This window comes from Pseudomonas sp. P5_109, from assembly GCF_034009455.1.
Taxonomy (GTDB): domain Bacteria; phylum Pseudomonadota; class Gammaproteobacteria; order Pseudomonadales; family Pseudomonadaceae; genus Aquipseudomonas.
The window spans coordinates 1525648-1756333 of record NZ_CP125380.1 but is presented as its reverse complement, the minus strand read 5'-3'; the positions used below and the strand labels follow the sequence as shown (position 1 = coordinate 1756333).

At 59.7% G+C, this 230686-nt stretch carries 208 protein-coding genes, 2 tRNA genes, 4 pseudogenes and 1 riboswitch (1 of these 215 cut by a window edge); of the genes and pseudogenes, 98 read left to right on the top strand and 116 right to left on the bottom strand.

Annotated features, from left to right (window positions below):
* The 13 genes from QMK54_RS07795 to QMK54_RS07735 all read right to left on the bottom strand — a co-directional run.
* Positions 1-1487 carry the 5' portion of a flagellar hook-associated protein 3 gene (locus tag QMK54_RS07795; protein WP_110659836.1) on the bottom strand. It extends 103 nt beyond the left edge of the window, so 1487 of the gene's 1590 nt are visible here — the first part of the coding sequence; the start codon lies at positions 1485-1487; the stop codon falls past the left edge of the window.
* 13 nt (positions 1488-1500) lie between these two features.
* Complete coding sequence (gene flgK, locus QMK54_RS07790) at positions 1501-3513, bottom strand: flagellar hook-associated protein FlgK (RefSeq protein WP_320402299.1); 2013 nt, start codon at positions 3511-3513, stop codon at positions 1501-1503.
* 23 nt (positions 3514-3536) lie between these two features.
* Positions 3537-4826 (bottom strand): flagellar assembly peptidoglycan hydrolase FlgJ, encoded by a 1290-nt coding sequence (flgJ, locus tag QMK54_RS07785; protein ID WP_320402298.1) that lies wholly within the window; start codon positions 4824-4826, stop codon positions 3537-3539.
* Positions 4827-4837: 11 nt separating this feature from the next.
* Complete coding sequence (locus tag QMK54_RS07780; RefSeq protein WP_110661583.1) at positions 4838-5926, bottom strand: flagellar basal body P-ring protein FlgI; 1089 nt, start codon at positions 5924-5926, stop codon at positions 4838-4840.
* 27 nt (positions 5927-5953) lie between these two features.
* Positions 5954-6649 (bottom strand): flagellar basal body L-ring protein FlgH, encoded by a 696-nt coding sequence (gene flgH / locus QMK54_RS07775; protein ID WP_110661585.1) that lies wholly within the window; start codon positions 6647-6649, stop codon positions 5954-5956.
* A 52-nt stretch (positions 6650-6701) separates the two neighbouring features.
* Complete coding sequence (flgG, locus tag QMK54_RS07770) at positions 6702-7487, bottom strand: flagellar basal-body rod protein FlgG (protein WP_110661587.1); 786 nt, start codon at positions 7485-7487, stop codon at positions 6702-6704.
* Positions 7488-7532: 45 nt separating this feature from the next.
* The gene (locus QMK54_RS07765; RefSeq protein ID WP_110661589.1) at positions 7533-8273 is read right to left on the bottom strand and encodes a flagellar basal body rod protein FlgF; all 741 of its coding nucleotides are present in this window, start codon (positions 8271-8273) and stop codon (positions 7533-7535) included.
* Between the two features lie 203 nt (positions 8274-8476).
* Entirely contained in the window at positions 8477-9073 is a 597-nt protein-coding gene (locus QMK54_RS07760; protein WP_223591251.1) for a cytochrome c3 family protein, read from the bottom strand.
* 9 nt (positions 9074-9082) lie between these two features.
* Positions 9083-9574 (bottom strand): nitrate reductase cytochrome c-type subunit, encoded by a 492-nt coding sequence (locus QMK54_RS07755; RefSeq protein WP_320402297.1) that lies wholly within the window; start codon positions 9572-9574, stop codon positions 9083-9085.
* Between the two features lie 11 nt (positions 9575-9585).
* The gene (gene napA / locus QMK54_RS07750) at positions 9586-12090 is read right to left on the bottom strand and encodes a nitrate reductase catalytic subunit NapA (protein ID WP_223591255.1); all 2505 of its coding nucleotides are present in this window, start codon (positions 12088-12090) and stop codon (positions 9586-9588) included.
* Positions 12081-12347, bottom strand: a complete 267-nt coding sequence (locus tag QMK54_RS07745) for a chaperone NapD (RefSeq protein WP_223591257.1) — start codon at positions 12345-12347, stop codon at positions 12081-12083. Before QMK54_RS07745 ends, napA begins: the two co-directional genes overlap by 10 nt.
* Before the next feature lie 37 nt (positions 12348-12384).
* Positions 12385-12552 (bottom strand): periplasmic nitrate reductase, NapE protein, encoded by a 168-nt coding sequence (locus QMK54_RS07740; RefSeq protein ID WP_095945465.1) that lies wholly within the window; start codon positions 12550-12552, stop codon positions 12385-12387.
* A 155-nt stretch (positions 12553-12707) separates the two neighbouring features.
* Entirely contained in the window at positions 12708-14267 is a 1560-nt protein-coding gene (locus QMK54_RS07735; protein ID WP_095945466.1) for a sigma-54-dependent transcriptional regulator, read from the bottom strand.
* A gap of 403 nt (positions 14268-14670) precedes the next feature.
* Here QMK54_RS07735 and phhA point away from each other — a divergent pair, with 403 nt between their 5' ends.
* From phhA to QMK54_RS07705, 6 genes are all read left to right on the top strand, one after another.
* Positions 14671-15462 (top strand): phenylalanine 4-monooxygenase, encoded by a 792-nt coding sequence (gene phhA, locus QMK54_RS07730; protein WP_223591259.1) that lies wholly within the window; start codon positions 14671-14673, stop codon positions 15460-15462.
* Positions 15463-15567: 105 nt separating this feature from the next.
* A complete protein-coding gene (locus QMK54_RS07725; RefSeq protein WP_046816880.1) occupies positions 15568-15924 on the top strand; it encodes a 4a-hydroxytetrahydrobiopterin dehydratase in 357 nt (118 codons plus the stop codon).
* A complete protein-coding gene (locus QMK54_RS07720; RefSeq protein WP_320402296.1) occupies positions 15924-17117 on the top strand; it encodes an amino acid aminotransferase in 1194 nt (397 codons plus the stop codon). Before QMK54_RS07725 ends, QMK54_RS07720 begins: the two co-directional genes overlap by 1 nt.
* Before the next feature lie 274 nt (positions 17118-17391).
* Positions 17392-17523, top strand: coding sequence for a hypothetical protein (locus QMK54_RS07715; protein ID WP_008051162.1), 132 nt, complete (start codon positions 17392-17394; stop codon positions 17521-17523).
* A 74-nt stretch (positions 17524-17597) separates the two neighbouring features.
* Entirely contained in the window at positions 17598-17783 is a 186-nt protein-coding gene (locus QMK54_RS07710) for a hypothetical protein (RefSeq protein WP_103394704.1), read from the top strand.
* Positions 17784-17882: 99 nt separating this feature from the next.
* Positions 17883-19082, top strand: a complete 1200-nt coding sequence (locus QMK54_RS07705) for an MFS transporter (protein ID WP_320402295.1) — start codon at positions 17883-17885, stop codon at positions 19080-19082.
* On the opposite strand, the gene arfB is transcribed toward QMK54_RS07705, so the two are convergent.
* The 9 genes from arfB to QMK54_RS07660 form a co-directional block, all read right to left on the bottom strand.
* Complete coding sequence (gene arfB / locus QMK54_RS07700) at positions 19079-19492, bottom strand: alternative ribosome rescue aminoacyl-tRNA hydrolase ArfB (protein ID WP_056853046.1); 414 nt, start codon at positions 19490-19492, stop codon at positions 19079-19081. The two genes, QMK54_RS07705 and arfB, sit on opposite strands and share 4 nt — an antisense overlap.
* A 458-nt stretch (positions 19493-19950) precedes the next feature.
* Positions 19951-20628 carry a DUF4225 domain-containing protein gene (locus QMK54_RS07695; protein WP_320402294.1) on the bottom strand — a complete coding sequence of 226 codons (678 nt, stop codon included), beginning with the start codon at positions 20626-20628 and terminating at the stop codon, positions 19951-19953.
* Positions 20615-21115, bottom strand: coding sequence for an Hcp family type VI secretion system effector (locus QMK54_RS07690; protein WP_320402293.1), 501 nt, complete (start codon positions 21113-21115; stop codon positions 20615-20617). The genes QMK54_RS07695 and QMK54_RS07690 overlap by 14 nt, the downstream gene beginning before the upstream one ends.
* A gap of 142 nt (positions 21116-21257) precedes the next feature.
* Positions 21258-22679 (bottom strand): amino acid permease, encoded by a 1422-nt coding sequence (locus QMK54_RS07685; protein WP_320402292.1) that lies wholly within the window; start codon positions 22677-22679, stop codon positions 21258-21260.
* Between the two features lie 917 nt (positions 22680-23596).
* Positions 23597-24808 (bottom strand): 23S rRNA pseudouridine(2605) synthase RluB, encoded by a 1212-nt coding sequence (rluB, locus tag QMK54_RS07680; RefSeq protein WP_320402291.1) that lies wholly within the window; start codon positions 24806-24808, stop codon positions 23597-23599.
* Positions 24809-25072: 264 nt separating this feature from the next.
* Positions 25073-26050: an SMC-Scp complex subunit ScpB gene (scpB, locus tag QMK54_RS07675; protein WP_320402290.1), complete on the bottom strand. Its 978-nt coding sequence runs from the start codon at positions 26048-26050 to the stop codon at positions 25073-25075.
* Positions 26051-26061: 11 nt separating this feature from the next.
* A complete protein-coding gene (locus tag QMK54_RS07670; RefSeq protein ID WP_173862173.1) occupies positions 26062-26820 on the bottom strand; it encodes a segregation and condensation protein A in 759 nt (252 codons plus the stop codon).
* Positions 26821-26880: 60 nt separating this feature from the next.
* Positions 26881-27510 (bottom strand): L-threonylcarbamoyladenylate synthase, encoded by a 630-nt coding sequence (locus QMK54_RS07665; RefSeq protein ID WP_103394698.1) that lies wholly within the window; start codon positions 27508-27510, stop codon positions 26881-26883.
* Between the two features lie 13 nt (positions 27511-27523).
* Positions 27524-28387 (bottom strand): PHP domain-containing protein, encoded by an 864-nt coding sequence (locus tag QMK54_RS07660; RefSeq protein WP_110658554.1) that lies wholly within the window; start codon positions 28385-28387, stop codon positions 27524-27526.
* Positions 28388-28474: 87 nt separating this feature from the next.
* Here QMK54_RS07660 and QMK54_RS07655 point away from each other — a divergent pair, with 87 nt between their 5' ends.
* From QMK54_RS07655 to QMK54_RS07640, 4 genes are all read left to right on the top strand, one after another.
* Positions 28475-29071 carry a septation protein A gene (locus QMK54_RS07655; protein ID WP_110658553.1) on the top strand — a complete coding sequence of 199 codons (597 nt, stop codon included), beginning with the start codon at positions 28475-28477 and terminating at the stop codon, positions 29069-29071.
* A gap of 1 nt (position 29072) precedes the next feature.
* A complete protein-coding gene (locus QMK54_RS07650; RefSeq protein ID WP_007984134.1) occupies positions 29073-29372 on the top strand; it encodes a YciI family protein in 300 nt (99 codons plus the stop codon).
* 110 nt (positions 29373-29482) lie between these two features.
* The gene (locus QMK54_RS07645) at positions 29483-29896 is read left to right on the top strand and encodes a translation initiation factor 2 (protein ID WP_110658552.1); all 414 of its coding nucleotides are present in this window, start codon (positions 29483-29485) and stop codon (positions 29894-29896) included.
* A gap of 7 nt (positions 29897-29903) precedes the next feature.
* Complete coding sequence (locus QMK54_RS07640; RefSeq protein WP_007984138.1) at positions 29904-30581, top strand: response regulator transcription factor; 678 nt, start codon at positions 29904-29906, stop codon at positions 30579-30581.
* Positions 30582-30849: 268 nt separating this feature from the next.
* On the opposite strand, the gene QMK54_RS07635 is transcribed toward QMK54_RS07640, so the two are convergent.
* The 9 genes from QMK54_RS07635 to QMK54_RS07595 all read right to left on the bottom strand — a co-directional run bounded on the left by QMK54_RS07635 (position 30850) and on the right by QMK54_RS07595 (position 39275).
* Positions 30850-31617 carry a LuxR family transcriptional regulator gene (locus QMK54_RS07635; protein WP_223591285.1) on the bottom strand — a complete coding sequence of 256 codons (768 nt, stop codon included), beginning with the start codon at positions 31615-31617 and terminating at the stop codon, positions 30850-30852.
* Between the two features lie 91 nt (positions 31618-31708).
* On the bottom strand, positions 31709-32302 hold the full coding sequence (locus QMK54_RS07630; RefSeq protein WP_223591287.1) for an anthranilate synthase component II: 594 nt from the start codon (positions 32300-32302) through the stop codon (positions 31709-31711).
* A complete protein-coding gene (locus tag QMK54_RS07625; protein WP_223591289.1) occupies positions 32302-33774 on the bottom strand; it encodes an anthranilate synthase component I family protein in 1473 nt (490 codons plus the stop codon). The genes QMK54_RS07630 and QMK54_RS07625 overlap by 1 nt, the downstream gene beginning before the upstream one ends.
* Positions 33775-34262: 488 nt before the next feature.
* A complete protein-coding gene (locus QMK54_RS07620) occupies positions 34263-35135 on the bottom strand; it encodes an alpha/beta fold hydrolase (RefSeq protein ID WP_110658548.1) in 873 nt (290 codons plus the stop codon).
* A 29-nt stretch (positions 35136-35164) separates the two neighbouring features.
* On the bottom strand, positions 35165-36049 hold the full coding sequence (locus tag QMK54_RS07615) for a DMT family transporter (protein ID WP_110658547.1): 885 nt from the start codon (positions 36047-36049) through the stop codon (positions 35165-35167).
* A gap of 7 nt (positions 36050-36056) precedes the next feature.
* The gene (locus QMK54_RS07610; RefSeq protein ID WP_110658546.1) at positions 36057-36668 is read right to left on the bottom strand and encodes a flavodoxin family protein; all 612 of its coding nucleotides are present in this window, start codon (positions 36666-36668) and stop codon (positions 36057-36059) included.
* A 4-nt stretch (positions 36669-36672) separates the two neighbouring features.
* Complete coding sequence (locus QMK54_RS07605; protein ID WP_110658545.1) at positions 36673-37359, bottom strand: iron-containing redox enzyme family protein; 687 nt, start codon at positions 37357-37359, stop codon at positions 36673-36675.
* The gene (locus QMK54_RS07600) at positions 37352-37906 is read right to left on the bottom strand and encodes an acetyltransferase (protein WP_110658544.1); all 555 of its coding nucleotides are present in this window, start codon (positions 37904-37906) and stop codon (positions 37352-37354) included. The genes QMK54_RS07605 and QMK54_RS07600 overlap by 8 nt, the downstream gene beginning before the upstream one ends.
* Before the next feature lie 13 nt (positions 37907-37919).
* Positions 37920-39275: a phenylacetate--CoA ligase family protein gene (locus QMK54_RS07595; protein WP_110658543.1), complete on the bottom strand. Its 1356-nt coding sequence runs from the start codon at positions 39273-39275 to the stop codon at positions 37920-37922.
* A gap of 386 nt (positions 39276-39661) precedes the next feature.
* Here QMK54_RS07595 and QMK54_RS07590 point away from each other — a divergent pair, with 386 nt between their 5' ends.
* Positions 39662-40111, top strand: a complete 450-nt coding sequence (locus tag QMK54_RS07590; RefSeq protein WP_110658542.1) for a Spy/CpxP family protein refolding chaperone — start codon at positions 39662-39664, stop codon at positions 40109-40111.
* Between the two features lie 175 nt (positions 40112-40286).
* Positions 40287-41630, top strand: coding sequence for a sensor histidine kinase (locus tag QMK54_RS07585; protein WP_110658541.1), 1344 nt, complete (start codon positions 40287-40289; stop codon positions 41628-41630).
* 108 nt (positions 41631-41738) lie between these two features.
* Here the strand turns inward: QMK54_RS07585 and QMK54_RS07580 are convergent, their stop codons facing one another.
* On the bottom strand, positions 41739-42305 hold the full coding sequence (locus tag QMK54_RS07580; RefSeq protein WP_320402289.1) for an NAD(P)H nitroreductase: 567 nt from the start codon (positions 42303-42305) through the stop codon (positions 41739-41741).
* 121 nt (positions 42306-42426) lie between these two features.
* On the opposite strand from QMK54_RS07580, the gene QMK54_RS07575 reads away from it, so the two are divergent.
* Entirely contained in the window at positions 42427-43881 is a 1455-nt protein-coding gene (locus QMK54_RS07575) for a TrkH family potassium uptake protein (RefSeq protein WP_320402288.1), read from the top strand.
* On the opposite strand, the gene QMK54_RS07570 is transcribed toward QMK54_RS07575, so the two are convergent.
* Positions 43838-44899: an AraC family transcriptional regulator gene (locus QMK54_RS07570; protein ID WP_110662383.1), complete on the bottom strand. Its 1062-nt coding sequence runs from the start codon at positions 44897-44899 to the stop codon at positions 43838-43840. The genes QMK54_RS07575 and QMK54_RS07570 overlap by 44 nt on opposite strands.
* Before the next feature lie 160 nt (positions 44900-45059).
* On the opposite strand from QMK54_RS07570, the gene QMK54_RS07565 reads away from it, so the two are divergent.
* Positions 45060-45371: a DUF962 domain-containing protein gene (locus QMK54_RS07565; protein ID WP_103394688.1), complete on the top strand. Its 312-nt coding sequence runs from the start codon at positions 45060-45062 to the stop codon at positions 45369-45371.
* 27 nt (positions 45372-45398) lie between these two features.
* On the top strand, positions 45399-45989 hold the full coding sequence (locus QMK54_RS07560) for an HD domain-containing protein (protein WP_320402287.1): 591 nt from the start codon (positions 45399-45401) through the stop codon (positions 45987-45989).
* A 201-nt stretch (positions 45990-46190) separates the two neighbouring features.
* Here the strand turns inward: QMK54_RS07560 and QMK54_RS07555 are convergent, their stop codons facing one another.
* Positions 46191-47006, bottom strand: coding sequence for a UDP-2,3-diacylglucosamine diphosphatase (locus QMK54_RS07555; RefSeq protein WP_320402286.1), 816 nt, complete (start codon positions 47004-47006; stop codon positions 46191-46193).
* Between the two features lie 134 nt (positions 47007-47140).
* Between QMK54_RS07555 and QMK54_RS07550 the strand changes: the two genes are divergently transcribed.
* Together QMK54_RS07550 and QMK54_RS07545 are read left to right on the top strand one after the other, a co-directional pair.
* Positions 47141-47905 carry an AraC family transcriptional regulator gene (locus QMK54_RS07550; protein WP_223591297.1) on the top strand — a complete coding sequence of 255 codons (765 nt, stop codon included), beginning with the start codon at positions 47141-47143 and terminating at the stop codon, positions 47903-47905.
* A 71-nt stretch (positions 47906-47976) separates the two neighbouring features.
* Positions 47977-48870 (top strand): DMT family transporter, encoded by an 894-nt coding sequence (locus tag QMK54_RS07545; protein WP_320402285.1) that lies wholly within the window; start codon positions 47977-47979, stop codon positions 48868-48870.
* Here QMK54_RS07545 and QMK54_RS07540 read toward each other — a convergent pair.
* The 4 genes from QMK54_RS07540 to recQ all read right to left on the bottom strand — a co-directional run bounded on the left by QMK54_RS07540 (position 48864) and on the right by recQ (position 53243).
* Positions 48864-49151: a SelT/SelW/SelH family protein gene (locus tag QMK54_RS07540; protein ID WP_110659683.1), complete on the bottom strand. Its 288-nt coding sequence runs from the start codon at positions 49149-49151 to the stop codon at positions 48864-48866. The genes QMK54_RS07545 and QMK54_RS07540 overlap by 7 nt on opposite strands.
* 33 nt (positions 49152-49184) lie before the next feature.
* Complete coding sequence (locus QMK54_RS07535) at positions 49185-50435, bottom strand: hypothetical protein (RefSeq protein ID WP_320402284.1); 1251 nt, start codon at positions 50433-50435, stop codon at positions 49185-49187.
* 127 nt (positions 50436-50562) lie between these two features.
* A complete protein-coding gene (locus QMK54_RS07530) occupies positions 50563-50997 on the bottom strand; it encodes a MarR family transcriptional regulator (RefSeq protein WP_223591303.1) in 435 nt (144 codons plus the stop codon).
* Positions 50998-51116: 119 nt separating this feature from the next.
* Complete coding sequence (gene recQ / locus QMK54_RS07525; protein ID WP_320402283.1) at positions 51117-53243, bottom strand: DNA helicase RecQ; 2127 nt, start codon at positions 53241-53243, stop codon at positions 51117-51119.
* A 284-nt stretch (positions 53244-53527) separates the two neighbouring features.
* Between recQ and QMK54_RS07520 the strand changes: the two genes are divergently transcribed.
* From QMK54_RS07520 to QMK54_RS07500, 5 genes are all read left to right on the top strand, one after another.
* Positions 53528-54115 carry a YecA family protein gene (locus tag QMK54_RS07520; protein ID WP_046816855.1) on the top strand — a complete coding sequence of 196 codons (588 nt, stop codon included), beginning with the start codon at positions 53528-53530 and terminating at the stop codon, positions 54113-54115.
* 10 nt (positions 54116-54125) lie between these two features.
* Complete coding sequence (locus QMK54_RS07515; protein WP_110659680.1) at positions 54126-54521, top strand: YbaN family protein; 396 nt, start codon at positions 54126-54128, stop codon at positions 54519-54521.
* Positions 54522-54763: 242 nt separating this feature from the next.
* Positions 54764-55471, top strand: coding sequence for a cysteine protease LapG (gene lapG, locus QMK54_RS07510; protein ID WP_223591307.1), 708 nt, complete (start codon positions 54764-54766; stop codon positions 55469-55471).
* A gap of 22 nt (positions 55472-55493) precedes the next feature.
* Positions 55494-57434, top strand: coding sequence for a cyclic di-GMP receptor LapD (gene lapD, locus QMK54_RS07505; protein ID WP_110659678.1), 1941 nt, complete (start codon positions 55494-55496; stop codon positions 57432-57434).
* A gap of 133 nt (positions 57435-57567) precedes the next feature.
* Positions 57568-58767, top strand: a complete 1200-nt coding sequence (locus QMK54_RS07500) for a carboxypeptidase-like regulatory domain-containing protein (RefSeq protein WP_223591309.1) — start codon at positions 57568-57570, stop codon at positions 58765-58767.
* Between the two features lie 383 nt (positions 58768-59150).
* On the opposite strand, the gene QMK54_RS07495 is transcribed toward QMK54_RS07500, so the two are convergent.
* Positions 59151-72302: a retention module-containing protein gene (locus QMK54_RS07495; RefSeq protein WP_320402282.1), complete on the bottom strand. Its 13152-nt coding sequence runs from the start codon at positions 72300-72302 to the stop codon at positions 59151-59153.
* A gap of 587 nt (positions 72303-72889) precedes the next feature.
* Between QMK54_RS07495 and QMK54_RS07490 the strand changes: the two genes are divergently transcribed.
* From QMK54_RS07490 to QMK54_RS07480, 3 genes are read left to right on the top strand one after another with little or no spacing between them, the layout of a single operon-like run.
* Positions 72890-74248 (top strand): TolC family outer membrane protein, encoded by a 1359-nt coding sequence (locus QMK54_RS07490; RefSeq protein WP_110662065.1) that lies wholly within the window; start codon positions 72890-72892, stop codon positions 74246-74248.
* A 16-nt stretch (positions 74249-74264) separates the two neighbouring features.
* Complete coding sequence (locus QMK54_RS07485) at positions 74265-76424, top strand: type I secretion system permease/ATPase (protein WP_320402281.1); 2160 nt, start codon at positions 74265-74267, stop codon at positions 76422-76424.
* Positions 76425-76433: 9 nt separating this feature from the next.
* On the top strand, positions 76434-77789 hold the full coding sequence (locus QMK54_RS07480) for an HlyD family type I secretion periplasmic adaptor subunit (protein ID WP_110662064.1): 1356 nt from the start codon (positions 76434-76436) through the stop codon (positions 77787-77789).
* Positions 77790-77937: 148 nt separating this feature from the next.
* Here the strand turns inward: QMK54_RS07480 and QMK54_RS07475 are convergent, their stop codons facing one another.
* Both QMK54_RS07475 and QMK54_RS07470 read right to left on the bottom strand, forming a co-directional pair.
* Positions 77938-78531 carry a tRNA-uridine aminocarboxypropyltransferase gene (locus tag QMK54_RS07475; RefSeq protein ID WP_320402280.1) on the bottom strand — a complete coding sequence of 198 codons (594 nt, stop codon included), beginning with the start codon at positions 78529-78531 and terminating at the stop codon, positions 77938-77940.
* Between the two features lie 4 nt (positions 78532-78535).
* The gene (locus QMK54_RS07470; RefSeq protein ID WP_007972518.1) at positions 78536-79429 is read right to left on the bottom strand and encodes a LysR family transcriptional regulator; all 894 of its coding nucleotides are present in this window, start codon (positions 79427-79429) and stop codon (positions 78536-78538) included.
* Between the two features lie 353 nt (positions 79430-79782).
* Between QMK54_RS07470 and speB the strand changes: the two genes are divergently transcribed.
* The 6 genes from speB to QMK54_RS07440 all read left to right on the top strand — a co-directional run bounded on the left by speB (position 79783) and on the right by QMK54_RS07440 (position 85418).
* Positions 79783-80733 (top strand): agmatinase, encoded by a 951-nt coding sequence (speB, locus tag QMK54_RS07465; protein ID WP_007984912.1) that lies wholly within the window; start codon positions 79783-79785, stop codon positions 80731-80733.
* A gap of 9 nt (positions 80734-80742) precedes the next feature.
* The gene (locus tag QMK54_RS07460; protein ID WP_223591332.1) at positions 80743-81165 is read left to right on the top strand and encodes a YybH family protein; all 423 of its coding nucleotides are present in this window, start codon (positions 80743-80745) and stop codon (positions 81163-81165) included.
* Between the two features lie 55 nt (positions 81166-81220).
* Complete coding sequence (locus QMK54_RS07455) at positions 81221-82732, top strand: cytosine permease (protein WP_320402279.1); 1512 nt, start codon at positions 81221-81223, stop codon at positions 82730-82732.
* 172 nt (positions 82733-82904) lie between these two features.
* Positions 82905-84284, top strand: a complete 1380-nt coding sequence (locus tag QMK54_RS07450; protein ID WP_110662588.1) for a sodium:solute symporter — start codon at positions 82905-82907, stop codon at positions 84282-84284.
* 86 nt (positions 84285-84370) lie between these two features.
* The gene (locus QMK54_RS07445) at positions 84371-85096 is read left to right on the top strand and encodes an MBL fold metallo-hydrolase (RefSeq protein WP_320402278.1); all 726 of its coding nucleotides are present in this window, start codon (positions 84371-84373) and stop codon (positions 85094-85096) included.
* Positions 85097-85166: 70 nt separating this feature from the next.
* Positions 85167-85418: an acyl carrier protein gene (locus tag QMK54_RS07440; protein WP_320402277.1), complete on the top strand. Its 252-nt coding sequence runs from the start codon at positions 85167-85169 to the stop codon at positions 85416-85418.
* Positions 85419-85611: 193 nt separating this feature from the next.
* On the opposite strand, the gene QMK54_RS07435 is transcribed toward QMK54_RS07440, so the two are convergent.
* Both QMK54_RS07435 and ptrR read right to left on the bottom strand, forming a co-directional pair.
* Complete coding sequence (locus QMK54_RS07435) at positions 85612-85740, bottom strand: PA1414 family protein (protein WP_007914492.1); 129 nt, start codon at positions 85738-85740, stop codon at positions 85612-85614.
* A 135-nt stretch (positions 85741-85875) separates the two neighbouring features.
* On the bottom strand, positions 85876-86769 hold the full coding sequence (gene ptrR / locus QMK54_RS07430) for a putrescine utilization regulator PtrR (RefSeq protein WP_110661259.1): 894 nt from the start codon (positions 86767-86769) through the stop codon (positions 85876-85878).
* Between the two features lie 104 nt (positions 86770-86873).
* Here ptrR and QMK54_RS07425 point away from each other — a divergent pair, with 104 nt between their 5' ends.
* On the top strand, positions 86874-88055 hold the full coding sequence (locus tag QMK54_RS07425) for an MFS transporter (RefSeq protein WP_223591337.1): 1182 nt from the start codon (positions 86874-86876) through the stop codon (positions 88053-88055).
* On the opposite strand, the gene QMK54_RS07420 is transcribed toward QMK54_RS07425, so the two are convergent.
* Positions 88000-88932 carry a DMT family transporter gene (locus tag QMK54_RS07420; RefSeq protein WP_110661257.1) on the bottom strand — a complete coding sequence of 311 codons (933 nt, stop codon included), beginning with the start codon at positions 88930-88932 and terminating at the stop codon, positions 88000-88002. The two genes, QMK54_RS07425 and QMK54_RS07420, sit on opposite strands and share 56 nt — an antisense overlap.
* Positions 88933-89127: 195 nt before the next feature.
* Positions 89128-89964: a S1 RNA-binding domain-containing protein gene (locus QMK54_RS07415; protein ID WP_095944601.1), complete on the bottom strand. Its 837-nt coding sequence runs from the start codon at positions 89962-89964 to the stop codon at positions 89128-89130.
* Between the two features lie 351 nt (positions 89965-90315).
* Between QMK54_RS07415 and QMK54_RS07410 the strand changes: the two genes are divergently transcribed.
* From QMK54_RS07410 to QMK54_RS07400, 3 genes are all read left to right on the top strand, one after another.
* Entirely contained in the window at positions 90316-90504 is a 189-nt protein-coding gene (locus tag QMK54_RS07410) for a hypothetical protein (RefSeq protein ID WP_015096330.1), read from the top strand.
* 205 nt (positions 90505-90709) lie between these two features.
* Positions 90710-91432: a TorF family putative porin gene (locus QMK54_RS07405; RefSeq protein WP_110661255.1), complete on the top strand. Its 723-nt coding sequence runs from the start codon at positions 90710-90712 to the stop codon at positions 91430-91432.
* Between the two features lie 77 nt (positions 91433-91509).
* Entirely contained in the window at positions 91510-92379 is an 870-nt protein-coding gene (locus QMK54_RS07400) for a DUF6279 family lipoprotein (protein WP_110661254.1), read from the top strand.
* A gap of 122 nt (positions 92380-92501) precedes the next feature.
* On the opposite strand, the gene QMK54_RS07395 is transcribed toward QMK54_RS07400, so the two are convergent.
* Positions 92502-92894: a transcriptional regulator gene (locus tag QMK54_RS07395; RefSeq protein WP_110663267.1), complete on the bottom strand. Its 393-nt coding sequence runs from the start codon at positions 92892-92894 to the stop codon at positions 92502-92504.
* Between the two features lie 195 nt (positions 92895-93089).
* On the opposite strand from QMK54_RS07395, the gene QMK54_RS07390 reads away from it, so the two are divergent.
* From QMK54_RS07390 to QMK54_RS07380, 3 genes are all read left to right on the top strand, one after another.
* On the top strand, positions 93090-93830 hold the full coding sequence (locus tag QMK54_RS07390) for a DUF899 domain-containing protein (RefSeq protein ID WP_223591341.1): 741 nt from the start codon (positions 93090-93092) through the stop codon (positions 93828-93830).
* 370 nt (positions 93831-94200) lie between these two features.
* Positions 94201-94983 (top strand): class I SAM-dependent methyltransferase, encoded by a 783-nt coding sequence (locus tag QMK54_RS07385; RefSeq protein ID WP_223591343.1) that lies wholly within the window; start codon positions 94201-94203, stop codon positions 94981-94983.
* 185 nt (positions 94984-95168) lie between these two features.
* A complete protein-coding gene (locus QMK54_RS07380) occupies positions 95169-95444 on the top strand; it encodes a hypothetical protein (protein WP_110660316.1) in 276 nt (91 codons plus the stop codon).
* A gap of 62 nt (positions 95445-95506) precedes the next feature.
* Here QMK54_RS07380 and QMK54_RS07375 read toward each other — a convergent pair whose 3' ends face one another.
* A complete protein-coding gene (locus QMK54_RS07375; RefSeq protein ID WP_110660317.1) occupies positions 95507-96847 on the bottom strand; it encodes a DEAD/DEAH box helicase in 1341 nt (446 codons plus the stop codon).
* Positions 96848-97039: 192 nt separating this feature from the next.
* Between QMK54_RS07375 and QMK54_RS07370 the strand changes: the two genes are divergently transcribed.
* On the top strand, positions 97040-98338 hold the full coding sequence (locus tag QMK54_RS07370) for a mechanosensitive ion channel family protein (protein ID WP_320402276.1): 1299 nt from the start codon (positions 97040-97042) through the stop codon (positions 98336-98338).
* 135 nt (positions 98339-98473) lie between these two features.
* Here QMK54_RS07370 and QMK54_RS07365 read toward each other — a convergent pair whose 3' ends face one another.
* Positions 98474-99118: a hydrolase gene (locus QMK54_RS07365; protein ID WP_320402275.1), complete on the bottom strand. Its 645-nt coding sequence runs from the start codon at positions 99116-99118 to the stop codon at positions 98474-98476.
* A 159-nt stretch (positions 99119-99277) separates the two neighbouring features.
* Between QMK54_RS07365 and QMK54_RS07360 the strand changes: the two genes are divergently transcribed.
* Positions 99278-100165 carry a LysR family transcriptional regulator gene (locus tag QMK54_RS07360; protein ID WP_320402274.1) on the top strand — a complete coding sequence of 296 codons (888 nt, stop codon included), beginning with the start codon at positions 99278-99280 and terminating at the stop codon, positions 100163-100165.
* Between the two features lie 50 nt (positions 100166-100215).
* Here QMK54_RS07360 and QMK54_RS07355 read toward each other — a convergent pair whose 3' ends face one another.
* From QMK54_RS07355 to QMK54_RS07340, 4 genes are all read right to left on the bottom strand, one after another.
* Entirely contained in the window at positions 100216-101694 is a 1479-nt protein-coding gene (locus tag QMK54_RS07355) for a S41 family peptidase (RefSeq protein ID WP_320402273.1), read from the bottom strand.
* A 195-nt stretch (positions 101695-101889) separates the two neighbouring features.
* The gene (locus tag QMK54_RS07350; RefSeq protein ID WP_320402272.1) at positions 101890-102756 is read right to left on the bottom strand and encodes a carboxylate/amino acid/amine transporter; all 867 of its coding nucleotides are present in this window, start codon (positions 102754-102756) and stop codon (positions 101890-101892) included.
* Between the two features lie 354 nt (positions 102757-103110).
* On the bottom strand, positions 103111-103710 hold the full coding sequence (locus tag QMK54_RS07345; protein ID WP_046043697.1) for an FMN-dependent NADH-azoreductase: 600 nt from the start codon (positions 103708-103710) through the stop codon (positions 103111-103113).
* Between the two features lie 281 nt (positions 103711-103991).
* Positions 103992-104306, bottom strand: coding sequence for a 3-phosphoglycerate kinase (locus QMK54_RS07340; protein ID WP_103394632.1), 315 nt, complete (start codon positions 104304-104306; stop codon positions 103992-103994).
* Positions 104307-104355: 49 nt separating this feature from the next.
* On the opposite strand from QMK54_RS07340, the gene QMK54_RS07335 reads away from it, so the two are divergent.
* The 5 genes from QMK54_RS07335 (at position 104356) to aqpZ (ending at position 109581) form a co-directional block, all read left to right on the top strand.
* The gene (locus QMK54_RS07335; protein WP_007972479.1) at positions 104356-105279 is read left to right on the top strand and encodes a LysR family transcriptional regulator; all 924 of its coding nucleotides are present in this window, start codon (positions 104356-104358) and stop codon (positions 105277-105279) included.
* A gap of 14 nt (positions 105280-105293) precedes the next feature.
* Positions 105294-106097: an alpha/beta fold hydrolase gene (locus QMK54_RS07330; RefSeq protein ID WP_110660040.1), complete on the top strand. Its 804-nt coding sequence runs from the start codon at positions 105294-105296 to the stop codon at positions 106095-106097.
* A gap of 3 nt (positions 106098-106100) precedes the next feature.
* Positions 106101-106658, top strand: coding sequence for a peptidylprolyl isomerase (locus tag QMK54_RS07325; RefSeq protein ID WP_110660041.1), 558 nt, complete (start codon positions 106101-106103; stop codon positions 106656-106658).
* Positions 106659-106751: 93 nt separating this feature from the next.
* Positions 106752-108584, top strand: coding sequence for an ABC transporter ATP-binding protein (locus tag QMK54_RS07320; protein ID WP_110660042.1), 1833 nt, complete (start codon positions 106752-106754; stop codon positions 108582-108584).
* Positions 108585-108882: 298 nt separating this feature from the next.
* The gene (gene aqpZ / locus QMK54_RS07315; RefSeq protein WP_110660043.1) at positions 108883-109581 is read left to right on the top strand and encodes an aquaporin Z; all 699 of its coding nucleotides are present in this window, start codon (positions 108883-108885) and stop codon (positions 109579-109581) included.
* An 11-nt stretch (positions 109582-109592) separates the two neighbouring features.
* Here the strand turns inward: aqpZ and QMK54_RS07310 are convergent, their stop codons facing one another.
* Positions 109593-110717: a GNAT family N-acetyltransferase gene (locus tag QMK54_RS07310; protein ID WP_110660047.1), complete on the bottom strand. Its 1125-nt coding sequence runs from the start codon at positions 110715-110717 to the stop codon at positions 109593-109595.
* Positions 110718-110997: 280 nt separating this feature from the next.
* On the opposite strand from QMK54_RS07310, the gene QMK54_RS07305 reads away from it, so the two are divergent.
* Positions 110998-112329, top strand: coding sequence for a putative porin (locus QMK54_RS07305; RefSeq protein ID WP_110660044.1), 1332 nt, complete (start codon positions 110998-111000; stop codon positions 112327-112329).
* A 351-nt stretch (positions 112330-112680) separates the two neighbouring features.
* Here QMK54_RS07305 and QMK54_RS07300 read toward each other — a convergent pair whose 3' ends face one another.
* The 3 genes from QMK54_RS07300 to aceK form a co-directional block, all read right to left on the bottom strand.
* Positions 112681-113802: a beta-ketoacyl-ACP synthase III gene (locus QMK54_RS07300; RefSeq protein WP_110660045.1), complete on the bottom strand. Its 1122-nt coding sequence runs from the start codon at positions 113800-113802 to the stop codon at positions 112681-112683.
* A 323-nt stretch (positions 113803-114125) separates the two neighbouring features.
* A complete protein-coding gene (gene hrpA, locus QMK54_RS07295; RefSeq protein ID WP_320402271.1) occupies positions 114126-118037 on the bottom strand; it encodes an ATP-dependent RNA helicase HrpA in 3912 nt (1303 codons plus the stop codon).
* Between the two features lie 189 nt (positions 118038-118226).
* Complete coding sequence (gene aceK / locus QMK54_RS07290; RefSeq protein WP_110662201.1) at positions 118227-119945, bottom strand: bifunctional isocitrate dehydrogenase kinase/phosphatase; 1719 nt, start codon at positions 119943-119945, stop codon at positions 118227-118229.
* A 159-nt stretch (positions 119946-120104) separates the two neighbouring features.
* Between aceK and QMK54_RS07285 the strand changes: the two genes are divergently transcribed.
* Positions 120105-121013 (top strand): DMT family transporter, encoded by a 909-nt coding sequence (locus QMK54_RS07285; protein ID WP_223591380.1) that lies wholly within the window; start codon positions 120105-120107, stop codon positions 121011-121013.
* 139 nt (positions 121014-121152) lie between these two features.
* Here QMK54_RS07285 and QMK54_RS07280 read toward each other — a convergent pair whose 3' ends face one another.
* The 7 genes from QMK54_RS07280 to QMK54_RS07250 all read right to left on the bottom strand — a co-directional run bounded on the left by QMK54_RS07280 (position 121153) and on the right by QMK54_RS07250 (position 130002).
* Positions 121153-122733 carry an aldehyde dehydrogenase (NADP(+)) gene (locus QMK54_RS07280; RefSeq protein WP_223591382.1) on the bottom strand — a complete coding sequence of 527 codons (1581 nt, stop codon included), beginning with the start codon at positions 122731-122733 and terminating at the stop codon, positions 121153-121155.
* Positions 122734-122859: 126 nt separating this feature from the next.
* Complete coding sequence (gene araD1 / locus QMK54_RS07275; RefSeq protein WP_320402270.1) at positions 122860-123855, bottom strand: AraD1 family protein; 996 nt, start codon at positions 123853-123855, stop codon at positions 122860-122862.
* Between the two features lie 53 nt (positions 123856-123908).
* On the bottom strand, positions 123909-125084 hold the full coding sequence (locus QMK54_RS07270) for an L-rhamnonate dehydratase (RefSeq protein WP_015096352.1): 1176 nt from the start codon (positions 125082-125084) through the stop codon (positions 123909-123911).
* 33 nt (positions 125085-125117) lie between these two features.
* The gene (locus QMK54_RS07265) at positions 125118-126443 is read right to left on the bottom strand and encodes an MFS transporter (protein WP_103394618.1); all 1326 of its coding nucleotides are present in this window, start codon (positions 126441-126443) and stop codon (positions 125118-125120) included.
* A gap of 340 nt (positions 126444-126783) precedes the next feature.
* The gene (locus QMK54_RS07260) at positions 126784-127788 is read right to left on the bottom strand and encodes a 4-hydroxythreonine-4-phosphate dehydrogenase PdxA (protein WP_110658519.1); all 1005 of its coding nucleotides are present in this window, start codon (positions 127786-127788) and stop codon (positions 126784-126786) included.
* Positions 127785-128741, bottom strand: coding sequence for an amidohydrolase (locus QMK54_RS07255; RefSeq protein ID WP_320402269.1), 957 nt, complete (start codon positions 128739-128741; stop codon positions 127785-127787). The genes QMK54_RS07260 and QMK54_RS07255 overlap by 4 nt, the downstream gene beginning before the upstream one ends.
* On the bottom strand, positions 128734-130002 hold the full coding sequence (locus tag QMK54_RS07250) for an MFS transporter (protein WP_320402894.1): 1269 nt from the start codon (positions 130000-130002) through the stop codon (positions 128734-128736). The genes QMK54_RS07255 and QMK54_RS07250 overlap by 8 nt, the downstream gene beginning before the upstream one ends.
* A 524-nt stretch (positions 130003-130526) precedes the next feature.
* Between QMK54_RS07250 and QMK54_RS07245 the strand changes: the two genes are divergently transcribed.
* The 4 genes from QMK54_RS07245 (at position 130527) to QMK54_RS07230 (ending at position 134678) form a co-directional block, all read left to right on the top strand.
* Positions 130527-131540 carry a tripartite tricarboxylate transporter substrate binding protein gene (locus QMK54_RS07245; protein ID WP_320402268.1) on the top strand — a complete coding sequence of 338 codons (1014 nt, stop codon included), beginning with the start codon at positions 130527-130529 and terminating at the stop codon, positions 131538-131540.
* A 52-nt stretch (positions 131541-131592) separates the two neighbouring features.
* Positions 131593-132126, top strand: a complete 534-nt coding sequence (locus QMK54_RS07240; RefSeq protein WP_110658515.1) for a tripartite tricarboxylate transporter TctB family protein — start codon at positions 131593-131595, stop codon at positions 132124-132126.
* Positions 132123-133652: a tripartite tricarboxylate transporter permease gene (locus tag QMK54_RS07235; RefSeq protein WP_320402267.1), complete on the top strand. Its 1530-nt coding sequence runs from the start codon at positions 132123-132125 to the stop codon at positions 133650-133652. Before QMK54_RS07240 ends, QMK54_RS07235 begins: the two co-directional genes overlap by 4 nt.
* A gap of 69 nt (positions 133653-133721) precedes the next feature.
* Positions 133722-134678 (top strand): LysR family transcriptional regulator, encoded by a 957-nt coding sequence (locus QMK54_RS07230; protein WP_110658513.1) that lies wholly within the window; start codon positions 133722-133724, stop codon positions 134676-134678.
* Positions 134679-134712: 34 nt separating this feature from the next.
* On the opposite strand, the gene QMK54_RS07225 is transcribed toward QMK54_RS07230, so the two are convergent.
* From QMK54_RS07225 to cysK, 3 genes are all read right to left on the bottom strand, one after another.
* A complete protein-coding gene (locus QMK54_RS07225) occupies positions 134713-135576 on the bottom strand; it encodes a DMT family transporter (protein WP_223591406.1) in 864 nt (287 codons plus the stop codon).
* Between the two features lie 455 nt (positions 135577-136031).
* On the bottom strand, positions 136032-136970 hold the full coding sequence (locus QMK54_RS07220; protein ID WP_110658511.1) for an aspartyl/asparaginyl beta-hydroxylase domain-containing protein: 939 nt from the start codon (positions 136968-136970) through the stop codon (positions 136032-136034).
* Positions 136971-137229: 259 nt separating this feature from the next.
* Complete coding sequence (gene cysK / locus QMK54_RS07215) at positions 137230-138204, bottom strand: cysteine synthase A (RefSeq protein ID WP_110658510.1); 975 nt, start codon at positions 138202-138204, stop codon at positions 137230-137232.
* Between the two features lie 129 nt (positions 138205-138333).
* On the opposite strand from cysK, the gene QMK54_RS07210 reads away from it, so the two are divergent.
* The 3 genes from QMK54_RS07210 to QMK54_RS07200 all read left to right on the top strand — a co-directional run bounded on the left by QMK54_RS07210 (position 138334) and on the right by QMK54_RS07200 (position 142387).
* Positions 138334-139410, top strand: coding sequence for a DUF748 domain-containing protein (locus tag QMK54_RS07210; protein ID WP_320402266.1), 1077 nt, complete (start codon positions 138334-138336; stop codon positions 139408-139410).
* A 940-nt stretch (positions 139411-140350) separates the two neighbouring features.
* The gene (locus QMK54_RS07205) at positions 140351-141196 is read left to right on the top strand and encodes an AAA family ATPase (RefSeq protein WP_007911294.1); all 846 of its coding nucleotides are present in this window, start codon (positions 140351-140353) and stop codon (positions 141194-141196) included.
* 12 nt (positions 141197-141208) lie between these two features.
* Entirely contained in the window at positions 141209-142387 is a 1179-nt protein-coding gene (locus QMK54_RS07200) for a vWA domain-containing protein (RefSeq protein ID WP_110658508.1), read from the top strand.
* A 145-nt stretch (positions 142388-142532) separates the two neighbouring features.
* On the opposite strand, the gene QMK54_RS07195 is transcribed toward QMK54_RS07200, so the two are convergent.
* From QMK54_RS07195 to QMK54_RS07180, 4 genes are all read right to left on the bottom strand, one after another.
* Positions 142533-143450 carry a biotin-dependent carboxyltransferase family protein gene (locus tag QMK54_RS07195; protein WP_320402265.1) on the bottom strand — a complete coding sequence of 306 codons (918 nt, stop codon included), beginning with the start codon at positions 143448-143450 and terminating at the stop codon, positions 142533-142535.
* The gene (gene pxpB, locus QMK54_RS07190) at positions 143447-144151 is read right to left on the bottom strand and encodes a 5-oxoprolinase subunit PxpB (protein ID WP_110662041.1); all 705 of its coding nucleotides are present in this window, start codon (positions 144149-144151) and stop codon (positions 143447-143449) included. The genes QMK54_RS07195 and pxpB overlap by 4 nt, the downstream gene beginning before the upstream one ends.
* Complete coding sequence (locus QMK54_RS07185; RefSeq protein WP_320402264.1) at positions 144148-144900, bottom strand: 5-oxoprolinase subunit PxpA; 753 nt, start codon at positions 144898-144900, stop codon at positions 144148-144150. Before QMK54_RS07185 ends, pxpB begins: the two co-directional genes overlap by 4 nt.
* Positions 144901-144973: 73 nt before the next feature.
* Positions 144974-146260 (bottom strand): MFS transporter, encoded by a 1287-nt coding sequence (locus tag QMK54_RS07180; protein WP_110662043.1) that lies wholly within the window; start codon positions 146258-146260, stop codon positions 144974-144976.
* Between the two features lie 146 nt (positions 146261-146406).
* On the opposite strand from QMK54_RS07180, the gene QMK54_RS07175 reads away from it, so the two are divergent.
* Entirely contained in the window at positions 146407-147321 is a 915-nt protein-coding gene (locus QMK54_RS07175; RefSeq protein ID WP_110662044.1) for a LysR family transcriptional regulator, read from the top strand.
* 154 nt (positions 147322-147475) lie between these two features.
* Here QMK54_RS07175 and QMK54_RS07170 read toward each other — a convergent pair whose 3' ends face one another.
* Genes QMK54_RS07170 through QMK54_RS07160 form a run of 3 tightly spaced genes read right to left on the bottom strand, consistent with a single transcriptional unit; the run spans position 147476 to position 149336 of the window.
* Entirely contained in the window at positions 147476-148018 is a 543-nt protein-coding gene (locus QMK54_RS07170; protein ID WP_110662913.1) for a DUF2937 family protein, read from the bottom strand.
* A gap of 11 nt (positions 148019-148029) precedes the next feature.
* Entirely contained in the window at positions 148030-148806 is a 777-nt protein-coding gene (locus QMK54_RS07165; RefSeq protein ID WP_223591423.1) for a class II glutamine amidotransferase, read from the bottom strand.
* A gap of 32 nt (positions 148807-148838) precedes the next feature.
* Entirely contained in the window at positions 148839-149336 is a 498-nt protein-coding gene (locus QMK54_RS07160) for an MFS transporter (protein ID WP_110662915.1), read from the bottom strand.
* A 275-nt stretch (positions 149337-149611) separates the two neighbouring features.
* Between QMK54_RS07160 and QMK54_RS07155 the strand changes: the two genes are divergently transcribed.
* Positions 149612-151666 carry a S9 family peptidase gene (locus tag QMK54_RS07155; protein WP_223591426.1) on the top strand — a complete coding sequence of 685 codons (2055 nt, stop codon included), beginning with the start codon at positions 149612-149614 and terminating at the stop codon, positions 151664-151666.
* A gap of 218 nt (positions 151667-151884) precedes the next feature.
* A complete protein-coding gene (locus tag QMK54_RS07150) occupies positions 151885-152358 on the top strand; it encodes a cyclic nucleotide-binding domain-containing protein (RefSeq protein ID WP_223591428.1) in 474 nt (157 codons plus the stop codon).
* Here QMK54_RS07150 and QMK54_RS07145 read toward each other — a convergent pair.
* Complete coding sequence (locus QMK54_RS07145) at positions 152355-152645, bottom strand: hypothetical protein (protein WP_110662116.1); 291 nt, start codon at positions 152643-152645, stop codon at positions 152355-152357. The genes QMK54_RS07150 and QMK54_RS07145 overlap by 4 nt on opposite strands.
* 95 nt (positions 152646-152740) lie before the next feature.
* On the opposite strand from QMK54_RS07145, the gene QMK54_RS07140 reads away from it, so the two are divergent.
* The 4 genes from QMK54_RS07140 (at position 152741) to QMK54_RS07125 (ending at position 154971) form a co-directional block, all read left to right on the top strand.
* Entirely contained in the window at positions 152741-153427 is a 687-nt protein-coding gene (locus QMK54_RS07140; protein WP_007898703.1) for a spermidine synthase, read from the top strand.
* 50 nt (positions 153428-153477) lie between these two features.
* Entirely contained in the window at positions 153478-153849 is a 372-nt protein-coding gene (locus QMK54_RS07135; RefSeq protein WP_007944009.1) for a YajD family HNH nuclease, read from the top strand.
* Between the two features lie 193 nt (positions 153850-154042).
* On the top strand, positions 154043-154513 hold the full coding sequence (locus QMK54_RS07130) for an RNA methyltransferase (RefSeq protein WP_007911337.1): 471 nt from the start codon (positions 154043-154045) through the stop codon (positions 154511-154513).
* Positions 154514-154593: 80 nt separating this feature from the next.
* Complete coding sequence (locus tag QMK54_RS07125) at positions 154594-154971, top strand: DUF2892 domain-containing protein (protein ID WP_110662115.1); 378 nt, start codon at positions 154594-154596, stop codon at positions 154969-154971.
* 113 nt (positions 154972-155084) lie between these two features.
* Here the strand turns inward: QMK54_RS07125 and QMK54_RS07120 are convergent, their stop codons facing one another.
* On the bottom strand, positions 155085-156314 hold the full coding sequence (locus tag QMK54_RS07120) for a hypothetical protein (protein WP_223591430.1): 1230 nt from the start codon (positions 156312-156314) through the stop codon (positions 155085-155087).
* A gap of 35 nt (positions 156315-156349) precedes the next feature.
* A complete protein-coding gene (locus tag QMK54_RS07115; protein WP_095945369.1) occupies positions 156350-156799 on the bottom strand; it encodes a YcgN family cysteine cluster protein in 450 nt (149 codons plus the stop codon).
* A 279-nt stretch (positions 156800-157078) separates the two neighbouring features.
* On the opposite strand from QMK54_RS07115, the gene QMK54_RS07110 reads away from it, so the two are divergent.
* Positions 157079-157672, top strand: a complete 594-nt coding sequence (locus tag QMK54_RS07110) for a nitroreductase family protein (RefSeq protein ID WP_110658540.1) — start codon at positions 157079-157081, stop codon at positions 157670-157672.
* A gap of 124 nt (positions 157673-157796) precedes the next feature.
* Here the strand turns inward: QMK54_RS07110 and QMK54_RS07105 are convergent, their stop codons facing one another.
* The 6 genes from QMK54_RS07105 to QMK54_RS07080 all read right to left on the bottom strand — a co-directional run bounded on the left by QMK54_RS07105 (position 157797) and on the right by QMK54_RS07080 (position 164340).
* Complete coding sequence (locus tag QMK54_RS07105; RefSeq protein WP_320402263.1) at positions 157797-158729, bottom strand: D-2-hydroxyacid dehydrogenase; 933 nt, start codon at positions 158727-158729, stop codon at positions 157797-157799.
* Between the two features lie 119 nt (positions 158730-158848).
* Positions 158849-159142, bottom strand: coding sequence for a YcgL domain-containing protein (locus QMK54_RS07100; protein WP_110658523.1), 294 nt, complete (start codon positions 159140-159142; stop codon positions 158849-158851).
* A complete protein-coding gene (rnd, locus tag QMK54_RS07095; RefSeq protein WP_320402262.1) occupies positions 159139-160272 on the bottom strand; it encodes a ribonuclease D in 1134 nt (377 codons plus the stop codon). Before rnd ends, QMK54_RS07100 begins: the two co-directional genes overlap by 4 nt.
* A 123-nt stretch (positions 160273-160395) precedes the next feature.
* Positions 160396-161046, bottom strand: a complete 651-nt coding sequence (locus QMK54_RS07090) for a class I SAM-dependent methyltransferase (protein ID WP_110658525.1) — start codon at positions 161044-161046, stop codon at positions 160396-160398.
* 72 nt (positions 161047-161118) lie between these two features.
* A complete protein-coding gene (locus QMK54_RS07085; protein ID WP_110658526.1) occupies positions 161119-162768 on the bottom strand; it encodes a phosphoethanolamine transferase in 1650 nt (549 codons plus the stop codon).
* Positions 162769-162957: 189 nt separating this feature from the next.
* The gene (locus QMK54_RS07080; protein ID WP_223591435.1) at positions 162958-164340 is read right to left on the bottom strand and encodes a glutamine synthetase family protein; all 1383 of its coding nucleotides are present in this window, start codon (positions 164338-164340) and stop codon (positions 162958-162960) included.
* Positions 164341-164834: 494 nt separating this feature from the next.
* Here QMK54_RS07080 and QMK54_RS07075 point away from each other — a divergent pair, with 494 nt between their 5' ends.
* From QMK54_RS07075 to QMK54_RS07065, 3 genes are all read left to right on the top strand, one after another.
* Entirely contained in the window at positions 164835-166019 is a 1185-nt protein-coding gene (locus QMK54_RS07075; RefSeq protein ID WP_320402261.1) for a cyanate transporter, read from the top strand.
* Positions 166020-166032: 13 nt separating this feature from the next.
* The gene (locus tag QMK54_RS07070) at positions 166033-166950 is read left to right on the top strand and encodes a DMT family transporter (protein WP_110658530.1); all 918 of its coding nucleotides are present in this window, start codon (positions 166033-166035) and stop codon (positions 166948-166950) included.
* 114 nt (positions 166951-167064) lie between these two features.
* The gene (locus tag QMK54_RS07065) at positions 167065-168003 is read left to right on the top strand and encodes a LysR family transcriptional regulator (protein WP_110658531.1); all 939 of its coding nucleotides are present in this window, start codon (positions 167065-167067) and stop codon (positions 168001-168003) included.
* 3 nt (positions 168004-168006) lie between these two features.
* Here QMK54_RS07065 and QMK54_RS07060 read toward each other — a convergent pair.
* The 4 genes and pseudogenes from QMK54_RS07060 to QMK54_RS07045 form a co-directional block, all read right to left on the bottom strand.
* Positions 168007-168189: pseudogene (locus tag QMK54_RS07060) on the bottom strand (5-carboxymethyl-2-hydroxymuconate isomerase); the annotation flags it as partial.
* A 172-nt stretch (positions 168190-168361) separates the two neighbouring features.
* Positions 168362-169141, bottom strand: coding sequence for a class I SAM-dependent methyltransferase (locus QMK54_RS07055; protein ID WP_320402260.1), 780 nt, complete (start codon positions 169139-169141; stop codon positions 168362-168364).
* A 61-nt stretch (positions 169142-169202) separates the two neighbouring features.
* Positions 169203-169568 carry a 5-carboxymethyl-2-hydroxymuconate Delta-isomerase gene (locus QMK54_RS07050; protein WP_223591440.1) on the bottom strand — a complete coding sequence of 122 codons (366 nt, stop codon included), beginning with the start codon at positions 169566-169568 and terminating at the stop codon, positions 169203-169205.
* Between the two features lie 55 nt (positions 169569-169623).
* On the bottom strand, positions 169624-170550 hold the full coding sequence (locus tag QMK54_RS07045) for a LysR substrate-binding domain-containing protein (protein WP_320402259.1): 927 nt from the start codon (positions 170548-170550) through the stop codon (positions 169624-169626).
* Positions 170551-170801: 251 nt separating this feature from the next.
* Between QMK54_RS07045 and QMK54_RS07040 the strand changes: the two genes are divergently transcribed.
* Complete coding sequence (locus QMK54_RS07040) at positions 170802-171008, top strand: hypothetical protein (RefSeq protein ID WP_110658534.1); 207 nt, start codon at positions 170802-170804, stop codon at positions 171006-171008.
* A 51-nt stretch (positions 171009-171059) separates the two neighbouring features.
* Here QMK54_RS07040 and QMK54_RS07035 read toward each other — a convergent pair whose 3' ends face one another.
* Positions 171060-171251 carry a YegP family protein gene (locus QMK54_RS07035; RefSeq protein WP_110658535.1) on the bottom strand — a complete coding sequence of 64 codons (192 nt, stop codon included), beginning with the start codon at positions 171249-171251 and terminating at the stop codon, positions 171060-171062.
* 258 nt (positions 171252-171509) lie between these two features.
* Between QMK54_RS07035 and QMK54_RS07030 the strand changes: the two genes are divergently transcribed.
* Entirely contained in the window at positions 171510-171983 is a 474-nt protein-coding gene (locus tag QMK54_RS07030; RefSeq protein ID WP_320402258.1) for a hypothetical protein, read from the top strand.
* Positions 171984-172031: 48 nt separating this feature from the next.
* Here the strand turns inward: QMK54_RS07030 and QMK54_RS07025 are convergent.
* From QMK54_RS07025 to dapA, 5 genes are all read right to left on the bottom strand, one after another.
* Positions 172032-172121, bottom strand: a tRNA-Ser gene (locus tag QMK54_RS07025).
* A gap of 83 nt (positions 172122-172204) precedes the next feature.
* Complete coding sequence (gene purC / locus QMK54_RS07020; RefSeq protein WP_093413164.1) at positions 172205-172918, bottom strand: phosphoribosylaminoimidazolesuccinocarboxamide synthase; 714 nt, start codon at positions 172916-172918, stop codon at positions 172205-172207.
* A gap of 28 nt (positions 172919-172946) precedes the next feature.
* Complete coding sequence (locus QMK54_RS07015) at positions 172947-173705, bottom strand: MBL fold metallo-hydrolase (protein WP_223591448.1); 759 nt, start codon at positions 173703-173705, stop codon at positions 172947-172949.
* A 4-nt stretch (positions 173706-173709) separates the two neighbouring features.
* Positions 173710-174825: an outer membrane protein assembly factor BamC gene (gene bamC / locus QMK54_RS07010; RefSeq protein ID WP_110658538.1), complete on the bottom strand. Its 1116-nt coding sequence runs from the start codon at positions 174823-174825 to the stop codon at positions 173710-173712.
* 17 nt (positions 174826-174842) lie between these two features.
* The gene (gene dapA / locus QMK54_RS07005) at positions 174843-175721 is read right to left on the bottom strand and encodes a 4-hydroxy-tetrahydrodipicolinate synthase (RefSeq protein ID WP_320402257.1); all 879 of its coding nucleotides are present in this window, start codon (positions 175719-175721) and stop codon (positions 174843-174845) included.
* 328 nt (positions 175722-176049) lie between these two features.
* Here dapA and QMK54_RS07000 point away from each other — a divergent pair, with 328 nt between their 5' ends.
* The 3 genes and pseudogenes from QMK54_RS07000 (at position 176050) to QMK54_RS06990 (ending at position 178374) form a co-directional block, all read left to right on the top strand.
* The gene (locus QMK54_RS07000) at positions 176050-176610 is read left to right on the top strand and encodes a glycine cleavage system protein R (protein ID WP_007979776.1); all 561 of its coding nucleotides are present in this window, start codon (positions 176050-176052) and stop codon (positions 176608-176610) included.
* Between the two features lie 10 nt (positions 176611-176620).
* A complete protein-coding gene (locus QMK54_RS06995) occupies positions 176621-177094 on the top strand; it encodes a peroxiredoxin (protein ID WP_110658539.1) in 474 nt (157 codons plus the stop codon).
* Positions 177095-177316: 222 nt separating this feature from the next.
* A pseudogene (locus tag QMK54_RS06990) lies at positions 177317-178374 on the top strand (IS110 family transposase).
* Positions 178375-178747: 373 nt separating this feature from the next.
* Here the strand turns inward: QMK54_RS06990 and QMK54_RS06985 are convergent.
* Both QMK54_RS06985 and QMK54_RS06980 read right to left on the bottom strand, forming a co-directional pair.
* A complete protein-coding gene (locus QMK54_RS06985) occupies positions 178748-179818 on the bottom strand; it encodes an AI-2E family transporter (protein WP_110659962.1) in 1071 nt (356 codons plus the stop codon).
* 31 nt (positions 179819-179849) lie between these two features.
* Positions 179850-180089, bottom strand: a complete 240-nt coding sequence (locus tag QMK54_RS06980; RefSeq protein WP_110659961.1) for a sulfurtransferase TusA family protein — start codon at positions 180087-180089, stop codon at positions 179850-179852.
* 98 nt (positions 180090-180187) lie between these two features.
* On the opposite strand from QMK54_RS06980, the gene QMK54_RS06975 reads away from it, so the two are divergent.
* Positions 180188-181621, top strand: coding sequence for a M48 family metalloprotease (locus QMK54_RS06975; RefSeq protein WP_110659960.1), 1434 nt, complete (start codon positions 180188-180190; stop codon positions 181619-181621).
* A 76-nt stretch (positions 181622-181697) separates the two neighbouring features.
* Here QMK54_RS06975 and QMK54_RS06970 read toward each other — a convergent pair whose 3' ends face one another.
* From QMK54_RS06970 to rpoE, 4 genes are all read right to left on the bottom strand, one after another.
* On the bottom strand, positions 181698-183125 hold the full coding sequence (locus QMK54_RS06970; protein ID WP_110659959.1) for a DegQ family serine endoprotease: 1428 nt from the start codon (positions 183123-183125) through the stop codon (positions 181698-181700).
* Positions 183126-183303: 178 nt separating this feature from the next.
* Positions 183304-184263, bottom strand: coding sequence for a MucB/RseB C-terminal domain-containing protein (locus QMK54_RS06965; RefSeq protein WP_110659958.1), 960 nt, complete (start codon positions 184261-184263; stop codon positions 183304-183306).
* Between the two features lie 8 nt (positions 184264-184271).
* Positions 184272-184859, bottom strand: a complete 588-nt coding sequence (locus QMK54_RS06960) for a sigma-E factor negative regulatory protein (RefSeq protein WP_110659957.1) — start codon at positions 184857-184859, stop codon at positions 184272-184274.
* Positions 184860-184890: 31 nt separating this feature from the next.
* Positions 184891-185472: an RNA polymerase sigma factor RpoE gene (gene rpoE, locus QMK54_RS06955; RefSeq protein ID WP_003172477.1), complete on the bottom strand. Its 582-nt coding sequence runs from the start codon at positions 185470-185472 to the stop codon at positions 184891-184893.
* Between the two features lie 552 nt (positions 185473-186024).
* On the opposite strand from rpoE, the gene nadB reads away from it, so the two are divergent.
* Positions 186025-187641: an L-aspartate oxidase gene (gene nadB / locus QMK54_RS06950; protein ID WP_110659956.1), complete on the top strand. Its 1617-nt coding sequence runs from the start codon at positions 186025-186027 to the stop codon at positions 187639-187641.
* On the opposite strand, the gene QMK54_RS06945 is transcribed toward nadB, so the two are convergent.
* Together QMK54_RS06945 and QMK54_RS06940 are read right to left on the bottom strand one after the other, a co-directional pair.
* Positions 187610-188062: a protein YgfX gene (locus QMK54_RS06945; protein WP_320402256.1), complete on the bottom strand. Its 453-nt coding sequence runs from the start codon at positions 188060-188062 to the stop codon at positions 187610-187612. The genes nadB and QMK54_RS06945 overlap by 32 nt on opposite strands.
* On the bottom strand, positions 188046-188300 hold the full coding sequence (locus QMK54_RS06940; RefSeq protein ID WP_007979797.1) for a succinate dehydrogenase assembly factor 2: 255 nt from the start codon (positions 188298-188300) through the stop codon (positions 188046-188048). Before QMK54_RS06940 ends, QMK54_RS06945 begins: the two co-directional genes overlap by 17 nt.
* 149 nt (positions 188301-188449) lie before the next feature.
* Between QMK54_RS06940 and QMK54_RS06935 the strand changes: the two genes are divergently transcribed.
* Together QMK54_RS06935 and QMK54_RS06930 are read left to right on the top strand one after the other, a co-directional pair.
* Complete coding sequence (locus QMK54_RS06935; RefSeq protein ID WP_223591462.1) at positions 188450-189391, top strand: YgfZ/GcvT domain-containing protein; 942 nt, start codon at positions 188450-188452, stop codon at positions 189389-189391.
* Between the two features lie 34 nt (positions 189392-189425).
* Positions 189426-190247, top strand: a complete 822-nt coding sequence (locus QMK54_RS06930) for an HDOD domain-containing protein (RefSeq protein ID WP_320402255.1) — start codon at positions 189426-189428, stop codon at positions 190245-190247.
* Between the two features lie 146 nt (positions 190248-190393).
* On the opposite strand, the gene QMK54_RS06925 is transcribed toward QMK54_RS06930, so the two are convergent.
* Both QMK54_RS06925 and QMK54_RS06920 read right to left on the bottom strand, forming a co-directional pair.
* Entirely contained in the window at positions 190394-191782 is a 1389-nt protein-coding gene (locus tag QMK54_RS06925; protein ID WP_223591466.1) for a sensor histidine kinase, read from the bottom strand.
* Positions 191775-192446, bottom strand: a complete 672-nt coding sequence (locus tag QMK54_RS06920; protein ID WP_007979804.1) for a response regulator — start codon at positions 192444-192446, stop codon at positions 191775-191777. The genes QMK54_RS06925 and QMK54_RS06920 overlap by 8 nt, the downstream gene beginning before the upstream one ends.
* Before the next feature lie 237 nt (positions 192447-192683).
* Between QMK54_RS06920 and QMK54_RS06915 the strand changes: the two genes are divergently transcribed.
* Genes QMK54_RS06915 through QMK54_RS06895 form a run of 5 tightly spaced genes read left to right on the top strand, consistent with a single transcriptional unit; the run spans position 192684 to position 198057 of the window.
* Positions 192684-193973: an OprD family porin gene (locus QMK54_RS06915; protein ID WP_110662038.1), complete on the top strand. Its 1290-nt coding sequence runs from the start codon at positions 192684-192686 to the stop codon at positions 193971-193973.
* Between the two features lie 39 nt (positions 193974-194012).
* Complete coding sequence (locus QMK54_RS06910) at positions 194013-194990, top strand: Bug family tripartite tricarboxylate transporter substrate binding protein (protein WP_110662037.1); 978 nt, start codon at positions 194013-194015, stop codon at positions 194988-194990.
* 59 nt (positions 194991-195049) lie between these two features.
* Complete coding sequence (locus QMK54_RS06905; RefSeq protein ID WP_320402254.1) at positions 195050-195508, top strand: tripartite tricarboxylate transporter TctB family protein; 459 nt, start codon at positions 195050-195052, stop codon at positions 195506-195508.
* A gap of 1 nt (position 195509) precedes the next feature.
* Positions 195510-197024, top strand: coding sequence for a tripartite tricarboxylate transporter permease (locus tag QMK54_RS06900; RefSeq protein WP_075947502.1), 1515 nt, complete (start codon positions 195510-195512; stop codon positions 197022-197024).
* Complete coding sequence (locus tag QMK54_RS06895; protein ID WP_320402253.1) at positions 197017-198057, top strand: AbrB family transcriptional regulator; 1041 nt, start codon at positions 197017-197019, stop codon at positions 198055-198057. The genes QMK54_RS06900 and QMK54_RS06895 overlap by 8 nt, the downstream gene beginning before the upstream one ends.
* 101 nt (positions 198058-198158) lie before the next feature.
* On the opposite strand, the gene ung is transcribed toward QMK54_RS06895, so the two are convergent.
* Positions 198159-198851 carry a uracil-DNA glycosylase gene (gene ung / locus QMK54_RS06890; RefSeq protein ID WP_103394563.1) on the bottom strand — a complete coding sequence of 231 codons (693 nt, stop codon included), beginning with the start codon at positions 198849-198851 and terminating at the stop codon, positions 198159-198161.
* 132 nt (positions 198852-198983) lie between these two features.
* On the opposite strand from ung, the gene QMK54_RS06885 reads away from it, so the two are divergent.
* Complete coding sequence (locus QMK54_RS06885; protein WP_320402252.1) at positions 198984-200096, top strand: enoyl-CoA hydratase/isomerase family protein; 1113 nt, start codon at positions 198984-198986, stop codon at positions 200094-200096.
* 128 nt (positions 200097-200224) lie between these two features.
* Here the strand turns inward: QMK54_RS06885 and QMK54_RS06880 are convergent, their stop codons facing one another.
* Positions 200225-200662 carry a hypothetical protein gene (locus QMK54_RS06880; protein ID WP_110661813.1) on the bottom strand — a complete coding sequence of 146 codons (438 nt, stop codon included), beginning with the start codon at positions 200660-200662 and terminating at the stop codon, positions 200225-200227.
* A 167-nt stretch (positions 200663-200829) separates the two neighbouring features.
* Complete coding sequence (locus QMK54_RS06875) at positions 200830-201084, bottom strand: hypothetical protein (RefSeq protein WP_223591480.1); 255 nt, start codon at positions 201082-201084, stop codon at positions 200830-200832.
* A 282-nt stretch (positions 201085-201366) separates the two neighbouring features.
* A riboswitch (guanidine-I (ykkC/yxkD leader) is annotated at positions 201367-201467 on the top strand.
* A 60-nt stretch (positions 201468-201527) separates the two neighbouring features.
* On the opposite strand from QMK54_RS06875, the gene QMK54_RS06870 reads away from it, so the two are divergent.
* The 15 genes and pseudogenes from QMK54_RS06870 to QMK54_RS06800 all read left to right on the top strand — a co-directional run.
* Complete coding sequence (locus QMK54_RS06870) at positions 201528-202595, top strand: putative urea ABC transporter substrate-binding protein (RefSeq protein ID WP_110661815.1); 1068 nt, start codon at positions 201528-201530, stop codon at positions 202593-202595.
* 15 nt (positions 202596-202610) lie between these two features.
* Positions 202611-203426: an ABC transporter permease gene (locus tag QMK54_RS06865; RefSeq protein ID WP_110661816.1), complete on the top strand. Its 816-nt coding sequence runs from the start codon at positions 202611-202613 to the stop codon at positions 203424-203426.
* Positions 203423-204211, top strand: coding sequence for an ABC transporter ATP-binding protein (locus QMK54_RS06860; RefSeq protein WP_110661817.1), 789 nt, complete (start codon positions 203423-203425; stop codon positions 204209-204211). Before QMK54_RS06865 ends, QMK54_RS06860 begins: the two co-directional genes overlap by 4 nt.
* A gap of 13 nt (positions 204212-204224) precedes the next feature.
* Positions 204225-204950, top strand: a complete 726-nt coding sequence (locus tag QMK54_RS06855) for an urea amidolyase associated protein UAAP1 (RefSeq protein ID WP_110661818.1) — start codon at positions 204225-204227, stop codon at positions 204948-204950.
* An 11-nt stretch (positions 204951-204961) separates the two neighbouring features.
* Positions 204962-205603, top strand: a complete 642-nt coding sequence (locus tag QMK54_RS06850) for an urea amidolyase associated protein UAAP2 (RefSeq protein ID WP_320402251.1) — start codon at positions 204962-204964, stop codon at positions 205601-205603.
* Between the two features lie 305 nt (positions 205604-205908).
* Complete coding sequence (gene uca / locus QMK54_RS06845) at positions 205909-209544, top strand: urea carboxylase (RefSeq protein WP_320402250.1); 3636 nt, start codon at positions 205909-205911, stop codon at positions 209542-209544.
* Between the two features lie 25 nt (positions 209545-209569).
* On the top strand, positions 209570-211348 hold the full coding sequence (atzF, locus tag QMK54_RS06840; protein ID WP_223591493.1) for an allophanate hydrolase: 1779 nt from the start codon (positions 209570-209572) through the stop codon (positions 211346-211348).
* A gap of 295 nt (positions 211349-211643) precedes the next feature.
* Positions 211644-213137 carry a sensor domain-containing diguanylate cyclase gene (locus QMK54_RS06835; protein WP_223591495.1) on the top strand — a complete coding sequence of 498 codons (1494 nt, stop codon included), beginning with the start codon at positions 211644-211646 and terminating at the stop codon, positions 213135-213137.
* Entirely contained in the window at positions 213124-213342 is a 219-nt protein-coding gene (locus tag QMK54_RS06830; protein WP_110662853.1) for a cysteine-rich CWC family protein, read from the top strand. Before QMK54_RS06835 ends, QMK54_RS06830 begins: the two co-directional genes overlap by 14 nt.
* A gap of 34 nt (positions 213343-213376) precedes the next feature.
* Positions 213377-214069: a 16S rRNA pseudouridine(516) synthase gene (locus QMK54_RS06825; protein WP_223591497.1), complete on the top strand. Its 693-nt coding sequence runs from the start codon at positions 213377-213379 to the stop codon at positions 214067-214069.
* A 312-nt stretch (positions 214070-214381) separates the two neighbouring features.
* Complete coding sequence (locus tag QMK54_RS06820; protein WP_110662373.1) at positions 214382-215266, top strand: alpha/beta fold hydrolase; 885 nt, start codon at positions 214382-214384, stop codon at positions 215264-215266.
* A 178-nt stretch (positions 215267-215444) separates the two neighbouring features.
* Positions 215445-215518, top strand: a tRNA-Gly gene (locus QMK54_RS06815).
* A 325-nt stretch (positions 215519-215843) separates the two neighbouring features.
* Entirely contained in the window at positions 215844-217388 is a 1545-nt protein-coding gene (locus QMK54_RS06810; RefSeq protein WP_110662372.1) for a Fic family protein, read from the top strand.
* Between the two features lie 553 nt (positions 217389-217941).
* Positions 217942-218211, top strand: a complete 270-nt coding sequence (locus tag QMK54_RS06805; RefSeq protein WP_223591499.1) for a short-chain dehydrogenase — start codon at positions 217942-217944, stop codon at positions 218209-218211.
* A gap of 75 nt (positions 218212-218286) precedes the next feature.
* A pseudogene (locus QMK54_RS06800) lies at positions 218287-218535 on the top strand (type II toxin-antitoxin system HicB family antitoxin); the annotation flags it as partial.
* A 144-nt stretch (positions 218536-218679) separates the two neighbouring features.
* Here QMK54_RS06800 and QMK54_RS06795 read toward each other — a convergent pair.
* From QMK54_RS06795 to QMK54_RS06785, 3 genes are all read right to left on the bottom strand, one after another.
* On the bottom strand, positions 218680-218940 hold the full coding sequence (locus tag QMK54_RS06795) for a hypothetical protein (RefSeq protein WP_320402249.1): 261 nt from the start codon (positions 218938-218940) through the stop codon (positions 218680-218682).
* Positions 218941-219375: 435 nt separating this feature from the next.
* Positions 219376-220146 (bottom strand): trans-aconitate 2-methyltransferase, encoded by a 771-nt coding sequence (gene tam, locus QMK54_RS06790; RefSeq protein WP_320402248.1) that lies wholly within the window; start codon positions 220144-220146, stop codon positions 219376-219378.
* A gap of 162 nt (positions 220147-220308) precedes the next feature.
* Positions 220309-221394: a type I restriction endonuclease gene (locus QMK54_RS06785; RefSeq protein ID WP_110661699.1), complete on the bottom strand. Its 1086-nt coding sequence runs from the start codon at positions 221392-221394 to the stop codon at positions 220309-220311.
* A gap of 211 nt (positions 221395-221605) precedes the next feature.
* Here QMK54_RS06785 and QMK54_RS06780 point away from each other — a divergent pair, with 211 nt between their 5' ends.
* Positions 221606-222016, top strand: a complete 411-nt coding sequence (locus tag QMK54_RS06780) for a low affinity iron permease family protein (RefSeq protein ID WP_110661695.1) — start codon at positions 221606-221608, stop codon at positions 222014-222016.
* A gap of 3 nt (positions 222017-222019) precedes the next feature.
* On the opposite strand, the gene QMK54_RS06775 is transcribed toward QMK54_RS06780, so the two are convergent.
* The 4 genes from QMK54_RS06775 to QMK54_RS06760 form a co-directional block, all read right to left on the bottom strand.
* A complete protein-coding gene (locus QMK54_RS06775; protein WP_110661696.1) occupies positions 222020-222523 on the bottom strand; it encodes a DUF4142 domain-containing protein in 504 nt (167 codons plus the stop codon).
* A gap of 73 nt (positions 222524-222596) precedes the next feature.
* Positions 222597-222755: a KGG domain-containing protein gene (locus QMK54_RS06770; protein ID WP_007982976.1), complete on the bottom strand. Its 159-nt coding sequence runs from the start codon at positions 222753-222755 to the stop codon at positions 222597-222599.
* A gap of 118 nt (positions 222756-222873) precedes the next feature.
* Positions 222874-224220: a bifunctional diguanylate cyclase/phosphodiesterase gene (locus QMK54_RS06765; RefSeq protein ID WP_110661697.1), complete on the bottom strand. Its 1347-nt coding sequence runs from the start codon at positions 224218-224220 to the stop codon at positions 222874-222876.
* A 79-nt stretch (positions 224221-224299) separates the two neighbouring features.
* Positions 224300-224938 (bottom strand): LysE family translocator, encoded by a 639-nt coding sequence (locus QMK54_RS06760; protein WP_320402247.1) that lies wholly within the window; start codon positions 224936-224938, stop codon positions 224300-224302.
* A 90-nt stretch (positions 224939-225028) separates the two neighbouring features.
* Here QMK54_RS06760 and QMK54_RS06755 point away from each other — a divergent pair.
* A pseudogene (locus QMK54_RS06755) lies at positions 225029-225136 on the top strand (type II toxin-antitoxin system RelE/ParE family toxin); the annotation flags it as partial.
* A 111-nt stretch (positions 225137-225247) separates the two neighbouring features.
* Here the strand turns inward: QMK54_RS06755 and QMK54_RS06750 are convergent.
* A complete protein-coding gene (locus QMK54_RS06750; RefSeq protein ID WP_223596118.1) occupies positions 225248-226195 on the bottom strand; it encodes a LysR substrate-binding domain-containing protein in 948 nt (315 codons plus the stop codon).
* Positions 226196-226272: 77 nt separating this feature from the next.
* Between QMK54_RS06750 and QMK54_RS06745 the strand changes: the two genes are divergently transcribed.
* Positions 226273-226761: a DMT family transporter gene (locus QMK54_RS06745; protein WP_110661042.1), complete on the top strand. Its 489-nt coding sequence runs from the start codon at positions 226273-226275 to the stop codon at positions 226759-226761.
* A 78-nt stretch (positions 226762-226839) separates the two neighbouring features.
* Here QMK54_RS06745 and QMK54_RS06740 read toward each other — a convergent pair whose 3' ends face one another.
* From QMK54_RS06740 to QMK54_RS06730, 3 genes are all read right to left on the bottom strand, one after another.
* Entirely contained in the window at positions 226840-228171 is a 1332-nt protein-coding gene (locus QMK54_RS06740) for an MFS transporter (RefSeq protein WP_320402246.1), read from the bottom strand.
* Between the two features lie 186 nt (positions 228172-228357).
* On the bottom strand, positions 228358-229284 hold the full coding sequence (locus tag QMK54_RS06735; RefSeq protein ID WP_110661040.1) for a hydroxymethylglutaryl-CoA lyase: 927 nt from the start codon (positions 229282-229284) through the stop codon (positions 228358-228360).
* On the bottom strand, positions 229281-230474 hold the full coding sequence (locus QMK54_RS06730) for a CaiB/BaiF CoA transferase family protein (RefSeq protein WP_223596120.1): 1194 nt from the start codon (positions 230472-230474) through the stop codon (positions 229281-229283). The genes QMK54_RS06735 and QMK54_RS06730 overlap by 4 nt, the downstream gene beginning before the upstream one ends.
* Positions 230475-230686 lie beyond the last annotated feature (212 nt).

The window sequence follows — 230686 nt, the reverse complement described above, 5'->3', positions numbered from 1 at the left end:
GGGTCGGTATCTTTGATGGAAGACTGTGAAGACGCATTGATCAGGCCTGTACTCTGAATCTGATCACTCTGCATATCCATCACATTACCCCGAGCACCGATTGCACCGCGCGTCAGGTCAACCTGGTTTTTGGCATTGCTCAGGTTGGCAATTGAAGACGCAATCACGCTGTCCAGATTGCGCTGTGCCGCTGGATTACCTGAAGTCGGTATCTCAAGTGCCTGCCGAAGCTGACTGACGGTATCAAGTACGTTCTGTGTCTGGTGCGTGTTGACTGCGATATCGAATTGATCGCCTGCTGCCGGGGTAGCTGGGGGGGTGCCTCCGGTGAGGGTAAAGCTGACACCGGCAGCTGTCGCCACGCCAGCGACCACTGCCCCCGAAGTTACCGGTGTGCTGCTACTGGTCAACGGGCGGGAGTACAACTCAAAGGTCCCTGGTCCCGTGAACTTCAGGACCGCTCCGCCTTCAGGGAAAAAGCTCTTGTAATCGGCAGCGTTGGTCACTGAAGCCTGGCCAATCTGTACCGTTGAAGTGTTACCCGGAGCACGCGTGCTGGCGAAACTGTCTGGCTTTGCCGCCAACTGGAAACTATGACCGGCGATGACCGCATCCGCATTTGCAGCGTTGTCACTTGCCTGGAACGAGATATCCAGCGCAAAGGACACTCCGCGGAAATTGATGTCGGAACCATCCTTGTTATTCGGATCGAAACTCCCGCCACCACTCGCCTCGGCAGTTACATCGTTACCGGCGGCATCGGTAATTACAAACTGTGTACTGCTGGTGAATGAAAGTGTGTATGGCTGACCGTTGCGGAAGTTGGCATCGAACGCAGGGCCGGAACTTACCAGCCCCTGAGTCAAGGCCACGCGCCCGTCATCTACGGCCGGCGCGGTCATGGTGGTCGAACTGCGAGCGGCGTTGACCGCCTGCTGGAAAACGTCCCAACCAGTGTCGTTAAGGCCCAGTGACATCGAGTCACCGATTTTCAGCTCTAGTTGAGTCTGATCACCTTGATAACTGTAGGTACCGTCACTGTTGCGCAGAAAGGGCTGTGTGTTGCTGCTGGCACCGGAAAAGATGTATCTACCGTTAGCATCTTTGCTGTTCATCAAGTTCAGCAACTGTTCTTCGGCCTGACCGACTTCCTCACCAATGGATCTGCGATCATCGTCATTCAACGACGCACCGCCGGCACGCACCGCCAACTCGCTGACCTTTTGCAGCACGGTGTTGATACTGTCCAGCACACTTTCTTCCTGCGCCTGAGCGGTGTTCAGTGCATTGATGTTAGTGGTGTACTGACCCAGCATGGCTTTTTGCTGCTCAAGTTGCAGCAAACGGGCCGCACCAACAGGGTCATCCGACGCGGTCTCAAGCTTGACGCCGCTACTGGCCTGCTCCGCACTCTTCATCACGTTATTGAGATTGCGGGAATAGTTGGCCGCCGACGTGGCGTAATACTGCGCAGTAGAAATTCGCATGTTCTACGGCTCCTTAAAGGGCATTGATCAGAGTGCTGAAAATTTCCTGCGCAGTCTTGATGATCTGCGAAGAGGCCGTGTAGTACTGCTGGAACTTGGTCAGGTTGCCAGCCTCCTCATCGAGATCGACACCGGACACAGAGTCACGCGCATTTCGCGCCCCGGTCAAAATGGTGTCAGTGGCGGTGCCATCCAGTTGAGCTTGCTTGGCCTGGGAACCGACCGTCGAGACCAGGCCACCATACGCATCAGTAAAACTCACGCCCGGACTGGTGGCAGTCGCACCAACCGTCGCCTTGGTTTGCAGCCCGAGCAAGGCCTGGGCATTGCGGTTGTCGGTACTGTCAGCAGCGGTCATGGCGATGTTGAAGCTGTCCCCCGAAGCCGGGCTGCCGCTGACGGTCATCCCCACATTGAAGGTTTTGGCGTTGCCGCCGGCATCGGTGTAAGGCACTGCGATATTCAGGTCGTTGTTCTGGCCAGGCACGATGTTGCCGGTGCCGATGCTATTGCCCTTGGCGTCGAATACTTGATAGGCCGTGGCACTGGTCATCAGCATGCGAACCGGCATTGCAGTCTTGACTGCGGCCTGCACTTCCAGGCGCTGCACCGGATCATAGATGTCCAGGGAGGTGGTCAGGCTCGGCTGGCTGACAGCGCCAGTACCGGCATTGCCCGAGGCCTTGGTCGACGTCAGAGGAGCAGCGGTCGCCAGGGTCTTGGCGTCGGTCATGACCGTGGTCATGTCTGCGGCACCGCTACGGGTCGGCGTAACCTTGAAGGAGTCACCGACGGCCACCGAACCGCTGTTCAGGCTCAGGCTGAAACCATCGATCACCGGGTCAGCGGCAGGCGGCGTGGCGAACGCGAAGTTGCCCATGTCGGTGTTATCCGACAGTCGACGCACGTTGTAGCCCGACGCCGTGACCGTGACCTGATAATCACTGGCTTGCAACTTGCTGGCATCTTTGATGGTGACATTCAGATTGCCGGACGCTGGATTGTTGTTGGCATTGGCAATGCTGCGCTGGCTGATGGCCGTCGCGCTATTGATGGTGTTGAACAGTGCGGCACCGAAGTTACCGTTCTGATCCAGCCCCTGCCCCAGCTGTTTGTTGACCTGATCGGCCACAACCATGGCGATACGCCCCAGGTTGTTGACCGCGGGCGTCAGCACTTCTGTTCGATAGCGCAGCAATCCGCCCATCTGACCGCCGCTCAACACACCCGTGATATCGATCGACGAACTACCACGATCCATGATGACCGTTGAACGAGTCGGATCGGCCGGGTCCGCCGTCACACGCAGTTTATTGACCGTGTCGCCGACAACCAGCGGTTGGCCGCTGCCCAGATAGATATCCAGTCGGCCTTCGGTTTGGGTGACCTGTGTACCGACCAGTTCGTTGAGCTGACGGATGCTTTCGTTACGCTGGTCCAGCAGTTCGTTGGGCGTCCCCCCCGAACTACTGACTTCACCAATTTTCTTGTTGTAGGCCGCGACGGTCGACGCCAGTTTGTTGACCTGTTCGGCCATCGAGCCCAGTTGATCGTTGATGTACGAACCCTGCTGCTTCAACTGCTGGGACATGGCATTGAAGCGACTGCTCAGGCCCTGGGCATTGGTCAACAAGGCCTGACGAGAAGCGTTGTCGTTGGAGTTGCCGGACAGCGTTTGCAGCGACGAAAAGAACGACTGCAGTGTCTTGGTAATACCGGTGCCGCTGTCGGACAGCAGCTTGTCCACTTGCGTGGCCTGCCCCAGATAAGCCTGCGCGTCACCATTGAGCGAAGTCGTGGTCTGCAATTGCGCATCAAGGTAGCTGTTATAGACCCGACGCACATCCGCCAGGGTCGTACCGGTGCCGATGAACACATTGCCATTCTGAATAGAGCCTTTGCTGCCCTGAACAGTTTGCTGACGCGAATAGCCGACGGTATCGACGTTGGAAATGTTATTACCGGTAGTCACCAAGGAAGCGTGACTGGCGGACAAACCCGACATCCCGATATTGAGCAAACTCATGGTTCAGACCTTAATCCTTGTGCCTATAAAGGCGTGGTGGAAACGCCCGCCGCAGCGTAGTTCTGGTAACTCGTCATCTGCTTGGCTATCTGCGAAATCTTGCTTGCGTAGTCCGGGTCGGTTGCGTAACCGGCCTTCTGCAACTCGCGTACAAATTGTTCTGGGTTATCGGCCGACTTCACGACATCTTGATAGCGATTATTGGTCTGCAGCAAAGTCACAAGGTCATGGAAACTGTCCTTGTAGGAGTCGTAGGAACGGAACTCGGCCGTCTCCTTGACCATCTGCCCGTTGCGGAATTCGCTGGTGATCGCCCGCGCCGAACTACCCTGCCAGCTGTTGCCGGCCTTGATGCCGAACAGGTTGTGGCTGCTGCTACCGTCCTGGGCACGCATGACCGACTTGCCCCAGCCGGTTTCCAGGGCTGCCTGGGCTACCAGATAACGTGGATCGACACCGATCCGGGCAGCGGCCTCCTTGGCCATCGGCAACATGGTGTTGACGAACTGGTCGGCGGAACTGAAGGCTTTCTTCGGTGGTGCCAGAGGAATCTGCGCCATGGCGCGACCGTAAATCTGCATGCCGCCAGCGGAAGCCTGCTGCGCGTTCGCCAGCCAGTCGCCGTTGTACAGCGGCCCCGTACCGTTGCTCGTGGTGTGCTCCGGCAACGCGGTCTTGTCGAGCCTCGTGGTGGCAGCGGTCGTCGCCGAAGGCACCAGCCCCGCCAACAGCCGGTCAGCCAGCTTCGGCGGCAACGCCAGGCGTCGCTGATTGATCAGCGCCATGTCATTGCGATGGGTACCCTCGCCCGCCTCTTGCGACGTATGGACCGATCGCGAAGCCCACAACGGACGCTGGCCATTGACCCGCGACAGAGGGCCATTGATTGCCACCGTGCCCGCCGCCACCGGCGTTTGCACGGCAGCTTTCGCGGCCTCTTGCTTGGCCAGCGACGCTGCGGCGGCTTCACCCGGGGCCATTGGCTTGTTCTTCGACATCTGGCGCATCAACACGTCCGCCAGGCCAATACCGCCACCTTCGCGGGACATGGAAACAGCCAGTTGCTGGTCGTACATTTCCTGGTACTGCTTGGCCGCCGGCGTGTTCATCGGATTGTCCTGGCCCAATGCTTCGGTGGCCGAGCGCATCGACTTGAGCATTTCCCCGAGGAACAGCGACTCGAACTCCTGCGCCACCTTGCGCATGTTGCCGTCGCTGTTCTTGTCGCCGACCTTGAGCTGATTCAGACGATTCAAATCCGAATAGGAGCCCGAATCGCTGCTGCTGACCAGACCGCTCTTGCGCATATCCACGATGGCCGTCCTCAGATCACGATCAGGTCGGCTTGCAGCGCGCCGGCCTGTTTCAGCGCTTCGAGGATCGCCATCAAGTCACCCGGTGCCGCGCCGACCTGGTTCACCGCCCGCACGATCTCGTCGAGGGTGGTGCCCGGGCCGAACTTGAACATCGGCTTGGCTTCCTGCTGGGCATTGACCTTCGAACGTGGCACGACCGCCGTGGTGCCATTGGACAGAGGGCCGGGCTGGCTGACGATCGGGTCTTCGGTGATGGTCACGGTCAAGCTGCCGTGAGTGACGGCCGCCGGGGAAACCTTGACGTTCTGGCCGATCACGATGGTGCCGGTACGGGAGTTGATGATGACTTTCGCCACCGCCTGGCCTGGATCGATTTCGAGGTTTTCCAGGATCGACAGGTAGTCGACCCGCTGGCTCGGATCGAGCGGCGCGGTGACGCGAACCGAACCACCGTCGATGGCCTGGGCCACGCCAGGGCCCAGCATGTCGTTGATCTTGTCGACGATACGCTTGGCGGTGGTGAAGTCGGAGCGATTGAGGTTCAGCGTCAGGCTGTTGCCCTGGTTGAAACCGCTCGGCACCGCGCGCTCTACCGATGCACCACCGGGGATGCGACCGGCTGACGGAACGTTGACGGTAATCTTCGAGCCGTCGCGACCTTCCGCATCGAAACCGCCGACCACCAGGTTGCCCTGGGCCACCGCGTAGACGTTGCCGTCGATACCTTTGAGTGGCGTCAGCAGCAAGGTGCCGCCGCGCAAGCTCTTGGAGTTACCGATGGACGAAACGGTGATGTCGACCTGTTGACCCGGCTTGGCGAACGCCGGCAAATCGGCACTGATCGACACCGCCGCGACGTTCTTCAGCTGCACGTTGCCCGAGCCCGGCGGCACCTTGATGCCGAACTGCGAGAGCATATTGTTGAAGGTCTGCAGAGTGAACGGGGTTTGCGTCGTCTGGTCGCCGGTGCCGTTGAGCCCGACCACCAGGCCATAACCGATCAACTGGTTGGAACGCACGCCGGAAATGCTGGCGATATCCTTCAGGCGTTCGGCCTGCGCGTTGAACGCGGCGGACAGCATCAAGGCGGCCACCATGAGGTGTTTAAGATTCAAACTGACCACCTAGAAAGGGAACAGCGGGCTGAGGAAGAAACGGTCGAACCAGCCTGGCTGACTCGCATCGGCAAACGAACCGGTGCCCGAGTAGGTGATGCGCGCATCGGCCACACGGGTCGACGACACGGTGTTGTCGGTGGCGATGTCATCGGCGCGAACCAGGCCGGCAATCCGTACCAGCTCGTCGCCGGTATTGAGGGTCATCCACTTCTCGCCGCGCACCGCGATGATGCCGTTGGGCAACACATCGGCGACGGTCACGGTGATCGAGCCGGTCAGTGTGTTGCCTTGGGCCGCCTTACTGTCGCCCTTGGTGGCGCGGTCGCCTTCGTAGCTGGCGCTCAGGCTCAGGTCGCCATCACCGAACGGGTTGTTGGTGGTGGCACTGCCGCCGAACAGCGAGGTCAGGCCGATGCCGGTCTTGCTGTTCTTGGCCACCTGCGAGTTGGCGTTTTTACTCGCCTGGGTCCTTTCGTTCAGGGTGATGGTGATGATGTCACCGATCCGGAACGCCTTGCGGTCGCTATAGAGGTTCTGTTCGAAACCGGCCTGATAGATCGAGCCGTTGTTCGCGGCCGCCGGCAACGGCGTACGCGGCAACACCGGAGCGTAGTAAGGGTCATTGGGCTTGGGCGTCGAAGGCACGCAACCTGCGAGCGCGACGATCCCACTCAGTGCCAGAACAGATACATAGCGATTCATGACCCTACCTCACGGTGTTGCAGGCAGCCTCATGGCCGCCACATAGACTTGATTACAGATTCTGCGTTACGAACGAGAGCATCTGGTCGGCGGTGGAGATCACCTTGGAGTTCATCTCGTAGGCGCGCTGGGTGGTGATCATGTTGACCATCTCCTCAACGGTGCTGACGTTGGACGTTTCCAGGGTGTTCTGCAGCATGGTGCCGAAACCGTTCAGGCCCGGGGTGCCGACTTGCGGCGCGCCACTGGCGGCGGTTTCCAGGAACAGGTTGTTGCCCACTGCCTGCAGGCCGGCCGGATTGATGAAGTCGGCGGTTTGCAGGTTGCCGATCACCTGGGCAGCCGGGTTGCCGGCAACGGTGATGGACACGGTGCCGTCGCGGCCGACCGTGAAGGTCTGTGCGTCGTTCGGAATGACAACCGCCGGCTCCAGGGCAAAGCCACTGGCGTTGACGATCTGGCCGTTGGAGTCCAGGTGGAAAGTACCGTCACGGGTGTAGGAGGTGGTGCCGTCCGGTTGCAGGATCTGGAAGAAACCACGACCGTCGATGGCCATGTCCAGCGGCTGCTCGGTGGTTTGCAAGCTGCCGGCGGTGAAGTTTTTCTGGGTGCCGACGATGCGCACACCGGTACCCAGTTGCAGACCCGACGGCAGTTCGCTGTCCTGGGTCGACTGGGCGCCTGGCTGACGCTTGATCTGGTAGAGCAGGTCCTGGAACTCGGCGCGGTCACGTTTGAAACCCGTGGTCGACACGTTGGCCAGGTTGTTGGAAATGGTGGTCAGGTTGGTGTCCTGGGCGGACAGACCTGTTTTGGCAACCCATAGAGCCGGAAGCATTCGATTCTCCTCGTGCGCCTGTTTTACGGCGCGACGTTCTGGTAATTAGCTGATCTGCAAGACCCGAGCCATGGCCTGGTCATCGTCTTTGGCGGTGTTCATCATCTTGATGTGCAGCTCGAACTGCTTGGACAAGGCCAGCACCGAGGTCATCTCTTCCACGGCATTGACGTTGCTCGACTCGAGAAACCCCGACACCAGCTTGACGTCGGCATCAGCTTGCGCAGGCGCGCCGTCCTTGGTGTGGATCGAACCGTCCAGGCCCTTGGTCATGTTCTTGAGGTCCGGATTGACCAGCTTGATGCGGTCGACTTCAGCCATCACCCGGGGACCTTCGCCCATCGCGCGGATGCTGATGGTGCCGTCCTCGCCGACTTCGATCTGCTGCTCCGGCGGCACGGCAATCGGCCCGCCATTGCCCATGACCGGCATGCCGTTGCCGGCGCGCAGCACGCCCAGGGCATCAACATTCAGGCTGCCGGTGCGCACGTAGCTTTCACCGCCATCGGGATTCTGTACGGCAATCCAGCCGCTGCCTTGCACGGCAACGTCGAGGTCGCGGCCGGTTTCCACCAGCGAGCCCGGGGAGAAATCGGTGGCCGGGCGTTCGGACATGGCAAACGCACGCGCCGGAAAGCTGTCACCGAACACCGGCATCGAACGGGCCTGCTCCAGGTCTTTCTGGAAGCCATTGGTGGAGATGTTCGCGAGGTTGTTGGCATGAGCCTTTTGCGCCAGAGCATTCTGGCTGGCGCCGGTCATTGCCACATAAAGGTACTTGTCCACAATTGTTCCTCTGCCTGCCGGACGTTTGCCGCCCACTGCTGTGTTGCGCAGGTTGTAGCAATTTGCAGACCAACTTGCGCGCGCAGGCTCAAACCCCTTTTAAACAGGGGGTTCGAGGCTAATCAGAAGGGAATCGAACAATGTATCGAAGACGAAAAACCGGCGCGGATATGCCGTTTGGCGGCAACACCGTGAAAAGCCGGCTACCAGCCTTTCACGCCGCTCATGTCGGGCAGTTTGTGGGCAATGCCTTTATGGCAGTCAATACAGGTCGCCTGGCCACTGGCCAATGATGTGGAGTGCATGCTGGCAGCGCGTTTGCCCTGGCGTGTGAAGTCCATGAACTCGAAGTTATGGCAGTTGCGGCACTCCCGGGAATCGTTTGCCTTGAGCCGTGCCCACTCGTGTTCGGCCAGCTCCCGACGCATGTCCAGAAACTTGTCCCGGGTACTGATAGTGCCGAACAACTTGCCCCAGACCTCCTTGGAAGCCTGCATCTTGCGGGCGATTTTGTGCGTCCACTCGTGGGGTACGTGACAGTCGGGGCATGTGGCGCGCACGCCCGAGCGGTTGGTGTAGTGAATGGTTTCCTGCAACTCGACATAAACGTTGTCGCGCATTTCATGGCAGGACGTGCAGAACTTCTCGGTGTTGGTCGCTTCCAGCGCGGTGTTGAACCCGCCCCAGAAAATCACCCCGGCGATAAACCCGCCGAGGGTCAGGAAGCCCAGGCTGTAATGCACGCTGGGCCGACGCAGCACACCCCAATAATCCTTGAGCAAGGCAAGCAAAGATTTCATGGCCTCTCCTCAAGGTTTCGGCTGGCGGTTGATTTCGTCTTGCAAGACCTGGTCGATGTTCTTGAAGCTGTTGCTCACCAGTGGCTTCACATCCTTTTGCGGCACGTGACACTGGTTGCAGAAATATCGGCGCGGCGACACCGCCGCCAATGCCTGGCCGTCACGGTCCATGTAGTGAGTGATGCTGATCATCGGCGCCTGGGTACGCGCACTGTTGGCGCGACTGTGACAGGACAGGCACTTGTTGCTGTTCTTGTCGATGGCATAGCCGCGAATGCTGTGGGGAATAGTGGGCGGTTGCTCGGGGTAATTGCGCTCACGCTTGAGGTCCTTGTTCTCGTCTTCCGCGATGGGCGGTGCCGGCAGCTCCTGGGTCAGGGTCCCGCCGACTCGCCGCCCGTCCGGCGCTGGCGCATCCAGTGGGTAACCAGGGTCTGCCGCAAACGCTACGGGCAACCAGACCAGCAGAGCAGCAAGCAGGGGCAGCGAACGATAATTCATGAAAGCTCTCCTTATGCCGTCTTGATCAACTCAATCCTGATCGCGCATTTCTTGTAGTCGGTCTGCTTGGAGATGGGGTCCGTCGCATCGAGCGTGACTTTGTTGATCAACCTGTTGGCATCGAAAAACGGCACGAATACCAGACCTTGGGGCGGCTTGTTGCGCCCCCGGGTTTCAATGCGCGCACGCATTTCGCCGCGCCGACTGATCAGTTTCACTTCGCTGCCACGCCGGGCATTCAAGGCCTTGGCATCGGCCGGGTGCATGTAGACCAGCGCGTCGGGGACCGCTTTATAGAGTTCTTCGACACGCTGGGTCATGGTCCCGGTGTGCCAATGCTCAAGCACCCGACCGGTACTCAACCAGAACGGGAAGTCCGCGTCCGGGGCTTCCGCAGGAGGCTCGTAGGGCAGCGCGAAGATGATCGCCTTCTTGTCGGGGTAGCCGTAGAACTGCACGCCACTGCCCTTTTCGACATAGGGGTCGTAACCCTCACGGAAGCGCCAAAGCGTTTCCTTGCCTTCGACGACAGGCCAGCGCAACCCGCGCTCGGAGTGATAACGATCAAAGGGTGCAAGGTCATGACCATGTCCACGGCCGAACTGGGCATATTCTTCGAACAGGCCTTTTTGCAGGTAGAAACCGAAATCCCGGGCTTCGTCGTTCTGATAACCCGCCGCCATTTGCTCAACCGGGAACTCATCGACCTGGCCATTCTTGAACAGCACCTCATACAGGGTCTTGCCCTTGTATTGCGGTGAACCGTCCAACAGCTCTTGCGGCCAAACCTCGTCGGTTTTAAAGCGCTTGGAAAACTCGACCAATTGCCAGAGGTCCGACTTGGCGTCACCCGGCGCCGAGACCAGTTGATGCCAGAACTGCGTACGCCGCTCCGCGTTGCCGTAAGCGCCCTCTTTCTCGACCCACATCGCCGTGGGCAAAATCAGATCGGCTGCCTGTGCCGAGACGGTGGGATACACATCCGACACCACCACGAAGTTCTCGGGGTTGCGCCACCCCGGCAGCACTTCCTGCATGATGTTAGGCCCGGCCTGCATGTTGTTGCTGGCCATCGTCCAATACACATTGAGCACGCCATCCTTGAGCATGCGACTCTGCTGCACGGCATGGAACCCGACCTTTTCCTTGATGGTGCCCGCCGGGAGCTTCCAGATTTTTTCCGCGGTGGCGCGGTGCGCCGGGTTGGTGACCACCAGGTCGGCCGGCAAGCGATGGGAGAACGTGCCCACTTCACGCGCAGTCCCGCAGGCCGAAGGCTGGCCCGTCAGCGAGAAAGGACTGTTGCCCGGCTCGCTGATCTTCCCGGTCAACAGGTGAATGTTGTAGATCAGGTTGTTGGCCCACACACCGCGGGTATGCTGGTTGAAGCCCATGGTCCAGAACGAAACCACCTTGCGCTTGGGGTCGGCATACAGTTCGGCCAATGCCTTGAGGCGCTCGGCCGGCACCCCGGTTTCCTTGGCGGTGCGTTCGAGGGTGTAGGGTTTTACGAAAGCGGCGAATTGCTCGAAGTCGATGTCGGTCCAGGTGTTCGCCTTGTCGGCATTCCTGGCTTTCATCTCCAGCGGATTATCGGCACGCAAACCGTAGCCGATGTCATCGGTGCCTTTGGCGAATTTGGTGTGCTTGCTGACGAAGTCTTTGTTGACCGAACCGCTTTCAATGATGTGGTTGGCGATGTAGTTGAGAATGAGCAAATCAGTCTGTGGCTTGAACACCATCGGAATGTCGGCCAGTTCAAAACTGCGATGTTCGAAAGTAGAGAGCACGGCCACTTTCACATTTGGCTGACTTAAACGGCGATCGGTCACCCGACTCCAAAGAATCGGATGCATTTCCGCCATGTTTGAACCCCACAGGACGAATGCATCGGTGACTTCGATATCGTCATAACAGCCCATCGGCTCATCGATACCGAAAGTGCGCATGAACCCCATGACAGCCGAGGCCATGCAATGGCGTGCATTGGGGTCGATGTTGTTCGAGCGGAACCCCGCCTTCATCAATTTGTTGGCCGCGTACCCTTCCCAGACCGTCCACTGTCCGGAACCGAACATGGCGATCGATTCCCCGCCCTTGTTCTTCAGCGCCTCCTTGTACTTCAACTCCATCACATCGAACGCCTGCTTCCAGGACACCGGCTGAAACTCGCCCTGTTTGTCATATTGCCCGTTGGTCATGCGCAACAGCGGCTGAGTCAGCCGATCAACGCCGTACATGATCTTGGATAGAAAGTATCCTTTGACGCAGTTCAATCCGCGATTGACCTCGGCTTTAACGTCACCATGGGTTGCAACAACTCTGTTGTCCTTGGTCGCCACCATGACACTGCAACCGGTACCACAAAAACGACAGGGCGCCTTGTTCCAGTCCAAGGCGACCATGTCTTCTTCGGTAACCAGGTTGCTGGCAGAGGTAAACACCGGGAGGCCCGCAGCCGCCGCAGCGATCCCCGCAGCCTGGGCTTTGACAAACTCTCGCCGCGTCATAGGCATGTGTTTTCTCCCGTTACATCGAGAATTTCGTGATAAACCAGGGCGGCGTTGAGCACACCCGGCAAGCGGTTGATCTGATCGATTCGCTGAAGGATCTGGCTTTCGTGTTCGGTTTCCAGCACAACCACCAGTTTGCCGGCGGGACTTTCCTGATGAAGCTCAACGCCCTTGAGCAAACGCAGATTGGCTTTCACCGCCTCGAACAAGGCAGGACGGGCATGTACCACCAGGCTGGCAATATGCAGCGTCTTTTCCATGACCCGTACTCCCTGCTGAATTAGAGATAGATGGCAATCAGTTAGGGGGGCCTGGCGGACCGAGGAGCATTTGCAGAAACCAGACAAAAAAACCGTAACCACCGACTATCGCCACCGATAACAGTGGAAACAGAACAATGATCAGGAAATAGAACAGGCGAGTTTCTTTGCGAACTCGCCGGGTAGAGTCATCCATTGATGGCATGGTTAGCGCTCCTGCCAAACTGTGAGAAAAGCCTAGATGGCTTGTTCGGCAACTTCCATGATTCAGATCAATGGAAGGAATTTAGCGCTTTAAACAAGAATAAAACACACTGGACAATTATTAACACTCACTAAACATTCTTATTTTAACAAGCCTCAACGCTCAAGTTTGCCTATTTCATATTCACGCAACTTGTTGGCAATCGTTGTATGAGAGACACCCAGCCGCTTGCCGAGCAATCGGCTGCTGGCATGCTCCGAATAAAGCCGCTCCAGCACTGCTTTTTCAAAGCGTCCGACAATTTCATCCAGTCCGCCTTCGAGCGAAAAGTCGCCCAATGGCTGACGCACACCATAGTCAGGCAGACGAATATGCTCAGCCTTGACCGTCCCGCCGTCACACAGGGAAACCGCCTGGAACAGCACGTTCTCCAGCTGCCGCACGTTGCCCGGCCAATGGTAGTGACTGAGCCGCTCCATTGCCGCCGGGGCGAGCTTGGGTAACGGACAACCAATCTGCCGACTGGCCTGATCGAGGAAGTGTTCCACCAGCGGCGTCAAGCCATCAAGGCATTCGCGCAACGGCGGGATGTGCAGCGACAACACGTTCAAGCGGTGATAGAGATCTTGGCGGAACTCGCCGCGAGCGCACAATTCGGACAGGTCGACCTGGGTCGCGCAGATCACTCGCACGTCGAGGTACACCTCTTCATCGCTGCCTACACGGCGGAAGCAACCGTCCTGCAAAAAGCGCAGCAATTTCACTTGCAAGCGCGGGCTCATTTCGCCGACGCCATCGAGAAACAGCGTACCGCCCGCCGTCAGCTCCAGCAGCCCGAGCTTGCCCTCGGCCCGCGCCCCTTCGAAGGCACCGGGGCCGTAACCGAACAACTCCGTCTCGGCCATGGACTCCGGAAGACCGGCGCAATTGAGCGCCATCAATGGCGACTGCCCGCGAGGACTGGCCAGATGGCAGGCCCGCGCCAACAATTCCTTGCCGGTGCCGGTTTCCCCTTCTATCAATAGCGGCGCATCCAGTGGCGCCATGCGCCGCGCCTCGCGCACCACCGCCGCCATGACTTTAGAACTCTGGAAGATGCTGTCGAAGCCACGCAATTCCTGCTTGCGCACGTTGTAGATACGCTCACCCACCCGGTCGGCGCGGTGCAGGGTCAACACCGCACCGGCCATGGCCTCGCTGTCGTCATGCTCCGACTGCAAAGGCGCAATGTCGGCCAGGAACACGTCGCCCTTGACCTTGACCCGCAGCCCGTTGATCCGCGATTTGTTGGCGCGCACCAGTTCCGGCAAATCGAAATCCTCGGCGTAGCGCGACAGGGGAATCCCCGGCACCTCGTCGACCCGCACACCCAGCAACTGCGCCGCTGCCCGGTTGGCCGCGACGATGGAGCCGCCCATGTCGATCGACAGCACCGGAAACTCCAGCGCACCGAGCAGTGCATTGAGCTCCATATGACGACGCTCGCTCGGCATCAGCCCTACACGCTTGACGCCAAAGACCCCGGCAATCGCTTCGAATTTCGGACGCAAGGCCTGGAACTGAATATTGATCAGGTTCGGGCAATGCAGGTAGATGGCGTTGCCATGCTCCCCCCCCACCTCACCGCGAGCCACGTTGATCCCGTACTCCACCAGCAAGTTGAGAATGTCGCGCAGGATGCCGATGCGGTTCTGGCAGTGGACTTTGATACGCATATAAAAGGCCTGAAAGAGCAGTGATTGAGGTTGATGCCTGACGCACAAACTGTGGGAGCGGGCTTGCTCGCGAAGGCGTCGGCATAGCCAACATTGATGTATCAGATAGACCGTTTTCGCGAGCAAGCCCGCTCCCACAGGGGGCTACGACACCCTTGAGGTGGAGTTTTCTGCGGCAGCGCCAAGATAGTCGTCAAGATTATGTGACAGGTGGAGGGCTTTTCCCACCCGCCAATCTCAACATTTACGCACTGGGGCCAAATACGTAACGAAAACTTTACGATTATCGAGGGTTTTTCCTGCGGGTTACGCCGAGCACCTGCTGCAACGGTGCAATTCATGGGGTATTTCTAGGTCCATAGCAGCACATAACAAGAACGAAGCCCCCTAGCAGGAGAGCAGCATGAAGCAGACGCAATACGTGGCTCGCGAGCCCGATGCGCAAGGTTTTATCGACTACCCCGCCGAAGAACACGCGGTGTGGAACACGCTGATCACTCGCCAACTGAAAGTGATCGAAGGGCGTGCGTGCCAGGAATACCTGGACGGTATCGAAAAACTCGGTCTGCCCCACGACCGCATTCCTCAACTCGGCGAAATCAACAAGGTCCTCGGTGAAACCACCGGTTGGCAGGTTGCCCGGGTTCCCGCACTGATTCCCTTCCAGACCTTTTTCGAATTGCTGGCCAGCAAGCAGTTTCCGGTAGCGACCTTTATTCGTACCCGCGAGGAACTGGATTACCTGCAAGAGCCGGACATTTTCCACGAGATCTTCGGCCACTGCCCGTTGCTGACCAACCCGTGGTTCGCCGAATTCACCCACACCTACGGCAAGCTCGGCCTCAAGGCGTCCAAGGAAGAACGCGTGTACCTGGCGCGCCTGTACTGGATGACCATCGAATTTGGCCTGGTCGACACCCCGCAAGGCCAGCGCATCTACGGCGGCGGCATCCTGTCTTCTCCGAAAGAGACCGTGTATTGCCTGTCGGACGAGCCTGAGCATCAGGCGTTCGATCCGCTGGAATGCATGCGCACGCCATACCGCATCGACATCCTGCAGCCACTGTACTTCACCCTGCCAAATCTCAAGCGTCTGTTCGACCTGGCTCACGAAGACATCATGGGCATGGTCAAGCAAGCGATGCAGATGGGTCTGCACGCACCGAAATTTCCGCCAAAACCAAAAGCTGCGTGAACCGCGACTTTTGCTGACAAGTGAGTCTGTCAGTCACCGTCGCTTTGGTTTAGCGTGACGGTACTGTCGACCGATATAAAAACACTCGATTTCAGGAAACACACCATGTCCACTTTGAACCAAGCCCATTGCGAAGCCTGCCGCGCCGACGCCCCACAAGTCAGCGACGAAGAACTGCCGATCCTGATCAAACAGATCCCGGACTGGAACATCGAAGTTCGCGACAGCATCATGCAGTTGGAGAAGGTCTTCCTGTTCAAGAACTTCAAACACGCCCTGGCGTTCACCAACGCGGTCGGTGAAATCTCCGAGGCTGAAGGCCACCACCCAGGCCTGCTGACCGAGTGGGGCAAAGTGACCGTGACCTGGTGGAGCCACTCGATCAAGGGCCTGCACCGCAACGACTTCATCATGGCCGCGCGCACTGACATCGTTGCCAAGGACGCTGAGGGGCGCAAGTAATGCATTTCGACGCCATCGGTCGAGTACCTGGCGACCCGATCCTCGGCCTGATGGAGGCCTACGCGCAGGACCCGAACCCGCGCAAGTTCGATTTGGGCGTGGGTGTCTATAAAGACGCCCAGGGCCTGACGCCGATTCTCGAGTCGGTGAAACTTGCCGAGCAACGCCTGGTGGACGGTCAGCCGACCAAGACCTACATCGGTGGTCACGGCGAACCGGCGTTCGGTAAAGCGATCAATGAGCTGGTGCTCGGCGCGGACTCGGCAGTGATCGCCGCACAACGCGCTGGCGCCACCCAGACTCCGGGCGGCACCGGGGCTTTGCGCCTGAGTGCGGACTTTATCGCCCAATGCCTGCCGGGACGCGGCGTATGGTTGAGCAACCCGACCTGGCCGATCCACGAAACGATTTTTGCGACAGCCAAGGTCAAGGTCAGCCACTACCCATACGTGGGCAGTGACAACCGTCTCGACGTCGACGGCATGCTGGCGGCGCTCAATGAAGCACCCAAGGGCGATGTGGTATTGCTGCACGCCTGCTGTCACAACCCGACCGGTTTCGACCTGTCCCAGGAGGACTGGCAACGGGTGCTGGAGGTAGTCCGCAAGCGCGAACTGCTGCCGCTGATCGACTTCGCCTATCAAGGATTCGGCGATGGCCTGGAGCAGGATGCCTGGTCGACCCGGCTGTTCGCCGCCGAGTTGCCGGAACTGCTGATCACCAGCTCTTGCTCGAAGAACTTCGGCCTGTACCGCGACCGCACCGGTGCGCTGATTGTCTGCGCGAAAAACGCCGACAAGCTCACCGACATCCGCAGCCAGCTGGCCAACATCGCCCGCAACCTGTGGTCGACGCCACCGGATCACGGTGCTGCCGTGGTCGCGACCATCCTCGGCGACCCGGAGTTGAAAAACCTCTGGGCTGACGAAGTGGAAGGTATGCGCCTGCGTATCGCCCAACTGCGCTGCGGTTTGGTGGAGGCGCTGGAGCCTCACGGCTTGCGCGAGCGCTTTGCGCACATTGGCGTGCAACGCGGGATGTTCTCCTACACCGGCCTGTCGCCTGAGCAGGTGAAAGACCTGCGCGATCATCACAGCGTGTACATGGTCAACTCCGGCCGGGCCAACGTGGCTGGCATCGATGCCACGCGCCTGGATCTGCTTGCCGAGGCGATTGCCAGCGTCTGCAGATAGCATAAACGCACTGCAAATCCTATGTGGGAGCGGGCTTGCTCGCGAATGCGGAGTGTCAGTCGACTTCAAAGCTGACTGATCCACCGCATTCGCGAGCAAGCCCGCTCCCACATTTGTTATGTGTTGCCCCCTCTGGATCTGTCTATACAACCCCATCCGTCGAAACAAATGGATATAAAAGTCCGTTTGTCATTTTCAGTGCTGTATCCTGCCCAGGCTTTTTTAAAGCGCGGATCTACCAGATCTATCAACAGACTTAGCGAGGAGCGCAACCATGCACGAGATTCCCAATCTCCCCTTCCCAAGCCTGCACGTACCTGAGCAGACGACCACGCAACAAGCCGGCGCCCAACAGCCCGAGCCGAAAGAAGCCACTGACAGCCGCCAGGCTGACAGAGAAGACTGAAACACCCGCCGTACAGACCGTGTGGAAAGCGCTAACATGCGCTTTCCACACTGCCTGAAACGAGAACTCTATCCATGACCGATGAATTCAGCGAAGCGCAGGCCAGCGTCCTGATTGGCACCGCCGAGAAAATGATCGAGATCTGGAATCGCCTCTCCCCCGAGAAACAAGCCTCGTTGCTCGCCCGCTTCGGCACCCAGGAAAACGCCCTGGCCGCCCTGGTCACCACGCAACTGGTCGCTCCCGTCAAAGCTGAATGACGCCGCCCGGCAAATAGTTTTACTTTTTCACAACCAACGAGCGTCCACACCGCTATCATAAGCAGCCTATCTATCCTGCTTTACCGTGGACCTTTACCCATGCCTGAAAACCAGCGCCCCCTGGCGGTCACGCTGCAAGTCGTCTCCATCGTCCTTTTCACCTTCATCGGCTACCTGAATATCGGCATCCCCCTGGCCGTATTGCCCGGTTACGTCCACACCGACCTGGGCTTCGGCGCCGTGGTCGCGGGCCTGGTGATCAGCGTGCAATACCTGGCCACCCTGCTTAGCCGCCCTTATGCCGGGAAGATCATCGACAACAAGGGCAGTAAACTGGCCGTGATGTACGGCCTGGCCGGTTGCGGCTTGAGCGGTGTATTCATGCTGATTTCGGCCTGGACCCAGAGCCTGCCGGCCTTGAGCCTGATCAGCCTGCTGATCGGTCGCCTGGTACTCGGCAGCGCGGAAAGCCTGGTGGGCTCAGGCTCGATTGGCTGGGGCATCGGCCGGGTCGGCGCGGCGAACACCGCCAAGGTCATCTCCTGGAACGGTATCGCCAGCTATGGCGCACTGGCCGTCGGCGCGCCCTTGGGCGTGTTGCTCGTCCATCAACTGGGCTTGTGGAGCATGGGCGTGAGCATTGTCTTGCTGGCCGTGCTCGGCCTGCTGCTGGCCTGGCCGAAAACCGCCGCGCCCATCGTCGCCGGTGAGCGCCTGCCGTTCATGCACGTGCTCGGGCGGGTCTTCCCCCACGGCTGCGGCCTGGCCCTGGGCTCCATCGGTTTTGGCACCATCGCCACCTTCATCACCCTGTATTACGCCACGCAACACTGGGACAACGCGGTGCTGTGCCTGAGCCTGTTCGGTGCCAGCTTCATCGGCGCGCGCCTGCTGTTCGGCAACCTGATCAACCGCCTCGGCGGCTTTCGCGTGGCCATCGCCTGCCTGTCGGTGGAAACCCTCGGCTTGCTGTTGCTGTGGCTGGCACCGGATGCCCATTGGGCACTGGCGGGTGCGGCACTGAGCGGCTTCGGCTTTTCGCTGGTGTTTCCGGCGCTGGGAGTGGAAGCGGTCAACCTGGTGCCGGCCTCCAGCCGTGGTGCGGCTGTCGGTGCCTATTCGCTGTTCATCGACTTGTCGTTGGGCATTACCGGACCATTGGCCGGTGCGATTGCGGCAGGATTTGGTTTTGCATCGATCTTCCTGTTCGCCGCCCTCGCCGCACTCAGCGGTTTGATGCTGAGCCTGTACCTGTACCGGCAGGCGCCGAAGCAACGCGAAGCGCGGGACACGCCCTAGAAGTCGACCTTGCCGCGCCCGGCCTTGATGTTGCCACGCTTGCTCTTGGATTCAAGGCGACGGGTCTTCGAGCCAAGGGTCGGTTTGGTCGGGCGGCGTTTCTTCTCGACCTTGGTGGCGCTCTGGATCAACTCGACCAAACGCTCCAAAGCATCCGCACGGTTCTGCTCCTGCGTGCGGTATTGCTGGGCCTTGATGATCAACACACCGTCGCTGGTGATGCGGCTGTCGCGCAGCGCCAGCAGCCGCTCCTTGTAGAACTCGGGCAAGGACGACGCCGGAATGTCGAAGCGCAGGTGCACGGCACTGGAGACCTTGTTGACGTTCTGCCCACCGGCGCCCTGGGCGCGAATGGCCGTCAACTCGATCTCGGCATCCGGCAGATGCACGTTGTTGGAAATCACCAGCATGGAAACGGTCCGCAGTCAGGGTGTTCAGGATACCGCGAATGTCGCTCGCAATTGCAGTTCATCATGGCTAACCGGTGCAACCGGGCATTGCCTTCAGTCAAATTCATTTACAAATATTGCTCTCACCCTTCTGAAGAAACATTGATTTATTTTGAATAGCGGTACTAATCTCGGGGGCTCGCATCAGCAGGATATGATGACTAATGAACCTTGAAAATATTCGATATCACATCTCAGTGACGCTTTTAGTTTTAGCCTGTTCCGTTCTGCCTGCCGGAATTATTGTATTCGGCATAAAAAAAGTAATTCACATAGATCAAAACCATCTAGACATCGCCCATTTAACAACATACATAATCCTCGTGATCATTGGTTTAAAGCTTTACATTCCAAGAATGCGCGGCGTGATCTGAATAGTACCAAGCCTCGCTACAACAGCAGCCTCCTGATTACAAAACCTACTCTGCGACCATCGAATTTATCGTAAAAGCATCAACCAACACCTCAAATGACAAAGCCAATTTTCCCATCTGGTGATAAGCCCTCTCATAATTAATTGGATCACGTCTGAACAACTCAACCGATCCTGGCTTTGACACCGGCCTAAACACTCCGACTGCAGAAAGAAGCAAGTCCACTGAGTAGTAAAGCACGTCCCCCTCGCTATCATCGAATATGTTCCTATAGATATCCCTAACAGGCCCAACCGTGCTTGGAGCGTCCGGCCCGCTATAAATATTCCAAAAACCTTCGTAGATATTATTAACGCCATGTCCAACCATGAGTGCGCCCGGCACCGCACCGAATCCCCCTGAGGCTCCAGCAATCGTAACCCCTGTCCTAACCTGCATCACCCCCGCCACAACCCCAACACCATTTTGAAGATAGAAACGCGCCTTTGACGATAAATCCTCATATTCGGCTCTTATTTCCTGCACCGCTTGCCACGCACTAATAGCCCCTTCATCAACCGCCTGAATTATTTCATCAACATAGGCAGAGACAATCGAGCCAAATCGAAGTCGCGCAAAGCCATCAGGAATATGCACCATGCCTATGCTGCAACCAACTGCAACCAGATCGGAAGCCGATCTAGTTACATCATGAATATCGCAAGAGTCCTCATTCACCTTCATTCCCCCAGGAACTATAGGCACTGGTAGCCCCTGGAACATGCGCCCAGGCAATGTCCCTGTAACGAATGGACACCAGCTCTTGCGGCTCAGCGTCATTCATGCGAATCGCGTGGGGAACCTGCAAGCTGATATGAGCGATACGCGCACCTGACAGGTGTATTGAATAGTACTGTTCCTGGCCGCCAACCGAAGAGGTTCGATAAAAATTGATCTTGCAATCAACCTCCTCACCCTCATGCAGCGCACTTGCCAGCAATGGTGATGACTTGTCGATGCCTTTGGTTATCATGATCGGCATGTGCTTGCCGCGCCCACCTGCCACGCTACCGTCGTTGCCCGTGAGCATGTCGTGCGAATAAGCCAGCACCATGATTTCATCCTGGTGACCGATCTGGCATTTGTTGCCGATAGAATCAAGACCGGAGCAACCGGCAGAAATCAAACCTTGGCGCTTTCCGGTAATGCTCATGTAGCTGTGACTGGCCATACGCACCCCTCCTTTGTGTTCGGAGAGGCAGACTAAGACAAAAAGTAAAATATCGGTTGTAGGCTGTTTCTGAGTTTCCTGTATGAATCCAGAAAAAATCAACCCGGCACATGGCCGGGTTGATCGTTGAAACCAGACGCGCTTACTTCACAGCAGGGGCAGCGCTATTCAACACGCGTTGCGCACTACGCTTGTTCTTGATGCCGTAGCAGACCCACATGAACACGAGCCACACCGGAATCGCGTACACCGATGTCTGGATCCCCGGAATCAACAGCATCACGCCGAGAATGAACAACACGAACGCCAGGCAGATGTAGTTGCCGTACGGGTACCAAAAGGCCTTGAACAGCGGCGTTTGTTTGGTCTTGTTCATGTGCTGGCGGAACTTGAAGTGCGAGTAGCTGATCATCGCCCAGTTGATCACCAGGGTGGCAACAACCAGCGACATCAACAGTTCCAGCGCATTTTGCGGGATCAGGTAGTTCAGCAGTACCGCGATCAGGGTCACGGCGGCCGAGGCCAGGATCGAACGTACCGGCACGCCGCGCTTGTCGATCTTCGCCAACGCCTTCGGCGCATCACCCTGCTCGGCCATGCCCAGCAGCATACGGCTGTTGCAGTAGGTGCCGCTGTTGTACACCGACAGCGCCGCGGTCAGGACCACGAAGTTGAGGATGTGCGCGGCGGTGTTGCTGCCCAGCATCGAGAACACTTGTACGAACGGGCTGCCGCTGTAGGAATCACCGGAAGCGTTCAGGGTGGTCAGCAAGCTGTCCCACGGCGTCAACGACAGCAGGATCACCAAGGCGCCGATGTAGAAAATCAGGATCCGGTAGATCACCTGGTTGATGGCTTTCGGGATCACGGTTTTCGGCTTGTCGGCTTCGGCAGCGGTGAAACCGAGCATTTCCAGGCCACCGAAGGAAAACATGATGAACGCCATGGCCATCACCAGACCGGTGATTCCGTTCGGGAAGAAGCCACCGTGGGACCACAGGTTGCTGACCGCTGCTTGCGGGCCGCCATTACCGCTGACCAGCAGGTAGCTGCCCAGGGCAATCATGCCGACGATCGCCACGACCTTGATGATTGCGAACCAGAACTCGGCCTCGCCAAAGACTTTGACGTTGGCCAGGTTGATGGCGTTGATCAGCACGAAGAAGCCAGCTGCGGAGACCCAGGTCGGGATGTCCGGCGCCCAGTAGTGGATGTATTTGCCGACCGCCGTCAGCTCCGACATGCCCACCAGGATGTACAGGATCCAGCAGTTCCAGCCCGACAGGAAACCGGCAAAGCCACCCCAGTACTTGTGGGCGAAGTGGCTGAAGGAGCCGGCCACCGGATCTTCGACGATCATTTCGCCCAGTTGGCGCATGATCATGAAAGCAATGAAGCCGCAGATGGCGTAGCCAAGGATCATCGACGGGCCAGCGGATTTCAGCACCCCGGCCGAGCCGAGGAACAAGCCGGTACCGATTGCACCACCGAGGGCAATCAGTTGAATGTGGCGATTTTTCAGGCCGCGTTTCAGCTCGCCTGATTGCGGGTTTTGTCCACTCATGAAAAGGGTCTCACGCAAGGTTTGATGATGTTCAGTAGGCGTTGCTGCTCAAGAAAGGCGTTAAGCGGCACCGATCAAACCCCAGCGCAGGCACCAGGAGTTCAGCGTAATTACAACGGTCATGCGTCACCTGTTTGTTTTTATCTGTGACGAAATCGAACCCGACACGCTCGTGACGCGGCGGAGTGAACAAGGCGGATAGCCTTGAGGGTTGCGCAGATGCGCAGGAGGTCACAGGTAAAACGCGGCGCATTGTACACCTGTAACCCCCTGCTGCCAGACCCGCTGGACAAGCGTGTCTATTGCCGGGATTGCCTGTGTCCGCCCCGAGAGGCTCGGGCGGCTGCAAAAAAAGGGTCAGATCCTTGCGGATCATCGACGGGAAAGGCAGGAAAACCGCCTCTCGCAGAGAGATAGAGTTGGATTGCGGCGTTCATTGCGCCTCCTTTTTGTTATGCACCTGCACGACAGGCATGGCGCGCATAACACCCTGCATGGAGTGTTGAAACAAGCGGGCTAGAGGGTTGGAAGGCGCAAGGAAGGCGCTGATGTGTAAGCGTTTTCTTACGGCATACGGGGATAGGTGAATCCACGGGGTTAATCGGCGGATTTCGTCAGGATTTCTTTACATGGCGTAATTTTAGCTTTCCACTTCGGACATCCCGGCGCGGCAACTGGCGCTATCGCGGGGAAGACAGATAACGCAATACCTGGAGGAGCAGGCTTGCTGGCGATGGTCGTTACCGATAACGCGTATGAACTGGATAAACGCGGTGCACTTGAGCCCATCGCCAGCAAGCCGGCTCCTACAAGGGACCGTGGCTACGCTGAAAATGAAGTGGACTCCAAACCATTGAAAGCCCCCCAAAAAAAACGCCAACCCGAAGGTTGGCGTTTTTTATCAAGCGCTCAGCCGATTACTCCGGCTTGCGACGACCGAAGCCTGGACGCTGGCCGGAACCGGCCGGTGCGCCACGGCGCTTGCCCGATGGCTTGTCACCGTCGACCAGCTTGATCCCCGGACGCTTCGGCGCAGGCTTGGCCGGGCGCTTGGTGTCGGCCGGGCGATCGGCTACCGGCGTACCACGACCTTCGCCACGCTCGGTACGACCATTGGCCGGACGTGGCGTACGTGGACCGCGTTCGCCGTCCTGACGCGCGACTGGCTTGCGCCTTGGACGCTCGCCTTCGATCTGCGGTTCGCGGCTGGCTCGTGGCGCGGCTGGCGCGTCAGTGGCCGGACGCAGGGTACGCACGCGCTCGGTCTTGGCCATTGGACGCGAGGATTTACGCTGCATCCGGTCCAGCTTGTCTTTGCTCTTGGCGTTCATCTGCGGCATCGCGACCGGCGTCAGGCCGACCTCGGCACTCAGAATGTCGACTTCGTACTGGCTCATTTCGCGCCAGCGGCCCATCGGCAGGTCGGAGTTGAGGAACACCGGACCAAAACGCACGCGCTTCAGACGGCTGACCACCAGGCCCTGGGATTCCCACAGGCGACGAACTTCGCGGTTACGACCTTCCATCACCACGCAGTGGTACCAGTGGTTGAAGCCTTCACCACCTGGTGCCTGCTTGATATCGGTGAACTTGGCCGGGCCATCTTCAAGGACAACGCCAGCCTTCAGGCGCTCGATCATCTCGTCATCGACTTCGCCACGCACACGTACCGCGTATTCACGGTCCATTTCGTAGGAAGGGTGCATCAGGCGGTTGGCCAGCTCACCGTCGGTGGTGAACATCAGCAAACCGGTGGTGTTGATGTCCAGACGACCGATGTTGATCCAGCGGCCTTCTTTCGGCTTTGGCATTTTGTCGAACACGGTCGGGCGACCTTCCGGGTCGACACGGGTGCAGATCTCGCCGTCGGGCTTGTTGTACATGATCACGCGGCGGACCGATTCGGCGGCCTCTTCACGCTTGATCACCTTGCCATCGATGGTGATGGCGTCGTGCATGTCGACACGCTGGCCAAGGGTGGCGTCTTTGCCGTTGACCTTGATGCGGCCGTGGCTGATCCAGGCTTCCACGTCACGGCGCGAGCCGACGCCGATACGGGCGAGGACTTTCTGCAGTTTTTCGCCTGCTGGGCCGATTTCCTGGTCGTCTTTCTGGTCTTTGATACTCATCTGGGCACCTCCCGGTGTGGTCTGAAAACTGGGTACTTGGGCGAAGGGATCGCCGAAGGGTCGCGAATCATACGCGCATGCGGGCGATTGCGCATCAGAGACTAGCTGATCGAGGCAAGGTTATTGGTTTTTCCGCTGGCCGGTGATCGCGGACGATCACCGACCTTCTGTAGGAGCCGGCTTGCTGGCGATGGCGTCACCGCGGTCCCTCAGAGACACCGCGTTGGCCGCATCGCCAGCAAGCCGGCTCCTACAGGGTTGTGGTCAGTCTTCGAACTCACGGCGCTCGGCTTCGATGGCTTCAGCCAGGGCCAGGGCTTCGGCCTCTTCGTCCGACAGTTCCGGCTCGGGTTTCGGTTGTTCGAGGGCGGCTACAGCGGCCAGCAGTTTTTCCCGGGCTTCGGCGACACCAAGGATGTCGTCTTCTGGCTCCGGTTCAATTTCCGCTTCAGGCTCGGGCTCGGGCTCTGCCGCTTCAACTTCTGGCTCGATAACCGACTGCTCCGAATCGAACTCAGGCGACGCGCCATCACGCAGCAAGTCGTCGAAGTCGGTCTTGAGCCCCTCCTCCATGCTGTCCAGTTCCAACAACAACGTGTGGAAACTGGTTTCTTCCTTCGGCTCTTCCGGCTCGGCGCTGGCGTCGGCCAACTCTTGCAGGGCTGCCGGCACCGGGGCGTCGTCGAAATCCAGCACCGGGTCCGGTTCCAGTTCGCGCAGTTCGGCCAACGGCGGCAGGTCATCGAGGTTTTTCAGGTTGAAATGATCAAGGAACGCCTTGGTGGTGGCGAACATCGCTGGTTTGCCGGGTACGTCGCGGTAGCCGACGATGCGGATCCACTCGCGCTCCATCAGTGTCTTGACGATGTTGCTGTTCACCGCCACGCCCCGTACATCTTCGATTTCACCACGGGTGATCGGCTGGCGATAGGCGATCAGGGCCATGGTTTCCAGCATAGCGCGGGAATAGCGCTGCGGACGCTCTTCCCACAGACGCCCGACCCAGGGCGCAAATTTTTCGCGAATTTGCAGGCGATACCCCGAGGCCACTTCCTTCAGTTCAAAGGCGCGGCCATCGCAGGACTTGGCCAGAATCGTCAGGGCCTTCTTGAAGACCGGCGGTTCCGGCCGCTCGCCCTCTTCGAAGAGTTCGAACAGGCTTTCCAAAGATTGCGGCTTTCCCGAGGCCAACAGAAAGGCTTCAAGCAAGGGTGCCAGGTCACGGGGTTCAGTCAGGTTCATGTTTCGACTCGTTATTCGGCTCGGGCTCGCACGTGGATCGCGGCAAATGGCTCATTCTGCACCAGCTCGACCAGGGATTCCTTGACCAGTTCAAGGATCGCCATGAAGGTCACCACCACGCCCAGGCGTCCTTCTTCAGCGGTGAACAGCTCGACAAATGGCACGAACCCGCCGCCCTTGAGGCGTTCCAGCACATCGCTCATGCGCTCGCGGGTCGACAGCGCCTCGCGGCTGACCTGATGGCTTTCGAACATGTCGCCACGGCGCAACACCTCGGCCATCGACAGCAGCAACTCGGACAGGCGCACGTCCGGCAACAACTTGCGTGCCCGGGCCTCCGGGGCGTCGAGTTTGGGCACCACCACGTCGCGACCGACGCGGCTCAAGCCATCGATGCCTTCGGCGGCGGCCTTGAAACGCTCGTATTCCTGCAAGCGGCGGATCAGTTCGGCGCGCGGGTCGTCCTCTTCGTCCTCGACGGTTTCGGCCCGCGGCAGCAGCATCCGCGACTTGATCTCGGCCAGCATCGCGGCCATCACCAGGTACTCGGCGGCCAGCTCCAGGCGCACCGACTGCATCAACTCGACGTAGCCCATGTACTGGCGAGTGATTTCCGCCACCGGGATGTCGAGGATGTTGATGTTCTGTTTGCGGATCAGGTACAGCAGCAGGTCGAGGGGCCCTTCGAAGGCTTCGAGGAAGACCTCGAGGGCATCAGGCGGGATGTACAGGTCCAGCGGCATTTCCATGACCGCCTGGCCATAGACCATGGCGAAGGGCAGTTCCTGCTGGGCTCCGGCCTGACTGTCGACGGGTTCTACTGCGGACATCTAGGCCTCGACCATGAACGGCGCAGGGTCACCGCAACCAACGCGAATGACTTCCGGCTCGCCGTCGGCGAGGTTGATCACGGTGGACGCCTTGATCCCGCCGAAGCCGCCGTCGATGATCAGATCGACCTGGTGTTCGAGCAACTGACGCATTTCATGCGGGTCGCTCAACGGATCTTCATCGCCAGGCATGATCAGGGTCACGCTCATCAACGGCTCACCCAGCTCCGCCAGCAGCGCCAGGGCAATCGGGTGGCTCGGCACGCGCAGGCCGATGGTGCGTTTCTTCGGGTGCAACAACAGTCGTGGCACTTCGCGGGTGGCATTGAGGATGAAGGTATACGGCCCCGGCAGATGGGCCTTGAGAATGCGGAACGTGCCGGTGTCGATCTTGGCGAACAGGCCCAGTTGCGACAGGTCGCAGCAGATCAACGCAAAGTTGTGTTTTTCATCCAGCTGCCGCAGGCGCCGAACGCGCTCCACGGCGACCTTGTCGCCGATCTGGCAACCAATGGCGTAGGAAGAGTCCGTGGGATAAATCACCACCCCGCCCTTGCGGATGATCTCGACGGCCTGTTTGATCAGGCGCGCTTGCGGGTTTTCCGGATGAATCTGGAAAAATTGACTCACGTTCTCTACCTGTTCAGACGGCGGCAATAATTGGGTCATGTTTGAATCGACACCATAGTGGTGGCAGATCCTCCGGGAGCGGCCGGTATTCACCGATCTCCGACCAGCCTCCAGGGCCATGAAAATCACTGCCGGCACTGACCAGCAGACCGAATTCGCGAGCGAGAATGGCCAGGCTGCCCACTTGCTCGGCAGGCTGGTAACCATTGACCACTTCGATGGCGTGGCCCCCTGCTTGAATATAGTCGGCAATCAGGCGACGTCGCTTGCTTCGGGTGAATTCGTAGTGCCAGGGGTGCGCCAGGCTGACCCAGGCCTTGGCCGCGCGCAGGGTTTCGACGGTTTCCTCCAGGGTCGGCCAGTGTTGCTTGACGTCGCCAAGCTTGCCGGCGCCCAGCCATTTTCGGAACGCCTCGGCGCGGTCCTTGACGAAACCTTCGCGCACCATCCAGTCGGCGAAATGCGGGCGGGCCGGCGCGTTGCCGCTGTCGCCCAGCTCCTGCTGGATCTGCCGGGCGCCCTCCAGCGCCCCCGGCATGCCTTTGAGCGCCAGTTTGCGGCTGATTTCCTCGGAGCGCAGCCAGCGGCCATCATGCAGTCTGGCGATGGCCTCGACCAACGGTGCGGCATTCACGTCAAAACCGTAGCCCAGGACATGAATGGTCGCGCCGCCCCAGGTGCAGGACAGCTCGACGCCATTGACCAGTTGCATCCCCAACGCGGTGGCCGCCTGGCGGGCCTCGTCGAGGCCTTCAAGGGTGTCGTGATCGGTCAGGGCCAGGACTCGCACGCCTTTCTCGAACGCCCGCGCCACCAGAACCGCAGGCGCCAGGGCGCCATCGGAGGCCGTGCTATGGCAGTGCAAATCAACATTCACGGGGCTTTGTAACCTCAAATCAGCTGGCGCTATCGCGCGCCCATATGTTTGTTATTATGCCGCCACATCCTGCTTCTGGCTGCCATTGTGAAACAATTCATCGATTTCATCCCGCTCCTGCTGTTCTTCATCGTCTTCAAACTCGATCCAAGGGTCGTCGACATCCTCGGCCACGAGGTAACTGTAGGCGGTATCTACAGCGCCACCGCGATGTTGATCATCAGTTCGCTGGTGGTCTACGGCACGCTGTTCATCAAACAGCGCAAGCTGGAGAAAAGCCAGTGGCTGACCCTGATCGCCTGCCTGGTCTTCGGCAGCCTGACCCTGGCGTTCCACAGCGAAACGTTCCTCAAGTGGAAAGCCCCGGTGGTCAATTGGCTGTTCGCCCTGGCGTTCATTGGCAGCCACTTCGTCGGTGACAGCCTGCTGATCAAACGCATCATGGGCCACGCGCTGACCTTGCCGGAGCCGGTCTGGACGCGCCTGAACATCGCCTGGATCGTCTTCTTCCTGTTTTGCGGTGCCGCCAACCTGTTTGTCGCGTTCACTTTCCAGAGCTACTGGGTCGACTTCAAGGTCTTCGGCAGCCTGGGCATGACTTTGCTGTTCCTGGTCGGCCAGGGTATCTACCTGTCCCGCCATCTGCACGATGCCGACACCACTACGCCAAAAACCGAGGACTGACATGCTTTACGCAATCATTGCCACAGACGTCGCCAATTCCCTGGAAGCCCGCCTGGCCGCACGGCCTGCACACCTTGAGCGCCTGCAAGTGCTCAAGGGCGAAGGTCGCATCGTTCTGGCCGGTCCACACCCGGCGGTCGACAGCAATGATCCGGGCGCGGCGGGTTTCACCGGCAGCCTGATCGTCGCCGAATTCGATTCCCTGAGCGCCGCCCAGGCCTGGGCCGACGCCGATCCGTACATCGCCGCGGGCGTCTACGCCAACGTTCTGGTCAAGCCGTTCAAGCAAGTCCTGCCGTAATTCCCTCCCACGCGGTGAACCATATCGGTTCATCGCGTTCTCAATCGCTCATTATTCTCGTTTGCCGGCCGACAACTTTTCCAATACTCGTATTGGAACCAGGAGTCGCCATGCGCAAAGGTCCGTTGTGCCTGATGTTGGTCACGTTATCGATCGTGGCGCCCGCCCACGGTGAAGACTACGCCGAGGGTGGAAACTCGACGCCGCTTTCCTTGAGCGCCGGCAGCCAGATCACCGAACTGCAGCAACGCTTGAAAGAAAGTGAACGGCAACGGGAAGAACTGAGCAAACAATTACAAACTGCCGATGGCGAACGCGAAAGCCCGCTGCTGGCCCGGTTGCGCCAGGAGAACCAGCGCTTGAAGCTGCAACTCAAGGAAGCCCAGGCCAGCAGCCCCCTGCCGCGCCTGCTGACCGACCAGCAACAATGGTTTGTCATTGGCGCCGGGGTAGCGCTATTGGCTCTGCTCTGCGGTATCTTCGCCAGTGGAGCAAGTCGAAAACGTCGACAATGGCTAAATTGAGTGAGTCATGAGCGAGCTGTTACTTATTGATGATGACCAGGAGCTGTGTGAGCTCCTGAGCAGTTGGCTGAGCCAGGAAGGGTTTCAGGTACGTGCCTGTCACGACGGTCAGAGCGCACGCCGCGCACTGGCCGAAACGGCCCCGGCGGCCGTGGTGCTGGATGTGATGTTGCCCGATGGCAGCGGCCTGGAATTACTCAAGCAGTTGCGCAGCGATCACCCGGATTTGCCGGTACTGATGCTCTCGGCCCGGGGCGAGCCTCTGGACCGCATCCTCGGCCTGGAACTCGGCGCCGACGATTACCTGGCCAAACCCTGCGATCCACGGGAACTGACCGCCCGCCTGCGCGCCGTCCTGCGCCGTAGCCACCCGGCAGCGGTGTCCAGCCAGATGGAACTGGGCGACCTGTGTTTCAGCCCGGTGCGCGGCGTGGTCAGCATCGACGAGCAAGAGTTCACCCTCACCGTCTCAGAAAGCCGCCTGCTGGAAGCCTTGCTCAAGCAGCCCGGCGAGCCCCTGGACAAACAGGAACTGGCGCAGATCGCCCTCGGTCGCAAGCTGACCCTGTACGACCGCAGCCTCGATATGCACGTCAGCAATCTGCGCAAGAAGATCGGCCCGCACCCCGACGGCCGGCCGCGCATCGTTGCGCTGCGCAGCCGTGGTTACTACTACAGCCTCTGAATCCGAAATCGATACCGTTGGGGGTTCAGAGCCGCCGCGAAAAACAGCCTTCGCCTGACTACTTTGACGTAAGTCAGCACCCCACTTCACATCTGACTGATCTGCGAGACCTCAAACTTGTGTATGAGTGTCTCCGGTCATATGAGCAGCTTCCTGTCAGTTGACCGTTTACAAAAAAACCAGGTCACCTTCGCTTTTTTCTCACTGCAATACATGGTGTCTGCTATCAAATTCGATTTGAAATGAACAGCCGCACCATGATCGTTTGCTACAGTGAAATCAATCCCTGCGCCAAAGCCACGCCTACCGCTTGCCGGCGGCTAAAAGAGCCTAGTTTTCGACTCGCATTGGCAATATGAAAATTGATGGTGCGTTCCGAGCAGCCCAAGATGCAGCTCATCTCCCAAGTCGTTTTACCCACACAGGACCATTTCAGTACTTCAGACTCTCGCAGGGTCAAGCTGCAGAATTTCTCGCCTGGTTTTATCAGGTGCTTCTGTGAACCTTCCAAAAGAAACGGAATTAGCATGAACAGCTTCCCTAAGGGGGCATCCAACCCATCGTCAAATTCATCTGTAGAATTCATGCAGTGAGCAACATTGAGTGACCCGACCATTTCGTTACACCTCAGAGGAATGCTAACCCCTTGTAAAAGGCCGTACTCCTCACGCGCCTTCCAGAACTCGTTGGTCCTGCTCCGCGCCTGCCTCCGTGCGTCCACCCAAACAAGCGGTACAAAATGGTGACGGCAATGCCTTATTATCGGGTCCACCTGAATAAAGTTCTCATCCTTGTATCGTCTTAGCCAATCAGAAGGGTAAGTCGTCATAATCCTATTGAAAGGGTCATTCGTTGTAGAGGAACCTAGGCTAAGCAAGTAACTGTCATAGCCGATTCGATGCAGCACCTTGCGCAAGTGCCTTTCCCAGTCACTCCGATGCAAATCCTTGGCCAATACGGAGAAATCATCCAATACCGGTTTGAAGTTAATCCTCAGGAGTACATCTTTTTTTCTATATATATTTAAGTCATCCACGCCGAGTCCCTGCCACACATAGAAACTTTTTTTCGATACGATGCAACATTGAAGATACGAGTTACCGTTCAGGCAACCCGTTGTCCGTCGCCTATACTTCTGATTTGCAACAATACTGCCCTATAAAACTTTTGAATACCCCAAGACCATCCTCCGTCAGAATGCTCTCGGGATGAAACTGGACACCCTCTATCGAATGTTTTAGATGCCGAACCCCCATGATGTATCCGTCATCACTTGAGATGGATGTCACCTCCAGTTCCTCGGATAGGTTTTTGTTATCGATAATTAACGAATGGTAGCGTGTCGCTTTGATCGACTTGCCATTAGTATGGGCGTACACACCTTGCCCATCGTTAATTATCGTGCTGATCTTTCCGTGCATGACATTGGCAGCCCGAATAATCGAGCCACCGAAAGCCAAGCCAATAGCCTGATGTCCAAGGCATACGCCCAATATGGGCAAGCGCCCTTTAAAGTGGTGGATTAATTCGATATAACCGGCTTTCTGTGGGTGGCCGGGCCCAGGGCCAAGTACGCAAAAATCCGGGGCATACGCTTCAATCCTTTTAATCAGCTCCGGAACATCATTACGCTCTACATGAGTTTCCAGCCCCAACTGCTCAAGGTACTGACTGATAATAAATACAAAACTGTCATAGGCATCAACCAGAAAAACTTTCATTACAGCATCTCCCTTCCGGTAACGGCGCGATAAACAGAGCTCATTTTGTAGAATGTTTCAGTCCATTCTTTATCAGGTGCCGAGTCCGCGACGACACCTGCGGAAGCCCTCAAGTAATAGGTGCCCTCTTTATGAACTGCTGACCGAATACACAAAGCCGTATTGATGCTACCGTCGAATCCGATCAGGCCAACCGCTCCGGCATATATCCCGCGCCGGCTGTTTTCCATACTTTCGATAATCTGCATCGCGCGAATCTTCGGTGCACCTGTCATGGTTCCCGCCGGAAATGACGCCTTAATAACATCAAATGCATCGAAGCCTTTACGCAATAAACCGCGCACATTTGACACCATGTGATAGAGGTGAGAATACTCCTCGACTAACATCAACTCATCAACTTCAAGTGATCCTGGCTGACAGACGTGACTGATATCGTTTCTGCACAAATCCACTAACATTAGGTGTTCCGCTCGCTCTTTTTCAGAGCGCGTCATGCTCAAAATCAACTCGCTGGAGGGTATGCCGGGTGTTTTCCCCACGGTTCCGGCGATGGGTCTCATTTCGATCAGATCGTCCTTGATCCGGACAAACAGTTCAGGGCTGGCGCCGATCAGGTCGACCCCACCCAAATTGGCTAGGTACATGTAGGGTGACGGGTTGTTTAGGCGCAATGCCCGATACACATCAAAGGGTTTTACAGGTGTGTCAATCTGCACTTCGTGACCCAATTGAATTTGATAAATATCGCCTTGACGAATGTGCTCCAGTGCCTTGTCGACCCAGCCAAGAAACTGCTTTTTTTCCACTGTATCGCGAGTAACCGTAACGGATGGGTAAACAATCGGCGCCTCAGAGGCTGGAATGCCCATGGCATCGGCCAACAGTAATGCATAGTCATCGGTGCTGCGGAACTTCCATAGAGAACTATTGTTAACCATGACATCCACAGTTCCATTGGCGTGGAAATACACCAGCGTCTGAAACACAGTCAAGGCAATGACCGGATAATCATTTGTCCGCTCCGTCAGGTCAGGAATATCTTCGATAAACCGGACACTGTCATAAGAGAAGTAACCAAAAAAAGCGAGGCTGGGATTAGGCTGGCGCGGAACGTCAAAAGGTTTTTGTAACGCACGCAACAAATCCCATACGGCATCGTTCGAATCAATGCTGACACGCTCACTGTCGTCCAAAACAATTCCCTGTTCCAACAGCGAACTGCTTAAATGTGCGGTCAGCCGGTCATTTCCCTCAAGTGTCGCGTACCCCTCATATATCTTTACCGCCAGCAATGGCTCCATCCCAATTATAGTCGCCTTACGATCGCGACTGGGGCCAGACAGCGACTCAAGAATAAATATCTGATCAGGTCCTATTGCCTTTGCTGCCGCTTGATATACAGCCAACGGGTCGCATTTCATGCGTTCAGTGTGCAGTTGAACACTGACGGGGGTAGTTATCTCACTCATGGTATAACTCCTTTATTTTTGCCAACCACTCACACAGATAAGAGTCGAACGCACAAGCCGATACCAAAGCTGGCAAGCGGCTCAATCAGCGTAATTATTGATTTAAAGAATCCATCAATCAGGCGGTCGCATGGCAAGCTAACCGATAGCACACGATGCTGCGCAGTTCCCAACTGCACAGCCAAGCTGTGTGCGGTATCGAGGAAAGAGGTAGTAATCATGGCGTCGACTCTGCCTGATTCTCTGTTCGGGGTATGTCAGACATGTCCTTTAATACATACGGACTACTCCGTAAGAAAAAAGACGCTACCAGGGAAGCCCGCTAACTAACGCCTGAAGCTGCTCGGAACTCAGCTTTAGCTGCGACCCATGTCGGTTGCTGGGCCTATCGAATCGACTTGGTGCATGCCGCGCACCTCCAGTCGCTTACTGCACACGGGTTCACGCAAAGAGCCACCTCGAAAAAGAGGCAGAACTTACTGCACCATTTAGGCAAGAAACCGCTGGATAGCATCCAGGGTCTGCTCGCCACACTCCAGATACGGAACATGCCCCGCGCCCTCAATGATGCAGACACTTGCTTGCGGCAGGAGATTGTTGACCTCATCCAGGCAAGAAACATCAAACACGCGATCGTTGCTCCCCCACACAATCAAGGTCCGGGCCTGGACGTCAGCTAGCCGCTTTTGAAGCGGGTACAATCCGGCGCCGTTGAAGTCCCCCAGTATTTTCCCGACCCGCACATAGCGAAGCGCACCCTTGGTAGCCAGAGCCTTTGCCAGAAACGCCGGGACCTTCGGCACTCGAGTAAACACGATCTCCCAAAGCCCCTGCATTTCACTGACGGTCCGGTAGCCAAAGGGATACTTGCCAGACTCAAGAAACTTGCTCATGGCCGGACTAAGCCTTGCCGCCGGCAAGCCGGCAGGCGCCATTGCGATTAAACGGGATACCTCTGCCGGATAAGTGGCTGAATAAAGGCAGGCAATACAGCCACCAATGGAGCTGCCAATCAATACGACGTCCTTGAAGGACTGCGCATCGAAAAAAGCCTTCAACCGCTCCACTTGAGCCACAGGACTGTAGCTTTGTACGCCGTCGAACGAGGATTCCCCCTCACCGGGAAGGTCCAGGAAAACGCAGTTGTAAGCGTCCACCAACGAGTAAATTTGCGGCCCCCACTGATCCTTACTGGCCCCTAATCCATGGAGGAACACCAGGGTGGGCCCGGCCTCGTGGCCGTTCGAGTACAAATAGGCGATCTCATAAACGCCTGCTTTCCAGCGCCGGACTTTAAGCCTGTAGCGAAACCGGTTTTGCTGACGCAAGGCGAGCAGTACCAACTGACCTGGCCACTTCATGGAAAATAACCTCTCAACGGGTTCGCCGATCAATCGGCTGGGTTATTGCTTGCACAAGCCTGCCGGGGCGGCAGGCGGACCTGGCAAAGCCCGACACCGACAAAAACCGCCGCACCGCCGACAACAAGGCTCAGCGACAGACCTTCTTTCAGAAGAAGCTGGCTGACCGCGACCGCAAACACTGGCACCAATAACAGAAACGGCGTCAGGCGCTGGATAGGGTGTCTGCCCAAAAGCCAATACCACAGGCCAAATCCAATCAGCCCGCCGCTTACGGCGGTATACAGCACGGCAGCCCAGGCCGTCGGACTGGCCGTCAGGACAGAACTCCACGCCTGCCCCTCTACCGCAGCCGAAACAAGCAGCAACTCCGGCGCAGCAATCAATGCCGTCCACGCGCTTATCGCCACCGGGTTGAAAGGTCCCCAGCGCTTGGTGAGCAACGTTCCCACGGCGAAGACAAAAGCCGCAGCGATCACCAGCAATATTCCCGACAACGCACCGCCCTTGCCTACGCCACCCAACACCGTCAACACGCCAAGCAACGCGATGACAATTCCCCCCACGACGGGTAATGCGATGCGCTCCCCCAATATTGCAAAGGCCAGCAATAGAGTGAAAGGTGTCGCCAACTGGTAAGCGACTGCAGACGTCGAAGCATCCACTCGCGAAATACCGCAATACAGCAATCCGAAATGAAGCGCCCCCACCAGGGAAGCGATCCCGAACACTTGAAGCAGTTCGCTACGTTTTGGGACTCCGCAAAAAGGTACTAATACAGCCGCCATCAAGGCGAAGCGCATAGCGACCATGAGGATAGGCGGAAGCTCTTGCCCGCCAATTTTAACCGCCGTCACTTGTGCCCCCCACAGGAATGCCACTAGTACGGCTATCAATGAATCTCGAATAGGCATCTATCCATCATCCCGTTTGAAATTGGACTTGCTTGAGCAGGCGCAAACGCTCGGCGCCGCGACGGGGTTGTTCGTTCAACTTTTGATAGTGCTCCACGAGACGATCCAGGGTTTCCCGCAATGCCTGTTCCGCTTCCGGGTCCTGAACCAGTTGTGTGTTGAACGTGGCCGGAAACCCCGAGCCGACCAACACCATTTTGTTCAACAGGACATTGAGCACCACCTGGCCAAATACCGCCGTGTGACCGTATCGACGCCCCACCACCGCCACCGCTGCAAGTTTGTCTCGCAGTGGCCGCTCTCGCGGACGCATGAAGCCATACCCCACCCGCTCCAGGAACGCTTGGAAACGGCTGTTGGTTCCATAGGCATGCATCACTGGCAAGTACAGAATGGCGTCCGCCTTGACCATTTCATCGACGATCGCGGCGACATCGTCTGGCAGAGAACAATCGATGTGTGAACAGGCGTTATCGGCATCGCAGTAGTCGATACGATAATCGCGAAGCCAGAGATCTTCGACCGATGCGCGTCCTTTCAGGTGGCGTCGAATCAACGACACCACCCGACTGCTGACCCCGTGTGACCGGCTTGACCCGACAATGACGATCAGCTTCATCAGTTCAGGATGCCTTGGCCAATGGCGCGTCGACGAGACGTTCATATTCCAGCAGCGACTCCTCCAGCAACTGACCGGTTAGGTACAACGTCACCCTCGCCACTTCTTTGATCTGTGCTCGCTCTTCATCCGTCTTCACCGCGCGTTGCATCGCCAGGCGCACTTCTTCGGAGTGCTTTTCATCAATGGTCGAATGGGCGACAAAGAAGGTCATCTGCTCATCTTTAAGTCCCAGGTCTACGCGGAACTTGTTCAGGATGGGCTGGATGTGGCCATACACCTCTTCTGCCCAATAGCTGTAACCCAAACGGGCAATCGGTCCCAGGCGAATGGCCACGTCGTTCAGATAAGCGATCAGCGCCTGAGTGGGAGGAAGCGGTGCAGGCAGCGACGCAGGCAAGGCAGCGATGGACTCTAGGTCACGAAGGACCATTTTCTCGTGGCCCAACTCTTCAAGTGCGTGCTTGTAAACGAAGCGCAGCAGCGTCGTCTGACCCGGATCCGCGCTGAATGCACAGGCTGCCTGATTGATCGAGTTGAACCGGGTGTAATGGTAAACCTGGAGCATCACCTGCTGATAAAGTTCGACCGTAATCGGTTGCTCAAGGCTGTGACTCCAATAGCGACCTTTTTTGATTTTGGCCCAGCCGCTGTCGACAATGGCATCCAGATCTTTGAAGAAATTATCCATGAGCTACTTTCCCTTTTATGGTGTTAAAGACGGTTTCCAACTCCAGGTAAACCAAACTGTAATCACGTGATGATTGACAGCTAGCCCAGATAATATCGTCGGCCAGAACATGCCCTCCGATATCGACATACAAGGCAGCCAAGCGCCCCCGGCACAAAGCCGAGATGTATCGAAACTGCGTATTGGCCTTCAACCAAATGGCTGTTTGCAGAAGAAAGAATCTCAAGTGCAAACCGCCTCTGTACTTCTCATCCAACACCAGACGATTGGCGTCAAACGAATCCATTGGATGAGCGAAGTAAAGCCCCACATTAACGACCCGTTCGACAAAGCTCATGCCATGTCCTAACGGAGTTATCCGGATAGCGCCGACAATCTCGTCTCCATCCAGATAAGCCATGTGATACGAGTAGGTATCGCGCAATGCCTCGGCATCGGAAAAACTTTCCTCACTGGCAGGGTTGTCACCAATGTAGCGAGACCTTAAAGAACACACTTTCTGGAAAAGTTCACTTTTCGCCGACACGACTTGTACGGACATACTCATACAGTGCCCTCGCCTATCGGCTGCGCTGATCGACAATTCGCGCTTCTTTCCAACTGAACCAACTGCCCAGATTCACGTGGTCATCAAGGTCATCGACCATCATGATTGTCGCCTCAACCCCCAGGCGCTCGCGCACGCGTTCACGAATCAGCAACGTCAATTGGCTGCGATCACCTCGGTAAAAACTGGACATTTCCATTTTGGCGATCACCGTATCCCTGCCATTCACGCAGTTGATGACGATTTGATAACCTAGGCATTGCTCGACACCTTCAAGCAGCGCCTGCTCGATATGGCCAGCTGTGAAGGCCTTGCCGTTAAGGGTCATGGAATCTTTGACACGCCCAACCACTTTCATTACTTGCGCCAGGGCAATCGGTTTTTTTGCTGCTTTTTGAATGCAGACCAAATCGCCCGTGCGGTAGCGAATCAACGGTTTCACGCCGTCGATCAGCATGGTGACGCACAACTCCCCTTCACCACTGTCACCCAGACTTTCGCCCGTTTGCGGGTTCAACACCTCAATGATGTAGTTGAGTCGATGGGGTATCAGTTGGTCGCTGGTATTGGCAGCGGCAATAATCATCGCTTCTTGTGAGCCATACAGGCTGTTGTAGGCCTCACAACCCCAGAGGCTGTACAAGTTGTTCTTCAAGGCTGGCGTACAGAGCTCACCGCTCATCATGAACGCCCGCAAATGAAAGTCCTCGCGCGGGTTGAAACCCTGCCGCTCAGCCTCCTTGGCCAGTGCCAGTAGCAGTCCCGGGGCCGACGCGACGACGCCGATACGCAAGTCCTTCATCAACTGGAGCGTCTTGGGATAGCCGATGACCGGAGAGTGCGGCCAGATTTTGGCGTTACAGACACCCAACTGATGACATACATCACCCAAGGTATCGCCGAAGGAATGCACCTCAGTTGGCCCCATGACGCCGACAACAGTTTTCTCTGCAGGGAAATGTTTCTCCAACACCGCTTGGTACGCCATCGCGAGTTGTTTGTTACTTGCATAACTTTCTTTTTTATCCCGCGGACAAGGGGTTGCCGGACCGGTCGTGCCGGTAGTTTCATAATAATAAACACTGTCTTCAAGTGTGCCGGACAAAATATCCAGCCCGGCCTCTCTTAAGTCATCTTTAGTGGTAAAAGGAAGTGAAGCGAGATTCGCCAGGGTGATGTCTTCGACATCAATATCTTTAAAGTGCTTACCATAAAATACGGACTTGTTTTTTACGTGACGCAGAACTGTTTTAAGCCTTTCTTCATGCCATTGCTTAAGATTGTCTTCACTAAGCGTGTTGGTCCAGTACTGCCGATGGATATCGTCATACTTTACGGTGAACTCATCAAATACCTTTCTCGCAACCATGCCTTTCTCCCTCATCGAAATTGGTGTTCTTCGCCATGACGACTGCTTTCTCTGAGTGCCGACACTAACCAAGCCACGGAAAACCACAAACCTGTCAACTGAAGCAGTTGCCCACAATAAAAAAATATGCTAGAGCAAAATTATTAAGGCAGATTTTACCTACGTAAACGACCAACACAGCTCAAAGAGGCGCGCTAGCGTAATACCTGGCACAAAGGAGAGTTGCGGCGAGCAAAGTGTAATTAGTCCGTCGATGTGGTGGAATTGTCAGGTCTGCACAAAACCATCTTTACCCAAGCTTTACGCTTCGCTGACTGCCGCTGACCTTGATCTGCGTAATCTGCATTCATCCGGAACGTACCGGGAACGAGACAAGGAGATACACCATGCGCAAGACTCTTATCGCTCTGATGTTCGCAGCTGCCCTGCCGACCGTTGCCATGGCCATGCCTGAAGGCGCAGGCCCGATGGATGGGCCGATGGACGGCTCGCGCCACGGCGGTCAGATGCACGGCATGCACGGTAAAGGCCCCTACAGTCAACTGGACCTGAGCCGCGAACAGCGCGAGCAGATCCGCAAGATCATGGGCGAGCAGATGCATGAGCGTAAGCAACTGGTCGAGAAGTACCTGGAGAAACTCTCGCCAGCCGATCAGAAAGCCATGAAAGACGAAATGACTGCCAAGCACCAGAAAGCCGAAGCCGACGTGCGCGCCGTGCTGAAGCCGGATCAACAGAAGAAATTCGACGAGATCCAGAAAAAACAGGCCGAGCGTCGCGCCGAGTGGGCTGAATTCAAGGCCTGGAAAGCGCAGCAACCGCAAAAAGCGCAATAATGCGCTGACCCCGGACCCAACGGCTCAACACCGTTGGGTCTGATGTTTTTGATCCCCTGTGGGAGCGGGCTTGCTCGCGAAGGCGGTGTGACAGACAGCATCTATGTCGAATGTGCCGACGCTTTCGCGAGCAAGCCCGCTCCCACAGGGTTTGGTGCTTATCCGAGGATTTCCTGTGCGTTCATTGTTCTGGCGTATCCTGGCCAGCTTCTGGCTGGCCATCGCTCTGGTTGCAGGGCTTTCCATCCTGCTCGGGCACATGCTCAACCAGGACGCCTGGATTCTCAGCCGCCACCCGGGCCTCAACACGCTGGCCGAACAGTGGACGCAAACTTACGAAAGTCAGGGCGAAGACGCCGCCCAGGACATTCTCCAGCAACGCAAACGCCAATATCACATCGACGTCCAGGTGCTCAACGAGAGCGGCGATCCGGTCGTACGCGGTACCTTCCCCAAACGTGCGGCGGCCTTTGAGGCCCGCCAGAACAACGAGGACCGACGCCTGCCATGGCGACGTCTGACTGATGAGTTCACCAGCGAAAAAACCGGTGACACCTACCTGTTCATCTACCGCATTCCACACCCGGAACTGGACGCCTGGCACCGCGAAAGCCTGCTTTGGCCACTCAGTGCCCTGGGAATCGCCTTGGTGGTGCTCACCCTGTTCAGCCTGCTGGTGACCTTTTCCATCACTCGCCCGCTCAGCCGTCTGCGCGGAGCGGTGCATGACCTGGGACAGACCACGTATCAACAGAACAGCCTGGTCAAGCTGGCCAACCGTCGCGACGAATTTGGCGTGCTGGCCAACGACTTCAACCGCATGGGTGCGCGCCTGCAGAGCCTGATAGGCAGTCAGCGACAACTGCTGCGCGATGTCTCCCACGAACTGCGCTCCCCCCTCGCCCGCCTGCGTATCGCGCTGGCGCTCGCCGAACGAGCCGGGCCGCAAGAACGGGAGCAGCTCTGGCCGCGCCTGACCCGTGAGTGCGACCGACTGGAAGCGCTGATCAGCGAAATCCTCGTGCTGGCGCGGGTCGACTCCGATAACGCCAGTGCCGAAGAGGTGGATCTGAATACCTTGCTCAATACCGTGCACAAGGATGCGCAACTCGGTTCACCCGAGCAGCTCGTGCACCTCGAAGCCGAGTCGCAACTGAATCTGAAGGGCTGGCCGACCATGATCGAACGGGCCGTCGACAATCTGCTGCGCAATGCCCAGCGTTTCAATCCGGTGGGTGGCCTGCCGATTGAAATGCAGGCGCTGCGCCAGGGTGAGCGGATCGTCGTGACCGTGCGCGATCACGGGCCTGGAGTCAGTGCCGAATATTTGAGTCAGCTCGGTGAGCCGTTTTATCGGGCGCCGGGGCAGACAGCGGCCGGACATGGCCTGGGGCTGGCCATCGCCCGGCGAGCAGCGGAGCGGCATGGCGGCAGCCTGGTGCTGGCCAATCACCCGGAGGGCGGGTTTATTGCCAGCCTGGAATTACCGTTGGTGCCCGGAGCTATCGTACAACCCTGAAACCTGTGGGAGCGGGCTTGCTCGCGAAGAGGGAGTGTCAGGCAACCAGGTTGTTGACTGGCACACCGCTTTCGCGAGCAAGCCCGCTCCCACACTGGATGTGGGGTATCAGGCCTTGCCTGGCCAGGCGCTGACGAACTGGGTCAGATCGACCTTCTCGGCCACTCGCGGTTCTTTCTGCGGCGTGCCCAGATACAGGAATGCAATCACTTCTTCCCCCTCCGCCAGGCCCAACCCGTTGGCTACATGCGCCGAGTAAGCCAGGTCACCGGTGCGCCACACCGCACCAATGCCCTGCGCATAGGCCGCGAGCAAAATCCCGTGGGCGGCACAGCCCGCCGCCAGCAGTTGCTCGGACTTGGGATACTTGACGTGCTCCTGCACGCGGGCGATCACCACCACCACCAGCGGCGCCCGCAGCGGACCATTGCGCGCCTTGTCGATGGCCGCTTCGTTGACTTCGCTGTCCGCAAGCTTCGCCGCTTCGGCCAGCAACTCGCCCATGTGCTCGCGTGCCGCGCCTTCTATCGTCAAGAAACGCCAAGGCTGCAAATGACCGTGATCCGGGGCGCGCACGGCGGCGCCAAACAGCACTTCGCGCTGCTCGGCAGTGGGTGCAGGTTCAATCAGTCGTGGAACGGAAACACGGTTGAGCAAAGCGTCGAGAGCCTGCATCGGCCACCTCCTGAAAAAATTGTGCGGCTATTCTAGCTGTAACTGCCACAGCGGTGCCGGTTTACATGCCCTGCCTCGCGGGTAGAATGGCGACCTTTCCACTATCAGCCGAGCGGACCTCATGGCGTTGCCGACCTTACGGATCATTGGTTTCATCATCGGCATCTTCCTGATCACGCTGGCGATTTCCATGGTCGTACCCATGGCCACGCTGGTCATTTTCCACCGCACCAGCGACCTGCCGTCGTTCCTCTGGGCCAGCATGATCACCTTTGTCGCCGGTCTGGCGCTGGTGATTCCGGGACGCCCCGAACACATTCACCTGCGCCCCCGGGACATGTACCTGCTGACCGTCAGCAGTTGGCTGGTGGTGTGCATCTTCGCCGCGCTGCCATTCCTGCTGACCCAGCACATCAGCTACACCGATTCATTCTTCGAAAGCATGTCCGGCATCACTGCCACTGGCGCAACCGTACTCAGCGGCCTGGACACCATGTCCCCCGGCATCCTGATGTGGCGCTCGCTGCTGCACTGGCTCGGCGGCATCGGGTTTATCGGCATGGCGGTGGCGATCCTGCCTCTGCTGCGCATCGGTGGCATGCGGCTGTTCCAGACCGAATCGTCGGACCGCTCGGAAAAGGTCATGCCCCGCTCGCACATGGTGGCGCGGCTGATCGTGGCGGCCTACGTCGGCATTACCATTGTCGGCAGCCTGGCGTTCTGGTGGGCCGGGATGAGCCTGTTCGACGCCATCAACCATGCGATGTCAGCGATTTCCACCGGCGGCTTCTCCACCTCCGACCAGTCTTTGGCCAAGTGGCCGCAACCGGCGGTGCATTGGGTCGCGATCGTCATCATGATTCTCGGCGCCCTGCCGTTCACCTTGTATGTCGCCACGTTGCGGGGTAACCGTCGGGCGCTGATCAAGGATCAACAGGTTCAAGGCCTGCTCGGCATGCTGCTGGTGACCTGGCTGGTGCTCGGCACCTGGTATTGGTGGACGACCCAGCTGCATTGGCTGGACGCACTGCGACACGTGGCGCTGAACGTGACATCGGTAGTGACCACCACCGGTTTTGCACTGGGGGACTACAGCCTGTGGGGCAATTTCTCGCTGATGCTGTTCTTCTACCTGGGGTTTGTCGGCGGTTGCTCGGGCTCGACCGCGGGGGGCATCAAGATTTTCCGCTTCCAGGTCGCGTACATCCTGCTCAAGGCCAACCTTAACCAGCTGATTCACCCACGCGCGGTGATCAAGCAGAAGTACAACGGTCACCGCCTCGACGAAGAAATCGTGCGTTCGATCCTGACCTTTTCGTTCTTCTTTGCGATCACCATCTGCGTGATTGCGCTGCTGCTGTCGCTGCTCGGCGTGGACTGGATGACCGCCCTCACCGGCGCGGCCAGTACCGTGTCCGGTGTCGGCCCGGGGCTGGGCGAAACCATCGGCCCGGCGGGCAACTTCGCCACCCTGCCGGACGCCGCCAAGTGGATTCTGTCATTCGGCATGCTGCTGGGCCGACTGGAGATCATCACTGTGTTTGTGCTGTGTATTCCGGCATTTTGGCGTCATTGACCGCTTCAGGTGCTTGCAACAGCCGCATCCGGTATTCGCCGGGTGTGGCATCGAACCAGCGCCGGAAAGCACGGAAGAAGTTGCTCGGATCAGCGAACCCCAGCAAGTAGGCAATTTCCAGCAAGGTCATGGTCGGTTGCGCCAGATACTGCTCGGCCAGCTCGCGCCGGGTATCGTCCAACAGCACCTGAAAGCTCGTGCCCTCTTCCTGCAAGCGCCGTTGCAAGGTGCGCTGGGACAGATGCAGCGTCTGCGCCACGGTGTCGCGCTTGGGTTCGCCCTGGGGCAACAGGCGGCACAACACCTGCCGCGCCTTGTGGGTCACGCGGCTCTCGGAAAAGCGCGCCAGGTACTCGCCAGCAAAGCGGTCATGCAGCAGCGCCATGGCTTCGTTGGCGGTAGGAAGTGGCGCTTCCATGTCCGCGCGTTCGAAAATCAGCGCATCGTAAGGCGCGTTGAACACCAGGGGTGCATGGAAGGCTTGTTTGTAGGGTTCCAGATTGACCGGCTCGGCGCCTTGCACCAACACTTTGCGTGGCTGCAACGTACGCCCGGTCAACCAGCTGCACAGCGCCAAGGCACAGGCCAGTGACGCTTCGGCGCTTTGCCGGGTTGGCGGCAGATGGTCGCCATGTACTGTCAGAATCAGCGCGTAGCCTTCTTCCAGCAGCTTGAAACTCAGGTCGGCACTTTCGGCGATGATCCGCTGATAGCGCACCAGGCGCCGAAAGCCTTCGGCCAGGGTCTGGCTGGACATCAAGGCGTAACCGGTCACATGGAACTGCGCCGGTCGCACCACCTTGCCCATGTTCAGGCCGATGGCCGGGTTACCCGACAACTCGACCGCGCGTTGCCACAGCCGTGTCATGGAATCTTGCGGGAAGCGTGCATCCGGATCATCCAGTGCCGCGTAGTCAAGCCCCAGCTGCTTGAACAGAACCCGGCAATCCAGGCCGTCCATCTCCAGCGCTTTGACAATCCCCATCGCCCAGCTTGCAGAAGTCGTTCGTTCGCTCATGGCGTTTTCTTACATGGTGAGCCGTATGTGACGGCTATTGACCAAAGGATACTAAAGTGGCGCCTATTGTCACTGGCTGATGCCATTGATCACTCTAGACTCAAATAAGCTAGCCGCAGAACAACTTGCAATCAGAACAATAACCACAGAGATCGCAGTCGTGGAAAACGTCAAACGATTCAACAGTTTCGCTGAGTTCTACCCTTACTACCTCAGCGAACACAGCAACAGTACCTGCCGCCGACTCCATTTTATCGGCACGACGCTGGTTATCTTGATACTGGCGCTGACCATTGGTCGGGGCGCCTGGATGCTGCTGTGGGCCCTGCCTCTGGCGGGTTACAGCTTTGCCTGGGTCGGGCATTTCTTCTTCGAGAAGAACCGCCCGGCAACCTTCCAACACCCGTTCTATAGCTTGCTCGGCGATTTTGTCATGTACCGGGACATGGTCCTGGGGCGCGTTCCGTTCTAGCTGACATCCGTCACAAGAGAGTTGCCTATGAATGCCAATGCCCGCTTCACCCACATGAAGGACGGCACACAGGAAGACTGGGCGATCATCGCCGCGGACTTCAGTGCCTACGCGCGACAATTGCCGACCAGGATTGTGGCGCACCTGAAGTTACTGGAGGGTGATTTTGGCGGTTTCCCGGTGGATCGCCTCACCCACTCCCTGCAAACCGCCACCCGCGCCTGGCGCGATGGTCGTGACGAAGAGTACGTGGTCTGCGCCCTGCTCCACGATATCGGCGACACCCTGGGTTCCTACAACCATCCGGACATCGCGGCAGCGATCCTCAAGCCGTTCGTCAGTGCCGAGAACCTGTGGATGGTGGAAAAGCACGGGATTTTCCAGGGCTACTACTTCTTCCATCACCTGGGCATGGATCGCCATCTGCGTGAGCAATTCCAGGACCACCCGCAATACCAGGCGACCGTCGAGTTCTGTGCCAGGTACGATGCGGCGGCGTTTGACCCGGCGTACGACACGCTGCCATTGAGCTTTTTCGAGCCGATGATGGAGCGCTTGTTTGCGCACCCCAGGGATTCGATCTACAAGGCGGCGATGCAAGAGCACGCACCGGCCTGAAGTTAGCGCATATCCAATGTGGGAGCGGGCTTGCTCGCGAAAGCGGTTTGACAGGCACTGCGATGTCGAATGCGCCGACGCCTTCGCGGGCAAGCCCGCTCCCACAGGGATTTGCGGTGCGAGCAGATTCTGTATACACCACAAGTCCACTGTGGGAGTGGGCTTGCCCGCGAAGAGGCCAGTACAATCACCGAATGACTATCAGGCCAACTCTGCCACACTGGCCGCCTTCAACTGCGCCTCACGCGCCTGGGCATCCGCCAAGCGATACAGCTCGATCGAACCATCCCAATGTTCGATCAACGCCGTGCACGACTCCACCCAGTCGCCGCAATTGAGGTAGTCCACCTCGCCAACCTTGCGAATCTCGGCATGGTGAATGTGCCCGCACACCACCCCGTGCAGCTCGCGCTTGACGCATTCATGGGCGATGGCTTCTTCGAAGTCGCTAATGAAGCTGACCGCGGTTTTCACCTTGTGCTTGAGGTAGGCCGACAGCGACCAGTAGCCGTAGCCATATCGCGCGCGCCAATGATTGAGCCAGCGGTTGAGGGTCAGGGTGAATTCGTAGGCCGAGTCACCGAGAAACGCCAGCCAACGATGGTAACGAGTGATCACATCAAACTGATCGCCGTGAATCACCAGCAGGTGCCGGCCGTCGGCGGTGACGTGCACGGCTTCGTCCACCAACTGGATATTGCCCAGGATCAGCTTCGAATAGCGGCGCAGGAATTCGTCGTGGTTACCGGTGACGTAGATCACCTCGGTGCCCCGCTTGCTCATGGTCAACAGGCGACGGATGACGTTGGTATGCGCTTGCGGCCAGTAAATGCCGCCGCGCAATTTCCAGCCGTCGATGATGTCGCCGACCAGGTAGATCTTGTCCGCGTGGTAGCCCTTGAGAAACTGCGACAGGTGTTCAGCCTGGCAATCCCGGGTGCCCAAGTGCACGTCGGAAATCCATAAAGTCCGTACGCGTTGCTTACGGGTGGGTTTGGCGAGCTCGGCGCTGGTCATGGGCAACCCTCTGGCAAGTTTTGCCAAGTCTGCCCCGACCCGGTTAATGGTCCATGACAGCATCAAGTCAGTCCCGTGACAGCGCTAACAGGCCCGCTCGGTGTAGACTGACGCCCTGAACCGGGAGACCCGCGATGAGACCGATCCTCACGCTTCGCCAATACAGCCACGATCTGATCGTCCACAGCCACGACCACGCGCAACTGGTGTTCGGGCTTTCGGGCGCCCTGGATTTCGAGGTTGACGGCCGTGGCAGCCAGGTGGTCCAGCAGAGTTTCGTGGTGATACCGTCGGGCGCTCATCATGCGTGTGGCAGCCCCAATGGCAGCCGCTGCCTGGTGCTGGATGTGCCCGGCGAGCAATGGGTTGCCCAGTCGTTGGGCGATCACGCCGAGTCCAGCAGGCGTTTGCTCGACAACGCCGGCCGTCTGTCACTGGACGCCGGGCAAAGCCAATTGGTCAGTTGGCTGGCAAACAGTCCGGTCGATGATCCGCTGATCGCACAACAAGGCGCGGTGCTGCTACTGGCCAGTCTCAACAACGCCAGGCCCGTCACCATCGGTGGTCGGCGCCTGCCCTACGCCGCGCTGAACGCACACATCGATCAGTACGCGGCGTACCCGCTGCAGGTGGCCGACCTGGCCCGGGTGGCCGGTCTCTCCAGCGCCCGTTTGCATGCGCGGTTCGTGGCCGAATGCGGGCAGACTCCAATGGACTACATCCGCAGCCGACGCCTGCACATCGCGGTGAGCCTGCTGCGCAACTCGGCGCTGCCCATCGGTGAGATTGCCAGCCGTGTCGGCTACAGCTCCCAGAGTGCCTTCGCGGCGGCGGTGCTGCGCGAGTTCGGGGCATCACCCGGAAAACTGCGACGCGAGACTGGCGACAAAAAACGCTAGTTTGCCGACAGACTTGATGGGCGATTACGCGCTTCAATGATGCCTCTGTTCGTTTGTCGTTAAGGATTGCAATGACTCCTCGTACCGCCCTTGGCGCCCTGCATATCGGCGCATTGATGTTCGGCCTGACCGGCGTGTTCGGCAAACTGGCGGCCGCGTCACCGGCGATCATCGTGTTCGGCCGTGCCGCTTTTGCCGTACTCGCACTGGCGTTTTTTGCACGCTTCGCCAGCCAGACGCGCTGGCAGAAACTTGAAGCCGTGGACTGGCGTCGCCTGCTGCTCAGCGGCTTGTTGCTGGCCGGGCACTGGGTGAGCTTCTTCATTGCGGTGAAAGTCGCAGGCGTGGCGATTGCGACGCTCGGTTTCGCCAGTTTCCCGGCCTTTACCGTGATCCTTGAAGGGCTGATCTTCCGCGAGCGCATTCGCGCCAATGAGATTGTGCTGGTGCTGCTGGTGAGTGTCGGGCTGGTGCTGGTCACACCTGACTTTGATCTGGCCAGCGGCGCCACCACCGGCCTGCTGTGGGCCGTGGGCTCCGGGTTGCTGTTCGCCCTGCTGTCGCTGACCAATCGTGCCAGTTCCGGGCGGGTGCCGCCCGTGCAGGCAGCGTTGTGCCAGAACGTAGTGGTTGCCTTGTGTCTGCTGCCGGTGGCGGCGCCGCAATTGAGCGAAGTACGCGCCATCGACTGGCTGTGGATCGGCCTGCTCGGTGTGTTCTGTACCGGTGTCGCCCACAGCCTGTTCGTCGCCAGCCTCGCGGTGATCAAGGCACGCACCGCCGCCGTGGTGTTCGCCCTGGAGCCGGTCTACGGCATCACCGTCGCGTGGCTGCTGTTCAATGAAAACCCTACCCTGCGCATGTTGCTGGGGGGCGCGCTGATCATCGTGGCGATTGTGGTGTCCAGCAGGTTCTCAACTGGCACAAGCAAGAAAGCCGTTGTCGCCGAGGCTGCATCTCACTGAGTGCGGTCGTTGTGCCCCAGGTCGCGGGCCGGGTCGATCTGGTCGCGGACCCGCTGCTTGAGCACTTTGGCCTCGGGGAAGCCACCGTCCGCCTTGCGTTCCCAGATCTGCACGGCGTCACAGAAAACATGAAAGACCCCGCCGGTGCCTGGCACCAGGGAGACTTTGCCCAGGTCATCACCAAAGGTGCTGAGCAGTTCCTGGGCCAGCCAGGCTGCACGCAACAGCCATTGGCATTGCGTGCAGTAGGTGATGACAATTTCGGGTTTGCTTGCGCTCATGATGGGACCTGACTCCAGAATTTGACGACGCCGCTATGATAGCCCGGCCGGTGTCGTCCGAGTCGCGGGATCGGGTTGCGCCTCCAGCGCGAATGCAGGCTCGAACATGGCCAGAGCAACTGGCGGCTGGTTCTCGTTTGGGCTGATCACCTCCCAGCTCGACGCGATGGAAAACTCATCCAGGTTGAGTCGGTACTCATCGTCAGGGGCGGATTCGCCAGGCGTCGCCAAACCCGGAATCACTGCCACGGCAGCAGTGACCGGGATGATAGGACGGCTATCGACCCGCTCAAGCTCTTCATTGGCTGGCCCCACGTCGCGCTGCGGAGTGGACGGTTGCCTGACCGGCGGCCATACCGAGGGCTCGGCAAAGACTTCAGGCAACGGCTCATGCGGTAGCAGTGCCTCCGAGGCTGTGGCCTCATGCTGCTGGCGCCGGTGGCGAACAAACCAGCCCAGCGCCAGCAACGCCACCAGCACTGACACGCTGGTAATCGGCAGCCAGCCAGTTCCGGGTTTTTCAGCAATAGCCGGGGCTGAGGCCGCTGCGTCAGCAGCAATGGGTTGTGCCTTTACTTTCTCGAGTTCCGCCAGGTGGGTTTGCAGTTCGGCCAGTTGTTTTTTCTGGTCGGCGATCAGTTGGTCCCGGTCCTGAAGTTTCGCGTTGAGCTCATCGACAGTGACTTGCAACTGGTGGTTTTGCAGGGTGCTGGCGGCCAGTTGTTCGACAGCGGGATCAACTTCGGGTACGTCCGTTTCTGGCGTCGTCCTGGCCATGGGTGACGGCGCTACGACCGGTTGAACACTGGGGAATGCGGACGCCGGGGAACTGGAAACCGCTTCATCGGCAGCGGGAACAACACCAGGCGAACCCGGCGGATCGATCAGTACCGTGTACTCGCGTAGTAACCGACCGTTGGGCTGATCGAGCTGCACGAGGAAATTCAGGAAGGGTTCACTCACCGGTTTGCTGGAGGTCACCTGGATCAAGCTGCGATTACCGCGCAGGACCGGAGTGAACTTCAGGTTGTCGAGGAAAAATACCCGCTCGACGCCGGCACGGCTGAACTCGTCTGCCGTTGCCAGGCTCACCGACAACTCGCTCTCCTCCAGGCCAGCGGCATCCACCAGTGCGATATCGGCACGCAGCGGTTGATTGAGTGCCGAATGCAGAGTGATTTCACCCAGCCCCAGCGCCGGTGTCCATGCCGAGTAAGTGGCCGCGACCCCGGCCAGCAACCACTGAAAACAACCGCGCAAAACCAATCGCCAACACTTGAGCATGAGCATCCTTGAGATCTACAAAAACTACACGTACGCGTTCGTACATCCGTTACGAACACGATATTGCCGAGTAGTTCTTATAGTCCGCCCTATGCGCTATCTCAAAAACCTGGCGTTCGGTTATGCCTCAGGATTTTTCAAGGTTGCCCAGGATGTACCCGTGAACCCGCATGCACACCTTCAAGTCCGCCTCATCGACGCCCTCGAACAGTTCGTGGCGCAGTTGTGTGGCAATGGTTTCAATTTGTTCGATCAGGGGCAGCGCCGGTGCGCAGAGCACGATTTTCTTTGCCCGACGGTCTTCCAGTACTGCCTGGCGTCGCACCAGACCTTGGCTTTCCAGGCTGTCGAGCAAACGGGCAAGGGTCGGGCCTTCGACGCCGACGCTTTGTGCCAGCTCACGCTGGGTTGGGGCTTCTTCGAAACGCGCGAGGTGCAGAAGCACCAGCCAGCGTGCCTGGGACAAACCCAAGCCCGCCAGCCGGCGGTCCAGTTCGGCACGCCAGCCACGGGACATCTGGGCCAACTGCATGCCAAAGCGGTGTTGATCGGTTAACGGCATAAAACACTCATGGTTAGACTGAAATAAATTAAAACTAATTATTAGTCAGCTAAGCATGAGCCTCGATTTGAGGCAAGGCTTGATCTGTAGTGAAACGTTACATCAGCAATACAGATGTCTCAAATCTCGAATTCCGACTGCAAGGCAGCGCGCACGCAGTACAAAACCCCCTCCGGCACCCGTCCCGCGAACAGCGCGGCGATTTCGGAAACCGGCGGCAACTCGCCTTCACCGTCGAGGAAAGCATCCTGCACTTCGCCCATCAGCTCTTCAGGCAGATCCAGTGCCTGTTCCAACGACAACTGCTGCTTGCCGATCGCCTCGGCCAGCATGGTGTAGACGTTCTTTTCCGAGCATTGCAACTGACCGGCGATCTGTACCGGCGTCATGCCGGCCCGCGCCAGGGTGATCAATTCGTGACGCACGTCGGCCACCGCTTTCGGTGCCTCGACCTGGCCGCCGAGCACTTCGAGGAAGGCCTCGCCATAACGCTCCAGCTTGCGCGCCCCGACGCCGCTGACCGTGGCCATTTCCGCCAGCGAGGTGGGCTGGCTGCGCAGCATTTCCAGCAAGGTCGAATCGGGGAAGATGACGTACGGCGGCACACCATGTTCTTCGGCAAGCTTGCGCCGCAGGGCGCGCAAGGCTTCCCACTGCTCGCGTTCTTCGCCGCGGACCAGTTGGCTCGCCTGGCTCTTGCTGCTTTTCGCCACGGTTTGCGCCTTGAGATCGCGGCGCAGTTCCAGGGTCACTTCCCCTTTGAGCAGCGGCCGGCAACTGTCGCTCAAACGCAAGCCGCCGTAGCCCTCGAGGTCGATATCGGCCAGGCCACGGGCCACCAGTTGGCGGAACAACGAGCGCCACTCGCCCTCCGCCATCGCCTTGCCGACACCAAACACCGACAGGTGCTGATGGCCAAAGTTGCGGACCTTTTCGTTGTCCTTGCCGAGCAACACATCCACCAGGTGCCCGACGCCGTAGCGCTGGCCGGTGCGGTAGATCGCCGACAGTGCCTGACGCGCCGGCTCGGTGGCATCCCAGGTCTGCACGCCGTCGACGCAGTTGTCGCAATGCCCGCAAGGCTCGGGCATGTCTTCGTCGAAGTAGGCCAGCAGCGTTTGCCGACGGCAGCGGGTTTCTTCACAGAGCGAGAGCATGGCGTCGAGCTTGTGCTGCTCCAGGCGCTTGTGACGCTCGTCGCCTTCGGAGTTCTGCAGCATCTGCTTGAGCATCACCACGTCTTGCAGGCCGTAGGCCATCCAGGCGTCCGCCGGCAGGCCGTCACGGCCGCCACGACCGGTTTCCTGGTAATAGGCTTCAAGGGATTTCGGAAGATCGAGGTGCGCGACAAACCGCACGTTGGGCTTGTCGATGCCCATGCCGAACGCCACCGTCGCGACCATGATCAGGCCTTCCTCATTGAGGAAGCGTTTCTGATTGAAGGCGCGCAAATCATTGGGCAGGCCGGCGTGGTACGGCAGCGCCGGGAAGCCCTGCTCGCTGAGAAACGCGGCGACTTCCTCGACCTTTTTGCGCGACAGGCAATACACGATGCCCGCATCGCTGCGGCGCTCGGCGAGGAACGCCAGCAACTGCTTGCGCGGCTGTTCCTTGGGCACGATGCGATAAAAGATGTTCGGCCGGTCGAAACTCGACAGGAAGCGCTCGGCGTCTTGCAGGTGCAGACGGGTGACGATTTCTTCCCGGGTACGTTTGTCGGCCGTGGCGGTCAGGGCAATGCGCGGCACGTTGGGGAACATTTCCGCCAACTGGCCCAGCTGCAGGTATTCCGGACGGAAATCGTGCCCCCATTGCGACACGCAGTGTGCTTCGTCGATGGCGAACAGGGCGATGTTCAGCTCTTGCAGAAATGACAGCATGCGCGGCTGGACCAGGCGTTCTGGTGCCAGATAGAGCATTTTCACTTCACCGCGGCGGATGCGGGCGGCGAGGTCGCGCTGCTGCTCGGCGCTGAGGGTAGAGTTCAATGCGGCAGCCGCCACGCCCAGCTCTTCGAGGGTAGCAACCTGATCGTCCATCAGTGCGATCAGCGGCGAGACCACCACGGCCAGGCCTTCGCGCAACAGCGCCGGAACCTGGAAGCACAAGGATTTGCCACCACCGGTAGGCATCAGGACCAGGGCATCGCCGCCGCTGGCCACGCGCTCAATAATTGCACCCTGGCGGCCACGGAAACTGTCGTAGCCGAAGATGTCCTTGAGGACGCGTTGAGCCTGTTCGAGCATAAAAACTCCAAAAATCACCGAAACATCCCTGCAAGGCTGGTTCAGAACCCGCGACGCTGCACCGACAAATCGTAAGTGCGCATTGCATGACGCTTCACATTTCAGCCGTGACACCAGCAGGGCATCACAAAACGCGCGAGTATACCCGAGCCCCGTCCGGCAAAGGGCACCGCTGATAAGACACAGACAAACCAACCTGTGGGGCAAATATGCCGTGCGGCTGGCCCAAGCGCTCAAGAAGGCCTAGAATTCCCGCATCGAACATTCCCCAAGGTAGTCCTTTAATGTCCTTCGCTGAGCAACTAACCCGCCTGCAAGTCTTCCTCGACGCTGATGAACTGCATGACGAGGCGCTGGACTACGTGGCCGCCCACGGCTACCTCACCGCCCTGTCGATCTGTTCCGAAACCGTTCCTGACCGTGAGTGGATCGACGCACTGTTCGCCGAAGAGCCGCATTACAGTGGCGAAGCCCAGCGCGAAGAGATCGAAGCCACCCTGATCGGCCTCAAGGCCCACATCGCCCGCCAACTGGCTTCCGACGAGGAATTCGAGTTGCCGTGCGACCTGGACCTGGGCGACGACCCGGACGACTCCGAACTGCGCGGCTGGTGCATCGGTTTCATGGAAGGCGTGTTCCTGCGCGAAGAAGCCTGGTTCGAAACCGCCGAAGATGAAGTCAGCGAAATGCTGCTGCCGATCATGGTCGGTTCGGGCCTGTTCGACGAGCAACCGGAGTTCTCCGACATTGCCGCCGATGCCAACCTGATGGACGACATGATCGTGCAGATCCCGGAAGCCCTGACCGCGCTGTACCTGCTGTGCAACGCGCCAGACGAAAAACCGGCGATTCTCAAGCCACGTCACCACTAAGAACGGGCCTATGGACAACCCCATAGGCAACCGCCCCCTGATGTTGCGCTACGTGCTGCTGGCCATCGGCTGGCTGAGCGTAGCGCTGGGGGTGATCGGGATTTTCCTGCCGGTATTGCCCACCACCCCTTTCCTGCTGCTGGCGGCCGCCTGCTTCGCCCGCAGTTCGCCGCGCTTTTATCAATGGCTGGTGGAACATCCTCGGCTTGGCCCGTGGATTCGTGACTACCTGGATGGCAACGGTATCCCGCTCAAGGGCAAGGTCTACGCCATCGGCCTGATGTGGGCGAGCATCCTGTTCTCCTGCTATCTGGTGCCGCTGCCCTGGGCTCGGGGATTCATGCTGACCAGTGCGGTGCTGGTGACCCTGTACATCCTCAAGCAGAAAACCCTGCGCAAAAACTGAAATCTCCCGGGACCATTGTGGCGAGGGGGCTTGCCCCCGTTCGGCTGCGTAGCAGTCGTCAATCGAGTTAGCGCGATCAATCAGGAACACGCGCAATGCCGGACTTGGGGTTGCTTCGCAACCCAACGGGGGCAAGCCCCCTCGCCACAAAAAGCTCATTGAACGCCCTTCGGCCGACGACCTGCCCTCCCCCGGTAAAAACTCCACCTAAACTCCACGAACCTACACTCGAGCAGCCAGACATGGCCCGCAGTCTGCGTAGTCCAGGATGGCCAGCGCTCCGACTTCGGCTCGGCGGATGGTTGCTGCTGGCTGGTTTGCTACTGGCCGTATTCAACGGGGTCCGGGCCGACTGGGACTTTTCGCAGATCCTGCAAACCGTTGAACAACGCTACGGCCCGCTGGGACCGGCACGAGGCCGGATCGAGGCGTGGAGTCAAATGCTCCAAGCTGCACGTGGCGCGCCCGAGCGTGAGCAGCTCAACACGGTGAACCGCTTCTTCAATCAGCAGTTGAATTTCCAGGACGACACGCGCATCTGGCAACAGACCGATTACTGGGCCACGCCGGTCGAAGCCCTGATCAAGGGCGCCGCCGATTGCGAGGACTACGCATTGGCGAAGTATTTCAGCCTGCGCCGGCTCGGCATTCCCAGCGAAAAACTGCGCATCACCTACGTCAAGGCCCTGAGCCAGAACCAGGCACACATGGTGCTGACGTTCTACAGCACCCCCACGGCTGACCCACTGGTACTGGACAACCTGATTGGCGAAATCCGCCCCGCGTCCCAACGCAAAGACTTGCTGCCGGTATACGCCTTCAACGCCGAAGGCTTGTACCTGCCAGGCAAGAACGGCGGCCAGCGCAGCAGCGACTCGAAAAAGCTCTCGCGCTGGCAGGACGTGTTGAAAAAGATGCAGGCCGAAGGGTTCGACATCGGCGACGGCTAACCGCCACGGCAAGGAGCGATGTATGACACTGCGTAAACAGTTGTTCCTGGCCATCTGCCTGTTCCTGCTGGTGGCGTTCAGCGGCAGTTTTTTTGCCAGCCTGGAGAGCTCCCGCGAGCAAACGCTCAGTCAGTTGCGCGCCCACGCCCAGGACGCGGCCACCGCGCTGGGGCTGTCTCTGACGGCACAGGTCGATGATGCGGCAATGATGGAGCTGATGGTCAGTTCGATTTTCGACAGCGGCTATTTCAGCAGTATCCGCGTCATCAGGCTCAAGGATCAGCAAACCCTGGTGGAGCGCAGTGCACCGACAAGAATCGACGGTGTACCGAACTGGTTCGTCAACCTGGTCAACCTGCGCCCGGAAGGTGGCGACGCCTTGATCATGCGCGGCTGGGAACAACTGGCACGAGTCGAAGTGCTGAGCAATCCGCAGTTCGCCCTGGCCAAGCTCTGGGACAGCACCCTCGGCAGCCTGATCTGGTTGCTGTTGTGCGGTCTGTTCAGTGCAGTCATTGGAGGATGGATGCTGCGCCGACAATTCCGCCCACTCGACAGCATGGTCCGACAGGCCGAGGCCATCAGTAAACGCGAGTTTCTCAGCCTGCCCAGCCTGCCACGAACACCGGAGCTGAAACGAGTGGTGCTGGCGATGAACCAGATGGTCGAAAAGCTCAAGGCGCTGTTCGTCGAAGAGGCTGAGCGCAGCGAAAAGCTGCGGGCCGAATCCTATCTGGACAGCCTTACCGGCTTGGCCAACCGGCGCCTGCTCGACGAGCAACTGGCCGACCACTTGAAAGTGTGCGAACAGAGCCGCGAAGGCCATTTGCTGATGTTGCGGATCAACGACCTGAATGGGCTCAACCAGCGACTGGGCGGCCAACGCACTGACGCACTGATCAGTGCCGTGGGCGAATTGCTTAAGCGCCTGACTCAATTGCCGGAGCGTCGCACCTGGTTGGCGGCGCGCAATCGTGGCGGCGAATTCAGCCTGCTGACACCGGGTCTGGACGCCGAAAGCGCCGCGCGCCTGGCCGCCGATGTCAGCATCAGCCTGGAGAACCTGCGCCTGACCGGCACCAGCGATTGCATGCCGGTCGCCCACCTGGGCGTTGTCGCCTACCGCCCCGGTGAGCCGGTCAGCCATGTACTTCTGCGCCTTGATCAGGCACTGACCGAATCACGGCCACATCTCGAGCGACCCTGGGTGTATTTGGGCCATCGTGACACGGCGCCCAATCATTCCCAGCACGACTGGCGCACCTGGATCGACGATGCCTTGACCGAAGGTAAAATGCAGTTGTACTTCCAGCCCGTCGTGCAATGCGCCGATACTCGCCAGGTGCTGCATCACAAAGTGCTCGCACGCCTGCTCGACCCACAGGGCGAAGCGATTGCCGCCGGGCATTTCCTGCCGTGGATCGAGCGTCTCGGCTGGTCGGCACGGTTCGACCTGGCCATGCTCGAAGCCACGCTGGACGACCTGGTAGTGAACCGCCGGCCCTTGGCACTGAGCCTGTCCGGCAGCACCCTGCGCGACCCGGTGCAATGGCAAACGGTCCTCGACCTGCTTGAGTCCCTTCCCGAACTTGCACCGCTGTTGACCCTGGAAATCGACGAACACCAGTTGCCATCCCCCGAAGTGCTGCAGAACCTGAGCAGCACATTGCTCAAAACCGGTTATCGCATCGGCCTGCAACACTTTGGCGGACGCTTCAGCCAGATCGGCAACCTCACCCAATTGGGCCTGGCGTACCTGAAAATCGATGGGGCCTATATCCGCAACATCGACGAACAACCTGACAAGCGACTGTTCATCGACGCGATCTTTCGCGCGACCCACAGCATTGATTTGCCGCTGATTGCCGAAATGGTCGAGACACCAGGGGAACTGGAAATCATCCGGGAGTTGGGCGTATTCGGGGCGATGGGGCGGTTGATCGGGGCGCCGAAGCCAACTTAGCCCGGCAGCCAACGCAACTTTTACCATTGACCGAAACCAACTTGTATCTGTTACTTATGACAGTAGGAAAGCTATCAGACGAGGTTTTAAATCACTCCGGCACCCTCACTTTTCAATGCACGGAGTCATCAACATGACCACTAAACCACCAAACACCTCAGCACTCACGCCAGACACACAGAGTGAAGTAATCGCTAGAGTAACCCTCGATGAAATCCTAGACAGCAGCGGTGCTCTCGTTGACAAAAACAGCGTTACTTTTGACCCAATCCTGGAATTAAGGGGTACCGCCGCCCCTGATAGGGAGCTCAATATTCGCGATCGCTCATCCTCTATCAGTAATGTGACCAGCGGTAGTACAGGAAACTGGAACAAAGAACTCGACTTTCAACAGGGATTCAAGCGTTACAGCCTTAGTGCTATTGAAACAAAGAGACCTTACGACTTCTCCACATCGTATACGTTCGTTCTGGCGACAGAGACACCGATCATCGACAAAGTCACTGGCAAGGATGGTCCGATTGAAAGTGGCGCGATCTACGACGGCGACTGGTTGGTGATCTCCGGCTACGCACCTCCCGATATGGAAGTTGTAGCTTTCAACAGCGACACATCCACGGGCAAGAAAGCCACTGTTGATCGTGACGGCCTGTTCAATCTCACCTTTGATGGGATTACCGCTGGCACCTACAGCATCAAGATCAAGGCAACCAATGGCAAAGCGTCCAGCGTGTTCGAATTCCGCGTCGTATCGGATGTAAAACTGATCCTTTGTCAGGTCTCCGATTCCCAGGGGGTGATCCCTGAAGGCGACACCACCTACGACGACAGGGTTATAGTCCGCGGTTATGGCCAGCCCGGCGAAGATGTGCAACTGCGCAATAACGGCAGCCTTATCGACGGAGCAACGGCGACCGCCCGGGATGACGACGGACTCTGGGAAATCGAGATTGATGTGACACCCGGCGCCTACAGCCTGACCGCCCAGGCGCTATATGGTGATGGCGAGATTTCCGAGCCGCCCCGCAACTTTACCGTGGAATCCATCCTCAAGCCGCACAATACCCGCGTGTACGATTCGGACGGCCTGATCGAGGACAACGGTAGTACGCCATACAACCATGTAATTGCCAGGGGTAATGCGGCCCCATTAGCGCAGATCTGGCTGAAGATAAACGGAGTCATCGACCCAAGGCCGGAACAAACCGACGATACGGGTAAATGGGCCAGGTTGGTCAATAACCTGAATGCCAAAACCACTTATACATTCTTCGCGGTGGCAAACTACGGTGACAATGCCGAGTCTGACTCATGGACGATTACTACCGGGTAACTTTGATCTGTAAATTGGTGTCTTGCGGTTAGTCGAAGTTGTTTACCTGATTGCTCCGCAGGCTTTTCATCAGCAATTCCTGGCAATTATAAAAGGTTCTTCACGCATTCCCGGGAAACTGTAGGAGCCGGCTTGCCGGCGATGGACTCAAGTGCGCCGCGTTTATCCAGTTCACGCGCGTAATCGTTAACGACCATCGCTGGCAAGCCAGCTCCTACAGGGACCGTGTCCGAGTCGACAATGAGGGGGCCTCCAAACCAGTGAAAGTCCCAAAAAAGCCCTGCAAGCGTAAACCTGCAGGGCTTCTCGGTCAGGCTGACCATCCCACTAAACCCGCCATCCCTTACACAGGGATGACGGGTTTTTTCATTCAGGCTTTCAGATCACACGGTATCCACCTTCAACGAATGATCGTTAAGCATGCCGTTGATGATGGTCGCCGTATCATGCCCGCCAGCGATCACCCCACCCGCCCCTGGCGTTACACCGTAGTGGCTGGCGAGATCCACGCCGGCCAGGTCGATGGTCTGGTTCGGCGCAGCGCCGGCCATGGCGCTAACGTCGATGCTGGTCACCGTCGCTGGGCCGCTGCCGGTAACGGTGAAGTGCAGGTAGTCATCCAGCGAAGCCGTGGTGCCGCTCTCCCCTTGCAGCAGTTGCGACAGATCGAGCTTGTCGGTGCCGGGCGTGAAGTCGGTGATCACGTCGTGGCCACTGTTGCCCTTGAGCCACTGGAAGGTGTCGGCCCCTGCCCCGCCGCTGAGGGTGTTGTTGCCCAGGCCACCGATCAGCAAGTCATCGCCGCCTCCACCGTTGAGGATGTCGTTGCCCAAGCCGCCGTTGATCACGTTGTTATTGTTGTCACCGGTCAGGGTGTCGTTGAAGTTCGACCCGGTGAGGTTTTCGATGCCGGTCAGGGTGTCCGTGCCCGCGCCGAGAGTGTTTTGCCCACCGAGCAGGCTGAGGTTGACCGTCACCCCGGCGGTGGCGTGGGCGTAGCTGGCCGTGTCGATGCCCGTGCCGCCGTCGAGGAGGTCATTGCCCGGGCCGCTGTAGAGCAAATCATTGCCGGCGTCGCCGTGCAGCTCGTTGTTGCCCGAGCCTGCAGTGAGCACATCGTTGCCGCCGCCGGCATTGATGATGTTATTGCCCGTGCCCGCCACCAGGACATCATCCCCGCTGGTGCCGGTGAGGGTGTGGCCGTCCTGATAGCTGATGGTCAGGTTGGCCGAGTCGCTACCGCCGTGGTTGTCGTTGGCGGTGTAGGTGTCGTGGTAGTCCGGGGCAATGTCATGGGCCCCGGCGTAGTTGACGAGCATGGTCAGTTTGTAGGTTTCAGAACCGTTGCCGCCCCCGCCCGAGCCGTTGGGGATGTTGCTGATGTGAATCTGGTAGGTCCCACCTCCTGTCGCGGGGATGGTCCCGCCGTCCGGGATGGTCGTGTACACGCCGCCGTTGATCGAGTACTCCATGGCGATGCGCCCGCCCGCCAGGTCGTGGTTCAGGTTGAGGGTTTCGCCATCCTTGAGGTTGACGGTAATGAAGTCGTCAGCGGTACTGCCGCCGACCGAACCCAGCGCGCCGCTGACAATCAGCATGGCGGTCATGGCTACTGTGTCGGCGACGAAAGCACTGCGGGCAATATTCACGGCCGTCGCGTTGCCGGTGAAGTTGTAGTTCTGGGTGACCCCGACAAAGTCCGCGCCCCTCGCCACCCAGCCAGTATTGAAGGAAGTCGGTGTTGCCGAGAGTTGATCGCCATTGGGATCAGTGTCGTTGGCCAGCAACAGCTCGCCTGGCACCACGACGGTGCCCGAGAGCACGTTGGTGATGACGTTGTCATCGGCGGCCACGGGTGGCGCGTTCGGTATGACTTTGACCGTCAGGGTCGAACTGGACAGGTCGCCGTCGTTGTCGCTGACAGTGAAACCGATGTTTTCGGTGATCACCACCGAAGTGGATTTCTGCGAAATGTAGGTGTATTCGCCGCTATCCAGATTGACCAGCAAGGTACCGCTGTTGTTGGTAGCAATGCTCAACGTGTTGTTCACGGTGTTGAAGGTGCCGTGGTTGAGCCCGCCGCTGAAGTTCAGCGAGCCCTGATTGGTATTGCCGCTCGGATCGTAGGTGTACGTGGTGCCGTCCACCGTGATGGTCTTGATGAAGCCGCCGTCGGCACCGAAGGTTCCGCCCTCGCCCAGTAGCGAACCGGTCACCGGTGCGCCGATCACAGTGCCGGACAGCACCGAGTTGAGCTGGTTGAGGTCGGTCACCACCACCGCATTGGTGTCGGTGTGGCTACTGCCGTCATAGGCCAGCGGATTGAGGTTGGCGTTGCTCACGCCACTGCCCAGGCCGATCGCGTAGTTCTTGATGTTGTTGGCATCGAGGAAGGCTTTCAGCGTGGTTTCGTCGGTGGTACCGATTTCCTGTCCGGAGGTGGGTTTGCCGTCGGAGAAGAAGTAGCCGACGTTTTGTGCACCAGTGAGCTTGCCCGAGGTGTTGAACGCCGTTTGCATGGTCGCCACGGCCGCGTCGTAGTTGGTGCCGCCGTTCGCGGTGAGGCCGGCCAGCAGTGTCTTGGCGGTCGCGACATCGACCCACACCGAGGTCCTGTCGGTGGCGCTGCTGCTGAAGGTGACAAGCTGCACTTTCACGTCGCCGAGGTCGTCGTATTTGTCCAGCAAGGCACTGATGGCCTGCTTGGCCAGGGCCAGCCGCGACAGGCTCGCGCCCGACGCGTCGTACACGCCGGAAGGATCGACCATACTGCCAGAGACGTCGAGCACGATCAGCAGGTTGGAATCGACCTCCACCGCCGCCACCGAGCGATCGGCGGCCACCGCCTTGGGCACGTCATCGACAATGTTGACCACGATGGTGCTGGTGCTGCTGTTGCCCGACGCATCGGTGGCCTTGTAGGTGAAGCTTTCACTCAGGCTGTTTGGCCCGTCGTTGGCATTCGGCGAAGTTTTCGGTGCCGAGGTCAGGGTGTAGGTGTAGCTGCCGTCGGCGTTGAGCAGCATCTGCCCGTAGGTGCCGGTGGCACTGCCGACCAGGGTGTACGTGAGCGCGCCGCTGGCCCCCGAGACAGATCCGACCAGGGTCCCGGAGGCGGTTTCGCCGGTATTGCCCGGGTCGCTGCCGGTGACCGTACCGGCGGCCAGGTCCTGGCCGTCCTTGCTCAGGTCGAGGGCTTTTTCGTAGACCGTCACGTCGCTATCGGGGTTGGCCTTGATGTTGCTGTTGGCCACGTTGATGGTGACGGTGGTGGTGCTTTCATCACCATCGGAGTCGCGCACGGTGTAGGTGAATGTATCAGTGGCCCCGGCGGCGCCAACCGAATTCGGGTTGCTGTGATACACCGCGTTGCCGTTGGCATCGAGGGTCAGGTAGCCGTAGGCCCCAGTGATCTGGTTGCCCAGCCCGCCGACGGCCGACGTCGCGGTATTGCTGCCGGCGCGCACACCGACCACCGTCGCCGGACCATCGGCGCCGCTGATGTCATTGCCCAGCACACTGATATTGACCGTACCGCCCTCCGTCACCGACGACGAATCAGGTTTGGCGCTCGGCAGGTCATCGACGATGTTGACGTTGATCTGCCCGTTCGCGGTGTCGCCATCGGTGTCGGTAGCGACGACGTTGAAGTTCTCGGTGAGGCTGTTGGCGCCGTTGGCCGTTGCATGGGTTTCGTTATCGTTCAAGGTGTAGCTGTAGCTGATCACCCCGGTGGCGGCGTTGAATCCGGTGATGGTCAGGGTGCTGCCCAATGGCGTGACGGCGGTTTGCGGGAAGCCGGCGACCACACCACCCGTGACCACGGCAATGCCACCGACAGTCAGGGTCTGCAGGCCATCGAGGGCGGTCACCGTGAAGGTCCCGCTCTGGGTCAGGGCCGGTATGTTGGGGGTGGTGCCGTCGCCGAGATTTTTTTCGTAGACCGTCAGCTCGCCGCCATACACGTCGAGCCCGTTGAGGGTGACCAGGTCATCGTTGTTGTGGACGTTGAGCACCAGGTTGGCGGTGCTGATGTCGCCGTCCGCATCGGTGATGGTGTAGGTGAAGGTTTCGGTGCCGTTCCCGCCGCCGTGCAACGCCTTGAAGTCGGCATCGCTGGTGCTCAGCGTGTAGGTGTAGGTGCCGTTGGCATTGAGCACCAGGGTGCCATAGGTTCCAGTGAAAGTGCCGGGGGTCACCGGGCCGGCATTCAGGCCGATGGCAACTTTATCGGCGCCGATCACGTCGTTGTTGAACACATTGCCGCTGAGGCTCGTCACGGTCTCCGAGGCGGTGCTGAGATTGCTGTCGTTCATCGCCTTCGGCACGTCATCGACAATGTTCACCACGATGGTGCTGGTGACGATGTTGCCCAGCGAGTCGGTAGCCTGATAGGTGAAGGTCTCGTGCATCACGTTCGGGCCGTCGTTGGCGTGCGGCATGGTGCTCGGCGGGGTCGTCAGGGTGTAGGTATAGGTGCCGTTGGCGTTGAGCTGAATCTGCCCGAACTCCCCGACATTGGTGCCGACCAGGGCGTAGGTGATCGCACCGACGGCGTGGGTGACCGAGCCCACCAGCGTGCCGGACGCGGTTTCGCCGGTGTTGGTCGGATCGCTGCCGATGACCGTACCGGCGACCAGGTCCTGGCCGTCCTTACCCAGGTCGAGGGCTTTTTCGTAGACCGTTACATCGTTGTCGCTGACGGCTTTCAGGCAGCTGTTGTAGACGTCGATGGTGATGGTGGTGGTGCTTTCGTCACCATCGGAATCGCGCACGGTGTAGGTGAATACGTCCACAGCGCCAGGACCGCTCACCGCGTTAGGTGTGCTGTGATACACGGCGTTGCCGCTGGCATCGAGGGTCAGGTAACCGTAGGTGCCGTTGATGTGGGTGTTCAGCCCATCGAGGGCCGGGGTTGACGTGTCGCTACCCGCGCGCACGCCGACCACGGCGCCAGTGGCCGCCGGGCCATCGGCTCCAGCGATGTCGTTGTCCAGCACATTGCCGCTGACCGTGCCGCCCTCCTGCACCGAATCGGTATCGGGTTTGGCGGTTGGCAGATCGTCGATGATGTTGACGTCCAGTGAACCGGTCGCGGTGGTGCCGTTGTCGTCGACCGCGGTCACGGTGAACTGCTCAGGCAGGGTGTTGGCACCGTTGGCGGTTGGGTGGCTTTCGTTGTCGTTCAGCGTGTAGCTGTAGCTGACCACGCCAGTCGCGGCGTTGAAGCCGGTGATGGTCAGGGTGCTGCCCAGCGGGGTGGTGATCGATTGTGGGAACCCCGCCGCCACGCCTCCGGTGACCACGGCGATGCCGCCGACGGTCAGGCTCGTTACACCGTCCAGCGCAGTGACGGTGAAGGTGCCACTCTGGGTCAGCGCGCTGGTACTCGGTGCGCTGCCGTCGCTGAGGTTTTTTTCGTAGACCGTCAGCTCGCCGCCATACACGTTGAGGCCTTGGAGGGTCACTGGGTCATCGTTGTTGTGGATCTGCAGGACCAGGTTCGCGGTGCTGCTGTCACCGTCCGAATCGGTGATGGTGTAGGTGAAGGTTTCGGTGCCGTTGCCGCCGCCGTGCAGGGCTTTGAAATCCACATCGCTGGTGCTCAGCGTGTAGGTGTAGGTGCCGTTGGCGTTGAGTACCAAGGTGCCGTAGGTACCGGTGAAGGTGCCGGGGGTGATCGGGCCGGCGCTTTCACCGATGGTTACCCGATCGGCGCCTTGCACGTCGTTGGTCAGTACGTTGCCGTTGAGGGTCAGTTGGGTTTCCGAGGCAGTGCCATTGCTGTCGTTTACGCCTTTTGGCAGGTCGTCGACGATGTTCACGTCCAGTGAACCGGTCGCGGTGGTGCCGTTGTCGTCGACCGCGGTCACGGTGAACTGCTCAGGCAGGGTGTTGGCACCGTTGGCGGTTGGGTGGCTTTCGTTATCGTTGAGGGTGTAGCTGTAGCTGACCACGCCAGTGGCGGCGTTGAAGCCGGTGATGGTCAGGGTGCTGCCCAGCGGGGTGGTGATCGATTGCGGGAAGCCCGCCGCCACGCCTGCGGTGACCACGGCGATGCCGCCCACGGTCAGGGTGGTTACACCGTCCAGCGCAGTGACGGTGAAGGTGCCGCTCTGGGTCAGGGCCGGTGTGTCGGGGTGGGTGCCGTCGCTGAGGTTTTTCTCGTAGACCGTCAGCTCGCCGCCATACACGTTGAGGCCTTGGAGGGTCACGGGGTCATCGTTGTTGTGGATCTGCAAGACCAGGTTCGCGGTGCTGCTGTCACCGTCCGAATCGGTGATGGTGTAGGTGAAGGTTTCGGTGCCGTTGCCGCCGCCGTGCAACGCCTTGAAGTCGGCATCGCTGGTGCTCAGCGTGTAGGTGTACGTGCCGTTGGCGTTGAGCACCAGAGTGCCGTAGGTACCGGTGAAGGTGCCGGGGGTGATCGGGCCGGCGCTTTCACCGATGGTTACCCGGTCGGCGCCTTGCACGTCGTTGGTCAGTACGTTGCCGTTGAGGGTCAGTTGGGTTTCCGAGGCAGTGCCATTGCTGTCGTTCACGCCTTTTGGCAGGTCGTCGACGATGTTGACGTCGAGGCTGCCCGTGGCAGTGGTGCCGTTGTCGTCGACCGCGGTCACGGTGAACTGCTCAGGCAGGGTGTTGGCACCGTTGGCGGTTGGGTGCGCTTCGTTGTCGTTGAGGGTGTAGCTGTAGCTGACCACGCCAGTGGCGGCGTTGAAGCCGGTGATGGTCAGGGTGCTGCCCAGCGGGGTGGTGATCGATTGTGGGAACCCCGCCGCCACGCCTGCGGTGACCACGGCGATGCCGCCGACGGTCAGGGTGGTTACACCGTCCAGCGCAGTGACGGTGAAGGTGCCGCTCTGGGTCAGGGCCGGTGTGTCGGGGTGGGTGCCGTCGCTGAGGTTTTTCTCGTAGACCGTCAGCTCGCCGCCATACACGTTGAGGCCTTGGAGGGTCACTGGGTCATCGTTGTTGTGGATCTGCAGGACCAGGTTCGCGGTGCTGCTGTCACCGTCCGAATCGGTGATGGTGTAGGTGAAGGTTTCGGTGCCGTTGCCGCCGCCGTGCAGGGCTTTGAAATCCACATCGCTGGTGCTCAGCGTGTAGGTGTAGGTGCCGTTGGCGTTGAGTACCAAGGTGCCGTAGGTACCGGTGAAGGTGCCGGGGGTGATCGGGCCGGCGCTTTCACCGATGGTTACCCGATCGGCGCCTTGCACGTCGTTGGTCAGTACGTTGCCGTTGAGGGTCAGTTGGGTTTCCGAGGCAGTGCCATTGCTGTCGTTTACGCCTTTTGGCAGGTCGTCGACGATGTTGACGTCCAGTGAACCGGTCGCGGTGGTGCCGTTGTCGTCGACCGCGGTCACGGTGAACTGCTCAGGCAGGGTGTTGGCACCGTTGGCGGTTGGGTGGCTTTCGTTATCGTTGAGGGTGTAGCTGTAGCTGACCACGCCAGTGGCGGCGTTGAAGCCGGTGATGGTCAGGGTGCTGCCCAGCGGTGTGGTGATCGATTGTGGGAAGCCCGCCGCCACACCTGCGGTGACCACGGCGATGCCGCCGACGGTCAGGGTGGTTACACCGTCCAGCGCAGTGACGGTGAAGGTGCCACTCTGGGTCAGCGCGCTGGTACTCGGTGCGCTGCCGTCGCTGAGGTTTTTCTCGTAGACCGTCAGCTCGCCGCCATACACGTTGAGGCCTTGGAGGGTCACTGGGTCATCGTTGTTGTGGATCTGCAGGACCAGGTTCGCGGTGCTGCTGTCACCGTCCGAATCGGTGATGGTGTAGGTGAAGGTTTCGGTGCCGTTGCCGCCGCCGTGCAGGGCTTTGAAATCCACATCGCTGGTGCTCAGCGTGTAGGTGTAGGTGCCGTTGGCGTTGAGCACCAGAGTGCCGTAGGTACCGGTGAAGGTGCCGGGGGTGATAGGTCCAGTACTTTCACCGATGGTTACCCGGTCGGCGCCTTGCACGTCGTTGGTCAGTACGTTGCCGTTGAGGGTTAGTTGGGTTTCCGAGGCAGTGCCATTGCTGTCGTTCACGCCTTTTGGCAGGTCGTCGACGATGTTGACGTCCAGTGAACCGGTGGCAGTGGTGCCGTTGTCGTCGACCGCGGTCACGGTGAACTGCTCAGGCAGGGTATTGGCACCGTTGGCGGTTGGGTGGCTTTCGTTGTCGTTGAGGGTGTAGCTGTAGCTGACCACGCCAGTGGCGGCGTTGAAGCCGGTGATGGTCAGGGTGCTGCCCAGCGGTGTGGTGATCGATTGTGGGAACCCCGCCGCCACGCCTGCGGTGACCACGGCGATGCCGCCGACGGTCAGGGTGGTTACACCGTCCAGCGCAGTGACGGTGAAGGTGCCGCTCTGGGTCAGGGCCGGTGTGTCGGGGTGGGTGCCGTCGCTGAGGTTTTTCTCGTAGACCGTCAGCTCGCCGCCATACACGTTGAGGCCTTGGAGGGTCACTGGGTCATCGTTGTTGTGGATCTGCAGGACCAGGTTCGCGGTGCTGCTGTCACCGTCCGAATCGGTGATGGTGTAGGTGAAGGTTTCGGTGCCGTTGCCGCCGCCGTGCAGGGCTTTGAAATCCACATCGCTGGTGCTCAGCGTGTAGGTGTAGGTGCCGTTGGCGTTGAGTACCAAGGTGCCGTAGGTACCGGTGAAGGTGCCGGGGGTGATCGGGCCGGCGCTTTCACCGATGGTTACCCGATCGGCGCCTTGCACGTCGTTGGTCAGTACGTTGCCGTTGAGGGTCAGTTGGGTTTCCGAGGCAGTGCCATTGCTGTCGTTTACGCCTTTTGGCAGGTCGTCGACGATGTTCACGTCCAATGAACCGGTGGCAGTGGTGCCGTTGTCATCGACCACGGTCACGGCGAACTGCTCAGGCAGGGTGTTCGCACCATTGGCAGCCGGATGCGCTTCGTTGTCGTTGAGGGTGTAGCTGTAGCTGACGACACCAGTGGCGGCGTTGAAGCCGGTGATGGTCAGGGTGCTGCCCAGCGGGGTGGTGATCGATTGCGGGAAGCCCGCCGCCACGCCCGCAGTTACCACGGCAATGCCGCCCACAGTCAGGGTCGTTACGCCATCCAGTGCGGTGACGGTAAACGTGCCGTTTTGCGTGAGCACCGTGGTATCCGGTGCGCTGCCGTCGCTGAGGTTTTTCTCGAAGACGGTGAGCTCGCCGCCCTCAACATTCAATCCGCCAATCGTCACCGGGTCATCGTTGTTATGGATTTGCAGCACCAGGTTGGCGGTGCTGCTGTCGCCGTCCGAATCGGTGATGGTATAGGCAAAGGTTTCGGTGCCGTTGCCACCGCCGTGCAAGGCTTTGAAATCGGCATCACTGGTGTTCAGGGTGTAGGTGTACGTGCCGTTGGCGTTCAGCACCAGGGTGCCGTAAGTGCCGGTGAAGGTGCCGGGGGTGATAGGTCCCGTGCCTTCACCAATCGTTACCCGATCGGCACCTTGCACGTCGTTGGTCAACACATTGCCGTTGAGCGTCAACAGGGTTTCCGAAGCCGTCGAAGCGTTGCTGTCGTTCACGCCTTGCGGCAGGTCGTCGACGATGTTCACGTCCAATGAACCGGTGGCAGTGGTGCCGTTGTCATCGACCACGGTCACGGCGAACTGCTCAGGCAGGGTGTTGGCGCCGTTAGCAGTCGGATGCGCTTCGTTGTCGTTCAGCGTGTAGCTGTAGCTGACCACACCAGTCGCGGCATTGAAGCCGGTGATGGTCAGGGTGCTGCCCAATGGCGTGGTGATCGATTGCGGGAAGCCGGCGGCTACGCCTGCGGTGACCACGGCGATGCCGCCCACAGTCAGGCTCGTTACGCCATCCAGTGCGGTGACGGTAAACGTGCCGTTTTGCGTGAGCACCGTGGTATCCGGTGCGCTGCCGTCGCTGAGGTTTTTCTCGAAGACGGTGAGCTCGCCGCCCTCAACATTCAATCCGCCAATCGTCACCGGGTCATCGTTGTTATGGATTTGCAGCACCAGGTTGGCGGTGCTGCTGTCGCCGTCCGAATCGGTGATGGTGTAGGCAAAGGTTTCGGTGCCATTGCCGCCGCCGTGCAAGGCTTTGAAATCGGCATCACTGGTGTTCAGGGTGTAGGTGTACGTGCCGTTGGCGTTCAGCACCAGGGTGCCGTAAGTGCCGGTGAAGGTGGCGGGGGTGATAGGTCCCGTGCCTTCACCAATCGTTACCCGATCGGCACCTTGCACGTCGTTGGTCAACACATTGCCGTTGAGCGTCAACAGGGTTTCCGAAGCCGTCGAAGCATTGCTGTCGTTCACGCCTTGCGGCAGGTCGTCGACGATGTTCACGTCCAATGAACCGGTGGCAATGGTGCCGTTGTCGTCGACCACAGTGACGGCGAACTGCTCAGGCAAGGTGTTGGCGCCGTTAGCAGTCGGATGCGCTTCGTTGTCGTTCAGCGTGTAGCTGTAGCTGACCACACCAGTCGCGGCATTGAAGCCGGTGATGGTCAGGGTGCTGCCCAATGGCGTGGTGATCGATTGCGGGAAGCCGGCGGCCACGCCGGCAGTGACCACGGCAATTCCGCCCACAGTCAGTGTTGTGACGCCGTCCAGTGCAGTGACGGTGAACGTGCCGTTCTGGGTCAGCGTGGTGGCATCCGGGGCACTGCCGTCGCTGAGGTTTTTCTCGAAGACGGTGAGTTCGCCACCGTTGACGTTCAAACCGCCAACCGTGATCGGGTCATCGTTGTTGTGAATCTGCAGGACCAGGTTGGCGGTGCTGGTGTCGCCGTCCGAATCGGTGATGGTGTAGGCAAAGGTTTCGGTGCCATTGCCGCCGCCGTGCAGGGCTTTGAAATCGGCATCGCTGGTGCTCAGCGTGTAGGTGTACGTGCCGTTGGCATTGAGCACCAGGGTGCCGTAGGTGCCGGTGAAGGTACCGGGGGTGATAGGTCCAGTACCTTCACCAATCGTAATCCGGTCGGCGCCTTGCACGTCGTTGGTCAGTACATTGCCGTTGAGGGTCAGTAGGCTTTCCGAAGCCGTCGAAGCATTGCTGTCGTTCACGCCTTGCGGCAGGTCGTCGACGATGTTCACGTCCAATGAACCGGTGGCAATGGTGCCGTTGTCGTCGACCACAGTGACGGCGAACTGCTCAGGCAAGGTGTTGGCGCCGTTAGCAGTCGGATGCGCTTCGTTGTCGTTCAGCGTGTAGCTGTAGCTGACCACACCAGTCGCGGCATTGAAGCCGGTGATGGTCAGGGTGCTGCCCAATGGCGTGGTGATCGATTGCGGGAAGCCGGCGGCCACGCCGGCAGTGACCACGGCAATTCCGCCCACAGTCAGTGTTGTGACGCCGTCCAGTGCAGTGACGGTGAACGTGCCGTTCTGGGTCAGCGTGGTGGCATCCGGGGCACTGCCGTCGCTGAGGTTTTTCTCGAAGACGGTGAGTTCGCCACCGTTGACGTTCAAACCGCCAACCGTGATCGGGTCATCGTTGTTGTGAATCTGCAGGACCAGGTTGGCGGTGCTGGTGTCGCCGTCCGAATCGGTGATGGTATAGGTAAAGGTTTCGGTACCGTTGCCACCGCCGTGCAGGGCTTTGAAATCAGCATCACTGGTGTTCAGGGTGTAGGTGTACGTGCCGTTGGCATTGAGCACCAGGGTGCCGTAGGTGCCGGTGAAGGTGCCGGGGGTGATAGGTCCCGTGCCTTCACCAATCGTCACCCGGTCGGCGCCTTGCACGTCGTTGGTCAGTACATTGCCGTTCAGCGTCAACAGGGTTTCCGAAGCCGTCGAAGCATTGCTGTCGTTCACGCCTTGCGGCAGGTCGTCGACGATATTCACGTCCAGTGAACCAGTCGCGGTGGTGCCGTTGTCGTCGACCAAGGTGACAGCAAACTGCTCAGGCAAGGCGTTCGCGCCGTTGGCCGTCGCGTGCGCTTCGTTGTCGTTCAGCGTGTAGCTGTAGTTCACCACGCCGGTGGCAAGATTGAAGCTGGTAATGGTCAGGGTGTTGCCCAGTGGCGTGGTAATCGATTGCGGGAAACCCGCCGCCACGCCCCCAGTGACCACGGCAATGCCGCCCACAGTCAGGGTCGTTATGCCGTCCAGTGCAGTGAAGGTGAACGTGCCGTTCTGGGTCAGCGCAGTGGCATCCGGGGCGCTGCCGTCGCCGAGGTTTTTCTCGAAGACGGTCAACTCGGGTCCCCCAAGATTCAAACCGCCAATCGTGTCCGGGTCATCGTTGTTGTGGATCTGCAGCACCAGGTTCGCCGTGCTGCTGTCGCCATCGGCGTCCGTCAGCGTATAGGTGAAGGTTTCGGTGCCGTTGCCACCACCGTGCAACGCCTTGAAATCGGCATCGCTGGTGTTCAGGGTGTAGGTGTAAGTGCCGTTGGCATTGAGCACCAGGGTGCCGTAGGTGCCGATGAAGGTACCTGGAGTGATCGGCCCGCTGTTTTCACCGACCGGCACCCGATCGGCGCCTTGTACGTCGTTGGTCAGCACGTTGCCGTTGAGCGTCAGCAGAGTCTCCGAAGCAACACCATTGCTGTCGTCGACCGCTTGGGGCACGTCGTCGGTAATGTTGATATCCAGCGAACCGCTGGCGCTGTCGCCATTGCTGTCGCTGGCCACCACGGTGAAGTGTTCGCCGACAGAGTTGGCACCCTCACCGCTCGCATGGGTTTCGGCACCGTTGAGGGTGTAGCTGTAACTGACCACACCCGTGGCCGGGTTATAACCGGTGACGGTCAAGGTGCTACCCAGCGGGGTGGTGATCGACTGCGGAAAACCTGCGGCCACGCCGCCGCTGATCACGTTGATCCCGCCGATGCTGAGGCTGGTCAGCCCGTCGGGGGCATTGACCGTGAAGGTGCCGCTTTGGGTCAGCGCGCCCGGGTTCCTCGCCGAGCCGTCGGCCAGGTTGGCCTCATTGACGGTCAGCTCGCCACTGGCCACCGACAGGCCGTCGAGGCTGACCGGATTGTTCGGCACCTCCGGCGTCACTGGCGGCACCAAGGGGGTATCGGCCGCTACGGCGTTGTTGTCCGGAACAGCGTTCAGGCGTTCTTCGGGAAGTTCGGGAATGCCGTTGAAACCGGCTGTGGGGAAGCCAATGGTGGGGTCGACTCGCCCACCCACTTCTTCAAGCAGGACGAAACTATGACCACTGCCCTGGACGCCACCCGGTGCACCGGTCGTCGTGGCAGGCCCGGCCGCGGTGGCTTCAGCGGTCTGGGTCGGGTCGTCGCCCGCCGCAATGGCTTTTTGCAGCTTTTCGACATCCGTCAGTTGGGCCTCACTGGGAGTCACCGCCTCCGACGAGTCCACATGGGGAATGTGATTGGCCAGCAACTGCGGGGTCATCTGCATGCTGCTGCCGCGCCCGAGGGTCAGCTCCTGGCCATTTTGCAGATGCACCGCTACTGCGCCTTCGGCGCCGGTGCTCAGTTGGTCGCCGGCGAACAGCTTGTCCCCCTCGACCAAAGCACGCCGGGTGCCGTCGCTCGCAACCGCGAACACCTGACCAATGACCTTACTGACGATTCCGATGAGCGTAGCCATGTGCACTTCCTCCGCTGCCAACCGCTGTCGGCACCTTGTTTGTGCGAAGAACTGCTCATGGCTCAAGCGGGTTGTCTGGCGGATCGTGTTCCGGGTACCGGTTTACTCAAGTAAGCCGTGGCCCCGGCAACGATCTCGCCCAGCCAGTCGCTCACGGCGCGGTTAACGATTTCGGGAAAAACCCTCTGCAATCAATGGCATTGGATCCCTGTTCGCAACAGCGTTGCCTGTGAGCGATGCGTAACGATACTGAATCACTCAAGTGACAAAAAACCGTCACCTCCAGATCGTTCGCGTCCCTCCCCTCCAGCACTTCTCCGCTCTATGTCGATAAGTGGATTGGAACTTTTCCTCAAGCCCCGACGAGCGCCCTAGAGCTCATAAAACAAGGGCTTTCGCATTGAACAATGTGCTGGATTTCGCAGAGCGCATAAGTTTTTTTCGGCATAACCGTTATGAAAAAAATTTCTTAGCTACGCTCCAGAATGTTCTTAGCTCTTTTGTTAAAGACATGAAACAACTTTACCTATAAATGTCGTCAAATAATTGGCGACTGATAAGCACCATCAGGAATCAGGGAGATGTACATGCGCCTATTAACCCCCCTCTGCAGCGCGGTTCTTTTGGCCATGGCCTGCTCGTCCCAGGCTCAGGCCATGACGCTGACCGACGCGATCCAGAGCACCATCGCGACGCACCCGGAACTGGCATCTCGGGTGGACAGCCGCCTGTCGGCGGATGAAGACGTGAAGGTCGCCAAAGGGGGCTTTTATCCATCGGTCGATCTGAACGCTGCCTACGGGCGCGGCTACAGCGATAACACCAATACCCGGGCGCTCGGTAATCACCACACCGAAACCCTCAACTACACCCAGTCGGAATTGCGCCTGCGGCAAATGCTCTTTGACGGGTTCAACACCGCCAATGAAGTCGATCGCACCAAAGGCGTGGTCAACTCGCGTGCCTATTACGCTCAGGGTACGGCCCAGGATCTGGCCCTGCGCACCACTGAGGTTTACCTCGAAGTGCTCAAGCGCCGCGAACTGGTGACACTGGCCAAGAACAACCTGCAAGCGCACTTGCGGGTCAACGACCAGATCGGCCTGCGCACCCAGCGCGGCGTGGGCAGCAACGCCGATGCCGACCAGTCCACGGCTCGCCGGGCGCTGGCAGAAAACAACCTCGACACCGCCGAAGTCGATCTGGCTGATGCCGAGTCGAACTTCTACGCCGTTGTCGGGCGCCTGCCCGATGAACTCGAAGCCCCGCCGTCGATTCGCGGCGAAGTCCCGGCCTCCCTGCCCGAAGCCCAGCAGAGCATGGTGGAAAACAACCCTTACCTGAAATCCGCCCAGGCCGACGTGCAATCGGCCGAAAGCCAGTACGAAGTCGCCAAGTCGCCGTTCTACCCACGCCTCGACGCCGAGGCCGCCGTGGGTGCGAACAACAACGTGCAGGGTGACGAAGGCCACGACAACGAATGGCGCGTCGGTGTGGTGATGAACTACAACCTGTTCCGTGGCGGCAGCGACAAGGCCCGCCTGGCCTCCGACGCGCACAAGATCAACCAGGCCATGGACATCCGCAACAATGCCCTGCGTCAGTTGAACGAAAACATCCACCTGGCCTGGAACGCCATGGTCAATGCCAAGAAACAAACCCCGACCGCCCGTGAATACGCCGACACCAGCAAACGCGTACGCGTGGCCTATCAGGATCAGTTCGGCCTCGGCCAGCGGACCCTGCTGGACCTGCTCGACAGTGAAAACGAACTCTACAACGCCAACCGTCGCTACACCGAAGTGCGCTACACCGAAGAGTTTTCGATGTACCGTGTACTGGCGAACATGGGCCAGTTGCTGAGCAAGCAACGGGTCGTACTGCCCGCCGATGCCATCGCCCAGACAGAAGTGAAAAACGAAGCGCATCTGCCTGAATTGAAGTAGTGCACGGGAGCGTTCAATGACCAGCATGGAACCCGGCAACACCGGTGTCGATCCGCGCCTGAGCTTCGATGACCCGCTTCTGGACGGTCTGTTGATCCTCTGCAAACTCCACGGCGCGACGGTCAGTCGCGCCAGCCTGAGTGCCGGGCTGCCAATGGCACACCAACGCCTGAGCCTGGACCTGCTGCCCCGGGCAGCGGCCCGGGCGGGTTTGCAGGCGCGCTTGCTGCGTCGTGACCTCAAGGACATCTCCGCGCTCAACCTGCCCGTTCTGCTGCTGTTGAACAACGGCCGCACCGCCGTCCTGCGCCGTTATGGCGAAGACGGCAAGGTGCTGATCCTGCCCAGCGAAGCCGACGGCGGCGAGCAATGGCTCAGCCCCGAGGAACTGGCCGAACACTACAGTGGCCAGGCCTTGTTTGCCCGGCCACGCCACGAACTCGAAGACTTGCGCTCGCCGCTGGTGCCGCGGGTGCAGGCCTGGTTTCGCGATACGCTGAAGCTGTCGAAATGGCTCTACAGCGACGCGATCCTGGCGAGTTTCCTGATCAACCTGCTGGGCCTGATGGTGCCGCTGTTCGTGATGCAGACCTACGATCGCGTGGTGCCGAACCAGGCCACTTCGACCCTGTGGGTGCTGGCGATCGGTCTGCTGATCGGCACCGCCTTCGAACTGGCGCTGCGGGTCGTACGCGCGCACTTGCTCGATACCGCCGGCAAGAAAACCGACGTGATCCTGTCAGCCACCCTGTTCGAGCGCATCACCGGCATGTCGATGAAAGCGCGGCCGGCGACCATCGGCGGGTTTGCCCAGAGCATTCATGACTTCCAGGGCCTGCGGGAATTTCTCACCGCCGTGACCCTCACCAGCTTGATCGACCTGCCCTTCTGCCTGCTGATGCTGCTGGTGATCGGCCTGCTCGGCGGTTGGCTGGTGGTGATCCCGATCCTGGCGTTTCCGATCACCATCATCTTCGCCATGGTGATCCAGGTGCGCCTGCGCGACACCGTGCAAAAGAGCCTCAGCCTCGGCGCCGAACGCCAGGCACTGCTGATCGAAACCCTCAGCGGCCTGGAAACCCTCAAGGCCTGCAGCGCCGAAAGCGAACGCCAGCACAAATGGGAAAGCACCCACGGCGCCCTCACCCGCCTCGACAGCCATGCGCGCAACCTCTCGGCCCTGGCCACCAACGGCACGCTGTTCATCCAGCAACTGTCCGGCATGGCGACCATCGTCGCCGGGGTCTACAGCATCATCGCCGGCAACCTCAGCGTCGGTGCCCTGGTAGCCAGCTACATGCTCGGCAGTCGGGTGCTGGCGCCACTGGGGCAAATCGCCGGCCTGATCACCCGTTACCAGCAAGCGCAACTGACCATGAAAAGCACCGACGCGCTGATGGGCCTGCCCCAGGAGCGCGACGCCAAACAACGGCCATTGGAGCGCACCCAACTGCAAGGCGCGCTGGATGTTGTCGGCGTGACCTTCCACTACAACGGCCAGAGTGCTCCTGCCCTGGCCAATATCAGCTTCAGTGTGAAACCCGGCGAGCGCGTCGGCATCATCGGCCGCAGCGGCTCTGGCAAAAGCACCCTGGCGCGCCTGGTGATGGGCTTCTATGAACCGGATGAAGGCCAGTTGCTGCTCGACGGCCTGGACCTGCGGCAACTGGACGTCGCCGACCTGCGCCATCAAATCGGTTACGTCGCCCACGACCTGCCGCTGCTGGCCGGCAGCCTGCGCGACAACCTGACCCTCGGCGCACGCTACATCAGTGACTCACGCATGCTCGAAGTGGCGGAGCTCACCGGCGTCACCGAACTGGCCCGGCAACATCCGCAAGGCTTCGACCGGCCGGTGGGCGAACGCGGCCAACTGCTGTCCGGCGGCCAGCGCCAGGCGGTGTTGCTGGCCCGGGCGCTGTTGCTCGATCCGCCGATCATGCTGCTCGACGAACCCACCAGCGCCATGGACAACAGCAGCGAAGACGTCCTGCGGCAAAAACTTCATGGCTGGGTTCAGGGCAAAACCATCCTGCTGGTCACCCACCGCACCTCGATGCTGAGCCTGGTGGACCGGTTGGTGGTGCTGGACAACGGACGGATCGTCGCCGACGGTCCGAAAGAAGCGGTCATCGATGCACTGCGCAAGGGCCGTGTCGGCTCTGCCGCTGTCTAGGAGTCGTCCATGTCTGCCGATCAAGGATCCCGTGGCTACTTCGACAGTTTCAGCAAAAGCGCCGAAACCGAGTTCATGCCGGAAACCGCCGGTGCCTCGTTGCAGGACTCACCGCGCTGGTCGCGAATCACCGTGTGGCTGGCCGCCGCACTGCTGATCAGCGCACTGGTCTGGGCCAAATTCGCCGTATTGCAGGAAGTGACCATGGGCGAAGGCAAGGCGATTCCGTCGAGCAAAGTCCAGGTGATCCAGAACCTGGAGGGCGGCATCGTCACTGAAATTTTCGTCCGTGAAGGACAAATGGTGAACAAGGGTGACACCCTGCTGCGCCTGGATGACACGCGCTACCTGTCGAACAAGGGCGAAAGCGAAGCCGATCGTTATGCCTTGACCGCGCAGGTCGAACGGCTTTCGGCCGAAGCCGAGGGCCGGCCGTTCAAGCTGTCAGAAGAAGTGATCGCCAAGGCCCCGCAAGTGGCCGAAGACGAGCGTTCGCTGTACGAACAGCGGCAACGGCGACTGGCCAGCGAGCAGCGCACATTGTCGGAACAACTTCGGCAAAAAACCCAGGAACTTGCGGAGTTTCGCTCGAAACAAGGTCAATTCAGTTCGAGCCTGGCGCTATTGCAACAAGAGATGAACATGTCCACGCCGCTGGTGGGCACCGGTGCAGTGTCACCGGTGGAAATCCTGCGCCTCAAACGCAGCGCCGTGGAGATTCGCGGCTCGCTGAACGCCACCACCCTGGCGATTCCCCGGGCCGAGTCGGCGATCAACGAGATCAAGAGCAAGATCGACGAGTCGGAACAGACCTTCCGCTCGGAGGCCGCCAAGGAGCTGAACGAGAAACGCACCGACCTGTCGAAAATCACAGCCTCGAGCATTGCCATCGACGACCGCGTAACCCGTACCACCGTGGTCTCCCCGGTGCACGGCATCATCAAGGTGTTAAAGGTCAACACCATCGGTGGCGTGGTCCAGCCCGGCAGCGACATGGTGGAAATCGTGCCCTTGGAAGACAACCTGCTGATAGAAGCCAAGGTCCGCCCGCAAGACGTTGCATTCCTGCATCCGGGCCAGAAAGCCATGGTCAAGTTCAGTGCCTACGACTACACGATCTATGGCGGCCTGAGCGCCAAGCTTGAACTGATTGGTGCCGACACCATCACCGACGACAAGGGCAACAGCTTCTATCTGATTCAGGTGCGCACTGACAAAAACCACTTGGGCGGGGACGTCAAGCCGCTGCTGATCATCCCGGGGATGGTGGCGACGGTGGACATCATTACCGGGGAGAAAACCGTGCTGGATTACTTGCTTAAACCGGTGTTGAAAGCGCGGACCGAGGCGATGCGGGAAAGGTAGGCCTGACTCAATCTTTGTGGCGAGGGGGCTTGCCCCCGTTGGGTCGCGAAGCGGCCCCAAAACCATTCTCGCCGGCGTATCAGTCAAACCGCATCAACCGCTTTTACGACGGCCGCCGAACGGGGGCAAGCCCCCTCGCCACAAATCATCATTGTTCGTGATTCTTGCGGTAAACCTCCTCCCCCATCGCCGCAATCTGCCCCTCGATCAACGCTTCAAACGGCTTCAGCAACGGCGCAAACGAAGTCGGTACCTCAAGAGTCTCAAGCGCCTGCACAATCGCCTCCACCGTCGACAACGCTCCCGGCCCCGGCGCCTTGCGCAGCCGATAACGAGACACACCGCCTTCGGCCAGCGTCACCCTCGGCAACGCCGCCAGCAGCGGATTGAGGTGCAGCATCTTGCGCGCCTTGCGCCAGGTGCCGTCCGGGACGACCAGCAACAAGGGCTCGCCTGTCGCGGTATAGGCCTGCAGTGGCTGCGCATCGTCACCGGGGAACAACAAGCGCGCCTGATACCCCGGCCGGCTCAACAAGGTCGGCAAATCCTCGAACACTTCCCCCACGATCAACTCGGCATTGTTCAAACCCAACGCCGCCAACCGAGCCGTATTCAGCGCATGGTTCACTTCGCTCGGATGTTGCAGCAGCAAAACCCGGGTGCGGCTGTCGAGGCTCGGGATCAAGGGGCACAGGCAGTGGCTTTGCGGGCGCAGGCAGCGCGGACACTGGATTCTGGACATATTCTCAGGCCTGGTTCAGTTGGGCTTTAAGCAAGTCGCGGAACGTCTGGATCAGCGGCTCGCGGCTACGACCCCGACGCACGATCATCGAGAACGGCGCCTGATAACCAAAGGTCGCCGGCAGCAACACCCGCAAGTCGCCCTTGTCGGCCCAGGCCTGGGCGTAGTGCTCCGGCAGGTAGCCGATGTAGGCGCCGGACAGCACCAGAATCAACTGCGCCTCCATACTTTCCACCGTCGCGGCGCTGTGCTTGAAGCCGTGGCGCGCCAGTTCGGCCTGGCTCCAGTAACCACGACCGACCATGCGCTGCTGGGTGATGACCTGCTCGGGAATGCGCCGCTCGTTGAACAGCGGATGCCGCGTGCTGCAGTACAACCAGTGTTGCTCACGGTACAGCGGCATGTACACCAGACCGCTCATGCGCGTGGAAAACGCGCCGATGGCCAGGTCGAGACGGTTGTCCTGCACGCCGAGCTGCAATTCGTAAGGGCTCATCACCGACAGGTGCAAGTGCACGGCCGGGTGTTCCTGGCTGTAGGCGCCGATGGCTTCGGCGAACGGCAGGGCCTTGTCGCTGACCGTGGAGTCGATCACCCCCAGGTTCAAGGTACCGCGCAACTCGCCCTTGAGGGCGGCGGCATACTGCTCGAAGCCTTCGAGCTCGCCCAATAGGCGCAGGGTTTCCTGATGGAACAGCTCGCCCTTGCTGGTCAGGCTGAAACCGCCACGACCGCGATGGCACAGCACCAGGCCGAGAGCCGCTTCGAGCTGGCTCATGTAGGTGCTGATGGCCGACGTCGAGAGATTGAGCTCCTGCTGGGCGTTGGCGAAGCCCTGGTGGCGCACCACGCTGACGAAGATGCGCAATAGTTTCAGGTCGGGTAAAGCGTTGGCCATGGGGGCTCTCTCCAAAGATCGACGCGTAACACTGTGGCGAGGGGGCTTGCCCCCGTTGGGTCGCGAAGCGGCCCCAAAAGCATTCGCCCTGGTTGCATCGGGTAGACCGTTTCGACAGGGTTTACGACTGCTTCGCAGCCGAACGGGGGCAAGCCCCCTCGCCACAGGGTCTTGCGCATGACATGAAGTCTATCCCGGCCTCCACCATTAGTTTAGAAAAATCTGAACTAAGTATTTGCCCGTAGCGATTCTTCCCGGCCACTACATTTCGCAGAATCGGCCCACAACGGTGCCCGTCCCTTCCGTGAACGGTGCAACCCAATAAATAAAACAACGACGATGAGGCCCTACCCGTGGACAAGATTCTTCACCAACCACTGGGCGGCAACGAAATGCCGCGCTTCGGCGGCATCGCCACCATGATGCGACTCCCCCACTTGAACACCGCTGCCGGCCTGGACGCTGCCTTCGTAGGCGTGCCGCTGGACATCGGCACTTCCCTGCGTCCCGGCACCCGTTTCGGGCCTCGCGAAATCCGTGCTGAATCGGTAATGATCCGCCCGTACAACATGGCGACCGGCGCTGCGCCGTTCGACTCGCTGTCGGTTGCCGACATCGGCGACATCGCGATCAACACCTTCAACCTGCTGGATGCCGTACGGATCATCGAAGAGTCCTACGACAACATCCTCGAACACGATGTGATCCCGCTGACCCTGGGCGGCGACCACACCATCACCCTGCCGATCCTGCGTGCCATCCATAAAAAGCACGGCAAGGTCGGCCTGGTGCACATCGACGCTCACGCCGATGTGAACGATCACATGTTCGGCGAGAAGATTGCCCACGGCACCACCTTCCGTCGCGCCGTTGAAGAAGGCCTGCTGGACCCGGACCGCGTGGTGCAGATTGGCCTGCGCGCCCAGGGCTACACCGCCGACGACTTCAACTGGAGCCGCAACCAGGGCTTTCGTGTGGTCCAGGCCGAAGAGTGCTGGCACAAATCGCTGGAGCCTTTGATGGCTGAAGTCCGCGAGAAAGTCGGCGGCGGTCCTGTCTACCTCAGCTTCGACATCGACGGCATCGATCCGGCCTGGGCACCAGGTACCGGCACCCCGGAAATCGGTGGTCTGACGACCATTCAGGCGATCGAGATCGTTCGTGGCTGCCAAGGTCTCGACCTGGTCGGTTGCGATCTGGTAGAAGTCTCGCCCGCTTACGACACCACCGGCAACACCTCGCTGCTGGCCGCCAACCTGCTGTACGAAATGCTCTGCGTACTGCCTGGCGTAGTCCACCGCTGAGGATTGGTCATGAATGAACGCGATCAGGTTCTGAAAGCCGCCGCCGACCTGGTGTCCGCTTTTGCCCGTAACGATCGCGAAGCCTACTTCGGCGCGTTCAGCTTTGAAGCCAGCTTCGTCTTCTACACCCTCGAACAGCCCCTGCTGTCGCGCGACGCCTATCAGGCGATGTGGGACAGCTGGCGCGCCGAGGATGGCTTCGAGGTGCTCTCGTGCACCTCGAGCAACGCTTTCGTCAGCCTGCAGGGTGACGTGGCGATTTTCATCCATGACGTGGCCACCGAGCTGCGCATGCAAGGGGAGCAGCACTTTAGCCAGGAGCGCGAGACGATTGTTTTCAAGAAACAAGCGTCTGGCCAAGAACAACAAGGCCTATGGCTGGCCTGCCACGAACATTTGTCCGCGATGCCGGAAGGGCTGCCAACCCCTTAGCCAACACAGGTGACGCTCACGCACGATGAGCGCGCCTTTATGATCGGAGCTGATCATGAATAACAACAACAACGACCAAAGCCTTACGCAAATTGAAACCCACGGGGTCGAACAGATCCCGGACAACGAACGCACCGCAGGCCCGACGGACTTGTTCCGGATGATCTTCGGTGGTTCCAACACCTTTGCAACCGCCGTCCTCGGCAGTTTCCCGGTACTGTTCGGCCTGTCTTTCCAGGCGGGCGTCTGGGCGATTGTGCTGGGCGTATTGCTGGGTTCGCTGATCCTCGCGCCAATGGGCCTGTTCGGCCCGATCAACGGCACCAACAACGCCGTGTCTTCCGGTGCGCACTTCGGCGTGCACGGGCGGATCGTCGGTTCGTTCCTGTCGCTGTTGACCGCCATCGCCTTCTTCTCGCTCTCGGTGTGGAGTTCAGGGGATGCGCTGATCGGTGGCGCCAAACGCCTGATCGGCCTGCCGGAAACCGACCTGACCCTGGGCCTGGCCTACGGTCTGTTCGCGATCCTGGTACTGACCGTGTGCATCTATGGCTTCCGCTTCCTGCTGTGGGTCAACAAGATCGCGGTGTGGAGCGCCAGCCTGTTGTTCCTGCTGGGCATCTTCGCCTTCGCCGGTCCTTTCGATGCGAACTACGCCGGTACCGTCAACATGGGCCAGCCCGGTTTCTGGGCCGCATTCATTGGCGCCGCACTGGTGGCGATGAGCAACCCGATTTCTTTCGGTGCATTCCTCGGCGACTGGTCGCGCTACATTCCGCGTGACACCTCCAAGCGCCGCATCATGGCGGCGGTGGTGATTTCGCAGATCGCAACGTTCATCCCGTTCCTGTTCGGCCTCGTCACCGCCACCATCGTAGCGGTCAAGGCGCCGGACTACATCGCGGCCAACAACTATGTCGGCGGCCTGCTGGCGGTATCGCCGAGCTGGTTCTTCCTGCCGGTGTGCCTGATCGCCGTGATCGGTGGCATGTCCACTGGCACTACCTCGCTCTACGGCACCGGCCTGGACATGTCCAGCGTGTTCCCTCGGGTGCTGTCGCGGGTCAAGGCGACGCTGCTGATCGGTGTGATGTCGATTGCCTTCATCTTCATCGGGCGCTTCGCGGCCAACCTGGTGCAGAGCGTGTCGACCTTCGCCGTGCTGATCATCACCTGCACCACCCCATGGATGGTGATCATGATCATCGGCCTGCTGGTGCGTCGCGGCTTCTACTGCCCGGATGACCTGCAAGTGTTCACCCGTGGCGAGAAAGGTGGCCGCTACTGGTTCACCCACGGCTGGAACTGGCGTGGCCTGGGCGCCTGGATCCCGAGTGCGGCCGTCGGCCTGTGCTTCGTCAACCTGCCGGGTCAGTTTGTCGGTCCACTGGGCGAAATGGCCGGTGGTATCGACATCAGCCTGCCGGTGACCCTGGGCCTGGCCTCGCTGGTGTACCTGGCGCTGCTGAGCCTGTTCCCGGAACCGCGCGAAGTGTTCGGCCCGAACGACCCTCGCAGCAAGAGCACGGATTCGCTCGCAAAACCGGCGATGCGTCAAGTTGCCTGATTAAACGCATTACCTGTGGTCAACACATTACCTGTGGGAGCGTGGCTTGCCCGCGATGAACGATAACGCGGTCTGCCTAGTGGACCGCGGCGCTCCCTTCGCGGGCAAGCCACGCTCCCACAGGAATTGATTTTCAGCCTCACATAAAAAAGACAATCGGAGACACGCCATAATGGCTTTGGATTTATTCGTCGTACTCATCTACGCCGCCGCGATGCTGATACTCGGCTACTACGGCATGCGCAAGGCCAAGACCAACGAAGACTTTTTGGTCGCCGGTCGTAACCTCGGCCCAAGCCTGTACATGGGCACCATGGCTGCCACCGTTCTGGGCGGCGCATCCACCGTGGGCACCGTGCGTCTGGGCTACGTGCATGGCATCTCCGGTTTCTGGCTGTGCGCGGCCCTCGGTTGCGGGATCGTCGCGCTGAACCTGTTCCTCGCCAAACCGCTGCTGAAACTGAAGATCTACACCGTTACCCAGGTGCTGGAAAAACGCTACAACCCGATGGCCCGCTCCGCGAGCGCGGTGATCATGCTGGCCTACGCGCTGATGATCGGCGTGACTTCGATCCTGGCGATCGGCACCGTTCTGCAAGTGCTGTTCGGCCTGCCGTTCTGGATCTCGGTGCTGCTCGGTGGCGGCGTCGTGGTGATTTACTCGGCCATCGGCGGCATGTGGTCGCTGACCCTGACCGACATCGTCCAGTTCGTCATCAAGACCGTTGGCCTGATGTTCATCCTGTTGCCGATCTGCCTGTACCGCGTTGGCGGCTGGGATGAGTTGGTGTTGAAACTGCCGGCGTCGAACTTCAGCTTCACGACCATCGGCTGGGACACCATCATCACCTACTTCATGATCTACTTCTTCGGCATCCTGATCGGTCAGGACATCTGGCAACGGGTGTTCACCGTCAAGACCGCCAAAGTAGCTCAGGTTGCCGGTACCGCTGCCGGTATCTACTGCATCCTCTACGGCCTGGCCTGCGCCCTGATCGGCATGGCTGCACACGTACTGATCCCGGATCTGGACAACGTCAACAATGCCTTCGCCGCCATCGTCAAACTGTCCCTGCCGGACGGTATCCGTGGCCTGGTGATCGCTGCCGCACTGGCCGCCATGATGTCCACCGCCAGCGCCGGACTGCTGGCCGCTGCCACCACCCTGACCGAAGACCTGCTGCCGAAGCTGCGCGGCGGTAAACAGTCGAGCCTGGGCATGAACCGCCTGTTCACCCTGTTGACCGGCATCGTGGTGCTCGGCATCGCACTGGTAGTCAACGACGTGATCAGCGCCCTGACCCTGGCCTACAACCTGTTGGTGGGCGGCATGCTGATCCCGCTGATGGGCGCCATCTTCTGGAAACGCGCCACCACCGCCGGCGCCATCGCCAGCATGGGCATGGGCTTCGCCACCGCGCTGCTGTTCATGTTCAAGGATGGCCTGGACGCCAACACCCCGATCTACTACAGCCTCGGTGTGGGCCTGGTGAGCTTCGTACTGGTCAGCCTGCTGTCCCCTCGTCCAACGACTGTGGCCAGCGCTGCCTAAGCTTTGACATAACGACTTGATGCTTTCTTCGACGGGTGTGGCGTCGGTTGCCACACCCGTTTTTTTTCGCCTGAAGGAAACTGCTTATGAAGATCGTCAGCTGCGATCAGTGGTTCGAGGTAAAACATTTCAGCGACGGCATCCGCCTGATCCACGAGCCGTACATCCGCCCTTTCTACCGCTGCAATCTCTGGCACATCCAGGGCCGTGACAAGGACCTGCTGCTGGACAGTGGCTCGGGCCTGGTCAGTCTGCGCGAGCAACTGCCGTGGATCACCGAACGTCCGCTGGTGGCCGTCGCCAGCCACTGTCATTTCGATCACATCGCCGGTCATCACGAGTTCAATGAGCGCCTCGTGCATCCGGCCGAGGCGGACATTCTCGCGTCACCGGATGGCGACAACGACCTGAGCAAAGCCTTCGTCGGCGACGACATGTTCGAGGCGCACCCCGATTGCCCGCTGTGCTACGCCGAGTACCGGGTCAAGGCCGCACCGGCCACGGGGTTTGTCGAAGATGGGGATGTGCTGGACCTGGGCAATCGGGTGTTGCAGGTGGTGCACACACCGGGACACTCGCCGGGCGGCATCTGCCTGTACGAAGCCGCCACCGAGACCTTGTTCAGCGGCGATATCATCTACGACGGCCCACTGATCGAAGACGCCTACCATTCCAACCTCGATGACTACGCCCACAGCCTGCAACGCTTGCATGCGCTGCCGATCCGTACGGTGCATGGCGGACATTTCGGCAGTTTTTCCGGGGAGCATTTGCGCAGCATGATTGACGAATGGCAGCGCTCACACGGCTAAAGCCTGCTGTACTCAACGGCAGGACCTGCACCGGCAGGGAGACCTACACGCACCTCCTCGAAGAACGATCATGAAAGAAGCTGACCTTCGTGCTGTGGTACATCGCTACATCAGCCGCCTGCTGGAAGGCAAGGATGACTTCGACGACAACGCCAGCCTGGCGCAGTTGGGATTGGATAAAAAAGATATCGAAGAGCTGATCTTCCATCTGGAAGATGAACTGGGTGTAACGGCGCTCACCGTGGAAGAAGACCGGATGCTCAAGACCGTCAGGACGGCGAATGATTTGAGCCGTTTTTTGCTGGAGATCGGGCGGTACTGAGGCGGTGAGTGGCGAGCGCGCTGTTCTGTGGCGAGGGGGCTTGCCCCCGCTGGGCTGCGCAGCAGCCCCAGAACATTCAATTGGGATACATCAGAAAGACCGCATTGACTGACTTTACGACTGCTTCGCAGCCGAACGGGGGCAAGCCCCCTCGCCACAAAAAGCCCTGCGCACCAGCCGCTTGCAGCTTTTGTTACCGGCGTCGCTGCTGACGCCGACGCTGTTCGTCGTCAGTACGAATAGGCACGGGTTGCAGAGGCGGTTCGATCAAACCGAGAGCCACGCCCAGGTCATGCAGCCAGTTTTGGATTTTCTCTTTCATGGTGCCCCCTTCAGGGTAGTGCCGAGCGGCCAAAATTCTGTAGCCCCTTCGCACTGATAATAGTCCGAAGTCATACGCAATGCTCGCGCAAAGTGGCAACGATCTGTTACTGAATCCATCACAATCAGCCTTTGTTCAGGCAATCTCCTGCGTCTGTACCGGTGCCAGCGGAAAAACCACCTGTTGCTGCTCGATCCAGGCATTCAGGTTGGCCCCGACCATGCCCTTGCGCCACATCAGCCAGGTGGTAGCGCTGGCAAACGGTTCGGCCAACGGATGCACCGCCACACTCTCACGACCCGGCAGGCTGGCGAGCATCGACTCCGACATCAACGCTACACCGGAACCGGCAATCACACACGCCAGCATTCCCGGGTAGGACTCGATCTCCATCGCCCGGCCCATGGCCGCGTGGTCATGGGCGAACCAGGCCTCCAGGCGCATGCGATAGGAACAGCCCTGGCGAAAGGTGAACACCGCGCGCCCTTGCACATCCAGCGCGCTGCGCACCGGCGGATGATCGGCTTCGCTGATCAGCACCAGGCGCTCTTCACACAAGGGCACACCGTCTAGCCCGGCCAGTTCCAGAGGACCATCCACCAGTGCCGCATCGAGTCGACCGGTGAGCAGGCCTTCGAGCAATTCACCACTGGGGGCGGACTGCACCTGCAGGTTCACCGCCGGATACAAGCGGTGATAGCGCGCCAAAAGCCCCGGAAGGTGAATCGCCGCCGTGCTGTACATGGTGCCAAGCACGAAGTCGCCCGCCGGTTGCCCGCCCTGCACCGCGGCGCTGGCTTCGTCGTGCAAGGCAAACAGCTTGGCGGTGTAGTCCAGCAAGACTTTTCCCGCAGGTGATAGCTGCAAGCGCTGACGCTCTCGCAGGAAAAGTTCGACACCCAGTTGTTCTTCCAGCTGCTTGAGCCGGGTCGACAGGTTCGATGGCACTCGATGCAGCCGTTCGGCAGCACGGGTTATGGACCCTTCTTCCGCCACCGCCTGGAAGATGCGCAATTGGCTGAACTCCACGACATTCTCCAAAAAAGAACAAGTTACTCACTATTATTCATTTTTAAAGAAAGTCAATCAGTCCTAGCCTGACGGTCATTGATCCTCCAGACGGAATCCAGACCATGTCTCCCCTGATTCGCTTATCCGCCAGTTTCGTTGCCCTGATGATGGCCATGGGTATCGGTCGTTTTGCCCTGACACCGCAACTGCCACACCTGCTCAGCGAAGGCCAGATCGACCTGACCGCCGCCGGGCTGATTGCCGCCGCCAACTACCTCGGCTATTTCATCGGTGCGGTGGACGCCATGTTTTCCCGGCGGCCCGCGCAGGTGCGTCGGCGCCTGCTGGGTGGGTTGTGGCTCTGCGTGCTGCTGACCCTGGCGTCGTTCTGGGCCAATGGCTTCTGGTCGCACCTGCTGCTGCGCTTCGGTACCGGGGTGGCCAGCGCCTGGGTGCTGGTGATGATCACCGCATTGAGCCAACCGCTCGCGGCAGCGGCCGGGCGCCCCCGGCTTGGCGCCCTGGTCTTCGCCGGACCGGGTTTGGGGATTTTTCTGACCGGTTTGTTGGCCCTGGGCTCGAATCTGCTGGGCCAGACTTCCGCTATCTTGTGGCTGGTATACGCCGCCGTGGCGCTGGCGATGCTGTTGGCGATTCTGCCATTCCTGCCACAACCGGGCGCAACCGCGACCGCCGCGCCCAGCGCCAGTGCGTCGGGCGCCCAAGGCATCGGTCGCCTGGGCTGGATCTATGCCTTGTACGGTTTGGGCTACATCATCCCGGCGACCTTTCTGTCGCAAATGGCCAACGCGCAGTTCCATGGCCAATGGCAGGCTGACCTGTTCTGGCCGTGCTTTGGCCTGGCGGCGGCAATCGGCGTGGTGCTGGTGAGTCTGCGTCGGCAAAAACCCGGCGCTACGCATCACTGGCTGATGGCGACCTTATGGCTGCAAGCCGCTGGTGTATTCGCCTGCCTGCTGGGCAATGGGCCGGGCCTGGCGCTGGGTGTGGTCCTGTGTGGGACGCCGTTCCTGGCCTGCATGCAACTGGTGATGCAGCGTTCCCGGGAACTCGCGCCCCACGCCACCCAGCGCAATGCCGGACTGCTGACGGCCTGCTTCGCCGTGGGCCAGCTCAGCGGGCCATTGCTGGCGGCGTTGAGCAGTCATTTCAGTGGCGGTCTGCAGCCGGCACTGGTGGTCGCTGGCTGCGGCTTGCTGATCGCCGGCGCCCTGTTGTTCGCGCCGGTCAGTGCTGCCCGAGGGCTTTGCGCAAACGACGGCGCAACCACTGCTCGGCGCTGACAAAAGTGATGCCCGCCAACACCAGCACTGCGCCGATGACGAAGTTCAGGCTCAGTTCCTCGCCGAGCAGCACCACACCGAACGTGACGCCGAACAACGGCGTCATGAACGAAAACACCGCGAGGTTGGCCGCCAGGTAACGGCGCAGCAGCCAGAACCAGATCAGGTAACTGAAAAACGACACGACCACACCCTGAAACAGCACACTGGTCACCGCCACGGTGGTCAGGCTGACATGGCTGATCTGGCCGCTGAGCAGCGCGATCAACAATAAACCGAAGAAACCGACAATCAACTGATAGAACAACGTCAGGGTTACCGGCGCTTCAGACAGGCGCGAGGCGCGCACCACCACCGTGGTCGCGCCCCAAGCCGCGCCCGCCAGCACCCCCAGGGCATCGCCCAGCAACATGCGGTAATCAAGATTGTCCCAGGACACCCCACCGGCAAACGCGATGGCAATCCCGACAAAAGCCAGGGCAATGCCCAGCCATTGCAAGGGTCGCAAACGCTCACTGGGCAACAACCAGTGCACACCCAGTGCGGTGAAGATCGGCGCGGTGTAGAGGAACACCGACATGTGCGCCGCCGTAGTCAGTTGCAGGCCTTCGGAAATGAAGAAGAACTCCAGGCCGAACAAGGCACCGGCCAGCAGACCGCCGCGCCAGGTCGTCCCCACCTGATTCCAGCCACCCTTCCAGCAGATCAGCAGCCCGACCAGCAACGCCGACATACCGGAACGTCCGGCCGCCTGCATCACCGGCGCAATATCGGCCGCCGCCCACTTGATCATCACCTGCTGCACGCCCCAGACCAGGCACAACCCGATCATCACCTGCAGGGCAAACCCGTCGGCACTGCGCCGGGTGGCGCTCACCGGAACACCTCGAAGACACAATCCATGGCAAAAGACTCGGCAGTAAAAGCAAAGCCCTGGCCTTCTCGTTGAAAAGAAAACGCCGGGGCGAAAAATCCTGTTGTCGATTATTAACCAGAAGGCCAGAAAATGCCGCCTGCCAGAGACCTCTACTTCTCTGCTAGCGCCATCCTGGCCCCCTGTACGGCCAGGGCATCAACTAAGTTCGATGCGATCGGCATGAATGACAATCTGGCCATTCTTGTACAACGCACCGATAGCCTTCTTGAAGTTGCCCTTGCTGACACCAAACAGGCTGCTGATCAGCGCCGGATCGCTCTTGTCGCTCACCGCCAGGCTGCCGTTGTTTTCACGCAACTTGGCGAGGATCTTCGAGTTCAGGCTGGTGGCCGCTTCCTGACCAACCGGTTGCAGGCTCAGGCTGATCTTGCCGTCGGCGCGAACTTCCTTGATGAAGCCCTTCTCCTCTTTACCGGCGCGCATGAACTTGAAGATTTCGTTCTTGTGGATCAGGCCCCAATGCTTGTTGTTGATGATGGCCTTGAAGCCCATGTCCGTGGCTTCGGCCACCAGCAAATCCACTTCCTGGCCCGCGGTGTAGTTGGCCGGGGTCTTGTCCAGATAGCGATCCAGACGCGCGGTCGCCGTGATGCGACGGGTGTGTTTGTCGAGATAGACGTGCACCACCACATACTCGCCCGCCGTCATCTGGCGCTTCTCTTCGGAGAACGGCAGCAACAGGTCTTTCGGCAAACCCCAGTCCAGGAATACGCCGATGCTGTTGACTTCAACAACTTTCAAACTGGCGAATTCACCGACTTGAACTTTCGGTTTTTCGGTAGTTGCGATGAGTTTGTCATCGCTGTCCAGATAAATAAAAACGTTGAGCCAGTCTTCATCTTCGCTAGGAATATCTTTTGGAATATAACGATTAGGCAGAAGGATTTCGCCATCCGCGCCACCGTCCAGATATAAACCGAAGTTAGTGTGTTTAACCACTTGCAAACTGTTGTAACGCCCGACTAAAGCCATGTCCAATACCCTCATTGCGTGGGCGGCATTCTACCCGGTTTTAAGCGCCGCGTTTGGCACCCGGCCCGGTGGCGCGCGAAAATCCTCTGAAGGCCTTACTTTTCCGGGGTTTTCAACGCCCGTCTGGCCGCTCGTCAGACCGATCCGGGCATTTACGCCATACCCAGGCAAGCGTAACGCGGTATTTTTCCAGGCAATGTTCTTAGTTAAAACAGCGGCTTAGACGCCTATTTCGAATATTGGCCTATGCCTGATTACCCCACCCTCAAGAATATGCCGAGGGGATATTTGCCAAGCAATTATCAGGTAATTCCTGTACGATGCCTGGCCAAGTTAATTTTCTACAGGTTAATGGCCGCCATGCGCGTAAAAGCATCCACCAGCAAAGCAAAGCCAGCTCCAGCCGTCGAAACCAGCGAATCTATCAACAGCCAGATCGCAGCGTTCCTCAAGTCCGGCGGTGAAATCCAGCAAATTGCCAAAGGCGTCAGCGGCCAGACGTTCGGCCCGTCCAAGCAGATCACCCTGGGCAAAAAGTAACCCCCTCGCGTCACCTGGTCCCAAAGCGCTTTGAGCTTCGAAGCGCTTGGACTGGAACCCTCGTATCTTCCCGCTACTCTTTCAAATCCTGTGAAAATCGACGAACGGCCTTCGCTGCCAATCATTCGCCGGTATCCTTGCACGCGTCTGGATCAAGCGTTCCAGCGGGCCTGCCAGCCTGCCCTCGCTGTTCATGGAGTGACGCATGTTCAAACCTTCCTGCTTATCGGCCTTGCTCGGCAGCCTGTTGGCCTGCTCTGTAGCACACGCCCAGATCTTCCAGCGCGAACTGGGGGACTTCGACCTCAAGCTCGGCACCACCCCCACCCGCAGCATGGCCCAAGGGCTGGTTAAACCTTCGGCTGTCGGCTCGTTCCACGGTGGCCTGGACCTGAGCCACGACAGCGGTTTCTACGTGGGCCAATGGTCGCCCAGCATGGGTATCAGCCCGGGGAAAAACCTCGAGATCGATTCCTACATGGGTTTTAAACAGCCTTTCGACCAAAGCCTCGGCTACGAAGTGGGCCTGATCCGCTACAGCTACCCCGAAGTGACGACCCCCGACAGCCAGGAACTGTTCGGCGGCCTGACCTTGCTCGGCAGCCGTTTCGGCATCGCCTTCAGCAATGACCCGGACAAACAGAACAACACCCTGTTCGCCGATTTGAGCGGCAATCAACCGTTCGGTGTCGGCATCAGCCTGAAATACACCAGCCATCAATTCAACACACCGGTGGCGGTGGATGGCGGATATGTAGGCAGTTTTACCGATTGGTCGCTGAAATTGTCCCGTCCGTTCATGGGCATCGACCTCGACCTGATCTACAGTGACTCCAGCCTGAGCGGCAGCGGTTGCTCGGCCTATGCCGGGCACAACAGCCAATGCGACGGACTGGTGACGCTCAAGGCCGAACACGCGTTTTATTGATCGGCTGAACTGCCGGGCTCCTCCTGGGTTCACATGTAAATCAGACCCCGAAGACTGGTTTTCGCAAGGATTCGCCCATGTCCCGCTGGTTCAAACATATCGTCATTGTGCTGAGCGTTTCCCTCGCCCTCGGCGCGTGCAGCCGCATGGGCCTGGCTTATCGCAACCTCGACGTGATTATCCCGTGGACACTCAGCGACTACCTGGACATGAACGGCGAGCAAAAAAGCTGGCTGGACGAGCGCCTGAAGGAACACCTGAGTTGGCACTGCACCACCCAATTGCCCGGCTACCTCGAGTGGCTGGACCGTCTGCAAACCATGATCGCCACCAATCAGGTCAGCGATGCCGCCTTGCAGGCCCGCGCCCACGAAGCGGAACAGGCGATCGCCGAGACCGCGCGGGAAATCACCCCTTCAGCCATCGAATTGCTGCAAGGGCTGGATGACAAACAAGTCGCCGATATGAATGAAGCCTTTGCCAAGGACCAGCGCAAACGCCAGGAGGTATACCTCAAGCCCTCCCTCGACCAGCAGGTCAAGGAGCGTGGCGATCGCATGGAAAAGCGCCTGAACGACTGGCTCGGCCCCCTGAGCACCACCCAACGACAACGGGTAACCACATGGTCCGGCGCCTTGGGCGATCAGAACACCCAGTGGATTGCCAACCGTGCCCATTGGCAGAAGCAGTTCAGCGCAGCCGTTGCGCAACGCCAAAGTCCACAATTCCCACAACGAATCGAGACACTTCTGGTCAATCGCGAAAGCTTGTGGACGCCTGCCTATCGTCAAGCCTTCGCCAACACCGAAGCCCAGGCGCGTTCACTGTTCGTGGACCTGATGGCTGAAAGCACGCCGAACCAGCGCGAACGATTGCTGAAGAAAATCGAAGGTGTAAGGAAGGACTTCAGTGACTTGAAGTGCCTGAAAGCGGCAAAACAAGGCTAAGGACAACGCAGAACCAATGTGGGACCGGGCTTGCTCGCGAAGAGGGCGTGTCAGTCAATGAAGAGGTTGTCTGACACACCGCATTCGCGAGCAAGCCCGCTCCCACAGGGTGAATCAATGCGTCAGGCAATCTGCGCCTTCGACGCCACATGATCGAACGTCTTCTCATCCAGCGCATCCTCCTGCTCGTCCAGTACCTGCCGCGGGTGATCATTACCGGGAATACTGCTGTCGATCAGGCTCAACAAACGCGAACCCCGCGCCGTCAAAATGTAATTGGCGCCCGTGCCACCTTCGTCCTCCGGTCTCGGCTCGATATAGCCACGCTGCAGCAATAACTTCTCGTACTCGCCAGCCAGCGTTTTCAGGTGATCAAGGTTTTCAATCGACTCGCCTTCCGCGGCCTTCTGCGCGGCATGCTGTTCGGCGTAAGGCCGCGGCGTGAAACTGTGGCCCGCGCTGTTTTGCGCCTCATGCAACAAGCGCTCAATCAAGTCCCAGTTGTAAGTCGTCATCCTGATTCAACCTCCGGTGCCCGTTTGATTGATGCCCGTGCAATTGAACGGGCCTTACAGGTTGTGACCGGCACTCCCGGCAGCCGTTCAGCCGGGCTTTTTGCTGACGACCGACCGGCGGCATGTCGAAATCCATGCAAGCCAAACGACTAGGCTCTGTAAGTCACCTCCCCGCCCCACGCAGGAGAAAACAACATGAACATTGAGAACCATCCCGTCGTATCGCGGGAAGAATGGCTCGCCGCCCGCAAACAGCACCTGGCCCGCGAGAAAGCCTTCACCAAGGAAAGAGACAAACTAAGCGCCGAACGCCGCGCCTTGCCCTGGGTGAAAATCGACAAGGACTACCACTTCCAGGGGGCCAACGGCGAACTGAAACTGGCGGACCTGTTTGGCGGGCGCAGCCAGTTGATCATCTACCATTTCATGTTCGCCGAGGGCTGGGACGAGGGCTGCCCCGGTTGCTCGTACCTCAGCGATCACATCGACGGCGCCAACCAGCACCTGGCCCACCACGACGTGGCCGTGGTAGCGGTTTCCCACGCACCGCTCGCCGAATTCCAGGCCTTCAAACGGCGCATGGGCTGGAAGTTCGACTGGGTGTCGTCAGCAGGGTGCGATTTCAACTACGACTTTGGCGTCACCGCCCGGGCCGAAGACGTCGCCGCCGGAAAGGCTACGTACAACTACGAAAAAACCGACGGCTCCGAGGAAGAGCTCCCCGGTCTCAGTGTGTTTTATCGCAATGACGCGGGAGAAATTTTCCATACCTACTCCACCTATGCCCGTGGCCTGGACATGCTGGTCGGCGCCTACAACTACCTCGACCTGACGCCCAAGGGCCGCAACGAAGACGAAATCATGGAGTGGGTGCGGCATCACGATCGTTATGAGGAACAGGCCAAGTCCAACTGCTGCCATGGAGGCCAGCCTTGAGACCGAGTCGCTGACTTCGCGGGCACGTTTGCTAAAAATGGATCTGAGCCGTTCAAAAATCCAGGCTGCCCGCGAAGAGGCTCAATCTGCCCGGAAGTCGCCAAGTCGCCAAAATCACAGGACCAGCCAAGGCAACTCCAGGCGACTGCTGCTATATATGTATACATCTGATACAGCGGCCTGGAATATGGCGACTACCCTGGTTAGAGAGTATTAGATGTAGGATTACTCCGAAAAAAATACTGGAATAATTGCTTTATATTTGTATAGCCGTATGTTACAGATACAACCGACTCAGGAAATAAAGTGATACTTTCCGCGCCAGTAAAAATTCTAATCATCAGAATTTAATTAACCACTTGGTGAATATGTGTCGCAACAACAGAGAAACAATAGTGTCACGGATGAAAGCTATTGGGATGGTGTGTGGTCACCTGCGCAATCCTCGCTTTCGCTCCTGAGTCATTCAGACTTTTATTACGGCAAAAATGGTCTTTTCACCAAACTGATACATGGCAGACTTGGGTCGATCGAGGGAACTCGCGTCCTGGAGATGGGTGGTGGAGGCGAAAACAAACGCCTCCTGGCCATGAACAAATGGTTGGGCGCAGACGTCACGGCACTCGATTTCTCGGATGAGGGCCTGAAGGTCGTCAAGGAGTTGTTTGAGGTCCATCAATGCTCAGGAAATTTCATCCATGGCGATATCTGTAACTGGGTTTCTGACCAGCAATATGACACGGTCGTGCACTGGGGCGTACTGGAGCACTTCATTGACCCAAAACCCATACTTGAAAAATCATTCTCTGCGTTGAAACATAATGGCACTTTGCTTTTTTCCATGCCCAACATGGAAGCTGTTGGTGCCCATCTGTGGAAAAGCTGGTGCCCTGACAACTGGTCAAAACACGTTTTACACTCCAAAGAGCTGATCGAACAGACATTGGGCGATATCGGGTTCTCAAAGATCGAAAGCTTTCACTATGGCGTTCCATTCTTGAAAGGCGCGGAGTGGGAGATCGCTTCCGTGGCGCAACGCCCCATCGATTTACTACAGAAAATCTGTAGTGGTTCAGCACGACTTATTCCGTTTTTTCATAAATACGGAAACAAACATATCTCGATGGAAAGAGGATTCATCGCAGTAAAATAGCCGACGCTTGAATAAACTCCAGCCATTTACCTATTGTTACTTTGCCCCTGCACAAAGATGGGGTCTGTCTGTTTTTGTGCAAGGGTTAATCATCTCGACAGCTCTACCTGCCGCCACCCGAGTGAACTTTTATCTGCCGTAACCCCTCAACCGGATAGCTTTCCTTACCGGAACAGAGGCATCTTATGAATACGCTACTCAAGCTCACTGTCGCCGCCACCCTCATCTTTGCCCTGCCCGCCTGGGCCTGTACGCCCGAAGAGGCCACCGCCAAACGCGAACAACTGGCACAGCAAGTGGCCAGGCTCACCGAGCAGAACCCGACCAAGGCCAAGGAGATCAACGACGAATTGCAGAAGATGGATCTGGGCACCGCCGCCAAGGACCTGCCGGACAAGTGCCAGCTGATTGATCAGCGCTTGAAGGAGCTGCAGTCGGCCGAGAAAAAAACCGAAGGCTGATAAACGCCAGGCACAAAAAAACCGGACACTGTCCGGTTTTTTCGTGGGCCTTTTACAACGACTTACTCAGCCGCTGGCGCTTCCGGCTTGCGGCGCTTGAGCGGGGCCATGCCGTCCTTGCTGACCAGCGAATCGCTCTTCGGCCGGTTGGCGCTCTTGCGCTTGGTCGGGGTCTTGGCGGCGGTTTTCTTCTTGTCGCCCTTGGTGTCGGTCTTTTTCTTCTTCACACCGACCGCTTTACCCGAGGCCTTGACCTTTTTCGGTCCGCCGTAAGTGCCTTTGACTTCCTTGATGGTACGGCGTTCGAAGCTCTGCTTGAGGTAGCGCTCGATGCTCGACATCAGGTTCCAGTCGCCGTGGCAGATCAGCGAGATGGCCAGGCCATCGTTGCCGGCGCGGCCGGTACGACCGATGCGGTGCACGTATTCGTCGCCGCTGCGTGGCATATCGAAGTTGATCACCAGGTCCAGGCCGTCGACATCCAGGCCGCGAGCGGCGACGTCGGTGGCCACGAGGATTTTCACGCCGCCCTGCTTCAGGCGGTCGATCGCCAGTTTGCGATCCTTCTGGTCTTTCTCGCCGTGCAGCACGAACGCCTTGTATTCCTGCGCCACCAGGCGACCGTAGATACGGTCGGCCATGGCCCGGGTGTTGGTGAAGACGATAGCCTTCTGGTAGGTCTCGTTGGCCAGCAGCCAGTTGACGATCTGTTCTTTGTGCTGGTTGTGGTCAGCGGTGATGATTTGCTGACGGGTAGTGTCGTTCAGCTGGCTGACCGCGTTGAGCTGCAAATGCTCAGGGTTGTTCAGGACCTTGGCGATCATCTCGCGCAGGCCAGAACCGCCGGTGGTGGCGGAGAACAGCATGGTCTGCTGACGGTTGGTGCACTCGTCCACCAGGCGCTGCACGTCTTCGGCAAAGCCCATGTCGAGCATGCGGTCGGCTTCGTCGAGCACCAGTACTTCGACTTCCTTGAGGTCGAGGTTGCCGGCGTTCAACTGCTCGATCATCCGGCCCGGCGTACCGATCAGGATGTCCGGCACCTTGCGCAGCATGGCAGCCTGGACCTTGAAGTCTTCACCGCCGGTGATCAGGCCGGACTTGATGAACGTGAACTGCGCGAAGCGCTCGACTTCCTTGATGGTCTGCTGAGCCAGCTCGCGGGTCGGCAGCAGGATCAGGGTCTTGATGCTGACGCGGATTTTCGCCGGGCCGATCAGACGGTTAAGGATTGGCAAGACGAATGCAGCGGTTTTGCCGCTACCGGTTTGCGCCGTCACCCGCAGGTCACGCCCCTGGAGCGCCAGCGGGATGGCCGCGGCTTGCACAGGCGTTGGCTCGACAAATTTCAGCTCGGCCACGGCTTTGAGCAGGCGTTCGTGCAGGGCGAATTGGGAAAACACGGGTGCTACCTCGAAGAAATGCAAAAAAACAGCTGCATAGGGTAACGGTTTCGAGCGCTCAGGCCGAGTTTCTTTATGCAAATGGCGGTAAACAGTTGGTTTTTTGTTGCCTGTTTTTTCCATAAACGCAATACAAAGCGTCTTAAATGCTCTAATCGCCTCTCGCGCCCTACAGAAGAATCGTTTTTAACCATGGATATCAAACAGCTCTGGACCAACGTCCTCGATCTTTGGGGTGCCCTCGATCAGCACCCGCTCGTGCACTCCAGCCTGTCGCTGTTGCTGCTGTTGGCGATTGCGCTGTTCCTCGGACGGGTGGCGCGTTACCTCATATTGCATGCAACCAAAATGCTCGGCCGCCAACCGGCCTTGCACTGGGTCAATGATTTCCTGCAGAACAAAGTGTTCCACCGCCTGGCGCAGATCACGCCGTCGCTGGTGATCCAGTTTGGTCTCAATCTGGTACCGGACCTGAGCAAAACCAGCCTGAACTTCCTCGGCAACGTCGCGCTGTCCTTCACCTTCCTGTTTCTGCTGCTGGCGGTCAGCGCCCTGCTCAACGCCCTGCTGGACATCTACGCCCGCACCGAGCACGCCCGCACCCGCTCGATCAAAGGCTATGTGCAACTGGCGAAAATGGTCTTGTATGTGTTTGGCGCGATCATCATCGTCGCCACCCTGATTGACCGCTCGCCGCTGTTGCTGCTGTCGGGGCTGGGTGCCATGTCGGCGGTCATCCTGTTGGTCTACAAGGACACGCTGCTGTCGTTCGTCGCCAGCGTGCAATTGACCAGCAACGACATGCTGCGGGTCGGCGACTGGATCGAGATGCCCCAGGTGGGCGCCGACGGCGATGTAGTGGACATCACCTTGCACACGGTCAAGGTGCAGAACTTTGACAAGACCATCGTCTCGATCCCGACCTGGCGCCTGATGTCCGAGTCGTTCAAGAACTGGCGCGGCATGCAGGCTTCCGGTGGGCGCCGGATCAAGCGCAGCCTGTTCATCGACGCCAGCGGCGTACGCTTTCTGCGAGACGAAGAAGAACAGAAGCTGTCCCAGGTGCACCTGCTTACCGACTACATGAGCCGCAAACAGGCCGAACTCAAGGCCTGGAACGAAGCCCAGGGCAACGTCGCGGCCATGTCGGCCAACCGCCGCCGGATGACCAATATCGGCACGTTCCGCGCCTATGCGCTGGCCTACCTGAAGAGTCATCCGGGGATCCAGCCGAACATGACCTGCATGGTCCGCCAGATGCAGACCACGGCCCAGGGCATTCCACTGGAGATCTACTGTTTTACCCGCACCACGGCGTGGGCCGATTACGAGCGGATCCAGGGGGATATTTTCGACTACCTGCTGGCGGTGCTGCCGGAGTTTGGGTTGAGTCTTTATCAGCAGCCGAGTGGTACGGATTTGCGTGCGGGGATATTGCCGGCGGTACTGGGCGCGAGCCACCTTCCCGAAGCCGAAAAGCGCAGGATGTAACACCAAAAAACAAATGTGGGAGCGGGCTTGCTCGCGAATGCGGTGGGTCATTCAACTTTGATGTCGACTGACTCTCCGTTTTCGCGAGCAAGCCCGCTCCCACATGAACCGTATCGTTACTGATGTATTTGCGGGTTACTTGACCTGCCGCTGCGGGGCCTTGTGCACCATGGTATAGGCGTAATCCACGCCCATGCCGTACGCGCCACTGTGTTCCAGCACCAGCTCCATCACCGCCTCGTAAGTGTCCTTGTGCGCCCAGTCGCGCTGGTATTCGAGCAGCACTTGTTGCCAGGTCACCGGCACCGCACCGGCCTGAATCATCCGTTGTACCGACATGTCGTGGGCTTCCTTGCTGGTGCCGCCGGAAGCGTCGGTGACGATGTACACCTCGTAGCCCTCGGCCAGGGCTTCCAGCGCCGGGAACGTCAGGCAGACCTCGGTCCACAGTGCGGCAATGACCAGCTTTTTGCGGCCGGTGGCTATGACGGCATCGACCAGCGCCTTGTCTTCCCAGGAGTTCATCGAGGTGCGCTCGATCGGCTTTTGCTCCGGGTGTACTGCCAGCAACTCAGGCCAGATGTAGCCGCTGAAACTTTCGCTTTCGACCGAGGTGTAGATGGTCGGCACGTTGAAGATCTTGGCAGCCTTGGCCAAGCCCACGGTGTTGTTTTTCAGGGTCTGGCGATCGATCGACTGCACGCCGAAAGCCATTTGCGGCTGGTGGTCGATCAGGATCAGGGCGGAGTTGGTTGGGTTGAGCAGTTCACGAATAGACATGGCGCGTTCCTTTTGATGTCGATACTTCGAATGGGTCAGGGGTTAGTCGACGATGCCTTCACCGGCGTTGTTGTCGGCTTGGATGTCACTTTAGGGGCTAGCGATAAAAGGGACAATTACCTAAAATCGAGAATCATTGATTCTATAAAAGGGACAATCATGGACCGCATTGAATGCATGCGCGCCTTCGTCGTCACGGTCGGCGAAAACGGCTTTGCGGCGGCTGCCCGGGCCATGGACGTGCCGCGCTCGAAAGTCAGCAAACAGATTCAGGCGCTGGAAGACGCCATCGGCGTGCAATTGCTGCAACGCACCACCCGCAGCCTGCACCTGACTGAAGCCGGGGCCGAGTATTTCGAGGCGGCGCGTGAAGTGTTGGCAACCCTCGATGAGGCCGAACAACGCGCCCGAGACGGCATCGGCGAGTTGCGCGGGGTGTTGCGGGTCAATGCGCCGATGTCGTTCGGGCTACGGCGACTGGGACCGTTGATTCCGCTGTTTTACGAGCAGCACCCGAACATCGAGCTGCAACTGGTGCTCAGCGACCAGCAGGTCGACCCGGTGCGCGGCGGCTTTGACGTGACCATTCGTATCGCCAGCCTGCCGGACTCGACCATGATCGCCCGGCAACTGGCACCCGCGCCGCGCATCATGGTGGCGTCCCCTGCCTATCTCGAACGCGCGGGCGTTCCGCAGACGCCGCAGGATCTGCGCGCCCATCAATGCCTGAACTACGGGTATCTGCAGAGCGGTGTCAGCCTGCAACTGTGCAATGGCCAGGAAACCCAGCGAGTGAACGTCACCGGCCCACTGCACGCCAACAACGGCGACCTGCTCGCCCAGGCCGCCGAAGCCGGCATGGGTATCGCCTTGCTGCCCGACTTCATCGTCGAGGATGCGCTGGCGGCCGGGCGACTGGTGCCGGTGCTGTGCGAATGGCAGGCCCCGGCGATCACCATCAACGCGGTGTATTCATCAGCACGGCGGGTGCCGCAGAAGACTCGCGTGTTTATCGAGTTTCTGGTGGGGCAACTGGCGCCGAAGTGATTTTCGGAGATCACGCAATCCCTTGTGCACGGGGAATGGCGTTGATCTGATCACAACTGATCAAGAACCCACTTTTGAACTGCCGCTGTATCATTTATATCGCCATTAAAAACAAATTGCGGATCATAACTTTTATTATTTCCTCGCGTTCGGCCTCTCCATACCTTTAACGGCAACCAGAACTCGGCGCCACTCGGCAGTGTTTGAGCGCCTATATCAATATAAAGCGTATCGGCGCTCGTTGGTAAACCCAAATGGACAACCCCTGGAACAGCAAGAACGACGTCCGCAAAGTCGAGACAGGCACTCGCGCAAAATGAATCAGTAACCAGCGCAAGCTTACCTTTAAAACCTTGGGCATTGACTCCTCTCGAGCCCTCTTGCTCGACCAAGGAAGTATTGGGCTGACGCAACCAGTCTTTCTTTTCGTGAAGTGCGAGTTCCATCGACCTGGTCAAACTAAAAACAAATTTATAAGCCTCACTATTTCTCCCATAGTCGCCTTCCATGGTAGCGACAGCTTTATTGAGCGTTGAGAGTGCAAAAGGAGAAACTCGCCACATCGCATACGCACGAGATGGCACATCCAGGCTTTTTACCAATTTCGAGCCTAACAGAGCAGAAAGTATTTCAGCCCCCACTAAACTGTTACCACCGCGATTGCCTCGTGTATCAAGCACAACCCACTTGGCGTCATTGATACTCTTGATGGACTCGAGCATTACATCGAGGGCCGCATTCTCGGCTGCTGATGGCATGAAGTCTGATACATGTATCCAATATCGACCGTCCCCCAAATCGTGGAGAGCCTGGACCGGTTGAGGCTGGCGCAGGAAAGCTTCCAATTGCCCGCGATCTTCTTGCCATAATAAAGTAAAGCTTTGTCTTGCTCCATTTGGGAGTTCAACCAAACAGCTTTTTGACAAGACTCTCGCCAGCACAGGATAGTTGGCATCATCGACAGTTAACTGCTTAGCCAAATGCAACCAGGTCGACTTCAGATTAAGCCTACGATCAATATAAGGGGATATTTCGCTCTCTAGTATCTCGCGGACTGACTTGCTATCACACGACAGAACCTTGGAATCAATCGGCGGCAATGGTATAGGCCAACTTTTAGCGACCTGTTTTACAATGAAACTCTGACCTCGCATATCCAAAATGAAACCTGCCCAGGAAGATTTGCCTTTATCAGGTTGATTCATCCCTACGTGTCCATCCTTGAAGCCCGCAATGTAAAAATTAAGCATGGCTTGCGAGTCTTTCCTTGAGCTGACGCGTTTGGACAACTGACTTGCTTGCAAATAACCCCGCTCAACCCACTCTATAAAAGACTCATTATCACTCTCTATAGCGCCTGGATGAGAAGTAATTATCAGTTGCCGGATGACAGAAAGGTCATTGACAGTTAGATCCCTCCAATGTTTTGTATTCGCCTCATCAGCCAACACCAAAGGCGGTAAAACAACAAGCATAAAAAGTGTTAAGCATAAACGTCTCAAGAGAAACACATCAGCATTACAAGTCATTTAAACACCAAAAAAACCAGACAGATGATGGTCACATAGATGTCATCTGATTATTGCGCACCAATACGCCAACGCTCGCTGCTAGCCAATACCAGCCAAGCAACCCCACAGGCAGAGCATCTGCTTGTCAGGCCATCCGCTGTAGCTGCGATCTTTTGACTTTTAAAATCAAAAGATCGCAGTCTGCGCCAGCTCCTACACAGATCTCGTGACGGGACTGATGCCCAACCGACTGATCCACACTGCCAGAAAAATCACCGAACCGCCGAGCAACAAGCGCCCCAGTTCCTCATGCTGGTTCCAGATCAGCAAATTGATCAGCAACCCCACCGGCACATGCAGGTTATTCATCGCCGCCAGGGTCCCGCCGCTGACCATGCACGCACCTTTGTTCCACCAGTAGAGCCCCAATGCGGTCGAGACCAGGCCGAGGAATAGCAATACGCCCCATTGCAGCGGTGCTTCGGGCAGGAAGTTCTGTTTGCCGAACAGCAGGAACGCCGGCAATACCACGGCCAGGGCGCCGAGGTAGAAGTAGCCGAAACGTCGGAAATGCGGCAGGTCGCTCGGGTGGCGGGCGACCAGGTGTTTATAGAGCACCTGCCCGGCGGCGAAGGTGAAGTTGGCCAGTTGTAGCAACAGGAAACCCATGAAGAAGTCCGGGTTGATCCGGTCAAAACGAATCACCGCAGCGCCCGCCACCGCCACCAGCGCCGCCACCAGGGCCCAGGGATTGAAGCGACGATTGAGCGCGTCTTCGATCAGGGTCACGTGCAACGGCGTGAGGATGGTGAATAGCAGCACTTCCGGCACCGTCAGTACGCGGAAGCTCAGGTACAGGCAGACGTAAGTCACGCCGAACTGCAACGCGCCGATCAGCAGCATGCCGCGCATGAACGCCGGTTCCACCGAGCGCCAGCGGGTCAGTGGAATGAACACCAGCCCGGCCAACAGCACACGCACCAGCACCGCGAAATAACTGTCGACGTGACCGGCCAGGTATTCGCCGATCAAACTGAAGGAAAACGCCTGGATCAGCGTGACAAAAAGTAGATAGCCCATGCTCGCCTCATTTCGAATGGCGGCGACGATAGCGGGTTTTGCCTTGTACCGCGATCCCTGAAAGCTGTCGGAAAGGGCGCTATAACCTGTGGGAGCGGGCTTGCTCGCGAAGAGGGAGTGTCAGTCGACATAAATGTTGGATGACATACCGCTTTCGCGAGCAAGCCCGCTCCCACAGGGTTCTTGGGTGATGGCAGAATCGCAGGCAAAAAAAAGCCCGATCTCGCTAAAGCGTTCAATCGGGCCAGAGCACTCAGGAGCAACAAGTGCGAAGGGAGGTTCGATGCGCGTACAGGCTTGAAGGGTGTGCGCCAGGTCACTAGACCATCCAGCGATTATCTGGCGATTAACGGCTCAGGCCACTTGCGAAAGCTTGGCGTTCGCCTGGTTCAGGCCTTTCTCCTGGAAATCACCGCCCAGGTTCATGCCTTCGGCGTGGATGAACGTCACGTCGTGGATACCGATGAAGCCCATGACCTGACGCAGGTACGGTTCCTGGTGATCGGCGGTGCTGCCGGCATAGATGCCGCCGCGGGCCGTCAGCACATAGGCGCGCTTGCCGCTGAGCAGGCCTTGCGGACCGGTTTCGGTGTACTTGAAGGTGACGCCGGCACGCAGCACATGGTCGAGCCAGGCTTTCAGGGTGCTGGGGATCGCAAAGTTGTACATCGGCGCGGCCATGACCAGTACATCGGCGGCGAGCAATTCGTCGGTCAACTGGTTGGAGCGTTCCAGCGACGCCTGTTCGATGTCGCTGCGCTGCTCGGCGGGTTTCATCCAGCCACCCAGCAGGTTGATGTCCAGGTGCGGCACCGGTTTGACAGCCAGGTCCCGAACGGTGATCTGGTCATTCGGGTGAGCGGCTTTCCACTGACTGATAAACGTCTGGGTCAGTTGACGGGAAACCGAGTCTTGCTGGCGGGCACTGCTTTCGATGATCAGAACGCGGGACATGGGATGTAGCCTCCATCTGAGAATGCTGTAAGTCGATGGAGTGAAGGTTAAACAGAGTCATATCGATGAAAAAGCGCAAATAACTGCTATAACCCATCAATAAATTCGTTTATAAGCAAACCATGCCCCTGTGGGAGTGGGACCTGTGGCGAGGGGGCTTGCCCCCGTTTAAGTGCGCAGCACTCACAAGATCTTCGGTGCACCAGAGGTTTTGGGGCTGCTTCGCAGCCCAACGGGGGCAAGCCCCCTCACCACAAGCCCGCTCCCACAGGGGATCGAGGTTATTTCGGGGTGCAGGTCAGCTCGATGCGCAATTTGATGATGTTGCGGCTGAATTTGGCGGTGGCGTTTTTGTGTTTTCCGGCCGGCACATCGATCTTGCGGGTGCGGGGTGCTTCCGGGCCATTGCTGAAAACCGCCTTGCAGCTCGCATCGACGTCGCCGTAGTTGGCGACCCTGATGGAGCCGATATCGCTATCGGTGTCGAAGGTTTCGTAGTCGATCTTCATTCCGTTGAGGTTCTTCTGCACATCAATCGGATAAGCAAAAGCCGTCAGCGGCAGCAGCGCCAGCAGCACACAACAGAATTTTTTCATTCAGCAGCCTCCAGTAAGGGCTGCCAGCTTAGGACAAGAGGAGCTCAACATGAAAGCGCCCCGCGTGACCCTTGATCAATGGCGAACGCTGCAAGCGGTGGTCGATCACGGTGGTTTCGCCCAGGCCGCCGAGGCGCTGCATCGCTCGCAATCGTCGGTCAGCTACACCGTGGCACGCATGCAGGATCAGCTCGGTGTGCCATTACTGCGCATCGACGGACGCAAAGCCGTGCTGACCGAAGCCGGCGGCGTGCTGTTGCGCCGTTCCCGGCAACTGGTCAAACAGGCCAGTCAACTCGAAGACCTGGCCCATCACATGGAACAGGGCTGGGAAGCCGAAGTGCGCCTGGTGGTCGATGCCGCTTACCCAAGCGCCCGCCTCGTGCGCGCCTTGACCGCGTTCATGCCGCAAAGCCGTGGCTGCCGGGTGCGCCTGCGCGAGGAAGTATTGTCGGGAGTAGAGGAAGTCCTGCTCGAAGGCGTGGCCGACCTGGCCATCACCGGGTTCAGTATTCCCGGTTACCTGGGCGCGGAATTGAGCGACGTCGAGTTCGTCGCGGTCGCCCATCCAGAGCATCCCCTGCACCGCCTCAACCGCGAACTGAGCTTCCAGGACCTGGAAAGCCAGATGCAAGTGGTGATCCGCGACTCGGGGCGCCAGCAACCACGGGACGTCGGCTGGCTCGGTGCGGAACAGCGCTGGACCGTCGGCAGCCTGGCCACCGCCGCAACCTTTGTCAGCAGCGGCCTGGGATTTGCGTGGCTGCCTCGGCACCTGATCGAACGGGAACTCAAGGAAGGTACGCTCAAGCTGCTACCGTTGGACCAGGGCGGTAGCCGCAACCCGAGCTTTTACCTGTATTCGAACAAGGACAAACCGCTCGGGCCGGCCACGCAGATTCTCATCGAACTGCTGCGAACGTTCGACACCGCACCACTGGACGCACCGTTCGCCGCCCCCGAACAAGCCTGACACGGAGTGTATGCATGGCCTATTTCGAACACGAAGGTTGTAACCTGCACTATGAGGAATATGGCCACGGCACGCCGCTGCTGCTGGTCCACGGTCTCGGTTCCAGTACGCTGGACTGGGAAAAACAGATCCCGGCCCTGGCCACCCGCTATCGGGTGATCGTCCCGGATGTCCGCGGCCACGGCCGTTCGGACAAGCCCCGGGAGCGCTACAGCATTGCCGGATTCAGCGCTGACCTGATCGCACTGATCGAGCACCTCAATCTCGGCCCGGCACACTATGTCGGCCTGTCCATGGGCGGCATGATCGGCTTTCAACTGGGCGTTGATCAGCCGCAACTGCTCAAGAGCCTGTGCATCGTCAATAGCGCGCCCGAGGTCAAACTGCGCAGCCGCGACGATTACTGGCAGTGGTTCAAGCGCTGGAGCCTGATGCACGCACTCAGCCTGCGCACCATCGGCAAAGCCTTGGGTGGCAAATTGTTTCCAAAACCCGAGCAGGCCGACTTGCGACAAAAAATGACCGATCGCTGGGCAAAAAACGACAAACATGCTTATCTCGCCAGCTTCAATGCCATTGTAGGCTGGGGGGTCCAGGAACGACTTTCGAAGGTTACCTGTCCAACCCTCATCGTCAGCGCCGACCGTGACTACACACCAGTGGCGCTGAAGGAAAACTACGTAAAACTGCTGCCCGATGCGCGGCTGGTAGTGATCGCCGATTCACGCCACGCCACGCCGCTGGACCAGCCTGAACACTTCAACCAAACACTGCTAGAGTTTCTGACCGCAGTCGACACCACCACTCAGGATCACTGACCCATGCTGAAAAAAATCGCCCTCGCCGCAGGCTCCGTCCTGTTTGCCGCCAACCTGATGGCCGCGACGCCGGAAAAGGCCCCGCATGTGCTGCTGGACACCACCAACGGCCAGATCGAAATCGAACTGGACCCGGTCAAGGCGCCGATCAGTACCAAGAACTTTCTTCAATATGTGGACAGTGGTTTTTACAACAACACAATTTTCCACCGTGTGATCCCAGGCTTTATGGTTCAGGGCGGCGGTTTCACCCAACAGATGCAACAAAAAGAAACCAAAGAACCGATCAAGAACGAGCACAAGAACGGCCTCGTCAACGTGCGTGGCACCTTATCGATGGCCCGTACCTCTGATCCTGACTCGGCGACAAGTCAGTTCTTCATCAACGTCAAGGACAACGACTTCCTGGATAGCGGCGACGGCTATGCGGTATTCGGCAAAGTGGTCAAAGGCATGGACGTGGTCGACATCATCGTCAATTCGCCAACCACCGTTCGCAGCGGCATGAAGGACGTGCCGGCCGACCCGGTCTTCATCAAGTCGGCCAAGCGCATCGACTGAGACTAAGCTGGACAAGGATGTCCGAGCCGTTGCCGGCTTTGCCGGCAACGCTCAAACCGTTTAAAGGAGAGCCCGTTCGCGGGCGAAAACAACATGCTTTATCGCCGTTTTGAAAAACTGATCGATGTTTTCCGTGAAGCACCGACGGCGTCTCCGCCGGACCGGGTTTTCCCTTTTTATACCTATTACCTCAAGCAGGTCTGGCCGAGCTTTGCCGCCCTGCTGTTCGTCGGCCTGATTGGTGCCTTGATCGAGGTGGCGTTGTTCAGCTACCTGAGCCGCATCATCGACCTGGCCCAGGGCACGCCGAACGTCAATCTGTTCAAGGACCATGCCCTCGAACTGACCTGGATGGTGGTGGTTGCACTGGTGTTGCGCCCGATATTCGTGGGCTTGCATGACCTGCTGGTGCACCAGACCCTGAGCCCCAGCATGACCAGCATGATCCGCTGGCAGAACCACAGCTACGTGCTCAAGCAGAGCCTGAATTTCTTCCAGAACGACTTCGCCGGGCGCATCGCCCAGCGCATCATGCAAACCGGTAACTCGCTGCGCGATTCCGCCGTGCAAGCCGTGGATGCGTTGTGGCATGTGCTGATCTATGCCATCAGTTCCCTGGTGCTGTTCGCCGAAGCCGACTGGCGCCTGATGATCCCGCTGCTGACGTGGATCTTCTCCTTCATCGGCGCCCTTTGCTATTTCGTGCCACGGGTCAAGGATCGCTCGGTGGTGGCGTCCGATGCGCGCTCCAAACTCATGGGGCGGATTGTCGACGGCTACACCAACATCACCACCCTGAAGCTGTTCGCCCATACCAACTTCGAGCAGCAGTACGCCCGCGAAGCGATCAAGGAACAGACCGAAAAAGCCCAACTGGCCGGCCGTGTGGTCACCAGCATGGACGTGGTCATCACCAGCATGAACGGCCTGCTGATCGTCTGCACCACCGGCCTGGCCCTGTGGTTGTGGACGCAGTCGCTGATCAGCGTAGGGGCGATTGCCCTGGCCACCGGCCTGGTAATCCGCATCGTCAACATGTCCGGCTGGATCATGTGGGTGGTGACCGGCATCTTCGAAAACATCGGCATGGTCCAGGACGGCCTGCAGACCATCTCGCAACCGGTCAGCGTCACCGACCGCGACCAGGCCAAACCCCTGGCGGTGGCCCGTGGCGAAGTGCGCTTCGAACAAGTGGATTTCCACTACGGCAAGCAGAGCGGGATCATTGGCGACCTCAACCTGACCATCAAGGCTGGCGAGAAAATCGGCCTGATCGGCCCGTCCGGTGCCGGCAAATCGACCCTGGTCAACCTGCTGCTTCGCCTGTACGACGTCGAAGGCGGACGCATCCTGGTTGATGGCCAGAACATCGCGGACGTCAGCCAGGAAAGCCTGCGCGAACGCATCGGCATGATCACCCAGGACACCTCGCTGCTGCACCGCTCGATCCGTGACAACCTGCTGTATGGCAAGCCCGATGCCACCGACGCGCAACTCTGGGAAGCGGTGCACAAGGCCCGGGCTGACGGTTTCATTCCTTCACTGTCGGACGCTGAAGGTCGCACCGGTTTCGATGCCCACGTTGGCGAACGCGGGGTGAAACTTTCCGGCGGCCAGCGCCAGCGCATCGCCATTGCCCGCGTGTTGCTCAAGGACGCACCGATCCTGATCATGGACGAGGCCACCTCGGCACTGGATTCGGAAGTCGAAGCGGCGATCCAGGAAAGCCTGGAAACCCTGATGCAGGGCAAAACCGTGATCGCCATCGCTCACCGGCTCTCGACCATCGCCCGGATGGACCGGCTGGTGGTGCTGGAAGACGGCAAGATCGCCGAAACCGGAACCCACGCCGAACTGCTCGCCCATGGCGGTCTGTATGCACGGTTGTGGCAACACCAGACCGGTGGGTTTGTCGGGATCGATTGAGTTTGCGGCGACCACAAAACCTGTGGGAGCGGGCTTGCTCGCGAATAGGCCGTGTCAGTCGACATCAATGTTGAATGACCCGCCGCCTTCGCGGGCAAGCCCGCTCCCACACGAGGTCAAGTGACGCAGGAAGATCATAAAAAACCGCCAGAGCCTGTCAAACACGGGTCCTGGCGGTTTTTTTTGCTCACTGGAATTCTGAAAAAACCGTGCTGTACTCACTTCAACGTTCTGGAGGTGGTTCTGCAGTCCATCGGCTGGATGCACAAGGCAGCATAATCTCGAAAGGGCACTCTCTATGTCTCTGTTAAAACGTTCGGCTACAGAGTTGGTAGGTACGTTCTGGCTGGTGTTGGGTGGTTGCGGCAGTGCGGTGTTGGCAGCTGCTTTTCCGGATGTGGGGATCGGTCTTCTCGGGGTGTCATTCGCGTTTGGCCTGACAGTGCTGACCATGGCTTTCGCCATCGGCCATATTTCCGGTTGTCATCTCAACCCTGCGGTGTCCCTCGGCCTGGTGGTGGGTGGGCGGTTTCCGGCCAGTGAATTGCCGGCCTACGTCGTTGCCCAGGTCATTGGCGGCGTGATTGCAGCCGCCCTGCTGTATTTCATTGCCAGCGGCAAACCCGGGTTCGAACTGGCCGGCGGCCTGGCGTCCAACGGCTATGGCGAACACTCACCCGGTGGTTATTCGATGGCATCAGGGTTTGTCACTGAACTGGTGATGACCGCAATGTTCATCCTGATCATCCTCGGCGCCACCGATAAACGTGCACCGGCTGGCCTGGCACCGATTGCCATCGGCCTGGGGCTGACGCTCATCCACCTGATCTCTATCCCGGTCACCAACACCTCGGTCAACCCGGCGCGCAGCACCGGCCCGGCGCTGATCGTCGGCGGCTGGGCGATTCAACAACTGTGGATGTTCTGGGTCGCACCGCTACTCGGTGCAGTGGTCGGCGGCGTGCTGTATCGCTGGCTGGGCAAGGAAGAAAGCTGAAACGCTGAAGATCAGCCTTGTCGATAAGGCAAGGCTGACTTCGCCTCCTCTGCATACGCCAGCACTCCCAACCGCTCCTGCTCCAGAAAGTCTTTCACCGCCGCCTTCAATCCCGGATGCCGCAAGTAGTGCCAGGAATGGGTAATGACTGGCTCGAATCCGCGAATCAATTTGTGCTCACCCTGGGCCCCGGCATCGAAACGCCGGAAACCGTTGGCGATGGCGTAGTCCATGCCCTGATAGAAACAGGTCTCGAAATGCAGGCGATCGAACTCCGCCAGGCATCCCCAGTAACGGCCATAAAAGCTGTCGCCCCCCACCAGGCTGAACGCCATCGCCACCGGCCGTGAACCCTGTTTGGCCAGCACCACGCGAATCGATTCCGGCATGCGTTCGGCCAATAGGCTGAAAAACTCCCGTGTCAGGTACGGCGCTTGCCGGCGCACCGCATAGGTATTGGCGTAGCAGGCGTAGACGAAGTCCCATTGCGCCTGGCTCAGTTCCCGCCCCTCCAGCCATTCGAACTCGAAGCCCTGCCCGGCCACCTGCTCGCGCTCCTTGCGCATCTGTTTGCGCTTGCGCGAACTGAGCACGTCGAGGAAGTCCTGGAAATCCCGGTAGCCACGATTCTGCCAGTGATACTGACAGCCCACGCGCTGCAGCCAGCCCGGCTGCTCGCTCAAGGCCGCGTCGGTGAACGGATCGGTGAAGTTGATGTGCGCGCTGGACAGCCCTTCAAGCTCAAGGTAGCCCGGCAGGCTTTTCAACAACTCGAAACCGTCTTCGACCGTGGCCGCCAACAGTCGCGGCCCGGTGACCGGACTGAACGGCACGGCACTCAACAGTTTGGGGTAGTAATCGATGCCGGCGCGTTCGCAGGCATCGGCCCAGGCGTGATCGAACACGTACTCGCCGTAGGAATGCCACTTGCGATAACCCGGCAGCGCGGCGATCAGGCGGTCACCTTCAACGTGCAGCAAATGCTCGGGCTGCCAGCCGGTATGAGGGCCGACGCTGCCGCTGTCTTCCAGTGCGCTCAAAAAAGCGTGACGCAGAAAAGGCTGAGTCTCGGGCACCAGTGCGTCCCACGTCTGCGGGGCGATTTCTGACAGTTTTTGCAGGCGTTGCAACGGCATCACCATCCTCACTCTTCATGGCGTGAAAGCCCCGCGAGTATCGCCGATCGCACTCCTTTGCACACGGTCAATTCGACGACAGTGCTCTAACTCAATAGTTCAGGGCGACTTTGTATCGTCATCGACATGACATCACATTGCCACTGCTCTGTAATAAACCATCGCGATACTGGCGCCTGTTTTTAGAGCGCCGGGTTATACCCGGCCACAGTTTTCCGCCCCTTATGGTCGGTTGTGTCCCGGATGGCTCTGTCATCCCCTCTCATCTTCGGAGATTGATATGCGTCTTGCTTCCACGAAAACTGCGGCGGCCTTGTGCGGTGGCCTGTTGCTGGCCATGAGTGTTCCGGCCAGTGCCGCAGTCGACGCCAAACTGCTCGACATGCTCAAGGCTAACGGCTCGATCACCAACGCGCAGTACAGCGAACTGCAAGCCGAGCTGGCCAGGGATCAGAAAGACCAGCAGATCGCCCGTCAGGCTCAGCAAGAGACCAACGAGCAAATCGCGGCCACCGCGAAGAAAACCGACACACTGAGCGCTTTCGACCAGAAGCTTGCCTGGGCGGCAAAGACCCAATTCAAGGGCGACGTGCGCTTCCGTCAGGAAAACGTCCACAACGATGGCGTGCCGAACAACAAGGACCAGGACCGCCAGCGCATTCGTGCCCGCCTGGGTGCCTACAGCGAAATCAACCCGCAGGTCGACACCGGTATCCGTATCGCCACCGGCAGCAACGACGACGCTCGCTCGACCAACCAGGACCTGAACAACTACTTCGACAAGAAGCAGATCTGGCTGGACCAGGGTTACATCGACTACCACCCGGACGCGATCAAGAACCTGCACCTGGTTGGCGGCAAGATGCCGCAACAATGGGTGAGCATGGGCGACATCATCTGGGATAGCGACATCAACCCGGAAGGTCTGGCCGTTACTTACAAGTACCCGCTGAGCGGCAGCACCGAGTTGTTCGGTAGCGCCGGTCACTACACCCTCAAGGACAACGTCGACGGCGAAGGCGTGCAGTTCAAGCACGACCTGCGCCTGTACGCCGGCCAGTTGGGTGCGCGCTTCGCCATCACCGACAGCATGAAAATGACCTTGGGCGGCAGTCTCTACGCCTACGACAACGACGACAGCAGCGCCTGCCCTACCAGCGGCACAGTCACCGCGCCATGCGCACTGGCCGTCAACGGCAACAGCCCGGGCGAACAGTTCAAACTGTACGAAGGCTTTGGCCAGCTGGACTTCAGCAACCTGCCAGTTCCGCTGTCGATCTACGGTCAGTACGTCAACAACACCGATGCCAGCAACGACCAGGACACTGGCTGGCTGGCCGGTGTGAAGTCGAAGATCTATGGCTTCAACCTGGACTACAACTACCGCGACGTGCAGCGTAACGCAGTGGTTGGCGCCTTCACCGACTCCGACTTCGCCAACGGCTTCACCGGTTCACGCGGCAGCAAGCTGAAAGTGAGCTACGACCTGGACAAGAACTTTGCCCTGGGCGCGACCTACTTCATGGCGACTTCGGACCAGACCAACGCCAACATCAACAAGAAGGATTCGGACATCAACACCCTGCAACTGGATGCCGAAGCCAAGTTCTGACTCACCCGCTATACGACTCTGGCAAGGATGCCTGAGCCCCTTTTACAGCCTGGCGTTGGTGTGTCGGTCCCCATCATCCTCCGATGCATCAACGCGAGTCTGTTTTCACATCCCCGCCTGAAAATGTTCATTTGTGGCGAGGGGGCTTGTCGGAACGCCGCACCGCCCCGTTGGATCGCGCAGCGATCCCAAAACCAGCCACTGCTATTTTCCTGGAGCACCGCGTCAACCTGACCTGCGACTACTGCGTAGTCGAACGGGGGCAAGCCCCCTCGCCACAAAAGCCCACCGCAAAAAAAATCGCAGCCTTGGGCTGCGATTTTTTCATCTGCTGCGACAGTCTATTCAAGCTCAGCGCTTGCGCAGCAACACGCTACCAATAGAATAACCGGCACCGAACGAACTGAGCACAGCCAGCGAACCGGCCGGCAGATCGTCCTGGTTCTTGTGGAAGGCAATCACGGAACCGGCGGAGCTGGTGTTGGCGTAGGTGTCGAGAATCACCGGCGCTTCCTGTTCGGTGGCGTCGCGGCCCAACAGCTTCTTGACGATCAGGTGGTTCATGCTGAGGTTGGCCTGGTGCAGCCAGAAGCGCTTCACGTCGCTGACGTTGAGCTGATTCTCCTGCAGATGCTCAGCGATCAGCTCGGCCACCATCGGGCAGACTTCCTTGAACACCTTGCGGCCTTCCTGCACGAACAGTTTGTCCTTGGCGCCGATGCCCTCTTGCGCCGCGCGGTTGAGGAAGCCGAAGTTGTTGCGGATGTTGTTGGAGAACTTGGTCAGCAGCTTGGTGCTGACGATATCGAACTGGAACTTGGACGTCGCCAGGTCAGCACGCTCGATGATCACCGCCGTGGCAGCGTCACCGAAGATGAAGTGGCTGTCACGGTCACGGAAGTTCAGGTGGCCAGTGCAGACTTCCGGGTTGACCATCAGGATCGCCCGGGCCTGGCCCAGTTTCACGCTGTTGGCGGCGGTCTGGATACCGAAAGTCGCCGAAGAACAGGCCACGTTCATGTCGAAACCGAAACCCTGGATACCCAGCGCTTCCTGCACTTCAATGGCAATGGCCGGGTAGGCACGTTGCAGGTTGGAGCAGGCGACGATCACGCCATCGATGTCGGCAGCGGTCTTGCCCGCGCGTTGCAAGGCTTGCTCGGCCGCGCCGATGGCCATCTGGCAAAGCACCGACCATTCGTCGTTGGAACGTTCCGGCAGGCGCGGAGCCATGCGTTGCGGGTCGAGGATGCCTTCCTTGTCCATGACAAAGCGGCTCTTGATGCCGGAGGCTTTTTCGATGAACGCTGCGCTGGACTCGGTCAACGCTTGCACTTCACCGCGCGCGATGGCGTCAGCGTTGTCGGCGTTGAATTGCGCGACGTAAGCATTGAAAGACTGCACCAGCTCTTCGTTGGAAATGCTGTTGGCCGGGGTGTACAGGCCGGTGCCGCTGATGACGACGTTATGCATGGTCGTGTCTCTAATCTGTTCAGGCAGAAAGCATTGGCACCGTCGTACCAATACACAAAGGGTCTATTCCCATCCGGGGGACGCAAACCTGGCATCGCTTTATTCCTGCTCGCAACCTGGTCGAAGGCTCTAGGTCGCGAAACTGGCGTTTATGGTCGCGAAGTTTGCCATAAAGCTTGGGTTTTGGCGCCTTTTGCGAGAGCAACGCAATACTTGTAGGAGCGAGCTTGCTCGCGATGAACCAGAGAACGCCGTGGGGTGTCAGGTTCCCAGCGTTATCGTTGACGACCATCGCGAGCAAGCTCGCTCCTACAGGGATTGTGTCAGGGCTCTACCTGACTCCACTGCTTGCTTAGGCGTTTGTCGGAGATCGGCACTTTGGTTCCCAACTGTTGCGCAAACAGCGAAACCCGATACTCCTCCAGCCACCAGCGATACAACTCCAGCTGCGGATCGCGCTTGCCTTCCTGGGCGTGTTTGTTGGCGCGGGTCTGGTACTGCGTCCACAGGCCGGACAATTCGCCGCTCCAGACCCGGTCGCGCTGCACTTGGGCACCGATTTTCTCGAAACGCTGCTCGATGGCCTTGAGGTAACGCGGTAATTCCTTGAGCCACTGCATCGGCGTTTCCCGGACAAAACCCGGATAGACCAGGTGGCTGAGCTGCTGCTTGATGTCGTTCAAGGCCACGGCTTGTGCCAGATCGATCTTGCCCTTGAAGCGCTTTTGCAGGCCGTGCCAGAGTTTGAGGACTTCCAGGGTCAGCTTCGCCACGCGCTCGGCGTGCTCGGTCCAGGCGCCACGTTTGCGCTCGGCCAGCGACGCCAATCCGGCGCCATCGCGAGGCAGCGGGTCTTCGCCTTCGAGAATGCAGCTGTCGAGGCTGGCCAGCAGAATGTCTTCCACCAGTGCATCGACACGCCCCATGTCGCGATACAGCAGGCCCAGTTCAGTCAGGCCCGGCAACTTGCCACGCAGGAACTTCGCCGACTCGGCCAGTTGCTGCATCAGCAGGCGCTGCAAGGCACGGCGATGCTGGAACTCGGCCTCGGCCGGGGTCGAGAAACGCCCTTCCTTGACCGTACCGCTCTCCTCCACCAGCGCCGGATAGACCGTCATCGACAGCCCGGCGATCTTCTGTTGGGTTTTCTCGGCCACGGCGGCGAACACTTTCGGCTCCACCGGTTGCTGGCTCTTCGCGGTTTGCGGCACGGCCAACGCCGCCTGGCTGGCCTCGGCGAAACGCGCCGTCAGTTCCGCCAGGTCGCGACCTTCACCGAGGAACTTGCCCTGGGCGTCGACGATTTCCAGGTTCATCCGCAGATGGCTTTCAACCTGCTGCGCCGCCTCGGCCCAGGCTTCATCGCTGACCCGCGCACCGGTCATGCGCAGCAGCTCGCGCCCTAAAGCCTGGGGCAGCGAGCCCTCGGCAAAGGTCATGCGCTGCAACGCCGCCTTGACGAAGTCCGGCACCGGCACGAAATTCTTGCGCAAGGCCTTGGGCAGGTTGCGCACCAGGGCAATGCACTTGGCTTCGATGACACCCGGCACCAGCCATTCCAGGCGTTCCGGCGGCAGCATCGGCAACAGCGGTGCAGGCACGCGCAGGGTCACGCCGTCGCGCGGGTGATTCGGTTCGAAGTGGTAGCTGAGGGCCAATTCCAGATCGCCGATGTGCAAGGTGTCCGGGTAATGCTGGGCGGTGACTTCACTGGCTTCGCGGGCCAGCACGTCCTCTTCGCGCATGATCAGCAGTTGCGGGTCTTTCTGGCTGTTGATCCGGTACCAGCTGTCGAAGGTCGCGGTCTGGTGGATCTCCGGCGGCAGACGCGCATCGTAGAAGGCGTACAGGGTTTCTTCGTCGGCGAGGATGTCGCGGCGACGGGCCTTGGCTTCCAGTTCGTCGAGCTGTTCCAGCAACTGCTTGTTGGCCGCCAGGCACTTGGCCTTGGACTGGATTTCACCGCGCACCAGCGCTTCGCGGATGAACAGTTCCCGCGACACCACCGGGTCCACCGGGCCGTAATGCACCGGCCGGCGCCCGACCACGATCAGCCCGAACAGGGTGATCTGCTCGAACGCCACGACCTGGCCGCGCTTCTTCTCCCAGTGGGGTTCGAAATGGTTTTTCTTGATCAGGTGCCCGGCCAGCGGCTCGATCCAGTCGGCATCGATCTTCGCCACCATCCGCGCGTAGAGCTTGGTGGTTTCCACCAGTTCAGCGGTCATCAGCCATTGCGGGCGCTTCTTGCCGATGCCCGACGACGGGTGAATCCAGAAGCGCCGCTGACGCGCACCGAGGTAATCACCCTCTTCGGTTTTCTGGCCGATCTGGCTGAGCAAGCCCACCAGCACCGCTTTGTGCAGTTTCGGATAGTCCGCCGGCTCTTTATTGAGGCTCAACTGCATGTCGCGGCAGATCAGGCTCAGCTGGCGATGGGAATCGCGCCATTCGCGCAGGCGCAGGTAATTCAGGAAATTCTTGCGGCACCAGTTGCGCAGCGGGTTGGCGGTCAGCGCCTGGCGCTGCTCCTCGAATCCGCGCCACAGATTGACCAGCCCGGCGAAGTCCGAGTCGGGGTCTTTCCATTGGGCGTGGGCTTGATCCGCCGCTTGCTGACGCTCCGGCGGACGCTCGCGTGGGTCCTGGATCGACATCGCGCTGGCGACGATCAGCACTTCCTGCAAGCTGCCGAGCTTGGCCGCTTCCAGCAACATGCGGCCCATGCGCGGGTCCACCGGCAGTCGCGCCAGTTGACGACCGAGCGGGGTCAGCTGGCTGTTGCGATCCACCGCCGAGAGTTCTTGCAGCAGGTTGTAACCGTCGCTGATGGCCTTGCCGTCCGGCGGCTCGATGAACGGGAACTCGGTGACTTCGCCGAGGCGCAGATGCAACATCTGCAAGATGACGGCGGCGAGGTTGGTGCGCAAGATTTCGGGATCGGTAAATTCCGGGCGCCCGAGGAAGTCTTCCTCGCTGTAGAGGCGGATGCAGATACCCGGCTCGACCCGCCCGCATCGACCTTTACGCTGGTTGGCGCTGGCTTGGGAAACCGCCTCGATCGGCAGCCGCTGAACCTTGGCGCGGTAGCTGTAGCGGCTGATGCGCGCGGTGCCGCTGTCGATCACGTAGCGAATACCCGGCACGGTCAGCGAGGTTTCCGCGACGTTGGTCGCCAGGACCACGCGACGGCCCGGGTGCGACTGGAAAATCCGCTGCTGCTCGGCCGGCGACAACCGTGCGTACAGCGGCAGGATTTCGGTGTGCTTGAGCTGGGCCTTGCGCAGCATTTCGGCGGCGTCGCGAATCTCGCGCTCACCGGGCAGGAACACCAGCACGTCACCGGGACTGCGGCCTTCGCTGCGCTCATAGGCGGCGATTTCATCAAGGGTGGCGAGAATCGCCTGATCCACTGTCAGGTCGTCCTCGACGCGGTTGCCCTCTTCGTCCTGCTCCAGGGTCAGCGGGCGATACCAGGTGTCCACCGGAAAAGTGCGCCCGGAAACTTCGACTATCGGCGCATCATCGAAATGCTTGGAGAAACGCTCCAGATCGATGGTTGCCGAAGTAATGATGACCTTCAGGTCCGGACGACGCGGCAGCAGGGTTTTCAGATAGCCGAGCAGGAAGTCGATGTTGAGGCTGCGTTCGTGGGCCTCGTCGACGATGATCGTGTCGTAGCGTTCCAGGTAGCGGTCGTTCTGGGTTTCCGCCAGCAGGATGCCATCGGTCATCAGCTTGATCAGGGTGTTGGAATCGCTCTGATCCTCGAAACGCACCTGATAACCGACCAGCGCGCCCAGCGGCGTGCCGAGCTCTTCGGCGACCCGGCTGGCGACGCTGCGCGCAGCGATCCGGCGCGGTTGGGTGTGGCCGATCAAGCCGTGCTGGCCGCGACCGATTTCCAGGCAGATCTTCGGTAACTGGGTGGTTTTACCCGACCCGGTTTCACCGGCGATGATCAACACCTGGTGCTTTTCCAGCGCCTTCTTGATTTCGTCGCGCTTGGCGGCGATCGGCAGGCTGTCGTCGTAACGAATCACCGGCAGGCTGGCGCGGCGCGCCAGCACCTGCTCACAGGACGCCTGCATGCGCGCAACCCACTGGGCCAGCTTGGCCTCGTCGGGTTTCTTGCGCAGCTCAAGCAACTGCCGCCGCAGCCGGTGGCGGTCGGCAAGCATGGCGTGATCGAGGTTTTTCAGCAGTTTGTCGATGGAGGGCGATTCGTCGGTCATCGGGTACGCAATTCAGTCGTCTAGTGGCGCAGGGGGGCGATTGTCGCAGATTTGAAGGTTGAGCGAGATCCCTTGTAGGAGCGAGCTTGCTCGCGATGAACTCAAGAACGCCACGGGGTGTCAGGTTTCCCGCGTCACCGTTAACGACCATCGCGAGCAAGCTCGCTCCTACAGGGATGCGTACCGGTGCTACTCGCTGTCGAGGCCTTTACGCCGATACGGGAATACATCGATCACTTTGCCGCCCCGAATCGCTTCCTGCAGGCTTTTCCAGTAATCGGCGTTGTACAACTCGCCATGCAACTGATCGAACAGCTTGCGCTGCCCGAAATCGGCAAACAGGAACGGCGGAAACTCTTCCGGGAACACGTCCAGCGGCCCGATCGAATACCACGGTTCGGAAGCCATTTCGTCTTCCGGGGTGCGCGGTTGCGGGATGTGGCGGAAGTTGGCCTCGGTGAGGAAGCAGATCTCGTCGTAGTCGTAGAACACCACGCGGCCATGACGGGTGACGCCGAAGTTCTTCAGCAGCATGTCGCCGGGAAAGATGTTGGCCGCCGCCAGTTGCTTGATCGCCAGGCCGTAGTCTTCCAGGGCTTCTCGCACCTGCGCCTCGTTGGCGTTCTCCAGGTAGAGGTTCAGTGGGGTCATGCGCCGTTCTGTCCAGCAGTGGCGGATCAGCACCGTATCGTCTTCCACCGAGACCGTGGACGGCGCAACTTCCAGCAGTTCCTCCAGGCATGCCGGATCGAACTTGCTCAGGGGAAAACGGAAATCGGCAAACTCCTGGGTATCGGCCATGCGCCCGACGCGGTCGACACTCTTCACCAAACGGTACTTTTCGATCACCGTGGCGCGGTCGACGTTTTTCGACGGCGAGAAACGGTCCTTGATGATTTTGAACACGGTGTTGAAACCCGGCAGGGTAAACACGCTCATGACCATGCCGCGCACACCGGGGGCCATGATGAACTGGTCGTCGGTGTTGGCCAGGTGGTTGATCAGCGCCCGGTAGAACTCCGACTTGCCGTGCTTGTAGAAGCCGATCGAGGTGTACAGCTCGGCAATGTGCTTGCCCGGCAGGATACGCCGCAGGAAACCGATGAACTCCGCCGGCACCGGCACATCCACCATGAAATACGAACGGGTGAAGGAGAAGATGATCGACACGTCCGCCTCATCGGTGATCAGCGCATCGATCTGGATGCCGCGGCCTTCGAGATGCAGCAGCGGAATCGCCAGCGGCCATTGCTCGTCGGCGGTGTAGATGCGCCCGACCAGGTACGCGCCCTTGTTGCGGTAGAGCACCGAGGAAAACAGTTCGACGCTCAGCTCCGGGTCCTTGCATACCCAGTCCGGCAGGTTCTCGCGCAGTTGCGCTTCGAGGCGCTTCAGGTCGCCGGACAGGTCGGCGTAATCCTCGCTGAAGCGGTAGTCGGCGAAGATGCTGGCGAGCATGGCCGACAATTGGCCCTGCGGCTTGTAGGTTCGGGTTTGCGCGGCCCGGGCCCGGCGCAGGCTCGGCCGGGTGGTGTGGATGAACATGCAGCCATCGCTGATCAGGTCGTGGCTGAACAGCCCGCAGAAGATCGAGTTGTACCAGGTCTCGGACAGTTCATCGTCGAAGCGCAGGTCGATCAGGCTGATATAGGCGCTCTTGACCAGCGGCCAGCAGCTGACGTCCAGCGTGTCGGCGTCAAACGCGGTGCGCAGGCGCGCCACCGTTTCAGCGACTTTGTCTTCGTACAGATTGATCCGCGCCGCCGACGCCGATTGTGTCTCTTGCCACTTGGCCTGTTCGAAGCGGGCCCGGGCGCCGTCGGTGATCTGGCGAAAATGCTCGCGGTAATCGTCAAAGCCATCGAGGATCAAGCGGGCGATGTCGGCGGCTGGCCATTGCTGCGGCATGGTGAGACCTCTGCGGGAATTCGGGAGCCCTGAGCTTAGCCAGTGAAGCAGGTGCAGGAGAAGCGTAATTTTGCGGGCGAATTGAATGCCCGGTTTTCGGTTGCCATCGATCACACACTCAGCAACACTTTCGCCCCTCCATCAAGGAAGGACCGCGTTGTGAACCCCGTCGATATTTTCCGTTTACTGTCCCTGGCGGCCATTTGGGGAGCGAGTTTCCTGTTCATGCGCATCATCGCCCCGGTGATTGGCAGCATTCCAACCGCGTTTTTCCGTGTATCCATCGCCGCTGCCGGACTGCTGGTGATTCTCGGGCTGATGCGCATCAGTTGGGATTTCAAGGGCAAACTCAAAACCGTGATGCTGCTCGGGGTGATCAACTCCGGGATTCCGGCGACGCTCTATTCGGTGGCCGCGCAGGTGCTACCAGCCGGTTACTCGTCGATTTTCAATGCCACGACGCCATTGATGGGCGTGCTGATCGGCGGCCTGTTTTTCCATGAAAAGCTCACTGGCGCCAAGCTCGGCGGCGTGTTCCTGGGGCTGTTCGGTGTGGGCGTGCTGACCCGTGCCGGTCCGGTGGCGTTCGATATGGCACTGCTGATGGGTGCCGTTGCCTGCCTGCTCGCGACCACTTGCTACGGCTTTGCGGGGTTTCTCGCCCGGCGCTGGCTCGATCAGGCCGGTGGCCTCGACAGCCGTTTGTCGGCACTGGGCAGCATGCTCGGCGCGACGTTGTTCCTGCTACCGCTGTTCGGCTACAGCGTGATCAGCCAACCACCCGCGAGTTGGGGCGGCTGGAGCGTGTGGCTATCGCTGCTGGGCTTGGGTCTGGGATGCACGGCGTTTGCGTACATTATTTACTTCCGGCTCCTGAGCTCCATTGGCCCGGTGAAATCGATGACCACAACTTTCCTGATCCCGCTGTTCGGGGTGTTGTGGGGGGGACTGTTTCTCGATGAGCCGCTGTCAATGGCGCATGTCTATGGCGGGATGTTGATTGCGCTGGCGTTGTGGCTGGTGTTGAAGCCGGCTGCGGTGAAACCTGGCCTGGTGGCTGACCGGTAGGGTTGTTGCGAGTCGGATGACGCCTTCGCGGGCAAGCCCGCTCCCACATTTGATCAGAGTGTTCACAAATTATGCGTTCACAACAGATCCAGTGTGGGAGCGGGCTTGCTCGCGAAGGCGATAGCCCAGACACCGACAATCACAAGGCCGAAGCACTCATCTCCCCATCCACTAACCGCCGAATTCCCAGCGGATTGCCGTTCTGCAACGCTTCGGGCAGCAACGCATCCGGATAGTTCTGGAAGCACACCGGCCGCAGGAAGCGATCGATCGCCAGGGTGCCCACCGAGGTGCCCCGCGAGTCAGACGTCGCCGGATACGGCCCGCCATGCACCATGGCCTCGCAGACTTCGACCCCGGTCGGATAGCCATTGAGCAAGATCCTTCCGACCTTCTCCTGGAGCAACTCAGCCAGCCAGCGGTACTCCAGCAATTCTTCGGCCTCGCCGATCAACGTCGCCGTCAATTGCCCGCGCAGGCCATGCAGCGCCGCCGCCAACTGCGCCCGATCCTCGACCTCAATGACAATGGTGGTCGGCCCGAACACTTCCTCCTGCAACAACTCATCGCCCTTGAGCAACAGGCTGACATCGGCCTTGAACACCTGCGGTTGAGCCTGATTGCCTTGTTGTGGCCGGCCCGCCAGATGGGTCAGGCCCGGATGCTCGTGCAGTTCGCCAAGACCCCGGCTGTAGCTGACCAGCGCGCCGGCGTTGAGCATGGTTTGCGCCGGTTGCTGGTTCATGTGGGCGCAGAATGTCTCAAGGAAAGAACTGAACTGCGGCGAGCGCACACCAATGACCAAGCCCGGATTGGTGCAGAACTGGCCACAGCCCAGGGTGACCGAGCCGGCCAATTGCGCCGCGATCTGCTCGCCACGCACCTTGAGGGCTTCGGGCAGCAGGAACACCGGGTTGATGCTCGACATCTCGGCGAACACCGGGATCGGCTGCGCCCGATTAGCAGCCATGTGGCTCAGGGCATTGCCGCCTTTGAGTGAGCCGGTGAAGCCGACCGCCTGAATCGCCGGATGCTTGACCAGCCATTCGCCGACACCGCCGCCATAAATCATGTTGAACACACCGGCCGGCATGCCGGTTTTTTCCGCGCCGCGGATGATCGCGTCAGCCACCCACTCGGCGGTTGCCATGTGCCCGCTGTGGGCCTTGAACACCACCGGGCAACCGGCGGCCAGTGCCGAAGCGGTATCGCCGCCGGCTGTGGAAAACGCCAGCGGGAAGTTACTGGCGCCGAACACTGCAACCGGCCCCAGGCCGATGCGGTACTGACGCAGATCCGGGCGTGGCAACGGCTGCCGATCCGGCAATGCGCGGTCGATGCGCGCACCATGGAAATCACCGCGACGCAGCACCTTGGCGAACAGGCGCAACTGGCCGCTGGTGCGTGCGCGCTCACCTTGAATACGCCCGGCCGGCAACGCGGTTTCGCGGCACACGGTGGCGACGAACTCATCGCCCAGCCCGTCGATTTCATCGGCGATGGCATCGAGGAACGTTGCGCGCTTTTCAGCGCTGAGGTTGCGATAAACCGGGTAAGCGCTGGCGGCGGCTTTGGCGGCGGCATCCACTTCGGCTTCGGATGCCTGAATGAAGAATCCGGAGAGCGCTTCGCCCGTCGTTGCATCGAGGCTTTGCAGCTGCGTCGTGCCGTTGGCACTGCGGCGACCGCCAATGTAGTTGTGTCCGAGAAACTGGGTCATATGGACTCCTTGGTCAAATGCAGACCTGTAGGAGCCGGCTTGCTGGCGATAGCGATTTGGCGCGCGACGTTGATGATCATTGCGCCATTGCCATTGCGATCGCCAGCAAGCCGGCTCCTACAAGGGTTAAAGCGTGCGCACCTGACCGATGCCAAGCGGCTGGGCGCTTTCGCCGATACCGTTGACCAGCGGCGCGCCGAACTCATCGAGGCTGATCTGGAAGCTGTCTCCCGGCTGGGTCTTTACCCCGTCGGCAAACGACAGCGTGGCGGTGCCGAAGTAATGCACGTGCACATCACCAGGACGCAGGAACTGCGCGTACTTGAAGTGATGAAACTCCAGGTTGGCCAGGCTGTGGCACATGTTGTCCTCGCCGCTGAGAAACTCCTTTTCCCAGATCGTTTCACCGTCGCGCTTGATACGGCTGGTGCCGACCAGATGCCTGGGCAACTCGCCGACGCGTAGTTCCGGGCCATAGGAACAGCAGCGCAACTTCGAATGGGCGAGGTACAGGTAGTTGCGCCGTTCCATGACGTGGTCGGAGAACTCGTTGCCCAGGGCGAAACCGATGCGGTACGGCTGGCCATCATCGCCAATCACATACAAGCCGGTGAGTTCCGGCTCTTCACCGGCGTCTTCGGCGAATGGCGGCACCGGGAAATCCGCACCGGGGCGCACGACGATGCTGCCGTCGCCCTTGTAGAACCATTCCGGTTGCGCGCCGACCTGCCCTGCCGCCGGTTTGCCGCCCTCCAGCCCCCACTTGAACATGCGCATGGTGTCGGTCATGCCAGCTTCGACGGCGCCGTCGTGCTGATGCATTTTGTCCCGCGTCGCCGCGCTGCCCAAATGGGTCAGACCGGTGCCACTGATCAGGCAATGCGCCGGGTCCTCGTGGTCCAGTGGCGGCAGGACCTTGCCCTGCTGCAACAGCGTTGCGTAATCCGGTCCGGGCTCGGTGCCGCGCAGGGCGATCTCTTCTTGCAGACTGCGTTGGGCACGAATGGCGGCCACCGCCAGTTCACGGGTGCTGCGGGTATCACGCAACACCTGGACCTGAGCCCCTTCAACCAAGCCGACCTGGCGTTGTCCGTCGGTGTTTTCAAACTGAATCAGGCGCATGTCGGCCCTCCGAAAAGTCGTGTTGGGCGCCGCCGCTGAGCGACGCCGGACGGTCACTCGATGATGTTGAAATCGCTCAGGTACTCATCGGAGATTTCCAGACCCAGCCCCGGTTTGTTGTCGTCGAGCTGGATGTAGCCGTTGACCGGTTGCGGCTCGCCCTTGAACACGTAGTAGAAGAGCTCGTTGCCGACTTCGACATCGAACACCGGGAAGAACTCGGCCATCGGCGAGGCCGTGGTGGACATGGTCAGGTGGTAGTTGTGCATCTGCCCGGCGTGCGGGATGACCGGCACCGACCAGGCTTCGGCCATGGCGTTGATCTTGCGCGCGGCGGTAATACCGCCTACGCGGTTGGTGTCGTACTGGATCACATCGACGGCACGGCGTTCCAGCAGGTCCTTGAACCCGTAGGAGGTGAACTCGTGCTCGCCGCCGGAGATCGGCATGATCCCCATCTTCTTCAGTTCGATGTAGCCTTCGATGTCATCGGCGATCACCGGTTCTTCGAGCCAGCGAGGTTCGAACTCGGCCAGTTTCGGCAACATGCGACGCGCATATTCGAGGGTCCAGCCCATGTAGCATTCGAGCATGATGTCGACGTCAGGGCCGGCCAGCTCACGCAGGGCGCGCACTTGTTCGATGTTGCGACGCATGCCGGCCGGGCCGTCTTTCGGGCCATAGCCGAAGCGCATCTTCAGCGCGGTGAAACCCTGGCTCAGATAGCCCTGGGCCTCTTCGAGGAACAGGTCGAGGTTGTCGTTGGCGTAGAGTTTGGACGCGTAGGTCCAGATCTTTTCCTTGGTGCGGCCGCCCAGCAGCTTGAACACCGGCTTGTTCACCGCTTTGCCCATGATGTCCCAGATCGCGATGTCGATCGCCGAGATCGCCGCCATGCCGATGCCCTTGCGGCCCCAGGCGTGGCTCTGGCGGTACATTTTCTGCCAGATGTATTCGTTGTCGAACGGGTCTTCGCCAATGGCGATCGGTGCCAGGTAGGTGTCGATGATTTCCTTGGCCACACGCGGCGCCAGGGCGCAGTTACCGATGCCAACGAGGCCGGTGTCGGTCTCGACTTCTACCACCAGCCAGCCGTGGAAACGGAACGAGCCCATGGCGTCGCCACGTTCGAACAGGATGTCGCTGGCGTTGGTGCAGAAGTGCGCCTGGGGTGGCACGACTTTGCCTTTCCACTCGAAAACGCGGGTACGGATCGCTTTGATTTTCATGAATACAGTTCCTTGCTAACGCTTGGGTAGTGATCAGCCAACCTGAGCCGGTGTGAGCTGCGAGGGGGATTTAGGGGTGTGGGTGGTACGAAGTCGGGACAGCAGGACGGCGCCGATAATGCCAACCGTGGCCAGGGCGAACATGCCGGCGCGGGGGTCTGCAAAACTGCTTTCCATCACGGTTTTCAGGTTCGGTGCAACGAAGCCGCCGAGGTTGCCGATAGAGTTGATCAGGGCGATCCCGCCCGCCGCGGCGGCACCGCTGAGGTAGCTGGTGGGGATGGTCCAGAACAGCGGTTGCACAGAGACGAAACCGGCAGCCGCGAAGCAGAACGCGAGGACAACCGGCACCATGCTCGTACCCAGCGCGGAGGCGGCGATACCAAGGGCAGCCATGGTCAGCATGCACACGGCGAGGCGACGGTGCTGGCCGGTACGGTCGGCATAGCGAGTGACGAGGCGGGTCACGATCAGCGCGCAGATCCACGGGATTGCGGTGATCAGGCCGACGTTCAGGCCAACATGCCCGTCAAGCAAACCTGCGATACGGGTCGGCAGGTAGAACACCACGCCGTACACGCTCATCTGAATGGTGAAATACGCCAAGCAGAATTGCAGCACCCGAGGGTTGCGCAAGGCACTGAGGAAACCGTGGGGGCTGCTGTGTTTTTTCTGTGCGTCTTCTTCGGCCAGGGCAGTGCCCAGCGCCTGTTTTTCTTCAACGCTCAACCAGGTCGCGTCGCTTGGGCGATTGACCAGGTAGAAGTACGCCGCGATGCCGACTACCGAAGCCATCAAGCCTTCGACAACGAACAGCCATTGCCAGTTGGTCAGGCCGAACACGCCGTGGAATTCCAGCAACCAGCCGGACAACGGGCTGCCCAACACCAGCGCCAGGGGCAGGCCGAAATAGAACAGGCCCAGCGCCTGGCCACGGCTCTGCGCCGGGAACCAGTAGGTGAGGTAAAGGATGATCCCCGGGAAGAACCCGGCTTCAGCCACACCCAGCAGGAAGCGCAGCACGTAGAAAGTTTCGGCATTGTGAGCAAACATCATCGCCGCCGACACCAGGCCCCAGGTGACCATGATCCGGCACAGCCAGACCTTGGCGCCGAGGCGATGCAGCATGTAATTGCTAGGCACTTCGAAGAACGCGTAACCGATGAAGAAGATGCTCGCGCCGAACGCGAACGCGGCATCGCCCAACCCGGTGTCGGCCTGCAACGCCGCTTTGGCGAAGCCGACGTTGGAGCGATCGATGAACGCCAGGATGTACATCAGGATCAGAAACGGCAGCAGGCGAAGCCGGCTTTTGGAGATAGCGCTGGACAGCGCCAGGGCGGAATCTGGGCGGGTCATGTGAAGGTTCCTTTTGCTGCCGGTATGTGCCTTGCGGAAGTGACAAGGCGGGCTTTTTGTAGTTGTCATTCGCTTGATCGCCGTGGCCGAAAGTGGCCGGTTGCGTTCATTCGATGGAGCGACTTTAGCCAGCGCAAAGGGTTGCGGATAATCACTTATGCGTATCCGGCGATAACCTGGGGTGATAGGAAAAACCGATTATTGAGTAGATCGAGTTATCAGCCTTTCCACAAAACTGTAGGAGCCGGCTTACTGGCGATTGCAGTCCGTCAGGCACCTGAAAAGTGTCTGCCAGACCGCATCGCCAGCAAGCCGGCTCCTACAGGGGTATTGCGTGGTGTCAGTGGCGGTTGCGACCCATCCGGCAGGCAATCTCGAACGCCTGGCGGATCGCACCGGCATTCGCCTTACCCTGCCCCGCGATGTCGAACGCAGTGCCATGGGCCGGGGTGGTGATCGGAATCGGCAGCCCGCCCTGCACCGTCACGCCACGGGAAAAACCCATCAGCTTAATCGCGATCTGGCCTTGATCGTGGTACATGGTCACTACCGCGTCGAAGGCACTGGCATCGCCCTGGACCTTGAGGAAAATAGTGTCGGCCGGATACGGCCCGTCCGCCGCGATCCCCAGCGTCTGCGCCGAGCGGACGGCCGGGCCGATGATGTCCAGTTCCTCGCGACCGAACGAGCCGTTGTCGCCGTTGTGCGGATTCAAGCCACACACACCGATTCGTGGTTTCTCCAGACCATTGCGCTTGAGCGCCGTGTCGATCAGTTGAATCGCTTCCACCACCCGTTGCTGGCTGAGCAGGCCTGGTACATCGGCCAGGGCCACATGGGAGGTCACCCGTGAAGTCCAGAGGTTGTCGAGCACGTTGAACTCGCAGAACGGCCCGTGGAAGTCCAGCAGCTCGGCGAACCAGTGCAACTCATCGCTGTGCGCCATGCCGGCCATGTGCAGCGAGGTCTTGTTCAAGGGCCCGAACAGCACCGCATCGGTGATGCCCGCTTCGGTCAGGCGCAGGGCCTTTTCCAGGGTGTCGAGGCTATAGCGCCCGCCGATGACGCTGGCCTCACTGCGCGCAAACTCACCGACGGTGTCGCCACGAAAGTCATAGAACAACGGCGTGTCATCGACGAATGCCAGATGCTCCAGGGACTCGACGCGACGATAGGGAAACTCCATCCCGGCGATGCGCATGCCGCGACGCATTTCCGCTTCGTCGGCGATCAGGATCACGTTGGCCTGAGCGCGCACGTCGGGCTCGCCGAGCAAGCGGGCGATCAGTTCCGGGCCGATGCCTGCCGGGTCGCCAAGGACCATCGCGATGGTGGATTTGCTCATGCTTCACTCCTCAAGGGTTCAGGCCGCGCCCGGTCAATGGCGCAAGGCTCGCAGCGATAGACCCGCTGCGCGTTGCTATGGAAAAGTCGCTCCTGATCGGCCATTGGCAAATCGGCGACGATGGATTTGAAACCGCTGTAGATGTCCTCGAACGAGCCGCACAGGCTGTCCACCGGAAAGTTGCTGGCGAACATTGCTCTGTCGCTGCCGAACATGGCGATCACTTCGCGCACGATCCAGGCGTTGTCCTTGGCACGCCAGCGCTGGCCGCCCTGCCCCAGGCCGGAAATCTTCACCCGCACGTTCGGCCATTGCGCCAGTCGCGCCATCGCCAGACGCCAGCCCGCCAGGCCTTCGGCACTGCGGTCGTTGGGCAAACCGGCATGGTTGAGAATCAGCGTGATGCCGGGAAAGTCCCGGGCCAGGCGTTCGGCTTCGTGCAGGTTCCACCAGGGTGTCTGCAAATCGAAATGCAGGCCCAGCCCTTCGAGCGCGGCATAGCTGCGACGCCAACGCTCATCGCTCATCAGGCTGCGCATGTGACCGACTTGTTGCGGCGTGGCCGGCCCGCCAGGTTTGTGCCGAACGCTGCGCACATGCTTGAAGCGCGCCTGTTCGGTCAGGACATCGATGGCGTCCGGGTGGTCGAGCCAGGCTTGCGCAACAACCGCATTCGGCACGCCGTAACGGGCGGCCAGTTGCTCGATGAAACGGGTTTCGCCAATCGGGTCCTGGGGGTTCCATTCAGTCTCGACGTACACCGTTTGCACGACGTTATGGGAGCCGGCATCGGCAAAGTAATCCTCGGGAAAATAGCGGCGCTTGATGGCGCTGTAATCACCGTAGCGAAACGGAACATTGGCTTCGGGGGCGAGCCACGGGTGATCGTTGATCGTTGGGTCCCAGAAGTGATGATGGGCGTCGATGATCGGGCCGTCCCACAACTTAGTCATGACGCACCTCATCCAGGCTGATAAACAACGTGGCTAGAACAAACACCGCCGAGCACGCCGCGAAGAACCCGAGCACCGGGGCAAAACCGCCGGCCGCTTGCAGAATCACGCCCACCAGAATTGGCACCGCAATGCCACCGGTGCTGCCGGCCATGTTCATCACGCCGCCGATCAAACCGACCCGCGCCGGAGCTGCCAGCAGCGCCGGGAAGCTCCAGTAGAGACTGCCCCACATCAGGAAAAACGCCGTCATGGCCAATAGCGCCACCGCCGCAAAAGGATCGCTCAGGGTCGGCAGCAACAGGAATGCGCCGAGGGCCACCAGACCGGAAAACGCCAGCAGACTCTTGACCGCCACACCGCGACTGACGCCCTTGCGAATCAAACCATCGCAGAGGAAGCCACCGGTCAACGAGCCGAGCGCACCGCAGATGAAAATCACGAAAGTCGCCGCGCCGATGCCCTTGATATCGAAGCCGCGGGCCTGGGCCAGATAGCTCGGCCCCCAGGTCAGCAAACCGAAATACACCATGGCCCAACTGGCCCGGCCGATCAGCAAACCGCTGAGGGAACGGGCCGCAATGCCCAAGCCCTTGACCGGTATCCGCGCGGCTTCGGCGGCCGGTGTGGCGCGGCCGACGTTGATCTTTTCCAGCTCCGCTTCATTGACCTGCGGATGGCTGGCCGGGTCATCGCGCAGATAACGCCGCGCCAGCCAGGCCAGTACAAGGGTGGCGATACCGGCAATCACGAACGCCAGGCGCCAGGAATCCAGCGAGGCAATCAGGTAGGCAATGATCAACCCGCCAAGGGCCACACCCAGCGGGCTGCCGCTGTCCATCAATACCGCACCGCGACTGCGCTCGTTCGGTGCGAGCCACAGGGAAATCAGTTTGCCGCCCGACGGGAACAGCGGGGCTTCGGCAGCGCCCAGTGCAACCCGGGCAAACAACAAGGACAAGCCACCGGTGGCAAACGCCGCCAGCACCTGAAACGTCCCCCACAATCCGGTGGACCAACTGATTACCCGATGCGGACCTAAGCGATCGATCAACCAGCCGCCGGGAATCTGCAACAACGCGTATGCCCAGAAAAAGCTGCTGAGGATCAGCCCTTGCAGGCTAGGTGACAGGGAGAATTCATGAGCAATGGTCGGCATCGCGATGGACAGCGACACCCGGTCGATCAGGTTGACCATGGTCAACGCGAAGATGATCGCGAAGATCCGCCAACGCACATTACTGGCCTTGGCGGTTGCCATCTGCGGTTTCGCCACCGTTGCGGGCGCAGCATCTGCGCCAGGCAGATACAGGGAAGCACTGGAACGAGCCATGGTGCGTACCTCTTTTATTATTTTTGTGGTGATGCAAACGTTCGATCTGTAGGAGCCGGCTTGCTGGCGAAAGCGGCGCATCAATCAGCAATGATGGCGCCTGTCACACCGCTATCGCCAGCAAGCCGGCTCCTACGGAATGGGTGTTGTCGAGCACTATCGAAGGCTCATTGATAACCGTCTAATCAAAACTTGAAATCGGGTGATAGCCCCGGGTTATGTCATGCCCTGCTTTCAACGAGCTTTCAACGTTTCTGTAGGAGCGAGCAAGCCCATCGCGAGCAGGGCTCGCTCCTGCAGTGCCGAGGTATAACCCCAGGCTATCGGTGTATGTATTGTTTTGACTAGACGCGGCGACGGCACGTTCCCACACTCAGCCCAGGCTTGCGGCTTTACCGCGCAGACAAGTCGCTCATAACAATTACAAAAACACAAAACGAGGCTCTTCCATCATGCGAAATGCATTCGTCCGCCGCACATCCCGTCTGTTTCTCGGCTGTACCCTGATCGCCGCCAGCGCCCTCCCCGCTCTCGCCTACGCCTGGCAACCAGACAAGAACGTCGAAATCGTCGTGGCCGGTGGCCCCGGTGGCGGCACTGACCAGCTCGGTCGCCTGATCCAGTCGATCATCACCACCCACAAGCTGCTCGACGTCAACACCATCGTCCTCAACAAGGGCGGCGGCAACGGCGCCGAAGCCTTTCTCGACATGAAGATAAACAAGGGCGATGCCGAGAAACTGGTGATCGGCACCAACAACATTTACCTGTTGCCCCTGGTGTCCAAGCTCGGCTACCAATGGCAGGAACTGACACCGATTGCCGCCGTGGCCGAGGATGACTTCATTCTCTGGAGCTACAAAGACGCCCCGTGGAAGGACGCCAAAGGCTTCTACGAAGCGGTCAAGGCCGATCCGTCGAACCTGCGCATGGGCGGCAGCCAGTCCAAGGACGTCGACCAGACCCTGACCCTGCTGCTGAACCAGACCACCAACAGCAAACTGGTGTACATCCCGTTCAAAAGCGGCAGCGAAGCCGCGACCCAACTGGCTGGCAAGCACATCGCCGCCAACGTCAACAACCCCAGCGAAAGCATCAGCCAATGGCGTGGCGATCAGGTCGAGCCGCTCTGCGTCTTCAGTAAAGAACGCATGGCCTACACTGAAAAAGTCGCCGGAGATAAATCCTGGGCCGATGTTCCGACCTGCCACGAACAAGGTCTTGGCATCGATCAGTACCGCTTCCCGCGCACCGTATTCATGCCCGGAGACATCAGCGCCGAACAGCGGGCGTTTTATGTCGAGCTGATGCGCAAAGTCACCCAAACCGATGAGTTCAAGGCCTACGTGAAGCAGAACGCGCTAGTGCCGACCTTCCTCGAAGGCGAGCCTCTGACCGCCTACATCGAAAAAGACACCGCCCGCGTCACCCCGGTGTTCAAAGAAGCCGGCTGGCTGAAAAACTGATGTTGCCGTGGCCGCCCGCCTGCGGGCGGCCGCCTTCTGCTGGAGGTGTTTCATGTCCCATTCTTCGGATTCACCGGCGCTGGTCGGCACCCGTTGGGTCGAACTCGGCCTGGCGGTGTTCACCACCTTGATTGGCGCTGTGGTGATGTACGGTAGCCTCGAACAAGGCATCGGCTGGGGGGATGCCGGCCCCGAGCCGGGTTACTTCCCCTTCTACATCGGCCTGTTGCTGAGTGCCGCGAGCGTCGCCAACGGCATATTGGCGCTGGTGCGCTGGCAGGCCCTGAGCGTGGCCTTCGTCAGCCGCAGCGCGTTCAAGCAAGTGATGTCGGTGTTTGTGCCCATTGCGCTGTTCGTCGGGGCCATGCCTTTGACGGGTATCTATATCGCGTCGGCGTGCTTCATCGCCTGGTTCATGTGGCGTGACAAGGTCCGCGCCAAGCCTTACGGCAAATGGATGATCGGCAGCGTGTCCCTTGGCGCGGTGCTGGCCAGTTACCTGATTTTCGCGCTGTGGTTCAAAGTGCCGCTGGATGCCGGCCCGATGGGCGACTGGATTGCCCTGGCCGGGAGAAACTTCAAATGAGCGAGTTCGATTCCCTGCTGCAAGGCATGAACCTGATCCTCACGCCGGGCCATATCGGCCTGATGGTGATCGGCGTGCTGCTGGGCATTCTGGTCGGCGTATTGCCCGGTCTCGGTGCCCCCAATGGCGTGGCGTTGCTGCTACCGCTGACGTTCACCATGTCGCCGGTGTCGGCGATCATCCTGTTGTCGTGCATGTATTGGGGCGCGCTGTTCGGCGGCTCGATCACCTCGATTCTGTTCAACATCCCCGGTGAACCCTCATCGGTGGCAACCACCTTCGACGGTTACCCGATGGCCCGTGAAGGCCGCGCCGCCGAAGCCCTGACTGCCGCCTTCAGCTCGGCGCTGATTGGCGCCTTGTGCGGTGTGTTGCTGCTGACGTTTCTGTCGAGCCGGATTGCCGAGTTCGCCATGTCCTTCAGTTCACCGGAGTTCTTCGCGGTGTACCTGTTGGCGTTCTGCACCTTCATTGGCATGAGTAAGAACCCGCCGCTGAAAACCGTGGTGGCGATGATGATCGGTTTCGCCATGGCCGCCGTCGGCATGGACACCGTGTCCGGCAACCTGCGCCTGACGTTTGACCAGCCGACCCTGATGACCGGCATCAGCTTCGAAGTGGCGGTGATCGGCCTGTTCGGCATCGGTGAAATTCTCTGCACCGTCGAGGAAGGCTTGGTATTTCGTGGCGAGCATGCGCGGATCACACCGATGGTGATTTTGCGCACTTGGGCCAAACTACCGCGCTACTGGTGGACGATTGTGCGCAGCACTCTGGTCGGTTGCTGGATGGGTATTACGCCTGGCGGCCCGACCGCCGCATCGTTCATGAGCTACAGCCTGGCGCGACGTTTCTCGAAAAATCGCGACAACTTCGGCAAGGGTGAAATCGAAGGCGTGATCGCACCAGAGACTGCCGACCACGCGGCCGGCACCAGTGCCCTGCTGCCGATGCTGACCTTGGGCATTCCTGGTTCGGCGACCGCTGCGGTGATGCTCGGCGGCTTGATGATCTGGGGCCTGCACCCGGGGCCGACGCTGTTCGTCGAGCAACACGATTTTGTCTGGGGCCTGATCGCCAGCATGTACCTGGGTAACGTAGTCAGCCTGATCGTGGTGCTGGCCACCGTGCCGCTGTTCGCTTCGATCCTGCGCATCCCGTTCTCGATCATCGCGCCGATCATCATCATGGTCTGCGCCATCGGTGCCTACTCAGTGCACAACTCGTTCTTTGACGTGGTGCTGATGCTGGGTTTCGGTGCCTTGGGTTATCTGTTCAAGAAACTCGGCTACCCGATTGCGCCACTGGTGTTGGCGGCGGTGCTGGGTGACAAGGCAGAAGATGCCTTCCGCCAGTCCATGCTGTTCTCCGACGGGCACCTGGGGATCTTCTGGTCCAACCCGTTGGTGGGCAGCCTGACCACGGCGGCGCTACTGATGCTGTTCTGGCCGTTGATTTCCAAAGTGCTACAAACCCTGATCGGCCTGCGCAAATCCCACGTCGCCAAGGCAAAATCGGTGCTGTGACACAGCAATGCTGGCAACGCCTGGCATTTCTTGTCAGGCTTGCCGCAGTCCTTCTTGCGAGTCGAGCCCATGACCCGAACTCCTGATGTTCGAATTCCAGAAGCTAACGTGATCCACAGCCGACTGCGCCTGCGCCAACTGCGGTTGATGTTGGCATTGCAGGAGTTCGGCTCGCTGCGCCGCGCCGCCGACCACATCGGCATGACCCAGCCTGCCGCGACCAAAATGCTCCATGAAGCCGAAGACCTGTTGGGCGTCGAACTGTTCGAACGTCTGCCCCGGGGCATGCGCTCCACGCCGTTCGGGGAAACGGTCATTTACTACGCACGCATGGTGTTCGCCGAACTCAGTGGCATGCGCGAAGAACTGGTCGCGCTCCAATCCGGCAACCTCGGAAGGGTTGCGGTCGGCGCCATTCCGGCATTGGCTTCGGGGCTGCTGACGCGCACCATCGCCACCTTGAAACAAAGCCATCCGCGCTTGTCCATGAGCATTCAGGTCGATACCAGCGACGTGCTGGTGCAGGCGCTTTTACAGGATCAGCTGGATATCGTGCTGGGCCGGATTCCGGCCGGAGCACGGGCCGAAGAGTTGCTGTTCGACAGCCTCGGCGAGGAAGCGCTGTGCGTGATTTCCGGCGCACAGAACCCACTGGCCAAAGCCACGCAGTTGAGTTGGGCAGAGCTGCAGAACATGACCTGGGTACTGCAACAACAGCCCAGCCCGATGCGCGCGATCATCAATCAGGTGTTCCACAACGCGCGAGTCGATATTCCGAGCAGCATCGTCGAAACCACGTCGATCATGACCTTGCTGTCGTTGATTCAGCAGACCGACATGCTCGGCGTCACGCCGGTGTCAGTGGTCGAGGATTATCCGGGTCGGGATTTGCTCGCGGTGCTGCCGATCAAGTTCGAGGCACGGCTGCCGCCCTATGGACTTATTACACGGCGACATCGCATTCAGTCGTCGGCGATGCAGGCGTTCATGAATTCGGTGCGGGCCGAACACGCACTGGCCAAATGAAAAAGGCCTGGAGCAGCTCCAGGCCTTCTCGGGTTTACGCAGTTTTACGGAACACAAACACCAGACCGACGATGATCAACAGCATGCCGAACAGGCTCAGCAGCGCCAGTCGGTTACCGAAAATCAGATAGTCCATCACCGCCGTTACCGCCGGCACCAGGTAAAACAGACTGGTGACGTTCACCAGATTGCCCCGGGCGATCAGGCGGTACAGCAACAGCGTCGCCAGCACCGACACCACCAGCCCCATCCACAGCACCGGCAGGATGAAGCCGCTGTTGTGCTCATAGTGAAACGGCTGGAAGGGTACGAAAATCCCGCACAACAGCAGTCCGGCGAGGTACTGCACCGGCAGTGTGCCGAGTGGATTTTCAGTGATGCGTTTTTGCATGATCGAACCGAACGTCATGCTCGCCAGTGCCAGCAAGCCGAACAGCATCCCGGCCAGCGACATCCCGGCCAGGCCGATGCCCTGATAGACCACCATGATCAACCCGGTCAGGCCCAGGGCCAGTCCGAACAGGCGACTCCAGGAACGCTGGCGCTCCACCAACACCACGGTGAGGATCGGCTGCACGCCCATGATGGTCGCCATCACCCCGGGCGTGACTTTAAGGTCGAGGGCCAGCAGATAGAAAATCTGGTAGGCCCCCAACAACACTACGCCGGTGGCCATCGCATACAGCATCGGCTTGCCGCCCTTGGGCAGCTTCAGCTTGAGCAACGGCACCAGCAACACCAGACCGCAAAGCGCGATGACGAAACGAAACGTCAGGAAGGCGAAGGGCGACGCGTGGGCCAGCCCCCATTTGGAGAAAATCGCCCCGCTGCTCCACAGAAGGACGAACAGGCTCGTGGAGGCCGCCGCGAGCGCGGACTTTTTCGAAAGGACAAACATGAATACCACCTGTAGTCAGGCAAAAAGCCAACTCAGCCAAAGCTGAAATTCAGTAGTTTTTTTCAGGCAGGCAGGCAGGGGAACAGCAGAAAGCAGCTGATCAGCCCGAAATGCCAACGCCTGGCGGTGATACGACTGCGCACACCGGCGTGCTACTGACAGGTGGGGGGTATTGACTGATCTGCCCGGGCTGCTGATTCCCGCACGGCACGACGCCAGCGTTGACCGCTGAATCGACTACCGCGTTGATGAGGGATGCAGGCATTGGGCTGATCTTTGCTCGAGGGATAAAAAGTGAGTTGGAAACTCACTGTGCGCCGACTATAACCAGCGTACGACATGGATTGCAACGGCAGTCGGCACAGAGCCTGCCTGGTGCGGTTGGAGGAGCATTCAGGGATTGCGTGAAGCGCCATAAAAAAACCGCTCACAACGAGCGGTTTTTTTATCCGGCTTCAGCCGAACAACCAATACCCCAACAACGTCAGCACCACCACCGCCAGTACCGGGCGCAGAACGCGGTAGGCCTTGGGATGGCGCCGCTTCCACTGCTTGACCACGCCGCTGAATTTGTCGCTGGAATTCTTGCTCCAGGCGTAGGCTTTGTTGATCCCTCCTACGCGCTCGTCATCAAGATTCTGCGGTGCAGTCGCACGGCCCAGCCAGGCACTGATGCTGCGATTGATGCGGGTCATGAAGCGGTTGCTCAGCGGACGTTCGATATCGCAGAACAGGATGACCCGGGTCTTTTCCGTTTCGTTCTTGACCCAGTGCACGTAGGTCTCGTCGAACATCACGTCCTCACCATCGCGCCACGCGTAGACCTGACCGTCGACAAAGATGCGGCAATCATCGGAATTGGGGGTGGACAGGCCCAGGTGATAACGCAGGGAACCGGCAAACGGATCACGATGCGGGTTCAGATGGCTGCCGCCCGGCAACAGCGCGAACATGGCACCCTTGACGTTGGGAATGCTGCTGACCAGCTCCACGGTTCTCGGGCACAGGGCTTCGGCAGAAGGCAGTGGTTTGTCGTACCACTTGAGATAGAAACGTTTCCAGCCCTTCTTGAAGAACGAGCCAAAACCGGCGTCGTTGTTCTTTTCCGCCGCGCGGATATACCCCTCGTCGAACAAGTGCATCGCTTCGTCGCGAATCACCTCCCAGTTGTCCCTGAGCACATCCAGTTCCGGGAACTTGCTGCGATCCAGATACGGTTTCGAAGGCACACCGGAGAACAGGTACATCAAGGCGTTATAGGGGGCGAACAGTGCCGAATGATTGACGAACTGACGCAATACCGGCAGACGCGCCTTGCCACGTAAATGCACATAGAGGGTGCTGCCAAGAAACAGCAACAACAACGAGGCCTTCGCGGCAAACGATAAGGTCATCAACAACTCCTTTGAAGATAAACGTTACTGCGCCACGTCCATTGCGGACGTGGCTGCTGGCATGATAAACACTGGCGACCAGGTGAAAAACCTGCACTTTCAACATTCAATGTTAATGAATATGCAACAAAACATTTCATAACACGAGGAGTCTGAACGCTGGCTGATGCAAATCCATCTTCAACCGGAGCCGATCAACAGGTCGCAACCAGCGACAACGCCTCAGTCATCACCGCCACGACCGGCCAATGTTTAGCGCTTACTGCTGATTCTCCTGTTCGGTAAACAGATCACTGAACAGCATGCTCGACAGATAACGCTCACCGGAGTCAGGCAGGATCACGACGATGGTCTTGCCCTGCATTTCCGGAGTCTCCGCCAGTCGAACAGCCACTGCCATGGCGGCGCCGCAGGAAATCCCGGACAAGATTCCTTCTTCCTGCATCAAGCGCAAGGCCATGGCCTTGGACTCCTCGTCACTGACCAGCTCCACCCGATCGACAATCGACAAATCGAGGTTCTTCGGCACAAAACCGGCACCGATGCCCTGGATCTTGTGCGGGCTCGGCTTGATCTCTTCACCGGCCAGGGCCTGGGTAATCACCGGCGACACCACTGGCTCCACCGCCACCGAGAGAATCGGTTTGCCCTGGGTATTCTTGATATACCGTGAAACCCCAGTGATGGTTCCCCCTGTTCCGACGCCTGCCACCAGCACATCGACCGCGCCGTCGGTATCGTTCCAGATTTCCGGGCCGGTGGTTTTTTCGTGGATGGCCGGGTTGGCCGGGTTGTCGAATTGCGCCGGCATGAAGTACTTCGACGGGTCGCTGGCAACTATTTCGCCGGCTTTCTCGATCGCGCCTTTCATGCCTTTGGCCGGCTCGGTCAATACCAGTTCGGCACCCAGTGCCTTGAGCACCTTGCGGCGTTCGATACTCATGGACGCCGGCATGGTCAGCACCAGTTTGTAGCCACGGGCGGCGGCCACGAAGGCCAGGCCAATGCCGGTATTGCCGGAAGTGGGTTCGACGATGGTCATGCCCGGCTTGAGTTTGCCGTTACTCTCGGCATCCCAGATCATGTTCGCGCCGATCCGGCACTTGACCGAGTAACCGGGGTTGCGCCCTTCGATCTTGGCCAGAATGGTCACACCGCGCGGCGCAATGCGATTGATCTGCACCAGCGGCGTATTGCCGATGGAGTGGGCGTTGTCAGCGAAAATGCGGCTCATGGCTGGGTCCTTAACGACAGCATTGAAATAGGGCATCAAGGTAAGCCTCTTGCCCGCAGGCGTCCAGTCGGGTCGAACGTCCGCTTATCAGTGCAGTCAATGGCTTTAGACCGCCAGAGATTTGCCATCATGAAACGTCGATACAGCTGGCCCCTGTGGACCCTCATCGGCCTCGTTGTGCTGCTGATCGCGCTACACATCGCTTTGCCCTATGTGGTGCGCAACTACCTTAATGAGCGGCTCGCGGACATGGGCGACTACCGGGGCCAAATCAGCGACGTGGACCTGGCCCTGTGGCGCGGCGCCTACAAAATCAACGGACTGAAAATCGTCAAGATCGATGGCAAGGTTCCGGTGCCTTTCGTCAACGCGCCGTTGATCGACCTCTCGGTCAGCTGGCACTCCCTGTGGTACGACCATGCGGTGGTGGCCGAGGTGCAGTTCCTCAATCCCGAGGTCAATTTCGTCGATGGCGGGGCCAACAAGCAAAACTCCCAGACCGGCCAGGGCACCGACTGGCGCGCCCAATTAGGCAAGTTGCTGCCCATTACCCTGAACGAAGTGCGGATCAGCGACGGCAAGATCAGCTTTCGCAATTTCAATTCCAAACCGCCCGTGAACATGAACGCCACAAAAGTGGAAGCCAGCATTTTCAACCTGACCAACGTGGTCGACACCCAAGGCAAACGTGATGCGCGCTTCGAAGGCAAGGCCCTGCTGCTGGGACACGCGCCGCTGGAAACCCAGGCCACTTTCGATCCCTTGAGCAACTTCGAAGACTTCGAGTTTCGCTTGCGCGCCAGGGATATTGAGCTCAAGCGCATGAACGACTTCGCCGCGGCCTATGGCAAGTTCGACTTCAATGCCGGCCATGGCGACGTGGTGATCGAAGCCAAAGCCGACAAAGGGCGACTGACTGGCTATATCAAGCCGTTGCTGCGCGATGTCGACGTGTTCAACTGGCAGCAGGACGTGGAAAACAAGGACAAAGGGCTGTTCCGCTCGATTTGGGAAGCCCTTGTCGGCGGCACCGAGACCGTGTTGAAAAACCAGGGCAAAAACCAGTTTGCGACCCGGGTCGAACTCAAAGGCAACGTACATCAGCAAGATATCAGCGCGTTCCAGGCGTTTTTGCAGATTTTACGCAACGGTTTCATCCAGGCATTCAATGCGCGGTATGAACGGCCCAAGCCGGATGCAGGCTGAGTCACCAAGTGACGCCCCATTCAGAGACTAAACAAGGGATATTTGTAGAACCCTTCTAAACCGGCGCTTTCGGACGTGTTCAGGGCTGGCGTTGCACACTTGTGCCCGCAGCGTGTGCCCCCGTCTATTAGCACCCAAAGTTAACCCCAGTACCACTTGATCTAGATGACGGCACATAGCCACCTCAGCTACATTGGCGCAGCAATCTGAGCAATCAAAACAGGGGAAAGCATGCGAATAATGGGATGGATACTGACAGCGCTAGGCTGGCTATGGGCCTTTTCAGGTGTGGTACGCATCATTGCCGCAGTAGTTGGAGCATTGCCCGGCAGCAGCGGCGTACACCTCGTCACGGGTTCACTAACCCTTGGCCTAGCTTGGCTATCAATCTGGGGAGGAGGAAAGCTCAGGGCGAAAGCTCTGCGGGCTAAGGCGCTGAAGTTGGCAGAATAGATCCGTTCGCCCAACCCAGCATTGCTTGTCAGTGGTGCACAGTGGATTGAACGATTCCCCCGCGCTCAAAGCGAGTGCCGTTGCACCGTCCGGTGCTATCGTTGCTTCAGGCGGTGCACAGGGGTGGGGTTATCGGGCGTGTTCACGCCGGTACGGCCAGCTCACGCTTAACGCGCTGCACTGTCTGCGTACTGCATCCGATCACTGGTATCTCCGGGGCACGTGTCGCAAGCACTTGCATGCGACATACGGCACATCTAAACGCTGAATACTGGGGTATGTGGCACAGTGCCGAATCGCTGGAGCCTTTATAGTACAAGGCTCTCAGCCGACCCAACAGTTCAGGAGTGTACCGGGCAGTCAGAGACTGAATAAGCCGTCTGCGTTCACAGTCGACCGGGCCCCGCGTTATAGTCGGGGCTGACCATTTTATTGCGCCCCCCGCCCTGCCTCGTTCAGGTCGGCGTTACCGTTCGAGGATTAGCAGATGAAGTTCGAAGGCACCCAGGCCTACGTCGCCACCGATGACCTGAAGCTGGCGGTCAACGCCGCCATCACCCTGGAGCGGCCGTTGCTGGTCAAGGGCGAACCGGGCACCGGCAAGACCATGCTCGCCGAGCAACTGGCCGAATCCTTTGGCGCCAAGCTGATCACCTGGCACATCAAGTCCACCACCAAGGCCCATCAAGGCCTGTACGAGTACGACGCGGTCAGCCGCCTGCGCGACTCGCAACTGGGCAACGAAAAAGTCCACGACGTGCGCAACTACCTGAAAAAGGGCAAGCTCTGGGAAGCCTTCGAATCCGAAGAACGGGTCATCCTGCTGATTGACGAAATCGACAAGGCCGACATCGAGTTCCCCAACGACCTGTTGCAAGAACTCGACAAGATGGAGTTCTACGTTTACGAGATCGACGAGACCATCAAGGCCAAGAAGCGCCCGATCATCATCATTACCTCCAACAACGAGAAAGAGCTTCCGGACGCCTTCCTGCGCCGCTGCTTCTTCCACTACATCGCCTTCCCTGATCGTACTACGCTGCAAAAGATCGTCGATGTGCACTACCCGGACATCAAGAAGGACCTGGTCAGCGAAGCGCTGGACGTGTTCTTCGACGTGCGCAAGGTGCCGGGCCTGAAGAAGAAGCCTTCGACCTCCGAACTGGTGGACTGGCTGAAGCTGTTGATGGCCGACAACATCGGCGAAGCGGTGCTGCGCGAGCGTGATCCGACCAAGGCCATCCCGCCGCTGGCCGGTGCGCTGGTGAAAAACGAACAGGACGTGCAACTGCTGGAGCGTCTGGCGTTCATGAGCCGTCGCGGCACCCGCTAAGAGGCTGATGCCATGCTGCTCAACCTGTTCAATGAAATGCGCGCAGCCAAGGTGCCGGTCTCGGTGCGTGAACTGCTGGACCTGATCAACGCGCTGAAACAGCGCGTGACGTTCGCCGACATGGACGAGTTCTATTACCTGTCCCGGGCGATCCTGGTGAAGGACGAAAAGCATTTCGACAAGTTCGACCGGGCGTTCGGTGCCTACTTCAATGGCCTGGAAAAGCTCGACGACCACCTGCAGGCGCTGATTCCCGAGGACTGGCTGCGCAAGGAGTTCGAGCGTTCGCTGACCGATGAAGAGCGCGCGGCGATCCAGTCCCTCGGCGGCCTGGACAAGCTGATCGAAGAGTTCAAGAAACGCCTCGAAGAACAGAAGGAACGCCACGCCGGTGGCAACAAGTGGATCGGCACCGGCGGCACCAGCCCGTTCGGCTCCGGTGGTTTCAACCCGGAAGGCATTCGGGTCGGCGACGCCGGCAAGCGCCAGGGCAAGGCGGTCAAGGTCTGGGACCAGCGCGAATACAAGAACCTCGACGATTCGGTCGAGCTGGGCACCCGCAACATCAAGGTCGCCCTGCGCCGCCTGCGCAAGTTCGCCCGTCAGGGTGCGGCGGAAGAGCTGGACATCGATGGCACCATCGACCACACCGCCAAGGATGCCGGGCTGCTGAACATCCAGATGCGCCCGGAACGGCGCAACACCGTCAAGCTGTTGCTGCTGTTCGACATCGGCGGCTCGATGGACGCCCACGTGAAGATCTGCGAGGAATTGTTCTCGGCCTGCAAGACCGAGTTCAAGCATCTGGAGTACTTCTACTTCCACAACTTCATTTATGAATCGGTGTGGAAGAACAACATGCGCCGCACCTCCGAGCGCACCTCGACCATGGACCTGCTGCACAAATACGGCGCCGACTACAAAGTGATCTTCATCGGTGACGCGGCCATGGCGCCCTACGAAATCACCCAGGCGGGCGGCAGCGTCGAGCACTGGAACGAAGAAGCCGGTTACGTGTGGATGCAGCGGTTCAAGGAGAAGTACAAGAAGCTCATCTGGATCAATCCGTACCCGAAGGACACCTGGGGCTATACCTCGTCGACCAACATCGTGCGGGATTTGATCGATGACCAGATGTATCCGCTGACCCTTCGCGGGTTGGAGGAAGGGATGCGGTTTCTTTCCAAGTAACGCATGGTCCCTGTGGCGAGGGGGCTTGCCCCCGTCCGGCTGCGCAGCAGTCGTAAAACCAATGCATGCGGAGTTTCTGACACACCGCGGTTGCAGGTTTTGGGGTCGCTTCGCAACCCAACGGGGGCAAGCCCCCTCGCCACAGTTAAAAGCGCCGCAGGTATTCGATCTGCTCGCGATGCGCCACATCCTGCACCACCGGCCGCAACCGCACGGACGCCCCCGGCAAGCACTGCGCCAATCGCGCCAGCGCCAACGGCGTCAACGCCCCCAGGCGCGGATAACCGCCAATGGTCTGCCGATCATTGAGCAACACGATCGGCTGCCCGTCGGGTGGCACCTGCACCGCACCTAGCGGTATCCCCTCGGAAATCATCGGTTTGCCCTGATACTGCAACGCGGTGCCCAACAGGCGAATGCCCATCCGGTCGGCACGGCTGTCGAGGTTCCACGCGCTGTTGAAGGCGTCGAACAGACTCTGCCCGCTGAATTCACCGATCTGTGCACCGAGGACCAGGTCCAACGGAGTATCAAGGTTCAGGTCCGGCCGCTGATCCGCGGTCAATTCGCGCAGCAACATCACCGAGTTGCCCGAATAGCTCAAACTCGCGCCTTTACCCAGCGCATGGCCCATGCCATCCAGACCGCCGAGTTCCTCGCGGATCACCGTCGCGCTACTGCCCAACACCTTCGGCGCATCAAAACCACCCGGCGCCGCCAGATAGGCCCTGGCACCAAGCAACGGCTGGGTGAATTGCAAACGCTGGCCTTTGTGCAACCGGAAACTGCGCCACGGCGCCAGCGCCTCGCCGTCTACCTGCGCGCCGAGATTCGCTCCGGCCAAGGCCAGCACGCATTCCTCCTCGGCCACGACGGTAAACCCACCGAGGGTGATTTCGATCACCGGCGCGTCCAGCCCGTTGCCCAGCAGCCAGTTGGCCCAGGACATCGAACGCCAATCGGCCGCGCCACCCTGGGTCACGCCCAGATGCCGCACGCCGAATCGACCGGCATCCTGCAACAGGCACAACGGCGTGCTCGCTTCAATCATCAGACGGCTCATGCCTGCGCCTCCAGAGGCGTATCGTCACCGCCCAGGTTAATGAACTCGGCATGGCCGACGGCTTCGAAGCGCACCGTATCGCCCGGCTGCATCAGGCTGTAGCCGTCACGGTTGCGATCGAACAATCGGGCCGGCGTGCGGCCGATCAGGTTCCAGCCGCCCGGCGACACCACCGGGTAAGCCGCCGTCTGCCGTTCGGCGATGCCGACACTGCCGGCGGCGACTTTCTTGCGTGGCGTGCTCAGGCGCGGTGCGGCGAGCACCTCTTCCACCAGCCCCATGAAGGCGAAGCCCGGCGCAAAGCCCAGGGCGAACACCTGATATTCACGCTCGCTGTGCCGACGGATCACCTCCTCCACCGCCAATCCGCTGCGCTGCGACAGCAGGCTCAACTCCGGTCCGACGCTCAAGTCGTACCACACCGGCAACACATGACATTGGCCGCGGGCATGCGCGTTGGGCGACAGGTCGATCAAGGCTTCGGCAATCAATTCCCGGGCCTGGGCGGGACTCAGCGCGGTCAGGTCGTAATGCACCATCAAGGTCGTGTAGGACGGCACCAGATCGATCAGATGCCCGGCGAATGCCGTGCGCAGACTTTCGCTGGCCGCCAGCATCCACGGCATGTTGGCTTCGGCAATCTCATCGAACAGGCGCACCATCAGGCAATCCAGCGCCACCACTTCCACCCGCAACTTCATGACGCGATCTGCCGGTTCAAGGCTTCACGGATGCGTTGCACGGCTGCGACCGAACTGGCGTTGTCGCCGTGCACGCAAAGGGTGTTGGCCTGCAAATGCAAGGCGCTGCCATCGCTGGCGGTGAGCGGACCGCCACGGGCAATGGTCAGCGCCTGCTCGATGATGGTTTCCGGGTCGTGATGCACCGCTCCCGGCAGTTGTCGCGAGACCAGCTTGCCGGCGCTGTCGTAAGCCCGATCGGCGAAGGCCTCGAACCACAGGGTCACGCCGTATTCATCGCCCATTTGTTGGGCGGCGCTGTTGTCGCGGGTTGCCATCAGCATCAACGGCAGGTTGCGGTCATAGGACGCCACCGCTTGCAGCACGGCGCGCAGCTGGGCCGGGTTGGCCATCATGTCGTTGTACATCGCGCCATGGGGTTTGACGTAACTGACCCGGCCACCCTGGGCCCGGCAGATGCCGTCAAGGGCGCCGATCTGGTAATGCAGGATGTCTTGCAGTTCCTGGGTGGCATAGGCCATGGAACGCCGGCCGAACCCTACCAGGTCCTGATAGGCCGGATGCGCGCCAATTTGCACACCGTGGCTGAGGGCCAGGCTGACGGTCTTGCGCATGATGCTCGGGTCACCGGCGTGAAAACCGCAGGCGATGTTGGCGCAATCGATGAAGGGCATGATTTCTGCGTCCAGACCCATGGTCCAGCTGCCGAAACTCTCGCCGATGTCGCAGTTCAATAGCAGGCGGCTCACTCGGAACACTCCTGTAGGCTTTATTCTTTTTAGCTGCGGGACATATCTATAAGACAGGCCCGCAGGTTATCAGTTACTGGGCGTCGAGTTGCTTGCCACGGGTTTCCGGCAGGCTCAGGGCCGCGAGGATCACCACACCGTAGGACACCGCCGCAAAGGCGCCAATGCCGACACTCAGCGGCACGGTCTGGCTGAGCAGGCCGATCAACAGCGGGAACAATGCCGCCAGCGCCCGGCCGATGTTGTAGCAAAAACCCTGGCCCGAACCACGAATGCGCGTCGGAAACAGCTCGGTCAGGAACGCACCCATGCCACTGAAAATCCCCGAGGCGAAGAAGCCCAGCGGAAAGCCCAGCCACAGCATCACGCCGTTGCTGACCGGCAGTTGGGTGTACAGCAAGACGATGGTGAACGAGCCGACGGCGAACAGGATGAAGTTCTTTTTACGTCCGAGGATGTCGGTCAAATAGGCGCTGATGACATACCCCACGTAGGAACCGACGATCACCATCGCCAGATAACCGCTGGTATTGAGTACGCTCAAGCCGCGTTCATTCTTCAGAAAAGTCGGTAGCCAGGACGTGATCGCGTAGTAACCACCCAGCGCGCCGGTGGTCAGCAACGAAGCGCGAATCGTGGTGAAGAGCATACCGGGGGCGAAGATCTCGTAGAACTTCGACGGGTTGCTCGGCTCCTGTTTCGCTTTGGCTTGACGATAGATTTCCGGGTCCTTGACCAGACGGCGGACAAAGATCACGAAAATCGCCGGCACGATGCCGAGGATAAACAGCGCGCGCCAGGCGTCTTCCGGAGGCAATACCGAGAACAGCAGCGCATACAGAATCGCCGTCAGCCCCCAACCCAGCGCCCAGCCCGATTGCACCATGCCGACGGCCTTGCCGCGGTCCTGGGCACGAATCACCTCACCCATCAGCACCGCGCCGGCCGTCCACTCGCCGCCGAAACCGAAGCCCATCAACGTGCGGGCAATCAGCAGTTGCTCGTAGCTCTGGGCAAAGCCACAAAGGAAGGTGAAGAAGGCAAACCACAGCACCGTCAGTTGCAAGGTGCGCACGCGACCGATGCGGTCGGAGAGAATCCCCGCCACCCAGCCACCGATGGCCGAAGCGATCAACGTGCTGGTATGAATCAGCCCGGCCTGGCCGGTGGTGATGCCCCACATGGCAATCAGGGTCGGCACCACGAAGCTGAGCATCTGGGTGTCCATGCCATCCAGGCCATAGCCGATCTTGCAGCTCCAGAAGGTGCGGCGTTCCTGCTGATTGATGTTGCGATACCAGTCGAAAGGTCCCGGACGGGCCGAGGCTTTCGGGATGGCGGTGGTGTCGGGCGCACTCATGGCAAATCTCCGCGCTTATTTTATTGGTATTGTTCTGAGCCCCGACGACGCCTATCGTGGGAACCGGATGCGTCGATTCTTGGACGCGCGCCCCTGCTGCGTCCAACTAATAAAAACCCGCCTTAGCCATAAGAAATCTTTATCCCATGAACCTGAAGTTTCTCGAGACCTTTGTCTGGGTCGCCCGACTCAAGAGTTTTCGCCTGACCGCCGACAAGCTCTTCACCACTCAGGCCTCTATTTCCAGCCGAATTGCGGTGCTTGAAGGCGAGCTTGGGGTAAAGCTGTTCCTGCGGGATTCGCGCGGCGTGAGCCTGACACCCGAAGGCCTGAAAGTGCTCGATTACGCCGAGCAGATGCTGGACACCATGCAGGCACTCAAGCAGTCGATCGAGACCCGTTCGAGCAAGGCCGGACGGGTGCGCATCGGCGTGATGGACACGGTGATCCATACCTGGCTCAGCCCGTTGGTGGCGCAGATGACCGATCACTACCCGCTGGTGGAAATCGAGTTGGTGGCCGATACATCGCTCAACCTCTGCGATCAGCTGCAAAAAGGCTTTCTCGATGTGATCCTGCAGACCGACCTGCTGCGCCAGGAAAGCGTGCGCAGCCTGGAACTGGCCAGCCACCCCATGGGCTGGATTGTCGCCAGCAACTCCATTTACAACCGCGAGTATTCAGGCATCGCTGACCTGGCGGGCGAGCGGATCATCACCTACTCGAAAAACTCCCACCCGCACCAGGAAGTGCTCGCCCTGATGCAAGCCAACGGTGTACTGGCGCCGCGACTGAACTGTGTGAACTCGGTGTCGGCGATTACCCGGTTGTTGCGCGATGGCTTTGGTATCGGCGCCTTGCCACCGGTGCTGGTGGCCGAGGAACTGGCGCGGGGCGAGTTGACCTTGCTGGACATTGATCAGCGACCACCCGACCTGCAGGTGGTGGTGTCGTGGCGGGTGGGCGTAGAGTGGGTCGAGGAGATTGTCGCGCTGTGTCAGCAAGTGCTTGAGGAGTATGCGCAGAAGGTGGGTGAGGACTACATCACCCTGGCTGACTGAACGCACCCTGTGGCGAGGGGGCTTGCCCCCGTTCGGCTGCGCAGCAGTCGTAAACCCAGCAAACGCGGTACACCTGTAAACCGGAGTGCCTGGTTTTGGGGCTGCTGCGCAACCCAACGGGGGCAAGCCCCCTCACCACAGGGACCAGGCAGTATTACAACCCGCGCAAATCCCGCTCTTCGATTGGCCGGCTCTGGCGCAGACGCCTGCCGCCCAACACCACCCAGTCAATCAGGCGAAACAGGCATTCGATCCCGAACGACAGCAGCAACGCGCCGCTCATGCCCCAGATCATCGCTTCAGGCGTCAACAGGATCTGGTAGCTGTAGCCATTCCAGGTTTCCTTGCGGATGTCCGGATCAGCGGCCAGCACCACTTGCAGGAAGCGGATGTACCACGGCCCCTGCATTGCCTGGAATTGCTTGTCCAGCGCCAGCTGGCGGGTCAGCAGGTTGCTCAGGCTGTCGGCATCGCTGCGAAAGATCGGATCTTCGCTGGCGCGGTAATGGGCCACCAGGGCCTGCATGTCACCCTTGAAGAACTGGTTGGCCGTACCTTGAAACCCGCTCAGGCTGGCCTGCGCTTCAATCAGATGCGCTTCGACTCGCTTGGCGTAATCGTTGATGAACCCCGGCACCTGGACACCGATCAACAGGCCCGCGGCAAACAACACCAGCCGTAGATAACTGAGCAACATGCAAGGAGTCCTTATTCGGTCATGCCCTGGCTGACGCATTCGCCGCGTCGCCACAGGCTCCATTGACCCGGTTCGTAGCGGGTCCAGGTTTCGTTTTCGGTCAGGGGTTCGGTGGCGATGACAGTGACCACATCATTTGGCGTGGTTTCGGCCTGAAAATCGACGATCACGTCGACATCCTTCAAGCGCGCCGGGCCAAACGGTGCGCGACGGGTGATTTGCGCCAGCTTGGTCGAGCAATAGCAGAACAGCCAGTCGCCATCGCTGAGCAGGCAATTGAACACACCCTTGCTGCGGTATTCGGCGCAAGCGGCCACCAGGTCCGGCAGCAGTTCTTCGACCTCGACCGGCTCGGGGAACGCCGCCCGTACGCGGTTAAGCAAATCGCAAAATGCCGCTTCGCTGTCGGTATCGCCAACGGGGCGGTAGAAACTGGTCGTTGGCTGAAAGTCAGCCAACTGGCCGTTATGGGCGAAACACCAGTTGCGCCCCCACAGTTCACGGACGAACGGGTGAGTGTTGGACAGGCAGACCTTGCCGACGTTGGCCTGGCGGATGTGCCCGATCACCACTTCACTCTTGATTGGATAGCGTTGCACCAGGTTCGCGACTTCCGACTCGCAGCTCGCCGCCGGATCCTGGAACAGCCGCAGCCCACGGCCTTCATAGAAGGCAATGCCCCAGCCATCGCGATGCGGGCCGGTGCGTCCGCCGCGCTGCATCAGCCCGGTGAAGCTGAACACGATATCGGTCGGGACATTGGCACTCATGCCCAATAACTCACACATGCTCGGACTCTCGCTCAATCGCAGGGGCAAGGTTACAGACGGGGTTCCACTCGCATCCGCTGAGGATTGCTCGGCACGGGTGGACGACCGTAACGATCATCGCCGGCACCGCCGAATGGTTGATCATCCTCACGCTCGTCGGCGCGGACGGCGGCCTTGGTGGCAGCCTCACGTTCCTTGCGGGCGTTGGAAGCGCGCTCGATGGGGAAACGGATCGCCACCAGCACCAGATACAGGCCGAACGCGATCATGCCGTACATGAACAGATCGGAAATCGCCCGCCAGGCGTTGTTGCCGACCTTGAACAGCAGGTCGAGCGCGGTAATGGCGATGGCCGGTGCGACTTTATCCTTGACCGGGTCAATGATGGTCGGGCTGAACAGGAGCACGGCCATCACCAGGCGCAGCGGCTCTCGTAGCCAACGCCACATCCAGCGGGTCAAGCGCATCCACACCAACAGGCAGCCCAAAGCGGCAAAGGCGTAGAGGCCCCAAGCGATCAGATAGTCGTTCTCGGTCATGGTGTCCATGGCAAGGCAGGCAAAGAGGCGCTTATGATAACGGCTTTTCGCCCGTCAGGCTGCATCAAGACATAGAACCCTGTAGGAGCGAGCTTGTGTGGCGAGGGGGCTTGCCCCCGTTCGGCTGCGAAGCAGTCGTAAAACAGGCACCGCGTTATTGACTAAACATCGCAGTGACTCGTTTTAGGGCCGCTTTGCGACCCAACGGGGGCAAGCCCCCTCGCCACAAAAGCTCGCTCCTACAAGGTCTAAACCCTATTCCGTACACTGCTCGAGAGTCCTACATGCCCCTATCCGCCAACATTCACGACGCTCCGATTGCCCACAAGGCTGAAGGCTCCGACCCGTATGCCTGGCTGCAAGAGCGCGACACCGATGCAGTGCTCGACTATCTGAAAGCCGAAAACAGCTATCAGGAAACGCAAACCGCCGACCAGGCCGGGCTGCGCGAAACCCTGTTCGAGGAGATCAAGGGGCGGATTCTCGAGACTGATTTGTCCCTGCCCTCGCCGTGGGGACCGTATCTGTACTACACCCGCACCACGGCGGGCGATGAGTACGCCCGGCACTACCGCTGCCCGCGTCCGGCCGATGACAGCCTGACCCTCGACGAAAGCCGCGAACAACTGTTGCTGGACCCCAACGAACTGGCCAATGGCGGCTTTTTTTCGCTTGGGGCGTTCAGCATCAGCCCGGACCATCAGCGCCTGGCCTACAGCGTCGACTCCAGCGGCGACGAGATTTACACGTTGTTCGTGAAGGAGTTGTCCGACGGCCGCGTCAGCGAACTGGGATTCCAGGACTGTGACGGCAGCATGACCTGGGCCAACGACAGCCTGACGCTGTTCTTTGGCGAACTGGACGACACCCATCGCCCGCATAAGCTGTATCGCTATCGTCTGGACGGCACGGCGGCCGAGGAAGTGTTCCATGAGCCGGACGGTCGCTTCTTCATGCATTGCTACCGTTCAAGCTCCGAGCGGCAATTGTTGCTGTCCGTGGGCAGCAAGACCACCAGCGAGGCCTGGGTCCTCGATGCCAACCAGCCGCAGCAAGCCTTTACCTGCATCGCGCCACGGGTCGAGGATCATGAGTACGACGTCGACCACGGCGTACTCGACGGTCAATGGACCTGGTTCATTCGCAGCAACCGTGACGGCATCAATTTCGCCTTGTACACGGCCATCGACACCGGCGTAGCACCCACCGAAGCCGACTGGCAGAACCTGATCCCCCACAGCGACACGGTGATGATCGACGGCATCAGCCTGAACACCGGGGCCATGACCCTGAGCCTGCGGGTTGGCGGTTTGCCGATCATCGAGGTGCACCCGCAAGGCCTGGCGCCTTATCGCGTGCAATTGCCGGATGCGGCCTACAGCCTGCACGTGCAAAACAGCCTGGAGTTCGAAAGCGAGCGGATTCGCCTGCGCTACGAAGCGCTGAACCGTCCGGCGCAAATCCGTCAGCTTGAACTGGCAACCGGCGAGCAGAAAGTCCTCAAGCAAACCCCGGTGCTCGGCCCGTTCGATGCCGACGCCTACGTCAGCCAGCGCCTGTGGGCCACTGCGCCGGACGGTACACAAGTGCCGATCAGCCTGGTGATCAAGCGCACAGACCTCGGCAAGCCGGTGCCGCTGTACCTCTACGGCTATGGCGCCTATGGCGAAAGCCTCGACCCATGGTTTTCCCATGCGCGCCTGAGCCTGCTGGATCGCGGCATGGCGTTTGCCATTGCCCACGTGCGCGGCGGTGGCGAACTGGGGGAAGCCTGGTATCGCGCCGGCAAGCAGGAGCACAAGCACAACACCTTCAGCGACTTCATCGCCTGCGCCGAACACCTGATCACCCAAGGCTTCACCACTGCCCCGCAGTTGGCGATCAGCGGCGGCAGCGCCGGTGGCCTGCTGATCGGCGCGGTGCTCAATCAACGGCCGGAGCTGTTTGGCGCCGCCATCGCCGAAGTGCCGTTCGTCGACGTACTCAACACCATGCTCGACCCTGACCTGCCATTGACCGTCACGGAGTACGACGAATGGGGCAACCCTGAAGAACCGGACGTCCATGATCGGATCAAGGCCTACGCCCCGTACGAAAACGTCAGCGCGCAAGCTTATCCGGCGACCCTGGTGATCGCCGGCTACAACGACAGCCGTGTGCAGTATTGGGAAGCCGCCAAGTGGGTGGCGAAATTGCGCGCGACCAAGACCGACAGCAATCCGCTATTGCTCAAGACTGAACTGGGTGCCGGGCATGGCGGGATGAGCGGTCGATATCAGGGATTGCGTGACGTGGCGCTCGAATATGCGTTTTTGTTCAAGGTATTGGGCATTGCCTGAGGAACTTGGCGCGGTGTGCCGGTCTTAACTCCGCACACCGTTGGCCGATACAACACAAAACCCCTTGTGGGAGCGGGCTTGCTCGCGAAGAGGGAGTGTCAGGCAACATAAATGTCGACTGTCACACCGCCTTCGCGAGCAAGCCCGCTCCCACAGAGGGGCTGCAGTGACTACAAATTCAAGCCAGTAACAGACACAACAATAAAGACCGTGACGACATGCCTGAATCAACCTTTCTGAACAACGAAATTCGCGACTGGCTGATGGACTGCGGCCTGTTCAATCAATTGCTGCCAGCGGACTTCGCCGCGGCGTCGGGTTACTTCAGTATCAGCACCATTGCCCAGGGCGAGGAAATCTTCCAGGAGGGTGATGCCGGCAGCTTCATGTGCATCATCCACACCGGTCAGGTGGCGGTGCAGAAAACCACCGCTGACGGGCAACGCGTCACCATCGCCACCTTGCGCAGCGGCCGCTCGTTCGGCGAGATGGCCGTGCTCGACGGCGAACGGCGTTCGGCCAGTTGCGTAGCCGCGAGCGATTGCCAGTTGCTCAACCTGGGCAAGGACTCGCTGGAAAAAATGCTCAACGACGCACCGAAAATCGCCGCCAAGACCATTCGCGCCCTCGCCGTGTCCCTGTCCAAGCGCCTGCGCATGGCCGACGGCCAGTTGCTTTCGCAGCAGGTCTAGCCGCCCGGCGACTTGGGTTTGGGCGGATTCGGCTCAATCCCCGGCACGGGCTGGTCCTTGGTCGGCGGGCTCGGCATTTCAATCGGCACCAACGGCGGGCCACTACTGCCGGGGCCGACTTTAGGCAAAGGCGCCGGGCTGATCTGCGGATACGGCGTGGGCGTCGCAGTGCCGGGCGAACCGGGCATCGGCGCGGGGCTGACGGGAATCGATTGCAGCTGTTGAGCCTGTACTGCAGTTATCGAGAGCGCGGCCAGGGCAATGACCGTTAGAATGGTGCGCTTCATCAATGGCTCCGTTGGCCTTGTCGTCATAAACAGGCTACTCCCAACTGCGTCTGTTTGCCCTCCCGAGTTCTGCCAATTTTCTTCAAGTGAGCCCCATGAAACGTTTCGTTCTGCTGGACACCACCCCCATTCCTGAAAACGGCGGTGCCCTGTGCCTGTTCGAATATGGCGAGGATTTCGTCATCAAGATCCAGGGTGGCGATGGCGGACAATTGATGAACACGCGCATGCACGGCTCCGAAGATGCCCTGGCCGAGATCCCGTGCCGCAAGGTCGCCGGCCGACCGAACTCACGGGTGCTGATCGGCGGCCTGGGCATGGGTTTCACCCTCGCTTCGGCGCTCAAGCACCTGGGCAAGACCGCCGAAGTGGTGGTCGCCGAACTGGTCCCCGGGGTCGTTGAGTGGAACCGTGGACCACTGGGCGAGAAGGCTGGCAACCCGCTGCTCGACCCGCGGACGGTGATTCGCATGGAAGACGTGGCCAAAGTCCTGCAAGCCGAACCCCAGGGCTTCGATGCGATCATGCTCGACGTCGACAACGGCCCCGAAGGCCTGACCCAGAAAGCCAACAGCTGGCTGTATTCCGCTGGCGGCCTGAGCGCCTGCGCCAAGGCCCTGAGACCAAAAGGCGTGCTGGCCGTCTGGTCGGCCAGCGCTGACCGGCAATTTTCCGACAAACTGAAGAAAGCCGGGTTCAAGGCCGAGGAAGTGCAGGTCTTCGCCCACGGCAACAAGGGCACCCGCCACACCATCTGGATTGCCGAGAAGCTCAAGGGCTAGGCTAAACTTCACCCTATAACCGTCATTAGTCATTCTACAAAGGTGAACCCATGAGTTCGTCCACCCCGACCAACACTTCGAAGCTGGATCGCATCCTCGCCGACAACCAGCGCGACAAGGAAATGGGCTACCGCGACAAGGCCCTGAAGATGTACCCGCACGTCTGTGGCCGCTGCGCCCGTGAGTTCTCCGGCAAGCGCCTGAGCGAACTGACCGTGCACCACCGCGACCACAACCACGACAACAACCCGCAGGATGGCTCGAACTGGGAATTGTTGTGCCTGTACTGCCACGATAACGAACACTCGCGCTATACCGACCAGCAGTATTTCGGCGAAGGCTCGCTGAGCACGCCGAAAATCGCCAAGGCCACGCATAACCCATTTGCGGCGTTGGCCGGGTTGATGAAAAAAGAAGACTGAAGACTCATCGGCGTCCCGACCGGCCTCTTCGCGAGCAAGCCCGCTCCCACATTTAATCTGTGCCAGACACAAAACCAATGTGGGAGCGGGCTTGCTCGCGAAAGCGATCGCCCTGGCACCACCAATCTCCAAACTGACCACTGCCGCCCAATCCCCGTATAATCGCGCTTTTTTCCCGAAAGGCACCCCGCTCGTGGCAGACAAACGGTACAGCTGCATTGGTTTGTATAACCCCAAATCACCGGAGAACGTCGGTTCGGTGATGCGCGCCGCTGGCTGTTATGGCGTGGCGTCGGTGTTCTACACCGGCAAGCGCTATGAGCGCGCCGCCGACTTCGTCACCGATACCAAGCGCGTGCACTACGACATCCCGCTGATCGGCATCGACGACCTGAAGAAAATCCTGCCGCTCAACTGTGTGCCCGTCGCCGTGGAACTGGTCGAAGGCGCCCGCCCGTTGCCCGAATACACTCACCCGGATCGCGCGCTCTACATCTTCGGCCCGGAAGACGGATCGCTGGATAAAGAGATTCGCGACTGGTGCGAAGACGTGGTCTACATTCCGACCACCGGCTGCATGAACCTGGCCGCCACGGTCAACGTCGTGCTCTACGACCGCATGGCCAAGGGGCTCAATACCCGCTCCGGGCCAAAATTCCGCTGAATCGCCGCACATCCGATTGAACAAGCGGCCTGCCCACGCAGTCAGCTTGATTATCGATCACAGAAGCCTGGAGACAGACCATGAGCGAACTTAAACGCGTCGAGCGTATCGAATCCACCCCGTTCCAGAGCCCTTCCGAGCAGAACGTGCAGGGCTGGGAACGCATCGGCTCCCTGGCCGGCGGCGTAGTGATGGTGGGCAAGGGCCTGCGGCGTGGCGGGATCTTTGGCCTGATCCAGGTGGCCATCGGCGGCGTGGCCCTGGCGCGCGGTATCACCGGCCACAGCTCGGCGAAAAGCCTGCTGGAAAAAGGCCGTCAGGACATGGACAACGTGCGGGCGAAAATCCAGCGGGCGGGTGAGGAACTGAGCCAGTTGAAGGCCAACGCCGAGGCGGCGACCAAAACGGCCACCGTGACTGGCAATGATTCCTTGAAGTCGCCGAAAGCTGGGGTTTGAACCAAAAGTTTTGGTGAGACTACTGGCCTCATCGCTGGCAAGCCAGCTCCTACATCGATTTTGTGAACGCTACGGATCAAATGTGGGAGCGGGCTTGCTCGCGAATGGCGGTATTACTGAATCAACTCGGTACTCAACACCTTCGAAGACCCACCGATCACGCTCTCGCTGAGCTGAACAAACGCCTGGGTATCGATATCCCCCAGCCGCATTGCCCCGCGCAATACGTCGTCCAGCGACCGCTTGTTATGGGTTTTCAGGCGAATCTCGCCGTCCAGTTCCTGCAGCAACACCACCGCCCTGGCTACCTGCGCCGGGCTGACTCGCTCGCCGCGCAGCGTGGTGACTTTCTGTGTGTCCCTGACCAGCTTGCCGTGCAGGCTTTCGTAGCGTTCATCACTGATGCCGCCAGCCCGACGCACCAGTTCGATGGCGTAATACTCGGCAAAACCTTCACTGATCCAGTCGCTGCGCTGGGTGCCATTGATCCGTCCGGACACCTGGGCCAACTCACGGACCAACGCACTGCTGCCACTTTCGTTGACCAACGGCAGGTGACTGCTGAGATAGATCGACTCGTGCGCCGACTGGCTGCCGCGCCACATGGGGTCATTGGCCCCGACGATCAGCAGCTTGCCAGGGTGGCGCGGATACAGCGCCTGCACTTGCGGCCAGACGAAGGTCAGCAGGGTCAGCACATCCATACGGCGCATCCCCTGCCCCAGCGGCGAGGCGACGGTGACTTCAGTCTCGCCCAGACGAGTCCGGCGGCTGCCAAGCTGGCCGGCGAGCATCCAGCCCGTGGGCCGGTCGAACAGTCGGGAGGGGTTATCGATACGAAATTTGTTCTTGCCGATTCGTGGCCAGGCGGTTTCAACGCTTTTCCAGCCAGCGGGCAGCTCGAATTCGAGGCGTGAAACCAGTTCGGTGCCATCCTGTTGATCGAGCCTGGCGGCCGGCACCAGATCGTCGCCGCGCATCAACGCCCAGTTTGGCGTCATGCGCGTGTCGAAGCTGCCGTTCTTGCGCCCGTGGCTGATTTTCACGCGGTAGGTCAGGCTGGCCTTGTCGGCCGCCGGGCGCCAGACACCGCGAGTCGCTTTGCCGGGTGTCAGTAGCCATTGGCCGTCGACCTTGAAATCGCTGTAGTGGCTGCCGTCGCCGAGGTTGAAGTCCAGGCTGCGTACCGCCGAACCCTGGGCGAGCGTCAGGCGCACTTCGGCCTGATCGCTCTGCGGCAACAGGCGCACGTGATAATCCAGATTGACCTTGTTCGCGGCCCATACGGGCGAACTCACCGCCAGTAATCCAACGATCCACGCCCGCCGCCATCCCACAGCCATACACACTCCTTCGTGAAAGGTTGAGTCTCAGGCAGTCAACCCGCGCGGAAAATCAGGTGATCTTCCCAGTCATCTTCCGGCACGCTGCCCTCGGCGAGCATGCGCCCGGACTGGGAAATCCGCTCGTGATGCACGGCATCGCGATCACCGCACACCAGGTGATGCCACAACGGCAGGTCCTTGCCTTCGCTGACCAGGCGATAACCGCAGGTCGGCGGCAGCCATTTGAATTCGTCGGCCTTGCCCGGCGTGAGCTGGATACAGTCCGGCACGGAGTCACGGCGGTTAGGATAGTCCTTGCACTGGCAGGTTTTCAGGTCCAGCAGCTTGCAGGCGATGCGCGTGTAATAAACGCTGTTGTCGTCTTCGTCTTCAAGTTTTTGCAGGCAGCACAATCCACAGCCGTCGCACAGCGACTCCCATTCCTCCTGATCGAGTTGATCGAGGGTTTTGCGTATCCAGAACGGTTCTACTTTGGCGGCCATGGTTCGAGCATCGACATCAGGTGGTGAAAAGGCCGCCAGTCTAGTGCCCGAAGCCCCTTGGGCCAAGCATTGGCGACTGTCGGTAGATCGGGCTTGTCAGTTTTTGCGCTGGCAAGTAGCTTTGCCAATCGCAAGGAGCCTGACCTGCGTGCCATTAACGCTCAACCGCGTTGCATTGCGGTGAACTGCCACGGCTCTCGAAAAACCTCACGGCCCGGCTCAACCGTGCCCACAGTTTTCGGACGACCCTCACTTTCAAACGTAGCAAGGAATCCCTTGATGAGTGCCAACCCACGCGTTGCCGATTACGCTATTCACCCACAGTTCACCGATCGCTGGTCGCCCCGCGCCTTCACTGGCGAAACGATCCCTGAGGAAACCCTGCTGAGCTTCTTCGAAGCCGCGCGCTGGGCACCCTCGGCCTACAACTCTCAACCCTGGCGTTTCCTTTACGCACGTCGCGACACGCCGAACTGGGAGCGTTACCTGGGCCTGCTCAATGAATTCAACCGCAGCTGGGCGCAACATGCTTCGGCCCTGGTGATCGTGATCTCGAAAACCACCTTCGCCGTGCCTGGCGCCACCGAAGAAACCCCGGCCCTGTGGCATACCTTCGACACCGGTTCGGCCTGGGGCCACCTGGCCTTGCAAGCGAGCCTGAGCGGCTGGCACACCCATGGCATGGCCGGTTTCGACCAGGAACTGACCCGCAAGGAGCTGAGCATTCCTGAAGGCTACGCCCTGCACGCCGCCGTCGCAGTGGGCAAGCTGGGGGACAAGGCAAGCCTGGCGGATTACCTGCAAGCCCGTGAAGAACCGAGCCCGCGTCGTCCGTTGAGCGAGCTGGCGGCTGAAGGTGACTTCACCCTCTAAGCCACTGCACAAAACATTGTGGGAGCGGGCTTGCTCGCGAATGCGGAGTGTCAGTCGACAAGTTCAGTGACTGACACCCTGCATTCGCGAGCAAGCCCGCTCCCACATTTTTGATGGCGGTGAATCAATACCCGCGATCGAAATCCACTTCTCCGCGCAACGCTTCTCCCGCCTGATACGCCCGCAGGTTTTCGACAAACAGCTTCACCATCAGTGACGGCGAAGTCGGTGCCGAGCTGTGGCCGGTCAGCAACAGGCCCCAGGCGGTCCAGAATGGATGACGCTGTGGCAAGGGTTCCTGACGGCAGACGTCAATCACCGCGCCCGCCAGATGCCCTTCCTTCAAGGCTTCCACCAGATCCGCATCGACCACTGCCACACCGCGCCCGGCGTTGATGAACAACCCGGTCGGCTTGAATTGCTTGAACAGCGCCGCGTCGTAGATATCGTGGGTGTCCGGTGTGTTCGGCAACAGGTTGACCACGTAATCGACTTCACCGACCAGCCGTGGCAGATCCGCCAGTGAACCGACTTCGATAAACGGTGCCTGTTCCCGCGCGCTGCTGGCAACGCCATACAACTCGACGCCAAACGGCAAGAGGAACTGCGCGACACTTTGACCGATATCGCCCGTGCCGACGATCAACACCTTGCGCCCCGACAGGCTCTGGCCATGGCGACTGTCCCATTTGCGCTCGACCTGGCTGACCAGCCGCGCCAGCACTTCACGTTCGTGACCGAGCATATAGGTGAGCACGTACTCGGCCATGACCTGGCCGAAGATGCCGACGGCACGCGTCAGCTGGTAGTGCCGTGGCAAGCCGTCGGCCAGCAGCGGCGTAATGCCAGCCCAGGTCGATTGCAGCCATTGCGGTTGATGCCCCTGGCGCAACAGGGTCGCCAGCAAATCAGGCTGGCCGAGCCACACCGGACAATCGGCGGCCTGACTGGCCAGTTCGGCGGAATCACCGCTGGTCAGCACCTCCAGGTCCGGTGCCGCCTCGCGCAACAGTTGGGCGTACACGGGGTGGTCGTGTTCAGCAATCAGGACGCGCATGCTTCAAACCTTTCAAAAACGGTGCAGACGACAGCCGACAGAGCCGTGCTCCGTCGATGCTGCCATCGCTAAAATCGATCAGTGTTTCATAACCACTCTGAACAGAGCCTGTCTGCCGCTCACATCGGATCGTTGCGGCGCAACAATTCTTCCGGCAAGTGCTCGATGTACTCGTCTTCGGCAGGCGGCATTTGCAGGTGATAACCCTGTTTGTCGAGGTTTTCCAGCACGACCTCGATGTCCTCGCGCGACAGCTTGCGCTCGGGGCTCAGCACCAGGTCGAATGCATGGATGGCCTTGCCGAAGGCTGCCATCAGGGGATCCGGCACGCGCTCCAGAGCATCGCTCTTGAGCACGTACAGGTACATTTCGTTTCTCTTCGAGCTGCGGTAGATGGAACAAATACGTTTCAAGGCTGTTCTCCGGCGGTGGCCAGGCTGTCGAGCAGCGCCTGGCCCATCAATTCGCGACGCCAGCCACGCAGCGAATCAGGCAATTGGTAGGGACCATTGGGGAAGCCGCTCTTGAGCAGCGCTTCCAGGGTTTTCTTGCGCAGCATCAGTTCCGGGGCGATGTTCAGGCGCTCGGCCTCCGCCTGGCCGATGGCCTTCAGTTGCTTGAGCAGCGCGGCGGCATCCACTGGCAACGGCTCTGGCACGGCTGGCGGCCATTGATCAGGCGACACACTGCCAGAGCGCTTGATCAGATCAAGCAGAAACTCGCCGTCCTGACGCACGGTACGCGGGTGCATGTCTTCGATTTTCGCCAGGGCGCCAAGGTTATCCGGTTGCGTACGCGCCAGCGGCCACAGCGAATGCTCGCGGACAATCCGGTTGCGCGGTAGGTCACGGGCCCGGGCTTCCTTTTCACGCCAGGCGCACAGCTCACGCAAAACCGCGAGTTGGGCGCGGGACAGCTTCCAGGCCAGCTTGGCATCGCGATAGACCTCGTACGGGTCGATCTCGCGGCGCAGGTTGGCCACCAGTTCAGCGCCGTCTTCCAGGACCCAGGCGTACTTGTCGTTCGACAGCTTTGGGCGCAGCCTTACGAAGACTTCAGCCAAATGCACGGCATCTTCCGCGGCATAGCTGATCTGCGTTTCGGAAAGCGGACGCTGCAGCCAGTCGGAACGGGTTTCACCCTTGGGCAGGTCGATGCCGAGCACTTCCTGCACCAGCCGCGAATAGCCCATGGAAAAACCGAGGTTCAGGTAAGCGGCGGCCAGTTGGGTATCGAACAGTGGCGCCGGCAGGCTGCCGGTCAGGCGTAGCAGGACTTCGAGGTCTTCGCTGCACGCGTGGACAACTTTGACCACGGCCGGGTTTTCCAGCAACGCGGCCAATGGTTGCCAGTTGTCGATGGTCAGCGGGTCAATCAGGTAGGCGCGCTTGCCATCACCGACCTGCAGCAGGCCAGCGATCGGGTAGAAGGTGTCGACCCGCATGAATTCGGTGTCGAGGGCAACGAATGGCAACTGCTGCCACTCGGCACACAAGCGTCCGAGGCTATCGTTGTCGCGAATCCAGTGAATATCGATGGCCACACGGCTCTCCCTTGAAGAATGGCGCGCAGTATATATCGCCCCCGGCGATTTCCGCGCATCCACTGAACAAGAGCGTTAGCGAAAATTACTGCGTGATATGAAGAATAGTCCGACAACGTCGCGCTAGCTGGTCTTACCCAGCACGTAGATCCGCATCCGCGCACAACCGGGGAAGAAGTCCTGATGGCTGAGCAGACGGAAACCCGCCTGCCTGAACTCGCTTTCCACCTTGGTCTTGCTGGGCAATGGCCCTTCCATCTCCGCACCCGCGCCCTTGAAACGACCGTCAAGGCGCACCGCGACAATCACCGTATCGCGACTGACCCGATAAAACTCGCCCAGCATCGCCAGACGATGTTCCGGGTTGGTGAGGTGCTGAAACAGTTGCATGCAAAAAATGCAGTCAACCGCGTTCTCCGACAAACCAATCGTGAATGCGGAGCTTTGAAAGGTCTTGATCCGCTTCAACAGACTCTTCGGGTGGTGTGTGAGGGCATGATCGAGGATGTCCTGGGACGGATCCGTCGCCAGGATCACCCGATTGGCATGTTCGGCCAGCACCGGCCAAAAACGCCCCACACCGCAAGCCACATCAAGGATCAGCCCCGGTTCGCCGGCGACCTTGAGCGCGTTGCGCACCAGACGCTCCTCACGCCAAAGCACCAGACGTCCGGTCAGGCCAGGCGCTTGCGGCTGAAGGCAGACGCGCGCGTGCTCCTGGTCGTAGCGCCGGGCAATCTCAAGCTCGATGGCGGACGGGGGCTGAGCGGACATGTGCAATGGCTCTTGATAAAGGTTCTACAGGCCGCAGGACGGCGGCCACCGCGTGAAACAAAATCGGAGCACTCAATCTTTGGCCAACACGCCGTCGGACACTGGGCCACGACAACCGGCAAACATGTCCAGATCCTGGTTGTAGACCTTGCTGTTGACTTCCAGCAGCCCAAGCATCGAATGGAACAGGTTGTCCTGGCTCAGGGGCTTTTCACGACTCTGTTGCAGGCAATGGGTATCTACCGCAAACGACTTTTTATAGCTGTCGGAGAACCAGGCAAACATGGCCACATGCTTTTGCTGCTCCGGTGCCAGCATGTAAGGCGTGCCGTGGAGGAACAAGTTGTACTCACCCAGGGATTCGCCGTGGTCCGACAGGTACAGCATCGCGGTATCCACTTTGTCCTGATTGCTGCGCAGCAGATCGATCAAGGTCGACAGCACATGGTCGGTATATACCAGGGTGTTGTCGTAGCCATTGACGATACTTTCGCGACTGCAATTGTTCAGGGCATTGCTTTCGCAAACCGGGGTGAAGTGCTCGAACTCTTTCGGATAACGCTTGAAGTACTCCGGACCGTGGCTGCCCATCTGGTGCAATACCAATACCGTGTCCTTGTCCAGGCTATCGATGAAATGTTGCAGCCCTTGCAGGAGGATTTCGTCGCGGCATTCACTGTTGGCGCACAGCGTTGGGTCTTTCAGATTGCTGACGTCCTGAACCGTGACGCGATCGCACGTACCCTTGCAGCCAGACTGGTTGTCACGCCAGATCACGTCGATACCTGCATGCTTGAGCACATCCAGCAGGCCTTCTTCATTCTTTGCCTTGCTGGCGTTGTAGTCCTTGCGCCCCATATTGGAGAACATGCAAGGCACCGAGACGGCGGTTTCAGTACCGCAGGAGTGCACATCGGTGAAGGCGATCAGGCCCTCTTCCTTACTCAGTTTCGGCGTGGTGTCACGGCTATAGCCAAGGATGCCGAAGTTCTCCGCCCGGGCACTTTCACCCACGACAAGAACGGTCAGGGATTTGCGCCCGTGAGTTTGCCAGGCCGGATTGCGCTGGGCATCTTCACCGAGTTTGACAAAGGGCTGGCGTGCCGTCGCTACTTTCTCGCGCAAGAGACCCGCCGAGGCACCAATGTAGTTGCTTGGCACCACCATCAGGCGCAATTCGTGATGATTGCGAAACAGTGAAGACAGGCCTTGATAGTTAACCAGCGCAACACCACCGATCACCGCCACCGAAGCAAAAGTCACCAGAACTTTACTGAGCAGTTCACGGTGCCAACGTCGATAACTGATTGGAGTCTTCCACAACAGCCAAGACGGTAGAACTCCAAGCAGCGCAATATAAACAAACAACTTGAGCGACAGTAAGTCGCGAACTTCCGTGGCATTGGTTTCAGCAAAGTTACGCAACATGCCGGTGTCGATCAGAACACCATACTGACTCATGAAATACGCCACGCCCGCGCTGATCATGAACAGCAGGATCAGGACCGGCTTGAGTACCGGCCGGAATGCCAGCAGGGTCAATACAATGTTGAAGGCCGCGCAGATCATCACCCCGAAAGCCACGCGCATGGCGATGCCTTTACCATCGGATGCGGTGATTTCGAACAGGTGTTGCCAGAGCACAAAATTGAAGCAAATTAACAAAAATACGCTGGCAATCAGTGTCACCCATTCTGGGCGCACGGCTTTAATCTTAAGCATGAGGTTCGGCGGGTCCTGAAAAGAAATGTCTTCGGCAAATGTGAAAATTTCATTTACCGAGACAATTCTAATTTTAGGTAGCCAACCATCAATTTTTTGTGAAAAAGAAGCCAACAATTAGTTGGCTTACAAGACCGCCTGAAACTTTCAGACTTTTTGAGAACTGTTCAGCTTAGGTTCAGCTTTGACTCAAGCCTGGTGCAAATACCAGCGCCAGTCCTGCTCTCCGACCTCGCCCATGAATTGGCGATACTCGGCGCGCTTCACCGCCAGGTAGACACCGAGGAATTCGCCACCAAAAGCTTCCCTGGCCCAACTGGAACCCTCCAGCGAGCGCAAGGTGGTCAGCCAGTCTGTCGGCAACAGTTTCGCAGCCTGGGCGTAGCCATTGCCTTCCACCGGCGCACCGGGGTCGAGTTGTTCGCGGATACCGCGATGAATACCGGCCAGAATTGCCGCAGCCGCCAGATAGGGGTTGGCATCCGCGCCACAAATTCGATGCTCGATATGCCGCGAATACGCCGGCCCGCCGGGTACGCGCAAACTCACTGTGCGATTGTCCACGCCCCAGGTGGCCGCCAGGGGCGCATAGCTGTTGGCCTGGAATCGACGGTAGGAGTTGGCGTTCGGGCAGAACAGCAATAGCGAATCGAGCAAGGTACTGAGCATGCCTGCGACAGCCTGCTTGAGCAGCGGCGTGCCATCCGGGGCTTCGCTGGCAAAGAGGTTGTTGCCGTCCTTGTCCGCCAGGCTCACGTGCATGTGCATCCCGGTGCCGGCCAGGTCATCGAAGGGCTTGGCCATGAAGCAGGCGGTCATGCCGTGCTTGTGTGCCACTCCCTTGACCAGGCGCTTGTAGCGCACCGCTTCATCCATCGCCTGCAGCGCGTCGGTGCGGTGTTCGAGGGTGATTTCCACCTGCCCCGGTGCGTATTCGGAAATGGCCGTGCGCGCCGGAATCCCCTGGAGCTTGCAGGCGCTGTACAGATCGGCCAGGAACGGTTCGATCTGTTCAAGTTCACGCAACCCATAGACCTGGGTACCACGCGGACGCCCGCCATCGACATCCCGTGCCGGTTGCGGCCGGCCGTTGCTGTCGCGCTGCTGATCCAGCAGGTAGAACTCCAGCTCCGCCGCCATGACCGGGTAATAACCGTCAGCCTGCAAACCTTCGATGACTTTCGCCAGTAAATGACGAGGATCGGCAATGGTGGCGGGCATTCCCTCCGACGGATGCATGCTGACCTGCACGGCCGCGGTCGGTATCAGGCGCCACGGCATACGCGTGAGACTGCCGCTGATCGGGTAGGCCCGGCAGTCGATATCCCCGACATCCCAGACCAGCCCGGAGTTTTCCACGTCATCGCCATTGATGGTCAGGCCGAGGATGGTGCTCGGCAATGGCCGCCCGCTTTCATACACCGCGAGCAACTCGTCACGATGCAGCAGCTTGCCGCGCGGCACTCCGTTGTTGTCGAGGATGAACAGCTCGAACATTTCAACATCCGGGTTCTGCTGCAGAAAGGTCAGGGCTTCTTGCTGGGTGGCAAACGAGGTCGTGGCACTACTCATGGAAACTCTCTTTTTCCGTGTCAGGCGGGTACGCAAAAGCACCCGCGCTTTAATCCCGGCATCAGCCGGAAAATGTAGGAACAATCAGCGGAAAAAGCAGGAATCCGGCGGGCGCGCATGGCGGCAATGCCACAGCGCCCAAAAAGCCAGTTCAGAAGGAAGTGCAGAGAGGTTTGGCGCGGTGGCGGGCGTGAACCGACGACCAAGGCTCGACGCACGAGCGTCGGTGGATGCCTTGAGGTGGATTACGACTGGCCAACCGTCCATAGAGAGAACCGCAGAAAACAGATGACCCGCAGCGTCACACGATGGGTTGAGTCGTTAAATCAGGATTTGAAGAACCTTGGATGTGATCTGGCTAAACATTTGGCTGTTGGGTGGCGCCTCTGTCGGAGCAACTTGTATTTGAATTCTAAATACCACCCCGGACTTTCTGATTTGTGCCCTTCGGGTCTCTCGCGCCTAATCGGAACCCTATTGTTCAAGGTCCGATCATGGAAAACATTCGAGTCACTTCCCGTCCCGCGCTCTGGCTCCTGTTCAGCATTGTCCTGGTGGCCCTGAACCTGCGCCCTTCCATGGCCGCTGTCGGACCACTGCTCTCGGCGATTCGCGACGACATCCCACTGAGCTTCAGCCTGGCTTCACTGCTGACAATGTTGCCGGTGATGGCCATGGGGCTGGCGATGTTTGTCGGCCTGCGCGTCAGCCAGCGACTCGGCGATCAACGCACCGTGGTGTTCTCGTTGCTGATCATCGGCGTGGCCACGGTCTCGCGGTTGTTCCTTGATTCAGCCACGCAGTTGCTCCTCAGTGCGGTGCTGGCAGGCATCGGGATCGCCCTGATCCAGGCCCTGATGCCAGCGCTGATCAAATCCCGCTTCAGCGACCACGTTGCCCTGTGCATGGGGCTCTACGTCACGTCGATCATGGGCGGTGCCGCCATTGGAGCTGCCTTTGCGCCACTGGTGATGGAGCGTACCGGCAGTTGGCGCATGGGCCTGGCGGTCTGGGCGGTTCTCGCCGTGCTGGCATTGTTGTTCTGGGGTACCCAACGGGTGCAGATACCGACACTGGATGCCAAGACCGCCAGTAACGGTTCGTTCTTCGCCAATTCCCGCGCATGGTTACTCGCGATCTTCTTTGGCCTGGGCACTGCGTCCTACACCTGTGTCCTCGCCTGGCTGGCGCCGTACTACGTGGAAAAGGGTTGGAGCGAACAGCACGCCGGATTGCTGCTCGGATTTCTGACCGCCATGGAAGTACTGTCGGGTCTGCTGACCCCGCTCATCGCCAATCGCAGCCGCGACCGCCGCGTCGTGCTGATGACATTGCTTGCACTGATCATCGCCGGTTTCTGCGGACTGATTCTGAGCCCCCGGCATCTGAGCCTGATGTGGCCATGCCTGCTGGGACTGGGCATTGGCGGTCTGTTCCCGATGAGCCTGATCGTATCGCTGGATCACCTGGACACCCCCTTGCGCGCCGGTGGCCTGACCGCGTTCGTGCAAGGCATCGGCTACCTGATCGCCGGCCTGTCGCCGTTGCTGGCGGGGATAATCCGCGACCAGCTCGGCAGCTTTGAATGGGCCTGGTGGTCGCTGACGGCGGTCATGGCGCTGATGATGCTGATGGTCTTGCGCTTCAACCCAAGGCACTACGCCCGCCATATTCACTGACCCGGAGACTGCCATGAAAACCACCGGTTTCGCCGTCGCTCACGCCAGCATGCTGCTGTGGGCCTTGTTGATCGCCGCATCGTTCACCGCAGCGGCGCAAGTCAGCCAGGCCATCGACCCAATCCTGCTGACCGGTTTGCGCCTGCTGTTTTGCGCATTGGTGTTTCTGCCGCTATTGCTGCTCAAGGGCGATACCGTCATGACCGTCCGCGGGCTGCTCGGCCACGCGGTGCTCGGCCTGCTGCTGGCGTTGTACTTCGGTTCGCTGTTCGAAGCATTGCGCTACACCTCGGCCGTCAACACCGGGACGATGTTCACGCTGGTGCCACTGATGACCCTGGGTTTCGAAGCCGTGCTGACACCGGACAACCGCCTGAAGCAACGGATTGTGCCGATGCTGCTCGCTGCTGCCGGGGCAGTGTTGCTGATCATGAAAGGCACCGGCCCCGGTGAGCTGCCATCGCCGTACGCACTGGCGGTGTACGGCAGCGGTTGCCTGGCGATGGCACTCTACGCCCCTCTCAGCCAACGCCTGAAAGCCAATAGCCTCAAAGGGCGCGGGCCGGTGCCCATGACGTTCTGGAACATGCTGTTCGGTGCGCTGTTTCTGCTGGTGTTCTGTGGACTCAGTGGCGGTTGGCGCTCGGCATCATTACTGACGCTCAACGATTTCTACTGGCTGATGTACCTGGCGGTGTTCGCCACCCTGGCGACGTTTTGGCTATTGCACCGGGCCATCGGCGTGATCGCGCCGTCCTCGGTGATTTCCTACATCTACCTGAGTACGCTGTTTATCACGATGTTTCACTGGCTCTGGGGGCGCCAGATGCCGCTGCCGCTGGAAATGGCCGGCGCGGCACTGGTGGGTGTCGGCATGTTCGCGCTGTTGATGTCCAGTCGCCGCGCCGTGTCGGCGATGGTCCGGAGCTGAAAGTCCCTTGGGCGAAACTTCCTGCGAGGCATTCTCCCTGCTCTCTCATTCCGCTAGGATCATTCGCTCACCCTTGCACACGGTCAGCGCAAGGGGCGCAGCGAGACGCAATGGATGCTGAACAGTAATTCGCTTAGAAAACTCGACATGCAGGACCTCTTGGTGTTCGTCGCCGTGTATGAGCAGAACAGCGTCACCGGCGTGTCCGAGACGCTTTGCGTCAGCCAGTCCACAGTGAGCTACTGCCTGAAAAAACTGCGCGCCATTTTCGAAGACGAGCTATTCATCAATACCCGTACCGGCGGCATGCAGCCCACGGGCAAGGCCGGCGCGATGTATCCCCACGCGCTGAAAATCCTCCAGAGCATCAATCTGTGTCATGCCGGCTCACCCGCCTTCGACCCGAGCCTGCAGCCCGTGACCTTCAACATCTGCGCACCGGAATATTTCGAGCAGTTGATCCTGCCGCGCTTGTTGAAAACCTTCGACCTCGCCGATCTTCCGGTGATGGTCAATGTGTTCAAACTCGAAGCCGATATCCCTGCCGAAGCGTTGCGCGACGGCAGCCTCGACCTGGTGATGTGCTTCGGTCCGAACTTTCATCGCCGTCACGTCGATTTCAAATCGCAGGCACTGCTCGAAGATGATCTGGTATGTGTGTTCGACAAACGCGCCACGCCGGCAGAACCACGCTTGAGCCTGCAAACCTATGTCGAACGTCGACACGTGTTCCCGACACCCTGGACGTCCGCGACCAACATGGTCGACGGCTGGCTCGCTCAGCAGGCACAACAGCGCCAGATCGTCGCACGCGCCAACAGCTACAGTGCAGCGCTGAAGCTGATTACCGGCACCGACTATGCCCTGACCCTGCCCCGGCGCATCCAGCGATTGCTGGCCAGTGCCGACACCTTCGATCACTGTGAAACACCGGAAGGCTTGCCGGGCTTCACCCTCGACATGCAGTGGAACCAGAGAGTTGATCAGGACAGCGCCAACACCTGGCTGCGAGAGCAAGTGATCCAGGCCTGCGTCGAGCAGGAAACGGCCTGATACTCAGTTGTTGATGGCGGTCTTGCTGTAGGAATCGCGATCGATGTCGAGAATCTCCACGCACAACTGGACTTCAACGCCGCTCGGCCACTCACACAGTTCCTGCACCACCGCCAGCAGGCTTTCGGAGAGTTGTTTCTTGATCTGTGCCGAACGACCACTCAACAGCGCCAGTTTTACTTCAACGATGCAACTCTAGAAGACGAAATTCGGCCGCAGACTTCGGAAGACGCCAGCGTGGCGACTCGTTCATTTGGCCATGCTTAATCTTTTTTTATCCACAAACAACTTACCTCAGCGAACGGCACTTTTTTTGGTTTATTAGCTTGGCTCCGCCGCCCCCACCAATGCTAAATTACTATGGGGCTCCCTCTAACCGACGACACAGATAAGCTCGAGTTTGATACGGAAGCTCAATGGTTCCACACTCGCGAAGGTACGGATGTGTTTGGATCAGTCTCTGCAACTGTTCGGAAACTTTCGCCTTTTCGGTAGGAGGTAGGGCAGCGATAAAACTCACCGAGAGAAATCGGTCCATGATGACTTCCTTGGCGCTACCCGCATGGGTGTATGGGAAGCAGGTAAGTTCTGGTTCAGAAAAGTAACGCCCAGTGAATGCCAATTTCCAGTCCCCGGTATGAAAGCGTGGGGTATCGCCTTCGTACGGCGCGATGATGTCTGTGATGGCCGCAACCCAGTCCACCGACTCATCACGCACGTTCCAGATCAACCCCAACCGACCGTTCGGTTCAAGCACTCGGTGAATCTCGGCAAGGGCCGTTTCATTTGCAAACCAGTGGAAAGCCTGAGCGCATACCAGTGCTCGCGCTGCTCCGGAGTTGAGCGGGATGGATTCGGCCGTTCCCTCCAAGATCGTGATGTGCGGTAGATTCCCGGCAAACTCGGCTCGCATGGCTTCTATGGGCTCGACCGCTACGACATCAATCTCCATTGATCCCAATAACTGAGTGAATTTACCGGTGCCGGCTCCTAAATCAACTACCGTCGACCCCGGTTGAATTTCAAGTGTTTCTCTAAGCCAGGTAACCAGTTCGCGTGGATAGCTCGGGCGCCCCTTGGCATAAGTTCCAGCTTGCGATGAGTAGCCCAGTTGAGCAGCTTTCTGAATACCTGCCATGATTAGCAACCCGCTTTAATTAAGAGAGACCTGGTCAATTGAACCAGTGAAGCGCTACAGCTCATTGACCAATAGATGTCTTCGAATAAGATTCGCGATCGATGTCGAGAATTTCCACGCACAACTGGACTTCAACGCCGCTCGGCCACTCACACAGTTCCTGCACCACCGCCAGCAGGCTTTCGGAGAGTTGTTTCTTGATCTGTGCCGAACGACCACTCAACAGCGCCAGTTTCACATGCACGAACGCCCGCTCAGCCAATGCGGTTCCAACCTTGAACGTCTCGACCTTGACTGCGCGGCTCTTGATGTCGAATTCGGCAGCAAACTGACCGGAACCCACCAACGTATTGTTCAACCGCATCAGTGCCACATCGGCATTCAGGTCAGTCAGGTTGGCGGTGTATTCCATGTGCAGGTGAGGCATGAGTTGACTCCTAAGGGAATGGAAAGGTCCTACGTATAACAGAGCGCCGCCCTGTTCATTCGGGCAGCGGCAAAACGGCACGCTCACTCATGAACACCTCCAGGCGCGAGCGCAACCAGCGCTCGGCGGGGTCGGTATCGACATGACTGAGCCAGACCATGGACAAGTCCAGGGTCGGCGTCTTGAAGGGAAAGGGTTCCTTGAACAGCGTTCCCGATGCGGCCATCGCCTCGGCGGTGTAGTCCGGCAGACTGGCAATCAGGTCCGTCCCGGCGAGCAGTGCCGGCAACGAACTGTATTGCGGTACCGAGAGCACCACCTGGCGCGTGCGGCCGATTTCCGCCAGCCACTCGTCGGCGTAGCCGCTGACGTTAGCGGTATGGGACACCAGCACATGTGGTCGCGCGCAATATTCATCGAGGGTCAGCGGGGTGTCGCTGGCATCGGCGCGCAATATGCTGGGCTGGATGTGCCGCAGCAACTTGCGCTTGGCATTGGCCGGCAAGCCACGAGTCTGGCTGATACCCACCGTGATATCGCCGGACGCCAGCAAGTCGGGAATCCGCCAGTAATCGACATGCTGCACCACAAACACCACTTTGGGCGCTTCCTGGCGCAGAGTTCGCAGCAATGGCGGCAACAGGCCGAACTCGACATCGTCGGACAACCCGATGCGGAATGTCATCGTGCTGCTGGCCGGGTCAAAATCATGGGTCAGGCTCAAGGCCACGGACAAGGAATCCAGCGCCGGCGACAGGTGCCTGATGATCTCCTCCGCCCGCGCTGTCGGCTCCATGCGGTGGCCAACGCGGATGAACAGTGGATCATTGAACATCGCACGCAAGCGGTTGAGTGCAGAGCTGATGGTCGGCTGGCCGAGAAACAGCTTCTCCGCCACCCGAGTGACATTGCGCTCGAGCATCAGTGTTTCGAATACCACCATCAGGTTGATATCCGCCTTGCGAAGTTCGTTGCGATTCATCCACTGCCCCCAATCCCCAAATCTGCTGACAGTTTAGGTAGCTGGGGCAACTGCCGTCCATCCAACTCAAGTCCAACAGCCGGACGCGGTTCACGTTTAAGCAAGATGCCTGCCCACGCCTCGTCCTACAGCCCCTTCCTTTTTACCTGCACCTACTGGCAGTCAGCCCGTGGGTCCCTAAGCTCAGCGACGCACGAGGGGAATAACCAGCCTCGTCATCCAAAACATGCGTTATCAAAAGGAGCGGCACCATGGCCAGAGACAAAGCCAAAGACGACAAGCACTTCAACTGCACCCAGACCCACGAAGCCGACTACGTCGCCAGCCTGTACCCCCACGCCAGGGAAGAGGTCAAAACGTTCCTCGCCTCGGCCTGCAAGGACAAATCCCTGCACAACTCCACCCACAAGGACGTCTACGAACTGATCAAGAGAAAACTGGGTCATACCCAGCCGTAAAACCGGTTGGGAACGAAGCTGCTCTGAACGAGCAGCTTCACCACCCTAGAGCTAGATTTCCTTGATCGGGGTCTGCTCGCAGGTCCCCTTGATCAAGTTGATTGCATGCACGCAATCGCCCTTGTTGACGTAAGACTCCCCGCTGGCAATGGTTTCATGATTCCCCGCCTTCAACCGCCACCGCCACTGGCCCCTGCCAGTCAGAAGGGTGCCGCGGATTTGCCTGTAAATCTCAAAATACATTGCTCACTCCTTGCAATTGCTGGTGACTGCAGGTCAGTGACCTGCGAAAGCCAGAGTAGAGGAGGTACTTTCAAGAAGACGTTTTTCAGTGTCAGGGGATATTTCGAGGAAAAAGCTTCGGCGTTCGCAACTCCAGGCTCCACTGAGTCCGCTACGCCGCCGTCATATGCACTCACATTGTAGGGTTCGCCGCGCCCAAGTCCGCCCGTTAGTCTTTGCCGCTGCAGCCTCTCTTTTTCATAACCCGAGCCGAAAAACATGAACGTCTTCGCCCTTCGCACGCTATGCCTGATGTTGATAGGCATGCCCGTCATTGTGCACGCCAATGAACCTGAGACACTCACCCTGATCACCTACGCCGACGGCACCCGCGGTATGAAGAACGCGATAGACCTCGATCCGCCCGGCCCCTCGCAGGGTGACTTGTTTGTCTTCGACCAGCCGCTGATGAACGAGCAACGACAAGATATCGGCAGCAATAGCGGCTACTGCGTGAACACACTTCCCGAAAAACACAGCCAGTGCCAATGGACCCTGCTATTCAACGACGCGGCGGGCAAAACGGCCGCCAGTATCGTCGTGGCCGGACAGGAGCATGAAACAGGGAAGTCGATTGTCGCGGTGATTGGCGCCACAGGAGAATACGCCGGGTTCAGCGGTGAAATGAGTACGGAACCCAATCCCGATGGCACCTTCACGCAAATCCTGCAACTCTCGCGCAGCGCAAGATGAAACGAAAAAGCCCCGTAACTTTTCAGCTACGGGGCTTTTTCTATGTAATGGCGGAGAGATAGGGATTCGAACCCTAGGTACCGGTGAAGGTACAACGGATTTCGAATCCGTCCCATTCGGCCACTCTGGCATCTCTCCAACGGCGCGCATCATAACAACACTTTCGCCGGAAGCGAACCCCCTAAGCGAAATATTTCTGTGCTTTCAGATGCTTGCGTCGATTAAAGCGGTACGCCCAGACGATTGGCGACTTCTTCGTAGGCTTCGATGACGTCACCGAGGCCCTGACGGAAGCGGTCCTTGTCCATTTTCTTGCCGGTTGCCTTGTCCCACAGGCGGCAGCCGTCCGGGCTGAATTCGTCGCCCAGGACGATGGAGCCATCGTGGAACACGCCGAATTCCAGCTTGAAGTCGACCAGCAGCAGGCCGGCGTCGTCGAACAGTTTGTTCAGGACTTCGTTGACCTTGAGCGACAGTTCTTTCATGCGAACCAGTTGCTCGGCGGTGCCCCAACCGAATGCCACGACGTGGGATTCGTTGATGAACGGGTCGCCCTTGGCGTCGTCCTTCAGGAACAGTTCGAAGGTGTAAGGGTTGAGCTTCATGCCCTCTTCGACACCCAGGCGCTTGACCAGGCTGCCAGCGGCGTAGTTACGCACGACGCACTCGACCGGGATCATATCCAGCTTCTTCACCAGGCACTCGTTGTCGCCCAGCAGTTTGTCGAATTGGGTCGGCACGCCGGCGGCTTCGAGCTTCTGCATGATGAAGGCGTTGAACTTGTTGTTCACCATGCCTTTGCGGTCGAGCTGTTCGATACGCTTGCCGTCGAACGCCGAAGTGTCGTTGCGAAACAGCAGGATCAAACGGTTAGCGTCGTCGGTCTTGTAAACCGACTTCGCTTTGCCGCGGTAGAGTTCTTCACGTTTTTCCATGATGGGCTCCGCTTGCTAAGTAGATGGGCTAGGCGATGTGACGCCAGTCGAGCCCTGAATCTTGATCGGCCAGTTGCAGCCAGTCCGGGTCGCACCCGAGGGTGTCGACAAAACATTGCCGGGCCAGCCGCGGCAGGTTGTTCTTACTGCTCAGATGGGCCAGGACCAGGTGTTGCAGGTCTTTCCAGCCCAACTCGGCCACCAGGAATGCCGCCTGATGGTTGTTCAAATGTCCCAGTTCACCGCCCACCCGTTGCTTGAGAAAGTACGGGTAGTGACCGCGAGCCAGCCTGTCACGGCAATGGTTGGACTCGATCATCAATGCATCGAGGTCGCGATAGCCGTCCAGCACCTTGTTGCAGTACGAGCCCAGGTCGGTCAGCAGGCCGAAACGCCGCTCCCCGTCACTGAACACGTATTGCGTCGGCTCCAAAGCATCATGGGCCACGGCAATGACGTCGATGCTCAAGTCGCCGACCTGCAGTTGCTCGCCGCCGGCCACAAAGCCTGCGGGTTCAATCGGTTTGCGCATCCCGCGCAAGGTCCCGCGACTGAGGTAGACAGGCAGATTGTAGCGCCGAGACAGCAAACCCACGCCATGCACGTGGTCGGCATGTTCGTGGGTCACGAGTATCGCGCTCAGCTGCGCAGGGTTCACACCCAGGCGCAGCAGGCGTTTTTCGGTTTCCCGCAAGGAAAAACCACAATCCACCAAGACATACGTATCAGCGCTGGCTATCAGCGTGCCGTTCCCTTGACTACCGCTGCCGAGAACGGCAAAACGCATAGGATCAGCCCAGGTTGTCTTGAATCTTGCTCAACACTTTACGCGCCACATCTGCCGGCGCCACGGTGTTGATGTTCTTCTCGACGGTGACCTGGACGTTCTCGCCAACCTTGCTCAGGCGAACCTGATAACGCTCGGCACGGGCTTCAAGCTCTTCCTTGCTCGGCGCGCTGCCGAACAGGCTGCTGAAGAAGCCTGGCTTGTCGTCTTTCTTCTCGGCTTTTTCGGCCAGGTTGATGTAGTACAGGCCCAGGCTGCGGTTGATGTCTTCAACACGCCATTCGCCTTGTTCCAGCGCACGACCGACGCTCGACCAGGCACGATCCAGGTCGGTACCGACGTTCAGCACAGGGTTGCCGCTGCCGTCTTCGCTCAGGCTGATACGGCTAGGCGCGTCGAAATCACGCGAAGCCAGCATCGAGACCGAGCCGCCCTTCTCCGAGATACGGCTCATGCTCGCGAGCATGTCGTCGACCAGTGCCGCGTCCAGGCCAGTGTTGACCGAACGGTTGGTGAAGGCCACGTCGGCGGTGCTGCCGGCAGGACGCTCGGCGCTGACCACATAGACTTCACTGGTGTTGCGCTGCACGCCCGGCTCGATGCGCACCCGCACGCGGGTTTCGCTGTCGGTGCTGACGCCAGCCGCGCTCAGGCGCTTGGCGACAGCGGCGGACAGTTCGTCGGAATGCTGCCAGGTCGTGGTGAATTCGCCGGTTTGCGGGCGCTGTTCATCCATGCGGAAACCGTTGTCCTGGAAGAACTGAACGGCCACGGGCCAGACTTCGGCCGGCGGGTTCTGCGCCAGGATGGAGCTGGTGCCGCCGCTCTTCTGCAGCGAGTAGGCACTGGCGTCGGCAGCCGCTGTCAGCGGCTGAGGGCGAGGAACGATGTATTCGCCCGTGGCGGTGTCATCGGCCACGTTGCGCGGGATCGGCAACAGCGGATCCAGACGCTTGGCGGTACGGACATCCGGCGGTATTTGCATCGGTGCAGTCTGTTGCGCTTCCAGGTAGTCGCTACCACGGTCACGGAAATAACCTTCCGGGCCCCAGACCCATCCGCAGCCACTGGTGCTGGAGATAATCAAGGCAAGTGCGGAAAGTCCGGCCATTCGCTTCATGCGTTGTACTTCCTCAATTAAACCAGGACGCTGCACTGGCGCAGGGCCGTGCGAAGCGTTTCGTGACAAGGTGCGCTCAGCCAGGTCAGCGGCAGGCGAATACCTTCGTGCATCAGGCCCATTTCAACCAAAGCCCACTTCACCGGAATCGGGTTGGCTTCGATGAACAGGTCCTTGTGCAGCGGCATCAGTTTTTCGTTGATCGCCCGTGCAGTCTCGGCATCACCCTTGAGGGCGGCCTCGCACAGGTCGGCCATTTCACGCGGCGCGACGTTGGCGGTAACGGAGATGTTGCCCTTGCCGCCCATCAGGATCAGCTCGACCGCGGTCGGATCATCGCCAGAAAGAACGATGAAGTCCTTGCTGACGCCATCAAGGATCGCCTTGGCGCGCTTGAGGTCGCCGGTCGCTTCCTTGATGCCGATGATGCTCGGCACGGTGGACAGGCGAATCACGGTCTCGGCCTGCATGTCGCAGGAGGTGCGGCCGGGAACGTTATAGAGAATCTGCGGGATGTCGACCGCTTCGGCGATGTGCTTGAAGTGCAGGTACAGGCCTTCCTGGGTCGGCTTGTTGTAATACGGCACGACCAGCAGGCAGGCGTCGGCGCCGGCTTCCTTGGCATTGCGGGTCAATTCGACGGCTTCGCGGGTCGAGTTGGCGCCGGTACCGGCAATCACCGGAATACGGCCATTGACCTGTTTGACTACCGCCTTGATGACGGCGATATGTTCATCGACATCAAGGGTTGCCGATTCGCCGGTAGTACCGACGGCGACAATGGCATGGGTGCCGTTTTCAAGGTGGAAGTCCACGAGTTTGCTGAGGCTGTCCCAGTCAAGACGACCCTGTGCATCCATGGGTGTGACCAGTGCCACCATACTGCCCGCAATCATGAAACCGCTCCTGCCGGAAAAAGAGAGCCGTAATGGTACTGGCGCCAAGATGCTTGCACAAGCGAAGTACTGTGCTGCCGCCATTCCCCTTGGCGCCGGTTTTCGCTACCCTTCAGACTTTGATCGGTACAGACAAGCTCGTCCGTCGGGTTTCAGCCTCCATTTTCGGCATCACAAGTCCTGATCCAGCCTTGCCACGTCTCGCTCCCGCCCTGCCGGAGCTCGTTGCAACCTGTCACTCGGGGCTTTCTGAGTTCGCATCCGCAGGCTCGCTCCCGGCAAATCAGCCCACTGACGTACCGACCGCTCATCGCTTTAGGAATGCTGCATGTCCACCCCCACAGTTCGCGAACAATTCCTTGTTATCAGTGCCCTCGGCGCCAACCCCATGGAGCTGACCAACGTCCTGTGCCGCGCCAGCCATGAAAATCGCTGCGCCGTTGTCACCTCCCGCCTGACCCGTCATGGCGAATGCAGTGCGCTGGTGCTGGAAATCTCCGGTAGCTGGGATGCCCTGGCGCGCCTGGAAGGCAGCCTGCCAGTGCTGGCCAAGCGGCATGCGTTCACGGTCAACGTGGTACGCAGCGCTGCCCTGGAAAACCGTCCCCAGGCTCTGCCGTACGTCGCTTATGTCAGCTCGGCCTACCGCTCGGACATCATCAACGAGCTGTGCCAGTTCTTCATGGACCACAATGTCGAACTGGAAAACCTGACCTGCGACACCTATCAGGCTCCGCAGACCGGCGGCACCATGCTCAACGCCACCTTCACCGTGACCTTGCCGGCCGGCGTGCAGATCAGCTGGCTGCGCGATCAGTTCCTGGATTTTGCCGACGCGCTGAACCTGGACGCGCTGATCGAACCCTGGCGCCCACAGAACCCAATGTAAGGAAGCTTTCATGGCCGTTGCCATCGACCAACCGGTTGCCGATTTCGAAGCCCCCGCCACCAGCGGGCAGACCGTTAGCCTCGCCGGCCTGAAGGGCAAGCAGGTAGTGATCTACTTCTACCCCAAGGACAGCACGCCGGGCTGCACGACTGAGGGGCAGGGCTTTCGTGATCAGTACGCCGCGTTCAAGGCCGCCAATACCGAAGTGTTCGGCGTGTCTCGCGACAGCCTGAAATCCCACGAGAACTTCAAGTGCAAGCAGGAATTCCCCTTTGAGCTGATCAGCGACAAGGACGAAGCAATCTGCCAGCTGTTCGACGTGATCAAGCTGAAAAAGCTCTACGGCAAGGAATACATGGGCGTGGATCGCAGCACGTTCCTGATCGACGCCAAAGGCGTGCTGCGCCAGGAATGGCGCGGCGTGAAGGTGCCGGGGCATGTTGATGCGGTTTTGGCTGCGGCTCAGGCACTGAATAAAGCCTGATGTATCTGGCGTCTGCTCAGACGCCTTCGCGAGCAAGCCCGCTCCCACAGGATTATTGGGCGATCCCGGGATTTGTGCCTGGCGGCAGTCCCCTGTAATTGGATGGACTCGCCCAAGCCGAGGCGTCAATGCGCCACGGTGGCAGTCTAAACAGCCAACGACAGCGAGGGCGAGTCCATGAAAAATCATAGTTCGTTTGATCAATCCGTGTCTTCTTCCGATTTGTCGGCCTGCACAACCTTGGCGGTCGACCTGGCCAAACAGGTCTTTCAGGTCGCCGGTGAAGATATCCTCGGCCAGGTGCTCTACGAGCAGCGGATCAAGTCGCGCGAGGCGTTTTATGATTTTCTCCGACAGTTGCCGGCGCATGTCGTGGTTTTGATGGAGACCGGTCCGGGTGCCCAGGCCTGGGCCCGGCAGCTGCAAGACCAAGGCAATCCGGTGCGGATTCTTCCAGCCGGTTTGGTGGCCACACATCGCAGCGGGCCTAAAAATGATCGCAACGATGCGCTGGCGATTCTGCGGGCCAATCGCGATGAAAAAATCTGCGCAGTACCGGTCAAAAGCGTTGCGGCGCTGGCAATGCAGGCGTTGCATCGCGCCCGCCAGGGCTATGTGCGTCGACGCACGGCCCTCAGTAATCAGATGCGCGGCCTGCTGCTTGAGCACGGCGTAGCCTTGGCACAGGGCGATGTTGCGATCAGCCAGAAAATCCCGCGGGTGCTGGAAGATGCCAGCCAACCGGTGCCGGGCCTGCTGCGTGAACTGATCGACGAACTGTTGGCCGAGTGGCGCCATTTGGGCGAGCGCATCAGCGTACTGACGGGACGCCTGGAAGTGGCCGCCAACGCTGACATGACGGCGAAGCGGCTAATGACTGTGCGCGGCATCGGCCCGGTCACTGCCACGGCACTGGTGGCCAAGGAAACCAAGCCTGAGCGCTTTCCCAATGCCCGCAAGTTTGCCGCGTACTTTGGCATGGTGCCTGACCAGCACAGCAGCGGGGAGACGGTCCGGTTGGGGGGCATGACCAAGCGAGGTGATGCTTATTTACGCAGCCTGATGATCCAGGGGCCCATGCGGTGCTGCAACAACTACGACCTGATTCCCAGCAACCCGATGACCGTCGCTTGTTGCACTGGATGAGCCGGTTGGGCCGCAAGGAGGCTGCGATCAGGCTAGCCAACCGCAACCTGCGAATCGTCTGGGTGCTTCTACAGAATGACCAGACTTATCGTCGCCACGCGGGTGATGGCCAGCCAGCGACGATGGGCCACTGAGCGACAGAGTTCTGCCACCGAGGTACTAACCGTCTGACCCTCTGCTGAAAAAAAACTGACCCCAGGTAAGACCGGCGTGGATTGATGCCTAAGCTCCTACTGGCCTTCGAGGCCTGACTGTAATCGGCATACCACGAGCTTTTCCATTTTGGCCAGAAGCCGAAGACGGCTTCCACGAATAGGCCTAATACATAGATGCAACGGGGCAGCGGTTTTTCAAAAGCGGGTAGACAGTGGGGGCGAGTCCATACATAGGAGCTGGCTTGCCAGCGATGGCGGAGTGTCATGGTGAAGACAGTTGCTGCGCTGACCCTGTGGGAGCGGGCTTGCTCGCGAAGAGGCCATCAGCCTCACTGAAAATAAAGCCTGAACGCTAAAGCAGCGGCGCCACCACCGGCTCCTTGCGCGGCCACGCATCCAGCACGGCCTTGAACAGCGTTGCCAGGGGAATCGCAAAGAATACCCCCCAGAAGCCCCACAGCCCGCCAAACAGCAGCACCGCGCAGATGATCGCAACCGGGTGCAGGTTGACCGCCTCCGAGAACAGCAAGGGCACCAGCACGTTGCCATCGAGCGTCTGAATGATCCCGTAGACCGCCATCAGGTAAATGAACTGATCGCTCCAGCCCCACTGGAACAGCGCAATCAGGAACACCGGCACAGTCACCACCACGGCGCCAACATAAGGCACCACCACCGAAATCCCCACCAGCAATGCCAGCAGCGCCGCGTAGTTGAGTTCAAGAACGACAAAGGCTATGTAGGTCACGCCACCGCAAATGAAGATTTCGATGACCTTGCCGCGAATGTAGTTGGCGATCTGCCGATTCATTTCATGGGCGACCCGGGTGATCAGCGCCCGCTCACGAGGCAGGTAACCGCGCACCCACTGGCCGATCATGGCCCGATCCTTGAGGAAGAAAAACACCAGGATCGGCACCAGCACCAGGTAGATCATGATGTTCACCAGCAATGGCAGGCTCGACAGCGAAAACGTCAGTGCCCACTGACCAAACTTGCCGATTTCGCCCCGCGCCACTTCGATGGCCTGCAACACCTGCTCATCAGACACCAGGTGCGGATAACGCTCGGGCAGCAGCAGCAACAGCGACTGCCACTTGGCGAGCATGCCGGGCAACTCGTTGAACAACGTGATCAGTTGATGCCACAGCAACGGCACGACCACCACGATAAACACCAGCAACAACCCCATGAACAACGCAAAGACCAGCCCCACCGCAACCCCGCCCGGCACCCGCAGGCGTTCGAGGGTCACCACCAGTCCCTGCATCAGGTACGCCAGCACCATGCCCGCGAGCACCGGCGCCAGCATACCGCCCAGGGTCAGTACGGCGGTGAACGCCAGAATCAGCAGGACAGCCAGCACCACCGCTTCTTCATCGGAAAAATAGCGCTGGATCCAGTCGCGTAACACTTTGAACATCAATAATCCTTAGGAGCAAACGCAGCCGATTTCAGGCTTTTTTCAACCAGTAGCGGTAAACACCGGCATCTTCTTCTTCACGAAGCAGGGTATGACCGGCCAATCGGGCAAAGGTGCGAAAGTCGCGCTGCGAACCTGCATCGGTGGCGATGACCTTGAGCACCGCGCCACTGGCCAACTTGTTGAGCTCCATCTTGGCCTTGAGCAATGGCAAGGGACAATTCAGGCCGCTGGCGTCCAGTTCAACGTCATGCTCTACAGCGTCGGTCATTGCATCACTCCGGATCAGGTGGTTGAGCTGCCTAGAATATCTGGTCGCAACGCCGGTGTCCGGCTACAGTAAGGTCTTTGTCGACTAAGGCTTTGTGCATGACATTTTTGCGCCCTACCCTGCTGACGCTCGCTTGCCTGCTCGCCTCACCGGGCTTCGCCGACGACCTGCCGTCACTCGGCGACGCCAGTTCTGCCATTGTCTCGCCTCAACAGGAATACCAGCTCGGTCGCGCCTGGCTGGCCATGTTGCGCAGTCAGGTTTCGCAGCTCAACGATCCGCAGCTCAAGGATTACGTGGAATCCAGCGTTTATCGACTGGTGGAGACCAGCCAGGTCACCGACCGGCGCCTTGAGTTCATCCTGATCAACAGCCCGCAGCTCAACGCCTTTGCGGCGCCGGGCGGGATCGTCGGGGTCAACGGTGGCTTGTTCCTCAACGCCCAGACCGAAGGCGAATATGCCTCGGTACTGGCGCACGAATTGGCTCACTTGTCGCAGCGCCACTTTGCCCGCGGCATCGAAGCACAGCAACGCATGCAAGTGCCGATGATGGCTGCATTGCTGGCCGGCATCGTGGTGGCCGCCGCAGGTGGCGGTGACGCCGGGATCGCAGCCATTGCCGGCACACAGGCCGCAGCCATCCAGGAGCAGCGGAGGTTCTCCCGCCAGAACGAGCAGGAAGCCGACCGTATCGGCATCCTCAATCTGGAAAAGGCCGGTTACGATCCGCGCTCGATGCCAACCATGTTCGAGCGCCTGGGGCGTCAGTACCGCTACGATGCCAAGCCACCGGAATTCCTGCTGACTCACCCGGTCACCGAATCGCGTATCGCCGACACCCGCAACCGTGCCGAACAGTTTCCAATAGGCGGTATCGAAGACAGCATGCGCTACCAACTGATCCGCGCACGCGTGCAGCTGATCTATGAGGAAACCCCGGGGCTCGGCGCCAAGCGCTTCCGCGCCCAGCTCGACGAGAACCCGAAAAACGACGTGGCACGCTACGGCCTGGCGATCGCCCAGATCAAGGGCGGCCAACTGAACGAAGCACGGGAAAACCTCAAGCAGTTGCTGGCCAAGTCACCCAACGAAATCATTTACAACCTGGCTCAGGTCGATCTGGACATCACCAACAACCGCCTGGCAGATGCCCAGTCCCGGGTTGACCGCTTGATGGCCCAGTACCCTGGCAACTACCCGCTGAACCAGGTGCGCGTCGACCTGCTGCTCAAGCAAAACCGTACTGCGGATGCGGAGAAAGCCCTCGAAGGCCTGCTCAAGTCGCGCCCGGATGATCCGGACGTGTGGTATCAGGTTGCCGAAACGCGCGGTCTGTCGGGCAACATCATCGGCCTGCATCAGGCTCGCGCCGAGTATTTTGCGCTGGTCGGAGACTACAAACAGGCCATCCAGCAACTGGACTTCGCCAAACGCAAGGCAGGCAGCAACTTCCCGCTGTCTTCGCGGATCGACGCGCGGCAACGCGAGCTGATGGAGCAGGAGCGCATGATCAAGGACATGATGGGCTGACGCCTCCGGAGACAAAAAGTCCGGACAAAAAAAACCGCCTCTTGCGAGGCGGTTTTTTATTCAGCCAACAACCGGATTATTCAGCCAGTTTGAAGGTGATGAAACTCGCACGGCCCTGGCGCAGCACCCGCATCGACACCGAGCGGTTCTTTGGCAGCGCCTTGGCGATGTCCGCGAACTCCTTGGTGGAACCGATGGCCTGGTTGTTCAGGTGAGTGATCACATCACCTGGCTGCAGACCGATCATGGCGGCAGGACCGTCCTGCACTTCCTTGATCAGCACACCACCCTTGAGGTCGTAGGTTTTCTTTTGCTCATCAGTCAGCTCGACCACGGAAACCCCGAGGCGATTACTGCTGCGCTCGATGCTGGATTTTGGCAGCGCATCCATCTCCGAGCCTTCTTCCGGAATTGAACCGACGGTCAGCTCGACATTCTTGCGCTTGCCGTCACGAATCACTTCCAGATTGGCCTTGGCACCCGCCTTCAATGCGCCAACGAGGTGTGGAAGGTCGGCCGACATGACGATTGGCTGACCGTTCATGCTCAGGATCACGTCGCCAACCTGCAGGCCACCCTTGGCTGCCGGGCCATCATCCTGGATCTGGGCAACCAGCGCACCGGCCGGTTTCTCCAGACCGAACGACTCCGCCAGGTCCTTGCTCACTTCCTGAATCACGACGCCCAGCCAGCCACGGCTGACCTTGCCACCGGATTTCAGTTGATTGGAAACATCCATGGCCACGTCGATCGGGATCGCGAACGACACACCCATGAAGCCACCGGAGCGGGTATAGATCTGCGAGTTGATCCCGACCACCTCACCGTTCAGGTTGAACAGCGGGCCGCCCGAGTTACCCGGGTTGATCGGCACGTCGGTCTGGATGAACGGCACATAGTTTTCGTTCGGCAGGCTGCGACCGACGGCGCTGACGATGCCTTGGGTCACGGTGTGGTCAAAGCCGAATGGCGAGCCGATCGCGACCACCCACTGGCCCGCTTTCAGGTCCTGGGATTTACCGAGCTTGAGCACCGGCAGATCCTTGCCTTCGATTTTCAGCAGCGCCACGTCGGAACGTGGATCGGTCCCGACGAGCTTGGCTTTCATCTCGCTGCGATCAGCCAGGCGAACGAGGATTTCGTCAGCATCGGCGATCACGTGGTTGTTGGTCAGGATGTAGCCATCAGGAGAGATGATGAAACCCGAGCCCAGGGAAGTTGCCTCGCGCTGACGGTCACGAGGTGAACGCGATTGCGGCGGCATGCCCCGCTCGAAGAACTCGCGCAGCATTGGCGGCAAGCCTTCGAGGTCGGGCATCTGCTGCTGGCTGACTTTGCGATCCGGCAGCTTTTGCGTGGTACTGATGTTCACGACCGCAGGCGAGGCCTGTTCGACCAGTTGCGTAAAGTCAGGCAATTCGACCGCTTGGGCGGTGACCGTCTGACCGAGCACCAGCACGGTGGCAATAATGGAAAGGTAGGACTTCAAGCGTGGTATCGACATACGGCTCCCGTTACGACGAGCATGGTTAAGCGATATGGAGCAAGGAACACCGGGAACAATACGCCGGTATTTTTGTTCCGGGAACAACAAACAAGGCCAGAGCCGAGGGGCTCTGACCTATAAAAAATTTAAGGGATTTTTGCAAATTGAAATGCTCACGAAACATTTCGAATTTAGCTCACTGCTTGGTTGCAGTGGCGTCGGTACGCATCGAAAGCGCTATCCGTTCAGCGGTACCGACCGGTATCTCGCCGACGACGGTTACCATCATGTCACCCTGCGCCGTGGTCAAGCGCCGGGAAACCGCAACGGTCGGCCCCAACTGAGTACGGGTGTCGGTGACGGTTGCGCCATTCAACGGCTCAAGGAATACCGAAAAACGCGCGAGGCCATCGTCATACATCAGGCTATTGACCTGGGTTTTGGTCTGCGGATCCTTGCGCGCGGTGCTGCTGGTCAACTCGAAGCCGGGCGGCAACCAGTCGGAACGCCAGACCTGGGCAGTCTTGATGGCAGAGGCCTTGTCACTTTCGAGGTTGACTGGCTTGCAATCGTTACTGGCCTGCAGGTCGTTTTCAGAAGGAACGTCAGCCGTATCCAGTTGCGTAAACTGGAAGCGCTCCAGCAACCGCCCCTTGTCGTCCAACAGCAAAGACTTCAGAGGCAGGCCGGTTTCTTTATCCAGATGCAGTTCAAAACCGTAGCGGTGTTGATCTCGGGGTGTCAGCGATACGATCACCGCCGAACGCCCGGCGACACGCGACTTGCCGATGACAGCAAGGTCATACCAATTCTTGAGCTTTTGAGGATCGAGTGCACGGGCAGCGGAGTTGGGGGAGTCCCCCAGCCCTGCTATCAATGTACCGCTGACGCATTGAGTATGCCCATCAATGCGAACGACTTCCTGAGCGGAACCGTCGAGCTGAATCAATCGCTCGCGGACCTTTCCATCCTGGACACGGTGCCAGATGTTATGGGTAGAAAAACTACCGTTACGCTCGTAGACGAAAGTACCCTGAAAGCTTTGCTGCTGCTCTGCCTGGCCCAGGCGGGTCAACCAATCCTGGGCATCATCGGCTTGGGCTGGAACGATGAACCAGCCGCTGAGCAGAAGCGAAAGTAGAGGTAGGGCGCGCATGATCCTCCTTAACGGTTTTCCAGACTTGCGGCACGAGCGTAAGGCAGAGCGCTCTCAGTGCCTTTCAGTGCAGCCTGTTGAGCATGTTGGCGCAAGTAGCCTGGCAGACGCTGATCATGCCAGCCTGGTTGACCTTGCAAAACGCCATTGGCCATTGGGCCAGTAGCTTCCGAACTCTCATTGTAGCCTGCCAGAACAGCAGGGCCTTTTACTTGAGGAACGGCCAATGCGGGTTGAGTGGATTGCTGGGCCAGCTCGACACCGGCGATCTCATCCTGGTTGTACAGACGCACGCCAGCCAGTACCGCCAGGGTCACCGAGGCAGCGACCGCCAGACGACCCAGGCTGCGCCATGGACCGCGGGAAGCTTTTGCCGGCGAGGCTTCGTCAGCCAGGGCAGCGGAAACAGCCGCGGCGATGTCCAGGCGTGGAAGCAGCAGATCCTTGTGCATCACTGCCCGAGCGATCTGATAACGAGCCCATGTGTCACGGGTTTCAACATCGTCGCAGGCACTCAATACCCGACGCAATTCCAATTCGTCCGCTTCGTTATCCATCACTGCGGACAGCGATTCCTGCAGGGCTTCACGACTCATGGCGTTCCTCTCTTGGCTATCGCCGCTGTCTTTAGTTTTCCTGCAACAACGGCTGCAGGGCTTTATCGATGGCCTCCCGGGCGCGGAAGATCCGGGAGCGCACGGTGCCTACCGGACATTGCATGACACTCGCAATGTCCTCGTAACTCAGACCATCAAACTCACGTAAAGTTAAAGCCGTACGCAAATCTTCCGGCAGTTGCTGAATGGTTCGATGGACGGTGCCTTCGATCTCATCCCGCAGCAAAGCCCGTTCTGGCGACTCGAGATCCTTGAGGCCATGATCGCCATCGTAGAACTCTGCATCTTCGGAACTGACATCGCTATCCGGCGGCCGGCGGCCGCGTGAAACCAGATAGTTTTTCGCCGTGTTAATGGCGATGCGGTAAAGCCACGTATAAAACGCGCTGTCTCCGCGAAAATTTCCAAGTGCACGGTACGCCTTGATAAAGGCTTCTTGTGCCACATCCTGGGCTTCATGGGTGTCGTGCACAAAACGCACGATCAACCCGAGAATTTTGTGCTGGTATTTCAGCACTAGCAGATCGAAAGCACGCTTGTCGCCGCGCTGAACGCGCTCGACCAGTTGCTGATCCTCTTCCTGGGTTAGCATGAACACTCCTCGATGAGCTCGGAGGAGGCTTGCAGAAGTAAACCACCAGACTTGCAAACATAGACTCGTGCTTTTCGCAAAAGTTCTCCCCCTCCAGGCAAGTTTCCTGCGGGCTCTGATTTGGCACGCACGAAAAGCGCAGCGCGAGTTGACCCGGCTGCGCGAATAATCTTGTCATCGGATTCTTCGGCACGGATCGCACTGCAATCGCGCACTGAAGCCGACACTGTCCCTTGTTTCAGGCATCCGTCTATTGATCTTGGCCCTTTGGCAAAAGTTCCAAATATTTATAGCTGCGCCGAGCAGACATTGTGCAACCGTGAAGGGAAAAAGACTGTTAAATCGGCGATACAGTCATTCTCGCGCCTAACGGGCAGAAAAACATCCGACGAAGCGTCCGATGTTTTGCGTCACAGTAGTTTCACAATGCCATGCTAGCTCGGGTATTGTGCCGCTCCCCCCCTCTATATACTAGTGGGCTGTGCGGCTGACCTGAGTCGCCAATCCAGCTGCGCCACCCCCGACCCGGGTCGCTTTGAGCGGAATCCTGAAATGAGCCAACAGTTTCAACACGATGTGCTGGTAATTGGCAGCGGTGCTGCCGGCTTGAGCCTTGCGCTGACCTTGCCCGGTCATTTGCGCATTGCCGTTCTGAGCAAGGGCAACCTCGCCAATGGTTCGACTTTCTGGGCCCAGGGCGGCGTTGCAGCCGTGCTGGATGACACCGACACCGTTGAATCCCACGTCGATGACACGCTCAATGCCGGCGGCGGCCTGTGCCACGAGGATGCCGTGCGCTTCACTGTCGAGCACAGCAAGGAAGCGATTCAATGGCTGATCGACCAGGGCGTGCCCTTTACCCGCGATGAACAGTCGAGTACCGAAGATGGCGGGTTCGAGTTCCACCTGACCCGCGAGGGTGGTCACAGCCATCGGCGCATCATCCACGCCGCCGATGCCACGGGCGCTGCGATTTTCACCACCCTGCTCGATCAGGCCAGGAAACGACCGAACATCGAACTGCTGGAACAGCGGGTTGCGGTTGACCTGATCACGGAGAAACGCCTGGGCCTGGAAGGTGATCGCTGCCTTGGCGCTTATGTGCTCAATCGCGGCACCGGCGAAGTCGACACCTATGGCGCGCGCTTTGTGATCCTCGCCTCCGGTGGTGCGGCCAAGGTCTACCTGTACACCAGTAACCCTGACGGTGCCTGCGGCGATGGCATCGCCATGGCCTGGCGCTCGGGCTGCCGGGTAGCGAACCTGGAATTCAACCAGTTCCACCCCACTTGCCTGTATCACCCGCAAGCCAAGAGCTTCCTGGTCACCGAAGCCCTGCGAGGCGAAGGTGCCCACCTGAAGCTGCCCAATGGCGAGCGCTTCATGCAGCGCTTCGATCCACGGGCGGAGTTGGCGCCACGGGACATCGTCGCCCGGGCCATCGACCATGAAATGAAGCGCCTGGGTGTCGACTGCGTCTACCTGGACATCAGCCACAAGCCTGAAGCCTTTATCAAGACGCACTTCCCGACGGTATACGAACGCTGCCTGGAATTTTCCATCGACATCACCAAGCAACCGATTCCGGTGGTCCCGGCGGCGCACTACACCTGCGGCGGCGTGATGGTCGATCAACAGGGCCGTACCGATGTGCCGGGGCTGTACGCCATTGGCGAAACCAGTTTCACCGGCCTGCACGGCGCCAACCGCATGGCCAGCAACTCGCTGCTCGAATGCTTCGTCTACGCCCGCTCGGCGGCCGCGGACATTCTCGAACAGTTGCCCCGTGTTTCGCTGCCCGCCACCCTCCCCGCCTGGGATGCGAGCCAGGTCACCGATTCCGATGAAGACGTGATCATTGCGCACAACTGGGATGAGCTGCGGCGATTCATGTGGGACTACGTCGGCATCGTGCGCACCAACAAGCGTCTGCAACGGGCGCAACACCGCGTGCAACTGTTGCTGGATGAAATCGATGAGTTCTACAGCAACTACAAGGTTAGCCGGGATTTGATCGAGCTGCGCAACCTGGCCCAAGTGGCCGAGCTGATGATTCTGTCGGCCATGGAGCGCAAGGAAAGCCGTGGCCTGCATTACACCCTCGACTACCCGGACATGTTGCCGGTCGCGCTGGACACTATTCTGGTGCCGCCCACCTACGTCGGCTGAATTTGAGCCGGACCCGCAGGCGTCGGTGCACATCCGCCGCCTGCGCATCCCGGGGCACACAAATGGCCCTGATCCGGCGCTCGCCACGCAGGCGGAAACGCAAAACCACAACCAACGGCAACGCCAGGCTGTCCGGTCGCAACTGTACGGGCTGCCAACCTTTCGCGCGACTCCACAACTGCCAACCATCGGCATCGCGCCGCAAGCCGCAAAAGGCCTGTGGGTGCGTCAGCAAGATCTGCCGGGACAACGACCAAAACCCATGAGCCAGGCACAGCACAACGCCGAGCGAACTGGCCCAGAGCGGAATCGACAGTAAAAACATAGAACCCAGCGCGAACAGCTGGGCCAGAAGATACGCCGCCAGCAACTGCCGTGAGGCATGCCAGCGGCATTCGAAGCCGTTACTTGGGCTGGACACGATCCAGGATCATGCGGACCATGCGTTGCAGCTCGGGATCCTCGGATTCGCTGCGTTCCATGAACCAGCCGAACATGTCCTGATCCTCACACGTCAGCAATCGGACGTACAACGCGCGATCCACCTCGTTGAGCGTTGCGTAAACCTCTTTCGTGAACGGCACCAGCAACACGTCAAGCTCAAGCATGCCACGGCGGCTGTGCCAAAAGAGGCGGTTCAGTTCAACATCTTCGACCATGGAGCGCTCCTCAAATAGGCCGCAAGTATACAGGCCCGCGCCCCGTCGAACAGTCGGCTTTGGTCGGGCACCGTCGAGCCTTTGTTAACTACCCATTTCGAAGGCGCCCCCTTATGATGTCCACCAGACTCTTTACCCTGCGATGACCCATGGCCGATTCTGCTTTTTTCTGCACCCTTTCTCATGAGGGTGTTCTCGCGGTCCGCGGCGCGGACGCCAGCAAATTCCTGCAAGGCCAACTGACTTGCAACCTCAATTACTTGAGCGAAACCCGGGCCAGCCTTGGTGCGCGCTGCACGCAAAAAGGCCGGATGCAATCGAGTTTCCGCATCCTGCTTGAAGGGGACGGCGTGGTCCTGGCCATGGCCACCGAGTTGCTCGAACCGCAACTGGCGGACCTGAAGAAATACGCGGTGTTTTCCAAGTCGAAACTGACCGACGAAAGTGCCGCCTGGGTCCGTTTCGGCGTTGACCATGGCGACGCTGCACTGGTCAGCCTCGGCCTGGACCTGCCGGCGGAAACCGACAGCGTCGTGCGCCACGATGGGCTGATCGCCACCCGTGTCTCGCCGCAACGCGCCGAGTTGTGGGTTGCCGCCGCTCAAGCCGATGCGGTCAAAGGCAAACTGGCGTCGGTACTGAGCGAAGGCGATCTGAATCAGTGGCTGCTGGGCCAGGTCCGCGCAGGGATCGGCCAGGTCATGCCCGGCACCCGCGAGTTGTTCATCCCGCAGATGCTCAACCTGCAAGCGGTCGGCGGTGTGAGCTTCAAGAAAGGCTGCTACACCGGGCAGGAAATCGTCGCGCGGATGCAGTACCTGGGCAAACTCAAGCGCCGCCTGTATCGCCTGCAACTGACTGCCAGCGAGCTGCCTGAACCAGGTATCGCGCTGTTTTCCCCAACCCACGGCAGCTCCATTGGCGAAGTGGTGCTGGCTGCCCGCACCGGGCAAAACGTTGAACTCCTGGCTGTGTTGCAAGCCGAAGCAGCAGAAAGTGGAGACATCCACCTGGGCGCGCTCGAAGGGCCGTCCTTGCAGCTGCTCGACCTGCCTTATGAACTGGACCGCGATCGCGAAATCCAGCAATAACGGCAGCACTTGGTGCAACACCTAGAGAGACTAAATGAGCGAGCTGGCGGAAAAGGTCCAACAGGATTTGGTTGAGGCCATCAATAACGATGACCTGGTTCTGCCAACGTTACCGGAAGTGGCCCTGCAGATTCGCAAGGCCGCGGAAAACCCGGAAGTCAGCGTCAGTACCCTGAGCAAAGTGATCGGCCGTGATACCGCGCTGTCGGCACGCCTGATCAAAGTGGTCAACAGCCCGCTGTTGCGCGCGACTCAGGAAGTGACCGACCTGCATACCGCGATCACTCGCCTGGGCATCAACTACAGCTGCAATCTGGCGATCGGCCTGGTCATGGAGCAGATTTTCCATGCCCGCTCCGACGTGGTGGAACAGAAGATGCGCGAAGTCTGGCGCAAAAGCCTGGAAATCGCTGGCGTCAGCTATGCCCTGTGCCGCAATCACACCCGGCTCAAGCCCGACCAGGCCGCCCTTGGCGGGCTGGTGCATCAGATCGGCGTGCTGCCGATCCTGACGTACGCCGAAGATCACTATGAGCTGCTGTCCGACCCGGTCAGCCTCAACCATGTGATCGACCAGATTCATCCTCTGATCGGCGAAAAACTGCTCAGGGTCTGGGAATTTCCCGACATGCTGGTGCAAGTGCCGCAGCTATACCTGAACTTCAAGCGCCAGTCTGCGCAGGTCGACTATGTGGATCTGGTGCAGGTGGCCAGCCTGTATTGCCTGCGGGATACCGAACATCCGCTCGCCAGTCTCGATGCCTTGAATGTGCCGGCCTTCAGGAGGCTTGGGATCGATTTTGACGACGAGGCGATGTGCGCTGACCTGGAAGAAACACGCACGATGTTTTACTGAGCATTGTGGCGAGGGGGCTTGCCCCCGTTGGGCTGCGAAGCGGCCCCAAAACCTGCGACCGTGTAAGCCAGGCACACCGCATAGTCAGGATTTACGACTGCTACGCAGCCGAACGGGGGCAAGCCCCCTCGCCACAATGGGATTGATCAATCCCCCGCCACAAAACTCACCCGCACCTTCAACCCCGCGTGCTCACCATCATGCAAGCTGATCTGCGCCAGATGCGCGCGGCAGATCTCGCCGACAATCGCCAATCCCAACCCTGAACCGGCCACTTGCTGATTGCGTCGGTAAAAACGCTCGAACACCCGACTGCGTTCCTCAACCGGGATACCCGGCCCATCATCTTCGACTTCCAGCACGGCGGGCGCCGAGACGCGCAGAATCACATTGCCGCCCGGTGGCGTGTGAGCCAGTGCGTTATCCACCAGATTGCTCAACAGTTCGTTCAACAGCGTCGGCTCGCCCCGCAACCAGACAGGCTCATCCGCCTCCAGCGCCAGCGCGATCCCGCGCTTATGGGCCAACGGCGCCATGGCCATGCCCAGCTCCCGCGCCAACTGACTCAAGTCGAGTAATTGCGCGCCGCCCTCGGCAATCGCCCGGGCGCCATTTTCCACCCGTGCCAGGGACAGCAACTGATTGGCCAGATGGGTCAAGCGATCGGTGCCCTGGGCGGCTGTCTCCAGCGTACTGCGCCAGGTATCGGGCTCGGCCGAACGCATGCCCAGTTCCAGCCGCGCCTTGAGCGCCGCCAGAGGCGTGCGCAGTTCGTGGGCGGCATCGGCAATGAATTGCGCCTGCTTCTCGAACTGCCCGCGCAAGCGCTCGGTAAAGTGATTGAGTGCACGCACCAGCGGCCACAATTCGCGCTGCACCTCCACCAGTGGCAAGGGACGCAGATCGTCCGGCTGACGTTCTTCCACCGCCGTGCGCAAGCGCTCCAGCGGACGCAACGCGGCACTCACCGCAAACCACACCAGCATCAACGCACCGATGGCCAGCATGCCCAGGCGCAGCAAGGTGTCGGCCGCCAGGCTGCGGGCCATGCTGACCCGCGCTTCATCGGTTTCCGCCACGCGGATTTCCGCCATGCCGTTCATGTTCGGCTCGCTCACCGGCTTGAGCAGGCTCACCACGCGCACGTTCTGCCCGCGGTACTGGGCGTTGTAGAAACGTGCCAGCGCCGGATAGTCATCGGTGCGCGGCGTTCCCGGCGGTGGCGCGGGCAGGTTTTCGTAACCGGAAATCAGCTTCTGATTGATGTCGTTGACCAGATAGAAAATGCGCCCGGCACTGTCGTAGGCAAACGTATCGAGGGCCACATAGGGCACGTCGGCACTCAGGGTGCCGTCGCGCTGGGAGACACCGGCGGCGATGGTCCGCGCCGAGGCCAGCAGGGTCCGGTCATAGGCCGTGTCGGCGGCCTCACGACCGTTCCAGTAGGCGCTCAAACCACTGGCCAGCATCAACACCACCAACAACAGCGCCAGGTTCCACAACAACCGCCAGCGCAGGCTGCTGGGCTTATGCATCGCGGCTTTCCAGCAAGTAACCGAGGCCGCGGAAGGTCACGATGGCGACTGGCTGGCCATCGAGTTTCTTGCGCAGGCGGTGCACGTAGATTTCGATCGCATCGGGGCTGGCCTCTTCATCGAGACCGAATACTTGCGACGCCAATTGCTCCTTGCTCATCACCCGACCGGGACGTGCGATCAGGGCTTCGAGTACCGCTTGTTCGCGGGAAGTCAGGGTCAGCAATTCTTCGCCGAGGGTGAAGCGCCGGGTTTCCAGGTCATAGGCCAGCACACCGCAACGCTGAATGCGTTCACCGCCCAGCACACTGCGACGCAGCAAGGCTTTGACCCGGGCTTCGAGCTCGGTCAGTTCGAAGGGCTTGGCCAGGTAATCGTCGGCGCCGAGGTTCAGGCCGTGGACCCGATCCTTGACGTCGCTGCGGGCGGTCAGCATCAGCACCGGCAGGTTCTTGCCCCGCGCCCGCAAACGCGCCAGCACTTCAAAACCATCCATGCGCGGCAAGCCGACGTCGAGGATCGCCATGGCGTATTCCTCGCTGCCCAGCGCCAGATCGGCTGCCACGCCATCGTGCAGGACATCCACGGTCAGCCCGGTGCTCTTGAGCGCCTGGGCGACACTTTCGGCGAGCTGCAAATGGTCTTCGACGAGCAGGACACGCATGGATCTTTACCTCATTCAGGGATGGTCGACGCCATTCTTTGGCGCGAAGTTTACAGCCGCATCCGCCGCTGTGAAGCCCGAGAACCGTGAAAGTCAGCTGAAAGCTTAGCGAAAGGTTAGCCCGTTACAGTCCAGCCACGGACAGTTTCGACTGCCGTCGCTGAAGCCACGCAGCGATACGAAAAACGCCTCGAAGCGTTTTCGACAAATAAGAACAATAAACGGAGTAAGTCATCCATGCAGTCCTTGCAGACCCAGGCTATCGCGCCTGCCCGCCTCTCCCGTTTCAGCCACACTGCGCTTGCCAGCGCTGCCGCCCTTGCCGGTTTTTCACCGTTGAGCCAGGCCGCCTTCTTCGAAGACAGCTCGGCCACTTTCGAAACCCGCAACATGTACTTCAATCGCGATTTTCGCGACGGCACCAGTGCCCAACAGTCCAAGCGTGACGAGTGGGCCCAGGGGTTCATGCTCAATCTGAAATCAGGCTACACCGAGGGCACCGTGGGGTTCGGTGTCGATGCGTTGGGCATGATGGGGGTCAAGCTCGATTCGAGCCCGGACCGTACCGGTACCGGTCTGCTGCCGACCGACGATGGGCGAGCCGTCGACGAATACTCCAAGCTGGGCCTGACCGGCAAAATGAAAATCTCCGCCAGCGAGCTGAAAATCGGCACCCTGATGCCGGAACTGCCGATCCTCAAGCCCAACGACGGGCGCATCCTGCCGCAGACCTTTGAAGGCGGCATGCTGACCTCCAAAGAGATCAAGAACCTGACCTTCACCGGCGGGCGCCTGGACAAAGCCAAGGACCGCGACAGCACCGACTTCGAGGACATTGCCCTCAATAACAAAAATAGCCGTTTTGCGGGCACCGTAGCGGGCGACCACTTTGACTTTGGCGGCCTGGACTACAAGTTCACCGACAAGATCACCGGCAGCTATCACTTCGCGCAACTCGGTGAAGTCTACAACCAGCATTTTCTCGGGTTGATCGCCTCGCAGCCCTTCGGCCCCGGCACCTTTGGCACCGACCTGCGGTTTGCGATCAGTGACGACCAGGGCGAAGCCCGCGGCGGCAAGATCGACAACAAATCCCTCAACGGCCTGGTGAGTTACGCCCTGAGCGGACACAAGTTCAGCGCCGGCTACCAGCACATGTCCGGCGACAGCGCTTTCCCGTATGTGGATGGCGCCGACCCGTACCTCGTGAACTTCGTGCAGATCAACGACTTTGCCGGCGCCGAAGAGCGTTCCTGGCAAGCGCGTTATGACTTCGACTTCGTCACCCTCGGCATCCCTGGCCTGAGCTTCATGAGCCGTTACGTGAGCGGTGACAACATCAAGCTCAAGAACGGTGACGAAGGCAAAGAGTGGGAGCGCAACTCCGAGATCAAATATGTAGTACAAAGCGGCGCACTCAAGGATGTCGCCGTGCGCCTGCGCAATGCCACTTACCGCTCCAACTACTCCGCTCGCGATGCCGATGAAGTACGTCTGCTGGTGAGCTACAGCGTTGCCCTTTGGTAATTCAGTACGTCGATAACAACAACTCCCAAGGAGACTTGAATGAACCTGTCAATGCGTAAACTAGCCCTCGCCGCCAGCGTCCTGCTGTTCACTGGTCAGGCACTCGCCGAGCCAAAACGCCCGGAATGCATCGCCCCGGCCTCGCCCGGCGGTGGTTTCGACCTGACCTGCAAGCTGGCGCAAAGCGCGCTGGTCAATGAAAAACTGCTGACCAAACCGATGCGCGTGACCTACATGCCCGGCGGTGTCGGCGCGGTGGCGTACAACGCGGTGGTCGCCCAGCGTCCGGCCGATGCCGGCACCCTGGTGGCCTGGTCCAGCGGTTCGCTACTGAACCTGGCCCAGGGCAAGTTTGGTCGTTTCGATGAAACCAACGTGCGCTGGCTGGCCGCCGTCGGCACCAGCTACGGCGCCATCGCCGTGAAGAGCGATTCGCCCTACAAGACCCTCGACGACCTCGTGCAGGCACTGAAGAAAGATCCGAGCAAAGTGGTGATCGGCTCCGGCGGCACCGTCGGCAGTCAGGACTGGATGCAGACCGCGCTGATCGCCAAGGCCGCCGGGATCAACCCGCGTGACCTGCGCTATGTGGCCCTCGAAGGTGGCGGCGAAATCGCCACTGCTCTGCTCGGCGGTCACATCCAGGTCGGCAGCACCGACATCTCCGACTCCATGCCGCACATCCAGAGCGGTGACATGCGCCTGCTGGCGGTGTTCTCCGACAAACGCCTGGACGAGCCGGAAATGAAGGACATTCCGACTGCCCGCGAGCAAGGCTATGACATCGTCTGGCCGGTGGTGCGCGGTTTCTACCTGGGGCCAAAAGTCAGCGACGAAGACTATGCCTGGTGGAAAGCGGCCTTCGACAAACTGCTGGCTTCCGAAGACTTCGCCAAGTTGCGCGATCAGCGCGAGCTCTTCCCGTTCGCCATGACCGGCCCGGAGCTGGACACCTACGTGAAGAAGCAGGTCGCGGACTACAAAGTGCTGGCCAAAGAGTTCGGCCTGATCCAGTGATCGTCTCTGTCTAGCGGCCGCGGCTCCGTTTGGCGGAGTCGCGGCACAGGAGTTCCCCCATGCTCTTACAACGCATTTTTGCTTCGGTGCTGTTGCTGGTCTGCCTCGGCCTGGCGCTGATGGCATGGCCGTACCAAGCGGCTTTTTCCTACGAACCGGTGGGGCCTCGGGCCTTTCCATTGCTGATGCTCGGCCTGATGGGCTCGGCGCTGTTGTACATGGTGTTTCGTCCCGCGCCGATCAAGCACAGCGATGACGAGCCGCCGCTGGACCGCGAAACCCTGACCAAGATCGGCATCTGCGTAGTGCTGTTACTGGTGTTCGCCGGCACCTTCGAACCCCTGGGTTTCATCGTCGCCAGCATCCTGATCGGCGTGCCCATGGCCCGTCTGTATGGCGGTCGCTGGGTGCCAAGCATCATGATCATCAGCCTGATGGCCGTCGGCCTCTACCTGCTGTTCGACAAGTTGATGGACGTGCCGCTGCCCCTTGGCGTGCTCGACGTTCTGGAGAACTGATATGGATACTCTTGGCTATTTGGGTCAGGGTTTCGGCGTCGCGCTGAGCCCGTACAACTTGGTGACCGCGCTGTGCGGCACCCTGATCGGCACCGTGGTCGGCCTGTTGCCGGGCCTGGGGCCGATCAACGGCGTGGCACTGTTGATCCCGATCGCATTCGCCCTCGGCCTGCCACCGGAGTCGGCGCTGATCCTGCTGGCGGCGGTGTACCTGGGTTGCGAATACGGCGGCCGGATCAGCTCGATCCTGCTGAACATCCCGGGCGAAGCGTCCACCGTGATGACCACCCTCGACGGTTACCCGATGGCGCGCAAAGGCCTGGCCGGTGTAGCGCTGTCGCTGTCGGCATGGAGCTCGTTCATCGGTGCCTTTATCGCCACCTGCGGCATGGTGCTGTTCGCCCCGCTGCTGGCGAAATGGGCGATTGCCTTCGGCCCGGCGGAATATTTCGTACTGATGGTCTTTGCGATTGTCTGCCTCGGCGGCATGGCCGGTGACCGTCCGCTGAAGACGTTCATCGCAGCGCTGATCGGCCTGTTCCTGTCGACCGTCGGCATCGACGCCAACAGCGGTGTGTACCGTTTCACCGGGGACAACATCCACCTGACCGACGGCATCCAGTTCGTCGTGCTGGTGCTGGGTCTGTTCTCCATCAGCGAAATCCTCCTGCTGCTGGAAAAAACCCACCACGGCCAGGAAGCGGTGAAAGCCACCGGCCGGATGATGTTCAATTTCAAGGAAGCGGCGTCGGTGTTCGTGGTGAACATCCGTTGCGGCGTACTGGGTTTCATCATGGGCGTGTTGCCCGGTGCCGGTGCGACCCTGGCCAGTGCCGTGGCCTACATGACCGAAAAACGCATGGCGGGTGCCAAGGGTACTTTCGGCCAGGGCGACATGCGCGGCCTCGCGGCGCCGGAAACCGCCATCGGTGGTGCGGCTTGCGGTGCGCTGGTGCCGATGCTCACCCTCGGCGTTCCAGGCTCGGGTACCACGGCGGTGATGATCGGCGCACTGTCGCTGTACAACATCACTCCGGGCCCGCTGCTGTTCCAACAGCAACCGGACATCGTCTGGGGCCTGATCGCTTCGTTGTTCATCGCCAACGTGATGCTGGTGATCCTCAACATTCCGATGATCCGTATCTTCACCCGTATCCTTGCCGTGCCGAACTGGGCACTGGTGCCGGTGATCGCGATCATTACCGGGATCGGCGTCTACGCGGTGCACGCGACAACGTTCGACCTGTTCCTGATGATCGGCATCGGCATCTTCGGGTATATCCTGCGCAAGCTGGACTTCCCGCTGTCGCCGGTATTGCTGGGCTTCATCCTCGGAGGATTGATGGAACAAAACCTGCGCCGCGCCCTGTCGATTTCCAACGGTGCGCTGGAAATCCTCTGGTCGAGCCCGATCACCTTCGGTTGCTGGGTCCTGACCGCGATCATGCTGCTGATGCCGCTTATCCGCATCTGGCGCAAACGTTCGGCCGCGCAACGCGCTATCGCCGATGTCTGATCGGTCCACCTTCAAAGCCTGGTGGGGAACCCCGCTGGTCGGCCTGCTGGGCGGTTACCTCGCCAGCCAGGTCGGCTGGCCTTTGCCGTGGATGGTCGGCTCGTTGCTGGCGATCATCCTCGTGCGCTGCCTGACACCCTGGCAATTGGCCGAAATCCCTGGCGGCCGCAAGTGCGGCCAGTGGATCGTCGGTATCGGCATTGGCCTGCACTTCACCCCGCTGGTGATGGAGCAGGTGCTGAGTCATTTCGGTCTGATCTTCTTCGGTGCGTTGGTCACCAGCCTGTCTGCCGTGGTCGGCGTGTGGCTGATGCGCCGCACCGGTGAAGATCGCGCCACGGCGTTCTTTTCCAGCATGCCTGGCGGTTCCGGGGAGATGGTCAACCTCGGTGCCCGCAATGGTGCGGTGCTCAGCCGTGTGGCGGCGGGGCAGAGTCTGCGGGTGTTGGTTGTGGTGCTCTGCGTGCCGGCGGCTTTCAAGTATCTGTTGGGCGACGGTGCGCCGATTGCCCACGCGGGCAGCATCGACTGGCGCTGGCTGGCGGTGTTGTTTCCTGCTGGCGCGTTGGCGGCCTGGATCTGGGAACGCCTGCGTCAACCCAACCCCTGGCTGTTCGGGCCGTTGCTGGTCAGTGCCGCCGTCAGCATTGGTTGGGATCTGCACATCGGCTTGCCCAACGGCGGCAGCCAGATCGGCCAATGGCTGATCGGCAGCGGGCTGGGCTGTCACTTCAACCGGCAGTTCTTCCGGCGTGCGCCATCGTTCATGGGCCGTACCTTGATCGGCACGGTGTTGACCATGTTGATTGCGACGGCAGCGGCCTTGGGCTTGAGTGCATTGACCCACCTGGATCTGCGGTCGCTGACCCTGGGCATGATGCCAGGCGGGATTGCCGAGATGAGCCTGACGGCGGAAACCCTGCAATTGTCGGTACCGCTGGTGACGGCGATGCAGGTGATGCGGTTGCTGTTTGTGCTGTTTCTGGCGGAGCCGTTGTTCAAGTATTGGAACCGGAATCCGGATTCAGTCTGATAGACCGAGGTGTCTGCTTCGCGAGCAAGCCCGCTCCCACAGGGTTCGTGTGTTCCCTGTGGGAGCGGGCTTGCTCGCGAAGAGGTCCTCCAAATCAACGCTTAAACCGGCGGCAACCGCCACTCGATCGGCGTCTCGCCATTCTGTTCCAGAAACTTGTTGGTTCGGCCGAAGTGCCCGCAACCGAGGAAGCCGCGATAGGCCGACAGCGGAGACGGATGCACCGAGGTCAACACCAGGTGCTTGGTGGCATCGATCAGCTTCTGCTTGCTCTGGGCATGGGCGCCCCACAGCATGAACACCAGGTGCGGCTGCTGCTGGCTGACCACTTCAATGACCCGATCGGTGAAAAACTGCCAGCCCTTGTCCTTGTGCGCATTGGCATTGGCGCGCTCGACGGTCATGGTGGTGTTGAGCATCAGCACGCCCTGATCGGCCCAGCTTTGCAGGTAGCCGTGGTTGGGAATGTCGATATTCAGGTCGCGCTTGAGTTCTTTATAGATGTTCACCAGCGACGGCGGCGCCGGCACGCCGGGTTGCACCGAGAAGCACAAGCCATGGGCCTGGCCCGGGCCGTGATAAGGATCCTGGCCGAGGATCACCACCTTGACCTTGTCCAGCGGCGTGGAATTGAGCGCGTTGAAGATCATCGGGCCGGGTGGATAGATCTCCTTGCCGGCCGCCCGCTCCTGTTGCAGGAAGTTTCGCAACTCTGTCATGTAGGGCTGGTCGAATTCGGCACGCAGGGCCTCCTTCCAGCTCGGTTCGAGTTTGATACGGTCGTCAGCAGTCATGGTTACATCCGGCAAAAGCAATGGGGCGAACCCTAGGAAAGCGCGCCACGCTTGTCAATTGATCTGACGCAGAACCGGCACTTTCCCACACAGCGATCATACTTAACCCTCAAATTCCCGATCGAGGTCACGATGAATCTGCACTTCGAAGAACTCACCGGCACCGACGGCGCCCGCATCGGCGTCGCCAGCCTGGATGCCGAAAAATCCCTGAACGCCCTGTCCCTGCCGATGATCAACGCCCTGCGCGACCGCATGGAGGCCTGGGCCAAGGACCCGCAAATTGTCTGCGTCCTGTTGCGCGGCAATGGCGCCAAGGCCTTTTGCGCCGGCGGCGAAGTGCGCAGCCTGGTGGAAGCCTGTCGCGTCCATCCGGGCGAAGTGCCGCCACTGGCCGCGCAGTTTTTTGCGGCGGAGTATCGCCTGGACTTCAAACTCCACACCTACCCCAAACCGCTGATCTGTTGGGGCCACGGCTATGTGCTTGGCGGTGGCATGGGGTTGTTGCAAGGCGCAGGCATCCGCATTGTCACGCCGAGCAGCCGCCTGGCGATGCCGGAGATCAGCATCGGCCTGTACCCGGACGTTGGCGCCAGTTGGTTTCTGTCGCGCCTGCCCGGCAAGCTCGGATTGTTCCTGGGCCTGACCGGCGCACACATGAACGGCCGCGATGCCATCGACCTGGACCTGGCCGATCGTTTCCTGCTCGACGAACAGCAGCCGGAATTGATCGAAGGCCTGTTGCAATTGAACTGGCAGGAACAGACACCGATGCAGCTCAACAGCCTGCTCAAGGCCTTGCAGCAGGAAGCCGTGGCGCAGATGCCCGAAGCCCAGTGGCTGCCACGCCGCCAGCAGATCGACGAGCTGCTGGATGTCAGCGATGTGCGTTGCGCCTGGAAGGCCATCAGCGCGTTGCGCGATCACACCGATCTATTAATGAGCCGCGCGGCCAGGACCCTGAGCGAAGGCTCGCCACTGACCGCCCGTCTGGTGTGGGAGCAGATCATCCGTGCCCGGCACCTGTCGCTGGCCGAAGTCTTCCAGATGGAATACACCTTGAGTCTCAACTGCTGTCGTCATCCGGAATTCAGCGAAGGCGTACGAGCCCGCTTGATCGACAAGGATCAGAAGCCGCACTGGCACTGGCCGGACATCAACAACGTGCCGGACGCGGTGGTAGAGGCGCATTTTCACAAGGCGTGGGAAGGTCGGCATCCGCTGGCGGATTTGTCCGAATACTGAAAGCCACACACAATACTGTGGGAGCGGGCTTGCTCGCGAAGACGGAGTGTCAGACAACATCAATGTTTCTGAGACGACGCCTTCGCGAGCAAGCCCGCTCCCACATTAGAACTGTGTTCTATACAAAACTAGCGGTGATTGCCCCGCCCGTTGTGATCAGCACGCCCGCTGCGGTAGCCGCGCCCGTCGTGACTGCGATTGTCGTTGTTCCAGCCTCCGCGGTTACGGCCGTCCCAGCCATGGTTCTGATGCATGCGGTAGTCCCCCCGCGACGGCTGATAGTAACGAGGAGCCGACTGGTAATAGCGCGACGGTTGATAGATTCGCGGCTGCGAGTAATAGCGCGGAGTTGGCTGGTAGTACCGCGCTGGCGGCGCGTAATACCGGGGCGGCGGCGTGTAGTAACCACCGCCATTTGAGTAGTAGGAACTCCCTCCGGCGTAATAGGCTGGCGATGGCGAGGTATAGACCTCGGAACTGTAGTAACTGCCTCCTTCGTCGTAATAAGGCACGCATCCACCAAGGGACAATCCCAACACAGCAAGCAGAAGAATTCGGCAATACATAGCGGCCTCCTGGACCGCGAGTGAGCCACACCAGCGACGCTGGCAGGCGGCAGTCAAATATTCAGTGACTGTCGAAAGATCAGACACCGAATTCGCAATCTGGTGCGCTCCTGAAACAAGTAGAAACATCTGCCCGATGAAAGGTTTTTCATCCATTCACGCCCTGATTAACGGTGGCCACCGCCGTGATGCCCGCCGCCGTGACCGCCGTAATACCCGTGGCCACGGTAGTAACCATGCCCCCCGTAGTAATAGGAGCGATAACCACCGTAATAACGTGGGCCGTAGTAACCGTAGTAATAAGGCGAGTAGTAACCGGGGGAGTAATAAGATCCCCCGTAGTCGTCGGCAGGACCGTCGTAGTAGTAGCAGCCAGACAATCCAAAACCGAGCACTGCACCCAACAACAATCGACGTAACATGGCGGCCTCCGTAAAGACCAGTGACAGCAGTCGGCACAGACCGGCTGACATCTGTTTTGACTGGCAAACCCGCATCAAGTGCTATGCCGCACCCACCTTCGGATCAGCGGCGAACACGTTCCAATGCGGTGCACCTGCGCACCATCACAAGGCAGCCTGCCCTTCTGCTCAATCCCGCTGACCACCCAGTTGCCCACGCTAGAGCGCTTGGGCCGACTTGGCACGCCTCTCGCTTTAACAAAACAGTGCAGGAGTCACTACAGGTTCGCGGCACCACAATTTGCAATGGCTGACTAGGGTTCCGGCTCGCAATCGCGAGTGACTGGTCCGAGAGTTGGCGACCTCCAGTTGAGGTTACACGGCGGGACAAAAGCCCGGGAGACAAGCCACCGTTAGCGGTGCCGCTGCCGTCCTGTCCGTCCTTGATCAACTGGAGAACCACCATGTCCCAGCTTCGTTTACCCGCCCTGCTCGCCGCTGCGTTCGCAGCCCTCGTGAGTCTCTCGTCCCAGGCCGCCCAGAAAGATCACTTCAGCGTGTGCTGGACGATCTACGCCGGCTGGATGCCCTGGGAATACGCAGGCAGCCAGGGCATCGTCGACAAATGGGCGAAGAAGTACGGCATCAAGATCGACGTGGTGCAGCTCAACGATTACGTCGAATCGATCAACCAGTACACCGCCGGCCAGTTCGACGGCTGCACCATGACCAACATGGACGCGCTGACCATTCCGGCCGCTGGCGGCGTCGACAGCACTGCGCTGATCGTCAGCGATTTCTCCAACGGCAACGACGGCATCGTGCTCAAGGGCGAAGGCAAGAAAGTCACCGACCTCAAGGGCATGGACGTCAACCTGGTCGAGCTCTCTGTCTCCCACTACCTGCTGGCCCGGGCCCTGGATTCGGTGGACCTCACCGAGAAAGACCTGAAAGTGGTCAACACCTCCGACGCCGACATCTCGGCCGCCTTCAACACCGAACAGGTCAACGCCGTCACCACCTGGAACCCGATGCTCTCGGACATCAAGGCCAAGCCTGCGGTGACCGAGGTGTTCAATTCCAGCCAGATCCCCGGCGAGATCATGGACATGATGGTGGTCAACAGCACCACCCTCAAAGACAACCCGGCCCTGGGCAAGGCGCTGACTGGCGCGTGGTTCGAAGTGGTCGAGCTGATGAACGCAAAAAACGCCGCCAGCAAAGCCGCACTCGAACACATGGCCAAGGCCTCGGGCACTGACCTGGCGGGTTTCCAGGCGCAACTGGACACCACCAGATTGTTCGCGACGCCCAACGAAGCCCTGGCGTTTTCCACCAGCAAGCAACTGCCGGAAACCATGCGCAAGGTCGCCGAGTTCTCTTTCCAGCACGGCTTGCTGGGTGAGGGCGCCAAGGACACCAGTGCCGTCGGCATGGCCTTCGCCAACGGCGTGACCAGCGGCGACAAGGGCAACCTCAAGCTGCGCTTCGATCCGAGCTACGTGCAGATGGCCGCCGACGCCAAGTTGTAATCAGGAGAACTGGCCATGCGCCTGATCAACCGTCACCCGGACCGCCCGAGTCGCCTGTTGCTGGTGATCCTGCCGTTCGCCCTGGTGCTGTTCGCCTACTTCATGGGCTCGGCCGAGCGACTGGCGGAAAACCCCAACGACAAGCTGCTGCCCAGCGCCGTGCAGATGACCGATGCGGTTAAACGCCTGGCGTTCGTGGCCGACACCCGCACCGGCGAATACCTGCTCTGGCAGGACACGGCATCTAGCCTGCAGCGCCTGGCCATCGGCCTGGGCATCAGCGCCTTGGCCGGGCTGTGCCTGGGCATCGCCGCCGGCACCCTGCCGCTGTTCGGTGCACCGTTGTCACCCTTGCTGACGGTGCTGTCGATGGTGCCACCGCTGGCGATCCTGCCGATCCTGTTCATCGTCTTCGGCCTGGGGGAATTGTCGAAAGTGATGCTGATCGTCATCGGCATCACCCCGGCGCTGGCCCGCGACCTGGAACAGCGCGCCCGGGAAATTCCCGTGGAGTTGCTGATCAAGGCCCAGACCCTCGGCGCGTCTACCTGGACCCTGATGCTGCGGGTGGTGTTGCCGCAACTGCTGCCACGGCTGTTGATCTCGCTGCGCCTGATGCTCGGTTCGGCGTGGCTGTTCCTGATTGCCGCCGAAGCCATCGCCTCCACCGACGGCCTCGGCTACCGGATTTTCCTGGTGCGCCGCTACCTGGCGATGGACGTGATCCTGCCCTACGTGGTGTGGATCACCCTGCTCGCCTGGTTGATGGATTGGGGGCTCAAGCACCTTACCCGCCGCGCGTTCCCCTGGTATGAAGGAGCGGCCAAATGAGCTTCATCACCGTCAAGAACGTCTGGCAGCAATACGCCGATCAGGTGGTGCTCGAAGGCTTGAACCTGAACGTCAACGAGGGTGAGTTCTGCACCCTGGTGGGTGCGTCCGGTTGCGGCAAATCGACCTTCCTGCGCCTGCTGCTCGGCCAGGAGCGCGCCAGTCGTGGCGAGATCCTGCTCGACGGCCAACCGCTGACTGCTGAACCGGATGCCAGCCGTGGCGTGGTGTTCCAGCGCTACTCGGTGTTCCCGCACTTGAGCGTGCTGGACAACGTCGCCCTCGGCCTCGAACTGCCCCGCTCGCCTTTGCTTGGACGCCTGTTCGGCAGCGCGAAAAAAGACGCTCGCGAACAGGCTTCGGTGCTGCTGCACAAAGTCGGCCTCGGCCACTCGCTGGACAAGTACCCGGCGCAACTCTCCGGCGGCATGCAACAACGCCTGGCCATCGCCCAGGCGCTGATCATGAAGCCCCGAGTGCTGTTGCTCGACGAACCGTTCGGCGCTCTCGATCCGGGCATCCGCAAAGACATGCACGCCTTGCTCCTGGAGCTGTGGCGCGAGACCCGACTGACGGTGTTCATGGTCACCCACGACCTGTCCGAAGGCTTCAGCCTCGGCACGCGCCTGCTGGTGTTCGACAAGGTCCGTCTCGATCCGCACGCCCCTGGTGCCTATGGCGCACGCATCACCTACGACATCCCTTTGAACAGCGACCGCCGCACCAGCCGTGCCGCCGTCGATGCCCTGCCGCTGCAACTGGCGGGCACGCTTCGTATCGCTTAGAGGAATTTTGAAAATGACAGATTCGACTCAACTGTTCCCGCCCTTCGCCGAAGAAATGCTCCCGGGCGGCGGCCATCGCTCTTTCGTATTGAAGCGCGGCCAACTGCTGCGCCTGACCGACATTCGCGGCGGCGCCAACGTCAGCCTGACGCTACTCAACGCCAATGAAAAAACCGAGCGCCTGAACCTGCCCGACAGCCTCAAGTGCCAACACACCGCCAAGCTCACCGCCGGCCATTGCCTGTACTCGGACATGGGGCGCGTACTGGCGGCAATCACCGCCGACACTTGCGGCTGGAGCGACAGTCTCGGCGGCGTACTCTGCGCTGAAGAAGTGGCAGAAAAATACGGCGCCGGCCGCTATCAGGAACTGCGTAACGGATTCTTCCGCAACGGCACCGACAACCTGTTGGTGGAACTGGGCAAATGGGGGTTGGGCCTGTCCGACCTGCTGATGACCCTCAACCTGTTCAGTCGCGTGAACGTCGATGACGCCGGGCGCTTTCACTTTGTCGAGGGCAACTCCAGGGCCGGCGACTACATCGAGCTGTACGCGCCGATGGCCACCCTGGTGGTGCTCACCGCCCTGCAGCACCCGATGGACCCGTCCCCGGAATATGCACCGAAACCGCTGAAGCTCAGCTGGATGAACGCCGACGCCAGCGTCGCCGAACACTGCCGCACCTCGCGCCCGGAAAACGAGCGCGGCTTCATCAACACCGACCGTTTGTTCGCCTGAGGATCGCTGCCATGTCACTCGCTATCGCCACCGCTCCACAGTCGCCTGAAACGGCCGTCTACCGCGCCACCATTCCCGCCGGCGAACCCTGGCTGATGGAGGTCAAGGCCGGACAGACCCTGCGCATCCTCGATCTTGAGGGCAACCAGGCGGTCGATACCCTGTTCTACAGCGTCGCCAATCCCAAGGAACGCTACGACGTACAGCGCACCCTGCGTCGGCAGAACAGCGTGTACCTAAGCACCGGCAGCGTGCTGTATTCCAACCTCGGCAAGCCGATGCTGACCATCGTCGCCGACACCTGTGGACGTCACGACACCCTCGGCGGCGCCTGCGCGCAAGAGAGCAACACCGTGCGCTACGCCCTGGAAAAACGCTACATGCACAGCTGCCGCGACAACTACCTGCGTGCCTGCGTGCACGACGGCCGCCTGGGCAAGGGCGACATCGGGCCGAACATCAACTTCTTCATGAACGTGCCAGTCACTGCCGACGGCGGGCTGACCTTCGAAGACGGCATCTCGGCACCAGGCAAGCACGTCGACCTGCGGGCCGAGATGGACGTGATCGTGCTGATCTCCAACTGCCCGCAACTGAACAACCCGTGCAACGCCTACAACCCGACCCCTGCGGAGCTGCTGGTATGGAACTGAAATTCCCGAGATTGCGCCGCTGGTTGTTTGCCCTGTGCCAGGCCAGATCCGGGCAGTGCCTCAAGAAATAAGAACACCGCTGCTCAAATGTGGGAGCGGGCTTGCTCGCGAAAGCGGTGTATCAGACACATCAACGCTGACTGACACGCCCTCTTCGCGAGCAAGCCCGCTCCCACAGGGGATCGGCGGTGTTTTTGAGCGAATTGATTCTGCCACCAGGGACGACCCCGGTGCATTTCGAAAAACTGCGGGACGGCCCGCATCCCAGTCGAGGCTGATGCGCTATCGCCTCCGGGGGTTATGCCATGTTCGAAAAAGTCCTGATTGCCAACCGTGGCGCCATTGCCTGCCGCATCCTGCGCACCTTGCGTGAACTGCAAGTGCAGGGTGTTACCGTGTACTCCGAAGCCGACGCCGCCAGCCTGCACATCCTGCAAGCCGACGAGGCCCACAGCCTCGGTGAAGGCGCGGCCGCCGGCACTTACCTGGCGGTCGATAAAATCCTCGCTATCGCCAAATCCACGGGCGCCACGGCGATCCATCCCGGCTACGGTTTTCTTTCGGAAAACGCCGCGTTCGCCGAAGCCTGCGAGGCCGCCGACATCGCCTTCATCGGCCCGACCCCTGAACAACTGCGGGTGTTCGGCCTCAAGCACACTGCCCGCGCCCTGGCCAAACAACACGGCGTGCCGATGCTTGAAGGCACCGAACTGCTCGACAGCCTCGACGCTGCGCTGCTGGCCGGTAAACAGGTCGGCTACCCGGTCATGCTCAAGAGCACGGCTGGCGGTGGCGGCATTGGCATGCGCGTGTGCCGCAGCGCCGCCGAGTTGAGCGAATCCTTCGAAGCGGTCAAACGTCTGGGCCAGAACAACTTCAGCGACGCCGGGGTGTTCATCGAGAAGTACATCCAGCGTGCCCGCCATCTGGAAGTGCAGGTGTTCGGCGACGGTCGCGGCGAAGTGATCGCCCTCGGCGTTCGCGATTGCTCGGTACAGCGGCGCAACCAGAAAGTCCTCGAGGAAACCCCGGCGCCGAACCTGCCCGAGGGCATGGCCGATGAGCTGTGCGCGGCAGCGATCCAACTGGCCAAAGCGGTGCGTTACCGCAGCGCCGGCACCGTCGAATTCGTATTCGACAGCGATGCCCAGCGTTTCTATTTCCTTGAAGTGAACACTCGTTTGCAGGTGGAGCACGGTGTCACTGAACAGGTGTGGGGCGTCGACCTGGTGCGCTGGATGGTGCAACTGGCCGCTGGTGATCTGCCGCCGCTGAGCGATCTGATGTCGGGTTTGAAACCAGAAGGTCATGCGATTCAGGCGCGGTTATATGCCGAAGATCCGGGTCGCGACTTTCAGCCAAGCCCGGGGTTGCTCACCGCCGTGGATTTCCCGGCGACCAATGGCATTCAACTGCGCATCGACACCTGGGTCGAGGCGGGCTGCGAGATCCCGCCGTACTTCGATCCAATGATCGCCAAGGTCATCTGCTGGGCACCGACTCGCGAAGAAGCCACTGCGGATCTGCATCAAGCGCTGGGTGCCAGCCTGCTCTACGGCGTGGAAACCAACCGCGACTACCTGCGGCAGATTCTGCTGGATGCGCCTTTCGCCAGCGGCCAGCCGTGGACCCGTTGCCTGGAAGGCCTGGTCTATCAGGCCAACACCTTCGAGGTGCTCAGCGCCGGAACGCAAACCAGCGTTCAGGACTACCCCGGCCGTCTCGGTTACTGGGCCGTTGGCGTACCGCCGTCAGGTCCGATGGACAGTCGCGCGCTGCGTCTGGGCAACCGTTTGCTGGGCAATGATGAAGGCGCAGCGGCGCTGGAAATCACCATGAGCGGGCCATTGCTGCGCTTCAATTGCGCGGCGGTGGTGGCGGTGACTGGCGCGGTGATTCCATTGCTGCTCAACGGCGAAACTGTGCCGATGAACACTGCGCTGTTGGTCGCCGCAGGATCCACCTTGAGCCTCGGCACCATTGCCGGTGCGGGCGCGCGCAGCTATCTGTGCCTGCGCGGCGGCCTGCAGGTTCCGGATTATCTGGGCAGCAAAAGCACCTTCACCCTGGGCCAGTTTGGCGGCCACGGTGGTCGCGCGTTGCGAGCCGGTGATGTGTTGCACCTGCCAGCCCTGAATGACCGCAGTGCCGGCGAACAACTGGCTGAAGAGCAGGTCACCGAGCTGCCAGTAGTTCGGCAGATTCGCGTGATCTACGGCCCCCACGGCGCCCCGGAATACTTCACGGAAAACTACATCGGCACCTTCTTTACCACGCAGTGGGAAGTGCATTTCAACTCCAGCCGTACCGGTGTGCGCCTGATCGGGCCGAAACCTGAGTGGGTGCGCGCCGACGGTGGCGAGGCGGGTCTGCACCCGTCGAACATTCACGACAATCCCTATGCGATCGGCGCGGTGGATTTTACCGGTGACATGCCGGTGATCCTCGGCCCGGACGGTCCGAGCCTCGGCGGGTTCGTGTGCCCGGTGACGGTGATCGAGGCGGATCTTTGGCAGTTGGGGCAGCTCAAGGCTGGAGACAAGGTGCAGTTCTCCCCCGTCGATCTCCAGACCGCCCGCGACCTCGCCCTGAAATGGACTCCCCCTTGTAGGAGCCGGCTTGCTGGCGATGGGGCCCTGGCAGACACCGCGACAACTTCATCGCCAGCAAGCCGGCTCCTACAGGGGGTTGTGTCGCCTGTAGTGCTGGATATTGGACAGGAGGACACGCGGCTGGTTGCACGGTTGTCGGGCGACACGCATTTGCTGCTGGAAATCGGCGCCCCGGAACTCGACCTGGTCCTGCGCTTTCGCGCCCACGCCCTCATGCAAGCCCTGGAAAGCAAACAGCTTCACGGCGTGATCGATCTCACCCCCGGCATCCGTTCCCTGCAGGTCCACTACCAGCCCGAACAACTGCCACTGTCCGATCTGCTCGGCATCGTCGCCGGCGAATGGGACGCCGTGTGCGCCGCCAAGGACCTGCAAGTACCCTCGCGCATCGTTCACCTGCCGCTGTCCTGGGACGATCCGGCGTGCCAGTTGGCCATCGAGAAATACATGACCACCGTGCGCAAGGACGCCCCATGGTGCCCGAGCAACCTGGAGTTCATCCGTCGCATCAACGACCTGCCGAACCTCGATGAAGTGCAACGCACGGTGTTCGACGCCAGCTACCTGGTGATGGGGCTGGGTGACGTCTACCTCGGTGCCCCGGTCGCCACCCCGCTCGACCCCCGTCATCGCCTGGTGACCACCAAGTACAACCCGGCGCGCACCTGGACGGCGGAAAACTCGGTGGGCATCGGTGGCGCCTACATGTGTGTCTACGGCATGGAAGGCCCCGGCGGTTATCAGTTTGTCGGGCGTACGCTGCAGATGTGGAACCGCTACCGCGAAGTGGCCGCGTTCGATGGCAAACCGTGGTTGCTGCGGTTTTTCGACCAGATCCGTTTCTACCCGGTCAGCGCCGATGAACTGCTGCGCATCCGCCGGGATTTCCCCCTCGGGCGCTTCGACCTGAACATTGAGCACAGTCAGTTGAACCTGGCGGATTACCAGGCGTTCCTGGCTCGGGAAGCGCAATCCATCGGCGCTTTTCGTGCGCAGCAACAAGGGGCGTTCAACGCCGAACGCGAACGCTGGATCGCCAGTGGCCAGGCGCATTTCGACAGTGAGGAGCCGGCTTCGCAAGCGTCCGAAGAGGCGCCGCTGGCCAGCGGTCAACAGAGCGTCGACAGCCACATCGCCGGCAACCTCTGGCAGGTCCAGGTCGAGGCTGGCAGCCGCGTCGACGCCGGTGATGTGCTGGTGATCCTGGAGTCGATGAAGATGGAAATCCCCCTGCTCGCACCGATGGCCGGCGTGGTGCGCGAGATTCGCGTGCAACCGGGTTCGGCGGTGCGTGCCGGACAGCGCGTCGTGGTGCTGGAACTCGACTGAGCCCATTTTGAAAAGGACCGACACCATGAATATCAATCTGCAACTCGACGCCCTGCGCAGTGCCTACCGCGACGGCAGCCTCACGCCCCGGCAACTGCTGCCGAGCCTGCGGGACAAAGCCGCGGCACTGAATCCGGACTATCACCTGTTCATCCACTTGCTCAGCTTTGATGAGCTGGAACCTTACCTCGCCGCCCTCGACGGTCGCGACCCCGACAGCCTGCCGCTGTATGGCGTGCCGTTCGCGATCAAGGACAACATCGACCTGGCGGGCATTCCGACCACGGCAGCGTGCCCGGCATTTGCCTACGTGCCGGAGCGCTCGGCGACCATCGTCGAACAACTGCTGGCCCTCGGTGCAATTCCATTGGGCAAGACCAACCTCGACCAGTTCGCCACGGGGCTCAACGGCAGCCGCTCACCCTACGGCGCCTGCCCCAACAGCGTGTTGCCGGAGTATCCGTCGGGCGGTTCCAGCGCCGGTTCGTCGCTGGCGGTGGCACTCGGCGTCGCGAGTTTTTCGTTGGGTACGGACACCGCCGGCTCCGGGCGCGTGCCGGCGGCGTTGAACAATCTGGTCGGCATGAAAGCCACCAAGGGCCTGATCTCGACGGCCGGCGTGGTACCGGCCTGTCGTACGCTGGATTGCGTCACCACCTTCACCGCCACGGCGCGGGAGGCCAGCCAGTTGCTGGCGCTCACCGCACGCCTCGATCCACGGGACGAATACAGCCGCAGCAACCCGCTGTGGAACGACGGCTCGGCGTTCGGTACACCACGCCCCTTCCGTTTCGGCGTACCGCGTGCGCAGGACCTGCAATTCTTCGGTTGCCCTGAAGGCCCGCTGTTGTTCGGTGATGCCATCGACCGCCTCAAGGCCCTGGGCGGCGAAGCGGTGGAACTGGATCTGTCGCCATTTCTGGAGGCGGCCCGCTTGCTCTATGAAGGCCCGTGGGTGGCCGAGCGCTACAGCGTGGCCGGTGAGTTGATGGCGCAGAATCCCGAGGCCGTGTTGCCGGTGATTCGCGCCGTATTGGCCAAGGCACCTGGCGTCGACGGCGTGCAAACCTTCCGCGCCCAATACCGCCTGCAAGCGCTCAAAGCCCTGTGCGACAAGGCACTGGAAGGCCTCGATTGCGTGGTCACGCCAACCATCGGCCGCCCGGTGACGCTGGCGCAGCTCAAGGCCGAACCGGTGCTGCGCAATTCGGAACTGGGCTACTACACCAACTTCATGAACCTGCTCGACTACGCCGCCGTCGCCGTGCCCAGCGCCTTCATGGACAACGGCCTGCCATGGGGCGTGACGCTGTTTGGCCGAGCCTTTACCGACCAGTATCTGTTGAGCGTGGCGGATGCCTTGCAGCGTCAGCACGGCCTGGCCGCGCCCGCACCGGCGACGGTTGCCCGTCATGATCGGGCGCGGCTGGTGGTCTGCGGTGCGCATCTGGACGGGTTGGCGTTGAACTGGCAGCTCAAGCAGCGCGGCGCCTGCTTGTTGGAATCGACCTTCAGCTCGCCGGATTATCAACTCTATGCCCTGGCCGGCGGCCCGCCGTTTCGTCCGGGCATGGTCCGCGTGAAGGATGGCGGCGTGGCAATTGCGGTGGAAGTCTGGGAGTTGCCGAGCAGCGAGTTGGGTTCGTTCCTGACCGGGATTCCGGCGCCACTGGGATTGGGCAAGGTGCAACTGGCGGACGGTCGCTGGGAGAGCGGGTTTATCTGCGAGGCCTATGGACTGGAGGGTGCGGTGAATATCAGTCATATGGGCGGGTGGCGGATGTATCTGAAAACACTGGCTTAAACGCACTCAACCCTGTGGGAGCGCTCTTGTGGCGAGGGGGCTTGCCCCCGCTGGACTGCGCAGCAGTCCCCAAATCCTGCCATGCGGTTTGCCTGAGACAAACCGGGCCTGGGCATTGGGGCCGCTTCGCGACCCAACGGGGGCAAGCCCCCTCGCCACAAAAGCTCGCTCCCACAGGGACCACGCGCAACCTCCGTGGAACATAGGAACGACCATTCGCGGCGCACATGGAGCAGTTATTTCCCCGCACTACCCTTAGAATGCATGCCATCGGATGCCTGCCAATGGAACTGCCATGCCTCTTCGCTCGCCGCTGTATTCTCAACGCTCGTTGGTCCTCACGCTGGTTGCATTGCTGGGCGCAGGCTTTCTCGCTACCTCCTTTCTCAGTTACTACGCCTCCCGAGCCTCGATCCGCGACAACATCGTCAACACCGAACTGCCGCTGACGTCGGACACCGTCTACTCGGAAATCCAGAAAGACCTGGTCAGGCCGATCCTGATTTCCTCGATGATGGCCCGCGACACCTTCATGCGCGACTGGGTGGTCAACGGTGAAAAGGATTCCGACCAGATGACCCGTTACCTCAACGAGGTCATGACTCACTACGGCGCCTACACCGCGTTCTTCGTCTCCAACACCAGCCTGACCTACTACCACGCCAAGGGTGTCCTCAAACAGGTCAAGGCCACCGAGCCCCGCGACGCCTGGTACTTTCGCGTGCGCGACATGAAGGATCCGTACGAGATCAACGTCGATCCGGACCTCGCCAACAAGGACAACCTGACCTTCTTCATCAACTACAAGGTCTACGACTACAACAGCCGATTCATCGGCGCGGCCGGGGTTGGCCTGACCGTCGACGCCGTGATCAAGCTGATCGACAAGTACCAGCAGCGTTATCAGCGCAGCGTGTATTTCGTCGACAACTTCGGGCGCCTGGTGCTCACCGGAGCCGAAGGAGGCCCGCAGGGCGCGCACATCGGGCAGAAGCTCGGTGAACTCGACAGCATGAAGGAATTGATCAGCCAACTGCCCAAACCCCACAGCGGCAGCTACGAATACTCCGCGCAGGGCCAGGGACATTTCCTCAACGTGCGGTTTATCCCGGAGCTGAACTGGTACCTGTTCGTCGACAAACGCGAAGACAGTGCCCTCGGTGAAATCCGCCAGTCGCTGTACCTCAACCTGCTGATCTGCCTGCTGGTCACGGTGACCGTGCTGGTGTTGCTCAACCGGGTGGTCAAACGCTATCAGGATAAGATCCACGCCCAGGCAATCCTCGACAGCCTGACCGAACTGCCCAACCGTCGAGGCTTCGACCTGCTGGCTGCGCAGGCCATGCAGGAAGCCAAGCGCGAGCCAAAACCACTGACCGCGTTACTGCTGGACCTCGACCACTTCAAGGCCCTGAACGACACCTACGGCCACCTGGCCGGTGACCAGGTGCTGATCGGCTTCGCCCGGGATCTGGAGAGCTGCCTGCGGCATTCCGACATCGTCTGCCGCTGGGGCGGTGAAGAGTTCATCGTGCTGCTCAAGGACACCGACGGCAAGACCGGCCTGATGATCGCCGAGAAAATTCGCCAGCACGTGGAACAGCAGCGCTACGCCTACAACGAGCAAGCCTTGCACGTGACCGTCAGCATCGGCCTCACCACCCTGCAGCCCGATGACACCTTGCACAGCCTGCTGTCGCGGGCGGATCATGCGATGTACCGGGCCAAGCAAAGTGGCCGTAACCGAACCTGCGTGGAAATGTCTCACTCCGTCCATGAACCCGCCTGACCTCTGCCCCGCCTGCGGCGCGCCCAACGACTGCACCCTGGCCGACCCGCGAACCGCCGACCGCGCCTGCTGGTGCTTCGGCGTCAGCATCGACCCGGCGGTGCTCCAGGCGCTGCCGGTGGAACTGCGCAACGCCTCGTGCCTGTGCCCGCGCTGCGCCGAAGTCGAGGCGCAGTTGCAAGCAGCGGCCGAATCGATCAAGTAAGATGCGCGCCCCTTTCTTCACAGATCCGTAAGTCATGCGTGTCGACCGATTCCTCAGCAACCTGCCGTGCTTCAACCGTAAGCAGGTGCGCCTGTTGCTGGTGGAAAGACGCGTCAGGATTGACGGAAAAATCGTCAGCGACTCGCACAGCGAAGTCCGCGAATTCAGCCGTGTTGAAGTCGACAGCGATGTGCTGCAAGTCGGCAAACCCCTGCGCCACTTCATGCTGCACAAGCCCGCCGGTTGCGTCAGCGCCACCAAAGACCCGCAACACCCCACCGTACTCGATCTGATCCACGAGCCGGACAAGGACGAACTGCACATCGCCGGACGCCTGGATTTCAACACCACTGGCCTGATGCTGATCACCAACGACGGCAGCTGGTCGCGGCGCCTGACCCAACCGCAGACCAAGCTGCCCAAGGTCTATTACGTCGAAACCGAGCAGGACATCGGCCCCGAATACGCGATCACGTTCAGCGAAGGGCTGTACTTCGCCTTCGAAGACCTCACCACGCAACCGGCCGGGCTAGAGCTGCTCGGGCCAAAGTCCGCGCGCCTGAGCATCGTCGAAGGCCGTTATCACCAGGTCAAGCGCATGTTCGGCCACTTCAACAACAAGGTCATGCGCCTGCACCGCGAGCGCATGGGGCCGCTGGTGCTCGACGACGCGTTGAAACCGGGCGACTACCGCCCACTGACCGATGAAGAGATCGGATTGATCTAAGCCACCGACCATTCAGCAGAAGTTGTCGAACAATTTACCAACGGCACTTGCGCGATGACGTGACCCCTGCTTGAATCAGGACGTCGGCCGAAATGTGACCGACGAGTCACCCCATACTTCTAAGAAACTTTTTGCCGGTAGGAACCCAAGGGTTCCGGCCTCATCCGGCAGACTGCCCGCCAATAACAATACCCGTCGACCGGACTGCAATGGATCGACATGGGCCTCTCAAATTCCAGGCGTATGCCTACCTGTCACAAAGCTCGTGCAATCTCTATTGCGCGCATACCCGCTTGCCAGGAGTCTTATGACATGAGGCCAGAAATCGCTGTGCTGGATATACAGGGTCAGTATCGGGTTTACACGGAGTTCTATCGCGCAGACGCCGCAGAGAAGACCATTATCCTGGTCAACGGCTCGATGGCCACGACTGCGTCGTTTGCACAAACCGTGAAAAACCTCCATCCGCAGTTCAACGTCGTCTGCTACGACCAGCCCTACGCGGGCCGGTCAAAAGCCCACAACCTGCATGAAAAAATGCTCACCAAGGAAGTCGAAGGGCAGATCCTTCTTGAGCTGATCGACCACTTCGCCGCCGAACACGTGCTGTCGTTTTCCTGGGGTGGCGCGGCGACCATGGTCGCGTTGTCGCAACGGCCACGGCGCATCGAAAAAGCCGTGATCAGCTCGTTCTCCCCGGAAATCAACTCGCACATGCTCGATTATCTCGAGCGCGGCGTCGATTATCTCGGCAGCCGGGACGGTGACCGGGTAGGCAATCTGGTGAACAGCACCATCGGCAAGCACCTGCCAACGTTGTTCAAACGCTTCAATTATCGGCACGTCAGTTCCCTGGCCGAGCATGAATACGGGCAGATGCACTTCCACATCAACGACCTGCTGCAAAGTGATCGCCAGTGCTTTTTCAAAGCCGCGGAGAAAATCAACGTACCGGTGTTGTTCATGAACGGCGAATGGGACGAATACACCGCCGCCGATGGCGCCCGGTTGTTCGCCAATCACGTGCAGCACGCCACCTTCACTACCTTGCAGGCCACCGGGCACTTTCTCGACATGGAACACAAAGCCGCTTGCCGGGACAGCCGCAATGCACTGATGGGCTTCCTGAAGCCGGCACCGCATGAAAGCCGACCGCGTTACCACTACGTCCAGGACCACCATGCATTGTCCATCTGAAACAGCGCCATCGCGAGCAAGCCCCGCCCTGCTGAATTAAACGTATTGTGCAGGCGCGAGGTTTGCCCGCGATCGACCGTCATGCGGTCCGGGCTTGGTTTCACCTGCGCTAAACCCGTCTGGTGCAAAGAAAAACTTCATTTCCACGCGCACATCTGGTACAAAGTCACCGCTCTGAGCGGGTGTCGTATAATGGCATTACTCCAGCTTCCCAAGCTGATAACGAGGGTTCGATTCCCTTCACCCGCTCCAATCAGATTTTGGTCTCACGTCAGGGTGGTTTTGACGGGGGATGTAGACAGAAAAAACCGGTCCAAGTGGCCGGTTTTTTTGTGGGCGGGATTTGATGGCGTCGGATTTGTGGATAGCTTGGTCGGTCACTTTCCGGTGATCGGTGACTACATTCTTTCGCGGCTGTAGCGACTACTCTGAAAACTGTTAACGTTTTTCTCCAAAAATACGAACTCAGTATCAAATTTCATCCAGCATTAGTATTTTTCCACCAGCGAAATTATCATTTCGCCACAATACTGACATCCTGTTAGCGTTTTTCCTGTCCCCGTAAAGGATTTCGTCAATGCAAGTCGGATTCCAGACCCTCGCGAACCGTTACAACATCGCATTGGCACAACCTCTGCGCGTACAGTCGATGATCGGCACCGTACGTGTCAGCCGTGAAAGTGCCGGAAACGTGGAGAACAGGTATCCGCCACGCTACCGCCCTGCAGACGATTTCGCAGGGCATTTCGAGTTCGGTCTCAAGTACGAAGAGATTCATCTCGAGTTCTTTGCTCGCCTGTTTGCGGCCATAGGTCCGCAGCCTGTTGAAGACTGGTGTCGACGGGAGCCTTTTGGTCAGTATGCCCGTCGCACAGGATTCCTCTACGAATGGCTGACAGGGGAACGCCTGGAGGTGCCTGATGTGACCAATGGCGCCTATGTTGATGTACTTTCACCAGAAAACTACCTGACTCGTCGCGAGTCGTTGCGAACGCGGCGATGGCGAATCAATAACAATCTGCCGGGGACACCCCGGTTCTGCCCCTTGGTTCGTCGTACAGAGTCAGTACGGGAGGCCTTGCAATTCGATCTGCGCGCGGCATTGGATGAGTTGGATCAAGCCTTTGGTGCCGACATCCTGATGCGAACGGCCAGTTGGCTGTCGTTCAAGGAATCGCGCGCGAGCTTTCTCATCGAAAAGGAAGCCGACCAGGCCGATCGCATCCAGCGGTTTGCGCATGTCATTGCCCAGCACTGCGGCCATATTGAAGCCCCATTAAGCAACGACACCCTTCGATCCCTGCAAGCCGGCATTCTGGGCCACGATGCCATCGGACTAGGCTTGCGGCGCTCCCCTGTCTTCGTGGGACAAGCCACAATGCGCGAAGACATCGTGCATTACATTGCCCCGCACTTTGAAGATCTTGCTCCCCTGCTGGAAGGCCTCAACGAGTTCGAGGTCGCAACACGGGGTGCCGAGTCAGTGGCACGCGCCGCAGTGCTTGCCTTCGGCTTCGTGTACATCCATCCCATGCGTGACGGCAACGGCCGGATTCATCGCTTCCTGATCAATGACACCTTGATACGGGACAAGGCAGTGCCTGACGGAGTGATCCTGCCCGTGTCAGCCACGATCACCAGTTCTATCGATTTCAGGGCCGGCTACGATCGTACGCTTGAAGTGTTCTCACGACCGTTCATGCGCCGGTACGCGGCAGCCTATCGGTTTGGCGAACTCGTGACCTACGAGGACGGGACGCTTAGCAATTTCATTTTCGATGAATACGTAGACGCGAGCTTTGCCTGGCGATACCCGGACCTGACCGAGCACGTTCTCTACACCGCACGCGTTGTCGAACACACGATTCGTACGGAGATGGCAGATGAGGCCAGAGTACTGGTGATCTTTCAGCGAGCGCAGGAACAACTCAAAGAAGTGATCGAAATGCCGGATCAGGATGCCAATCGCCTCATCCGTTCGATCAAGGAAAACGGCTGGAAGGTCTCCGGCAAGCTGAAAAAAGGGTACCCGATACTTGAAGATGAGCGCATGGCGCAACGTGTTGTGGATGCAGTGCGTTCGGCGTTTGAGGATCGAGTGATGGGGGCTGGTGAAGAGTGATCTTCGGTAGAACTCTGTGGCGAGGGAGCTTGCTCCCGCTGGACTGCGCAGCAGGCCCATTTGTTGGGGCCGCTTCGCTGCCCGGCGGGAGCAAGCTCCCTCGCCACAGGTGCAGTTTCTCGGCTTAATTGATCGGCATTAGCCCAAGTGGCCGGTTTTTTTGTGTGCGGAATTTGGTGATGTGCGTGCCAACGTGAGTGCCAAGGCCCACTTTTAAGGGCCCAACGGAGATAAACACGAGAAAAAGCAACGTCCTACACGACACTGGGAATTGTCCGTAGACTTGCGCATTGCTGTGGCTTTGTCATGAGACCTATAGTTCGACCGCGCCCAAATGGCGTGTCGGGTTTGGCGACTCGATGGCAAAGCACAGAAACCTCCGAGCTATCTCGGAGCGTTTCTGAACGCACTCATCTGCCTTTTTTGGCGGCTGTGCGTGGGAGACCCTAGGGTCTGCCGGTTTGCCTTGTCCCGGTTCGCCAACCCGCGTATAGCTGCCACCCTTTGTTTGGCGACACTGAGTGGTAGTTCACCTTAATTCAAGGAATCACTCATGAAAGAATTCATGGCTTTAACCAGCAACGCCGACGATCTCCCCTCGCTCTTCGTCAACACCACACAACCCCTGCACTCCCTGCTCAGCACCGCCAGCTACCGAATTCGCGCCGTGACGCAGCTTCTAGAAAACCTCGCGATGCGTGGCGACCTGACCTCTGACGCGGTCGTGCTGAGCGACTTCGCATTACTCTGCTGCGTGCCATTGCGTGACGGTTGCGATGTGCTGGATGTAATTGCTCGACGCATGGATGCAGAACCTGCCTGACAACCCATCGGGCGCTTTCAAGGCGCCCTTTGCGTTTCATACCCCCATCAGCCTTTTCCATGGAGGACGATGAACATGTTTTACCCGATTGCGATTTCCATGGGCGACGACGAACAGGCGTGGGGCGTGGAAGTCCCGGATGTGCCAGGCTGTTTTAGCGCCGGTGAAGATCTGGAGGATGCAATAACCATGGTTCAACAAGTCATTGAGGGGCATTTCGAGATGCTCGTCGAGTACGGTGCGCCCTTCCCCTCAGCCAGCAGCGTTGCCCTGCATGCAGCAGATCCAAAGTACGCAGGCTGCACGTGGGCACTGGTGGAAATCGCTGATGATGTAGGTTCGCGCTAAGCGCTGACCCCATCGCCTGGACGCTCGTATCTTTTGCGTATAGATGCTGCGACGCGAATAAAGAAACCGTAGTGCAGCGTTGAGCCAGGCAATTGACCCCTTATGCTCCCGGCTCACCCTTCACCCCGAGATCAACATGCACAATTCAGAGTTGGGAATCATGATCATTTCAATGATCGGATTGTTCGGCTTTGCCTCGTTTGCTTTTGAATACCTGAGTGCCCGGCGCTCGAAAAAGAACAGACGGTAAAAAAGCACTTCACGCAATCCCGGGAAACACCGATAACGCATACCTGTAGGAGCCGGCTTGCCGGCGATGGACTCGAGTGCGCCGCGTTTATCCGGTTCATGCGCGCTATCGTTAACGACCATCGCTGGCAAGCCAGCTCCTACAGGAGACCGCGTCCCGGTCGAAATGATGTGAACGCCAAACTGTAGGAGCCGGCTTGCTGGCGATGGACTCCAGTGCGCCGCGTTTATCCAGGTCACACGCGTAATCGTTAACGACCATCGCTGGCAAGCCAGCTCCTACAAGGGACCGCGTCCTGGTCGAAATGATGTGAACGCCAAACTGTAGGAGCCGGCTTGCTGGCGATGGACTCCGGTGCGCCGCGGTTATCCAGGTCACACGCGTAATCGTTAACGACCATCGCTGGCAAGCCAGCTCCTACAAGGGACTGCGTCCTGGTCGAAAATATGTGAACACCAAACTGTAGGAGCCGGCTTGCTGGCGATGGACTCAGGTGCGCCGCGTTTGTCCGGATCACACGCGTTATAAGACCATCGCTGGCAAGCCAGTTCCTACAGGAGTTCGCATCAGCGAGTGGCGACGATAAACAGTCGCGGGAACGGCAACAGCACCGAACCATCGGCCAAGGCCGGATACGCCTGCTCGATAGCCGCCTGATATTGCTTCAGGTACTGCGCCCGTTCCGCTTCGTCCAGCGGATCGAGGAACGGCCGCAGGCCACTGCCCTTGAACCACTCCACCACACCAGAGGCACCGCCCGCGAGCGGATGATGGTAGGTGGTGCGCCACACGTCGACGCGGGTGCAACAAGCCTTGAGGATCGAGTAGTAACCGCTGGCACTGTCCATTTCCGTGCGCTGCCCCGCAGCGCCTGCCAGTTTGCCTGCCCAGGGACCGTCAGCGGCCACTTCGCGCATCAAGCGGTGTGAAGGTTCATTGAGGTTGTCAGGCATCTGGATCGCCAGGCTGCCACCCGGTGCCAGCTTGCTAACCAGTGAAGGCAATAACACGGCGTGATCAGGCAGCCACTGCAATACCGCGTTGGCAAATATCACGTCGAACGGGCCGTTGTCGTTCCAGGTGTCGATACCGGCGATGTCGAACTGCACCTGCGGCAAGCGCTTGCGTGCGGCTTCGATCATGTCGATCGAACTGTCCAGCCCTCGGACCGTGGCGCTGGCAAAACGCTCGACCAGCAACTCGGTGGAGTTACCGGGGCCACAACCGATATCGATGGCCGAACACACGTTCCCGGCGGGGATGGCCGCCAGCAGGTCACGGGCGGGACGGGTGCGTTCATCTTCAAAAGCGACGTACTGTTTGGCGGACCAACTCATTGCGTTCTCCTGTCGGTGTGTTGTTCTGGCCAAGACCAGCAACCGGATGGCTACGATACATCGACTGATAAGCCCTGTTCCATTCCACTTTTGGTGGGAATCATCACTAAGCACTTCAAAAAAAAACCGGCGTGATTAGCCGGTTTTTTCTTGATACGAGCGTTAATCGTAATAGCCGACAGTTTTCTTTAAATGATCCGAGTACTCATAAATATCATCGACAGAGCTGATTGCGTGCCGGGTTTCATTTTTCTCTTCGTCAAATATGCCGATATATTTCTGCGAACGATTGAAGTGCAGACGGCAGATCGGCTTGCGGTTGTTATCGTCGAGCAAGATACCGAAATAGCTTTGAGTATCGCGTTGAACAATGCGCTTCGCATCGACAACCGACCGGACCACGGCACGGACAATGTGATAGCCCTCCAGTTCTTCCAACGTCGTCAGTACCTTGTCTTCTGACTCATCTCGAACATCGGGTTGTACAGTGTCACCAGTAGCAATGGGTAAGGAGGCCGGCACAGGTTGGATGGCGCCACTCATAGCCGACTTGAGCCTGTCATTGATTTGATCGTTGAGAAACTGCACTACAGCCTTTCTCGTGAGCTCGTGGAACTGCTCGCGGACCTTTTGAGTAATCACCCCGTCGTAAACACGAGAAGCGAAGACTTTCACAAAATCGTCGTCCGGTTTGCTGACCTGAGACGCAATCACCTTTTTTATTTGGCTGACGTACTTCAGTTCGCCTGCGGCGCTGATGATCGATTCCACATCAAACGCAGACTTGGTGAGCTTCACCAGTTCAGGGACGGAGTACTCGTCTATATCCAGCAGGTCGAGTTCAAGAAACGGTTTCTCGTCCATCTTGTTAGGCGCGTCCAGGTCGGTGAAAAATCTATAGACCTGGCCATTGGTGAGAATGGAAATTCGAGCGCTGGTGACATGGAAATAGCGGAACAGCTGGGAGGCATGATTGATGTGCAGCGGCTCACCTATTTTTTTGCACTCGATGAGAATCTGAACCTCGCCAGCCTTCATGATTGCGTAATCAATTTTCTCCCCTTTCTTCGTTCCAATATCGCAAACAAATTCAGGTGTCACTTCCGTCGGATCGAAAACATCGTAGCCCAGTACCGTGCTGATAAAGGGCATGACAAAAGCATTCTTGGTCGCTTCTTCCGTTTGAATGGCAGCGCCCTGTAAACGAACTTTGGCAGCGAGACTTGCTAACTTTTCGAAGAATTCCATGAGTAGCCTCTTTTCGGGTTTCGATCCGTGTGAACACATGCTGGCAAATTGACTGCCATTGATACTAGACACAAACCGGCACAAAGGAAGATTCCTACCAAAAATTAAGACCTTGCCCATCGCCATGCTTCATTAGGTGGGTCTCCAACCGAATTTTCATCCCACCGTCGCTGTCACAAATTCAGGCGCCCTCCTTACAAGGAATATGGTCATGAAATTCGCAAAAATCGCGCAGAAGCTCGCCCTCTGGACCGGTAGCCCGAAGACCTTCCTGGGGGCGATCACTCTGATTTTTCTGTGGGGGCTGAGCGGGCCGATTTTTCATTTCAACGATACGTGGCAACTGATCATCAATACCTCGACCACGATCATCACGTTCCTGATGGTGTTCCTGATCCAGAACACGCAGAACCGTGACACCGACATTTTGCATCTGAAGGTTGATGAGTTGTTGCGGGTGACGAAAGAGGCGCAGAACGCGATGCTGGGGCTTGAGGCGCTGGACCTCAAGGAGCTGGAAAAGCTGAGACAGCACTATCGCAGCCTTGGTGAGGGCCTGACCATTGACCTGGACGGCACCGTCGTCCAGGAAAAGGGCCAGCAAAATCTGAACAACTGCTGATGATCAGCTTCTGGCCTGCAACGCCTTGGCCATTTGCAGATGATTTTGCAGTTTGGGCAGGGTTTCTTCGGCGAACGCCTTGATCTGCGGCACGTCGGTGGTTTGTGCTTCCTGCTGCAGCTGATTGATGGCTTCCTGTGTGGTCTTCACCTGACTGGCCGTGTAGGCCTCATCAAAGGTTGCACCCTCCATGGCTTGTGGCATCAGGGCCTTGGCCTTTTCGACAATTTCTTCCCGCGGGGCCACGGGCAAATCCAGTTGCTTGGCGATTTTCGCCAGGTGCTGGTTGGCGGTGGTGCGGTCGTTGATGACGACAATGGTGTAGTCCTTGACCTCTCTGGACTCGGTCTTCTGGTGCGCCAGGCGACTGGCCTCGATGTCGGCCATGCCTTGGGCCGAGGCCTCGTCGATAAATTCGGCGGGCGATTGGGCAAAGGCGCCGCTGGCAAACAGGCCCAGCAACGTGGCAAAACTGGTATTGCATAATCGGGTGGCCATCCGGTTCATGGTCGCGCCCTCCTCTTTCAAATTCAAACGGGAGCTTTCGCCCCCGCCTCTCAATCAAAACCACCTGCATCCTTTAACGGGATTTCTGACCGCCCTTGCGGCCCATGTCGGGTTTCGCCGGGTCTTTATCGACGGTCGTAGTGGTGGTTTTCCCACCCTTGCGACCGGCTTCTGAGGCCTTCGTTCGATCGTTGGCGAAGTTCCCGGAGTTCGAGTTTCTTGAATTAGGCATGATTCTCTTCCTCTTGGTGGTAGTCGCGGCGAGCTTGCGCCCGCATAGAATCTGAATTTGCGCGTCCCAAAAGGTTTAGAAAAATGCGCGGATAGCGCGACGAACGGTGCCCGGGTTGTCAGACCAGTCGCAGGTGATTCTCGCGCTTGGCGCAGTACATCGCCTCGTCGGCATGCCGGAACAATTGCTTCTCTTCGGTACCATGATCGGGGTATCGGGCGACGCCGATACTTGGCTGGATGTTCAGGCTGAGGCCGTCCAGACGCAGGGGTTGGGCCAGGACCTGACGAACTTTCTCGACCACGATGTCGGTATCGTCCGCCGCATGAATGCTGTGCAGCAGCACCACGAATTCATCGCCGCCGATGCGCGCCACGGTGTCGGTTTCCCGCACGCAGCCCTTGAGCCGATTGGCCACCGCTTGCAGCAGCATGTCGCCGACCGCATGGCCGTGGGTGTCGTTGACTTGCTTGAAGCGGTCGAGGTCGACGTACAGCAACGCCATGTACCCGCCGTCCTCCCGGGCCACTTGCAGTGAGGCCTTGAGCCGGTCGCGCAGCAGCTCACGGTTGGGCAACTGGGTCAGTTGATCGTACTGGGCCATGTGTTGCAGGCGGGCGTGCAACTGCTTGCGCTCGATGGCGGTCGCGACCTGGGCGCAGACGTATTGCAGCAGTTCCTTGTCTTGCTCGGTGTAACGCTCGCCGCCCGGAATGCTTTTGACGATCAACGCGCCGATGGTGCCGTTTTGCGAGTTCAGCGGCACACCCAGCCAACAGGGTGCGTTCTGCTCGGTCACCAGCACTTCGAAGCCGGCAGGAGGCGTGCTCTGATCTGGCGTCAGCAAGATCGGCTGCCCCGTGCGGATCACTTCGGCGCACAGACGCCCGGTCATGGTTCCGGGCTGTTCGGGCTGTGGCTCGTGGTCATCGACGTGATAAGGGAAATTCAACTGTGCGCAGTGCTCGTCGTACAGCGCCACGGAAAAATTCAGTGCCGGCAGCCATTCGCCGATGATCATGTGGATGCGCTTGAACAACGCCAGCAGGTCCTCCGCCGCATGGGCCGCTTCGGAAATCGCATAGAGCGCGGCTTGTCGGGACTCGGCCTGCTTGCGCTCGGTGATGTCGCGAGCCACGGCGATGCGCAACTGGTCGACCTCGGACCAGCGAGCCGACCAGAGAATGTGCACCACCCGGCCATCCTTGCGCAGGTAGCGGTTTTCGAAGTTGAGCTTGGGTTCGCCACCCATGATTTCCCGGGCGGCGTCGAGGGTGCGCTGACGATCACCCGGGTGCACCATATCGATCATCTGCCGACCGATCAGCTCATCGGCGCTGTAGCCGAAAATACGCTCGCATGCCGCACTGACAAAGACGAAGCGGCCCTGCTTGTCCACCGCACAAACGGCATCCAGCAACAGATCGATATAGCTCGCCAGAGGCGCGGAATTTCGGTTTTCCATGGTTCAGCGTGGGTGTCCCGATAATGCTGCGCTCATCAATCATCCCTGCCCAGTCGGTGGTGCTTCCTTGTCATCACATTCAAGCCTTGTTCGGCATCAGCCCCGGCAACGCATGGACCAGCGCGTTGATGGCAAAACCGATGAACATCACCCCGCACAACCGGGTGATTGCCAGTTCATGACGCTGGTACAAGGTGCGCACTCGCCGCGCACCGACGATGCCGATGAGGATAGCGTAGGCGAGCAATCCGCCGACGAAGCTCAGGCCGATCAGTGCTGGCAGCATTGACCAGTTGAGCAGTTCCGCGCGACTCGACAGCAGCGCCGTGAACGTCGCCACCGCCACCGGATAGGCCTTGGGATTGGTCAGGCCAAACACAATGCCGTGCCAGAACGGCTGCCGCGCCGCGCCCTGCGGCGCATCACCGTTGCCGCGCCGGGCGCTCACCGCACGCCAGCCGAGCCAGAACAGGTACAGGCCGCTGAGCACGCCGAGCACGTCGAACGCGGTACTGCCGATTTCCCGCGCACCGACAATCGCGATCAGCGCCGTGCTGCACCACACCACATCGCCGAGCAAATGCCCGCACAGAAACCCCGCCCCGGCCCGTCGCCCATGGGCCGCGCCAATGCCGAGTACCGCCAGCACGCCCGGCCCCGGGGTGATGCCGTAGATAAAACCCGAGGCAAGCACGGCCATTAGCAACGATGGGGTCATTGGGAGTCCTTTTGAACTGCTTGGTGAATGGTCGCCAGTCTATATCAGGTCATTGCCTGACGACTGAAACATCTCGATAGACGAACGGGCTGGTCCCGCCCTGATCGCCCCTATTTGATTCCCTACCGGGTTCGCCAAGGTCGGCTTCAGGTACTGCGATTTTTTCATACGCGTCGCCTGCCACCTTCCAATGGGTAAAGGCCATTTAAAAAGACTCTTCACGCAACGCAATACCTGTAGGAGCCGGCTTGCCTGCGATGGATTCAAATGCACCGCGTTTATCCGGTTCACACGCGTTATCGTTACCGATCATCGCCGGCAAAGCCGGCTCCTACAAGTGACCGCGTCCTGGTCGAAAACCCCCTCCTCAATCCAGCGATTCAACCAGTTCAACGCCTGATCCCCGCCCCGCCGCTTGTGCCAGGCCAGTACAAAGGTAAACGACGGAATATGAAACGGTGGTGGCACGACAATCAATGAGGACTCATCAATATCGCGCAAGCCTCGGGACGCGACGGTGAGGATCAGGTCGGTGCCGCTGATGAACTGCGGGGCGATGCTCCAGTGTGGCAGGCTGATGGCGACACGCCGGCGTTCGCGCAAGGCGGTCAAGGCGCGCTCGATCTCCGGGGTGCCGCTGCCGCGCATTTCCAACAGGACGTGGGGGCGTGCCAAATAAGTGGGCAGATCCAGGACACCCTCGGCGGGCAGGCTTTTGCGGTCCACCAGGCAGGCGTAGTGCTCTTCGAACAACGGCGTGCTGCGCAACTCATTGGGCATCTCCGGGAATACACCGGCGGCGACATCAATGTCACCGTTGAGCACCCCTTCGAGCATGCTTTCGCGGCTGCCATGGCTGATTTGCAGGTCGATGCCCGGCGCTTCGCGGCGCAAGGTTCGGATCAGTCCCGGCAAGACAATGGCGGCGCCGTAGTCGGACATCGCCAGGCGGAAGGTGCGCCGGGTGGTCGCAGGATCGAAGGCGTTTGGTGCCAGCAGCGCTTGCACCTGAGCCAGGGCTTCGGCCAACGGCGCCACCAGTTCCAGCGCTCGCGCAGTCGGTACCAGGCCGGCACCGGCGCGCACCAGCAGTGGGTCGCCAAGCAGATCGCGCAAACGCGCCAGCGCATGGCTGACCGCTGGCTGGCTCAAGTGCAGACGCTCGGCAGCCCGGGTCACGTGTTGCTCGGCGAGCAAGGCGTCGAGGATCACCAGCAAGTTGAGGTCGATGCGTCGAAGATCATTCATCTGCTGCATGTTCTGAATAACAAAACGGAATTTAAATCTGCGCGACGAATACCCTAGAGTCCAGCAAAACCTGTTGGAGATCGATCATGAGTACGTTGCATTGGGCCGGCCTGATGGGGCTGGCGATGATCGCCGGGGCGGTGGTGCCGTTTCAGAGCGCGATCAACGTCAATCTCGGGCGCGGGTTGGGCCATCCGTTGTGGGCGACGCTCGCTTCGTTGCTGGTGAGCGTTATCGTGCTGTTGCCGATCATTGTTGCGATGCGCTTGCCGTTGCCGTCACTGGCATTCATCAGCAAGGCGCCGCTCTGGATGTGGGCCGGCGGCGCTTTTGGGGTGATATTCATTTCCCTGGCATTGGTGCTGCTGCCCAAACTCGGGGCCGCGGGGTTCATGGCATTGGCGCTGGCGGGGCAAGTGGTGGCGTCGTTGTTGCTGGATCACTACGGCTGGTTTGGATTGGTGGAGCGTCAGCTCACCCTGCCCAAGGTGTTTGGGGTGATGCTGTTGATGGCCGGGGTGGTGTTGATTCAGTTTAGTGACACTGCGCAAAAGGCGATGACAGCGACGTCTTGAAGATCAAAAGATCGCAGCCTCCGGCAGCTCCTACGGGGATGCGTGGTCCGAGCAGGGGCGGCTGAAGGCTGCGATCTTTTAAAACTTATCGAGTGTGCGCAACTTCTGCGGCAACCCCCACAGCAACAGCGCCACCGCAATCAGCGTACACACACCAATGACATACAGCGCCGGCGTGGTGCTGCCGGTCAGGTCCTTGATCCGGCCGACCATCACCGGGCTGACAATGCCGCCGAACTGACCCAGGGTGTTGATCACCGCGATCCCGCCAGCAGCACCCGCGCCGGCACCGGCCAGCAGTTTCGGCGGCAGGGTCCAGAAGCTCGGGATGGAGGCGATGATCCCGGCGCCGAGCAGGCCCAACGCGACGATCAGGAAGGTCGTGTGGCTGGCGAAGATCCCCGCACAGAAGAACCCGACCGCCCCGACCGCCACCAGACCGGCGACATACTTGCGCCGCTCGCCGGAAGCATCGGACAGGCGCCCGATCACCACCATGCTGATGGCGCCGCAGATGTACGGGATGGCGGTCAGCAAGCCGATCATCACCGGACTTTCGGTGCCGGCGCTGCGGATCAGTTGCGGTGCCCAGAAATTCAAGCCGTAGGACGCTACCTGGATCAGGAAGTAGATCAGGCCCAAGGTCAGGAAGCCCGGTATCCGCAATGCGGCGAGCAACGAGCCACCGCTCTTGTGCGGCTCGTGCTGGGCGATGCGGCTGGCCAGCAGGGTCTTCTCCGAGGACGTCAGCCAATGAGCGTCTTCGATGCGGTCCTTGAGCAGGGTCAGCACCAGCAAACCGAGGCCGATGCATGGCACGCCACCGAGCAGGAACAGCCAGTGCCAGCCACGCATGTCCAGGAAGCCGTCTAGGTGTTGCAGTACCAACCCGGAGAATGGCGCACCCACCAGACCGGCGAAGGCCGAGGACAGGAACAGCATCGAGGTGATGCGCCCGCGATAGTGCTGCGGGAACCACAGGGTCAGGTAATACAGCACGCCCGGAGCGAAACCCGCCTCCATCGCACCGATCACGAAGCGCAGGGTGTAGAACTGCCATTCGCTGTTGACGAACACCATGGCCGCCGTGGCCAGGCCCCAGGACATCATGATCCGGGCGATCCAGCGCCGGGCGCCGACCTTGTACAGCATCATGTTGCTGGGCACTTCGAAAATCACATAACCGACCACGAACAACCCGGCGCCGAGGCCGTACGCGGTGTCGCTCAGGCTCAGGTCGGTCTGCAACTGAAACTTGGCGAAGCTGATGTTGATGCGGTCGAAAAAGGCGAACAGGTAGCAGACCATGATCAGCGGCATCAGGCGCCAGGCGACTTTGCTGACCAGGGCTTTTTCGGTGTCGTGGCTAACGGACGGGCTCGCGCTCGCCTCCAGTGCATTCAGGCTCATTGCGGTTCTCCAGGCGGACTTCCCGTGGGTGTCCGATTGTTTTTGTTGTCTGGTTGAGTAGCTCAGCGGAATTGCTTTTACTGTGGGAGCGGGCTTGCTCGCGAAAGCGGTCTGACATTCAGCATTGATGTCGACTGACACTCCGTCTTCGCGAGCAAGCCCGCTCCCACAGGGTTATCGGTTGGGTCAGGACGGCACGGGGTGCAGGTCACAGTTGCGTCCGGCCTTGGCCAGTTGGCCCGGTACTTCGTGACCGAGCAGCGCCGGCAATCCTCGGGACAGCTTCAGCAACAACGGCAAATCGATGCCGGTGTGAATACCGACTTCATCGCACAGGTTGACCAAGTCTTCGGTACAGATGTTGCCCGACGCCCCCGGTGCAAACGGGCAACCACCGAGGCCGCCGAGGGCCGCGTCGAAGCGCCGGGCACCAGCCTCGTAGGCGGCCAGTACGTTGCACAGGCCAAGGCCACGGGTGTTGTGAAAGTGCAGGGTCAGGTCCTCCGGGGATACCCGTTGCAGCACACGGCGCACCAGCCGGTCGACCTGACGCGGGTTGGCCATGCCCGTGGTGTCGGCCAGGGTGATGCCCTGGATGCCGAGTTCCTGATAGGCCTCGACGATTTGCAGTACGCGGTCCTCATCGATCTTGCCTTCGAACGGGCAGCCGAAGGTGGTGGCGATGCTGGCGTTGAGTCGCACCGGGCTGTCGCCAACGAAGTGCACGATCTCGCCGAACGCGGCCAATGAATCTTCACAACCCATGCGCATGTTCGCCCGGTTGTGGGTCTGGCTGGCGGACATCACAAGGTTCAACTCATCGGCGCGACATGCCAGCGCCCGTTGCGCGCCTTTGAGGTTGGGGATCAGCGCGACGTAGATCACCCCCGGCTGCCGGTTGATGCCCTTGAACACCAGCTCGCCGTCGCGCAGCGCCGGAATGGCCTTGGGCGACACGAACGAACCGGCTTCGATACGGCTGAATCCGGCCAGCGACAACTGATCGATCAGGGCAATCTTGTCGGTGGTTTCAACCCAGGTCGGCTCGATTTGCAAACCGTCGCGCGGGGAGACTTCCTGCACGATCAGGCTGTCGGAATAATCGGTGATCATTGCACCACTCCTTCGACTTTCAGGCGCTCGATGTCGGCAACGGTAAGGCCCAGTTGCGCGAGGATGCCGTCGGTGTGCTGGCCCAGACCGGGGCCGGACCAGTTCACGCCGCCGGGGGTCTCGGAGAGTTTCGGCACGATGCCCGGCATCTTTACCGTGGCGCCACCGGGCAGTTCGGCATTGAGTAGCATGTCCCGCGCCTGATAATGCGGATCGGCGACGATATCGGCCACCGAGTAGATGCGTCCGGCAGGGACTTCGGCGGCCTCCAGGGCGGCCAGTACCTCATCGATGGGCAGGCTGCTGGTCCAGTGGGTGATGGCGGCGTCGAGCACATTGCTCTTGGCTGCACGCCCGTCGTTGTGGGCGAATTCCGGCGCCTCGGCCAGATCGTCGCGGCCGATGGTGTGCATCAGGCGCTTGTAGATCGGATCGCTGTTGCCGGCAATCACCACGTAGGCGCCGTCGGCGGTCAGATAGGTGTTGGACGGCGCAATGCCCGGCAAGGCGCCACCACTGCGTTCGCGCACATGGCCAAGCATGTCGTATTCCGGCACCAGGCTTTCCATGACGTTGAACACGCTTTCGGCCAGGGACACATCAACGATCTGCCCGCCGCCCTGCCCGGTCTTGACCCGAAGCAGCGACATCAGCGCACCGATCACCGCATGCAGCGAAGCCAGGGAATCGCCAAGGCTCACGCCGACCCGCGCCGGCGGCGAACCGGGGGTGCCGGTGGTGTAGCGGATGCCGCCCATGGCTTCGCCTATGGCGCCGAAACCCGGACGATCGCGGTAAGGACCGGTCTGGCCGTAACCGGAAATCCGCACCAGCGTCAGGTTGGGATTGAGCGCGTGCAACACGTCCCAGCCGAGGCCGAGCTTCTCCAGGGCGCCGGGGCGCAGGTTTTCGATCAGCACATCGGCGCTGGTCGCCAGTTGCTTGACCAACTCGATGCCTTCGGGGGATTTGAGGTTCAGCGCCAGGGACTTCTTGTTGCGCGATTGCAGGTACCACCACAGCGAGGTGCCTTCGTGCAGCTTGCGCCATTTGCGCAGGGGATCGCCCTGGCCCATGGCTTCGATCTTGATCACTTCGGCGCCGAACTCGGCCAGCATGCGCGCCGCAAACGGTGCGGCGATCAGCGTGCCGATCTCGATCACTTTGATCGCACTCAAGGGGGCAGTCATCGCGGGGTACCTCTTGTTCTTGGAATATGAGCCAAGGCTAGAGGACAGGAGGCTGGGGAATCCAACCTTCAGTTGGCAACGGGCGTTCGCGAAATGCGAACGCTCGGGGAGATTGTCGTGGCCTCAGGGCCGCCTTCGCGAGCAAGCCCGCTCCCACAGGGGAACGCACTCCAATGTGGGAGCGGGCTTGCTCGCGAAGAGGCCGGCCCATT

What these genes read in the sequence shown, in the direction of transcription:
- pxpB (WP_110662041.1), bottom strand. Translation starts at nt 144,151, where the DNA reads ATGAAGTTGCGGGTGGAAGTGGTGGCGCTGGATTGCCTGATGGTGCGC.
- QMK54_RS07555 (WP_320402286.1), bottom strand. Translation starts at nt 47,006, where the DNA reads ATGACCAGCGCCGAGCTCGCCAAACCCACCCGTAAGCAACGCGTACGG.
- QMK54_RS07370 (WP_320402276.1), top strand. Translation starts at nt 97,040, where the DNA reads ATGGATATCAAACAGCTCTGGACCAACGTCCTCGATCTTTGGGGTGCC.
- QMK54_RS07110 (WP_110658540.1), top strand. Translation starts at nt 157,079, where the DNA reads ATGAGTGCCAACCCACGCGTTGCCGATTACGCTATTCACCCACAGTTC.
- napA (WP_223591255.1), bottom strand. Translation starts at nt 12,090, where the DNA reads ATGCCTATGACGCGGCGAGAGTTTGTCAAAGCCCAGGCTGCGGGGATC.
- QMK54_RS07075 (WP_320402261.1), top strand. Translation starts at nt 164,835, where the DNA reads ATGGAAAACATTCGAGTCACTTCCCGTCCCGCGCTCTGGCTCCTGTTC.
- QMK54_RS06940 (WP_007979797.1), bottom strand. Translation starts at nt 188,300, where the DNA reads ATGGTCGAAGATGTTGAACTGAACCGCCTCTTTTGGCACAGCCGCCGT.
- QMK54_RS07055 (WP_320402260.1), bottom strand. Translation starts at nt 169,141, where the DNA reads ATGGCAGGTATTCAGAAAGCTGCTCAACTGGGCTACTCATCGCAAGCT.
- QMK54_RS07115 (WP_095945369.1), bottom strand. Translation starts at nt 156,799, where the DNA reads ATGGCCGCCAAAGTAGAACCGTTCTGGATACGCAAAACCCTCGATCAA.
- QMK54_RS06740 (WP_320402246.1), bottom strand. Translation starts at nt 228,171, where the DNA reads ATGAGCCTGAATGCACTGGAGGCGAGCGCGAGCCCGTCCGTTAGCCAC.
- QMK54_RS07250 (WP_320402894.1), bottom strand. Translation starts at nt 130,002, where the DNA reads ATGGCAACCGCCAAGGCCAGTAATGTGCGTTGGCGGATCTTCGCGATC.
- QMK54_RS06760 (WP_320402247.1), bottom strand. Translation starts at nt 224,938, where the DNA reads ATGACCCCATCGTTGCTAATGGCCGTGCTTGCCTCGGGTTTTATCTAC.
- QMK54_RS07470 (WP_007972518.1), bottom strand. Translation starts at nt 79,429, where the DNA reads ATGGCCAACGCTTTACCCGACCTGAAACTATTGCGCATCTTCGTCAGC.
- flgK (WP_320402299.1), bottom strand. Translation starts at nt 3,513, where the DNA reads ATGAGTTTGCTCAATATCGGGATGTCGGGTTTGTCCGCCAGTCACGCT.
- QMK54_RS07240 (WP_110658515.1), top strand. Translation starts at nt 131,593, where the DNA reads ATGTCCCATTCTTCGGATTCACCGGCGCTGGTCGGCACCCGTTGGGTC.
- QMK54_RS07330 (WP_110660040.1), top strand. Translation starts at nt 105,294, where the DNA reads ATGGCCTATTTCGAACACGAAGGTTGTAACCTGCACTATGAGGAATAT.
- QMK54_RS07305 (WP_110660044.1), top strand. Translation starts at nt 110,998, where the DNA reads ATGCGTCTTGCTTCCACGAAAACTGCGGCGGCCTTGTGCGGTGGCCTG.
- QMK54_RS07400 (WP_110661254.1), top strand. Translation starts at nt 91,510, where the DNA reads ATGTCCCGCTGGTTCAAACATATCGTCATTGTGCTGAGCGTTTCCCTC.
- QMK54_RS07070 (WP_110658530.1), top strand. Translation starts at nt 166,033, where the DNA reads ATGAAAACCACCGGTTTCGCCGTCGCTCACGCCAGCATGCTGCTGTGG.
- QMK54_RS07050 (WP_223591440.1), bottom strand. Translation starts at nt 169,568, where the DNA reads ATGCCTCACCTGCACATGGAATACACCGCCAACCTGACTGACCTGAAT.
- QMK54_RS07325 (WP_110660041.1), top strand. Translation starts at nt 106,101, where the DNA reads ATGCTGAAAAAAATCGCCCTCGCCGCAGGCTCCGTCCTGTTTGCCGCC.
- QMK54_RS06855 (WP_110661818.1), top strand. Translation starts at nt 204,225, where the DNA reads ATGACAGATTCGACTCAACTGTTCCCGCCCTTCGCCGAAGAAATGCTC.
- ung (WP_103394563.1), bottom strand. Translation starts at nt 198,851, where the DNA reads ATGACTGCTGACGACCGTATCAAACTCGAACCGAGCTGGAAGGAGGCC.
- QMK54_RS06975 (WP_110659960.1), top strand. Translation starts at nt 180,188, where the DNA reads ATGACATTTTTGCGCCCTACCCTGCTGACGCTCGCTTGCCTGCTCGCC.
- QMK54_RS06995 (WP_110658539.1), top strand. Translation starts at nt 176,621, where the DNA reads ATGGCCGTTGCCATCGACCAACCGGTTGCCGATTTCGAAGCCCCCGCC.
- QMK54_RS07415 (WP_095944601.1), bottom strand. Translation starts at nt 89,964, where the DNA reads ATGGCTTTAGTCGGGCGTTACAACAGTTTGCAAGTGGTTAAACACACT.
- uca (WP_320402250.1), top strand. Translation starts at nt 205,909, where the DNA reads ATGTTCGAAAAAGTCCTGATTGCCAACCGTGGCGCCATTGCCTGCCGC.
- QMK54_RS07155 (WP_223591426.1), top strand. Translation starts at nt 149,612, where the DNA reads ATGCCCCTATCCGCCAACATTCACGACGCTCCGATTGCCCACAAGGCT.
- QMK54_RS07740 (WP_095945465.1), bottom strand. Translation starts at nt 12,552, where the DNA reads ATGCCATCAATGGATGACTCTACCCGGCGAGTTCGCAAAGAAACTCGC.
- QMK54_RS07650 (WP_007984134.1), top strand. Translation starts at nt 29,073, where the DNA reads ATGCTTTACGCAATCATTGCCACAGACGTCGCCAATTCCCTGGAAGCC.
- QMK54_RS07425 (WP_223591337.1), top strand. Translation starts at nt 86,874, where the DNA reads ATGTCTCCCCTGATTCGCTTATCCGCCAGTTTCGTTGCCCTGATGATG.
- QMK54_RS06785 (WP_110661699.1), bottom strand. Translation starts at nt 221,394, where the DNA reads ATGGAATTCTTCGAAAAGTTAGCAAGTCTCGCTGCCAAAGTTCGTTTA.
- QMK54_RS07260 (WP_110658519.1), bottom strand. Translation starts at nt 127,788, where the DNA reads ATGAGCAAATCCACCATCGCGATGGTCCTTGGCGACCCGGCAGGCATC.
- QMK54_RS06825 (WP_223591497.1), top strand. Translation starts at nt 213,377, where the DNA reads ATGCGTGTCGACCGATTCCTCAGCAACCTGCCGTGCTTCAACCGTAAG.
- QMK54_RS07345 (WP_046043697.1), bottom strand. Translation starts at nt 103,710, where the DNA reads ATGTCCCGCGTTCTGATCATCGAAAGCAGTGCCCGCCAGCAAGACTCG.
- QMK54_RS07365 (WP_320402275.1), bottom strand. Translation starts at nt 99,118, where the DNA reads ATGTCTATTCGTGAACTGCTCAACCCAACCAACTCCGCCCTGATCCTG.
- QMK54_RS07490 (WP_110662065.1), top strand. Translation starts at nt 72,890, where the DNA reads ATGCGCCTATTAACCCCCCTCTGCAGCGCGGTTCTTTTGGCCATGGCC.
- QMK54_RS07085 (WP_110658526.1), bottom strand. Translation starts at nt 162,768, where the DNA reads ATGCTTAAGATTAAAGCCGTGCGCCCAGAATGGGTGACACTGATTGCC.
- purC (WP_093413164.1), bottom strand. Translation starts at nt 172,918, where the DNA reads ATGGAAAAACGTGAAGAACTCTACCGCGGCAAAGCGAAGTCGGTTTAC.
- QMK54_RS06985 (WP_110659962.1), bottom strand. Translation starts at nt 179,818, where the DNA reads ATGTTCAAAGTGTTACGCGACTGGATCCAGCGCTATTTTTCCGATGAA.
- QMK54_RS07090 (WP_110658525.1), bottom strand. Translation starts at nt 161,046, where the DNA reads ATGTCCGCTCAGCCCCCGTCCGCCATCGAGCTTGAGATTGCCCGGCGC.
- QMK54_RS07735 (WP_095945466.1), bottom strand. Translation starts at nt 14,267, where the DNA reads ATGCGTATCAAAGTCCACTGCCAGAACCGCATCGGCATCCTGCGCGAC.
- QMK54_RS07220 (WP_110658511.1), bottom strand. Translation starts at nt 136,970, where the DNA reads ATGACCTTATCGTTTGCCGCGAAGGCCTCGTTGTTGTTGCTGTTTCTT.
- QMK54_RS07235 (WP_320402267.1), top strand. Translation starts at nt 132,123, where the DNA reads ATGAGCGAGTTCGATTCCCTGCTGCAAGGCATGAACCTGATCCTCACG.
- QMK54_RS07270 (WP_015096352.1), bottom strand. Translation starts at nt 125,084, where the DNA reads ATGAAAATCAAAGCGATCCGTACCCGCGTTTTCGAGTGGAAAGGCAAA.
- QMK54_RS06865 (WP_110661816.1), top strand. Translation starts at nt 202,611, where the DNA reads ATGCGCCTGATCAACCGTCACCCGGACCGCCCGAGTCGCCTGTTGCTG.
- QMK54_RS06965 (WP_110659958.1), bottom strand. Translation starts at nt 184,263, where the DNA reads ATGCGCGCCCTACCTCTACTTTCGCTTCTGCTCAGCGGCTGGTTCATC.
- QMK54_RS06805 (WP_223591499.1), top strand. Translation starts at nt 217,942, where the DNA reads ATGAAAGAATTCATGGCTTTAACCAGCAACGCCGACGATCTCCCCTCG.
- QMK54_RS07720 (WP_320402296.1), top strand. Translation starts at nt 15,924, where the DNA reads ATGCATTTCGACGCCATCGGTCGAGTACCTGGCGACCCGATCCTCGGC.
- QMK54_RS06860 (WP_110661817.1), top strand. Translation starts at nt 203,423, where the DNA reads ATGAGCTTCATCACCGTCAAGAACGTCTGGCAGCAATACGCCGATCAG.
- QMK54_RS07120 (WP_223591430.1), bottom strand. Translation starts at nt 156,314, where the DNA reads ATGGCTGTGGGATGGCGGCGGGCGTGGATCGTTGGATTACTGGCGGTG.
- QMK54_RS07615 (WP_110658547.1), bottom strand. Translation starts at nt 36,049, where the DNA reads ATGCCTATTCGAGATTCATTGATAGCCGTACTAGTGGCATTCCTGTGG.
- QMK54_RS07625 (WP_223591289.1), bottom strand. Translation starts at nt 33,774, where the DNA reads ATGAGTGAGATAACTACCCCCGTCAGTGTTCAACTGCACACTGAACGC.
- QMK54_RS07745 (WP_223591257.1), bottom strand. Translation starts at nt 12,347, where the DNA reads ATGGAAAAGACGCTGCATATTGCCAGCCTGGTGGTACATGCCCGTCCT.
- QMK54_RS07610 (WP_110658546.1), bottom strand. Translation starts at nt 36,668, where the DNA reads ATGAAGCTGATCGTCATTGTCGGGTCAAGCCGGTCACACGGGGTCAGC.
- QMK54_RS06875 (WP_223591480.1), bottom strand. Translation starts at nt 201,084, where the DNA reads ATGTTACGTCGATTGTTGTTGGGTGCAGTGCTCGGTTTTGGATTGTCT.
- QMK54_RS07690 (WP_320402293.1), bottom strand. Translation starts at nt 21,115, where the DNA reads ATGGCCAGTCACAGCTACATGAGCATTACCGGAAAGCGCCAAGGTTTG.
- QMK54_RS07500 (WP_223591309.1), top strand. Translation starts at nt 57,568, where the DNA reads ATGACCACTAAACCACCAAACACCTCAGCACTCACGCCAGACACACAG.
- QMK54_RS07015 (WP_223591448.1), bottom strand. Translation starts at nt 173,705, where the DNA reads ATGCGTTTTGCCGTTCTCGGCAGCGGTAGTCAAGGGAACGGCACGCTG.
- QMK54_RS07595 (WP_110658543.1), bottom strand. Translation starts at nt 39,275, where the DNA reads ATGGTTGCGAGAAAGGTATTTGATGAGTTCACCGTAAAGTATGACGAT.
- QMK54_RS06775 (WP_110661696.1), bottom strand. Translation starts at nt 222,523, where the DNA reads ATGAACCGGATGGCCACCCGATTATGCAATACCAGTTTTGCCACGTTG.
- QMK54_RS07485 (WP_320402281.1), top strand. Translation starts at nt 74,265, where the DNA reads ATGACCAGCATGGAACCCGGCAACACCGGTGTCGATCCGCGCCTGAGC.
- QMK54_RS07630 (WP_223591287.1), bottom strand. Translation starts at nt 32,302, where the DNA reads ATGAAAGTTTTTCTGGTTGATGCCTATGACAGTTTTGTATTTATTATC.
- recQ (WP_320402283.1), bottom strand. Translation starts at nt 53,243, where the DNA reads ATGCTCGAACAGGCTCAACGCGTCCTCAAGGACATCTTCGGCTACGAC.
- QMK54_RS07575 (WP_320402288.1), top strand. Translation starts at nt 42,427, where the DNA reads ATGGCGTTGCCGACCTTACGGATCATTGGTTTCATCATCGGCATCTTC.
- QMK54_RS07300 (WP_110660045.1), bottom strand. Translation starts at nt 113,802, where the DNA reads ATGCATAACGTCGTCATCAGCGGCACCGGCCTGTACACCCCGGCCAAC.
- bamC (WP_110658538.1), bottom strand. Translation starts at nt 174,825, where the DNA reads ATGAAGCGAATGGCCGGACTTTCCGCACTTGCCTTGATTATCTCCAGC.
- QMK54_RS07135 (WP_007944009.1), top strand. Translation starts at nt 153,478, where the DNA reads ATGAGTTCGTCCACCCCGACCAACACTTCGAAGCTGGATCGCATCCTC.
- QMK54_RS07520 (WP_046816855.1), top strand. Translation starts at nt 53,528, where the DNA reads ATGTCCTTCGCTGAGCAACTAACCCGCCTGCAAGTCTTCCTCGACGCT.
- QMK54_RS07480 (WP_110662064.1), top strand. Translation starts at nt 76,434, where the DNA reads ATGTCTGCCGATCAAGGATCCCGTGGCTACTTCGACAGTTTCAGCAAA.
- QMK54_RS06735 (WP_110661040.1), bottom strand. Translation starts at nt 229,284, where the DNA reads ATGATCACCGATTATTCCGACAGCCTGATCGTGCAGGAAGTCTCCCCG.
- QMK54_RS07255 (WP_320402269.1), bottom strand. Translation starts at nt 128,741, where the DNA reads ATGACTAAGTTGTGGGACGGCCCGATCATCGACGCCCATCATCACTTC.
- QMK54_RS07725 (WP_046816880.1), top strand. Translation starts at nt 15,568, where the DNA reads ATGTCCACTTTGAACCAAGCCCATTGCGAAGCCTGCCGCGCCGACGCC.
- QMK54_RS07145 (WP_110662116.1), bottom strand. Translation starts at nt 152,645, where the DNA reads ATGAAGCGCACCATTCTAACGGTCATTGCCCTGGCCGCGCTCTCGATA.
- QMK54_RS07670 (WP_173862173.1), bottom strand. Translation starts at nt 26,820, where the DNA reads ATGGTCTATGGCCAGGCGGTCATGGAAATGCCGCTGGACCTGTACATC.
- QMK54_RS07695 (WP_320402294.1), bottom strand. Translation starts at nt 20,628, where the DNA reads ATGAAGGTGAATGAGGACTCTTGCGATATTCATGATGTAACTAGATCG.
- cysK (WP_110658510.1), bottom strand. Translation starts at nt 138,204, where the DNA reads ATGAGCCGCATTTTCGCTGACAACGCCCACTCCATCGGCAATACGCCG.
- lapD (WP_110659678.1), top strand. Translation starts at nt 55,494, where the DNA reads ATGACACTGCGTAAACAGTTGTTCCTGGCCATCTGCCTGTTCCTGCTG.
- QMK54_RS07600 (WP_110658544.1), bottom strand. Translation starts at nt 37,906, where the DNA reads ATGAGTATGTCCGTACAAGTCGTGTCGGCGAAAAGTGAACTTTTCCAG.
- QMK54_RS07205 (WP_007911294.1), top strand. Translation starts at nt 140,351, where the DNA reads ATGAAGTTCGAAGGCACCCAGGCCTACGTCGCCACCGATGACCTGAAG.
- QMK54_RS07535 (WP_320402284.1), bottom strand. Translation starts at nt 50,435, where the DNA reads ATGCTCAAGTGTTGGCGATTGGTTTTGCGCGGTTGTTTTCAGTGGTTG.
- QMK54_RS07080 (WP_223591435.1), bottom strand. Translation starts at nt 164,340, where the DNA reads ATGAGTAGTGCCACGACCTCGTTTGCCACCCAGCAAGAAGCCCTGACC.
- QMK54_RS07175 (WP_110662044.1), top strand. Translation starts at nt 146,407, where the DNA reads ATGAACCTGAAGTTTCTCGAGACCTTTGTCTGGGTCGCCCGACTCAAG.
- QMK54_RS07640 (WP_007984138.1), top strand. Translation starts at nt 29,904, where the DNA reads ATGAGCGAGCTGTTACTTATTGATGATGACCAGGAGCTGTGTGAGCTC.
- QMK54_RS06970 (WP_110659959.1), bottom strand. Translation starts at nt 183,125, where the DNA reads ATGTCGATACCACGCTTGAAGTCCTACCTTTCCATTATTGCCACCGTG.
- QMK54_RS06905 (WP_320402254.1), top strand. Translation starts at nt 195,050, where the DNA reads ATGCTCTTACAACGCATTTTTGCTTCGGTGCTGTTGCTGGTCTGCCTC.
- QMK54_RS07685 (WP_320402292.1), bottom strand. Translation starts at nt 22,679, where the DNA reads ATGAGTGGACAAAACCCGCAATCAGGCGAGCTGAAACGCGGCCTGAAA.
- rluB (WP_320402291.1), bottom strand. Translation starts at nt 24,808, where the DNA reads ATGAGTATCAAAGACCAGAAAGACGACCAGGAAATCGGCCCAGCAGGC.
- araD1 (WP_320402270.1), bottom strand. Translation starts at nt 123,855, where the DNA reads ATGCGCCTGATTCAGTTTGAAAACACCGACGGACAACGCCAGGTCGGC.
- QMK54_RS07395 (WP_110663267.1), bottom strand. Translation starts at nt 92,894, where the DNA reads ATGACGACTTACAACTGGGACTTGATTGAGCGCTTGTTGCATGAGGCG.
- QMK54_RS07780 (WP_110661583.1), bottom strand. Translation starts at nt 5,926, where the DNA reads ATGGTGGCCGCCTTGATGCTGTCCGCCGCGTTCAACGCGCAGGCCGAA.
- QMK54_RS06915 (WP_110662038.1), top strand. Translation starts at nt 192,684, where the DNA reads ATGCAGTCCTTGCAGACCCAGGCTATCGCGCCTGCCCGCCTCTCCCGT.
- QMK54_RS06885 (WP_320402252.1), top strand. Translation starts at nt 198,984, where the DNA reads ATGAATCTGCACTTCGAAGAACTCACCGGCACCGACGGCGCCCGCATC.
- QMK54_RS07350 (WP_320402272.1), bottom strand. Translation starts at nt 102,756, where the DNA reads ATGGGCTATCTACTTTTTGTCACGCTGATCCAGGCGTTTTCCTTCAGT.
- QMK54_RS07435 (WP_007914492.1), bottom strand. Translation starts at nt 85,740, where the DNA reads ATGAAAGAGAAAATCCAAAACTGGCTGCATGACCTGGGCGTGGCTCTC.
- QMK54_RS07355 (WP_320402273.1), bottom strand. Translation starts at nt 101,694, where the DNA reads ATGACTTGTAATGCTGATGTGTTTCTCTTGAGACGTTTATGCTTAACA.
- QMK54_RS07620 (WP_110658548.1), bottom strand. Translation starts at nt 35,135, where the DNA reads ATGAAGTGGCCAGGTCAGTTGGTACTGCTCGCCTTGCGTCAGCAAAAC.
- phhA (WP_223591259.1), top strand. Translation starts at nt 14,671, where the DNA reads ATGAAGCAGACGCAATACGTGGCTCGCGAGCCCGATGCGCAAGGTTTT.
- QMK54_RS07105 (WP_320402263.1), bottom strand. Translation starts at nt 158,729, where the DNA reads ATGCGCGTCCTGATTGCTGAACACGACCACCCCGTGTACGCCCAACTG.
- QMK54_RS07125 (WP_110662115.1), top strand. Translation starts at nt 154,594, where the DNA reads ATGAGCGAACTTAAACGCGTCGAGCGTATCGAATCCACCCCGTTCCAG.
- QMK54_RS07160 (WP_110662915.1), bottom strand. Translation starts at nt 149,336, where the DNA reads ATGGACACCATGACCGAGAACGACTATCTGATCGCTTGGGGCCTCTAC.
- QMK54_RS07340 (WP_103394632.1), bottom strand. Translation starts at nt 104,306, where the DNA reads ATGAAAAAATTCTGTTGTGTGCTGCTGGCGCTGCTGCCGCTGACGGCT.
- QMK54_RS07540 (WP_110659683.1), bottom strand. Translation starts at nt 49,151, where the DNA reads ATGAGCGCAAGCAAACCCGAAATTGTCATCACCTACTGCACGCAATGC.
- QMK54_RS07230 (WP_110658513.1), top strand. Translation starts at nt 133,722, where the DNA reads ATGACCCGAACTCCTGATGTTCGAATTCCAGAAGCTAACGTGATCCAC.
- QMK54_RS07710 (WP_103394704.1), top strand. Translation starts at nt 17,598, where the DNA reads ATGACCGATGAATTCAGCGAAGCGCAGGCCAGCGTCCTGATTGGCACC.
- QMK54_RS07030 (WP_320402258.1), top strand. Translation starts at nt 171,510, where the DNA reads ATGAACGTCTTCGCCCTTCGCACGCTATGCCTGATGTTGATAGGCATG.
- QMK54_RS07280 (WP_223591382.1), bottom strand. Translation starts at nt 122,733, where the DNA reads ATGACCCAGTTTCTCGGACACAACTACATTGGCGGTCGCCGCAGTGCC.
- flgG (WP_110661587.1), bottom strand. Translation starts at nt 7,487, where the DNA reads ATGCTTCCGGCTCTATGGGTTGCCAAAACAGGTCTGTCCGCCCAGGAC.
- QMK54_RS07210 (WP_320402266.1), top strand. Translation starts at nt 138,334, where the DNA reads ATGAAACGTCGATACAGCTGGCCCCTGTGGACCCTCATCGGCCTCGTT.
- QMK54_RS07225 (WP_223591406.1), bottom strand. Translation starts at nt 135,576, where the DNA reads ATGTTTGTCCTTTCGAAAAAGTCCGCGCTCGCGGCGGCCTCCACGAGC.
- QMK54_RS07165 (WP_223591423.1), bottom strand. Translation starts at nt 148,806, where the DNA reads ATGTGTGAGTTATTGGGCATGAGTGCCAATGTCCCGACCGATATCGTG.
- QMK54_RS07460 (WP_223591332.1), top strand. Translation starts at nt 80,743, where the DNA reads ATGAATGAACGCGATCAGGTTCTGAAAGCCGCCGCCGACCTGGTGTCC.
- QMK54_RS07715 (WP_008051162.1), top strand. Translation starts at nt 17,392, where the DNA reads ATGCACGAGATTCCCAATCTCCCCTTCCCAAGCCTGCACGTACCTGAG.
- QMK54_RS07245 (WP_320402268.1), top strand. Translation starts at nt 130,527, where the DNA reads ATGCGAAATGCATTCGTCCGCCGCACATCCCGTCTGTTTCTCGGCTGT.
- QMK54_RS07310 (WP_110660047.1), bottom strand. Translation starts at nt 110,717, where the DNA reads ATGCCGTTGCAACGCCTGCAAAAACTGTCAGAAATCGCCCCGCAGACG.
- QMK54_RS07475 (WP_320402280.1), bottom strand. Translation starts at nt 78,531, where the DNA reads ATGTCCAGAATCCAGTGTCCGCGCTGCCTGCGCCCGCAAAGCCACTGC.
- QMK54_RS07760 (WP_223591251.1), bottom strand. Translation starts at nt 9,073, where the DNA reads ATGAAATCTTTGCTTGCCTTGCTCAAGGATTATTGGGGTGTGCTGCGT.
- QMK54_RS07755 (WP_320402297.1), bottom strand. Translation starts at nt 9,574, where the DNA reads ATGAATTATCGTTCGCTGCCCCTGCTTGCTGCTCTGCTGGTCTGGTTG.
- QMK54_RS07455 (WP_320402279.1), top strand. Translation starts at nt 81,221, where the DNA reads ATGAATAACAACAACAACGACCAAAGCCTTACGCAAATTGAAACCCAC.
- QMK54_RS07335 (WP_007972479.1), top strand. Translation starts at nt 104,356, where the DNA reads ATGAAAGCGCCCCGCGTGACCCTTGATCAATGGCGAACGCTGCAAGCG.
- QMK54_RS07570 (WP_110662383.1), bottom strand. Translation starts at nt 44,899, where the DNA reads ATGAGCGAACGAACGACTTCTGCAAGCTGGGCGATGGGGATTGTCAAA.
- QMK54_RS07645 (WP_110658552.1), top strand. Translation starts at nt 29,483, where the DNA reads ATGCGCAAAGGTCCGTTGTGCCTGATGTTGGTCACGTTATCGATCGTG.
- QMK54_RS07320 (WP_110660042.1), top strand. Translation starts at nt 106,752, where the DNA reads ATGCTTTATCGCCGTTTTGAAAAACTGATCGATGTTTTCCGTGAAGCA.
- QMK54_RS07560 (WP_320402287.1), top strand. Translation starts at nt 45,399, where the DNA reads ATGAATGCCAATGCCCGCTTCACCCACATGAAGGACGGCACACAGGAA.
- QMK54_RS07390 (WP_223591341.1), top strand. Translation starts at nt 93,090, where the DNA reads ATGAACATTGAGAACCATCCCGTCGTATCGCGGGAAGAATGGCTCGCC.
- QMK54_RS06770 (WP_007982976.1), bottom strand. Translation starts at nt 222,755, where the DNA reads ATGCCTAATTCAAGAAACTCGAACTCCGGGAACTTCGCCAACGATCGA.
- QMK54_RS06900 (WP_075947502.1), top strand. Translation starts at nt 195,510, where the DNA reads ATGGATACTCTTGGCTATTTGGGTCAGGGTTTCGGCGTCGCGCTGAGC.
- QMK54_RS06920 (WP_007979804.1), bottom strand. Translation starts at nt 192,446, where the DNA reads ATGCGTGTCCTGCTCGTCGAAGACCATTTGCAGCTCGCCGAAAGTGTC.
- QMK54_RS07380 (WP_110660316.1), top strand. Translation starts at nt 95,169, where the DNA reads ATGAATACGCTACTCAAGCTCACTGTCGCCGCCACCCTCATCTTTGCC.
- QMK54_RS06935 (WP_223591462.1), top strand. Translation starts at nt 188,450, where the DNA reads ATGGCCGATTCTGCTTTTTTCTGCACCCTTTCTCATGAGGGTGTTCTC.
- atzF (WP_223591493.1), top strand. Translation starts at nt 209,570, where the DNA reads ATGAATATCAATCTGCAACTCGACGCCCTGCGCAGTGCCTACCGCGAC.
- QMK54_RS07515 (WP_110659680.1), top strand. Translation starts at nt 54,126, where the DNA reads ATGGACAACCCCATAGGCAACCGCCCCCTGATGTTGCGCTACGTGCTG.
- QMK54_RS07530 (WP_223591303.1), bottom strand. Translation starts at nt 50,997, where the DNA reads ATGCCGTTAACCGATCAACACCGCTTTGGCATGCAGTTGGCCCAGATG.
- QMK54_RS07580 (WP_320402289.1), bottom strand. Translation starts at nt 42,305, where the DNA reads ATGCAGGCTCTCGACGCTTTGCTCAACCGTGTTTCCGTTCCACGACTG.
- QMK54_RS06780 (WP_110661695.1), top strand. Translation starts at nt 221,606, where the DNA reads ATGAAATTCGCAAAAATCGCGCAGAAGCTCGCCCTCTGGACCGGTAGC.
- QMK54_RS06850 (WP_320402251.1), top strand. Translation starts at nt 204,962, where the DNA reads ATGTCACTCGCTATCGCCACCGCTCCACAGTCGCCTGAAACGGCCGTC.
- QMK54_RS07065 (WP_110658531.1), top strand. Translation starts at nt 167,065, where the DNA reads ATGCTGAACAGTAATTCGCTTAGAAAACTCGACATGCAGGACCTCTTG.
- scpB (WP_320402290.1), bottom strand. Translation starts at nt 26,050, where the DNA reads ATGAACCTGACTGAACCCCGTGACCTGGCACCCTTGCTTGAAGCCTTT.
- QMK54_RS07545 (WP_320402285.1), top strand. Translation starts at nt 47,977, where the DNA reads ATGACTCCTCGTACCGCCCTTGGCGCCCTGCATATCGGCGCATTGATG.
- lapG (WP_223591307.1), top strand. Translation starts at nt 54,764, where the DNA reads ATGGCCCGCAGTCTGCGTAGTCCAGGATGGCCAGCGCTCCGACTTCGG.
- QMK54_RS07360 (WP_320402274.1), top strand. Translation starts at nt 99,278, where the DNA reads ATGGACCGCATTGAATGCATGCGCGCCTTCGTCGTCACGGTCGGCGAA.
- dapA (WP_320402257.1), bottom strand. Translation starts at nt 175,721, where the DNA reads ATGATTGCGGGCAGTATGGTGGCACTGGTCACACCCATGGATGCACAG.
- QMK54_RS06960 (WP_110659957.1), bottom strand. Translation starts at nt 184,859, where the DNA reads ATGAGTCGTGAAGCCCTGCAGGAATCGCTGTCCGCAGTGATGGATAAC.
- QMK54_RS07405 (WP_110661255.1), top strand. Translation starts at nt 90,710, where the DNA reads ATGTTCAAACCTTCCTGCTTATCGGCCTTGCTCGGCAGCCTGTTGGCC.
- QMK54_RS06835 (WP_223591495.1), top strand. Translation starts at nt 211,644, where the DNA reads ATGCCTCTTCGCTCGCCGCTGTATTCTCAACGCTCGTTGGTCCTCACG.
- QMK54_RS07605 (WP_110658545.1), bottom strand. Translation starts at nt 37,359, where the DNA reads ATGGATAATTTCTTCAAAGATCTGGATGCCATTGTCGACAGCGGCTGG.
- aqpZ (WP_110660043.1), top strand. Translation starts at nt 108,883, where the DNA reads ATGTCTCTGTTAAAACGTTCGGCTACAGAGTTGGTAGGTACGTTCTGG.
- QMK54_RS06730 (WP_223596120.1), bottom strand. Translation starts at nt 230,474, where the DNA reads ATGACTGCCCCCTTGAGTGCGATCAAAGTGATCGAGATCGGCACGCTG.
- arfB (WP_056853046.1), bottom strand. Translation starts at nt 19,492, where the DNA reads ATGCTGGTGATTTCCAACAACGTGCATCTGCCGGATGCCGAGATCGAG.
- nadB (WP_110659956.1), top strand. Translation starts at nt 186,025, where the DNA reads ATGAGCCAACAGTTTCAACACGATGTGCTGGTAATTGGCAGCGGTGCT.
- QMK54_RS07265 (WP_103394618.1), bottom strand. Translation starts at nt 126,443, where the DNA reads ATGACCCGCCCAGATTCCGCCCTGGCGCTGTCCAGCGCTATCTCCAAA.
- QMK54_RS06930 (WP_320402255.1), top strand. Translation starts at nt 189,426, where the DNA reads ATGAGCGAGCTGGCGGAAAAGGTCCAACAGGATTTGGTTGAGGCCATC.
- QMK54_RS07445 (WP_320402278.1), top strand. Translation starts at nt 84,371, where the DNA reads ATGAAGATCGTCAGCTGCGATCAGTGGTTCGAGGTAAAACATTTCAGC.
- hrpA (WP_320402271.1), bottom strand. Translation starts at nt 118,037, where the DNA reads ATGACCGACGAATCGCCCTCCATCGACAAACTGCTGAAAAACCTCGAT.
- QMK54_RS07495 (WP_320402282.1), bottom strand. Translation starts at nt 72,302, where the DNA reads ATGGCTACGCTCATCGGAATCGTCAGTAAGGTCATTGGTCAGGTGTTC.
- QMK54_RS07040 (WP_110658534.1), top strand. Translation starts at nt 170,802, where the DNA reads ATGGCCAGAGACAAAGCCAAAGACGACAAGCACTTCAACTGCACCCAG.
- rpoE (WP_003172477.1), bottom strand. Translation starts at nt 185,472, where the DNA reads ATGCTAACCCAGGAAGAGGATCAGCAACTGGTCGAGCGCGTTCAGCGC.
- QMK54_RS07170 (WP_110662913.1), bottom strand. Translation starts at nt 148,018, where the DNA reads ATGTTGCTCAGTTATCTACGGCTGGTGTTGTTTGCCGCGGGCCTGTTG.
- aceK (WP_110662201.1), bottom strand. Translation starts at nt 119,945, where the DNA reads ATGCCGCAGCAATGGCCAGCCGCCGACATCGCCCGCTTGATCCTCGAT.
- QMK54_RS07705 (WP_320402295.1), top strand. Translation starts at nt 17,883, where the DNA reads ATGCCTGAAAACCAGCGCCCCCTGGCGGTCACGCTGCAAGTCGTCTCC.
- QMK54_RS06745 (WP_110661042.1), top strand. Translation starts at nt 226,273, where the DNA reads ATGAGTACGTTGCATTGGGCCGGCCTGATGGGGCTGGCGATGATCGCC.
- QMK54_RS07410 (WP_015096330.1), top strand. Translation starts at nt 90,316, where the DNA reads ATGGCCGCCATGCGCGTAAAAGCATCCACCAGCAAAGCAAAGCCAGCT.
- QMK54_RS06830 (WP_110662853.1), top strand. Translation starts at nt 213,124, where the DNA reads ATGAACCCGCCTGACCTCTGCCCCGCCTGCGGCGCGCCCAACGACTGC.
- QMK54_RS06820 (WP_110662373.1), top strand. Translation starts at nt 214,382, where the DNA reads ATGAGGCCAGAAATCGCTGTGCTGGATATACAGGGTCAGTATCGGGTT.
- QMK54_RS06895 (WP_320402253.1), top strand. Translation starts at nt 197,017, where the DNA reads ATGTCTGATCGGTCCACCTTCAAAGCCTGGTGGGGAACCCCGCTGGTC.
- QMK54_RS07195 (WP_320402265.1), bottom strand. Translation starts at nt 143,450, where the DNA reads ATGAGCCGTCTGATGATTGAAGCGAGCACGCCGTTGTGCCTGTTGCAG.
- flgH (WP_110661585.1), bottom strand. Translation starts at nt 6,649, where the DNA reads ATGAATCGCTATGTATCTGTTCTGGCACTGAGTGGGATCGTCGCGCTC.
- QMK54_RS06925 (WP_223591466.1), bottom strand. Translation starts at nt 191,782, where the DNA reads ATGCATAAGCCCAGCAGCCTGCGCTGGCGGTTGTTGTGGAACCTGGCG.
- QMK54_RS06980 (WP_110659961.1), bottom strand. Translation starts at nt 180,089, where the DNA reads ATGACCGACGCTGTAGAGCATGACGTTGAACTGGACGCCAGCGGCCTG.
- QMK54_RS07440 (WP_320402277.1), top strand. Translation starts at nt 85,167, where the DNA reads ATGAAAGAAGCTGACCTTCGTGCTGTGGTACATCGCTACATCAGCCGC.
- QMK54_RS07200 (WP_110658508.1), top strand. Translation starts at nt 141,209, where the DNA reads ATGCTGCTCAACCTGTTCAATGAAATGCGCGCAGCCAAGGTGCCGGTC.
- QMK54_RS07035 (WP_110658535.1), bottom strand. Translation starts at nt 171,251, where the DNA reads ATGTATTTTGAGATTTACAGGCAAATCCGCGGCACCCTTCTGACTGGC.
- QMK54_RS07550 (WP_223591297.1), top strand. Translation starts at nt 47,141, where the DNA reads ATGAGACCGATCCTCACGCTTCGCCAATACAGCCACGATCTGATCGTC.
- QMK54_RS06765 (WP_110661697.1), bottom strand. Translation starts at nt 224,220, where the DNA reads ATGGAAAACCGAAATTCCGCGCCTCTGGCGAGCTATATCGATCTGTTG.
- QMK54_RS07150 (WP_223591428.1), top strand. Translation starts at nt 151,885, where the DNA reads ATGCCTGAATCAACCTTTCTGAACAACGAAATTCGCGACTGGCTGATG.
- QMK54_RS07045 (WP_320402259.1), bottom strand. Translation starts at nt 170,550, where the DNA reads ATGAATCGCAACGAACTTCGCAAGGCGGATATCAACCTGATGGTGGTA.
- QMK54_RS07450 (WP_110662588.1), top strand. Translation starts at nt 82,905, where the DNA reads ATGGCTTTGGATTTATTCGTCGTACTCATCTACGCCGCCGCGATGCTG.
- QMK54_RS07590 (WP_110658542.1), top strand. Translation starts at nt 39,662, where the DNA reads ATGCGCAAGACTCTTATCGCTCTGATGTTCGCAGCTGCCCTGCCGACC.
- QMK54_RS06910 (WP_110662037.1), top strand. Translation starts at nt 194,013, where the DNA reads ATGAACCTGTCAATGCGTAAACTAGCCCTCGCCGCCAGCGTCCTGCTG.
- QMK54_RS07000 (WP_007979776.1), top strand. Translation starts at nt 176,050, where the DNA reads ATGTCCACCCCCACAGTTCGCGAACAATTCCTTGTTATCAGTGCCCTC.
- QMK54_RS06750 (WP_223596118.1), bottom strand. Translation starts at nt 226,195, where the DNA reads ATGCAGCAGATGAATGATCTTCGACGCATCGACCTCAACTTGCTGGTG.
- tam (WP_320402248.1), bottom strand. Translation starts at nt 220,146, where the DNA reads ATGAGTTGGTCCGCCAAACAGTACGTCGCTTTTGAAGATGAACGCACC.
- QMK54_RS06880 (WP_110661813.1), bottom strand. Translation starts at nt 200,662, where the DNA reads ATGTATTGCCGAATTCTTCTGCTTGCTGTGTTGGGATTGTCCCTTGGT.
- QMK54_RS07180 (WP_110662043.1), bottom strand. Translation starts at nt 146,260, where the DNA reads ATGAGTGCGCCCGACACCACCGCCATCCCGAAAGCCTCGGCCCGTCCG.
- QMK54_RS06870 (WP_110661815.1), top strand. Translation starts at nt 201,528, where the DNA reads ATGTCCCAGCTTCGTTTACCCGCCCTGCTCGCCGCTGCGTTCGCAGCC.
- QMK54_RS06810 (WP_110662372.1), top strand. Translation starts at nt 215,844, where the DNA reads ATGCAAGTCGGATTCCAGACCCTCGCGAACCGTTACAACATCGCATTG.
- QMK54_RS07140 (WP_007898703.1), top strand. Translation starts at nt 152,741, where the DNA reads ATGAAACGTTTCGTTCTGCTGGACACCACCCCCATTCCTGAAAACGGC.